The sequence below is a fragment of the Enterococcus sp. DIV0774 genome, assembly GCF_050539095.1.
Taxonomy (GTDB): Bacteria; Bacillota; Bacilli; order Lactobacillales; family Enterococcaceae; genus Enterococcus; species Enterococcus faecalis.
This window is the reverse complement of record NZ_CP172923.1, coordinates 560,822-791,507: the sequence shown is the minus strand read 5'-3', so window position 1 is coordinate 791,507 and position 230,686 is coordinate 560,822. Positions and strand designations below refer to the sequence as shown.

Sequence of the window (230,686 nt, the reverse complement as noted above, 5' to 3'; positions counted from 1 at the left end):
TTTTCATCCCTAAAAGCCCATATATAACAATCCCGCTAGTTAAGCAAACAAACGCCCACCAATCACCAATTTGGTTTGCAAAAATCGTATTAAAGCCTCGATAAATAGATAGCGTTTCTAAATGAAAAAAATCCGTAAATAGGTACGGCGCATTAGGATAAAAAATTAACCAAGCAAAACCTATCAACCAATCCCTTTTACGTTTTTCTGCGTTTAAAAGATAACTAAGTTCAATTGGAATATAGGCTAACAACACGTTCAACGCCATAAAATGAAAATGCGTAGCAAATAACCACATATAGATACAATAGATTAAGGTGATCACTCGTAAATAATTTCTAGAATTTTTCAAGATGCTCTGCGCTCCTTTTTCAAACGGTTTATTTTAGTGTAGCATACTTCTTAAGCTTTTTTTTAAACCTTATAAATGAACATGCTTCTCCCCTTGATAATCTTCGGTTTTATGCTAGACTGAGTAAAAGGCATTTAGGAGGAATTTTTACTTGAAAAAATTAATTGCTATTGATTTAGACGGCACAACATTAAATGCACAGTCTTTAATCAGTCCAAAAACCGAACAAACACTAAAAAAAGCGATTGACAACGGTCATTACGTCAGTATTGCCACTGGACGTCCCTATAGAATGAGTCATCAATTTTACCAACAACTTGGCCTAACGACCCCTATGGTTAACTTTAACGGCGCTTTAGTTCACATTCCAGAGAAAAAATGGGACTTGGAAAGCGAAGCCAATATTGAGCGTGACCTAGTCTTTGACATTTTGGCACAGAAAAAAGAATTACAATTAGATTTTGTTGCTGCTGAAAACAAAGAAACATTTTATATCGATACGTTAGATGGGTTCGATCCGAAATTTTTTGCTTCCAAAGCAACCTTAGATAATTTACTTACTGCTAAAAATTTACGAACAAATCCTACCTCAATGATGGTTCGGACCACACCAAACCAAGCTGAAAAAGTTGCTGATACATTGACCAAACAATATGGTGATTATATTGATGTCCGCACTTGGGGCGGTCCAATGCCTATTTTAGAAATGGTCGCAAAAGGAATTCAAAAAGCCCATGGCGTTGATCAAGTGGCGAACTTTTTATCTGTCAAACCAGCTGATATCATTGCTTTTGGCGATGAACATAATGACGAAGAAATGTTAAGTTATGCTGGTTGGGGTGTTGCTATGAACAATGCCACGGATAAAATTAAATCCGTAGCCAACGATGTCACTGAAAAAACAAATGATCAAGATGGTTTAGCAGATTACTTAGAAAATTATTTAGATCTATAAAAGGCTAAAATAAAAGTATTTCTTTAAAAAGAACTCACTTTGATTTAGCTGATAATCTTAAGATTACGAAAGTGGGGCATAAGTCGAAACGACTTATGCCCCACTTCCGTTTTTTTTATTCCTTCAATGAATTTTGAAACGTGCTGATTTTTTCAGCCAATCTTTGATAAGTAGTAAAAGACGGATGCTTTAGCTCTTGTTCTTCGTTAACGGATAAAGTTTGTTGTGTCGTAATGGCCTTTGTTAGTGCATCTACAAAATGAATAAAAGAATTGTTGGTTTGTTTATTGTATCCTGGTGAATAATATTTCGATTGACGATAAAAAGGCCGCAGGGCTGTTTCTGTGATTTTTTCCTGTTCATCTGAAAAGTATTCATCATAGCTGACATGTTTTATTTTCTGCTCTTCTGTTATCACTTGAAGTCGAGCGATTAGGCCATTGCCTAAATCTTCTGCGTAACCGATATACGTTTCTTTCGATGGCTCTTTTAGCCAAGTGTCCATCTCTGCTGCTAAAGGCATTAAACCTTCACGCGCAGAAGTTGATGAACCGCGTACCGTATAAAAATTACCTGTGACACGATTTTCGTCACGCATTTGTTTTTCTACATAAGTAATACCATTAACAACGGTGACTAACGTATCGTCTGTACGCGTGTTGCTTGCTTGAAATTCAGGATAATCTGACAGGCGTTTGTTGACACCCGAATAGCGTGTATCATAATAAGGGTCACTAGCAAACTCTGTAAACTCAACATTCAGAATCCGTTGCGTTTCAGGTTCCGTAATAATCTCTACAATGCCGTAATTTCCGCCAGTAAATACACCTTCATTTTTATAATAGTTACCCGTCATTAATCCCAAAGGCGGTTGATTGGACCAAAACATTTTTTCCTTTTTTTCTTCTGGTGTATATTTTGCTGGTGGGGTTGTCCCAAATGTCGTTTGTGTGGCCCCTGTAACCACTTCGTACGTGTATTCATGAGAATCAAAAGTCAATTGATTAGCAATCAGTTCGTCATTTTTAGTCGGCGCTTGTTTTTCCGCCGCAGAAGTCGTTTGATTGGTGACGGTAACTTGCTTCACTTGCTTTGTCTCTTGCGGACCACTTGTTGTTTGTTTCGTTGGCTCTTGATCTGGCGCACAACCAACCAAAATAAATAATCCGATAAAAACCACCATTCCTTTAATATATTTCATTCACTTCTCTCCTTTTTATAAACGCTTAATTTCCTCTTATCTCCAGTGTAGCAAACATTTATAAACCAAAACTGACGGAAAAATGAATAAATAATAAACAAAAACGCTAAGTCTCCTGCAGCTTAAGAGACTTAGCGTTTTTTTATTTAATTGCTTGGCGCTTTTGGCGCAACCACTCTTCTTTAATGTGTTCAGATAGGCGAATCATTCGTTTACCAACTTCACTATATTGGTTAGTAGCTAAATTGGCTAAAGAAATTCGAACTGACCATTTGTCACTCCCGAAAGCATCCGCTTTTAAAAGCATTAATTTTTCTTTTTCTGCTAAAGAGGTTAATACTTTTGTGATCGTCCACGATTTCGTTAAATAGCTTGAAAATTCTGGGCCATAACGTTTTTCTGTCCAATCTCTAAAGTTAATTTCACAATAATATGCTGTATTTAAACTTGCTAAAGGCTCTTCAATGCCTAAGGTGCGGAACAAGAGCTTTTCACGCGTATGACAAATATCCATCACTTCGTCTTTATATGCTTGACCGTCTTTTAACAAAGCATACAAACTAAATAAAGCCATCATCGCTTGCTGAATAGAAGAAAGTCCCGCTGCATGGTTCAACGCAATATCGCGGCTGTCTGCGACTAAGCGGCTGATAAAGTTAATTTGGCTTGTGTCTGCATTCAATGTAGCATAACGTGCCTGTAATTCCATTTTTCGAGCCACTGGCAATTCTTTTAATAATTGATCAAAGATGTTCTCTTGACTAACCGCAATAGTCCCCACACGCCAACCGGTAGCGCCAAAGTATTTAGAATAAGAATAGATACAGGCTGTATTGTAAGGTAACTCCGTAAATAGTGAACGGAAAGCTGGCACAAAGGTTCCGTAAACGTCATCTGTTAAAATCATTAACTTAGGGTTATCCACTGCAACGATTTGTTTGATTTGTTCAATGGTAGGTTTTCCCATAGCATTAGCAGTTGGATTGCTGGGATTTACGACAAAAACCGCTTTGATGGACGGGTCTTTTAGTTTATCAATTTCCTTGTTTGAGTATTGATACGTCGTTTTTCCATCAATAATCATTTGCTCTGCTTTGATTTTAACCACGTCAAAATCATAACGTGGTAGTTCTGGAATTTCTAGATAAGGAGCAAACGTTGGTAATAACAACGCAATACGATCACCTTTTTCTAGTAAATAATTATTTGCCAACGTATCAAACAAGTAACAAATCCCTGCTGTACCACCTTCAACGGCAAAAATATCAAACGGTTGTGCTTCGCTGGAAAATAATTCTTGATTTAAATAGGCTTTAATCGGTTGTTCACACGCCTTCAAGCAACGAACAGGATTCGGATAATTATCCCCAATCACATAGTCTAACATGGCATCTAACCACATTTCCTTATCCATCCCAAAATAGTTATGCTCTGCTGTCCAAATTTCTTGTAAGAAGGTTGCCCCTTTGCTAGGATTTTCTGCTAAAAAGTTTAAGAAGCGTTGCGTTCTACCAAAACTTGGCTGAATCATACCAGCCGTTTGTTCGCTCCCCTCTCTTAACGTTTCTTTTGTAGCAAATTGACCTAATAAAAAAAAGGCTTCCCTTGGTGTTGGCGCCGTCCAATTAGGATTGCCTCGCCCTGCATTTAACAATGTTTCTAAATTATGATTTTCTTCATGTAATTTCTTCTCTAAAAATAGACTTAATTCAAACGGACTAAGGTTTTCTGTCAATTCATCACTTGTTATCATTTTATCCTCCTGAAGCACACGCAGTCATTTAGTATTTAGTATGTAGTCTATACTACTCTTCTACCTCCAGATGTCAACCATTTAAGCGGAATATTCTGACAATTAATAAAAAAGAAACAATCCTTTATAAAAAATAAAGGATTGCTTCTTTTTCGCTGATTAACCAAAGAACCGTTGCATCTCAATTTTTGCTGATTGGACAGAATCAGAAGCATGGATTAAATTTTTGGTGACAGACAACCCATAATCCGCTCGTAAGGTGCCACTTTCAGCATCTAACGGATTCGTTGCTCCAACTAATTTACGCACTTTTTTAACCACATTGTCCCCTACAACGACCATCACAACCACTGGGCCACTTGTCATATAGGCTAATAATTCAGGGAAAAATAGTTCATCTTTTAAATGCTCATAATGTTCCTTCACTGTTTCTACTGTTAGTCGTTCGAATTTAAGGTGCAATAAGTCAATACCTTTATCTTCAAAACGTTGAATGATTTTGCCAACTAACTTTCGTTCAACGCCATCTGGCTTAATAATTACTAAACTTGTTTCCTTCATTTTTTCCATCCCTTTCAAAACTTCCTTTTGCCCTTTCCCAAGGGGTAGCTACAGAATAAAATGAAAGCGGATACTTTGTCAATGATAAATTTTCTTTTCCTTTTGATTAAATAAAAAATTAAAGATTATTCACAAGGTTTGTGAATTGTTCTTTCAGTTCTGTATTGCTTGTTTCTTTTAAAAACAAATAAGGTTGCTCCTCTACTGGCTGTTCTTTACTCACATAAACTTTGGCTTCACCATTCACTAAAGTAAATAAATAGACATGCTTCTGGGCAACTTGTGTCGCACTGTCAGAGTATACTGCCACCAGACAATAACCGCCTTCGCTACCTGTTTCTGACCAATTTAACCAAATGGGATTGTTCCCAATAGCTGGTTGTATTTTAGGTTCATAACTCAATAAATCATCAGGCACTTGAATCGTGTAAAAAGCTACAGAGTGACCTGGTTGGTACGCTTGATAGTTCTGATTGCGTTCTTGACCCCAGGTTTCCATGTATTGTCCTAACTGTTTTGCTTTTTGCTGATTCCAAATCGTCCCTTCTTCTGTAACTAATTCAGTTAATTCTTGTGTTTGCGTTGTTTGCTCTAATTCCAACGCCGTGGTTTGACTAACTTCGGTTGCTGAAATTGCTCTTGTTTCTTCAGTATTTACATTGTTTGTTTGTACGGTTCGCACTTTCTGTGATTCCTCTTTCGATTTTTGCCAACCACAGCCAGATAAAACGCTTCCAACAACCGCTATCATAATAATCCCGTTTAGTTTCATCCCTTAAACTCCTGTTTTTATTTTTATTCTATCGAAATAAACCTAAAATCTCAATCCCTTTCTTTGGATAGTTGAAAACCATTTAGGAACTAGTAATTCTCCACAATTATAGTCCTCTAGTAATTGTTGGTATTGCTGTTCCATAGTCCTGATTTCTTTTTCACCAAAGCTCAGTGCCCAAACTAAAGAATAGAGTCCTGCGTGAAAAGTATAAAGCTTTTGAAACTGCCAAAATAAGGTAGGAACTTTCCCAGCAAAATAACCTTGTAATTGACCATAAGCAAACAATGGCGAAACATTTCTTGAAAAAAATTGTAACTTGTAAAATTCTTCATAAGGATCCCCAAAATCCCATCGATTAAAATCAATCACACCGACCTGCCTAGTTGGCAAGTAAATAAAATTTCCCACATGGAAATCTCCATGCTGATAAACCACAGGCCGTTGTTGCAATAACGGTAATTGTTTTTCTAAATATGAAATTATTGGCTGCTGGTACGGCATACAAAATTGAGATTCCTTATACTTATTTAGTTGGCTCTGCTTTTTTTCGTATAAATTTCGCGCAATCTCTCTTTGACTAATCCTTTCAGGCAACAAAAGCTTATGGATTTTGTTTAAATAGCGGCCCGCCTCTACGCCTAAGTTCAGTTGTCTTTTGGGAGAAAGAGCGGGTAAAACATCGCTTAAGTCTTCACCTTCTAGATACGTTAATAACATGTATCCTTGTTCACTTTCAGGAATAGGTGCACATAAAAAAGGTTTAGAACTGGGAAATCCTAACGCCGCTACTTTTTTGATAAATTGATATTCTTGTTGTTTAGCTAATAACTCTTCTTGTTGAAAAATTCGCAATAAAAAGGTTTCTTGATTTTTAGTAACTTTAAACTTTAAATCAGTTGACCAACCACGGTGAATAGCTTCAACTTTTTGCCATTGCTGAAACGCTGGAATCTTCTCAAACGCCCTCATTACTTTCGCCTCCATTTCCCTATTGGTTTTAGTATACCAAAGAAAAAAGGCGAGCCTGGGACAAAAATCACTTTGAATTTTTGTTCCAGGCTTAAAAATTGATAAACGGCGGGAACAGAAGCAACTCCTTCGGAAATAAGCCGAAATTCTCCAAAAATTAAAGAACAATTTTCGGAAATTCCTTCTTATTTCTCGGAGTTAAACACTTCTGTCCCGACCTCGTCACTGGTTATCGTTTTCTAGTTTTCCTTATATAAATCGTTCCACTTGTTACTAAGAAAGCTCCTCCTAAAACAATCCAGAAAGTACTAGGTACTTCTGCACCTGCTTTTGGTAATACTTTTTTGGGAAGCTGTTCTTGTTTCCCAATCATACTTTTATTAGAAAAAGCATGCGTACTTTCTGTTGATTTTGTTCCCTGATTTGCTGATGAATTCAGCGAATTATCTAAGGATGACTCACTAGTAGTTTTTCCAGCTTTGTCTGGGTTTTGGTTTTTTCCTTCGATTGGTTCTTCACTTGTTTTTGTTTCTTTGTCTTTATCTGGTTTGCCACTTGCATCTGAGTCTTTGTCTTTTTCTGGTTCGCCACTTGCATCTGGTTCTTTGTCTTTGTCTGCTTCGCCACTTGCATCTGGCTCTTTGTCTTTTTCTGGTTCGCCACTTGCATTTGGCTCTTTGTCTTTTTCTGGTTCGCCACTTGCATCTGGCTCTTTGTCTTTATCTGGTTCGCCACTTGTATCTAGTTCTTTATCTTTTTCTGGTTCGCCACTTGCATCTGGCTCTTTGTCTTTTTCTGGTTCGCCACTTGCATCTGGCTCTTTGTCTTTTTCTGGTTCGCCACTTGCATCTGGCTCTTTGTCTTTTTCTGGTTCTTCTACATGTGGTTGATTTATCTTGTGGTTATTTTCAAATAAAGCACCTAATTGTAGCAACGTTCGGTCTTCATTTAATGCACTATTAAATTGAATCCCCAAAGGCAGTCCTTCTTTTGAAACGTAAGTTGGTACACTTAATGCTGGATGTCCAAATAAATTTGCTTGTTGTGTAAACGGTGTATATGTGAACGCCGTCAGCCATTGGTCATAAATCAATTGTTTTTGTTCTGCTGGTGACAATTGATCAATTTTTTCCATCTGTGCTGCATGTTCTGGTTTTAGTAACGGATTATCAATACTAGGTGCCGTGGCAGCTGTCGTTGGTGTTAATAAGATAGGATACTGTTGATAAAATTCGTCCATCGCTTGTGCTTGTAAAGCAATATCTGTCCAAGCCGCAGTTGTCTCTTCACTCGTTATATTTTTTCCTGTTTGAAAAAGCGCCCATGTTAACAGTTCTACATCATTTCGTTCAAGCGGTCTTTTCAATTTCTGCCGCGCCATAAAATCGGCAATTCCTACTGAGCCAGCAGCTACAGTATAATAATTTTTCATTAGACGTTCCCCATCAACAGGGTGCTTCACTTCAACCAATGTGTACCCTTGGTCTTTTAAAAAAGCAACAGCTTCAGCGACCGCCTCTTTTGCTTCGGCACTTACAGGCGTTCCGGCAGGGGATTCTGTTGTATAAGCAATGGGTTGCGCTTGACTTAAATGTCCCGCAGGAAGATCTTTTTTAGTTAATAAGGTTTCAAATAATGCATTTGTATCCGCCACGGTTCGACTTAAACCAAAGTGAACAGTTTGACCTTTTGCACTATTAGAATTGCCAATGATTACTCCTCTAGAAGGTTTCAAGCCTACGGTGCCTGTCCAAGAAGCAGGGATGCGGATAGAGCCACCAGCATCACTTCCAGAAGCAATGGGAACAAATGCCGCGGCGACACTAGCACCCGCTCCGCCTGAAGAACCACCTGAATAATAGTTAGGATTCCATGGATTGACGGAAACGCCATATAACTTTGAATCTGAAATATTCTTCCAACCTAATTCTGGATAATTCGTTTGACCAATGATTATGAATCCAGCATTTTGTAGTGCTTTGACAAAGGTCGATGTCCCACCAGCTACTTGATCTTGGAGAAAACCAAAACCGTTCGTGTTGCTTTCACCTTTCAAGGATTGTCCTAACCCTTTTAGTAAGAGCGGCACACCTAGAAATGGTTGACCTGTATCTTGTAAAGCTTTTGCTTCTGTCAAAGCCGCTTCTTCTCGTAAAGTAATGACCGCATTTAATGTAGGATTTTCACGTTTAGTGATGGCCAACGCAATTTTTACTAGTTCTTCGCTCGTCACCTTTTTTTCTCTTACTAAAGTTGCTAACTCTAGTGCAGTTGCTTGTTTATAATCTGTTTCTGAAAAAGCATTCTCTGCAGAAACAGCTTTTTCATCTGTATCACTATTTTGTATCTCATTTGTGGTTTCAGTAGTTACTGCAACCACATTTCGGCTACTGCTTTCGGCGATTGCCGAAGAGGATTCTTTTTCCTGCATCACCGTTTGGCTAGTAGTTTCAGATTCCAAGTTAGCTACAGTCTGACTGGTTTCTGTTGTTACTGATTCCGTCTCTGTTTGAACGGTTGTTTCTAATATACTTTCTTGTGCCAACATTGGTACCCCTACCAGTGTTTGGCTAATTAATAAAATAATCCCTAACTTTTTGAACAAAATCGACTTCTTCATAAGTCACATCCTTTATCTATTAATACAGATAAAAAATCTGTATTACTTATAGCATAAATGAAAGCGATTAAAAAGTAAAGTTCTCTTGAAAATTCCCATGTTCAACTTTTAGGCTAGGTTCTTTTTATATGCTAAAATAGAATAGAAACGGAGGTTTTTTAATGGAATGGATTGAAATTAAGCACGCAACACAAAATAATTTGAAGAATATCTCTGTCAATATCCCTAAAAAGCAACTAACTGTTGTTACTGGACTTTCGGGTTCAGGAAAGTCCTCCTTAGTATTTGACACATTAGCCGCTGAATCACGTCGTGAACTAAATGATACATTTAGTTCGTTTGTTCAAAATTACTTACCCAAATATGGTCGTCCAGAAGTTGAAAAAATCGAGAATCTTCCTGTTGCAATTGTCATTGACCAGAAAAAAGTAGCAGGTAATTCTCGTTCGACAGTGGGAACGTATACAGATATTTATACGTTTTTACGTTTGCTGTTTTCACGAGCAGGTTCTCCATTTGTTGGTTATTCAGATACTTTTTCGTTTAATCATCCGGATGGAAAATGTCCAACATGCGATGGCTTAGGAAAGATTACCGAAATCAATCTTCATCAGCTAGTTGATTATGACAAATCATTAAACGAAGGGCCTATCGATTTCCCCACATTTACAGTTGGCAACTGGCGGTGGAAGCGTTATGCCCATAGTGGTCTATTTGATTTGGATAAAAAAATCAAGGACTATTCTCCTGAAGAGTTAGCATTATTTTTATATGCTCCACAACAAAAACTGGCTAATCCGCCCAAAGAATGGCCTCATACAGCTTTGTATGAAGGAATCGTCCCGCGCATGCAACGTAGCATATTGCATACAGACGAAGGCAAACGTCATCAAAAATACCTTAATCACTTTGTTACCGTAAAAAGATGTCCTGATTGTTTAGGAAGTAGAGTCAATGAACGTGTTCGTAGCTGCAAAATTAATCAGAAAAGTATTGCTGATGCTGTTGACATGCCACTCACTGAATTACATTCTTTTATTCGTTCGATGGATCTTTCCTTAATAAAAAATATTCAAGAAGAGCTACTTGTACGTCTAGAAGCATTAATTAATATCGGTCTCTCCTACCTCACATTAGGACGAGCAACTGAAACACTTTCTGGTGGTGAAGCACAGCGGATTAAAATTGCTAAGTATGTAAACAGCGCCTTAAACGATATTATGTATATTTTAGATGAACCAAGTGCTGGCTTACATCCAAAGGACATCGAACGGATCAGTCGTGCATTGCTCAATTTAAAAAATAAAGGAAACACCGTGGTTCTCGTGGAACACAATCCACAATTAATTAGAGAAGCTGATTTTATCATCGATATAGGACCTTTCGCAGGCGAAAATGGTGGCCATATCCAGTTTTCAGGAACGTATGACGCATTTTTAGCCTCCAAAACCTTGACTAGTCAAGCGCTTCAAGAGCCGCTCCCTTTAAACGACCAACCAAGAAAAGCAAGGAAGTCTTTAACAATCGAACATGCGACACTGCATAATTTAAACAATCTATCTGTCGAAGTTCCGTTAGGAGTTTTGACTGTTATTTGTGGGGTCGCTGGTTCAGGTAAATCATCATTAGCGGAAGAAATTTATCAAAAAGCCCAAGCTGATAACCAAGAAATTATTCATCTTTCACAAAAAAGCATTACCGCAAATTTACGATCCACACCAATGACCTATCTCAATATTTTTGATAAGGTCCGCAAACTGTTTGCGGAAGAAAATCATGTTAGTCCAGCTTTATTTAGCTATAATTCCAAAGGCGCCTGTCCTACTTGCAAGGGGAAAGGAATAATTGTCTCCGATATGTCTTTTATGGAGGATGTTACTAGTGTTTGCGAAACCTGTCACGGAACGCGTTACAAAGAAGAGGTGCTTCATTATCTGTATAACGGAAAAAATATCGTTGAAGTACTAGCTTTAAGCGTTAAAGATGGCTATGATTTTTTCAAAGACCAGCCTTTTGCTCTTTCATTAAAAAATTTACTAGAAGTTGGCTTAAGCTATCTTAAACTCAATCAATCGCTCTCAACATTATCTGGTGGCGAATTGCAAAGGGTAAAATTAGCAGACACACTTCACCAAAAAAAAGCTATCTATTTAATGGATGAACCTACAGATGGTTTACACTTAATTGATATCCAACAAAGTCTTCAACTTTTCAATCGAATGGTAGAAGAAGGAAACAGCTTAATTTTATTAGAACATCACATTGACGTGATTAAAAGTGCCGACTGGTTGATTGAACTAGGTCCCGAAGGTGGAGAAAATGGCGGACAGCTTCTTTTTACAGGAACGCCAGCAAATATGTTAAATTCCACTCACTCTATTACTAAAGGCTATCTGTAAAATAAAAAGTACAAACGGTGCAAGCAACAAGCACCGTTTGTACTTTTTCTATTTTAACCCAACTTCCATCTTCACAGGTTGGTGATCTGTATATTTAAATTGTTCGTCCTTTGTTTTCACGCTATGAACAGCCACATTATCAGAAACAACAAAACCATCAATTACATACACTTGGGATGTTTCATAAGAGCCAGTGTAAGGCTTATTAAGCACCCGCACAGTCGGTTGTTGATCATCATAAGCAAGTGAAAAATGTTTAGGTAAGTCTGCAGGATCAATTTCTCCTGGCGCCCAACCAGCTTCCCCTAAGTCAGGATATCGATGACTGCCTTTGAAAACTTGATTAAAGTCACCTCCAGCAATTACATAGTTTCCTTTAGCGTATTCTTGGGATAATACGTCAGCTAACTTTTTGCTTTGAGCAATCTTCCCTTCCCCATTGTCATAGGCTTCCAAATGTAAGTTAAAAACCACTAATTCTTTGTCTGTGCCTTTAATTGGAAAGCGCGTTTCTAGAAGTGCTCGTTTTAAGTTACTAATGCTAACGGGCCAACGAAAGGGATTGGGTAAAGCAATGCGTTGGGCCTCTGTTATTTTTTCATTTGATAATGTTAATAAACCACTTTCTACTCGTCCAATCGGCGGCCAAGGAATGGGCACATAATCTACCTTAAAATTATAAGCAAATGCGCTGTTCAGCTGTAGCTGTTTTTGTAATTCTTCCTCTTGATTGACTTCATAAGAACGTTGCGAGCGACGATCGACTTCTTGGAATAAGTAAATCATCGCCGGTAATTCTTTTAAGGTTTCTTCAATGCCCGTTAAATTCTGTTGGACCATTGCCTTATTAACTGGTTGGACAGTTTTGCCACCGTCCATAAAAAAATCTTCTGTTTGTCCTAGGCCGGCATAGCCAATGTTATACGTGACTAAAAAATGGATTGCTGTTTTTCGATGGTTTGCTCTGAAAATTGTTTATTTATAGCAACTGGTTCAACCGCTCGTGGTCGAAACTCTCGGAAGGTTAAATATCCTATCAAAATTAAAGCTATGCTTAGAAGAAGGACCATCAAGCTACCGAGATATTTAAAAAACTTTTTCATTGATTCCGATGTTCCTTTCACATTATGTCAAACCAAAAGTAGCAATTATCTTCGTTGCTACTTCTTCTGGTGTCATGTTTGAATTATTTATTTTCGTTATTTTTACATTTGGAAATGTACTTTCTAGTTCACCTTCGTGGCTTACTAACCGATGTTCTTTGAAGGTATTGAGTAATTCTTTTCGAGAAAAGTCGACATCGCGTTTTGAAGGTTTTGCCTCTAGCCGCTCTGGATGAACATTCCGTTCTAGGCGGATTTCTGTTGAAGAGACGAGTTCGACGAAATAAACGGACTCATGTTTACTAAGAAAAATTTCTGATATTTCTTCTAAAAATTGAAAATCCTGTTCTTGATCAAAAGCAATCACCACTGTAAAAATAATGTTTTTTGTTGTATTTGTGGCTGGATTTTCTACAAAGGCATGAAAAAGTTCCTTTCTAACGGAATCAGACAATTGAAACGCACGTTCCGTATACCCAAGATAGTTTGCAAATAAGTCAATGGTTTGATGATTAAATAGTAATTTAGCATCTAACTGCTTTTCTAAAGCCTTGCCAACGGTCATTTTCCCGACAGCTTGGGCACCAATTAAAACGATTAAAGACATCAACTTTCCCTCCTCTAGTCTAATTTTTAGGTGGCTATCTTCTACTATATCACACTATATTACAACACCTTACAAAACTGTTCGGAAAATTTTCTGTTTTTTATTACAAAAAAAAGACAAAAGACTCTATAATGAGAGAGGACTCGATTGATTATAGATGAGATAGGTGACGGAGAATGGCAATAGAAAAATATTTTCAAACAATAGATGGCAGTCAAATTTTTTATCAAATTTTTGGCAAAGAAACAAATTACCCCCTTGTGTTACTTCATGGTAATGGCAATGATCATACTTTTTTTAATTATCAAATTTCTTATTTCTCCAAGGAGTATCAAGTTATTGCGGTGGATACCCGCGGACATGGACGTTCCACCAATACACAAAGTCAATTAACTTTTCCGCTTTTGGCAGAAGATTTAGCTGGTATTATTCAACAAGAACACTTAACAAAAATTAATTTATTGGGCTTTAGTGACGGAGCAAATATTGCCATGGTTTTTACCCATTTATATCCTGATTTCGTCAATAAACTCGTCTTAAATTCTGGAAATGTCACCATGTCTGGTCTGAAAAAATATGTAACGATTGCCACTTATTTTCAATATTGGTTTTGTCGTATTGGCGCCTTTTTTTCAAAAAAATTGCGCGCACGGCTCCCTATCGTGGCTCTGTTATTTGAAGATACTGGACTGACAAAACAAGATTTAGAACACATCCCCTGTCCTACTCTTGTTATTACTGGCAGTCGAGATTTAATTGCGCTTTCCCATTCACGGGCGATTGCTGATGCCATTCCTGCTGGCAAATTGGTCTTGGTAAATAAACAGGGTCATTTATTTGCCAAAAACTCACCAGATATTTTTAATAAAACAATCGAAAAATTCTTAAAGGAAATGAAGGTGTCTAAATGAAACAAATTATTCATTGGATCAAAACGCATACAGGATTACTAAAAACACTGTTTGTTATTGCGGTCTCAATTATTGTTGTTGCCCAACTTTTATCAATTGGTAAAACGATCTCATTTGAACAGTTAAAACAGATTTTTGATGAGATTCCGCTATGGAAATTGTTATTGATGATGGTTATCGGTTTAGTTTCCGTTACTCCGATGCTAAATTATGACTTAACATTAAATCGCATTTTAAACTTGAAAGTCTCAAAACGGGAACTCCTTGAATCTAGCTGGATTGTCAATACAATCAATAATATTGGTGGATTCGGTGGTTTGGTCAGCATGGGACTTCGTTCTGAATTTTATGGAAATAAAACAGAGGAAAAGAAAATTTTACCTGCGTTAACCCATATTTTACTTTTTGTGTTATCCGGTCTATCTATTTATAGTATTCTTTGCTTTTTCCTTGTTCAGTTTGATCCAAAGATGGCTTATTTACAGCAATATTGGATTTGGTTATTAGGTGGCGGTCTTTATTTCCCATTACTTTATCTTATTTTACATTTCCAAAAAAATAGTTCCTTTGGTAACCTCGATGCAAAAAATCGCTTATCTTTAGTTGTTTCTTCGTTTTTAGAATGGACAGGTGTTTTAATTACCTTTATCAGTATTGGTTACTTATTAGATGTACCGATTCCTTTAATTGATATTGTTCCTTTATATGTAGCAGCTTCGATTATTGGGATTGCTTCGATGATTCCAGGGGCTTTAGGTAGTTTTGATGTCATGATGATTTTAGGACTGAGCAACTTAGGTGTCGATCGTGAAATTATTGTTTTGTGGTTATTGCTCTATCGTTTATTCTATTATATTATTCCTTTCTTAATTGGCTGTTTGTTCTTTACAAAACACTTAAGCCAAAAATTGGATACTCATTATCGACAATTACTGAAACAAATTACTTTGGAAATTGCCCACAAATTAGAAGTGGTTTTACTTTATTTTTCAGGAATTATGATGGTGCTCCTAGCCACTATTCCAGAAGCCTTCACTCAAGTGCATTGGTTAAGAGATATTAACCCCTTCCGTTCACATATTATTATTCAAATTCCGAGTATTGTTTTAGGCTTTGCATTATTAATTATGGGACGTGGGATTGCTGATCGTGTTAAAAGAGCCTATTATCCAACGATTATTTTATTAATTGGTGCTATCTTGTATTCATTTGTTGTTGACTTTAGTATGTTTTCCATTTTCTATTTAGCTATTTTATTATTTATCGTTATTTTTTCAAAATCAGAATTATACCGTGAACAACTGGTTTACTCTTGGGAGTGGATGACGATTGATGGGTTTATCTTTGGCTTGTTGACTTTGTTATACCTGGTAATTGGTGTTTATAATTTACCGAACTTCCCACACCATCGTCATCATTTTGTGGAATTTTTCTTGTTCCCTTCCGAACGGATCTGGTTGTCAGGATTTATCGCTATCCTCTTAGTTATGAGTTTTAACTTTCTATTTGTTCGCTACCTCCAAGGGAAAAAACACCAAGTGGGTGAGTTTCCAGAAGATAGTATCTTGCATAATATCTTAACAACTTATGGCGGGAATATTGACAGTGAACTTGTCTTTCTTCATGATAAACAGGTTTTCTTATATCCCAAAGAAGAACCGACTGTCTTTTTACAATTCAACACCATTAATAATAAATGCGTTGTGATGGGCAATCCTTCGGGGAACAAAGAAGATTTTCCTGCGGCGATTGATGCATTCCTTAAAGAAACAGATCGTTTCGGCTATGTCCCCGTCTTTTACGAAACCAATGAGGACAGCGTGATGTTACTACACGAATATGGCTACGAATTTATCAAAATGGGCGAAGAAGCCTTAGTTAATCTAGAAACATTTACGATGTCTGGGAAAAAATTCAAAGGCACCCGAGCAGTGTTTAATAAAATTACCAAAGCCGGCTATTCATTTGACGTACTCCAACCTCCTTTTAGTGCCGAACAAATGCACGAATTAAAAGCTATTTCAGATAGTTGGTTAGACAATCGAAAAGAAAAAGGCTTTTCACTGGGATTTTTCGATGAAGCGTATCTTCAAAGAAACCCAATTGCTGTTGTCCGAAATGCTGAAGGAGAAATGGTCTCTTTCGCTAATATCATTCCTAGTTACACAAATGAAGTTGGTACCATCGACTTGATGCGTCACCATAAAGAAAAAGCCCCTTCTGGAAGTATGGATTTCCTATTTATTCATTTATTTGAATATATGAAAACAGAAAATATTCATTATTTCAATTTAGGGATGGCTCCGTTAGCCAACGTTGGTCAATCAAGAAAAAGTTTTATTCAAGAACGGATTGCTGCGTTAATTTATGAATTTGGTTCAGAAATCTACTCCTTCCAAGGATTACGCGAATACAAGGAAAAATTTGCTAGCAAATGGCAACCCCGCTATACACTTTATTCTAAAAGTAGCTGGATTGTCTACGTGATGATTGCTTTACTCATTGTCGATCAAAAAAATATTGACTAACAAAAAGAAGCCCAATTAAGTATAAAAGCTTGGCAACTTCACTGAAATTCAGTGAGGTTGCCAAGCTTTTTAATTTCTTTCATCTAGTTTTTCTTTAATTAAAAAGGCTGTTTCTTCGACAGATTTTGCGGTTACATCAATCACTGGGATACCATACTTCGCAAAAATTTCTTCGGCATAGGCTAATTCTTGTTCAATCCGTTCAACATTGGTATAACTGGTCTCATTACCTAAACCTAAAGAAGCCAACCGACTGCTACGAATCTGACCTAATGTTTCTGGCGAACAAACTAAACCAATCATTTTTTGTGGATCCATTTCTTCCAAAATTGGCGGCAATGGAACTTCTGGAATTAATGGTAAGTTAGAAACGCGGTAGCCTTGATTTGCTAAATACATACTGACTGGCGTCTTTGAGGTCCGCGAAACGCCTAACAACAATATATCAGAATCAAGAAACCCTTGAGGATTTTTGCCATCATCATATTTTACAGCAAATTCAATCGCTGAGATTTTATCAAAATAGGCACGATCTAGTTGGTGGCGTCGTCCAGGCTCTTCAATAGGATCTACTCCGGCTTTCGCTTGAATTAATTCAAAAAATGGCGCCATTAAATCTAAATATAACAACCCTGTTCGTTCACTAAATTCTTTCGCCGCTGTGATTAGTTGTTTACTGACTAATGTACTGACAACTAAGGCTTTATCTTTTAAGGCATCTTTTAAAATCTCCAATAATTCTTCTTCTGTTGTGACAAAAGAAAAATTGTATCGATTAAGAAAAGAAATATCTGGATATTGTGCGCTTGCTGCAGCTAACAATTTTTGTGATGTTTCTCCAAGTGAATCGGAAATAGTATAAACAATGATCTCTTTTTTCATAATTAAGCTCCCTTATCTATTTTGTGCGGCTTCTTTCGCTTGTTGCGTAATATAGGTTAAAATTTTCGTTTTCGTAATTTTTCCAATAACTTTTTTAGGATTTTCTTTTTCAACGACTGGCAAAGAATCCACTTCGTATTTTTGCAAAGTGTCAGCAGCTTCAAGAATAGTAAATTCTGGTGTGCAGGTTTTCACATGTGGCACTCTTGTCATACAAACAGCAACAGGTGTGCCATCAATATTTGTATTTAAAGAGGCTCGTAATAAATCTTTTCGTGACAAAACCCCTAATAATTCTTTTGCTTCATCCATGACATAAAGAGAGCCGACATCATACATAAATAAGTTGGTAATCGCATCTCGAATTGAGGTGTCTTGGGCAACCATCAATGGTGGACTCATGATCTCCTGAACTTTTGTTTGAAAAACATCAAAAAAGAAAAAAGCCTCCATATTATCACTTTCGTAAGTATAACCAACTTTCGGACTTGCTTTTAAAATTCCTGAAAGTGTTAAAAAAGACAAATCAGAACGCAATGTCGCACGTGAAACGGCTAGTATGTCCGAAATGCGTTCACCACTAACTGGCTGATGCTCTTTTACAACAGCGATAATTTGCTCTTGTCGTTTACTTAATTTCATCATTTCCTCCTCAATTCCTCTTAAACAAATTGTGCATTCGCTTACAATTATACACATATTTATTGTTTTTTCAACATATTGACAAGAAACTTTTTCTATTGACAAACTTATTTTCGTCTATTATGATGTTTATTGAACATATAAGACACATATTAAACGGAGGTCACGCATGAAAAAGTTTATTTATTCTTTTAACGAAACACACAATGAAGGTAAAGAGACTCTTGGTGGTAAAGGGGCAAACTTGGCAGAAATGACACGCTTAGGTTTGCCGATTCCACAAGGATTCACGATTACAACCCGTTGCTGTATGGACTATTTGGCAGATGCTACTTTCTTTGAAGAATACTTACAATCAGAAATTTTGAAAGCGGTTAAAAACTTAGAAACTGAAACAGGCAAATCTTTTACCGCGGATAATGAGATTCTCTTAGTTTCTGTTCGCAGTGGTGCTGCCTTCTCGATGCCTGGTATGATGGATACTATTTTAAATTTAGGTTTAAATGATCAACGTGTGAAAAAATTTGCGACCTTAACCTCTCCTGGTTTTGCTTTTGACTGTTATCGCCGACTTATTCAAATGTTTGGAGACGTCGTCTATCACATTCCCAAAGAATTATTTGACCAACAAAAAGAGCGCTTGGAACAAGAGCTCAACAAAAAAATTACCGCTTTTCAAGAAGCAGATCATTTCGCCTTGATTGTCCGCTACCAAGAAGTTTTTGAACAACATCAGGTGGTCTTCCCGCAAGACCCTGTCGCACAACTTTTTGAAGCAATCAAAGCTGTTTTTGATTCATGGAATAATCAACGTGCGGTGGTTTATCGAAACTTACATCATATTGCACATGATTTAGGTACAGCTGTCAACATTCAAGAAATGGTTTTCGGCAATCGTGGACTAGACAGTGGCACTGGCGTTGTTTTCACTAGAAATCCGGTCACAGGGGAAAATCAACTGTTTGGAGAGTTTCTTTTGAACGCGCAAGGAGAAGATGTAGTGGCTGGTATTCGGACGCCAGAACCCATTCGTCGTTTACGTTTGACTATGCCAAAAGTTTATCAAGATTTTCGCCATTACGCAGAACTTTTAGAATATCATTATCGTGACATGCAAGATATTGAATTTACCATTGAAAATGAAAAATTATATATTTTACAAACAAGAAACGGGAAACGAACCGCCGCAGCTACGGTTAAAATTGCTTTAGACTTAGCCAAAGAAAATCGCATTACTAAACAAGAAGCACTGTTGCGTGTGACACCTGATACGATTGATCAATTAATTCATCCCGTGTTTGATCAAGAGAAACGACAACACATGGAACGCTTAGCTATGGGTCTTCCTGCTAGTCCTGGTGCAGCAAGTGGCCAAATTGTTTTTACAGCAGAAAAAGCCAAAGAACTGACCAATCTAGGAAAGAAAGTCATTCTTGTTCGTCAAGAAACTTCACCAGAAGATATTGAAGGCATGGTTGTAAGCGAAGCAATTGTGACCAGTCGTGGCGGAATGACTTCTCATGCCGCTGTGGTCGCACGAGGAATGGGAACTTGCTGTGTGACTGGTTGTGAAAGTTTAACCGTCAATGAAGAAGCCAAACAACTACACTGCGGGCCACAGGTCATCTTAGAAGGAACAATCATTTCCGTCGATGGCTCAACGGGGGAAATTTATCTTGGCGAAATTCCTACAATTTCCGCTGATAATAACGATGACCTTCAAGAGCTCTTGTCTTGGGCAGATGCATATGCTGATTTAACTGTTCGTGCCAATGCAGAAACTACACAAGATTTAGAGACTGCTATCCGTTTTGGCGCAGCGGGGATTGGTTTAGCGCGAACAGAGCATATGTTTTTCGGTGAAGAGCGTGTCTTGGAAATGCGTCGCCTGATTTTAGCAGAGTCTGAAAAGGAAGCAACCTATGCGTTGGAGCAACTTCTTCATTTTCAACAGGAAGACTTTTATCAAATGCTGAAAGTAGTTCAAGACAAGCCCATGGTGGTCCGCTTGTTAGATCCGCCGATGCATGAGTTTTTACCTCATGAAAAGAATGATATTCAATTATTGGCGAAGCAACTACAACGGTTCCCGGTGACCATCGCCAAACAAATTGAACGGTTACAAGAAACCAATCCAATGTTGGGCCATCGTGGTTGTCGTTTAGGTGTGACCCAACCACAAATATACAAAATGCAAGTTACAGCCTTATTTACTAGTGCCATTCGATTAGTCAAAGAAGGAATTACTGTTTATCCAGAAGTGATGATTCCTCTAATCGCCGAAAAAGAAGAACTTCTCTATCTCAAACGCATTTTAAAAGAAACGATTGACGGTCTCTTTGAAGAACATAAAATGACTCCTTTCCCTTACGAAATCGGGACAATGATTGAACTACCTAGAGCTTGTCTGATTGCGAATCAGTTAGCGGAAGAAGCAGACTTTTTCAGCTTTGGAACAAATGATTTAACACAAATGACCTATGGTTTTTCTCGTGATGATATCGGTAAATTCATTAATACGTATCGGGAAAAGAAAATCATTACCCAAGATCCATTTCAATCATTAGATCAAACAGGTGTTGGTCAATTGATTCAATTAGCTGTAGAGAAAGCGCGTCGCACTAAACCAAACATGAGTATTGGCGTATGTGGAGAAGTCGGTGGTGATCCGCAATCCATCACATTTTTCCAAACACTTGGCCTAAACTACATCTCTTGCTCACCTTATCGGGTACCTATTGCGAAACTCGCAGCTGCCCAAGCCAAAATTTTAACCGAACCGGCTGTGACTGAAGAACAAATGGTCCTTCTTTAATTTAACGTGTGTAACAAATGATTCATCCTTACAAGATAAAAAGTGCTAGGAACATCAGTCGAAACGGCTGATGTTCCTAGCACTAAATTTTAAGATCAATGATTGCACTCTGGTTATTTTCTTATAAACGCAGCATCTTTTGTCAAGGGGTCTGTTACATCTGATACATATCTTTCTACTTTCATATGCAAATCATATTTTTCTCTAAGTTCCGTAATACGGGTCATCATTGGAGAAGCGTGGTGTTTGTCTAATGCTTCCTGGTCTGTCCAACTATCAATCAGCAGAACTGTTTCTTCATCGTCCATTGGAAAAAAGTATTCATAGCGACTATTCCCTTTTTCTGCACGAATCGCCTCTACAATTCCGCTGGCAATCATTTCTTTGGCAAATTCTCTTGCACGTCCATTTGTCCCACTATAATAAATATTTATAGTAATCGCCATCTGTCTTCCTCCCTAAATTTACTTGCCTTTTTACGTTCCCGACTGGAATTGAACCAGCGACCTACCGCTTAGGAGGCGGTTGCTCTATCCTACTGAGCTACGAGAACAATCTGTTTTAATTTTAGAAGTCTTCACTACATCTGTCAATAGACAAAAAGAAAGTATCTCGCATAAACAATTATGCGAGATACTTTCTTTCAGTGAAACACGTCGTTCTTTTATCTATTATTTTTTTTGCCGCCGATCAAGAATCATTTTTCCTAAATAATAAAGTCCTGTCGCAATAGCTATATATTGCCCAATTTTATTATTGCGTGCAACTTTTTCTTGTTTCGTTTTCGCCATTGTCCCCATCACCTTTCTAAAATAATTCTTTTTACATTTTTATTATAGTAGGTTCTGTCATTTTTTGCGAATAAACACACTTTTAAAAATAATCTTCTAAAATTGGCATGCCTTTGACTAAACGTTGGCCTAAACGTTGAACTGTCGTTGCGTCTCCTTGCAAGCGTTCATAAAAAGATAACGTCTCTGCTGAACGATAGCCCAAGAATAGTTGCGTCCACGTTTGGATATCTGCTTTCAAAGCAGCAGTCCCTTCTTTTTCCGCAGCACCTTTAGTCACTGTTGCTTTTCCTTGTTCGTCAATTGTGATTGTCCAAATGCCTTCATTCCATGGCCCATAGGAATCTTCAATCTCTAAAGAATACGTTTCTTTTTCTCCTGATTGAAATGGATACTTTTCCAGAAATGTTTGTAACTCAACGATTCGTGCCATCATGTAAGGTAAAATTTTTACAGAAGCTGCTGGCGTTGGCATTAAATCATTTAAATCTTTTCCAGCAAAACCATTAATCCAATGGAACGATTGAACGGAACCACTATGTGAGCCAATAAACCCAGCTAAAGCTTTAAAAGCTGTATTAGTTAAATAGTTCCATTCTACGATTTCAAAGGTGCCAGCAGCTATCCGATAAATCACATAGCCTTCCGCTTTCCCTTCTGACGAATAATAAATCGCTTGATTATTTGGTTTACTGGCACGATTCAGCGTATAATCCAACCACCAAGTTTCACGGATCACACCACCAGAGTGCGCTCTTTGATTTTCAAGGTATACGTCTTTAATGACCTCTTTACCGTCAACCCAAGAAACTCGTTTAATGGTACCCGGAACTCGTTTAACACGTGGCCAGTCTTCCGTTTTAATTGTATACTCTGCTTGTTCAAATGTTTGTTCATAGCCATATTGACGATAAAATGGATATGAAAACGGTGCTAAGTAAGAAAGGGCAACCTTTTGTTTCGCTAAATCAGCCAACATTTCTTTCATAATAGCAGAGATGCCGCCTTCACCACGATATTCTGGATAAGAAGCCACATAGCCAATTCCAGCCATGGGATAGCGGACACCATGGAAATTCACTTGAAAAGGTGTCGCCATCACTTGACTTGTTAATTGCTCATCAATTAGGAAGCCATAGCTTTGCGTATGTGACAACAATTTTTCAAAACGTTCCTGGCGTTCCGCCGTGGGTTCCTGATTAAAAGCATAGATGACAAGATCAAACATCTCTTTCATTTCTTCTTTGCCCATTTTTTTGACTCTTTTAGTTGTCATTTTCTTTCCTCCTCGCACATTGTATCAATTCATTTTATCACAGAAACGGTTCTCTTTCTAAAAGCCGTTATTTGCTGTCATTTCTTTGAACCAACGACCGCTTTTCTTAATGGTCCGTTTCGCATCATCATCTAAATCCACAGCAATGAAGCCGTAACGATTTTTATAGGCATTAAGCCAAGACCAGTTATCCATACACGTCCACATATGATATCCTTGAACATTACTACCTTCTTGAATCGCTTGATGCACCCATTTCAAGTGATCCTGCACGAATTCAATCCGATAATCATCTTCAATGACTCCTTGTTCATTGACAAAGCGTTCTTCTCCTTCTACGCCCATGCCATTTTCTGAAATGTAGCAGCGAATGTTGCCATAATTTTCTTTTAAATTCATTAATGTATCATAAATACCTTTTTCGTAGATTTCCCAGCCACGGTAAGGATTCATTTTTTTGCCAGGCATATCGTAGACATCATAAAAATCTTCTGGAAGTAAGCCTTCTGGTCGTGTTTCAACAGGTGTTTCTTTTGCTTTGGCACGACGTGGTTGATAGTAGTTTACTCCTAATAAGTCCACAGTATTTTCAGCAATTATTGCTAAATCTTCTGGTGTTGTTTCTGGCAACAAGTCATTTGCTTTCGCCCAAGCAACCATATCTTCTGGAAAATGACCTTTAACAGCCGGGTCTAAAAACGAACGGTTAAAGAAACCATCGACAAATTTAGCCGCATTTACATCGGCTTCGTTGTGCTCATCACGAGGATAAGTCGGCGTTAAGTTTAAAATAATGCCAATTTCACCTGATAAGTTCATAGAATGATAGACGGCAATCGCTTTGGCACTAGCTAAAGCTTCATGATAGAGTACTTGAATCCCTTCTTTTAGATTCACTTTATCAGGATAATGCCAGCCATAGAGATAACCACCTTCAACTGGTACAATTGGTTCATTGTGCGTAAACCATTTTTTCACGCGATCGCCAAACAATTCAAAACAGGTTTTGGCAAAGTCAACATACAAATCAACCACTTCACGGCTTTCCCAACCGCCTTTTTCTTGAAGTACCATCGGCATATCAAAATGATACAAGTTCATAAAGGGCTCAATCCCGTGTTCTAATAAATCATCAATCACTTGATTATAAAAATCAACTGCTGTTTGATTGACTTTCCCTGTTGTAGGATCTGGAATTAAACGGCTCCATTGAATGGATGTTCGAAAAGAGTTATGTCCCGTTTCTTTCATTAACTGAATATCTTCTTGGTATTTTTTATAAAATTGTGAGGTCTTATCTGGACCGACTTGTTGAAAAAATTTTTCTGGCGCTTCTTGATACCAAAAATCCCAAATATTTTGACCTTTACCATCACCTTCAAAAACGCCTTCTGTTTGAGGACCGCTGGCTGCAGAACCCCACCAAAAATTTTCTGGAAATTGATATTTCATGTTGTTTGCTCCTTTACGATTTAATCATTAAAAAAAGGATTGAACCCTCCGTAAGAGTCCGGACGATTCAATCCTTCGATTTTTTACTCAGCTGCTTCTGCGGCTGCTTCTTGTTTCAAGTATTGATCTGTTGCTACTTTTACGAAAGGCATGTAGATCAAAATAGAAATCAATAAGTTAACAGCTGCTAAAACTCCGCCGGCGATACTCTTCGTTGCTAAAAATCCGCCAATAATTGGTGGTGTTACCCAAGGTGGCATAAAGGTTGCAGCTGGTACTAAACCAGTTGCTGTCGCCACATACGCAACAGTTACAAGAACCATTGGGACTAAAATGAATGGGATAAACATAATTGGGTTTAAAACAATTGGTAAACCGAACATGACTGGTTCATTAATATTAAATAGTCCTGGTGCTAAACTTAAGTTTGTAATGACTTTGTATGGTTTGTTACGACGACCTACGATAAAGATAGCAATTAACAGACCTAATGTTGCCCCTGTTCCACCTAAGTTTACAAATGAATCAAAGAAAGGTTTGTTTACAATATAAGGAATTGCTTTACCTGCTTCTAAAGCTTTAATGTTCGCATCAATCGCTGGTACGTTGATTGTTTGCATTAATGGGTCAACCATGTTGGCACCATGTAAACCAAAGAACCATAAGAATGGTGTAATGAAAGCTAACAATAATGCTGATGGGTAGCTGTTTGCAAGTCCCATAAATGGTTGTTGAACTGCTTCATAGAATGAAATAACGATATTGTCAATTCCTAAAGCAAATAGAATTGATGTAATTAAACTAAATAAACTGATTGTAATCATTGCTGGTAATAATGCCGCAAATGATTTTGCTACTGCTGGTGGTACACCATCAGGCATTTTGATAACTAACTTAGGATTGCCAGATAAACGTTGGAATAGTTCTCCTGAAATAAGTGCAATAATCAAAGCAATAAATAATCCAGTTGCGCCCATGCCTTCTAAGCCGCCAACTGCGAAGAATGAAGCTACAGAAACTGTACCGGCTGCAATGCCGTCTTTTCCATAAGATTTAACTAAATTGTGTGCTACTAAAAAGGCTACTAAAACGGCAAAGATTGCGAATGTACCGTTCCAAATGTTGCCACCAAAGCTTTTCCAAATTGGTGCATCGTTATACATCATTGGGAAAATTTTGTTTAAAAAGTCCTCATATCCTGGAATTGGAATATTATTAATTAATACCGCCAAAGCCCCTAAAATCATTAATGGCATCGTTACGACAAACGCGTCACGAATTGCTACCAAGTGCCGTTGCGCTGCGATTACTGACGCTTTCGGCATAAAGTGTTTCTCCATCCATTGAACAAATCCGTCCATTGTTATTCCTCCTAATTAACGCTTTCTCAAGCGCGTTTTTCTTATAAGACGCATTGACAACGAGATTACTCGTTATCAATACGGCGATAAAGATCGATAATTTCTTTTGCTAAATCTGTAAATGCAATCGCAGTCATTAAATGATCTTGACTGTGCACTGTTAACAATGTTACTTGCATGTTATTGCCTTTTGCTTCTTCTGTTAACATTCCTGTTTGCGAATGATGTGCATGTACAAGTGATTCTTCTGCATCTGCAATTTTTTTGTCTGCTAATTCAAAATCCCCCGATTTTGCTGCGGCAATCGCTTCCATTGCATCGCTTTTAGCATTTCCGCCATACATGATTAAACCCATGATTGCTTCTAAGTTCTGTTGTCCGTCCATTACCTCTACCCCATTTTCTGCTCTAGTTTGATGATCCCATTAATGAAATTGCTTGATCTAAAACTTTTTCGCCATTCATCATGCCATAGTCCGCCATGTTAATGACATCTAAAGGAATTCCTTTTGGTTGTAATTTTTGTTCAAATTGCCCTTTCATGAAACGAACTTGTGGGCCTAATAATAAAACATTTACCTCTTTATTTTCCAAGTTTGTATCTGCTTCAGAAGCCGATACTGCAAAGATGTCTGCTTCCATGCCACGATCTTCTGCTGCTTTTTGCATTTTTGTTACTAATAAACTTGTGCTCATTCCTGCGGAACAAACTAACATAATTGTTTTTTTTGCCATTTTCCTTCATCTCCTAAATTCTCTTTGTTTTGCTTTACACCTTTATATAAGCAAGAAGCGTGCCAAGTTTTAACACATTGAAAACCTTGATATGACAACGTTTTTCAACATGGAAAGCGTGTACACACTAAAAATAAAACGATTACACACAGCTTTTTTGTGTGCGTTTCCAAAATAATAGGGCAACAAAAGAAAGTGAGCGATAAGTCGAAACGACTCATCGCTCACTTTCTAAAGCTGAAGAGAATCAACTGGACAAAAGCCACTTTTTCCCTTTAAGCAGTTTCCATCATTTTAAGCATTTTATAAAACTGTTTCTTTTTAAAATAACTTAAAAAGATACCTAATACTGCATCATTCAGTTTTTGTAACGCCCCATAAGAAACCATTGTTTCTGTATAACGCAGTTCACAGCTTTTTTCATCAATTGGCTGGAGCTCATACCGCACCGAGAAATCATTTTTAGTTGTGGATGTTCGAAATTGATAGGTCTTATTTTCTACAGCTTCTTCAATAACTATTTTCGCGCGACTATTTTTACTATATTCTTTGATATATTCAAACTTACGTAACTGCTTTCTTGTAAGAGTTTTGCCTGTTTGCTTACGGATATCAAAAATAACAGAATTCATTAATTGCGTGTAAAATTCATCTGCTGAAATAGTTAATGTTTTCGTAATTTCCATTACCGTTTCACCTCATCCTTTGTCGCCTCTTCTTCAGCAACTTTTTTTCCTTTAAAAAACAGGTAACCACCAAGTCCAATGAAAAAAATCCCCGTTGTCAGACTTAATAAATCATAGTTTAAGGAGCTGGGATTCAACGAATACAAAACAATCAAGAAGCCAATACTACATAAAAATAATCCATTTCTAATCATTTTCATCCATCCTATCTTTTTAGACTACCGTTGCTTGGAAGTATAAAACGCTACCCCAAGGTTGTTCCTTAATCAGCTGTTTTGCAACTTGTGCAGCAGTTTCAGGGTCTCCTTCAACTTCAAAAAATAACTTAATACCATTCTTTTCTTTAAAAGTAAATGTTTCATTTTCCCCTTGATATGCCTCTAATAAAGTAATAATTTCCTCTTGCTTCATTGCACTTGCAATCGAAATCATGCCGCTCGCTCCTTTCTATACAAGTAATTGCTGTTTTTATTGCTTATTGCTCTCTTTCGCCTAATGCAGGATCCATTTTGTTAGCAGCGATAACAAACGGTGTCCAAATCAAGAAAGTGACTACCATACATACCAACGCTACAATTGGTGCGCGCCAGTCGGCACCTGTCGCTAAGAAAGATAATAGCAACGGCGGTGTCACCCATGCGACTTGTTGAGAAACTGGGGCGACTAGCCCAAGATACGTTGCAACCCAGCCAATTGTAGTAGCAACTAATGGCGCAATTACAAATGGAATAAACATAATTGGATTCAGAACAACTGGTAAACCAAACATAATCGGTTCATTGATATTAAAGATTCCAGGTCCTAATGATAATTTACCGACTGTTAAATAATCTGCTCGTTTGGAGAATAACAAGATTGCAATAATTAGGACGATTGTACCGCCTGAACCACCAAACCAAGCAAAAGCATCAAACGAACCACGGACCCACATGTAGGCTTTACCGTCGTCAATAGCGGCTAAAACCGCAGCTGTTCCTGTTTTTCCTTCATAACCTTTTTGGAAAATATCAATATTGATTAATTGTGCTTGTCCCCAAATTCCTTCAAGAACTGGTGCCAAAACGTTTGGCCCATGAATACCAAAGAACCAGAAAATTTGAACAAAAACTGTTACGATTAGCACAGCTCCTAGTCCTTGTGATAACCCAAGGAACGGTTCCGCGATATATTTTTGAATTAAATCAATTAATAATTGACCGCCTGAAAGTTTTGACACCGTAAAGTTAATAATCGCTACGACATACAACGCGATTGTTGCTGGTAAAATTGCCGCAAACGCTTTTGAAACTGCTGGCGGAACAGAATCAGGCATTTTTATTGTTAAATCCGCTTGCATTAATTTACAAAAAATAATGGTTGATAAAGCGCCCATAATCATCACCGTAAAGAAAGCGTTACCATTTAGATGGTTGAGATTTAACCAACCCCATGGATTGACAGTCAATTGATTATTAGCAATTGACGCACCAATTTCTGCCCCATTAATTGCGTTGGCAATCTTTTCTGGCACTTTTACAGCTAATTCAGCTGTGTTATTCGGTGCAAAAGCAACACCTGAAATTAAGGTAGCTAAACTGACAATCCCACCAGCTAGCTCATTCACATTGTATGCTTTCGCTAAGTTATAGCCCCAAGAAAAAGCGAAAATCAAACCAGCGATAGCCAATGTACCATTCCAAACAAAACCATTAATCCCAATGATGACATTCAATACTGCAAAAATACCTTTGTCTGCTTCCAAACTTGCCGCATAAGTTGAGACAAACTCTTGGGGAAGATCTCGAATAATTGCGTTAATCATTACGGCGACTGATCCAGCCATTGTCGCAGGTAATGTACCAATAAAAGCATCCCTTAGTGCCACCAGATGTTTCTGTGCACCAATTTTTGCGGCAGTTGGTAAGATATATTTTTCCATCCATGCCATTAATCCGTTCATTTTTATTCCTCCTGTATCCATTTATATTTATTAAAAAGGCAGTAGCCTCATTAAACGAATGAATCGAGCGTACAAAATAAAACCTTTGGTAACATGCACTATCCTTATTTGCTATTCACTTTTCTTAAACCTTTTAATTACTTATCCCATTAATGAGATTGCTTGATCTAAAACTTTTTCGCCATTCATCATGCCATAATCTGCCATGTTAATTACATCTAAAGGAATCCCTTTTGGTTGTAATTTTTGTTCAAATTGCCCTTTCATGAAACGAACTTGTGGACCTAAAAGTAAAACATTCACCTCTTTATTTTCCAAATTTGTATCTGCTTCAGAAGCCGATACTGCAAAGATGTCTGCTTCCATACCACGATCTTCTGCTGCTTTTTGCATTTTTGTTACTAATAAACTTGTGCTCATTCCTGCGGAACAAACTAACATAATTGTTTTTTTTGCCATTTTTTCTTCATCTCCTTAAAAGTTATGACGTTATACACTTTATTTATAGCAATAATTGTGCCAAGTTTTTTCCTCATTAAAATACTGATATAACAGCTTTTGTCATCGAAAAAAGCGTGCACACACTAAAAGAAAACGCTTACACACATGAAATTGTGTGTAACTTACAAAAAGAAAACATCAAGAAAAAAGAGAGCGTTTTCTCATTTCTTGATGTTTTTTTTATTTATTATTGTTTACTTTTAATTTCATTTTCTAAGAACATTTGGGTAACATGCGCAACTTCCGCTTCTGGAATCGTCACACGATACGCCCGTTCAATTAACATAAAATTCGTGCGTACGACATCGATTTCTAAACGATGTGTTTTAACATATTCCGCTAAGTTTGGAAAAGTTCTTGCTTCTTCTCCTTTAATTAAAGCATCTACCAGAAAAGCCAAATGAATCATGATTCCGGCATCCACCCCTGGTTCAACAATAATATGCATGTCTGTTTGTATTTGATGAACTGTTTTTTGTAACATGAGAATTAATTTTTGTAAGGAGTCCACAGAAGTAATGACGCCACTTAGTGAATGAACAATTGTATCAATTGCCACTTCATCACTAGCAATCCGTTTCAATACATTTAATTTTTCATCATCAAAAATATCATAGACGGAAAAGAAGGGAATATTTTGATATTCAACATCCACAGTTCCCGCAATGGCCTTAATTTCATATTCTTCCATCAAGTTGTCGATATGCTTTTTAAACGTTTCTCGTTCAATAAATTGCATTTGAATCAGTTCTACTTTTGTTTCATCAATAACGGGTAAGATTCGTTGGTATAGTTTTGCGGCGACCCCTTCTCCTGTAAAGCACGTCACGATTACTGCTTTTTTTACGTTTTGACGTTTTTGCAGACTAGAGCGAAATTGTTCTCTCACAACGCTTTCAAAAGAAAGTTGAATATTTTGGTAAATGTCCTCTAAACTTCGTCCCACGCTTGCCATTCGAATAGCTTCTAAGACAATCATTGTGCTCGTCATTGTAATCGCCTTCGTTCGGATACCTGTTTCTTCAAACAACATATTTCCAAACGAATTTAATGAACCCATATCGGTCAGTAATAAAATCCCATTATTTAACGATTCTTTTTGCGTAATTACTTGGTTTCGTAATTGTTCATACATTGTTTGAACTTCCATCGTTAACGGCATATTCATCGCTGTTCCGATTGACGTTCCTAAAAGTTCTTGGGCGGTTTTCAACATACTTGAGGCAGTAGAATCCCCATGCATTAAGACGAACACACCAACATTATTTTCTGGAGTTCTTTCTTCTTTACCGACATTAATAGATAAAAACATACTAATAAAGCCAATTTCATCGAAAGGAATCTCTATGTTGTTCTCTTCTTCAATAATAGAAGATAAATCTAAGGCTACTTGAAATTCTTTTTTCATATTTTTACGGACATTATTTAAATCAGGATGGACAATCACGTGACCTTCTTTGACACGTTCAATCGTACTTTGTAAATGAAGCGCAAAGGCAAAGCGTGCTGTTTCGTTGTACGTGTGTTCCAAACGCTCTTCTGCGATATCATAAAGACGATTCGTTAAGTCCCAAATAGCTTCTGGTAATAACTCCTTATGTAAAGAATGTTGGGTTAATTCTTCGACATAATTTTTAAAATACGCATTCATATCTTTAGAAATCAATTCTTCTAAATCAACATTTTCTAAGTCAGCTTCGGACAAATCAGCGACTTTTTCTTCGATTTCATTGTAAACTTGCATGTCTCTAGCTGGATCTTGCGACCAAACAATTTTGTTGGTACCTGGTTGGAAAGATAAATAATTACTTTTACTGTCGACAAATTGATCCAAGCGCTCAGGTACTTCTTTAATTTTTAATAATCCTTTTTGGACAGGTAACGACAAATCCCGTTTACGGATAACCAAATGTTCTAAATTGTGCGTCCGATAATAAAGAAATGACTTAGCACAAACTAATTTTAAGTCCCGCTTCACCTGACCAATATTTCCTTCTGCATCGTATAACATGAACGCCAAAACTGCTTCGCGTTCGATATCAATTTGTTGGCCCAAACGTGTTGCCTCTTGCTGAATAAATAACGAAATGATGGCATAACGCTCATCTAGCGTCCGTGCATCTAAAGATGGTAATGTAATCGACATCGGAATCCGCCGATTAAAAGTGGTTAAAAAGTTTTCTGAGGATTCCGTTGTCGCACCAATAATTTGAACAGAGGCTTCATAGGTTTGGCCACTTTCTCCTAATGGACGGTACACGCCTTTATCAATAAACGTAAAGAGCATTTCTTGACCTTCTGGCGGTAAACGATGAATTTCATCTAAAAAGAGAATCCCGCCATCTGCTTTTGCCATTAAGCCTGGACTATCTTCATTCGCACCAGTATAGGCGCCTTTTTTTACGCCAAAGATATGACCAAATAATAATTGTGGGTTTTGTGCATAATCAGCACAATTAAAAGAGACAAAAGGGGCATCTTCATCTAAGGTTTTTGAATCAATGGCAAAACGGTACATACATTCAGCAAAAAGAGATTTCCCTGTTCCTGTTTTCCCAAAAATAATCGTATGCAAACCTCTTGGTGGATATAAAATAGCCGCCTTGGCCTGCTGAATACTCACTTTTAAAGAATCATTGGCACCTACTAATGTGTCAAAACTAACAGAGGTGGACTCATCTACATGGACTTGTTCTCCTTCATTGATTGTTGGCACTGAATAGATAACAGGACGTCCAGTACTTCTAGTAATTTTCTTTTCTTTGAATAATTCATTTAAATAACGGCTGGCATTACTGCGATCAATCATTAACTGTTCTGCTACCGCCCCTGCCGTTAAGCCAGTTTCATTTTTTTGAAGTAACGCTAAGATTTCTTCCTTCCGAGATTTCATGGAATCCTCCTCGATACAACGTTCTGCTTGAAGCTCGTAAAGCGTTATTTCTTCGCTTTACGAGCTCCTTTGTTTTTCGTGTTTTTCTTTTTGTTTTTCTTCTTTTTGCGTGTTTCTTGTGGTTCTTTGACAACAGAATTTACTGTTTCTGGTTTTCTTTCTTTCGTACTCTTTTTTTCTGAATACGTATCTTTGGCTACGTTCTTTTTTTCTAGTTCATCTTTGGCTTTTGGCTGCTCATGAAGTGCACCATCATATAAAAAGATTTCCTGATAAGGAATGGCCAATTGTTTCATCAAACGTTGATAATCCCTTTTGGTGCCATCGTTGATAAATGTAATCACTGCCCCTTGTGCACCCATCCGGCCAACGCGACCAGAACGATGAATATAGCTCTCTTCGGTTAAAGGAACATCTACGTTTACGACGTAAGGGACCCCTGTGAAATCTAAGCCCCGTGCCGCAATATCCGTGGTTAATAACAACTTCACTCGTTCTGCTTTAAATTGATCGATCGCCAATTTACGCAACTGTTTACTTTGATCTGAAGCCAGACCAATAGCTGGCACATTCTCATAAACTAATTTTTCTTCTGCTGCACCTAAATCAGCAACTTGATTGAAAAAGACCATGCTTCTGAATGCTTCTGTATGGGCCAAACGACGTAAGTAATCAGCTTTTTTTCTTGGTGCTAACCGAATAAAGTAGTGGGCGACTTGACCTGCTGAAGTATCTTCTTCCGTCACATCAATCACCTGTAATTTTTGGCTTAAAGATTGCGCTTGATTCACGACACGATCAGCAGTCGCTGAATAAAAAACAAGTTGGTATTCGGTTGGTGTGTGTGTCAAAATTTGCTTGGTTAAACTTAGCTCTTCCTCTTGGAAAAGTTGATCAACTTCATCCATTACAATTGTTTTTACCAACTGAGCTTTGACTTTTTTATTCTTCATTAACTCTAAAATCCGACCTGGTGTTCCGATTAACACTTCGGGCCGTTTTTTTAACTTGTCAATCTGGCGTGAAACATTTGCCCCGCCGATTAACGTTTGAACCGTTAATTGAAGTGGCTTAGCCCAAGTCCGAGCAACTTCAGCAATTTGCATAGCTAATTCTTGAGACGGAGCAATAATCAACAATTGATTTCCCTGTCCTTTTTCAACAGTTAATAGTAAAGGCAGCATGTAAGCAAGTGTTTTTCCAGTTCCTGTCGGCGAAATTCCTAAAACATTTTCTCCTTCGCGAAGGGGCGTAAAACTTTTTTCTTGAATTGTTGATGGTTCATTAAAGCCAGAAGCTTGCCACTGTTCTTGCCAAGCCTCTGGAAGTTGTTCTAAAAATCTCATATTGTTCCTTTCCTATCGCTTAATTCTTATTTATCAGCATCAAAAATAATGCCGGCACTATGACGTAAATCAGTGACTACTTTATTGACATTTCGAGCAAGCTCAACCCATTCTTCATACTTGGTGCCCCAATACTTATCTGTTGGGTTATTTAAAACTGCTGCAAAATCACGGGCTTCTTCAATCATTGGATTATCGGCTACTTGAATATCTAAGACATCACGTTCTTCATGTGCGCGATCATGGTACTCAGCCGAAGAAATAGCATTGACACTATCTAAAATCAAGGTCCCGTTTTCAAAGTAAATTTCGGATGGCGCAAAAGAATCACTAATTTTCCCAGTGTTTAACGTCACGTCAAACTGATCATATCGTAAAATAATTGTTCCTAAGCCATCGACACCTGTCGCAATTTTACTAGCAAAATAATGGCTTTCGTTTGGTACACCAAACCAGCCCAAGGCTGCATAAACTAAATAAACGCCTAAATCTGCTAAGGCTCCCCCAGAAAAATGAGGAGAAAAAATATTTGGCTCTTTGCCTTCTAATACTTGATCATAGCGAGAAGAATATTTCATATACGTAAAATTCGCACCTAAAATTTGGTTTTTTAATGGCAATAATTCAGCAATTTTTTGGAAACTTTGCTCATGAATATTACGGGCTGCTTCAAAGAAATACACACGATTTTTATTCGCTAATTCAATAATTTCTGCCATCTCATCAGGTGTTGAAAAAGCTGGTTTTTCAACAATTACATTTTTTTTCGCTAAAATTGCTTGTTTCGCTTGTTCAAAATGTAATGAATTTGGTGAGGCAATATAAACCGTATCCATATGTGCAATACCAAAAAACGTCTCTAAATCAATTGCATATTCCACATCCCCATAGCGAGAACCAAATTCTTGTGCCGTTGCTAGTTTCCGAGAATAAACAGCCGTTAAATCGTACGCACCCGTTTCTAAAGCTGCTGCAACAAATTGATGACTAATCCAATTGGTACCAATTACGCCTAAATGTATCATAATCAAAAACCTCCATTTTTTGTTTATTTACTCTCTTTATAATAGTAATCTCTCGTACAAAAGTCACGTAATTACCCTGACTTAAAGCGCTAGGAGTTCTTCAAGTTATTTATTAGGATCATCAAATGCCTGTAATAAATCAAAGGTTACCTGTGACTTAAGTTCAATCGTTGCTGGTGTTACGTGGCAATTGTAAGCAAGGACTTGCACACCTTGATCAATTGCAGCACCCACATTTTCAGCAAAGGCAGGTTGCATCTCTTGGTGAATCGTTGCTTGCTTAATTTCTTCAAATTGGACCACAAACAAAATGTAACAGCGGTAACCCGCTTTAGTTGCAGCCATTAGTTCAGTGACATGCTTCAAGCCACGAAGTGTTGGCGCGTCAGGAAAAGCACCGATGCCTTTATTTTCTAAAGTCATGCCTTTCACTTCGACAAAAGCTTGTTCGTCCGCATCCGTTTCCACTAGAAAATCAAATTTTGAATGTGCAAATCGTTGCTCACGTTTAACAGTTTGGATCGTACCAACTAAACCAGGAAGCACAATTTGACCATTTTTTAGCGCTTCATTGACTAATGTATTCGGTACTTGACTATCAATATTAATCCAAAAAGAACCTTTTTTTACTGCAATCAAATCATAATCTGTTTTTCTTTTAGGCGATGGTTGATAACTAAGCGCCACAACAGCACCTGGTAAAAAAACTTCTTTCCCTCTGCCAGTATTTTTGACATGTGTGACCACTTCTTCATTCGTTTCCATTAAACGACAGTGTGCAATAAACCGATTGGGTCGTTCGATAAAATAAGCAAGTTGGACATTCGGGTACTTCATACACAGACTTCCTTTCTTACACACTATACCATAAAAAAACAAGGAAAAGTATAGACCAAAACCAACAATTTTACTATCTTGTGTCAATCATTAAATATTTGTCAATTCTCAGCGATTTAGTCGAATATTTTAGACAAGTTCTATATAATAAAGGTAACGAAGACGAATAAATGAAAATGAAGGTTAGGAGGAATTTCTTTGAAAAAACATTGGACTTTCTTGGTTGGTGCATCTTTACTTACTGGATTAGCAGGCTCTATCCTCTGGAAAAAAAATAAACAGCTCCCTTCCCCACAGGAGCTTCAACACAACTATACTGGGCATTGGTGGTTTGTGGACGTGAAGAAAGCCACGCAACACACCTTAGAAATCACCTCATCTTTCAATGTTTTCATTGATGGCAAACAAACGCATGCCTTGCTTGTTGAATTAACCCCTAAACGCTTAGTTATCTTAGACAAGTTAGGTTACCATTTAATCATTCAATGTGAAAATGGTGTCCCTGCGACGCTTTACGATGAAGCCGACGACGAAACCTACACACTAGAACGGGCCATTTACAATTAATAAATCACCCACGACACATAAAACGAAGTATGTGCGGTGGGTGATTTATTTTTTACATCCCTTGCAAAAGCATTCAGAAAGTTTTCTTACAACTTGAATATTATTAAATAGTCAAATGCGCCTTTTTCTGATAAACTTAGGATGATGTTTTTTTGAAAGGATGAGCCCCTATGACACCAAATCGCGAAGACTATTTAAAATTAATTTTTGAATTAGGTGGCGACGAAGTTAAAGTGAATAATAAACAAATTGTTTCTGGACTCGATGTTTCGGCAGCTTCGGTTAGTGAGATGATTTCAAAGTTAGTAAAAGAAGATTTGGTTGAGCATTCTCCTTATCAAGGGGTACAATTAACTGAAAAAGGCTTAAAAAAAGCGAGTACGTTAATTCGCAAACACCGAATCTGGGAAGTCTTTTTAGTAGAGCACTTAAATTACACTTGGAATGATGTGCACGAAGAGGCAGAAGTTTTAGAACATGTTACTTCACAGACGCTTGTGAACCGTTTAGCGGATTATTTAAATCATCCAGAATTTTGTCCACACGGTGGTGTTATTCCCGAAGATAATCAACCCATTCATGAGGAGAAACGCCAAACGTTAACAGACTACCCTGTTGGCACAAAAATTCGGATTGCACGTGTCTTAGACGAAAAAGAATTACTGGATTATTTAGTTTCCATTGATTTAAATATTCAAGAAGAATATACGATTAAAGAAATTGCTGCATATGAAGGACCGATCACCATTTATAATGAAAACAAAGAGCTATCCGTCAGCTTTAAAGCAGCAAACACAATTTTTGTTGAGCCGTTGATTAGAGAAAGTGAGGAAAACTAATGAATGAAAAAGTAGCATTATTTACTATTTTCGGGGGGACAGGTGATCTTGCCAAACGCAAATTGTATCCTTCCCTGTTCCGCTTATATAAAAAAGGATTATTAGCTGAGCGTTTTGCGGTGATTGGTACCGCACGTCGGGAATGGACAGACGAATACTATCGTGAAATCGTTCGTGAAACCATTCAAGACTTAAATCCTACGGCCGAAGAGGCAATTGAATTTTCTAGTCATTTCTATTACCAATCACATAATGTGAATGATACGGAACATTATAATACCTTAAAAGAATTATCTGATCGCCTAAATGAACAATACCACTTAGAAGGCAATCATGTTTACTATTTAGCTATGGCCCCTCAATTCTTTGGAACCATTGTTAATCACTTGAAATCACAACATATTATTTCGGAAGAAGGCTTTGATCGTCTAATTATCGAAAAGCCATTTGGTTCTGATTATGAATCTGCCTACGAATTAAATGAAGAAATTCGTGCTGCATTTCCTGAACAAGATATTTTCCGAATTGACCATTACTTAGGCAAAGAAATGATCCAAAATATTTCAGCCATTCGTTTTGCCAATAATATTTTTGAATCACAATGGAACAATCGTTACATTGATAATGTCCAAATCACCTTCGCTGAAAGCTTAAGTGTCGAGGATCGTGGCGGCTATTACGACCACAGTGGCGCACTAAAAGATATGGTTCAAAATCATATTTTACAAGTCGTTGCATTGCTTTCGATGGAGCCTCCTGTTGCCTTTTCTGAAAAAGAAATTCGGACTGAAAAAGTAAAAGCTTTACGTGCCATCCGCCTTTATTCTGAAGAAGAAGCCCTTCAAAATTTCGTGCGTGGCCAATACGGCGAAGGTCAGCTAGCTGATCAAACATTTGCAGCCTATCGTGATGAACCGAATGTGGCAGAAACTTCATCCACTGAAACTTTTGTTGCTGGTAAATTTTTAATTGATAATTTCCGTTGGTCTGGCGTCCCTTTCTATGTTCGCACAGGTAAACGATTAACTGAAAAAGGTACACGCATTAACATCGTCTTTAAACAAGTACCTATTAATGTCTTTAAAGATGATACGTGTGAAGAATGCGATAAAACCGATTTACCACCGAATGTTTTAACTATCTATATCCAACCAACTGAAGGATTTTCATTAACCTTAAATGGAAAAGAAATCGGTCAAGGGTTCAATACAACTCCAGTGAAACTTGATTTCCGTCAAAGTGCTGAAATGACTGAAAATAGTCCAGAAGCATACGAAAAACTTCTATTAGACTGCCTAAATGGCGATAGTACAAACTTCTCTCATTGGGACGAAGTTGCCCAATCTTGGCGCATTGTTGACATTATTCGACATGCTTGGGATAAAACAGACGTTTCTTTCCCTAATTATGCCGCTGGCACAATGGGTCCGCAAGCTGCCTTCGACTTATTAGAAAAAGATGGCTTTACTTGGGAATGGCAACCAGATAACTGGTACCGTGACCGCGGTCAACTTGATCAATAAATAAGCCAAAAAAGATCCGCTAGTTAACGACTAGTAGATCTTTTTTTAGTGTAAATAAGTGAGCAATATAACCATTAGATTCCAAGTAAAATGAGCACTAATGGAATACCAAATATTTTGATAATAGCCATATAAGACACCATATAAAATCCCTGCACTAAAATAAGGTAATAACAAAATAAGTTGACCATCGATTCCATTGACTTCTGCATGCATATATGCAAAGACAAAACTACTGATGACAATCATAAGATACTTAAGAAAACCTTTTTTTGGCGGAATCAAACAATATCTATAGACTAGTTCTTCTATGATTGGTGCAAAGATAAGTACTTCAAAAGCCCTAGAAAACGAAGGAATCCATTCATCAAAACAGATTTTGGATAATGAATGATTCAATGTACTATTTAAGCCAAGATAAATCATGCCCTCACCAATTAGGTAAACAATAATCAAACAAAACAATCTTTTTTTATTAATTAGTCGTAGCTGATTTAAGAGTTCTCTATAAAAAAAGAATCCAGCTACCAACAAGTAAACACAACTTTGATATACTTGGTATTGATTATCTACTAAGTAAAAGAATGGAGTCCCTAATCTTGGTAGAATAAAACTAAAATAACTGAAGAAAAAAAGATAACTGATTTTTTTATATTTTAGTTGCATAGTTAAATTAAATAGCTACATATGAAATGTAAGATGTATTAGCTACTGCTGTTCTAGTGGCTACATATCGATTATCGACCTTTCTATAAACATTATACCTCACTGTAATTCTTGCATATTGTCTATATTTTCTAAACTTGCCACTAGCCGAATAAGTAGCTTCTGCTTTAACACTCACAGGACCTACAGGAACAGTTGCACTAAGCGTTATTCCCCGTTTATGAGTTTCAGTGCCAAGATAAGTTCTAGTACCTCTTACAATACTCCAACTTGTTGCTTGAGACCATGTTCTGGCTAACGAGGGTACTTCATTCCCGCTGTCAAAAACATAATAATACTCATCATCTTCTATCTCAAATTCAGAATTTACTTGAACATTTCCATCACTATTAATAGATTCCTCCGCTGCATGTACATTTTGACTCGACAATACTCCAACAAAACCAAACATAACAATCCCAAAAACTAATTTTTTCAAAATAATCACACTCCTTTTTAGGTTACCTAATTATAATTTAGAAGCGAAACATTGTCAAGAATATTTAGAATATTCTGATTTTAAAACTGCATAAAAAATGAACGTGGGACAAAAATCACTTTGGATTTTTGCTCCACGCTCAAAAACTTATAAACGGCGGGAACAGAAGCAACTCCTTCGGAAATAAGCCGAAATTCTCCAAAAATTAAAGAACAATTTTCGGAAGTTTCTTCTTATTTCTCGGAGTTAAACACTTCTGTCCCGACCTCATAAAAAGTCTAACTTTTTGGGGTCACTACATAACATGTACCACTCTTTTTTTCTTGTTTATTCGAATCCTTCAGCAACCGCTTCTGGATAATTTTCTTCAACAATGTGTGCACAACGGCCACAAAGTGTTGGTAATTTTTCATCTGAGCCGACATCTTGACGAACGGAACGACAACGGTCACACGTTTCGCCTTCTGCTTTTTCAACTAAAATAGCCATGTCTTCAAATTGAACAGCTTCACTAGGTGCTACTTCTTTTGATACTTCAAAGTCGGAAACAATTAGTAATTGAGCAATATCTGCATCAACAGCTGTCATTAATTGACGAATTTGTTCATTTGGATAAACGGTCACTTTGGCTTCTAACGATTTACCGATTAATTTAGAATGACGAGCTTCTTCCAACGCTTTTAAGACATTGTCACGGAAATCCATAAAGGCTGCCCATGTATCCATCAATTCTTCTTCATTAGTAAACGTTTCGTAACCTGGGAATTCAGCTAATTGCACATACTCTTCTTCTTCTTGTAAGAAACTCCAAATTTCTTCCGCTGTATGTGGAATAATTGGTGTCAATAATTTTGTTAATGAAACCAATGTTTGATAGAAAACAGTCTGCATACAACGACGTTGATAATCGTTTTCAGCTTCAATATAAACGACATCTTTCGCAAAGTCTAAATAGAAAGAAGATAAATCTACAGTTAAGAAGTTCATAACTGTCCGATAAATATGCATGAAATTATATTTTTCATAACCATTTTCACGGATTTCTTGAATGACTTGATTTAAACGAACCGTCATGTATTTATCTACAGAACGTAAATCAGCATAAGCTACAGTATGCTCAGCTGGATTAAAATCACTCGTATTCGCTAACAAGAAACGCATAGTATTACGGATTTTCCGGTACACTTCAGATACTTGGTTTAAGATATCCATTGAGACACGCACATCGGCTTCCGCGTCAACACTACTTACCCACAAGCGTAAGATATCTGCCCCCATTTGATTGATAACTTTTTCAGGTAAGATAGTATTGCCTAACGATTTACTCATCTTACGGCCTTCGCCATCGAGAACCATCCCTTGAGAAATGATTGATTTATAAGGCGCTACCCCATTGATAGCAACACTTGTTGTAATACTTGAGTTAAACCAACCACGATATTGGTCAGAACCTTCTAAATACATATCTGCTGGGAAAGTTAACTCTTCTCTTTCTCGTAAAACTCCTTCATGTGAAGAACCTGAGTCAAACCAAACGTCCATGATATCTGTTTCTTTGGTAAACTCGCCATTTGGTGAACCTGGATGTGTAAAGCCTGCTGGTAGTAACTCTTTTGCTTCACGCATAAACCAGATATTTGATCCATGTTCTGCAAATAAATTCGCTACATGTTCAATTGTTTCTGGCGTAATGATGGCTTCTCCATTTTCAGCATAGAAGATCGGTAATGGTACACCCCACGCTCTTTGGCGAGAGATTACCCAATCACCACGGTCACGAATCATATTATATAAACGTGTTTTTCCCCAAGGAATTAGCCAGTCAACTTTCTCAACTTCATCTAAAATATCTTGACGGAATTTAGAGATTGAAGCAAACCATTGTGGCGTTGCACGGTAGATAACTGGTTTTTTGGTACGCCAATCATGTGGATAACTATGCGTAAAGAAATCTAATTTTAATAACGCGCCTTTTTCTTCTAATAACTCAGTAATCATTGGATTCGCTTTGTCATAGAAAATTCCTTCAAAACCAGGTGCTTCATCTGTAAAGACCCCACGACTGTCAACAGGAGAAATAACAGGCAAATCATATTTACGGCTAACGATATAGTCATCTTCACCATGCCCTGGTGCGGTATGAACTAAGCCAGTCCCAGCATCTAGCGTCACGTGGTCGCCTAGCATAACAAGTGATGTTCGATCATAGAATGGATGTTGAGCTGTCATACGATCTAATTTTTCACCAGAAAATTCTCGCAAGACTTCTACTTCTTCCCAACCAACCGCTTCTTTAACTGTTGCTAATAAATCTTTAGCAATTACAAATTTACGACCGTCTGCCTTCACTTCAACATACGTAAAATCAGGATTAACTGAAATACCTAAGTTGGCTGGTAATGTCCAAGGGGTTGTCGTCCAGATGACGAAGGCTGTCTCGTTATCTAAAAGACCTTTACCATCGGCCACATTAAAAGCTACGTAAATAGAAGGTGATTTTACATCTTTGTATTCAATTTCTGCTTCTGCTAAAGAAGATTCACTTGAAGGAGACCAATAAATTGGTTTTAAGCCTTTATAAATATAGCCTTTTTCTGCCATCTTACCAAAAACACGAATTTCTGCTGCTTCATACTCTGGATCTAACGTAATGTATGGATGTTCCCAATCGCCTGACACACCTAAACGTTTAAAATCGTTACGTTGTTTATCGACTTGTGATAAGGCATACTCTTTACATTTTTCGCGATACTCAGCGACAGTCATTTCTTTACGTTTAACCCCTTTATTGGTTAACACTTGCTCAATTGGTAAACCATGGGTATCCCAACCAGGCACATAAGGAGAACGGAAACCAGACATTGATTTTGAACGAATAATAATATCTTTACTGATTTTATTCAAAGAATGTCCTAAATGAATATTTCCGTTTGCATACGGAGGGCCATCATGTAAAACAAAGGTTGGTTTTCCTTCGTTTAATTTTTGACGTTGTTCATATAAGCCTTTTTCTTCCCAGTCTTTTTGCCATTCTGCTTCACGGTTTGGCAAGTTCCCACGCATTGGAAAAGCTGTTTTTCCTAATTGCAATGTTTCTTTCATTTTCATATGCATTTGCCTCGCTTTCATTTTATCGATTTAATTGTGTTAGTTCATACTAAAGATGAACGATAGCTGATAAAAGTAGATAAAAAAAGAGTACTCCATCCCAAGGGACGAAGTACTCGTGTTACCACCCAAATTCAAAGTAGAGTTGCCCCTACTTTCTCTGAAATTGATAACGGTAATTATCCGGCAGTTCCTACTCAAGTGTTCAGAACTACATCTAGGATAGAGGATCTGTTTAATGCCAGTGTCTGTCAAACTTTCACTATCATTGACTCGCTGCTAAGAATAAACATTAAACGTTCTGTTCTATCTATTTTGATTCTTCTTCAATTGTTTCTTCAGTGACTTCAATTACAGGCTTTTTTTCTACTACAGCATCTGTGTTCTCTTCAGAGTTTACAACAGTTTCATTTTCGTTGTCAAGGTCTTGTTCATCAAGAATTTCCTTAACTGCTGTATGTTTGTCTCCGACATAACTAGAAAAAGGCTTTAAAATCTCTTCCCACTCTTCACTCTTTACTTGCTCTAATTGAGTTTCAAGCATTAAGCTTAAGCGTTGATGGAAGACACGTGTTTTCTTCTTCAAGTCTTCTGTTTCCCCAGCTAATTGACGGGCACGTTCAATTGCTTCTGCTAAGATTTGTGTTGATTTCGCTTCAGCATCTGCAATCATTGCATTTGATTTACGTTCAGCTTCTACCAAGGTTTCTTTGGCTTGGTTATCTGCCGAAGTGATAATCATTTCTGATTCTTTATTGGCACTTGATTTCACTTTATCAGCGGTATCTTGTGCAACAATAATTGATTGGTTCAATGCATCTTTCAATTCATTGAAGTATTGTAATTTTTCTTCTGCGTGTTTTAATGATTTCTCAAGTTCACGATTTTTTTGTAATGCATCTTCATAATCACGTGTGACTTGATCTAAAAAGTCATCTACATCGTCTTGGTTATAGCCTCTCATTTTTGTTGAGAAGTCTTTGTTTTGAATATCTAATGGAGTTAATGCCATATTCCTTCACCTCTTTGGATTATTTTTGTAAAACCCCTTATGAACACATTCTCATACTAATCCTGAAATAGCAAATATCTTACTTTTTTTATTATACACAACTTCGTCTGAATGAACAGCCAAAATGGTTTTCTTAAACAAAAGTTCGAGATTATTTTCTCAATACCCCTAAGAGGACACGAAATTTTTCTTTCTTTGTTTTTCCTTCTAATTCTTGAATCTGAAGGCGCCCAAATCCTCGTATCGAAACAATATCTAATAAGTCTAAAGCAAAATCTGGTCGTGTCGTTTCTGTCCAATTGACTTTTACTTTACCAGATTCGATCAATTGTTTTGATCGTTGCCTTGAAATATTAAATACGGCGGAAATCACACTATCCAGCCGCAAAGAGCTCATAGTCGTTCGCTCTTCTTGCCAACCATCCTTCGGTATCAAAATTTGTGTATAATCACGCTCTTCTAAACGAACAGTAATTTTACCAATTTTGTCGACTTGGTTAACAACGAAGCCAGCTACTTCTTGTGCTATAAAAACCTGCCACTTATCACCATCGGAAATAATATCTCCAAAGGCTTCCCTACGAACCCCAACATTCATCAAGGTGCCTAAAATTTTCCCATGAGATAATGTCGCAAATTTAGATGGATAAATAATTTCAAATAATACAACACCAAAATCTGTCTCTTCTGGTATGTAATACGCTGGATAAATCAAGCAGCGTTTTCGTTCTGCTTGCTCATAACCACCATAAAAAGTAAACGATAAATCACTGTTTTGTCGAATCAACGTTTCCAAAATATACGCCTGTCTAGGATCAAGAAAGTCTGTCAAATAAGGCGCGTATTGCATCTCCACTTGCTCTAGCCAATCCCCGACAGTGTCAATAAAAGGATGTTCATCTTTGCGGAAATGTTGATACACATTTGCGTTCATAGATAAATCATCCTTTCTAAAAGTTATTAATAAACAATAGCTCGTAAAATGACTGCTAAGCCACCCGCTGCTAGGTTAAGGACAATAATCCCTACCATTACGTTAAATCCAACCATTCCAATCCTTAAATTCAAACGGTCAAACAAACTTAAGTATGGTTCACAAATTCTAGAGAGCAAACGCCCGAAAGCAGAATCATATGCTCCTGGAAACCATGAAAGTAGCGCGTAAATCACTAGTAATCCTGAATAGATTTGAACGCCTTTGTATATTAGAGTAATCAGTGTTGCGATAATAACACCTCCCTAAGGCTTAGAAATCAAAGAATTGTTTGTTGGCTAAAGATTGTGCTGTCGCACTATCAATTTCCATATTCGCTGGTGTGCATAAGAAGATTTCATTGCCAACGCGCTGAATATCTCCGTCTAAAGCATACACAGTACCAGTTAAGAAATCAACGATGCGTCGTGCTTGGTCTTCTTCTACTAATGTAAAATTAACTAGCACAGCTTCTTCAGCAAATAAATGTTTCGCAATGCTCATTGCTTCTGAATACACACGTGGTTCAATAATAGTAATTTTATGTGTTTTTGCATTGGCGGTGCTTTCTTGTGCTCGTCTTGTGTTCGTAGTCGCTGATTGATTAGAACTACGCATAGAAACCACTTTTTTCTCTGTGTAAGCAGCTTGTTGTGTGTCTCTTTCTTGATGCGCTTCAGCAGAACGATAGCGTGCAGAAGGTTTTTCAACTACAGGCTCACTTTGTTGTGTATAAGCTGGCTGATTGTAACTTTCCTGTTGTTGAACAGGGCGTTGTGGTTTAGGCCGAGCTGCACGACGCGGTGGTTCATTAACTGCTTTGCGCTCTTCATATTCTTCGTAGTTATCATAATAATCATCTTCTTCGCCAGATAAGCCAAAAAAGCTCGATAACGCATCCTTGTTAAAAATTGACATAAATTCCTCTCCTTTACGCATCTCTGAATAACGCTGTTCCGATTCGTATAAAAGTTGCACCTTCTTCAACTGCGATTGGGAAATCGTTACTCATTCCCATGCTAAGTTCTGTACAAGGAGCAAAAGATAAATGTTTCTCATTTACGGTCATTTGCAGCTCTTTTAATTCTCTAAATGTTGCATGTAATACTTCTTCACTTGCCCCAAAAGGTGCCATAGTCATTAGACCGACGATTTGAATTTTGTCCAAATCAGCAAGTTCTTGAATGAAAGGTAAGACGTCTTCTTTACGAAAGCCGTGCTTGCTTTCTTCCCCAGTTATATTCACTTCAACAAAACAACGAATAACTTTCGTTGCTCTTTTTTGAATTTCTTTGGCTAGACTCAGACTATCTAATGCATGAAAATAATCTATCTCATTAATAATTAATTTTACCTTCCTACGTTGTAAATTACCAATTAAATGCCACTGAATATCATTAAATTTTTCCAATCCAGCTTTCTTTTCTAGTAACTTATCTACTCGGTTTTCAGCTAAATTCTGGACACCAAGCTGAACAAGCTCTGCTGCTTCCTCAATTCCTACTGATTTAGTGACGCCAATCATTGTCACATCAGCAACAGAGCGCTGTGAGCTTTTGCATGCTAGCTGAAGTTGATTATTAATATTTGTTAAGTTTTCAGCTATCATTTCTAATCGATGCTCCTTATCGTTTTCTGCGGAAAAATGGTGGCGTACTTAATTCGTCATCATTGTGATTTGGTTCTTCACGGTGGAATGTGTCAAATTCTTTTTTGTCTACTTGTTCTAATGAAGATTCATCAACTTTTGGACGTGTATTTTGTTCTCTGCGAATATCCCAATCGCCAAAAGCACTTGCTTCTTCTTGTGATTTTGGTTGATCCATTTCCACAGATTGAGTTGTTTGTTGCATTGGTTGAACCGCTTGTCTTGTTTGACGGTGCGGTTTTCTATCCTTTTTTGATTCATCAATACCTGTAGCGATTACTGTTACACGAATTTCGTCGCCTAAATCTTCATTGATTGATGTACCTAGGATGATGTTCACATCACCTGAAGCAGCATTTGTAACGATATCTGAAGCATCTTGCGCTTCAAACAAGGTCATATCTAAGCCACCAGTAATGTTTAATAAGACTTGTTCCGCACCATCGATTGATGTTTCTAACAATGGTGAAGAAATAGCTTTTTTCGTTGCTTCAATTACGCGTTCTTCGCCGCTCGCTACACCAATCCCCATTAAAGCTGTTCCTTGGTTTTCCATCACTGTTTTCACGTCAGCAAAGTCCAAGTTTACGTAACCTGGTGCAGTGATTAAATCTGAAATCCCTTGAACACCTTGACGTAATACATTATCAGCTTCTCTAAATGCTTCAAGCATTGGCGTTTTCTTGTCAACGACTTCTAATAAGCGGTTGTTTGAGATAATTAATAGTGTATCAACGTTTTCTTTTAATAAGGCAATTCCTTCAGCGGCAAAACGACCACGTTTTGGACCTTCAAAACTAAATGGACGAGTTACTACACCAACTGTTAAAGCGCCTAATTCTTTAGCGATTTTTGCAACTACTGGGGCAGCACCTGTACCAGTTCCGCCACCCATACCAGCAGTAATGAAAATCATATCCGCGCCTTGTAATGATTCTGAAATCACTTGTTCACTTTCTTCTGCAGCTTTTTGGCCAACTTCAGGTTGTGAACCAGCACCTAAACCACGAGTGTATTTAGGGCCTAATTGAATCACTGTTTCTGCTTTTGAATGTTTTAATGCTTGAACGTCTGTATTGGCTGTGATAAATTCCACGCCTTTAACGTTTTCTTCGATCATACGGTTTACAGCGTTTCCGCCGCCGCCACCTACACCGATAACTTTAATGACTGCACCGTTGTTAATGTTATTGTCTAATGAAAATTCCATGATATCGTATCCTCCTGTTTATGTGATTAGTCGAAAATGTTCGAGAAGAAGTCTTTGATTTTGCCTGTCACTTTTTCACCAGACTCACGTTCGTTGAATTCTTCGTATTCTTCTTGAGGCTGTTCAGCATATGTGTCATAGCGAACTTCTTGTTGGACAGCGACTGATTGTGCTGGTTTCGATTTTTCACCAGGGATTGCATATTTGGCAATGTGATAAATATCGTTTAGTTGCGCTGAATATTCCACAATGCTAATGACATTAGCAAAGACTGGGTTACGTAAGCCCATGTGATTTGGTACGTATAGTTTTACGTTGGCTTCAAAAATTTCTTGCGCCAAATCGACAATACCTGGCATACTAGCGGCGCCACCAGTTAATACAACGCCTCCAGGTAATTCAAACGCATCAATTTCATCCAGAACTTCTTTTGATTTTCTCAAAATTTGTTCCACACGCGCTTCAATAATTTCTGAAAGGTAACGTTCGTCCACTCTTACAGGCTCTGACTTACCGATAACATCAACAGGAAACTCTTCGTTTGCTGAAGTTCTTTCTGGATAAGCATCCCCATAATTAATTTTTAAGGCTTCGGCGTTGTTAAAAGAAGTATTCAATACGATTGAGATATCTTTCGTGATGAACTCGCCGCCTTCTTGGTTAACATGAGTAAATTTCAATTGTTTGTCGTGGATAACAGATGTCGTTGTTTGACCGCCACCCATATCAATGACAATTGTTCCAAAGTCTTTTTCGCCATCTGTTAAAATTGTTTCCGTTAAAGCAAGCGGTGTAATCACTAATTCATTAATTCCTAAGCCAGCTTTTTCAACACATTTACGGATGTTATGGATGATTGTTTTTGGTCCAGTATAGACAACGCCAAACATCTCCATGCGAACGCCAAGCATTCCACGTGGGTCTTTGATGCCTTCAAAGCCGTCGACGGTAAAGTCTTGCGGTAAGATTGCAACAATTTGACGTTCAGGAGGAGTTGAACGAACCAAAGCTGCAGATGCGACGTTGCGCACATCCTCATCTGTAATTTCTTTTGATTCACTGCTAACAGCTATCATTCCTTGACAGCTTTCTACTTCTAATAAATTCGCTGGTAATCCAACATTTACGCTTTTAATTTGAATGCCGGCTTTTTCTTCGGCTTGTCGAACGGCCCGTTGGATTGCTTGAACTGTTTGATCAATATCGACGACAATCCCTCGATTCAAACCGTCTGATTTTGCATTTCCAACGCCGATGATGTTCATTTGACCTTCAATATATTCAGCGACAACTACTTTGACAGAAGTTGTACCAATATCGAGGCCTACATACATTCCTGTTTTTGCCATGAACGGAATTCCTCCTCCTATTAATTCCAATATCTAAGCGGACAAAGGCGTCCGTTTAACTATCTCTTTTTTAGTATTATTCACTTCTTCCAATTTTACCATAAAAATGGGGGTTTTAGAAAGCAGATTATACGAATTTGTTCGTTAATTTTTGAAACATTTTTGTAAAAAACTTATTCTGCTTGTTGCACTTCTTGATTTTCTCCATTTGTCGGCGTACCGTTATTCGCTTCATCCGTTGCTGCGCCTGCATTTGGGTCCACAACTTCTTGATTTTCAACCGCTGAATCTTCGGAAACTTCACTGCCCGTTTCTTCACTTTCTTTTTCATACGGATAAGAAAAAATGCCGACTTCCATATCAACGATTCCAGGTTTGTCCATTTGCTCGGCTACTTGTGAATAATAAGCCATTTTTTCACTTAAATCAGAAATATTAACAATCACTCGATTTCCATCATTCATATAGACATTAATCAAGTCTTTATTGGTTTTTGATGGTGCATATTTAATTTCTGAAATTCCTTGTTTAATTTCTTGAGGTAATTTGTTGTAAGAGGCCATTAATTCAGGGATTAATTTATCCTCTTTGAAATTCTCAAAAATTGGTTTGCCACTTTCAGCAGCTTTGGTGGTTTCCGCCAAAGTTTTACCATTCTCTAAAATCGGATGATAGCCGCCTTTAGTCGCAGCAAGAGCGACAATTTGATACTCTTGAATATCAATTTTAAATGAATTAATACCATTTAACTTAATGTTCGCCTTTTTTATAATTGGAAACTTTTTCTGAATATTTGCAGAAAAATAATTTCTATTTGAATACTGCTCCCATAAGCCACTGCCCGTTTCAAGTTTTGACTGCTGAATAATCGCTTGGCTCTCCACACTTTTGTTACCTGAAACTGTTACTTCACTCAATCGACTAAGAGGCGAAACAAAATACAATGCCACTAAAATGGCTGTCCCTAAACAAGTTAAAATAAAGGCTAAACGCCTATATAAGCGCTTGTTCCGTGTTTTCTTAACGTTCGGTAAACGATCTGCAAAATGCTCCTCTTCTTCCACTGTTTCTTGTGGAAGATGTTGTTGAGGCTCTTCTTGACTTTGTTCTTGTAAAGTGATGGTGACTTCTGCTTGTTCGTTTTCACCTTTTGAAGCAGCTTCTTCCGCTTGCTTCTTCAAATATTCTTGGTTTTGTTTTTGCCAAGGTGTCAGTTCAGGTTGAGACTCTTCCGATTTTTTTGGAGGTAATGGTTTTCTTTTTTTGAATATATCGTTCTCGTTACTAATCTTCCACACCTCCTATCTCAGACTAACGTTTTCACAACTTGATACAAACGATCACTTGCATCTGGGATGCCTTCCCCTTTGGACGCCGTTGCCATCTGTTGTCTTTTTTCATTGTTTAATAAAATATCATCAATTGCCGCAACTAAACGAGCGCCGGTCAATTCTGCATCTGGAATCATTTCAACAGCACCAACTTTTACTAAGCTTTGCGCGTTTTTCGTTTGATGATCATTCGTGACGTAAGGACTCGGAATTAAAATTGCTGGTAATCCTAATGCGGTGAACTCCGCAATTGAGGTTGCTCCTGCACGTCCCACCATTAAATCGGTATTAGCCATCACTTCAACCATTTTATCAATATACGGTTGCACACTTATGTTTGTCAATTTCTTTTCAGAAAGCTTTAGACTTTCTTGAAGTTCCTGATAATATCTTTCTCCTGAAGCGTATAAAACTTGATACTCTCTCTCTTCAAACAAAGGAAAGGCCTGTTCAAACGCTTGATTAATTTTCAAGGCGCCACGACTTCCGCCAAATAAAACCACCGTTTTCTTTGCTGGATCCAAGCCAAACTCTGATAAAATAGCTGACTTTTCCACCGTTACGACTTCTTGTCCCCGCGGGTTCCCTGTTAAAATTGTTTTTTCTTTCGGGAAAAAACTAGCGACATCCGGAAAACAAATCGCAATTTTATCCACATAACGACTTAAAAATTTATTTGTCATTCCAGGGATACTATTTTGTTCATGAATAATTGTCGGTATTTTTAATTGGTGAGCCGCATAAACTACTGCACCAGAAACATAACCGCCTGTACCAATGACCACATCTGGTTGAAATTCACGAATAATTTTTTTTGCTTTATTAATGCTTGTTAAAAATAAATAAATTGTTTTAAAATTTTGAGGACTTAGCGAACGCTTGAATCCTTGAATTTTAATCGTTTTAAATGGAATTTTCGCCTTTGGCACAATTTGACTTTCTAAACCATTTTCTGTTCCCACATACAAGAATTCTGTTGCAGGTGCTTCTTTTTTGACGTGTTCGACGAAGGATAACGCAGGATAGATATGCCCACCTGTGCCACCACCAGTTACTAGTATCTTCATTTTCTCACATTTCACTTTCTTTTAATTGTTGAACAGCTTGCATAAAGGCTTCCCCGCGTACTTCAAAATTCGGGTATTGGTCCCAACTTGCGCAAGCAGGTGATAGTAAAATAGTATCATCTTTTTCCGAATAATCAAAGGCAATGGTAACCGCCGTTTGAACATTTTCAGCAAATAAAATTGTTTCAATGTTCGCTTTTTTAGCAGCTTCCGCCAATTTTTCTTTGGTTTCTCCAAATAAAACAATTGCTTTGAGTCCCAGCAGAGCAGGAACCAATTCATCAAATGAGTTACCGCGATCCAAGCCACCCGCAAGTAAAAGTAGCTTTTGGTTGTCAAACCCACTTAACGCCATCTCTGTAGCTAAAATATTGGTTGCTTTTGAATCGTTATAAAAACGTCTTTGCTGAACTTCGCCAACAAATTGCGTTCGATGGGGAACGCCCGAAAAGTTTGTCAAAGTTTGTCTAATCTGAGCATTCGATACATTTTTTAATTTAGCTACACAAATCGCTGCGAGTGCATTTTCAATATTGTGACTGCCAGGAATCCCTAGCTCATCGGCGGGCATAATATATTCTTCATTAAAATATAATTTCCCATCTAAAAGATAAGCCCCTTCTACTGCTTCTTTCGTTGAAAAAGGCAATACGTTGGCTGCTGTGGTTTTAGCTAACGTTTGAAGCTCTACTTGATTCCAATTTAAAATCAAGGTGTCCTCTGCGGTCATGTTTTTTTGAATGGCCCATTTTGCAGCAACATATTCTTTCCGCGAACCATGATAATCCAAGTGTGCCTCAAAAATATTTGTAATTACTGCAATTTGTGGGTGAAACGTCTCAATTCCCATTAACTGAAAACTAGAAAGTTCCATCACAAGATCATCCTTGGCTGTTGCTTCTTGAGCCACCGTACTCGCTGGAAAACCAATATTTCCCGCCAAACGTGCCTCACCAGCCGTTCTGTCAGCGTTTAGCAGTAAACCAATCATCGTGGTCGTGGTTGTTTTACCATTGGTGCCCGTAATGCCGACAATTGGACATTCGGCAATTTGACCTGCTAATTCCACCTCAGTTATGATAGAAATTTTCCGAGTTAGCGCTTCTGCCACAAGTGGGTTTGTGTAAGGAATACCAGGATTTTTAACGATTAGTTCAAATTCTTCATCCAACAATTCAATTGGATGCCCTCCTGTAACAACACGAATACCCAAGGTTAATAAATCTTGGGCGTCAGGGTTTTGATCAAATTGTTTTGCGTCATTAACGGTAACGAGCGCACCTAACTCATGTAAGAGTTTCGCTGCGCTGACACCACTTTTAGCTAGTCCTAAAACCAACACTTTTTTGTTTTGATAGGTTGTTATTTTTTTCATTGTCAATTTCCCCTTTGATAGATTAGAAAAGAATCCATAATGTGATTCCTGAACAGATTAAACCGACAGACCAAAAGACAAAATCAATTTTCCATTCAGACCAACCACACATTTCAAAATGGTGATGAATTGGTGACATTTTAAAAATCCGTCGACCAAATAATTTAAATGAAGCAACTTGTAAAATAACACTTGCTGTTTCACAAACGTAGACAAGTCCAATTAAAAGTAGCGTCCATTCTTGATGCAAAATAATTGAAATTGCTGCTAACAATCCACCTAATGCTAATGAACCAACATCACCCATGAAGATTTTTGCTGGTTTTCTATTATAAGGGAAAAAGCCAATCAGCCCACCAATCACACTTAGGCAGATAATCACAACATCAAATTGTTGTTGTTTCCAGGCAATAATTGCATAAGTACCAAATGAAATTGTTCCTAAACCAGCAACTAAGCCATCAATCCCATCTGTCAAATTCACGGCATTAGAAAAACCGACTAACCAAAAAATAATAAACACGCCATAAAAAATACCTAACGGAACTTCTGCTATTCCAAACAAATCTAAGGTGTCTGAAAAGCCTTCACTTCGATAAACAAAGTAGAAAACCAACCCACCAAAAATTTGACCAATTAATTTTTGACGAGAATTCAAGCCCATGTTCCGTTTTTTAAAGACTTTAATGAAATCATCCAAATAACCTAGCAAACCGTATAATACTAAAATAAATAGAATAATTAGTAGAGACGGCGTAAATTGGTGGAAAAACAACCCCATTGCTAATGAAGTAATCAAGCTGGCTACAAGGAAAACGACTCCCCCCATTGTAGGGGTACCTGTTTTCACGCTATGCCAAGTCGGGCCATCTTCACGAGTAACCTGCCCTTGTTTTTTCATTTGAAAATAGCCAATGAATAGTGGCATTACGCTCACTGTAATGGCAAAACTCACCACTATGGGAATAAAAATCTGTGTCCACTCCATGTTATCTCTCCTAATTATTCTACGTTATTATTCTGTGCCTTCTAAAGTCACGGTTAATTTTTTCTCCGTAATTTCAGTTTCAGCAGCGATACTTTGTTTCGTCACATAGCCTTCACCTTTAAACTCGACAGTCAAACCTAATAGATCACCAAACTTGGTAACATCGCTCTTCGACCAGCCGGTTAAATCAGGCATATAGTTCGTTCCATTTGTGATCAAAATCAATTTCTGATTAGGCATTAATGTTTGACCAGACGGTGTTGATTGTTTCTTGATTTTTTCACCATCACCGATAATCACAGGATCCACCCCGTTCACTTTGGCATTGGCCAACGCTTCCGCTGGTGTCATGTTTTTATAATCAGCAACTGTGACTTTATCAGAAGCTACTTTCGTTGTTTCCGGATCTGTCTCTTTAATGTCTAACGCTAATTTCATTAATGGGTTTGCAATTGCCGCCATTGCTTCTGAAGGCGAACCTGATTTTGCTTGTCTAAGTGTAATATACAAAACATATTCAGGATTATCCGCTGGGACCATTTCCACTACAGAAGACAAGACTTGACTTGCTCCATCAACGTACCCTTTACCATCTGAAATCTGGGCAGTTCCTGTTTTGGCAGCAACATGATAGCCTGGTACTTTATAAATATCATACGCAATCCCGTAAGTCGGGTCTTCAACAGTATCAATCATGTACGTACGAATCTGTTGAGCTGTTTGCGCTTTGATTGGGGTTCCTACGATTTGTGGTTCCGTAATCGTTTCTTTTCCTGTATTTTTGTCAACAATTTTGCTGATGTAATGAGGTTGCAACATTGAACCGTCATTTGCAATAGCTGAGAAACCTTTCATCATTTGGAAATTAGTAACCGTAATTGCTTGACCAAATGCCGACATTGCTCTATCTACAAAGTTTGTTCCTGGCAATTTACCAGCAGATTCACCACTTAAACCTGAATGCGTGCTCGTACCAAAACCAAATTTTTTCAAATACTCCATCCATTTTTCATCACCCATTTTTTGTTCTAGTTTTACCATACCAATATTACTAGACCAAGAAATGGCTTGACGATAATTCAAATATTCTTTGCCGTTCAACCGAGTGTAGTCATGGTCATTCACAGTTACATCCCCAACTTGAATTCCACCAACACGATTGAATAATTCATTAGGATTAAACTGTCCTTGTTCCATAGAAGCAGCTGTTGTAAATAATTTGATTGTTGAGCCTGGTTCATAAGGACTTTCAACTAATAGGTTCTGCCACGTGCCATTATCGTCTAACCCTTGTTTCGTTTCAGGATTAAATGTTGGCCGTTGAGACATGGCAACAATTTCGCCTGTTTTTGCTTCCATTAACATGGCAGTCATAGAAACTGGTTCATATTTTTCATTAACTTGCGTCATTAAATCTTCTAAGGTATTTTGCAAGCGACTATCCAGCGTTGTATAAATATCTTGACCATCCACTGCTTTTTTCTCTTCCGCCACAGTTCCTGGTAAGGCATTGCCATAAATATCTTTTTCAAAATATACACGGCCATCGGTTCCGCTTAAAATATCATTATAGGTCTGTTCTAGTCCCATTGCGCCTACTAAGCCTTCTTTATCATCATCTGGATTGGCTGCTTTCGTATAGCCAATAAAGTGAGAAGCAAACTGCCCATTGGGATATAATCTGGCTGGATGTTCATTGAAATAAACACCTGAGATTTTTTTCTTTTTCAAATCTGCTTCAATTTTTTGCCGTGTTTCCAAGGTAATGTTTTGACCACCTGCACCAAATTCCACTTGATATTGTGTTGACCCATCTTCATGGATCCCATTATTCAAGTATTTCAATGCTGTTTTTTTGTCTAGTTTGGTATATTTCGCTAAAATTTCAGCAATATCATCGAAGTCTTTTTTCTCCGCATAAAGCTTTTCATTATTTTGTCCCGTATATTTTTTTGATAATACGACATATAACGAGTAGGAGGTAGCATCTTCTGCGATTGGATTACCATATCGATCTAAAATTGATCCTCGCTTAGCTTTTACCACTTGGCTTCCTTCATATAGAGAAGCTGTTTTTTCCTTTAGTGAGACACCGGCTACTTTGCCTGTTGCCACAATGTATGTCGTTCTAAAGGCAAATAAAAAGAACAATCCAATACTCGTAGCGAATAAAATGATGCCTACTTTTTTACGATTGTTCATCGGATTTAAGTTTTTCTTTTTCATGAATTGTTTAAATTTATGTCTTTTACTCATTATTTAACAGTCCTAACATTGTCGCCGTTATTTTCTAATCCTTGTTTTTTAGCGACATCTTTGATTCGATCTGATTTAGAAAGTTCGCTTCTTTCTTGTTCCAATTTCAAAGCGTTATCTTCCTTTTCTTTAATGACTGCCTGTGTTTCTGTAATATCGTTCATGGTTTGGACAATTGTCGTTCTTACTTGAATTGTCGCAATTGCAATACCAATCGTTGCACAAACTAATACAACACCGATTAATTTTTCTAGTAAAGAGACATTTTTTAGTTTCTTTTTGGGTAATAGAGTGGGGACAGGTAGTGTTTCCTCTTGCATTTTTCTGTCTTGCTCTGTTGCCACAGTTGGCTGATCCATTTCTGGTGCTTCATAATGGAAATCATTTACTTTCTTCAATTCAGCCATGTGTCTACCCCTCTCTCTAACTAGATTTTATTTTTTCGGCAATGCGTAACTTCGCACTTCGTGAACGATTATTCTCAGATAACTCACTGTCACTTGGTAAAATTGGTTTTCTGGTAATTACTTTTAATTCTGGTTGAAATTCTTCTGGTACCACTGGAATGCCTGGTGGCAAATCTTGTACCGTACTGTATTCTTTAAACATTGTTTTAACAATACGATCTTCTAACGAATGGAACGTAATCACACTGATTCTGCCATTTTTCGCTAGCAAATCAATTGCTTGTTCTAGCGACTCTTCAACTGCCCCTAATTCATCATTAACGGCAATGCGAATTGCTTGGAAAATTCGTTTTGCAGGATGTCCACCTTTGCGTCTTGCTGGAGCTGGAATCGCCGTCTTAATAATCTCAACGAGTTCACCTGTTGTTTCAATTGGTTGCTTTTCGCGAACACGTTCAATTTCTCGAGCAATCTGTTTCGAAAATTTCTCTTCCCCATAACGAAAGAAAATTTTTACTAACTCACCATAGCTATACGTATTCACCACTTCGCGAGCCGTCAAGGGTGCGTCTTGATCCATGCGCATATCTAAGGGCGCGTCTTGATGATAGCTAAAACCACGTTCTGCTTCATCTAATTGTGGTGACGAAACACCTAGATCGTATAGAATTCCATCAACATGGAACACCCCGTGTTCTGCCAATTCTTCTTTAATATTTCTAAAATTTGATTTGATGAAGGTCACTTGACCTTTGTCTACATATTTTTGCAAACGAGTCTTAGCATGTGCCAACGCTTTTTGGTCTTGATCAAAGGCATATAAATGACCGTGCTCATTCAATTGTGTCAGTAAGTATTCACTATGTCCGGCACCACCGAGTGTGCAATCTACGTATACGCCATCCGGCTTCACTTGTAATCCATTCACTGTTTCTTTTAAAAGAACGGTGTAATGGCGAAATTCTTCAGTCATCATTTGCCTCATTCCTAAAATCCAAAATCAATCATTGTTTCTGCTAATTCATCAAAGTTTTCTTCAGCTTCATCAGAGAATGCATGCCAACGTTCGTCACTCCAAATTTCAATTCGGTTAGAGACGCCGATAACAACACAGCCTTTTTCTAAACTGGCATGTGTTCGTAAATTCGCCGGAATATTGATACGACCTTGCTTATCAATCTCACATTCTGTTGCAGCGGAATAAAAGAATCGTACAAAGGTACGTGCATCTTTCTTAGCTAAGGGCATTTCTTGAAGTTTTGCTTCAAGTTGTGACCATTCATTTAAAGGATAACCAAATAAACAGCCATCCATCCCTCTCGTTACCACAAATTTTTCACCAAGTTCCTCACGAAACTTTGATGGAACGATTAGGCGGCCTTTGGCATCGATATTATGTTGGTATTCACCCATAAGCATAGCCAATACACCCGCTTTTCCACTTGATAGAACAAGTCTACCACATCCCACCACTTTCTACCACTATAAATCTAAAAACTTCTATTTTTTAACTGTTATTTAAAATTTCTGTAATATTTACAGGGTTTTATGTAACAAGCATCATCCAACAAAAAATGTTATTATAACAAGGTTTTTACTATGTTTTTTATAAAATAACCCCACAAATAACAAAAAAACCCCACGGAGTGGGGAGTTGTGGGGGACATTTTCCCACAGCGTATTTCCCCTATTGTCTCCACGCTTTATTACAGTAGATAATGACTGATATTTAGCAAGATAAGCAACACATACAACACAAACGTTAGTAAAAACGTCAACCGCCAAAACATCTTGAAATATCGTCTATATAAAATCTCTCCATAATAATAAGCTTGAAACAGGGCAACAGCGACTCCTAATAACAAAATAGAAATCACAAAATACGGCATAATCGATTCATCATAACTATCTTTGGATAACTCATGGATCCCTATGAATAAAAACGGAATGGCCAAATCCGGTGCTTTTATTTTCCAACGTTCCGTTAGGGAAAAAGTGGACACGAGAAAATTGCACGCAAAGAGCACAATTACCGGAAAAATATACCAAAATAACATTATTGCCGAAAACGACACCATTCTCTCAACAAATCCTTTCATTCCACCTGCTATAACTATACTTCATCAACGTTACACAGATGTTTCATTTCGTTTAAATATATGTGCTAAAAGCCCTTTTTGCTTGCTTTTTCATATAAAAAACGGATTACTTATCAAACCATTTTCAAAACGAGGCCTCACCTATCGCGGCCACTTATTTTTGAATGTTTTTTATAAGCTTTTCTTCTCGTATTGTGTCATACTTCTATTATAATGGATTTAGAACAAAAAATGTTGATTCGGGGTGAATCTTTTGATTAATTATTTATTATTGAAAAATGACTATTTTGAACCTTGTTCACCAGACGATGAAGCCCTAAGTTGGATTTCGGTAGAATCTCCTACAGAAGAAGAAATCGAGCGTCTCGTCAATCAATACCACTTACCAACAGATTATCTTACCGGCGTTTTAGATGATGAAGAAAATGCTCGAGTGGAAGGCTTCCGCCACGAAAAATTACAAACGCCTACGTTACTTTTATTTCGTTATCCCAAAGCTAGTATCAGTCCTAGTGGCTATCTGCAAGTAGAAACGGTGCCGATTGCTTTAATCGCAACCATCGATAACAAACTAATTACTGTTAGCAACGGGCCTAACGACATCGTTCATGGGATTCAAAAAGAGGCGTTCACCCATCAAGATCTTTCTATTGAGAAGGCCTTAATTTTAGCCCTTTCATGGAAGATGGCCCTTTCCTTCAATAAAAACTTACAAGCACTTATCCAACAAACCAACAAACTTGAAGGAGAGCTCCAAGTAGCCACAGAAAATAGTCAATTGTATCAGATTATGGACATTCAAAAAAGTCTAGTTTATTTCGAAGCAGCTTTAACGGATAATTTAAAAGTATTAAAACGTTTATATAGCGCTGAAATTTTTAATCATCCAGAAAAACATTTGCCATTTTTAAGGGATATTTTGATTGAACTAGAACAAGGACTGAACACGACTAAAATACAACTAAAATTAGTTGATAACATTAGTAATACTTTTTCAGCAATCGTTTCAAATAACTTAAATAATGTCATGAAAATTTTAACATCCTTAACAATTGTCCTGACCATTCCGACCATCATTGGAGGAATTTACGGCATGAATGTGAAACTCCCTTTTGCAGAGCATGAATATTCTTTTTGGATTATTTTTGCTATCACTACCTTAATCTGCGTAATTAGTATTCGAATTTTAAAGAAAAAGAATCTCTTATAACTTTAGGTTGCTGTTTTCAGGAAAAGGTTGTACACTATTAGCAGAAATTAAAAAGGACGTGTCATTTATGAACGACAAAGAACAAAGTCGCTTTTCAAAAATCACGAAAGTCGTGGTTTGGCTAATGCTGATCGCAATTGTAGGTTCAACTGTTTTAACAGCGATTCTTAGTCTTTAAACTGGAGAACTTCTTCACACATTAAAAGTAAAAAAAACAGCCCCTTCTATCAATTGAAGGGGCTGTTTTTTTACTTGCTCAAATAGAACGGTTATTTTTTCGCCATCGCCAACAGCTCTTGCGCATGTTCAATGGTTAATTTCGTAATTTCACTTCCTGCGAGCATACGCGCAATTTCGTTTACTCGCTCTTTTTCAGATAAAATTCGGACGCTTGTTTCTGTCCGACCCGCCACAATTTCTTTTTCAATAAAATAATGTTCATCGGCAACGGCCGCCACTTGTGGCAAGTGCGTGATACACAACACCTGCGAATTTTCTGAAATTTGATAAATTTTATCGGCAATCGCCTGTGCTACTCGGCCACTAACTCCTGTATCCACTTCATCAAAAACAATACTAGTGATCCCTTGCGTTTGAGAAAAGATTGTTTTCATAGCCAACATCACTCGCGAAAGTTCTCCGCCAGAAGCCACCCGAACTAACGGTTTTAATGGTTCCCCTGGGTTAGTAGTAATATAAAATTCTACTCCGTCTAAGCCATTTTCTTGTAAATGCTCAAGTTCTGTAAAGCGGACTTCAAATTCAGTTCGCTCCAAATATAGTTCTTTTAATTCGGTTAAAATTTGTTGTTCGAGCTCTTTGGCTAGGCGCTTTCGTTCTTTTCGTAAAGCTAACGCTTGTTGATGAGCCGCTTGTTGTTTCTCTGCAAGCAACGCTTCTAAGTCACCTGTACCGCCTTCCAAAAAATCAGCCTCTGCTAACTCTTTGGTGATTTCTTCATAGTAAGATAAAATCGTTTCGATTGAATCGCCATATTTACGTTTCATTTGACGGATTAATTCCAAACGATTTTCTACTTCATTCAAGCGGCCTTCGTCTAGTTCTAAGCCATCAATCAACCTAGAAAGATCTCCACTGGCTTCTTGTAGTAAGTAGTAAGCATTTTGAACAGTATCTGACAATGTTTTATATTCTGAATCAAGGGATTCAATCGAAGCGAGTTCATTCATACTTGTTCCGATTTTATCCAAACTACTATCGTCTTCACCATTTAGCGCGGCATAACTAATCGTCAGTGCATCAGCAATCTTTTGAAAATTGTTCAGTTTATTGCGTTCTTCTAGCAATTGTTCTTCTTCACCAGCCACTAACTGTGCACTAGCAATTTCATCACTTTGAAAATGAAGCATGTCCATTCTTTGGGCAAACTCTTTTTCATTTTTTTGTCGCTTTCTGACTTTGGCTTCGAGTGCGCGATACTCTTGATACGCCTGTGTATATTTTTCTTTGACTGCTAAAAGTTTTTTCCCACCAAATTCATCTAACATATCAATATGGCGTTCACTTTGCATCAATTCTTGATGTTCGTTTTGGCCATGAATATCTACTAAATATTCCCCAATTCTTTTTAAATTAGTAATGTTGACAATCCGTCCGTTGACACGGCAAACATTTTTACCAGAAGCGGAAATATCTCGTTGAATCACTAAAGAATCTTCTTCTGTTTCAATACCTAATTCTTCTAATAATTGCTTTAATTCTTGACTTTTCGGCATTGAAAAAAGTCCTTCTAAGGTGCATTTATTTGCTCCTTGACGAATATAGTCACTGGAGCCACGTCCGCCTGTGAGTAATCCCATTGCATCAATAATGATGGATTTCCCCGCACCCGTTTCTCCCGTTAAAACTGTCATACCCATTTGAAACTCTAATTGTAACGAAGAGATAATCGCAAAATTTTTCACGGAAAGTTCTTGTAACATCTTGTTCACCTCATTCTTTATAGATAGCTTAACAGCTCTTTATGAAGTTTTTCTGCCGCCTCCTCAGTTCGTGCAATCATGAGGACACTATCATCATCGTTGATGACGGCAAAAAGTTTCTCTTGGTAATTCTTTTCGATTAAACTACCACACGCCGCCGCATTGCCAGGAATGGTTCGTAATACGACATATTTTTCCATTTGTTCTGCAGCTACAAAGGCATCTTTTAAAAGCTTTGCAAGTTTAGCACTCGTATTAGCTTGTGTTTCTAATGGAAGGCTATATCGATAACCCCCTTCTGCAGAAGGAACTTTAATCAGTTTCATATCTTTAATGTCGCGAGAAATCGTTGCTTGTGTTACAGCTACGCCCTTTTCTTGTAAGTAGTTGACAAAATCTTCTTGCTTTTGAATATTTTTTTCAGTCAATAAACGTGTAATTAAACGGTGTCTATCTTGCTTTCTCATGGCGCCGCTCTCCTTTTCAGTTTACTCTTGCCCTCATCATAGCTTATTTTTATGCATTTTAAAAGATGAATTACTAGATTTATACAAAAAAGAAGCTTTCACCCGTAGGCGTCCACTTCTTTCTTCTAACTTTTCTCATCATTCCGCTAATTTTTGATGCGCATGCGCGACAACTTCTTCAATGGATTCTGTTGCTTGATAGGATCCTTCTCCTTCAACAGAAACTAAGTGTGCCAAAAATTCAATGTTTCCTTCGCCACCAGTGATTGGTGAAAAATCTAAGTTTTTCACATCATAACCGTTATTCATGGCAAAGCGTGTAATTTCCTCCACAACCATTTGATGGGTTTCTGGATCACGCACGATTCCTTTTTTCCCAACAAACTCTTTGCCAGCTTCGAATTGTGGCTTAATTAACGCCACCACACTACCACCTTTTTTCAAAATATCATGAAGAGGTGGCAAAATTAAGCGTAATGAAATAAAGGAAACATCAATCGTTGCAATATCCGGCACCCCTTCAGTGAAATCTTCAGGTTTACTATAGCGAAAATTGGTACGTTCCATTACCACCACGCGTTCATCTTGCCGAATTTTCCATGCTAGTTGGTTATAGCCAACATCTAAAGCGTAACTCAAACGAGCCCCATTTTGTAAAGCAACATCGGTAAAACCACCTGTGGAGGAACCAATATCTAGCATTGTTTTACCTTGAACGTTGATTGCAAAAACATTTAGTGCCTTCTCTAGTTTTAAGCCCCCACGAGAAACATAAGGCATTACTTGGCCCTTAGTATGTAAGGGTGTCTCCACAGAAATTTTTTCCCCTGGTTTATCTAAACGTTCATTTTTATCATTGTAAACCAAACCAGCCATCACGCTGCGTTTGGCTTTTTCTCTTGTTTCAAATAGTCCTTGATTAAACGCCAAGACATCGACGCGTTCTTTTTTCATAAGTGCCTTCTTTCTATCTCAATTGTAACTGAGTTAACAAGTTTGCTAAATGTTCTTCTGAAAAGTTGGGAACATTTGCTTTGATTTTTTCTAAAACAGCGCTGCCCTCTGCTAATTGATGTGTTAGCGCATCTTTCGCGCCAGCAATCCCTAGAAGAGCTGGATACGTACTTTTATTCAACGCTTCATCTCGGCCTACTTTTTTACCTAAATCTGCTTCTGTACTTGTGGCATCTAATAAGTCATCACGAATTTGAAAAGCCAAGCCATAGTGATGCGCAAACTGTGTCAGTAAACCAATGACTTCTTCTGTTTGATTGGCTAATACGCCCCCAGCAATTAAGGCGAATTCAATTAGCGCTCCAGTTTTCTTTTCATGAACAGCCGCTAACTCTTCTAAAGTCAAGCTGACTTTTTCTCCTTCAATATCCCCCATTTGGCCGGCAACCATGCCTTGATTCCCCGCTGCCTTTGCCAGTTGTTGCATCAGTAAAACTTTTTCACTTAAGCCTAATTGACTCAAAGAAAGTAACTGAAATGCACCTGTTAATAAGCCGTCCCCTGCTAAAATGGCAGTCGCTTCACCAAACACTTTATGATTGGTTGGTTTGCCACGACGTAAATCATCATCGTCCATTGCTGGTAAATCATCATGAATTAATGAATACGTATGAATCATCTCTAAAGAGGCAGCCACTTGATAGTCTTGTGTTTCCATCTCTTTTTGAAAAGCGGCCACTGTTGTTAACACTAATAGCGGGCGTAATCGTTTGCCACCTGCGTGTATTGAGTAGAGCATTGCTTCTTTCAAACGCTCATTTTCAGTATATTCTGCGATAAAATCGACCATGACTTTTTCAACCAACGGTAAATGCTGTTGACTAAAATTCGTCATTACGCTTCCTCGCTCTCTTCAAAAACAATTTCTTCATTGTTTTCTGTCATCATTTTCGTTAAAGTTTTTTCCGCTTTTTCCAATGTATCTTGACATTGTTTACTTAATGCCATGCCCTCTTGAAAGGCAGCTAAGGCTTCTTCCAAAGGAACATCTCCTCGTTCTAAGCGCTGAACGATTTCTTCTAAGGCATTTAATGATTCTTCAAACGTTTTTTCTTTTGCTGGCATGTTAAAACTCCTCTTTTTTCGCTGTTATTGTTTCGACGTTTGCTTGAACTGTACCGTCAGCATAATGAATCGTTAATTGATCTGCTGGCTGTAACTCGGTAACAGTTTTAACGACACGGTCCTCTTTTGTAGTATAACTATATCCTCGACCCATAATTTTGAGTGGGCTGAGTAAGTCTAATTGTTGAACAGCAGACGTGAATTGCTTTTGTTTGTTTAGGAACAATTGTGTCATTTGTGTTTGCAAGTTTCGTTGTAAAAATGCCAATTGTTGCTGACTTTCTCTTAATTGTCCCTTTGGTGTCTGTTGTTGCAATTGAGCGATAATTCCTTGGGCTTGACGTTGTTTTTGGTGATGAATTGTTGTCATTGCTTGGAAAAGACGTTGCGTCATTCGATCTAATTTAATCGTTTGACCTTCATAAAGCCGCTCAGGTTGCTTAAACACATAAGAGTTTTGTAGTCGTTGGAAACGTTCTGTTCGTTGTTGTAAGAGATATAAAAAGCTTTGTTCTAAACGACTACGCCGTTCACTAATTCTTAATAGTTCTTCATTTAAAACTGGTACCGCTAGTTCCGCTGCTGCCGTTGGCGTTGCTGCACGAACATCTGCTACCATATCGGCAATTGTCACATCTGTTTCGTGACCAACCGATGAAATAATCGGTGTGGTGGCAGCATGAATGGCTCGAGCCACTTTTTCTTCATTAAATGGCCATAAATCCTCGATTGAACCACCGCCACGGCCGATGATCATCATATCAAAATCGCCTTGCGCATCGGCTCGCTGAATGTTCCGCACAATGTCATCCGCCGCCTGCTCGCCTTGGACCAAGGTTGGAAAAAGGACCAGTTGTGCAATCGGATACCGTCTTTTGACTGTCGTAATGATATCCCGAATGACAGCACCACTAGGACTTGTAACCACAGCGATTCGTTTGGGATAACGAGGCAACTGTTGTTTAGGCCCTTCAAAAAGTCCTTCTTTTCCTAGTTTTTCTCTTAATTCTGCCAATGCTTGATAAAGTGCACCGACACCATCTGGTTCCATATGTTCAATATAAATTTGATAGGAGCCGCTGTTTTCATAAAGCGAAATCCGCCCCACCACCATGACTTTCATGCCTTCTTTTGGTTGAAACTTCAATTTTTGAAAGGCTGATTTAAACATAATTGCAGAAATCTTCGCATGATCATCTTTTAAACTGAAGTACTGATGCGCGTTCGCTCGGAAGCGAAAGTTCGAAATTTCACCTGTTAAATAGACACGTCCTAAGTAAGGGTCTGCATCAAATTTACGTTTTAAATACTTCGTTAAGGCTGTTACTGTTAAATACTGTTGCGTCATTTTTTCACCTTACTTTTGTTTTTTTGCTGCCTCGACTGTTTGATACATTAACATGGTAATCGTCATTGGGCCAACACCTTTGGGAACCGGCGTGATATAGCTTGCAATTTCAGAAACTTCATTGAATGCTACATCACCAATCAGTTTTCCTTCTTGATTGCGATTCATACCCACATCAATCACTACCGCACCTGGTTTCACGAACTCTTTGGTGACAAAATGCCCGCGTCCAATTGCTACAACTAAAATATCCGCTTCTTTTGCAACTTCTGCTAAATGTTCAGTTTTAGAATGGGCAATCGTCACGGTCGCATTTTTCATTAACAATAATTGTGCCATTGGCTTGCCAACAATATTGCTTCGACCGATAACCACCGCACGTTTACCTGTTAAATCAATATCATAAGCTTCAAACATCTTCATAATTCCATACGGCGTGCAAGGAATCATTTCAGGTTTGCCTACAAACAAACGGCCTAAATTCATTGGATGGAACCCATCTACATCTTTTTTGGGATCAATCGCTAATAAAATCTTTTCTTCATCAATATGTTTTGGCAAAGGTAGTTGTACAAGAATGCCATGAAAGCGTGAATCTTGATTATATTTGTCAATCTCAGCCAATAATTCTTCTTCTGAAATAGTTTCTGGCAGTTTTTCGACCTTTGACAGAATGCCAATTTTGGCTGCTGCACGTTCTTTATTTCTCACATACGTTTGGCTGGCAGGATTTTCCCCAACTAATAAAACAACTAATCCTGGTTGGATGCCTTGTTGTGTCATCTTTTCTACATCTTTTTGAATCTCTGCTTGCATTTGATCTGCTAATTCACGACCGTTAATTACTGTACTCATTCCTTCGCTCCCTCTATTGTTTCTTTACTTCTTTAATAGTATTTATTTTAGCATATAACCCAGTATCTTAACACCAGTTAGATAGTAAAAAAAGATTCAGAGCTTACGCCTCTGAATCAATTTCTTTCATTACATTTGATAACACACCATTAACAAATTTACGTGAACGGTCGTCGCTGTATTTTTTACTTAACTCAACGGCTTCATTTAATGCCACAATGTTTGGCACATCTGAAACGTATAGCATTTCAAAAATAGCTAAGCGTAAAATAACAATATCTATTTTTGCTAAGCGTTGCATAGACCAGTTATTACCTAAATGGTTCGTAATCACTTCGTCTAGTTCTGCTTTGCGGCTACACACACCGCCGACAAGTAAATCTAAATACGTAGGGACTAGGTCTTCGCCATCTTCACTGACGATGTCCCGATTATCATAAGCCAATGCATAATCAATGGCATCTTGTTTGGTTAAATCAGCATTAAAATCTAAAGGAAAAAGGGCTTGGAGCGCTTTTTCACGAATCTCGTGACGGGTTAATTCTGTTTTACTCATTCTCTTCTCCATCTTCATCTTCTGGGAATAATTCATTTAAGTCTGGTTGAGGGATTTTTTCAGGTACTACCGCTACAACATGAATATTCACTTCAACTAAATCAATATCTGTCATAAATAAGACTTGTTGTTTCACACGGTCTTGCATTTCTAATGCAACTTTTGGCACAGAAACACCGTAGTTCAAGTAACAATAGATATCGACTTTTAAGCCTTCTTCTTCTGTTCGTAAATATACACCTTTACCGTGTGCTGCACGGCCTAATAATTCATTCACATTATTGGCGAACGTGCCACGCATCCCATAAACGCCCTCTACTTTTGAAGCAGCGATTCCGATAATTACTTCAATGACTTCAGGAGCGATCACGATTTCTCCTAAAGAATCGTTTGCATTGATTACAAGATTTTTTTCTTCTGACATTTGGTTGTCCTCCTTATCTATTACGCACAAAATCGTTAAATAAACGATTTATTTGATGAATCACTAAGTCTCTTAAGGATTCTCTTTTAAGCAACGGATGATTCTTAAAAATTAAAACAACACTGGTTTCTTCAGTTAGTTGTGAAAGAACGTCCAAATTTTGCTTATCAATACTCGTTCTTAGTTTATCATTAATTAGCCTATTTCGCTACCAGAAAAGCTAAGTTCTAACTAAAAGAACAGATAATTTCTTGTCATAAATTTCTAATTCAAGCCTTTAGACGTAAAAATAAGAAAGACCAAGTAATTTTGGCTTTCTTATTTTTACATCTTTATTCTTCAGGATAACGTTCCATTAGTTTCGTCCGATGCTTTTGCATAATCATTTCTAAAGAGATGTCATATTTATCGGCTAAAATAAATAAATTATCCAACACATCGCCTAACTCTTCCGTTAAATTTTCCAGATTCTCTTCATCCGCCAAAACTGTTTCATCCGGTCGATCACGGCCAATTTCAATTGTCCGAATGGCCCGACACACTTCGCCGACTTCTTCTGTTAAAAAGTTGGAACGAATGAACGGATCATATTGATACCAGTTACGTTTTTTATAAAACGCGCTAATAAACCGCTGATACTCTTGGATATCCATATTCTCCCAACCTTTATAAAATGATTAATTCTTTTGGCGCATGTGTCAATACACGATTACCTTCAGCAGTAATTAATAAATCGTCCTCAATACGCACGCCACCAATTCCTGGCAAATAAATTCCAGGTTCGTCCGTAATCACATTCCCTGGTACAAACTGTTTGTCTGCTCGGAATGAAACATTTGGTCCTTCATGAATTTCTAACCCAATGCCATGACCAGTGCTGTGACCAAACGCATCGCCATAGCCATAGGAAGCAATATGATCCCGTGCAATCGCATCTAATTGAATGCCCGTCAACCCAGGTTTAGCTTCTGCTAACACTTTTAATTGTGCTTCTAAAACAATGTCATAAATTTCTTTTAGTTTTGGCTGAATACTACCAATAGCGAATGTCCGTGTCATATCAGAAACATAGCCTTCATAATAACAGCCGAAATCCAAAGTGATTAACTCACCTTTTTCGATGACTTTATGGCTAGCAACGCCATGTGGCATCGCTGAACGTAGACCGCTGGCCACAATTGTCTCAAAAGAAACACCACTGGCTCCTTTTGAACGCATGAAGAAATCTAATTGATTAGCCACTTCAATCTCTGTCATTCCAGGTTTAATCATCTCTAAGACAAAGGCAAATCCTTGATCCGCGATGGCACACGCTTTTTCAATAATCGCTACTTCTTCTTCATCTTTCACTTCTCTTAATTCTTCAATCAAACCCATTACAGGAACTAATTCACATGGTAAAATTTCTTCCAATAAGCTATAATCAGCGAAACTAACTTGCGTTTCTTCAAAAGCTAAATTATCTAATTGCAAACGTTCAGCTAAATCTGCTACTTCGTCAAAAATATGTCCTGTGTTTTTAACGATAGTAAAACCAGTTGCTTGTTCCGCAGCTTGTTCCGTATAACGAAAATCCGTTACAAAAAAAGCTTTATCTAATGTAATCATTGCCAAGCCTGTTGTCCCAGTAAAATTGGTTAAATAACGTAAATTATACGGACTTGTCACTAAAAATCCTTGTAAATTATTTTCTTTCATTAACTCCCGTAACTTTTCGACTCTTGCCATCATTGGTTCGACCTTCTTTCTTTTTTCTCATTTTTCATTATAGCAAATTTACTTCAGAAAAGCATGAATCACCAAAAAACTTCATCGAGAAAGTTTACTGAAAATTTTACCTTTCCTTATTTTTTGCTTAACACTTTTGTAGTAAACTAATTTAGCGACTTCAAGGAGGAAATTATGAACGTTTATTTATTTCTGGCACTATTTTTCATTATTATCGGCATTTTAAGCTATAGTTTTTTTATTGAACCTAACTGCTTAGTCATACACAAAAATCAAATTAAAGTAACAGAATCAGGGAAAACCTTACGGATTGTTCAACTCTCTGATATTCATTTAAAAAAGAATTATTCTGTGAAGGCCTTAAAACAGATTGTTGAAAAAACAAATACATTACAACCAGACATAGTCGTTTTTACAGGAGACTTATTTGATGATTATGCCCGTTTCGGTATCGAAATTCAGGATGAAGTGAGTCAACTTTTCCGTAAAATTAACGCCCCTTATGGCAAATTCGCTATTTATGGCAACCACGAGTATAGCGGGTTAGATACCAATTTTTACGAAACAATCTTAGAAGCTGCCGACTTTACAGTACTAAAAAACACGGGCAAATTACTGCCTGTCTCACACCGTATCTCCTTGTACGTCGCTGGTTTAGAAGATTCGTTATATGGACAAACCGACTTAGCTGCAGCTTTAGTCAACCGCCCTACTGGAACGCCCACTCTGCTACTAACCCATGAGCCAGATGTCGCAGACTCAGCAGTCAACAAAAACATTGACCTCATTTTAGCAGGACATAGTCACGGCGGACAGATTCGCTTGCCTTTTTTCACTTACAAAAATCAGCTTGCTAAAAAATATACACATGGGCTTTATCATTTAGAAGATGAAACGCCGCTAATTGTTCACCCAGGAATCGGAACCACTAAAATCAGCGCACGCTTTGGTGTCTTACCAACAATTGAACTGATTGAGTTAACTATTTAACTACGCATTAAAAAGACCGCCCCACGTTAGAGAAAACTTCTCACGTTGGACGGTCTTTGATTATGTTCGATTAATGATGAAAATCTTGCTCGTGATCTTCTTCTACTTTCGCTTTTCCTAGCGTATAAAATTTGCTGCCATTTAACCCGAGAATAAATAGCACAACCACTAGTAAAAGAATTGATAAAGATAACAATAAAGTCTGCAAGCCATCGCCATGTGCAACCATTAATTGACGTAAAATTGCGGTTAAACAAATTAAAATCAAATAACGAATCGGAATATGGTGTCCTTCTTGAATATAGCGAAGAATCATCATAATAAACTCAAATAACATAAAGAATGAAATAATTTCTTGCATGATAACTGAAAAATTATCCGGCGTCATTGGCTTCATGAGATATGTAGCGAGGTCAACTAAATAACTAGCCATAAATACTAATAAGAAAACTCCTAAAATCCCTAATACAATATCCAAAATCAAATTCACGTACTTCTTTACTACACTAAAATTCTTCTGCATAATACCCTTCTTTCTTTTGACTCAATTATTTTATAACATGCTTGTTATTACATTAAATATATCATCAATTAACCTTGTCAGACAAGCAGTTAAACCCAATGTGAGATTTTTTTTATTTTGAGATGTTTCTTCATTTTCCGGCTAACCCTTTATGCAAGACAAAAAAAGCTGAATCCGCAGATTCAGCTTTTTAATCGTATTAGTTAGCTACTGGATAAACTGATACTTGTTTTTTGTCGCGGCCTTTACGTTCGAAACGTACCACACCGTCAACTTTTGCAAATAACGTATCGTCGCCACCGATTCCAACGTTCACACCTGGATAAATTTTAGTTCCGCGTTGACGGTATAAAATTGAACCACCTGTAACTGTTTGGCCATCAGCACTTTTAGCGCCTAATCGTTTAGATTCAGAGTCACGGCCGTTTGATGTAGAACCGCCACCTTTTTTATGGGCAAATAATTGTAAATTCATAGTCAATAACATAGTCTGCACCTCCTATTTCTCAGTGATTGTTTTTATTTGAATAAATTCAGTATTTTCGTTCTCTATTGATTGTAAACCTAATAAAAGATTTTCTAATAGAATTTGGGCAATATTTTTTTGTTCCTGATTGACAGTTGTTAACATCTCGACATAAAGGTAGCCACCTTCTACATCATCAACTTCCACAATCGGTTCAAAACCTGCTAAGGCATCAATCCCATTGACTGTGCTAATTGCTAAGGCAGAAACTGCCGCGCAAACCACATCGCTGCCATAAGGACCTGCTTCAGCATGCCCGGTTAATTCGAATGAAACGATTCGGCCGGAGCCTGTTCGTTTAAAAGAACCTTTAATCATTGATAGGCCTTCTTTCCTGTCAACAAGAGAGATTAAGCGTTGATTGCTTCGATCATAACTTTTGTATACGGTTGACGGTGACCTTGTTTACGGTGAGAGTGTTTTTTAGGTTTGTATTGGAAAGTCACGACTTTCTTTTGTTTGCCGTGTTTTTCAACAGTTCCTTCAACAGTTGCGCCTGCAACAGTTGGCGCACCAACTTTTGTAGATTCGCCACCTACTAAGATAACTTCGTCAAAAACAACTTTCTCGCCAGCCTCAACGTTTAATTTTTCAACGTAGATTGCTTGACCTACTTCAACTTTCACTTGTTTACCACCAGTTTTGATAATTGCGTACATGCTATACAGCACCTCCTTCTTCTAGACTTAGACTCGCCATCCCAAGTGATGATTACTCATGCTTAAAAACTTGTTCTGTGCGGTTGTAGCTGTGGAGACCACAATTACAACACTAACTATAATAACAGAACCAGAAAACCTCGTCAATATAAACTCTCTATTTTCTTCACTTTCTCTCTCCAAAAAAACTTCTTCTGTTATTTAAATTTCCGATTGACTTTCTAACACTACTTCCATTATAATTAGCTTTGTTGTGTTACAACTATTGTCATAGTAGCTCAGCAGGATAGAGCATCCGCCTTCTAAGCGGACGGTCGGGGGTTCGAATCCCTCCTGTGACGTAACAGACTGACAAAGACAGCGTTACCTTTAGAGGTGACGCTGTTTTTTTTAGAGTTTATCCAATTCTTTTTGATATGTTCTCGTCCATTCACGTTCTTTTTCCTCTAATTGTTGTCTATAACGATTTCCTTCTTGATGTATCAGATGATCACTTTGTTCCATTGCATGGTAAAATTGCTGTTTGTGCCATTGATCATTTTTCGTTAAATAATTGACTTTATCTACCAATTGTCCAGTTTCTCTTCTAAAGTTTACTAATTGATTACTCAGCACTTCTTGTTGGCGGTGAATTTTATTTTTTTCTTCATAATATTGTTCTTCTAAATATTGCCGTTTTCTTCGCTGTTCATCCATTTGTCAGTCACTCTCCCTTGACAGGTGTTTTTAAATTTGGTCTCTGGCTTCCTTTTAAAAATTTTTCTGCTGATTCTGCACTTTTCCCCTGCAAAGCTCCGTTCAAGGCATTAGGTAGGGCACTATTTGTTTGTTGAAACATGGCTTCTGAAAGTTCTTTCAAACTTGCGGTTGTGTTTTGTTTGGTTGTAATAATTCGTGTTTTTTTAGCAGTAATTACTGTCTGGATTGCTACTCGTTCACGAGCTTTTTGTTCTATTTCTAATTTTTCTTGAAATTCTCTTTCATCCATAGGAAAACCCTTTCATTTATTATTTTTGAAATAAACTACTTCTTGCTTGTTGATCGTATGCTTGAATATTTTCAGCAACAGTTGTTAATTTTCCGCTAAAATCAGTTAATTTTTGCTTGTATTGCTTGGCTTGGTTGCTAGTATTTGTTGCTTCAGCGCTATCCCAAAGACGACTTTTTTCGTAAGGAGCAATCATTGCTTGGACTTCTGCATAGGATAGATACTGTCGGATATTCATTGCACTTTCACGAATTTCCTTTGAAACTGTCTGGACTTCATCTTCTGCTTCTTGGAGGATATTTTTCACAAGTAGTTCGTATTCTTTTCCAGCTTGCTGCGCTTGTTTTGCAACTAGTTCTGCTAATTCACTACGTAATTCAATCTTTTGACTACCTGAAGCACTGGCTAAACTTTTCTGAATACGACTCACTTTCCCTTGCCATTGGCTGGCAATTTTTGCTTCATGAATGATTTTTTCATATTCTTTGATGATTTTCTGGCGATTTTCTTCAGATAGCAGACTTAACAAAAATTGGAGACTGTTTTTAGCTAAGGATTCACCTGAAGCATCCATGATTTTCCCTAAATATTTATCAATAAGTTTGGAAACTTTTACTCCTGCCGCAAAAATATAGCCATGTTCCTTTAGATTGGCTTCTTTGGGCGTACCATCAGGATTTAATTGATACTGACCAAAATCATGACTAGAACCGTATTTGTCCGTCAGATCAAAAGTAGTGGTGAACGTTTTCGGTAATAGATAATGCACCCGACCAATTTCATCTACCCCTTTTTTATTTCGATTCAACATGGAGACAATATCAAACGCATTCACATAATAATCGATTTTCCCTTGTTCTTCTAATTGTTGAAGATTTTCCTGAGCTTGTTGAGACATTTTATTAATGCTTTCTCGCGCATCAGGGCCTTGAAACAATACTACTTTATCAATTTTAGCAAGATCGGCTTGGGGGAGATTGGCCACCGCTTGAATAGAAATCATGGTTCCTAAAGAATGACCTGTAATCGACATAGTCGCATTTGGGTCTTTAGCACTCATCTCCATTATCTTTTGATGCATGGCTTCATTGGCTAATTTTGCTTGAGGCAAATAGGCATTAAATAACGTAAAGGAACCATTATTATTGACCCAGTCATTCAAATTATTCCCTGACCAACCTTTTTTCACGTCCATTGAAACGCCGTCACTACCGCGAGTGGCAAAATATGTATGCTGCGTTTTTGGACTCAAGGTCGGCGTATCTGTTACATAATAAGAATTATAGCCAGCTTTCTCATCTGTTAATAACCCTTTTTTATAAACCGTTTCCCTACCTACCCAGTTTTTTTCTTTGATTGTTTTTATAGCGTTGTCGGGTTGGAGATAGACAGTACTGGCGTCATTTCCATGGGCGTCTTTGGCGTTGGGAAAATGGAATTTGACATATCTTCCTTCCTCAAACCTTATTCTCTGTTTCTTTGTAAGAAAATCATTGCTAAAATTTATAGGTCTCTTAATATATGAAGCTTCTGATAAACTCACATACAAGTTATAATAATTATCAAGATTTTTCATGGATAGCTTCTCCTTGTTTCCAATTTACTAAAAATAGTCCTTTTATTTCATCCAGTTTTTTTACATCTACGTCAATCACTAGAGAATAGGTATCTGTTTCTAAATCATCTTTACTTTTTATTTCAACACGTAATGATAGATTTTCTTTTGTAAATACGCTACTAGATGACTTTTCTGTAGTATCCCAAAGATAATTTATATTCTTAATATTTGATGATTTCGATTTTACATACTTTGTCATTTCTTCTTCATGCTCTTTTAAAAAAGCAATTTGTCTTTCTTTTTCTGTTGGTTCGTTCATTTTTTTCACTCCAATCATTCCAATTATGGCTACTGATATTACTGCGATTAAGATACCAAATTTTATTTGCTTTCTATTTTTCACTTTTTCACCTCCTTATTATGTATAGAAAAGAGTTTCTATATGCTTTTTCCGATTTGAATTGTTTTTACAGTATTATCAGGTTGGAGATAGACCGTGCTAGCATCATTTCCATAGGCGTCTTTGGCGTTGGGGAAATGGAATGTAGCATGTTCATTTATCTTAAGATCTTCTTTTTGAACTTGTGTCAATTTAGCAAACATCAACCCTTCTTTTCGACCGATGTATGCTCCTTGATCTAAATCAGCATAAATATTAGTATACTTTTCTAAATTTGCCGTTAAATTTCATCTCCTTAACTATGCAATATTTTTTATCTCAGTCGGATTTTTTACATTATCTGGAAGCACATATATTTCAAACCCATCTAATTTTTTACCAGTACCATCAAAAATAGATACTTCAACAGCTATAGTTTTTGGGCTAAAAGCCATACTTCGAACTTCAATCACTGATTGCCAACTATAGGTTACTTCTTTAACATCATATTGTTTTAAAAGTACATATTCACTTTCATACTTTACATACTCCGTCATTTCCTCTTCATGCTTTTTCAAAAAAGCAATTTGTCTTTCTTTTTCTGTTGGTTCATTCATCTTCTTCACTCCAATCGTTCCGATTATAACTATTGCTATTATTGTTGCGATTAATATACCAAATTTTATTCGCTTTCTATTTTTCACTTTTTCACCTCCTTAATATGTATGGGGAAGAGTTACTATGTGATTTTTTCTATTTTGATTGACTTTTCCTATGTTGATAATCCTTTTTTATAAACCGCTTCCCTACATACCCAGTTTTTTTCTTTGATTGTTTTTACAGTGTTGTCTGGTTGGAGGTAGACAGTACTGGCGTCATTTCCGTGGGCGTCTTTGGCGTTGGGAAAATGGAATGTAGCATATTTTTTTATCTCCATTTCTTTCAATTGATTATCGTCAAGTTTAGCTAACGATTTAGACTGAGGTCGCCCTTTATACGAAGCTTGGGATAAATTGGCATAAACATTATAATAATTTACTAAATCACTCATATATATTCTCCTTTAATTTATGTTACTAATTTTCTTAGGATCTCTCACATTGTCTACAAAAATATTAATCCAAAAACCATTTATTTTTATATTTCTTCCGTCATAAATATTGGTTTTAATTGTTAAAAATTCTTTTGTAAATGCCATGCCTTTATCTGATTTAACCGTATTCCAAAGGTACTCAACACTGGCCACTTTATCTAACTCTGATTGTTTAATATACTCCGTCATCTCTTCTTCATGCTCTTTCAAAAAAGCAATTTGTCTTTCTTTTTCTGTTGGTTCGTTCATTTTTTTCACTCCAATCGTGCCGATTATGGCTACTACTAGTATTGTTGCGATTAATATACCAAATTTTATCCGCTTTTTGTTTTTCATTCATTTAGTCTCCCTTTGTATCTACATACAAGAATTAATCTTTCGCTTTCTCCTTTTATTCCATTGTTTTATCGAGATTTTTACAGCCAGTTTTTCTTTGTTTACAGTTTATCAAAAATCAATCTGGCATTTTCTCAATTTTTTTAACGTTAGATTAATTATTAGAGAATATTGCTGTATTTCTATGACACACTGACTTTCTATCTCCAATTTTTTACTGTCTTGTTGATCACTACAGGATCATTAGTATTTTACTTCTATTGTAAAATAAAAAAAGAGCGTGGGACAAAAATCACTTTGGATTTTTGCTCCACGCTCAAAAACTAATAAACGGCGGGAACAGAAGCAACTCCTTCGGAAATAAGCCGAAATTCTCCAAAAATTAAAGAACAATTTTCGGAAATTCCTTCTTATTTCTCGGAGTTAAACACTTCTGTCCCGACCTCTCCTTACTACATTTCTTTTTCTAAAATTTCTGTTCGCTCTTCAAAATTTAGTTCTTGGTTAATTTGATGTACCATCCACATGTAACCAAATGGATCAACAAATAACGAATTTTGAATAGCTCCTTCCATCATTTCTGTAACTGGTTGCATCTCAATGCACTTATTTGCTAAGGCTTTTTTATGAGTTTGCACAATATCTGCTACCGTGATATTGAACCAAATTGTATTGGGATGTTCTGAATCTGGTGCTTTTAAACCAAATTCTTCATTAGCATCTAACATATGGAACCGAGTATCATATAAGTTAAACACTACTTCATTCCTTCCAACAGGATACTTTGTCGCTTCAACTACATGAACCTCAAAGATTTCTTTATATAAAGCTAATGCCTTTAAACTATCACTAACAATAAAATCAATTTCTGTGCCTGTAATCATTGATTGTTCCTCCTTAAAATTTTTTTGCAGCAGAAAGCTACTTTTTATTTCTGTTTTCCGCAAACCCTTCAGAATTTCTTAATACTGGCTATTTTCCACTTTGTTATTCTTTTTTAGAAGTTCTTCGATTCATTTGTTTCAACACTTATTTTTCTGGCACTGGATATTTCACCGCATTTTTCTTCAACTTTTCTTCGATAATTTCGTCCAAATCAAACCCTAAATTATCAGCCATCATGTAGGAGTAAATGAGAACATCAGCCAATTCTTCTTTGATTCGTTCTTCTTGTTTGATGCCTTCTTCTGCTGTTTTCCATTGAAAAAGTTCTAACAATTCTGCCGCTTCTAAACAAATTGAGAGCGCCAAATCTTTTTCATTATGGTGGGGGCGCCAATTTCTTTCATCACGAAATTGATTAATTTTTGCCATTGTATCCATCTGTTCCCCTGCTTTCTTATTCATTTGATGGCAACTGAAACCCATCGAACGTTTCACCATCATAGTATTTTAATAACTGTTCTGTAGACAATAATGAGGAGGTTATTTCTTCCTCTTCAACAACTGCTTGATTCTCTTCTCTATACAACAAATAAGCCTGTAAAAGCTGTTGGTAGAGTTTTTTTCGTGAAGAGGCTTCCGCTGAAAGAAACGTTAATTCTTTTAAGTGTCCGCGATAGACAGGCAAATCATCAACGAATTCGATTGGTAATTCTACTACAGTTAACTGAAATTCTTCAAAGACTTCTTCGTACATCTGCCATTCCCTCTTTCTGTCGATATTGTTTTGGGGTCATGCCCATTTCTTCTTTAAAACGTTTATAAAAAAAGGCTTTGTCTTGATAGCCGATTCGTTCAACAATCGTTTGAATCGATAAATCTGTTTGCTTCAAGTAGTTTTTCGCCAATTGGATTCGGTAGGCTAAGACAATTTCCGTAAACGTTTTGTTTGTTTTTTCTTTTAAAAAATTCGATAAGTAATTCGGATGAAAATGAAATTTAGCGGCGACTTCTGCTAAAGTGACATGCGCAATCTGTTGCTCAATATACGCTAAAATCACCTCAACACGTTGATGATTCGACAAATAATTATCTTGCATCTTTAAAGCTTCTCTAGGCAGTTGACCTAGTTCCACCACTAGCAAAACAAAGGCCGCTTTGGTCACTTTATTATTAAAATAGGCCATTTTCACAATTTGTTTCAGCAATAATAGCGAATAGACATGAACATCCGAATTTGGCTGGCTGGCAAAAACGAAATATCGAGGAATGTTTTCAAATTCACTGCTAGCAATTTCTGTAAAAAAACGATACATGACTGGTTCTTCCGCCAGCTGATTTAAGAGCGTATCAAGAAAATAGTGCTTTTTAAAATAAAATATAATCATAGACATTCCTTGCCCCTGATAGCTAACCGAGGTGGCCTCATTGACAATCATGACTTGACCAGCCGAAAACGAACACCTTTGTTGATCCAAATAAGCATTGCCATCTTGCTCTAAACAATAGAGCATCCGAATAAATCCTTTCGGAACGTCAATTGTTTCCGAAGATGCCAGCATAAAGCCCGCAATTTCTCGATGTGGATTTTCCTTAAATTGCGCTACTTCATTCTCAAGAGCATTGGTAGTGGTTAAATAACAATCTAAGGTCTCTAAAAACTGATAAAATGCTGCATATTGCTCTTCTTTGCTTGCCAATTAATCACCTCATAATCCAACACTTTTTACTTTACTCCCTCTATTTTTTTCTTTGGCGTTTCCTTCTATACTAGATACATGGTAACACGAAAAAAGAGATTCAACAGTTTTTAGGAGGAATTTTTTATGAAAATTAGTTTTATCGGTGCTGGAAATATGGCATCCGCTATTGCCAAAGGTGCGCTAAAAAAGCAATTTATTGCCGCAGAAAACCTTTATTTTTATGATATTCAAGTCGAAAAAACCGCCGCTTTTGCACAAGAAATTGGTGCACATGCGGTTGCTTCGCCTCAAGAAGCTATTACAGTAGCTGACTTAGTTATTTTAGCGGTGAAACCGCAATTCGTTCAAGCGGCTTTACTTGAAGCAAAAGAAGCAATTTTAGACAAGCAACCGTTAATTGTTTCCATTGCAGCAGGTACGACTATTGCAGAATTGTATCAACTGTTTGAGACTACCCAACCGCTTCGTCTTGTTCGTGTGATGCCCAATATGAATGCATTGATTGGCGCAGGTGCAGCAGCTGTTTGTGGCAACGCTTTTGCATCCCCTGAAGACATCCAGACTGTTTTATCGTTGTTTCGAGCAGTTGGCCAAGCCTGGGAATTAGAGGAACAGTATTTTTCGATTTTTACTGCTATTGCAGGTAGCACTCCTGCGTATGCTTTCTTATTTATTGATTCGATTGCCCGAGCAGCCGTTAAAAATGGTATGAGCAAAGAGTTAGCCTTAGAAATTGCCACACAAGCTGTACTAGGCAGCGCTCAAACTTTGGCAAATAGCACAGAGAATCCTTGGACTTTAATCGACCAAGTCAGTTCTCCTGGTGGAACCACGGTTGCTGGGATTGTCGAATTAGAAAACAATGCGTTTATTTCAACAGTCATCAAAGGGATTGAGGCCACCATCCTTCGGGATCAAGAATTAGCCAAACAAGACTGAGAAGAATAGTTACATGAGCGAATAAATAAGAAAAAGCGCTGAAAATTCAGCGCTTTTTCTTATTTTAGTTGAATGAGTAAGCCAAAATGATCACTGACTATCGGTGTTTTCCTACCATCAAAAATTACTTCATATTTTTGTACGTGCCACTGTTTTGGAACAAATGCGTAGTCAATCCGCAAGGCTGCTTCATTTTCTTCCCAGCCATCTATTTTTTTCTCTACTGTCGCTTCACCGCTTGTCTCTTCCGCTACAACAAATGCATCTTGAATCGGCAAGTAACTATTTTCCACTAATTGATAGCCAGTTGTACCAGCTGGGTTGTTTAAATCGCCTAAAATGACTAACGGTTGTTGCCCCGTCGCTAAGTATTTCTCTAATTGTAGCCATTCATAGGCAAAACCTGTACAGGGTGTTTCCCACCAAGAAAAGTGACCAGAGACAACAGTAAGCGTACCTTTTGAACTCTCTGTCTCCGCTACTAAGATTTTTCTTGTTCGATAATTCGTTGGTTCTTGGCTTTCTGAAATAAGGAGAGCTTCACTAGTCAACGGACATTTCGAAAGTAGTGCGTTCCCTTCTTCATAAATAGCGTAACCAATGTGGCTCATTTCCCAACTCCAATAATAGTGTTGGCCTTTTTCAGCTAGATATTGAACAATTAGATATGCAAAATTATCTTCATGGATCGGCGTTTGGGTCGCTATGGGACAAAAAGTAGTTAACTGTTCTAACGGCACTTTCTTGGAAGCGACTTTCTGATTCACTTCTTGTAAGGCAATTATTTCACTTTCAGAAGATAAAATCACCTTGGCAATCTCCTCTAATTTTTTTAATGGTTCTTCTTCTAACCAGCTATGAGTATTGATTGTTAAAAGATTCATCTTTTCCCCTTCTCTTACATGTGATTAGGTCTGTGAGTGGGACAAAAATCACTTTGGATTTTTGCTTCACGCGCAAAACCTGATAAACGGCGGGAACAGAACCAACTCCTTCGGAAATAAGCCGAAATTATCCAAAAATTAAAAAGCAATTTCCGGAAATTCCTTCTTATTTCTCGGAGTTAAACGGTTCTGTCCCGACCTCATACCTAATCATTTAAATTTCAATCTGTCCAATCACAGTCCCCGCAGTGGTGGTTCCTAGTTGATGAATAACTACTTGTTCCACTTTGTCGCTGTTTGTAAAGGCGACAATAATCGTTGTTTCTTTGCCAGCTTGTTCAATCACATCCAAATTCATTTTAGCTAGTTTCGTCCCAGCTTTCAATGATTGTCCTTCTTTAACAAAAGATTCAAAAGCAGGTGTTGCCATTTCAACTGTATCAATTCCCATATGGACAAGTACTTCAATACCTTCTTCTGTTTGTAGCCCAATCGCATGTTTGCTTGGGAAAACACTTAGGACTTTCCCCGAAATTGGTGCCACCACCTCTCCTTCTAGAGGCTTAACTGCAAATCCATCCCCCATCATTTTTTGTGAAAAGACAGGATCATTGACTTGCGCCATTGGAATAACTTCCCCTGTCGCCACAGCCACGAAATCTTTTTTCTTACCTAAGAAATTCGTTGCTGGCACTCCTGTTGTACTTTCTGCTATAACTGGTTCTGGAATGTCAACGCCGGAAGCTAGTAAATCTTCAATATCGGATTTTAAAACATCGGCTTTTGGTCCATAAACGGCTTGAACGCCATTATCTTTCACAATCAAGCCCATTGCGCCTGCCCGTTTCCACGCCTCTTCCGAACCGACTTTTTCTCGATCCTTTACACTGACACGTAAGCGTGTCATACACGCATCAACTTCTTTGATATTTTGTTTACCACCAAGTAAGTAGACAATTTGCGCGATTTGCTGATCGACGACGCCTGAACCAGCCGCGCCAGATGCGATTTCTTCGCCGTTATCATTGTCATAGTTTCCATTTCTTCCAGGTGTTGCGTAATTAAATTTTTTAATTAAGAAATTCGCTAAGAAATAAGTGACAACACCAAAAATGATGACCATTAAAACAAAATTGATTAAATCGCCACCTAAACCAGCTTTTATTGCTAGCGGTGTTCTTGTTAACAATTCAATATTTCCAAACGAATGCACACGCAATGGTAAAATATCAGCCATTGCAAAAGCAGCACCTTGGATCACGGCATAAATCACATAAAGCGGCACTGCAGCAAACATAAACATGAATTCTAGCGGCTCTGTCACACCAGTTAAGAAAACAGCTAAAGCAGCAGAAAAATACATTGATTTATATTTAGCTTTTTTATCTGCATCGACATTACGATACATCGCCAAAGCCATCCCCATTAAAATCCCTGAAGAACCAATCATTTGGCCTACTTTGAATCGAGCTGGTGTCCAATTTTCTAAGACAAACTGATACTTGCTCATATCACCAGCGCCTTTAAGATTCACTAAGTCTGTTGCCCAAGCCAACCATAAAGGATCTTGACCAAAAACTTGGGTTCCAGCTTGTGCGCCAGATAAAATTTCATACGTTCCACCTAATTGTGTATAGTTGATTGGAATCGTCAACATATGATGTAACCCAAAAGGTAATAACAAACGTTCCAACGTTCCATATAAAAATGGCGCTAAAATAGGTGCACTGTCTTGAGATTGCGCAATCCATAACCCAAAATTATTAATTCCCGCTTGAATATTTGGCCAAATAAGTGCTAATGCAATTGAGACAATTGTTGACCACAAAATAACGACAAATGGGACAAACCGTTTACCATTAAAAAATGATAGCGCATCTGGTAATTTCCGATAATTGTAATACTTGTTGTAAGCCATCGCACCGACAAAACCAGCAATAATCCCTACAAAAACACCCATATTTAATGCCGGAGCTTCTAAGACACTTGTAAAGAATCCCTTCACCATAATCTTGGTGCCAAATAAGGTATGCGTGAAAGCTTGTTCATCTGCCAACATTTCATTTGTTACACCAAAAATAGCTCCAGTAATACGGTTGATTAAAACAAAAGAAATCCCCGCTGCAAATGCGCCACCTGCACGATCTTTGGCCCAACTGCCACCTATTGCTAACGCAAATAGTAAATGTAAGTTGCCAATAATTGCCCAACCAATACTCTCTAGAACTCCGCCTGTTGTTACTAACAAGCCTAAATTAGGATCGATTAAAGGAAGCGATTTCCCAATACTAATCATTAAACCCGCTGCGGGCATTACTGCCACAACGACCATTAAAGCTTTCCCGAATTTTTGCCAAAACTCAAAACTAAACATTTTTTTCATTCCTGCCACTCCTTACGCAATCGGTTTCGTTATGTTGCCATTATATACTCCTGTTTCCTTTTTGTAAATGCTTTAATTTCAAAAATATTGTGGAAAACAACTCCCTACTACTTAATCCCTTTTTATTTTGTCTTTTAATAAAGCAAATAAAGTTCCTTCTATCCTACCTTTGTTTCAGCTTTTATTCATAAGATTACACTTTTTAAGCATTGACTATTGACTAATGCAATCGGTTGCGTTTATGATAGACCTATCAATAAAATCACTGAGGGGGATTCTCATGAAACAAATCAAACGTTTATTCCAAATTGATCCTTGGAAAATCCGTACTACACACTTAGATAAAGAAAATTTACGTTTACAAGAATCATTAACGAGCATTGGCAATGGCTATATGGGGATGCGGGGAAATTTTGAAGAACACTATTCTGGCGACCACCATCAAGGAACCTATTTAGCAGGTGTTTGGTATCCAGACAAAACACGTGTTGGTTGGTGGAAAAATGGTTATCCTGAATATTTCGGCAAAGTGATTAACGCAATTAATTTCATCGCAATGGACTTACAAATTGATGGACAAACAATTGATTTAGCCACTACACCTTACGAAGATTTTTCTTTAGAATTAGACATGCAAAATGGGGTCCTTTCTCGGCAATTCACCATCCAAACACCGAAGAACAAAGTGCGCTTCTCTTTTGAACGTTTTTTAAGCTTAGAAAAAAAAGAAGCGGCTTACATCCACTTAACAATTGAAATGCTGGAAGGTACAGGCACAATCACTCTTCACTCAAAATTGGATGGCGATGTTCAAAATGAAGACAGCAATTATGAAGAACATTTTTGGGAAGAAAGAGCTATTGAAACACAAGAAACACTTGGCTTTGTTACAACTAAGACCATTCCTAACAACTTTGAAATAGAGCGTTTTACAGTGACTGCAGGCATGCGCCATTTCATCGATGGAGCCTCTGTTGTGCCTACATATACACAACAGCCCTTGGCTTTAACCGCAGAATTGACGGTGTCTTTAAACGAAGGCGAAACGACCGCTATCACAAAAGAAGTGCTTGTCGTTACCAGTCGTGATGTGCCAGAAACGCAACAAATCACACGAGTAAACGAATTATTTTCAGAAATGACCACCTTGTACCCTGAAGCAAAAGCTGGGCAAGCTGCCGCTTGGGCAAAACGTTGGCAATTAGCTGATGTTGTTATTGAAGGAGATGATGAAGCCCAACAAGGCATTCGTTTTAATCTTTTCCAACTTTTCTCAACCTACTATGGAGAAGACGATCGTTTAAACATCGGACCAAAAGGCTTTACGGGCGAAAAATATGGAGGTGCCACATATTGGGATACTGAAGCATATGCTGTCCCACTTTACTTGGCGTTGGCTAAGCCCGAAGTTACTAAAAATCTACTGAAATATCGCCACAATCAATTGCCTCAAGCCATTCATAATGCCCAACAACAAGGGTTAAAGGGTGCGCTTTACCCAATGGTTACTTTTACTGGTGTCGAATGTCATAATGAGTGGGAAATCACTTTTGAAGAGATTCACAGAAATGGTGCGATTGCTTATGCGATTTATAATTATGTCAACTATACAGGAGACGAAGATTATCTAAAAGATGCTGGTCTAGAAGTACTTGTAGCAATCGCTCGTTTTTGGGCAGATCGGGTCCACTTCTCCCAACGTCATAAACAATATATGATTCATGGCGTAACGGGGCCAAATGAATATGAAAATAATATCAACAATAACTGGTATACCAATACCATCGCTGCGTGGGTTCTACGTTACACCCGTGAGTCTTATTTAAAATTCCAAGAAGAAACAACGCTCAAAATTGCAGACGACGAATTAGCTAAATGGGCAGACATTGTAGAAAATATGTACTTCCCAGTGGATAATGAATTAGGCATTTTTGTACAACATGACACTTTCTTAGATAAAGATTTAATGCCTGTTTCTGATTTACCACTTAGTGAGCTGCCTTTAAATCAACATTGGTCATGGGATAAAATTTTGCGGTCTTGTTTCATTAAACAAGCCGATGTTCTTCAAGGAATTTATTTCTTTAATGACGCCTTTTCTTTAGAAGAAAAACGCCGGAACTTTAACTTTTACGAACCAATGACTGTCCATGAATCTTCCCTTTCACCAAGCATTCATGCTGTGTTAGCTGCTGAATTAGGCATGGAGGAAAAAGCAGTGGAAATGTATCAACGAACAGCGCGCCTTGACTTAGATAATTACAATAATGATACAGAAGATGGCTTACACATTACCTCAATGACTGGTAGTTGGCTAGCGATTGTTCAAGGTTTTGCCCAAATGAAAACGGACCATCAACAACTAAAATTTGCACCCTTTTTACCAGCGACATGGACAGCCTACTCGTTCCACATTAATTATCGGAATCGTTTACTATTTGTTGAAGTTTCAGCAGACCAAGTGGCCTTCACTTTACTCGACGGCCCTGCAATTCCATTAACTGTTTACGATCAAAAATACACATTAAAAGATCGATTAGTTTTACCGATCAGAAAGGAAGAAGTTCATGTTTAAAGGCGTTTTGTTTGATTTAGATGGCGTTATTACTGATACAGCAGAATTTCATTACCACGCTTGGAAAAAATTAGGGAACGAAATTGGAATTTCCATTGACCGTGTTTTCAATGAACAATTGAAAGGTGTAAGCCGTGAAGATTCTCTGCAGTTACTGTTAAAATACGGAAAAAAAGAAGGCACGTTTTCTTCTGAAGAATTTGCCCAGTTAGCGCAACGGAAAAACGATTATTACTTGGAAATGATCCAAGCAATTACGCCTGAAGATGTCTATCCAGGAATTCTTTCTTTATTAACGGAATTACGTGAAGCCAATATTAAAATCGCCTTGGCTTCTGCAAGTAAAAATGGGCCTTTCCTTTTAGAAAAAATGCAATTGACGCCCCTTTTTGATGCCATTGCTAATCCAGCAGACGTCCAGGCAGGCAAACCCGCTCCAGATATTTTCATTTTAGCTGCGAAAGAAATTGATTTGACACCAGCAGAATGTCTTGGCATTGAAGATGCCAAAGCTGGGATTCAAGCGATTCTTGCTAGTGGAGCGCAACCTGTTGGCGTTGGCCGCAAAGAAGAGTTAGGCGAAGGGTTGCCCATCGTGCCAGAGACGAGCGCTTTAACGTTTGATTACTTAAAAAAAGTGTGGCTTGATCATGAAGGATAATCGTATCACCGTAACCGATATTCCAAACACAAACTTAAAAAAAATTACTTTGAAGAACGACTTTTTAGAAGTCGTTCTTCTCAATTATGGCGCGCGCCTCCATCAACTTTTGATGCCAAACAAAAATAATCATTGGGAAAATATCCTTTTATCGTATGATTCGTATCAAGATATATTAAAGGATCAAAGCTTTTTTGGCGCCACTGTTGGGCCAGTTGCTGGACGCATACGTAATGGCCATTGGCAAAATGGAATATTAGAACAAAACAGCGACGGTCATCATATCCATGGTGGCTCAAAGGGGTGGTCTTTTCAATATTGGACAGTCGAGCCCTTTGAAAAAAAAGATATCATTGGCGTTGCTTTTCATTTAACCGACACCATTTCTGGCTATCCTGGACCAATTGAGGCCACCATCACTTATCAGCTAGAGGATAATCAATTACGAATGATCAGTACTGGACGAAGTAAACAGAAAACACTTTTTAATCCTACGAACCACGCCTACTTTAATTTATCTGGCGATGGAAAGTTAGACATTCTGTCACATTTGCTATCTTTGAACTGTCAAGGTATGTTAGAATTAGACGATAATAAGCTGCCTACTGGACGGATTTTACCAGCTTCTGAACTATCCATACGTTTTAATGAACTGACACCTATCGAAACAATCCTCCAACGCTATCCAACTGGGTTAGATGATGTTTTCCCCTTAGTTGGCTCTGACTTAAGACAGCCACAATTATGCTTACAAGAGCCTACTTCTGGAAGAAAAATGACGATAGCAACAACGAACCAAAGTATGGTATTATTTTCTACGACTGGTTTTGAGGCTCCATTTTCTATTAATGGACAAGCGATGCATTCAAACTATGGCTTAGCAATTGAACCACAAGAGTATCCAGACATTGTTCATCATCCTCAGTGGGGCTCTATTTTATTACCAGCTAATAAAAAGCAAACCTACCAAACGGTTTATCAATTTAACCTTCTATAATCACTAAGAAAGGCGTGGCAAAAATGGCAATTACAGTAAAAGATGTCGCTAAGAAAGCGGGGGTTGCAACCTCAACCGTTTCGCGTGTCATTAACGATCATCCAAGTATTTCTGAATCGACAAAAAAGAAAGTGCGAAAAGTCATGGATGACTTAGGCTATGTGCCAAATATGACGGCACGGAATTTGGGTAAACGAATTTCAAGTGCCATTGGCGTAATTTTACCTCCTTTAGATTCGAAAGAACGGTTAGGGAATCCATTTTATTTAGAAATTATGGAAGCCATCAACGAGGAAGCCCGTCTTTACGATATGACTACTGCTATTGCAACTGCCAAAAGTTTTGATGTACTATTGGAAAACGTTAAAAGAATGCATCTTCAAAAACAAGTGGACGGTTTTATTCTTGTGTATTCAGATAGTAAGGACCCCGTCATTGATTACTTATACGAAAACAACATTCCCTTTACTTTAATCGGTCAACCTTACCAACATGAAACGGAAATAGTTTACGTGGATAATGATAATCAATTATTAGGGAAACAAGCGACGGAATTTTTAATTGAAAACGGCCATAAAAATATTTTATTTGTGACCAATACAACGCATGAAAGTTTGTACTTTGAACGTTACTTTGGTTATCAAAAAGCAATGATGATGCAAGGATTAACTGTTTTACCAAGCGTTGCGTTAGAAAAACCTGAAGATTACATGGCTTTCGATGATATTCTTCATCAAAATAATGCCACGGCGTTGGTGGTGATTGATGATATCTTTGCTTTGCGGACGATGCAACTTGCGCAAATCTATGGTTATCAAGTTCCTGAAACGTTATCCATTATTAGTTTTAACAACTCAATCTTTTCAACATTGACACATCCTTATCTAACAAGCATTGACATCGACACGTCAGAATTAGGTCGAATGGCGATGAAAAAATTATATGAATTAATCCACGAAGAATTGACGAATGGTGTCCGTCTCGTTATTCCTCACAAATTAATTAAGCGTGAAACAGTTATTCCTATTCATTAAAAAAGAAGCGTAAGCAGTGTTAAACTGCTTACGCTTCTTTCTATGTGTACGCTCTTATTCGTATGTATTACTTTTATAAAATAACTTTTTGCGAAATTTTTTTCCAAAACGTTTCTTCTTTTGCATCAAATTGAGCTGGTTCCCCGTCAGACAATTTTTCATTTAATAATGATAATTTTTCTTGATGTTTTGCATACTCATCTTTTTTTATTAGCTCTAAACGATACGCACGATCCAAGATCGACTCTCGATAGTTAACATTCATTTTCGTTGCCTTCGCCATTTCTTACATTCCTTCCCAAAATAAATTTTCATTTTTTCGTTAAATTCTTCTATAATTATAACAAAAATATCAGAAAAATAAATATGAAACAAACGATAATTGCGAAAATTTTGTTTTTTCATGCAATTATCGTTCGATTATTTAAGAAATTAAAATTATTAACCAATAATTAATCAATCAGCAAACGCATTAAATGAACATCTAAAAATTCACCTTGGTCTGTTTTGGCGCCTCGAGGCATAATTGCTTCTGTTTCAAACCCTAATTTTTTATAGACGTGAATCGCTCGTTGATTGCGATCCTGTACCGTTAATTCCAAGCGACGAATAACATGACTTTCATGCGCCCAGCGAATAAGTTCTTCCATCAGGATACTGCCCAGTCCATAGCCCCAGTAATGTTTTAAAATACTAATGCCAATTTCACCAATATGCTCCATCCGCTTTTTAGAAGAAGCAGACACAGAAGCGGTCCCAATGATTGCTTCTCCCGCTAATGCCACCAATAAAACATTATTTGGCGATTCATAGAGTGTTGCTAGATTTTCAGCCAATTCTGTTGTCGACATGGCCATTCCTCGCTCATCCATTACCAAATAGGGCGTTTCACTCCCAATTTTTGACATCACAGATAGTAATTGATCCGCATCAGTAGGCACTGCTTCTCGAATAGAAAATGTTTGTTCAGTCATATTCGCGAGCCTCCCACGTTTTCAGAATCTCTGCTATTCTTTCTTCTGCCAATGGACCAGTTCCACGGAATTCAAGAACTCTCTTGTCAGCTTCTTGAGAATCTTTATTTAAAATAATTTCTAAATAATCTTCTGGCAATTCTTCTTCAATCAAGCTGCCCCATTCTACAACGGATAGCCCATCTCCTTCAAAATACTCATCTAACCCTAATTCATCCGCACCCTCTTCAACACGGTAGACATCCATATGGTATAACGGAAGTCGTCCTTGTGGATATTCGCGGATAATCGTATAGGTGGGACTTTTAATCATTTGGGAAATGCCTAATCCTAAAGCAATCCCTTTCGTCATTGTCGTCTTACCGGCCCCTAAATCACCAGTCAGGACAATTACATCACCAGCTTGTGCCTTTTGTCCAATGATTTTAGCAATTGCTTCTGTTTCCAATGGATTATTCAGGACAATGTTCATTTTTTTGCCTCCCATCTGCAAGAATCTATGTATGAAAGTATACCGAAAATTCAATAAGTTGACTAGTGGCAGCTTCAAAAAAATAAAGTTGAGGCCCAAGTGTCCTGGGAACCTCAACTTCTACTTTGCTTATTTATCATGCTTCGACATAGTTAATTAGTCGTTCATTAATGTTTGAGCAGCTGTAATGATTGATAATTTATAAACATCTTCTTCGTTTGCACCACGTGATAAATCAGAAACTGGTTTGTTCAATCCTTGTAAGATTGGGCCAATTGCTTCAAAGTTACCTAAACGTTGAGCAATTTTGTAGCCAATATTTCCTGATTGTAAATCTGGGAATACAAAGACTGTTGCTTCTCCAGCAACTTTTGAGTTAGGCGCTTTTAATTGTGCAACAGAAGATACATAAGAAGCATCAAATTGTAATTCACCATCAATCGCATATTCAGGTGCTAATTCTTGCGCAATTTTTGTAGCTTCAGCAACTTTTGTTACTTCTGGTGCTTTTGCAGAACCTTTTGTTGAAAAACTTAACAATGAAACTTTTGGTTCAATGTCAAATAATTCAGCTGTTTTGGCACTATCAACAGCAATTTCAGCTAATTCTTGTGCAGTTGGGTTCACGTTAATCGCGCAGTCTGAGAATAAATATCTTTCTTGGTCACGACCACGAATCATTAAGAAGGCACCACTTGTACGGCTTACGCCTGGTTTTGTTTTAATGATTTGTAACGCAGGACGAACTGTATCACCTGTTGAGTGGATAGCACCACTAACCATACCATCAGCAATACCCATGTAAGTTAACATAGTACCGAAATAGTTGACATCTTTTAAGATTTTTTCAGCATCTTCTTTAGTAGCTTTTCCATTACGGCGTTCAACAAATGCTTCGACCATTTCATCCCATTTTTCATAATCATTTGGGTTGATAATAATAAAGTTTGATGTGTTGATTCCACGAGCCATAGCAGCATTTGCGATATCTGTTGGATCACCAATTAAGATTGGTTCTACTAATTCATCAGATTTTAAGCGGGCAGCAGCACCTAAGATTCTAGGATCTGTTGCTTCAGGGAAAACAATTTTGATATTACGGCGTACGACTTTAAATTTTAAGCTATCGAATAATTCCACGATAAACCCTCCAGTTTTATATTTACAAAATCCATCATACACTATTCTCAAAGAAAATAACAGTTTTTTCTAGCTGTATTAGTCAAAAAAACCAATAATCCGATAAACTTTTCACAAACTAACTCTTCTACACTATAACAGCATACACTGTTACATTACACTGTTTCAGGAAGTTGCCAATCAATCGGCGTTTCCCCTAAACGTTCTAGAGCGGCATTCGCTTGAGAAAACGGACGTGAGCCAAAAAAACCACGATGTGCTGACAATGGACTTGGGTGTGGCGATTTGATAATCACATGCCGAGTCGTATCAATCATTTTAATTTTTTCTTGAGCAGGACGTCCCCATAAAATGAAAACAACAGGTTTTTCACGCTCATTCAACTTTTCGATAATGACATCTGTCAGTTGCTCCCACCCTTTACCTCGATGGGAATAGGCTTGACCTGCCCGAACGGTCAACACAGTATTTAATAATAACACGCCTTGTTTAGCCCAGCTTTCTAAAAAGCCATGGTTGACGGGTTGGTATCCTAAATCAGCTTGTAATTCTTTGTAAATATTCGCAAGAGATGGCGGCACTTTCACACCTGGCTGGACAGAGAAACTTAGTCCGTGTGCTTGATTGGGTCCATGATATGGGTCTTGTCCCAAAATTACTACTTTTACTTCTTCAAAAGGGGTCAGTTCTAACGCTGAAAATAAATGATACATATCTGGATAAATCGTTTGTGTCTGATATTCTTTTTTCAAAAATTCCCGCAATTCTTGATAATACGGTTTTTCAAATTCAGCAGATAAAACGGTTTGCCAACTATTGTGAATAATTTCTTTCATAATGCTCACTCCTTCGCTCTCTAAGCATAACGAATTTCTCCAAACCTGACAAGAAATTTCTGGGTACTTTCTCTTGGAAAAACGTGGTAAACTATAGGTAAGCTTTAAATAGATAATGAGGTGTAGAGAATCGATGATTAAATTAATTGCTTCAGATATGGATGGAACACTTTTAGATGCAAAAATGAGCATCACAAATGATAACGCTTCAGCAATTCGCGAAGCGGAACGTTTAGGAATCGAATTTATGGTTGCTACTGGCCGCGCATATACCGAAGCGAAACCCGCGTTAGAAGAAGCTGGAATTGACTGCGCCATGATTACTTTAAACGGCGCCCAAGTGTTTGACAAAGATGGACACTCACTTTTCACGGCTGGGATCGAAAAAGAAACAGTAACAGAAGTACTAACTATTTTGAGTCAACACAATGTTTACTATGAAATCTCTACAAATAAAGGTATTTTTTCTGAACATCAAGAAAAAAGAATTGAAAACTTTGCCGCTCATATTGCAGAATCCATGCCCCATTTAACTTATAAAGTAGCGATTGCCATGGCTTCAGCACACCTATCTTTATTGCATATTACCTATGTCGATCGTTTAGACGACATTCTAAAAGATGATTCGATTGAAGTCCTTAAGATTATTGGCTTCAGTATGGATGGGCCGAAAGTATTAGGTCCTGCTGGGATGGAAGTAGAAGAACTAGATGATTTGGTTGTTACCTCTTCTGCGCTTAATAATATTGAAATTAACCACCGCCTAGCACAAAAAGGGATTGCGGTTGCGCGCGTCGCTAAAGAACGTGGGATTCCCGCTGAACAAGTCATGACTATTGGTGATAATTTAAATGACGTCAGCATGATTCAATGGGCTGGGGTAAGTTTTGCAATGGGCAATGCCGAACTGGAATTAAAAGAATACGCTAAATATGAAACAGCCACTAATTTAGAAAATGGTGTTGGCGAAGCCATCCTGCGTGCAATAAGAGAAGATTTGTAATAAGCACTACCAGTTACAGCACTCATTTATATATAGAAAGGAGATCGTGTCGTGTCTGAATTTTTTATTCAAGAACAACAGTTAGGAAAAGTTACGCGAACCATCGTGAAAGACCAAGCAGGCCGTTCACTTTTTCTATTGGTGGGGCGCTGGGGCACACGAGGAGATGCGCTTTCTTTATATGCAATGAACGGAGAAATTTTAGCCAGTATTAAACAAGTTTCTTGGACTTTTGGTACACGATTTGAGTTATATCAGCGTTTTGAAAAAGTGGGTACTCTACGAAAACTGTTCAATTTGAATGCTGATTTCTATTATGTTCAAGGCCTTCACTGGGCAGTTGTTGGTGATATCAAAGCGCATCAATATTCAATTTATCAAGTCCATAAAAAAATTATGTCAATGGATAAAACCATGCTTTGTACAGGCGACTATTTTGTTTTAACTGTTGCCAATGATGAGGACGCACCGTTGTGCATCTGTATAGCAGCTGTCCTTGACTACTGGTTATATAATAAGAAAAAACAAAAAACTTCCGATGATTTTGGATTAGATTTTGATCCTTTAACGGATTAATGAAAAATAGAGCCTGGGACAAAAATCACTTTGGATTTTTGTCCCAGGCTTAAAAATTGATAAACGGCGGGAACAGAAGCAACTCCTTCGGAAATAAGCCGAAATTATCCAAAAATTATAGAACAATTTTCGGAAATTCCTTCTTATTTCTCGGAGTTAAACGCTTCTGTCCCGACCTCTATTTTTACACTTCTTTTTGCATATGATTGTATAAGTGACCACTAATAGTCATTGTTGTGACATCTTTAAAGCCTTTGCTTGCGTATAACTTTCTCGCCCCTGGATTGTCAAAATCAACATTTAGACCCAAGGCTTGCTTCCCGCTAGCTTTAGCTACTTCAGGTAAAGCATCTAATAACTTAGAACCAATGCCCATTCCACGGAAACGTTCATCCACAGAAATCGTGTCTAAATACCATTCATTAGGCAAGGTTTCTTCTTCAATAAATAGCCGAACATCTTCTGCTAAGCCATGTTTTTTAAAGACTTCTCTTAAAGGTTCATCAATAATCTTTTCATCTTCCGCAGGATAGCCGACAGCAATCCCTGCAACTTCACCTGCATGTTCATAAACTAAAATTCGTTGATAGCCATAGCGATAGGTTGGATACGCCGTTGCCTCTGCTAATAGGTCAATCATTTGTTCTTCTGAGACTTCTTCTAAAATTGGTAACTCCATATCTTTTAAAATAACTAAGACCAGCCGAGCAATCGCTTGACCGTCTTCTTTTGTTGCCGAGCGAATCATTGTAATTCTCCTTTACATTTAACTAAAAAAAAACTGGCTACTATCATTACTGACTTAGCCAATTCCTTTTATCTTGTCTTTAGTATAACAAATTTATTATTGAATTTCTACTGTAACCTGACGTCGTCCCCAAGCAATGCATTGCTCTACCGAATCAAAATGAACATCAATAATATTCCCTTGAATAGCGCCACCTGTATCTCCAGCAATAGCAAAGCCATAACCAGAGACTTTCACTAATGAACCTAGAGGAATTACACTTGGATCGACTGCAACTACATTGCTTTCTTTACTTAAGTCAATACCAGTAGCACTTAGATTACTTGCACCAGCTTCGCGCCAAGAATAAGCAGTTGATTCCATCTGAAGCACACGACCAGAGCCAGTTCCTGGTGTTGATGATTCGCCTGTCGATGATTCTGGCGTTGATGACGATTCGGATGAACTAGCAGAACTTGAAGATTCAGTGCTACTGCTTTCCGTACTTGTAGAAGAGCTTGATGCTTGACTGCTTGACTCTTCAGCAGCTTTGGCTTCTAGTTTAGCCGCCGCATCTGCTTGCGCTTGTTTGTCGGCAGCTGCTTGTTTCTTCGCTGCTTCTGCTTTGGCAGTTTCTGCCGCACGTTTTTTCTGTGCCTCAGCTGCTGCTTTTTCGCTGACTAAGCGTTGTTGCTCTTTTTGTTTGTCTGTCGAAATTTGAGCCAATAATTCTTCATTATTCGCCATTTTTTCTTTTAACTCAGAGACTTTATTATTCATTGAAGAAGCTTCAACTTGTAATTTCTCTTCATTTTGTTTTAAAGTTGTTTGCGTATTTTCAACTTTTTCTTGTAATGCAGCTAACTTTTCTTTTTCGCTAGTTAAGCTTTCAATCTTTTCCCGTTCAAAGTTTTGTAAAACGGTCATGGCGTAGGCCCGATTAAAGAAATCTGATAAATTTTCTGCATCTAATAAGGCTTGCCAAGTACGTTGGTCGCCATTTAATTGAATATCCTTCATACGATCGCCAACAGCTTCTTTACGACGAGAAATATTTTTTTCTGTTTTTTCTATTTCCTCTTTCGAAGTTTTCAACGTATCTTCCGCTTTTGAAATTTGCGTTTTTAAACGTTCGATTTCCGCATATTTAGCATTTACATCGTCTAAGGCTGAATTGATTTCTTTACTAATTAACTCCCCAGATTGTTTCGCTTGCGCTTCTTTTTCTTGCAACGAATCAAGTGATTCTGCTGCCGCAGCGACTGGAAGTCCAAAATTGATAAGCATCATTGTTGTTAAAAATGGTATCAACTTTTTAACCTTCACTAAATCCAACACCTTTCCTAACTTATCTAAAACACCTACTCATTATACTAGTCAGGAGGGCTTGTTTTATTTCAATCATGTTACAATTTGTTACAATTTAAATGCAACTCTTTTTTTATCCTGCGTTTATTCATTAGTCCATTTCTATCTCAATTCTTTAAGAATTTCTTAAGACGCCTTAAAAACTAGCTTTTGACGATTTTTCTTTTTTTCATCCCATTAGACCATTGATTGAAATATTTTGTAATATTTTTTGTTAATTATTGGCCTTTTTTCTTCAAATCTTCTAAGAGATGCCGCACTTCTTTGGAATTTTTAATGTTTTTTAAAGTTAGTTTTGGGTAATTGTTAATAAAACGACGTTGTTGGAAATTTAATCGATTTTGGAAATGCTCTTTTTTGGTTCGTTCTTTTAACTTCTGCCAATCAGCTGTAGCGATTTCCATTTTTGTGTTCAACCGTTGCTTAAATTCTTGTTGGTTCGTTTCCAACGTTTGGCCCATCTCGGTAATAAGTTTTTTGAAACCTTGCATGTTCAGCAACGTATAAATTAAGTCAAGCCCCATTACAATCACTATGCAAAGTGCTAAGTAGTTGCCAAAGGTTGCTTGTAAAAAGCTGACAACTTTGGCGATTTCTGGTTGAATAACTTTGACAATCAAGACACACCCCAATCCCCAAAAAAGAGAAACCGGTAAAGCCACGCGACCGTTTAAATTAAAAGGTACATCATGATAATCCCACCAAGAGGCATGGAACAATTTTTCCAAGCCATAACTAGTGACATATTCTAAAATCGTCACTAAAACAGCCGATCCGACATACAATACCAAGAGATTGTTCTCAAAGGGTTCCACAAAATAGAGAACGCTTAAGACCCCAAATCCATAAATAGGACAATAAGGCCCTACCAAAAATCCTCGATAAACAAATTTTTTGGCTTTTAATGAACAATACACCGTTTCCCATAACCAGCCGATAAAGGAATAAATAAAAAATAACAAAATAACCTGACTCATTTTTTCCACGTTTCTGTCACACTCCACTTCTTTGCGCTTTTCTTCTATTTTAACAGAAGTTGAGAAAATGTAGCGAACAACTTTCTTTCATTGAAAGATTAGGCTACAATGAGAGCAGCAAAGGGAGGAATCTTATGTTTGGTTTATTGAAATACGCAAAAAATTATCGAAAACAAATTATCCTCGGTCCAGTCTTCAAATTTTTAGAAGCTTGTTTCGAGTTAGTCTTGCCCTTATTCATGGCTCACTTAGTCGATGTCGGTATTCGTCAAAACGACCGACAGACTGTCATAGAAATGGCCCTCTGGATGCTTGTTATGTCGTTAGTTGGTTTATTTTTTGTCATGATTTGTCAATACTATGCTTCAGTCGCTTCGCAAGGTTTTGGGACGGAGCTAAGAAATCAATTAATGAAGAAAATTAATCAGCTTTCACACAAAGAATTGAATAGTTTTGGTACAGATACCCTCATCACCCGGATCACAAACGATATCAACCAGCTTCAATTAGCTTTAGCGATGTTTATTCGGTTGGTCATTCGGACACCTTTTTTAAGTATCGGTTCTGTGGTGATGGCTTTTTACATTGACGTGCAGATGGGCTTTCTTTTCCTATTACTTTTACCAATTTTTAGCCTTATTCTCTTTATTATCATTAAAGTGACTGTGCCTTTATATCAAAAAGTCCAAGAATATTTGGATCGGTTAAACCGTCAAATTAGTCAAAATTTAAGCGGTGTCCGTGTGATCCGTGCGTTTGCTAGAAAGGAAACAGAGCAACGACATGTTGATAAAGCTTCAGATGATTTAGGCGATATTTACATTCGCGTATCGAATGTCTCTGCTTTATTAACACCTTTAACCACTTTGATTATGAATGTTGGAATTTTATTTTTACTTTATTTTAGTGGCTTAAAAGTTTCTTTTGGTTCTCTGCAACAAGGGGAAGTTTTAGCATTGATCAATTATATGAATCAAATGATGCTCGCTTTAATTGTTGCTTCTAATCTCGTGGTAATTTTTACACGAGCCGCAGCTTCCGCAAACCGTGTCAATGAGGTTTTAACTGTAGAAAGCCAGTTAACAGATACACCAGAATCAGCAAAAACATCGCCACAATTTGGTGATATTACCTTTGACCATGTAGATTTTCGCTATGAACCAGAGGCCGGTTTGGCTTTGGAAAATATCAATTTTACGATTCCTAAAGGCTCAATTCTCGGCATCACAGGACCTACCGGCAGCGGAAAAAGTACCTTAACCCAACTCATTCCCAGATTTTATGATGTGAGTGCAGGAAACCTTTTTATTAATGGTATAAATGTGCGCGATTGGCCGCTCTTTACTTTACGCCAACAAGTGGCAAGTGTCCCACAAACTGCCGTCTTATTTACAGGGACTATTCGAGAAAACTTACAATGGGGCAAACCAAATGCAACTGATGAAGACTGTTGGGAAGCATTAGCTATCGCCCAATGTAAAGAATTTGTTGAACAATTAGACCAAGGGTTAGACACGCCTGTTAACGAAGGCGGAAAAAACTTTTCTGGTGGACAAAGACAACGGTTGACCATTGCCCGTGCCTTGATTAGGAAACCGCATTTACTTATTTTAGATGATTCCTTGAGTGCCCTCGACTATCAAACAGATTTGAATCTGCGCCGTGCTTTACAAAAAGAACGAGCAGAGACAACCGTTATTTTAATTTCACAACGCGTGAGTTCGATTGCAACGGCGAATCAAATTTTAGTCCTAGATAGTGGAAAAGTCGCTGGCCTTGGCACCCACGAAGAATTACTTACTTCTTCTAAAGAGTATCAAGAAATCGTTGCGTCACAGGAGGAGGATACCCATGCAAACTAAAAAAATTCATTTTGGTGCCTTCTCACGTTTTAAGCCGTATTTACTACGCTATCCAAAAGAAATTATTGGCGCCTTAATCCTAGGAATTCTCAGTGGTTTTTCGACTGTCCTCATGACTTATTATATAGGTAAATCCGTTGATACAATGGTTGGTAAAGGACAAGTCAATGCTGCGCAACTCATCAAAATTTTAGGTTTATTAGCAGGGATTTTACTCGTAACCGTTCTAAGTCAATGGCTGATTCAACGTCTCGGTAATCGCGTGTCTTATTTATCGACCACACAGCTGAGAAAAGATGCCTTTGCCCATTTAAATCAATTACCATTAAGTTATTATGACCAAACATCACACGGAAATATCGTCAGTCGCTTTACCAACGATATTGACAATATTTCAATGGCTTGCTCGGCTGTCTTCAACCAATTATTTTCTGGCATGGCCACCGTCGTTGTTGCTTTGCTCTTTATGATTCGGCTAAGTCCCCTGCTCACATTAGTGGTTCTTATCAGTACGCCGATTATTTTTATTGTAAACTGGCTTGTTGCAAAAGCTTCACAAAAAAACTTTGCTGCACAACAAACGATTGTTGGTGAAATTTCCGGCTTCGTTTCAGAAATGGTTGGCAACCAAAAAATTGTTAAAGCCTTTCAACAAGAACAAGCTACGCAAGAAACATTTGAAGCATTGAATCAAACGTTGTATGAAAAAGGACAGAAGGCTCAGTTTTCTTCCTCCTTAACCAACCCACTTTCTCGATTTATCGACCATTTATCTTACTTATCGATTGGATTAGTCGGTGGCTTGTTAGTTTTAAGTGGCAATCCTTTAGTCACAGTTGGTGTTATTTCCAGTTTCACCATTTACTCTAGTCAGTTTTCTAAACCTTTTATTGAACTCTCAGGAATCACCAACCAAATCCAAGCAGCCTTAGCTGGATTGGAACGTACTTTCGATATGATGGATCAACCAGTTGAACGTCCTGATGCCCCGAACGCAATTGTTTTGAAAGAAGCGCGAGGCCGTGTTGAATTTAAAGACGTTGATTTTTCTTACACGCCGACGCGACCTTTAATCGAAAACTTTAATTTAATTGCTGAACCAGGAGAAACAATTGCCATTGTTGGGCGAACTGGTGCGGGTAAATCAACATTAGTGAATTTGTTAATGCGCTTTTACGAGGTCGACCGTGGCCAAATTACGGTTGATACTCACGACATTACTCAAATTACTCGGGATAGCTTACGAAAAAGTTTTGGCATGGTTCTCCAAGATACTTGGCTATTCGATAGTTCCATTCGGGAAAATTTAACGTACGGAAATCCCGAAGCCTCTGACGAAGAAATTATAGAAGCCATGAAAAAAGCCCATATTTTTGATTTCGTCATGCGTTTACCTCAAGGACTAGATACCGAGATTGGTTCCCAAGGCGTTAAAATTTCTGAAGGACAACGACAATTAATGACTATTGCACGCACGATGATTAGTAATCCGCCGATGCTTATTTTAGATGAAGCGACCAGTTCAGTTGATACATTGACCGAGCAAAAAATTCAGGATGCTTTTTTACAAATGATGACTGGCCGGACCAGTTTTGTTATTGCCCATCGCTTAGCAACAATCAAAAGTGCTGAAAAAATTCTAGTTATGGACAATGGTCAAGTAGTTGAAATTGGCACCCATGACGAATTATTGCAAAAAGAACAGGGTTATTATCGTGACCTTTACGAAGCACAGTTTAATCAAAAAGCACAATAAAAAAGAGTCACTTTTCTGGGATGATGAAAAGTGACTCTTTTAATTTTAAATTTATTGATCTAATTCAGATAATGGTTTTCCAAATAAACGTTTAAAGGGAATTTTATTGCCTAAATAATAAGTGGCAATTACTTGAATAGGAAAGAAAATAACTGTTTTAATTAAGCGTGGCACCCACCAAGCAAAATTTGCTAGATTGACGCCATACATTAAACTTAACCACAAAGGAGTTAAAATGATATTAATTAAAACGGTGACCAACAATGTCGCCAAAATCACTCGTTGCCATGTCATTTCTTTCTTATAATAGAAATAACCATAAATAGCACCAGCCAAAAAGGCATTTAAAGTAAACCCAGGAAAATAGCCTGCCTTTGGAAAAAGCAGCATTCCTACCACATCAGCCACCGCCGTGCCGATTCCAGCCCAAAAAGGTCCGAAAATCATCCCAATCAATGATTCTGGGATAAACGTGAAACTGATTTTTAAAAACGTTGTTTCATACGCAAAAAAGCGTGAAAAGACAACGACCACCGCAATGAGTACGCCCATTAACGCAATGGATTTTGTGCCAAATTTTTTCTTTGTCATTTTTAGCATCTCCTCTAAGAGCTGCTACATGACGAACCATGCAGCGAATGCGAAAACAAAACCGCGAACATTAAAAAGCTGAACGTGTTGTTCTGATGATAAGCAAAGTAAGAACCTTTGCTTTCTAGCAACACACTGTTTATGTTCTTCGTCCAAAAGGCAACATCCCATCCTTTTAGCACTTAACGCTTTGTCTCCTACTCTGTTATTTTATTTGGACAAAAGTCCTCATAAAATATACCACAAAATAGTCAAAATAACCATTAAGGTTCTCTAAAAAGCTAACGGTCGACGATCCCCTTCATGGATAACCTCACGGAAGTCCGCAAACCCCGCCTCGACACCTCTCAAAAGAATTTCAGCACTGCCGATATTGGTCGCTAAAGGAATTTCATAGACATCACTTAGACGAATCAAAGCCGTCACGTCTGGTTCATGCGGTTGTGCGGAAAGAGGATCTCTTAAAAAAATAACTAAATCAATGTTGTCTTCTGATATCATTGCGCCAATCTGTTGATCCCCACCTAATGGCCCCGATTTAAAACAATGCACGGGTAGGCCAGTTGCTTCCATCACTTTCATGCCTGTCGTCCCTGTTGCATACAATTCATGTTTTTCTAAAATATGTTTATAAGCGGTTGCTAGTTTGATCATTAATGTTTTTTTACGATCATGAGCGATTAAAGCGATTTTCATGTTATCCAACTCCTGTCTTTGTTATATTATAACAAAAGTTTATCGATAAATCCGCTGAGAGTGTTTGCCCTTTGTCACCTTGACGAAAAAGTCTTCTTTTTCTTGTGCAACTCTCCCTTGCTGAAAGATAGCGTTTTCATTTAAACTATGAGTAACAAATCAAAAAGAAAAGAGTGACGTATCAAATGGTGGAAATGGCGCTTAGAAATGTGTATAAAAAATATGACAATGCAGAACATTATTCTGTTACAGATTTTAACTTAGAAATTACAGACCGTGAATTTATCGTCTTTGTCGGACCTTCTGGTTGCGGTAAATCAACAACATTGCGAATGATTGCTGGCTTAGAAGATATTACTGAAGGTGAATTATCAATTGGGGACAAAGTCATGAATGACGTTGCACCGAAAGATCGTGATATTGCCATGGTTTTCCAAAACTATGCGCTTTACCCGCATATGACTGTTTTTGATAACATGGCCTTTGGTTTAAAACTAAGAAAATATGATAAAGCTGAAATTAAAAAACGGGTGGAAAATGCTGCGGATATTCTGGGTTTAACAGAGTACTTACAACGTAAACCTGCGGCGCTTTCTGGTGGACAACGCCAACGTGTTGCACTTGGCCGAGCAATTGTCCGTGATGCCAAAGTCTTTTTAATGGATGAACCTTTATCAAACTTGGATGCAAAATTACGTGTAGCCATGCGTGCTGAAATCGCTAAACTACACCAACGTTTAGAAACTACGACAATTTATGTGACACATGACCAAACCGAAGCGATGACCATGGCTGACCGAATCGTAATTATGAAAGATGGCTTTATTCAACAAATTGGTTCACCAAAAGAAGTTTACAATACACCTAAAAATATGTTCGTAGCAGGGTTCATCGGCTCACCTGCCATGAATTTCTTCAAAGTTACCTTAAACAATGGGGTTATTTCTAACCAACATGGCTTAAAACTAGCAATTCCTGAAGGAAGAAACAAAGAGCTTGTTGAACATGGTTATGAAGGCAAAGAATTAATTTTCGGTATTCGTCCAGAAGATATTCATAGCGAACAAGTGGCTTTAACGGCAATGAAAGATGCGGTGATTAAATCTGAAGTCGTTGTTTCTGAATTATTAGGGGCTGAATCCATGCTTTATACAAAAATTGGTGATACAGAGTTTATCTCAAAAGTAGATGCTCGTGACTTCCACCATCCTGGTGAAATGATTGACTTAGCTTTTGATATTAACAAAGGACATTTCTTCGACCCTCAAACAGAAGAAGTCATTAAATAAAAAAATCTCGAGGCATCCGTCGCAATGACGGATGCCTCGATTGTTTCTCTTTATGCTAATTTAACCTTCTTCTTTATCACTTTGGGTTGTTTTGCTTCTGTAAAAGTTGGAATATCTACATGTTTACTTAAGGTACTTGCTAAAAAGTAGGCAATACTGAAATCCACCAAACTATGAATTAATCCACCAACGCCCATCAAAAGAAAAATAGAATACATGAAGCCGGCTGTATAATAGGTTCCTGGCAAGTTGCCCATTGTGTAAAATACAGAAACAACCACTAGCTCGGCAGCGGAATGAATCACTCCAATTCCCACGTTAAACAACTGTAATTTCCCATTTAATAAAGTGAATTTCCCCTCTTTATTGATTAAAATTTCTGGATGCTTTTGTAAAATCACTGCGCCAATGACTGCAAAAATCAAATGAGATAAGGCCCGCAAAGCAATAATCGGTGTTGCGGATAAGAAAAAACCAAAACCTGTTCCTAGACTAACCGCAATTGCCACCACTGGAGAAATAAACATGGCAATAAAAACTGGGACGTGACTTGCTAATGTAAAACTGGCTGGACCAATGGTAATTCTTGGCATAACCATTGGAATGATAATCCCCATTGCAATTAAAAGTGCTGAAATTGTTAAACGTTTTACTGAGTTTGTTTTCATTAAAACTGCCTCCTGAAGGTGTCATGACACCTTTTGTTTTTCTCAAGTGTAGCTGAACAGCCGCAATGTGTCAAGACACATAAAAGAACTTTCTGTTATTTCTCATAAATAACAGAAAGTTCTTTTTTATACTGGTTTATTTTTTTCTAAAGCATTACTTAGACGAGCGAATTCTTCTAAAGACAATGTTTCACCACGTCTAGAAGGATCAATTTCTGCTTCAGCTAGGCTCTCTTTTAGCCAAGCTACCGTTTGTTCATCTTTCCCATAAAAATGCGTTAAGTTATTCCACAATGTTTTGCGTCTTAATTGGAAACTGGCTTTGGTTAATTTGAAAAATTCTTTTTCATTGGTCACTGTCACCGCTGGTGTAGCACGGCGCGTCAATTTAATAATCGCCGAGTCAACATTGGGTTGCGGCACAAAAACTGTTTTTGGCACAATAAAGGCGACACTTGCTTCCATAAAATATTGGACAGCAATTGATAATGAGCCATAAGCTTTCGTTCCTGGTTTAGCAGCAATTCGATCAGCGACCTCTTTTTGCATCATCACAACCATTTCGGCTACATCTAAAGAAGATTCTAAAAAATGCATCATAATTGGCGTAGTAATATAGTAAGGTAGGTTAGCTACCACTTTAATCGGATACTTCTCTTGAAAAACTTGGTTGGTTGTCTCGACCAAATCAGCTTTTAAAACATCCTGATGAACCACTGTCACATTATCATAGCGACTTAAGGTATCCGCTAAGACAGGAATCAAGCGATCATCAATCTCAAAAGCCACAACTTGTGCCGCGTTCATCGCTAATTGCTCTGTTAATGCACCAATTCCAGGCCCGACTTCGACAACATTTGTCTGCTGATTAATTCCCGCTGTTTCTACAATTTTTCTTAAAATATTAGGCTCTGTCAAAAAATTTTGACCTAAACTCTTTTTAAATGAAAATCCATGCTTTTTTAGTATTTCTTTGGTTCTGGATGGTGTGGCAATTTCTTTATAGTCCGTCACGCTTGTTCCTCCATGTAGTTATTCTTCGTTTGCAAGTTCTTTTAAAATACGTGTCATGCTTTCTTTCAATTCTGCTTCTGTAATCCGAAACATGCTTAACCGTTTGACTAACTGTTTGCTATTTGTATAGCCAATTCTTAGGTCATCTCCTAATAATTCACGGTATTTTTTGGCATTTGCTCCCGCTATTAAACCATATTCAACTAGTGTTTGTCTAGGAATTTCTTGATAGTCTTCATCAGCTTGAACAGGTGTTACGACTTTTTTTAAGGCTTCAATAATTGCTTCATCACTAGCATGTTCAACCCCTAGGCTACCGCCATTTTTTTTAGGCACTGCAACTTTTCTTGATAAAAAAGCATGCTTTGCATCAGGAACGACTTCCATTATTGTTTTACGAATTTTTTCGCCCGAATAGTCTGGATCTGTAAAAATAATCACGCCTCTCGTTTCTTGTGCGTGTTCAATTTGTGTCAAAATTTCATCATTGATAGCAGAGCCAATCGTTTCAATCGTATCTGCTGTAACTACCTCTTGAATGCGGCGTGTGTCGTCTTTTCCTTCAACGACAATGATTTCTGCAACTTTCATTTTTTCCTTCATTTATCTATCCGAAACAAGCGATGAGCGTTGACTCTCGTTTGTTCTGCCACTTCTTCAAAGGTTAGTTGACGCAATTCAGCAATTTTTTCCACTACGTATCGTGTATAGCCTGGTTCATTCCGTTTACCACGATAAGGAACAGGGGCTAAATAGGGTGCATCTGTTTCCACCAACATTCTTTCGAGTGGTACCGCCATCGCCGCTTCTTGAACATCCAATGCCTTTTTAAACGTTACGACTCCACTAAAAGAAATATGCAAACCTAAATCTAAAAATTTCTTCATCCACTCAGCATCGCCACTGAAACTATGCATGATTCCACCAATATCTGAAATTTTTTCATCTTTTAAAATTCGATAGGTATCTTCTAATGCCTCTCTCGTATGCACACTAAACGGTAAATTCATTTCCCGAGCAATCGCAATTTGACGGCGAAAGACTTTTTCTTGCACCTCTTTAGGATCCTCCATCCAGTAATAATCAAGACCGATTTCACCTAATGCGACAATTTTTGGCAACGTTAATTGTTCTTGTAATCGTCGTTCAACCTCTGGCGTATAGCTACCCGCTTCTGTTGGATGCCAACCAATGATACTATAAATATTGGCATATTCCTGACTAAGTGAAAGAGATTTTTCAATCGTTGGTTCATCAAAACCGACCACGGCCATCTCTGTAACACCCAATTCTTGGGCATGTGCAATCGTTTCTGGAATATCATCATTAAATTGTTCTGCATTCAAATGTGTATGTGTATCAAAAATCATTATGATTGCCTCCTTTATCTCCTCTCTACTTTATCATATTTCTTGAAAAATCTGAATGACTAGGCGACAAGATTCGCCATTTCCTCATAAACAGCGCTTGCATTTATGCTAAAAGTAACGTATACTATTCAGTCATGTTATTAAAAGGAGGAATCTCCATGACCGATGAAAAAATTTATGAACAACAGCATTTAACAATGGTTTATCATGAGCTGCAAGCGGCTAAAAAAGTTTACGAAGAGCAATTGGCGAACACAATGAAAGATGGCAAACATATGCTAGAGGAATTTGGTCGCGATTCTAAGCTGAATTTTGATAGTTATGCCGATAATCTAGAAACGTTTGCCATGTTGGAAATGAAGAACCGTGAAATTGATCAGTGGAACTTAAAAAATGAAGCAACGGCTAAAAATTTAGACAAAGTGAAACGCCTATTACAAGTTCCTTATTTTGGTAAAATTGGCGTGACTTTTGAAGACAGCCCTGAAGAGCCAGAAAACTTTTATATCGGCGTAAACGATTTTACTTCTTTAGAAGAAGAAACGCGCATTCACGATTGGCGCTCACCGATTGCTTCGTTATTTTATGACAATGTTTTAGGAAAAACAGCCTACATGGCACATCAACAAACCATTCCAGTACAACTTGATTTGAAAAGACAGTTAATTATTGAAAAAGATCAATTAATCAACTATTTTGACACAACCATTGCGATTCAAGATGATGTGTTATTGCATTCTTTAGAAGAAGATGCTTCTCCTTATATGAAGGACATTACGACAACCATTCAACAAGAACAAAATCAAATAATTCGTGACGAAACGCAGCCACTCCTACTAGTCAACGGGATTGCTGGTAGTGGGAAAACGTCTGCGATTATGCAACGGATTGCTTATTTACTTTATCAACATCGAGCAGAAATTACAGCGGATAATATTTTATTACTTTCACCAAATTCAACATTTATTGATTATATTTCTCAAGTTTTACCGAATTTAGGCGAACGAAATCCCTTGAATTTGACTCTTTTACAATTTTTGCGCTTCACTACCAAAGAAGCATGGCCAATGGAAGAAGAAACGGACTATTTCGAACGCATTACTCGCTCTGAGGCAACGGAGCAAGAGCACGTTATTCGTTCAAAAGAATTTGCAACGTTTCTTTTAAGCAATCCTGAAAAAGCGGTTGTGCAGCCACATTTTTTCCGTCCTTTAACTTTTAAAAAGCAGACCTTATTTACTTCAGAAACAATTTTTAAACTTTATCAAGAAACACCAGCTGATTTGAGTATTCGCCAACGAATTTCAGCCACAAAAGAAAAATTAACCAGTCTTTGGACACGGTACTTATTAAAACAAGCCCATTCTAAAAAAATGTTGGATCAATTCCAAGATTTAACAGAAGCTGAACAAATTCGTTATTTTGGCACAGTGATTACCGAAGATAATGAAAAACATCTGGCTGATTTTGCTTTAAAACGTTTGAAGAAAAAATATCGCTCTATCACTGCCGCTATTAAAAATGATGCTTGGCTAGATCAATGGGCCTTTTTTGAAACGTTTTATTCTTTATTCACTGAAAAATCGTATCAAAAAGAGACAGCTGTTTTCACAGCCGATGAAATTGTGGCCCTTATTTTGGTGAAACATGCATTTATTGAAAACCTCGCCAACCAGCAAATGGCTTTTATCCTAGTCGATGAAGTCCAAGATTATACAGAAGCCCAATTATTATTACTGCTGACACTTTTCCCTAAAGCTAGTTTTACTTTAGCTGGTGATGAAAATCAAGCCATTTTTAATACAGCCATTGAATTTTCTGAAGCCCATGATTTATTGGTTAACGAAACCAGCCGTTCTGTTGGAACCTATCAATTATTAAACAGCTATCGTTCAAGTAAAGAAATTACACGACTCTTCCAAACATTAGGCACTCAACCAGAGCAATTAACCATTGTGCCCATCCGGCATGATGGAGAAAAGCCGACATTTATTCCTTGTGACTCTGCGTCTGACTATCTTAAAGCAATCGTCACTTCCATTGCAACTTTTGATCCGAAAGAAAGCACCGCCATTATTACTAAAACTTTTGCAGAAAAAGAACAATTAACAAAAGAACTTAGTGCTTCTCTTTCATTGGAAGAACATCCGTCACTGCAAGTTTTATCAATTGATATGGCAAAAGGTCTAGAATTTGATAATGTAATTCTTCATAACCCAAATGTTAATCGTTATTCCGACAATAAACGAGATAAAAAAATCCTGTATACTGCTATTTCTCGTGGAATGAAACGGGTCGTTTTACCTTATACCGGCACACTTTCTGAATGGTTTACACTTTACTTGGCAGCCCAGTAACTGAGACTTAAGGCGGATTTTATTTTTAGAAAAACCACTTATAATAGACGAGTAGGTACTGCTTTTTAATTAGCAGACCTACTCGTTTGTTGTCTCTTAAGTTGAGAGGAGCGTGATAAGGTGAAACAATCACCTGATTTAGAAAATTTTTTAAAAACCTCTATCCAAAAAAATGTAACTATTGAGCGAAAACAACAAAACCAAACCATTTGGCACTGGCTACTGCTTATTTTATTTGGCTTGCTAACCTTTGGCTCACTGACACAGCAGTTACTCCTAATTGGCTTGTTTACACTTATTGCCGCTATTGTTAAAGGTCCCTTAATGCTCGTCTGGGGAACCATCTATTCGGCGTTAGTGGCTTTGTTTCCACCTTTTGCTTTAGTCCTATCTTTACTTTTTTTTATAATTAATTTAGGCACCGTTATGAAAAGTTGGCGTATTACTTTAACAAGTGCTTACTTTTATCTAATTCCTTTAGGTTTTAGTCTCTTGAAAACGACCGACTGGGTATCAACGCCTTATTTCCTGACAGGCTTGGCTTTGTTAAGTATTTTAGGGCTGCATTTTATATTAGAGTGGCTCTATAAAAATAATAGCTTAGGCCGCTTACTCACGTGGCAAATTATCAGTGTCCCTTTTTCACTCTTACTGATCATTTTACCAAGTCGCCTAACGAAAGGCCGTTTTGGTAAAAAACGAATACCTAAAAAAGTGAAACTCTAAAATAGAAAAGCCTAGGAAAAATCGCAAATGATTTTTTCTAGGCTTTTCTTCGATTCTTTTAATTTAAAAATTCGTTGATTTTCGATTTTAGGACGTCGATAATATTATTTACTTCTATATCGCCACTTTCTATTTTTTTCCACAAAACAAAGCCCCAAATAATTATATTTATCGTAACTAAAGCACCAATAATACGTTTATTCCTAGCAGATGTATAGGCCTTTCTCCATTTTGGATCATTTTTACGTCTTTTTAAAAATTCATAAGTATGATAAGCCATCAAACTTCCCCCACATCAAATCACTTTTCTTCTAGTATACAAAAAAAGTAGTAAAGATAAAAGGTTACAATTCACCTTTTATCTTTACTACTTATGCTTTTATGCGATTCCTGCACCATTTGGCATTTCTTTTGGTGCTTCAACAATTTGAAGTTTACCTTCTGGTGATTCAGCTGAAAGAATCATTCCTTGGCTAATTTGACCACGCATTTTTCTTGGTTTTAAGTTAGCCACAATGACTACTTTTTTGCCAATTAGCGCAGCTGGATCTGGATAAAATTCAGCAATACCTGAAAGAATTTGACGATGGTTTTCATCTCCAGCATCTAAACGGAATTGCAATAATTTATCTGCTCCTTTGACTTTTTTACAGTCAATAACTTCGGCAACTTTTAATTCCACTTTATCGAAATCATCGTACTTAATTTGTTTTTCTTTCGTTGAAACTAACGTTGTTTCTTCTGGATTCCATTTAATATCCTCTTCTGTAGCACTTTCGCTTTGGGACATTTTCTTTTGAATATACGTTACTTCTGTTTCAATTTCTAAACGTGGGAAAATAGGTGTTCCTTTACTTGTTACTGTTACGTCTGTTGGGAACTCACCAAAATGAATATTTTCCATGTTCATTGTTTCTGGATCTAAGCCTAATTGTTCGAAAATTTTCCCTGGTGTTTCTGTCATGACTGGTTGCAATAAGATTGCCACAATTCGTAAGCTTTCCGCTAAATGGATCATGACACTTTCTAATTCGTTGCGTTTTTCTTCTTCTTTAGCCAATACCCAAGGCGCTGTTTCATCAATATATTTATTGGCACGAGAAACTAGCGTCCAGATTTCTGCAATGGCCGTATTAAATTCCATTTTTTCCATTGCTTCATGATATTTTCCAATAACATTCGCCGCAGTTGTCGATAGTTCACTATCAAACGGGGTAACTTTTGAAGCATAGGCTGGTACTTTGCCATCACAATATTTATTAATCATCGCAATTGTTCGATTCAACAAGTTTCCTAAGTCATTAGCTAAATCATAATTTAAGCGAGAAACGAAATCTTCTGGTGTAAAGACGCCGTCACTACCAAATGGAATTGCTCGTAATAAATAGTAACGTAACGCATCTAGACCGTAGCGTTCTACTAACATTTCAGGGTAAACAACATTTCCTTTAGATTTAGACATTTTTCCGTCTTTCATCAATAACCAACCATGTCCAAAGACTTTTTTCGGTAATGGTAAATCCAAGGCCATTAACATAATTGGCCAATAAATCGTATGGAAACGCACGATTTCTTTCCCAACCATTTGCACGTTCGCAGGCCAATATTTTTGGAATAATGAATCATCTTCTGAGCCATAACCTAGTGCTGTAATATAGTTTGATAACGCATCAATCCATACGTAAACCACATGTTTTGGATCATTTTTTAATGGAATTCCCCAAGAGAAAGTCGTTCTTGAAACGGCTAAATCTTCTAATCCTGGTTTGATGAAGTTATTTAGCATCTCATTTTTACGAGATTCTGGTTGAATAAATTCTGGATGTTCTTCGTAATATTGTACCAAGCGATCCGCATATTTACTCATGCGGAAGAAATAGGATTCTTCTTTAACTAATTCGACTTCGTGACCACTTGGTGCTTTCCCACCAATGACATTGCCTTCATCGTCACGATATACTTCAGCTAATTGTGTTTCAGTGAAAAATTCTTCATCAGAAACTGAATACCAACCTTCATACTCTCCAAGGTAGATATCTCCTTGTTCTACTAAACGATCAAAAATTTGTTGCACGGCTGCCATGTGATAATCATCCGTTGTCCGAATAAATTTATCATAGCTGATATCTAATGTTTTCCATAATTTTTGAACATCTGCTGCCATTTTATCAACGTACTCTTTTGGTGTCACATTCAACTCAGCAGCTTTTTTTTCAATTTTTTGGCCATGTTCATCCACACCTGTTAAATAAAATACATCAAAACCCATTAAACGCTTGTAACGGGCCATTGCATCGCAGGCGATTGTTGTATATGAATTCCCAATATGTAACTTCCCACTTGGGTAATAAATTGGGGTGGTAATATAAAATGTTTCTTTCTGTGACATACAGAAAAAACCTCCTTTAGTCATTTTCCTAAACCCTCAGGATTTACTCCTAAACAGTATACCATAATTAGACATTATTAAACTATATTTCTTGTCGGTTTTCTCTTGAAAATGAAGAAAATGCCAGAAAGAAAAGAGAGAAACACCTGTCTATTTGACAAGTATTCCTCTCTTTTTTCGTTCATTTTTATTCTTTTGTCTCGAAACGAACGATACTATGGTGTCGTCCATAAAAGAAATAAATAGCCAAACCAATCACTACGGCTACGCCAAATACTTGCCAAGTAGCTAAAGACAATTGGAACATTAGAGCCGCGCAAACCACGATTGAAATTAATGGTAGAACCGGCACAAGCGGCACTTTAAATTCACCTGCTTGCGGTTCTCCTTTCATTGTCCGTAATTTGATAATTCCTAAAGCGAGAAACATCAGATAAAAGAGTGTCACGATATTTGTAAGTTCAGCCAACATCTCCATTGGAACAACACCAGCAAAAACCATTGCTAAAAATCCAGCTACATAGGTTGCATTCTTAGGTGTGTGCCGCTTCTCATCAATTTTGCTCATAAACTGCGGCAATAATCCATCTTTACTAATCGCATAAATCACACGGGCTAAACTGTACATCATCGCAATCGTCACTGTTAATAAGGTTAAAATAGCACCAACTGAAATGATTGTCGCAATTGCGCCATGATTAATGAAACGCATCGCAAAAGCCACCGGATCCTTGACCCCTAAATCCGTAAATGGAACAATTCCAGTTAAAACTAACGTAACAACAATATATAACAATGTTGAAATAATAATGGAACCAATAATCCCTTTTGGAATATCTTTTTTCGGATTCTTCACTTCCTCCGCGGCCATGCTGACCGCATCAAACCCTAGAAAGGCAAAGAAAACTAAAGCAGCACCACTGAAAACGCCTGAAAAACCATAAGGAATAAATGGTTGCCAGTTCGTTGGTTTCACATAAAAGATTCCCACGAGAACAAATAATAAAATAATTCCAAACTTCACGAAAACCATTAAGTTATTTAAACGTAACGCTGTTTTCGCTTCTAAAGATACCCAAAAAGTTACGGCTACAACGACCAACATGGCAATCAAATCAATATATGTACCATTTGTTGGATTATAAGCGCCACTTAACGCTTGCGGTAAAGAAAAACCTAAGCTATCCAAAAAGCCATGAACATAGCCTGACCAACCTGAAGCAACGGATGAAACCGCCAAGAAAAACTCACAAATAATCATCCAACCAGTCATCCAAGCCACAATTTCTCCAAAGACCACATACATGTAGGCATACGGCCCGCCAATGACTGGAATACGTGATGCAAATTCTGCATAGCATAAACCAGATAAAATAATCGCGGCTGCTGCTACCAGAAATGATAAGACGAGCCCTGGACCTGCATAACGTTCCGCTGCGACACCTGTCACAACAAAAATCCCTGTTCCTACTACAGCCCCAATTCCTAGAAAAATTAAGTCCATCGTCTTAAGATTTTTTTTCATCCCACCACTGTCATTGACAGGCACAGTGATTTCTTTTTTTCTGAAAATAGACATGTGTTTACCCCCGTAAAAAAAATAAGCGTAAATAAACTATTTACGCTTTCATATACCCTAAAAGAATACCACCTAGAATAACAAAAATGCAACCAAAAATAACATAAAACATTTCTTTTTTTGATTTTCTTTCGCCTAAAAGGAAGATGCCCCCAAGAGTCGAAATAATAATCCCCATTTGTGATAAAGAGAAGCTAATAGCTAAGCCAATTTCACGCATGGTTAATAACATACAAATATTTCCTAAGCCCCAAAGCAGACCCGTCGTCATATTCATCCAAACAAAACGATCAACTTTGACTTTTTTGAAGGCAAAGAAACTAGCCCCCACTAACATACCAATACTTTGTGGCAAAATAATTCCCCACGGATCTAAACCAGTGGCATTAATAATGATGGTATAGACACCATACCCAACTGTTGAGAAAATCAAGGCCCGAATCCCTTTATTAAAATCTAACATACTGTTTGAGGTTTTCGGTTGACTATCATCATCTTGTCGAGCTGTTAAATACACCCCAAAAACTAAAAATGCTAAAGCGATAAAGCCCACAACAAAGTCTTTTGTTTTTGTCCATTCATGGAAAAAAACAGCCCCTGCAACGGTATTAACAACTAACTGCATCCCAGTTGAAATTGGTAAGCCAACTGAAACGCCCATATATTTCATGCTATGAAATTGTTGATTCTGTCCCAAACTCCAGAATAAACCAGATATAAATCCAACAATTAATGTGGCTGTCGTCAACGTAGGCTGGATGACAAAAAAGACAACAATTGAAAATAGTAATGCGCCGATTGTCATACCTAACGTTTGTTGATTGGCGCTTCCACCAATTTTACCGCTGACTAAACCAATACTGCCCCACGCAATCATGGGCACTAAAGCGATAAGTAAACTCATAATATTCTCCTAACAAATTTATTTCATTTCATTCTAACAATAAAAACGTTTTCTAAACAACTAAGAAGAGTAAGAGAAGTTAGCAAGAAAGTTTTAATAAATAAAAAAAGGCCTATCACATCTTTAATTTGCTGATAGACCTACTTTTTATTTCACTTCATTATAATAACTGAGGGAAGGGAAAAACAATGTCATCGTCGTACCTTGCCCTTCTGTCGATTCGACTGTTAAATCATGACCTAACTTTTTCGCTAAGCTATGAGCCAAATACAGACCAAGACCAGTCGAATGCTGTTCGCTTTTTCGCCCGTTTTCACCAGTAAATCCTTTATCGAAAATGCGTCGTTGATCTTGCGTCGGAATGCCAATCCCAGAATCTTTTAAAGATAAATAAATACCTTGTTTATTTTTGGAAATTAGAACCGTAATCGTGCCGCCTTCTGGCGTATACTTGACTGCATTACTTAATAATTGGCGGAAAATAAAAATGACCCATTTTCGGTCGGTTAAAACCGCTTCATCTTCTCCTTCAATTGAGAATTGCAATCTTTTTTGGATAAAATAATTTGCTTGCGTACGAACAACAGATTGCACAATTTCTTTTAAAGAATATTCTTGGAGTAAATAATCTCGAGAAAAGCTGTCCAGTCTAGCATAATATAGGACTTGCTCGACATATTCATCAATTTTACCTAACTCATTTTCCAATAGATAATATTTTTTCTCTGGAATATCATCTTCGACAGATTGTACCAGTAACGTGATAGCCGCTAGGGGGACTTTGATTTCATGAACCCAAGAGTCAATGTAATCTTTTTGGTCCTGTTGGTTGTTAATTGCTTGCTGCATGGTTTGTTGGTGCTCTTGCAATAAACCGTTAATATACGTTTGGACAAGTAGTTCTTCTTCTTTTTCTGCTGTATTCAAATATTCTTGTAAAGAAGGCGGCTCTTTTTCCGTTGCCAACGAAAGCCACCACTTACGTTTTAAATAATAATCAATTGTTAAAAATAGCGATAAAAAAACACTTTGCAGTAAAAAGATATAGCCAACCACTGTCCAATCTAAGCGGACATTAGGAGCCAACCATAAAATAAAACAAGTTAAGAACAGAAAAAATAACCAACCAATTAGTAATAACCAGCGATCTTTTAAATACTTTAGAATGGTCATTGTCTACTCCTATCTAGGGCACCATATAACCGACGCCCACTTTGGTTTCAATATAGCCAGCAATCCCTGCTTGCTCAATTTTTTTTCGTAAACGATTGATATTTACCGTCAACGTATTGTCATCCACAAAACGTTCATCGTCCCATAAAGCGCGCAATAGTTTTTCACGTGTTAAAATTTTTCCGTGCTTTTTCATTAAAAGATACAGTAATCGGTATTCATTTTTACTTAAATCGATCATTTCGCCTTTGATTTCCATTCGTCCATTGTCCACATTTAAAGTAATGCCATTATGTGAAAGCACTTCACTATCCGTATCGGAATAGTTATAAGAGCGGCGCAACAAAGCATTGATTTTAGCAATTAAAACATCTATCTGGAACGGTTTTGTAACAAAATCATCCGCGCCCATGTTCATCGCCATAATCATATCCATATTGGTACTACGACTCGAAATAAAAATAATTGGTACTTTAGAAACTTCACGAATTTTTTGACACCAATAGTACCCGTCGTACACAGGTAAATTAATATCCATCAAGACTAATTGAGGATTCTCCTCTTGAAAATCATCCAATACATCATTAAAATCGGTTGTTCCAATCGTTTCAAATTGCCATTTTTGTAATTCCTCGCTAATTAATTCTCGAATGGTTGTTTCATCTTCGACAATCATGATTTTAGCCATGCAATCCCACCTCTTTTATTTCTAAATTTTCATCTTTCTTATCCTAACAAACTTCATTCTTTTTGGATATAGGACTTTATGATGATTTTTACACTATTTCAAAAATAGGCGCTAATAATTCCCATTCTGATAACATGATGAATTTACCAACAAAAGCAAAAATACCATCTAATAATAACACAGACATATTAATTCCTAATACAATAGAAGCTTTTTCGACAATTGGCATGGACTTTTTATTTTTCAAAATAAGATATAAAACAAAGTTCGTTCCATAAGTAAAAACTGTTAACAACACAATTAACTCAATCATTTTACCACTTCCTATTTTGGACTTTTCATTTTTCCTTCAATAATTTACTACTCTTAATTATAGCATAATCTTATAAAAAAATCGGCAGAGTCCCAACCCTTAAGATAAACAACATAATAGAAGTGGCTTCTTTGGAACTCGCAAGAATCGAGCCTTTTTTAAGAGTTGAAGGTCTTGATCCTTAAAAGACAAGTCCTTCAACTCTAGTATGTTCCATGTATTGGAATTGATACCAACGTACCAAAGTGTAGTGGATCAGACAACCTCAGTTTTTCTAATGATTATATTTGTCATACACTTCTTTTAACTGGTTTAAATCTATTTTTTTCATTTGGTACAATTTTTTGGTCACTTCATTTGCTCTAGCTGGATTTGAGTCAGATAAATAACGTTTCAGTTCAGGATTGCCTGTTTGCCAACTGACCCCAAATTGATCTTCCATCCAGCCACACGGCCATTCTTTCCCTTTAGCAGTCACTTGTTGCCATAGCCGATCTATTTCCTCCTGATTTTCACAATCAATATAAATGGAGAAGGCCATGGTAAAATCAAAATCATGTTTATCTCGTGCATCCATTACTCGAAACGGTTGCTCCTGTAATGTGAAAAGTGCTTGCGCAATGTTCCCATCTTCATATTCAACTTTTTCAATTATTTCGCCTGGACCGAAAATCGCCAACCATTCTGATAGAGCTTTGGCTGCTTCGCCATATTTTTCATTAGCAAACATAAAGGTTGGTACAATTGTTTGTTCTTTTCCTGAAAAAGACACTTGCCAAGAGACACCAAATTTGTCCACTACCCAACCATATAAAGGACTAAAAGGATATTCCCCAAAAGGCATCAATATCTGTCCATCTGCTGTTAAATTTTTCCACAACGTTTCTGTTTGTGATAATGTTTTACATTCAACAAAAAATGAACTAGCTGGCGTAAAGGAAAATTCTGGTCCGCCATTTAAACCAATGATTGTTTGGTTCGCCAAGGTAAATTCAATGGTCATTAATGATGTTCCTTGAGGTTGGTGCTCCTCATTAACGTAGTTCGTTTTACTTAGAATCGCACCTTTTTCAAAGATTGTTGTATAGAAGTTAGCAGCTTCTTCCGCTTGTGTGTCAAACCATAAACAAGGTGAAAATTTAGGCATTGTGGTTCCCTCCTTCGTTTTCTTTAGTGTAGTCAAAGATTGATAAATAAACAAAGAGAACGTTTTAGTATTTATTCATTTCCTTCTGATAGAATCGATAAATTGCTTGTTTTACTTCTTGAAGCAAGGAGGATTTTAAATGTCCCCGTGTCAAAAAATAAAAGGAACGCCAATACTTTTCACCTAACGTTTGGAAGGGGATTTTTTCAGTAATCGCCTTTCTTGAAAGCAACGATTGCCCCATGCCCAATTCCAACATTTTAACAATCATTTCATTATTTTTAACCGTCATGAGTGTTGGGCTTTGATTACTTTCTTCTAAATACTGTTGGGTATAATGAAAGACCCCAGAATCCTTTTCACGTACCAACCAATTCTGATTGGCAGGGTCCCCAGCTAAAACCAATTGATCCTGAATAATTTCTTCACGAGAGGCGCCTTTCGTAATTAATGGTTTTTCGATAAAGCCAAAATCAACTTGATGTTTTTCAACTTTTTCCACTACTTCTTCTGAATTGTTCATTTCTAAAACAAAATTGATCGTTGCATACTGTGTCTGTAAATGCTGCATCAGTTGCGGCAAATAATAAACTGCAAAAGTATTAGACGCAGCAATTCGGCAAGTTTCTTTAGGTAATCTCGCCTGATGAAGAGCTGTTAATGTTTCTTGCCAATCATCAGCTAAATTTAGCAAACGATTATACAAGACTTCCGCTTGCCTAGTAGGGACTACATCTTGTCGACCATTTCTTAAAAACAATGAACAGCCTAATTCTTCTTCTAATTGTTTGATTTGATTAGAAACGGCTGGTTGTGAGATATATAGGCAGGTAGCTGCTTTGGAAAAGTTCATTTGCTCATACACAATTTGAAAAGTCTTTAATAATTTAAACATAGGCATCCTTTCGATAACTTTCTATTATAAATATTATTTTAACTATTTATTTCTCAAATGTAAAAAATTTCGTTATACTGGAAGTAATGAACAAGAAAGAGAGATTTTTTCAATGAAAAATTCAGAAAATGATTATATCCAATCTTTATTCCAAATTCTTCCCGGCTTGCTAACAGCTTTCCTTGTCGCCTGCCTTAGCAAGTTTCTTGCCATCTGGTTACCTAGCTTAGGCGCCGCAACGATAGCTATTTTACTAGGAATCTTTTTGGGAAATACCTTTGTTCGCGGTGCCAATTTAAATCGCGGAACCAAAGTAGCCGAAAGTAAATTACTAGAATTTTCTGTTGTTTTATTGGGAACCACCGTGACCTTTCAAACGATTGCCCAAATTGGCTTACAAGGTGTCGCATTTATTCTCATTCAAATGTCGCTGACCATTATTTTTGCCTATTTGATCGGTAAAAAACTGGCTTTTTCTGATAATATGTCTTTATTGATGGCTGGTGGTAATGCCGTTTGTGGATCCTCTGCCATTGCTTCGATTGCTCCAGCAATTCAAGCAGATGAGGAAGAAAAAGGCCAAATCATTACTTTAGTAAACTTATTAGGAACCGTTTTAATGTTGACCTTACCCATTTTAAGTGGGATTCTCTATGGTACCAATTTGTTGGCTCGTAGCGCACTAATCGGAGGGACTTTACAATCAGTTGGTCAGGTTGTCGCCAGTGCCAATATGGTCAATGAGAACGCAGTTCAACTTGCGATGCTCTTTAAAATTATGCGGATTGTCCTACTCGTAGCAGTTGTCTATTTATTTGGACGTTTCAAGCAAAGTAAGACGGCAGAATCAGAAGCTGAGTTGGTAAAAGTCACCAAAAAAAGCAGCGCCCTACCTTGGTATGTAGTTGGCTTTTTCATTGCCTGTGTCTTTAATAGTTTGATTCATTTCCCCGTCGTGATCAGTGAGACTGCTCATTTCTTTAGTTCTTGGTTTGAAATTACTGCCTTGGCAGCAATCGGGTTACGACTCGATTTTAAAAAGTTTTTCCAAGAAGGCAAACGTTTCTTAATCTATGGTTTATCAGTAGGAACTGTTCAAGTCGTCCTAGCCATTTTGTTGTTGGCACTGCTACAGTTCTAATAAAAAAGTTTGACGTTAACACGTCAAACTTTTTTATTTCAGCTTATTCATGCTATTATGAATAAGGTTTTATTAACTTAAAGGAGTTTTTCGATGTTATTTAGTATTAAAAAAAGCGAATGGTTAGGCAATGAACGAAATGATCTATTTGCGGGTCTCGTTTCTTCTGTCGCCATTTTACCAGAAGTAATCGGGTTTGCGATTATTGCTGGTGTTCACCCGCTTTCTGCAGTGTTTGCTTCAGCAGTTACTTTACTTGTGATTACTTTTACGGGCGGCCGTCCGGCAATGGTCTCGGCGTCTGCTGGTTCAATGGCCTTAGTCCTTGCAGGCTTAATTCAAGCACACGGTTTGTCATACATGCTTGCTGCGACTATTTTAACAGGCTTTCTGCAATTTATTTTAGGTTATTTAGGTATCCACAAATTGATGCGCTTTATTCCCAAGACAGTGATGTACGGATTCGTCAATGCGTTAGCTATTTTAATTTTCATGGCGCAAGTACAACAATTGCCTCATCAAACACTGTGGTCCTACTGCATGATTATCTGTAGTATCTTACTTATTTATCTATTACCTAAGTTTATTACAATTGTGCCTCCTGCTTTAATTGTTATTTTATTCATGACTATCCTGTCCTATTTTTTAAAAGGTCATTTGCAAACGGTAGGTGATCTTGGTGAAATGAGTCAGTTTCATCCAGCGATCCGTTGGCCTAATGTACCCGTCAACTTAGAAACGTTGCGGATTATTTTACCTAGCTCTGTTGCCTTAGCAATGGTCGGGTTAATTGAATCTTTATTGACGATCCCCATTGTGGACAAAATGACAGCGAGCCAAAGTGATAGCCAACGAGAAGTTAAGGCGCAAGGACTCGCTAATATAATTACCGGCTTTTTTGGTGGCCAAGCTGGCTGTGCGATGATTGGGCAAGCGGTCATTAATGTTAAATCAGGGGGACGAAAACGGCTTTCTACTTTGATTTCAGGTATTACCCTCCTTCTATTCATTTTTGTTTTTAAATCCGTGATGGTAGCCATTCCTACAGCTGCATTGATTGGGATCATGATGACGGTGGCAGTCGACACCTTTGATTGGGAAAGTTTGCAGCTTTTCCGAACTTTTGAAATTACTGAAATTGTTATTTTACTCGTGACAGTGAGTGTGATCGTCTATACGCATAATTTAGCGATTGGAATTATTTTAGGTGTTCTTTTAAGTGGTCTTCTTTATCATTTTTTCAAAAAAGAACCAAAAAAAAGTTGCTAGCTTTAGCAACTTTTTTTATTTTTCCCAATATTTCTTCAACGCTTCTTTTTCTATTTTCTTAATGAACGCATCTTTGCCATCCATATATTTATCAATGCTATCGGGGTGTGCTTGGGCCAATTGCTTTTTTAATGTACCATAGGTTGTAGCAATTGCCGGATTTTCTCGTAAATAATTTCGAAAAGCAAGATGGCGCAAAATTTCTTGCGTATTGTCAAACTGATAAATATGCACATGATGTGTTCTTTTTATCGGGCCTTTTCGTAAATAACGACGTCCTGATAGTCCAAATTCCCCCATATATTCATAACCGATTCTTTCAAATTCCCCTTGTAACAGGTCTACTTTTTCAATTTCTTCAACAATGACCAAAAAATCAATAATTGGTTTGGCTGCTAAATTAGGCACAGATGTGCTACCGATATGTTCAACTTTAAGACAATTTTCCTTTAGAATCTGTTTCAACGCTTGGGCTTCTTCTTCAAACTGTTCCACCCAGGCTGGTTGGTATTCAGTAACGATTACCCGCATGATTTCTTCCCTCTTTTCTATATCCGTTTCATATGTAAAATAGGAAACGGATTTCCTTGAGGATCTTCCTTTGATTCACCAATTACTTGAAACCCTTGAGATTGATAGAACTTCACTGCCCCTTCATTTTGTTTATTAGCATCAACAAAGATAATTGATTCTTGCTCTATTAACTTTTTGATAATTTCTCCACCATAGCCTTTACGAAAATAGACTGGGTCAATAAATAACATTTCCAAAGTTTGTTGATTTGTTCCACTAAAGCCCACACATTTCTGTTCTTCATTTAACCACATACTTAATTGAACTTGTTGAAAATAATCAGGTAAAACCACTTCGATTTTATCAATATCTGCCTGACTCAAAAACAAATGGGTAGCTTCTACTGAAGAACGCCATAGAGAAATTAATTGAGGATAATCGGTTTTTTTTACTTCTTTTTGGTTCAGCATTTTTAATTCCTCCCTATCTAATAAACAAAGTATACCACATTTTGTCTCTCTCAATTCTATAAAAAATAGTCAAATCAACCGTGTTTTTTCTGTCGATTTGACTGCCTCTCTCTATTAACTCTGATGGCTAAACAAGTAAACTAAGCAAAGCCACGATAGCTAAACCGCCTTGTGTTAAAATGATTTTTTTATCACTAGTTAAGCTACCGTACGCCGCCACTAAAATAATATAAATCAATAAAAATTTTGTCATCTCCATCGTTGCTTGCGCAAAATAGACACTATAAATAAGTCCTGCACCGATTAGTCCATTATAGATTCCTTGATTTTTAAACAATGTAGTCACTGATTTTCTTTGTAACTCTTGCTTATCCATTTTAAAAACACGGCTTGTTGTCTCAGATGTTGGTACAATCGTTTCTAAATACATAATGTAGAAAAATTCTACAGCCACCAAGGTTACTAAAATTGTTGAAATTAATGTCATCTGCTCCCTCCTCCCATTCCTTTGAACGAAGTAATTTTATGTAATTTTTGCTATGATGTAAATAGATATGCCTAGCCTTAACGAAAGGAAGAAACCTATGAATTTTCAAGAAACTATTAGCGCCTATATCCAAGAACGTTATCAGATAACGCCCGATTTTCCTTTTAAAAAACATCCAGACTATCTCGTCTTTCGTCATCCTAGAAATGCAAAATGGTTTGCTTTAATTATGCCACTGGATGCACAACTGCTCGGCGCTACCGAGAATAAGCAGCTCACTATTTTAACCGTTAAACTTGCGCCTGAATTGATTGCCTTATTAAAGAACCAACCTGGCTATTTTCCTGCCTATCATATGAATAAAGAGCATTGGTTAAGTCTTTCTGAAGAAATTCCGCTCTCACAAGTTTTTTCATTTATAGATGAAAGTTACCAACGGAGTTATTAAAAAAACACCCTACTCAAGGAGTAGGGTGTGAAAGATTGTTTAAGCTTATTTGCTTAAAGCGTCTTTTGCTTGTTCAGCTAACGCTGTAAATGCTGCTGCATCGTTAACGGCTAAGTCAGCTAACATTTTGCGGTTGATATCAATCTCTGCCAATTTCAAACCGTGCATTAATTTAGAATAGCTTAAGCCATTCATGCGAGCTGCCGCGTTGATACGTGCAATCCATAATTTACGGAAGTCACGTTTCTTTTGACGACGGTCTCTGAATGCATAGTAATAAGAGTTCATTACTTGTTCTTTTGCTGATTTAAATAAAGTATGTTTTGATCCGTAGTAGCCTTTCGCTAACTTAAGGACTTTTTTACGACGTTTACGGGTTACTGTTCCACCTTTAACACGTGCCATGTTGAATTCCTCCTAATATCTTGTTTCTCTTGACGGTAATCTAAAAGTCACCGAGTTGTTTTATTTCATTCTTGCTAATTGTTGGCGGATACGTTTGTAATCGCCTTTTGCAACCATGCTTGCTTTACGCAATTGACGGCGTTGTTTTTTAGTTTTACCGTGGAAACGGTGAGATGTAAAGGCACGGCCACGTTTTAAGCCGCCTCCACCAGTACGTTTTACACGTTTTGCTAATCCGCGGTGTGTTTTTTGTTTTGGCATGACTAATTTTCCTCCTCAAAATCTTTGCTTCAAGTGAAAGACTCTAACAGTCACAACTGTCGAATATCCTTCTTGTAGAAATTACCAAAAGTCCGAATGCTCGGTCTCTTCGTTTACTTGTCGTTTTTCGGTGCCAGCGTTAGAAACATGCTGCGTCCGTCCATTTTCGCTTTTTGTTCCACTGTGGCGATGTCCGCAGTTTCTTCAGCTAAGCGATCAAGAACTTTCTGACCAATCTCTTTATGGGTAATGGCACGGCCTTTGAAACGGATAGAAGCTTTCACTTTGTCTCCTTTTTCTAAGAACTTACGCGCATTACGAAGTTTTGTATTGAAGTCATTTACGTCAATTGTTGGACTTAAACGAACTTCTTTGACGTTGATCACTTTTTGTTTCTTGCGAGCTTCACGCTCTTTCTTTTGTTGTTCGAAACGGAATTTTCCATAATCCATAATTCGCGCAACTGGTGGTTTCGCTCCTGGCGCTACAAGTACTAAATCCAAGTTTGCAGATTCAGCGATTTGTAATGCTTCTGCTTTGGTTTTTACACCTAATTGTTCACCATCTTGTCCGATCAAACGTAACTCGCGTGCACGAATGCCGTCGTTAACCATCATATCCTTTGCTATGGTCATTCACCTCCAAAATTTTTAAGAGAAAATCCTAACGGAAGTCTGCTTTGTTTGCTAAATGCAATAAAAAAACAGGTTCCTATCCAGAACCCGCCAACAGTCTGCCTTACTTAAAAAAATAAGGAATACTTTATCTAGCCCAGCGATATACTCAACTAAGGCGAGAAGCGGGTGCTTCTGCTTTCATTTCTCAACTTCACTAGTTTACCTTAGTTTATCCTAGTTGTCAATATATTTCCTCAAAAAAAAAAACGAATCTAGCACTAGATTCGTTTGAACTCGTATTTTGATTATTAATAATTAGTGGACTGTCCCAATGTGACTTCCTAGAAACAAATGGTTCAACACATGGTGTACATTTTCTATCCCCTAGGCGATCCCTGTAGTCCCTACAGTTCTTCTATTTATAAGGTTTCTCGTTTAGACAAGCCACGTTCTAAGATTTTTTGGCTTCTAAGATACTCTGAATTTTCTGTACTTTCAGAAAAAGACAACTCTGTTTCGATCTCCTCTGACTCAATACAAATGAGTTCTTTGCCATACCATTGTGCTTTATACAACAGTTTAGCTAAAAATAAAGACCAAGCCAGTTCAGAACGATCATGTTTTGGCGGCCGTTCATTACTGTGATGGGCTTTTTCAATACAAATAACATCGTAACTTGAAACCAATTCCGTTGTAATTTTGTTTAAAATATCCATTCGTTGGTTGGCTATTTTTTCGCGAATTTTTGCGACTTTTATTTTTTGTTTTTGATAATTTTTTGCTTGCGAAAGATCGACACCTTTTTCTAAAGCAATCATTTTACGCTTGTTTAATTTTCGTTCTTCTTGACGTAGTTTTTGCTTTAAATGCTTTGAACAATAGCTTTTTTCGAAGCTTTCACCATTCGAAAGCAGCGCAAATTTTTCCCTACTGCTACAAATTCCCACCATTTTTTGTTGCTTTGTTTTCGTTTCAATCGGCGCTTCACACAAAATGGAAACATAATAATTGTGACTCGCACTCATAGAAATAGTTACAGATTTTATCTCCCCCAGCGGTTGGCGGTGCACCTTCATTTTAATTAAAGATTTCAATTTAGGTACTTTCAAATAACGATTATCCAAAATTTTGACTGTGCCATGTTGATTGTTCGTAGTGTAGGAATGCACCGTTTCTTTCTTTTTCTTTTTTGGAAAGCCCATCCCTTTTTCCCGATAAAAATTTTTAAAGGCTCGATCCAAATAAACTTGTGCATTTGCCAAGGCTAAACTATCAACTTCTCTGAGGACAGGGTATTGTTTCTTATATTTAGCTGGCGTTGGCATTTTAAACGTTTGTTGAGGATTTTTTCGCATCTCTTTGTAGATATCAATCCGGTCTTGTAACATTAAATTATACACCAAGCGAACACAAGAAAATGTTTTTTGAATAAACTGTTCTTGTTTTGAGGTTGGATAAAGTCTGTATTTATAAGCTTTCAGAGCCTTCATCTCATAACCACCCTACCAAGATAGTTAGAAAAGAAGCTGGTTATAAACCAGCTTTTCTTTTCTTCTCTTCAATTTTTTCACGGTACATTGCAACTTCGTCTTCAGCACAATAAACATAGTGTCCATTGAGAATTTCACGGAGCTCACGATCTTTTCCATCTGCCGCTGCAGGCTGGTAAACGATCCGTTTACGTGTGCGTTCATAGTCTGGATCTGGTAATGGTATCGCAGAAAGCAAACTTTCTGTATAAGGATGAACGCCGAAATTATAGACATCATCACTTGTGCCCATTTCCAATAATTTCCCACTGTGCATTACGCCAATTCGGTCACTGATATGTTTTACCATCGATAAGTCATGTGCGATAAACAAGTAAGTTAAGCCTTGTTCTTTTTGTAAATCTTGTAATAAGTTTACTACTTGAGCTTGAATCGACACATCCAAAGCCGAAATCGGCTCATCACAGATAATGAAACGTGGATTAACCGCTAAAGCACGAGCAATCCCGATCCGTTGACGTTGCCCACCAGAAAACTCATGAGGATAACGCGTACTGTGACTTGGATTTAAGCCCACCGTTTTTAAAAGTTCATTGACTTTTTCTTCCCGCTCTTTTGGTGTTTTAGCTAATCCATTGACATCGATTCCTTCAGCAATAATATCATTGACTTTCATTCTTGGATTCAATGAAGCATATGGATCTTGGAAGATCATTTGAACATCGCGGCGGAATGCTTGCATGTCCGCTTTTGATTTAATTTTGCTAATGTCTTTTCCATCGAAAAGAATTTCACCAGCAGTTGGATCATATAAACGAATGACACTGCGACCAGTTGTTGATTTTCCACTTCCTGATTCGCCAACTAATCCAAAGGTTTCGCCTTCATAAATATGAAAACTAATGTCATCAATGGCTTTTACTTCGTCTTTACGACCAACATTGAAATACTGTTTCAAACCAGTGACTTCTAATAGGACTTTTTTCTCTTCTGCCATTAATTACTACCTCCTGGATTTTTTTGACGCTCTGCATAAATTGCCCAACGACGAACAATCTCTGCTGGAGGCGTAACTTTTGGTGCTTGTGGTGCTAATAACCACGTTGCTGCTTTGTGTGTCGGTGATACTTCAAAATAAGGTGGTTCTTTTTCTGTATCAATTTTTAAAGCAAACTCATTCCGTGGATAGAAGGCATCTCCAGTTGGTGGATCTAATAAATCTGGAGGTGAACCTGGAATCGCATAAAGTTTGTCTTCTGTTCCTTCCATCGTTGGCATTGACCCTAAAAGTCCCCAAGTATATGGATGTTGTGGATTATAGAAAATTTCTTCTGCTGTTCCCACTTCAACCAGACGTCCACCGTACATGACAGCGACACGGTCAGCCACGTTTGCTACTACCCCTAAATCATGGGTAATGAAAATAATCGAAGTGCTAATTTTTTCTTGTAAATCTTTTAATAACTCTAAAATTTGTGCTTGGATGGTTACATCCAACGCTGTAGTTGGTTCATCTGCAATTAGAACTTCGGGATAACAAATTAAAGCAATTGCAATGACAATCCGTTGACGTTGCCCACCAGAAAATTGGTGTGGATAGTTTTTCAAACGTTTTTCAGCATTAGGAATGCCGACTAATTTTAGTAATTCTAATGCTTGCGCTAAGCCTTCTTTTTTTGAGACTTTATTATGTTTGATTAATGATTCCGCCACTTGTTTGCCAATTGGCATCGTTGGGTCTAATGAAGTCATCGGATCTTGGAAAATCATTGCGATTTCTTTACCACGAATGGCTTGCATTTGTTTTTCTGTTTTATGAACAATATCTTGTCCTTTAAACAAAATTTCCCCGTTATCAATATTGGCATTACTGCTCAACAAACGCATAATACTGCGGGTTGTAACAGATTTACCACTCCCTGATTCACCTACGATGGCTAACGTTTCACCTTTATAAAGATCAAAACTCACACCACGAATGGCGTTGACTTTACCTGCAAATGTATCAAAGGAGATTCTTAAGTCTTTAACTTCTAATACTTTTTCCATAGTCATTCACCACTCTTACTCTTTCATCTTAGGATCAAATGCGTCACGTAAACCATCAGCTAACAAGTTGAAACAAATCATGATAACTGAAAGTGTTGCCGCTGGAATCCACATTAAATATGGAAGGAAACGGAAAGTTTTGTATCCTTCGTTTAACAAGGTTCCTAAAGATGCGGTTGGTGGACGTAAGCCTAACCCAATAAAACTTAGGAACGCTTCAAAGAAAATTGCCGATGGGATACTGAACATCATTTGGACAATAATGACACTTGAGATATTCGGTAAAATATGTTTAATAGCAATTTTCCAACGAGATTCGCCCAATGTTTCTGCTGCCATGACAAACTCTTGATCTTTTAGTTTCATGGTCTGGGCTCGCACAATCCTGGCCATTGATATCCAGTTTGTAATAACCATGGCCAAAACAATCGAAACAATCCCTGGATCAAAGACTGTTAGCATCAAGATCATAACAACTAAGTTAGGAATACCAGAAAGAACTTCTAAAATACGTTGCATTACTGTATCGACACGACCGCCGACTAACCCGGAAATCAGTCCATACGTTACCCCAATCGTAATATCTAGAATCGCCGCGATAAACGCAATTAATAAGGAAATACGTGTTCCCATAAATAAACGACTTAGGACATCACGACCTAAACCATCTGTTCCTAGATAAAAGTTTACGTTATCCGGAACGTTTGCTTGTGCATATTTATCAACTAATTGACCAGCAACTGTTGTTTTACCATTTAAACCATTCACGCTTTCCAAGCCAGGAATTCGTGGTGGTAAGTTAATGTAAGAAACATTTTGTTTCGTTGGGTTATGTGGTGAAACCCAAATGGTAATAATAGAGATAAAGATAATAACTGCTAAGAAACTCATTGAGATAACTGCAGCTTTATTCTTTTTCAAACGACGCCATGAGTCTTGTAAGAAACTTAAAGACGGTGTGGCAATACGCTCTCTTTCTTTTAGAGTTGAAGTGTTTAGAGGCTGAAACTCATCTGCCGGAATATCTTTAATCGCTTGTGGTAGATTATTTTTATTGACTGTTTCCATTAGCCTTTTGCACCTCCTGATACGCGAATTCTTGGATCAATTAAACCATAAAGTAAATCAACAATCAGAATTACAACAACTAACATTGTTGAATACAAAATAGTTACTGCCATAATTGTTGGATAGTCGTTTGTCATAATTGATTTTACAAACTGTTCCCCAATTCCAGGGATGGCAAAAATATTTTCTACTACTAAAGAACCTGTCATTAAACCAACGGCTAAAGGTCCTAATAAGGTAATCAATGGAATTAAACTGTTTCTTAACCCGTGGCGGAATGCAACTTGCCAGCGACTCAAGCCTTTTGCTTTAGCTAATTCGACATAATCACTATGCAAGACCTCTACCATCTCGGTTCGAATAAACCTAGCCGAATCGGCCATGGGACTCATTGCCAAGGCAATAGTTGGCAAGATTGTGTAGGCAAAACCATTCCACATAGCAATTGGTAAGATTCTTAATTTCATTGCAAAAATGTATTGTAATAATACCGCGAAAACAAAGTTTGGAATAGAACGACCTAAAATGGCTAACAATGTTGCCAACGTATCTACCCAAGTATTTTGACGCATCGCTGCGATAATCCCCAATAAAATACCGACTAACGTACCAAAGATAATCGCTTGTCCTCCCAGTTGAAGGGATGGCCCAATTCGACCAGCTAATAACTTAGCAACAGGTTGGTTTTTAAATTGGAATGAAATACCAAAGTCTCCCGTTACCAGGTTCTTTAAGTAAATTCCGTATTGAACAATCACTGGTTTATCTAAGCCAGATTGTTTATTCAACATAGCGATTGTTTCTGGACTAAGTTTTTCTTGGTTGGTATAAGGCGTACCTGGTAATAATTGCATTAAGAAAAACGTAATCGTTGCGATTAACCACAAAGTGATAATCATGAAAAAGATCCGTTTAAGAAAATATTTTCCAAAACTATTCAATAATGACACCTCCGAGATTTTTTTGACTTCCTCAGTTATTTTCGTTAAAGTAATGACTAGATAGACCACAATAATAGATAGGGTGAACACATGAAAACTTTTAAATGGCCAATTATTACAGCCGTTATTTCCAGTATCGGCATTTTTCTTTACTTATTAATAAGTAAAGAACCTATCACTACCTCCTCATTATCAGATACCTTCTTTATCGTTTCGCTTTTCTTTTTAATTATCGGCATTGCTTTATGGATTATGTCCTCTGGCTTTTTCGATAACTTTCAGCGCTCAATGAAAAACGCGTTTCGTTTTAAAAAGAAAAATGAACCGAAAGAGTTTATCCCGCTTTCAGTCATTGGCGATGCACATCGCTCTTTCTGGCTAAAAACTGGGGGCATCTTACTGATTCTGTCTTTAGGCTTTCTACTATTTTACTTGGTCTAAGACAAGATAGCAAGAGGACCGTTGCCTTTTATTCCATGGCAAAGGTCCTTTTTTGTTTGCTATCGATCTTTTGTCAGGTTATTCTGAAATGTATGCCCATTTGTAGTCATACGTTGCGCCAGCAGGATGAACTGCGACATCTTTGACTTTTTCAGCACGTAAATGCGCTTCTGATTTTTGGAATAATGGTACCACACCCATGTCTCCCATAATCGTTTTCTCTGCATTTAACATATCATCCCAACGTTTTTCAGGATCTGTCGCATCTGCACTACTTGCAGCTTTCACGAACTTGTCAAACTCTGGATTGTTATAACGTCCACGGTTATATGAGTTATCTGAAGCAAATAAGTCTAAGAAACTACTTGGATCAGCATAGTCAGCACTCCAACCACCGATTACTGCATCAAAGTCGCCTTTGTTTGAACGATCTAAACGAACAGAGAATGGAACCGGACTAACCGTTACCTTCACACCATCTAAAGCATCTTGAATTGACCCTTGAACAAATTCAACTGTTTTCTTAGAAGAATCTGCATCTGAAGAAAGAATATCCATTGTTAAGGTTGAAATCCCCAATTCTTTTTTCGCTTTTTCCCAGTATTCTTTAGCTTTTTTCGTATCATATTCAATTTGACTACCTGCTTCTTTAGCAAAGTCTTTGCCGCCACTTGGGTCTTTTGCCATATCTGCTGGTACTAAACCGTTTGGCTCGATAGAACCATCCCCTAAGATTGATTCAACTAACGCTTTACGGTCGATTGAGTAAGAAATGGCTTTACGTAAGTTCGCATTTCTAAATGGTGATTTTTCATCACGTTGATTTAGTTCCATATATTGTGTTGATGCTTCTTTTTGACTAACAAAAGCTGGGTCATTGGCCATTTGTTGGGCTAATTCACCAGAAAGAACGACATCGTCTGTTTGTCCATCTTGGAACAAGTTCAACGCGGTTGGTGATTCTTTCACAACATTCACATCTACTGAGTCCAGTTTCACTGTGTCTTTATCCCAATATTGATCGTTTTTCTTGAATGACCATTTTGTATCTGTACCAGGACCATCAAAGCCGTCTAAGACGAATGGACCATTGTAGACAGCACTTTCGCTGTTTGATGCATAATTTTTACCATATTTTTCCACAATATCTTGACGTTGCGGGAAGAATGATGGGAAAGCTAATAAGTAATCAAAGTATGGTGTTGCTTTTTCTAAAGTGATTTCTAATTCTGTATCACTGACTGCTTTAATTCCTAATTCTGATTTATCTTTTTCCCCTTTAGCAATGGCATCACCATTTTTTACAGAGGCATACAGATAAGCATATTCAGAAGCTGTCGCTGGATCAACTGTTCGTTGCCATCCGTAAACATAGTCATTAGTAGTCACTGGTTTACCGTCTGACCATTTTGCATCTTTATTTAATTTAATTTTGTATGTTAGTCCATCTTCAGAAACTTCTGCTTTTTCCGCTGCACCTGCAGGTTGGACTTTGTTATCTTTGTCTAAACGATAAATTCCTTCATATACATTATTTAATGCAATAAAACTAATTCTGTCTGTTGCTAGTGATAAATCAGCTGTTGGCATTTCTTGTTGTTCTGTGACACGTAAAACTTGTTCGCCACTTGCCTTACCGCCACCAGACGCGCTTGAGCTATCTGACGTTCCGCCGCCTCCACAAGCCGCTAAAGTTGTTACGCTAAATAATGTAATCACACCGAATGTTAATGACTTTTTCAATTTCATAGTGTTGCCTCCTAAAATAATGCAATCTGTATTTTCTGAAAAATCAGAATTTAATAATTATTTATTGCTATGGAATATATCTTACATTTTTCATATTAAAATTGCAAGTCAAAATGTTAACTTTTTTTAATTTTTCTTCTCTTCCTATCAGAAACCACTCTTTTTCTTCCTGTCTTTTATTGCAATTCTTTTGTCAGTTTTCTAAACATTATGGTAAATTAGGAAGTAAAGGAGTGACAAAATATGAAAAATTCTACGTTTTTAAAGGATTTGTTTGCTATCGATAAAGCAAATGACGAATTATTTCGGTTAGTTGGTGTCGCAATTTGTATGGCAATTCCATTATTAATTGGTTATTTTTCCAATAATTTACTCATTGGGACCTTTGGCTCGATGGGCATTTATACGTTTATTTATTATCAGCCGCTTCCTTTGCCTCAATTATTGCGCAGACTGAATATTGTTGGCTTTTTTATTGTTCTGGGCAACAGCTTAGGAATGCTAAGTCACCATGTACCTTGGTTGATTCCCATTACAATTGCCATCGTCGCTTTTCTTGCACGCTTACTTTTTAGATTGTATGGCATTGAGAAGCCTGGTGCTTTGTTAGTTATCATGTCAACCGCAATGGGAACAAGCAACAATTTTCCTTTACATAAGATTCCCATCATGGCCAGTTTTGTTCTTTTAGGAGTAGTGACCGGCATTATCATGGGCATTGTGCTTCATTTCATCGACAAGCGCCCCTACGTTTTTCAAAAACGGATGTCTCTTCAAGAACGACTTTATATCGATCCCGCTTCTTTATTAGATGCTTTGCATTATGCGGCCATTTTATTTTTAGCGGCTTATTTAAGTCAATCGCTTCATTTAGTCAATGCCTATTGGATGACGTTTACTTGCGCAGCCATTTTACAAGGGGAAAATTTACATTCTGTGATGCAGCGAAATGTGCAACGGATTCTAGGTACGAGTCTTGGTTTGTTGCTTTCTGCAATTTTATTAATGATTCCCTTTACACCTTTACAAACAATCGGTATCATTAGTATTCTATATGCAGCTTTTGAAGGATTCATTAACAGAAACTATGCGATTGCCAGCTTTTTTATTACCCCGATGTCCTTATTATTATCAAATCTTGCACGACAGCAAGTCATTAGTAATCTTTTAAACTATCGATTAGTCGGGATTGTGTTAGGTAGTTTACTTGGTTTTGCCGGCGCTTATGTTTTCACAACTGCGCTACGTTTCTATAATCGGGCCTACTCAATTGATGAAACCTTTGAAAATCAACAAGAAGAAAGAGGCGTTTTATGAAAATAACTTATCCCTTGCCACCAAATTTGCCAGAACAACTTCCTCTATTAACGAACTGTCAATTAGAAGATGAGGCAATCTTAGAAAATCATTTGTATCAGCAGATTGATTTACCGAATCAAGAAGTTCGTAACTTAGTCTTTCGGGATGCTGTTTTCGATCATCTTTCATTAGCAAATGGCCAGTTTGCTTCTTTTGATTGTAGTAATGTGCGTTTTGAAGCTTGCGATTTTTCTAACGTCGAATGGCTATCTGGTAGTTTTCATCGAGTGACTTTCCTTCGTTGCAATTTGACAGGAACGAATTTTGCAGATAGCTATTTAAAAGATTGTCTATTTGAAGATTGCAAAGCCGATTATGCTTCTTTTCGTTTTGCAAATTTTAATCTTGTTCACTTTAATCAGACACGTTTAGTCGAAAGTGAATTTTTCGAGGTCACCTGGAAGAAACTCCTTCTAGAAGCTTGCGATTTAACCGAAAGTAATTGGTTAAATACTTCTTTAAAAGGATTGGATTTTTCCCAAAACACCTTTGAACGCTTGACTTTCTCACCAAACTATTTATCAGGTCTTAAAGTCACCCCTGAACAAGCCATTTATTTGGCAAGTGCCCTTGGTTTGGTGATTACCTAAGAAAATTTTAAAAAAATAGCCGAATAACTGGTTCTGTCGGTTCTTTCTTATTAAATTGTTATTAATTTTTTGGAAAAACCAACGGAACCATTTTACTTGTGCCTTATTTTTAGGTAAACTATCTTAGGTTAAGCAATCTCTTTTTTTGGAACAAGAGAAACTTTTGGAATCATTTCCTATAAATCATGAAGAGATTATGACAAACGTTCTTCTAATCCAAGAACGTCTTTTGTCCTATACTCGATTCTACTCAAAAGGAATGTCAGTGAATGAATATAAAAAAACAAGGCCTCGGTCAAGCGACGGGAAAAATCATTTTAATGGGGGAACACGCCGTTGTTTACGGCGAACCAGCAATCGCCTTTCCTTTTCAAGCGACAGAAATCACAGCCGTCTTTACCCCGGCAAAAACTATGCAGATTGATTGTGCATATTTTACAGGATTGCTTGAAGACGTGCCCCAAGAGCTAGCAAATATCAAGGAAGTTGTTCAGCAAACCTTACATTTTTTAAAGGAAGATACAGTTAAAGGCACTTTGACCTTAACAAGTACGATTCCCGCTGAACGAGGAATGGGCTCAAGCGCAGCAACCGCTGTGGCCATCGTTCGAAGCCTTTTTGATTATTTTGATTACGCTTATACATATCAAGAATTGTTTGAGCTTGTTTCCTTAAGTGAGAAAATTGCTCATGGCAATCCTAGTGGTATCGATGCCGCAGCAACAAGCGGCGCTGATCCCTTATTTTTTACTAGAGGATTTCCGCCCACACATTTCTCGATGAATTTATCTAATGCCTACTTAGTAGTAGCTGATACGGGAATTAAAGGTCAAACACGTGAAGCAGTGAAAGACATTGCGCAGCTAGCTCAAAATAATCCCACAGCAATCGCTGAAACAATGAAACAATTAGGTTCTTTTACTAAAGAAGCGAAGCAGGCAATTTTACAAGATGATAAACAAAAATTAGGTCAGCTAATGACGTTAGCGCAAGAGCAACTCCAGCAATTAACCGTCAGCAACGATATGCTGGATCGACTAGTGGCTCTCTCTCTAGAACATGGCGCTCTAGGAGCAAAATTAACCGGCGGCGGTCGCGGTGGCTGTATGATTGCCTTAACAGATAATAAAAAGACCGCACAAACCATTGCACAGACTTTAGAAGAAAATGGAGCTGTTGCTACATGGATTCAATCATTAGAGGTGAAAAAGTAATGCTTTCAGGAAAAGCACGAGCGCATACAAATATTGCTCTGATTAAATATTGGGGAAAAGCCAATGAAGAATACATTTTACCAATGAATAGTAGTTTATCATTAACATTAGATGCCTTTTACACAGAAACAACTGTGACATTTGATGCCCATTATTCAGAAGATGTATTTATTTTAGATGGTACCTTGCAAAACGAAAAACAAACAAAAAAAGTCAAAGAATTTTTGAACCTTGTTCGTCAACAAGCCGATTGTACTTGGTTTGCAAAAGTGGAAAGTCAAAATTTTGTGCCTACTGCAGCTGGTTTGGCTTCTTCAGCGAGTGGTCTAGCTGCTTTAGCTGGGGCCTGTAACGTAGCCTTAGGATTAAATCTTTCAGCAAAAGACTTATCCCGTTTAGCGCGACGTGGTTCAGGTTCTGCTTGTCGTAGTATTTTTGGTGGTTTTGCTCAATGGAACAAAGGCCACTCTGATGAAACGTCGTTTGCTGAAAATATTCCAGCCAATAATTGGGAAAACGAATTGGCCATGCTCTTTATCTTAATTAATGATGGCGAAAAAGATGTTTCCAGCCGTGATGGAATGAAACGAACAGTAGAAACTTCTAGCTTTTATCAAGGTTGGTTGGACAATGTGGAAAAAGATTTATCCCAAGTTCATGAAGCAATTAAAACAAAAGACTTCCCTCGTTTAGGAGAAATCATTGAAGCCAATGGGTTAAGGATGCATGGAACAACCTTAGGCGCTGTCCCTCCATTTACTTACTGGTCCCCAGGCAGCTTACAAGCGATGGCTTTAGTTCGCCAAGCACGGGCCAAAGGAATTCCTTGCTACTTTACAATGGATGCAGGTCCGAATGTCAAGGTCTTAGTCGAAAAGAAAAACTTAGAAGCATTAAAAACATTTTTAAGTGAACATTTTTCAAAAGAGCAGTTAGTCCCAGCTTTTGCTGGTCCCGGAATTGAATTGTTTGAAACGAAAGGAATGGATAAATAAGCATGATTGAAGTTACTACGCCAGGAAAGTTATTTATTGCAGGAGAATATGCCGTTGTTGAACCTGGCCACCCTGCCATTATCGTTGCTGTGGATCAATTCGTAACTGTAACTGTCGAAGAAACAACAGATGAAGGCAGTATTCAATCTGCACAATACAGCTCTTTACCTATTCGTTGGACACGCCGAAATGGTGAGCTTGTATTAGATATTCGCGAAAATCCTTTTCATTATGTTTTAGCGGCGATTCATCTAACTGAAAAATATGCGCAAGAGCAAAACAAAGAATTGTCATTTTATCATTTAAAAGTGACGAGTGAATTAGATAGTTCAAATGGACGAAAATACGGTCTTGGTTCAAGCGGTGCGGTAACCGTTGGAACTGTCAAAGCCTTGAATATTTTTTATGATTTAGGTTTGGAAAATGAGGAAATTTTCAAATTATCAGCATTAGCTCACTTAGCCGTTCAAGGAAATGGTTCTTGCGGAGATATCGCCGCCAGCTGTTACGGGGGCTGGATTGCCTTTTCAACCTTCGATCATGATTGGGTCAATCAAAAAGTAGCCACTGAAACATTAACTGATTTGTTAGCAATGGACTGGCCTGAATTAATGATTTTTCCGTTAAAAGTACCGAAACAACTACGTTTACTAATTGGTTGGACAGGTAGCCCTGCGTCCACTTCAGACTTAGTTGATCGAGTCCATCAATCAAAAGAAGAAAAACAAGCGGCTTATGAGCAGTTCTTAATGAAGAGTCGGCTTTGTGTCGAAACAATGATTAATGGCTTTAACACAGGAAAAATTTCTGTTATTCAAAAACAAATTACTAAAAATCGCCAATTACTCGCCGAATTATCTTCACTGACTGGTGTGGTAATCGAAACAGAAGCCTTGAAAAATCTTTGTGATTTGGCTGAATCTTATACAGGAGCTGCGAAATCTTCTGGCGCTGGCGGGGGCGATTGTGGGATTGTAATTTTCCGCCAAAAATCTGGGATTTTACCATTAATGACTGCTTGGGAAAAAGACGGAATTACCCCACTGCCACTTCACGTCTATACCTATGGTCAAAAGGAGTGTAAGGAGAAGCATGAATCGAAAAGATGAACATCTATCATTAGCTAAAGCGTTCCACAAAGAAAAAAGTAATGACTTTGATCGTGTGCGTTTTGTTCACCAATCGTTTGCTGAATCCGCTGTTAACGAAGTGGATATTTCCACTTCGTTTCTTTCTTTTCAGCTTCCCCAACCTTTTTATGTCAATGCAATGACAGGTGGTAGTCAGCGTGCAAAAGAAATTAATCAGCAATTAGGCATTATTGCCAAAGAAACTGGCCTTTTAGTTACGACAGGATCTGTCTCGGCAGCGTTAAAAGATGCTAGTTTAGCGGATACGTATCAAATTATGCGAAAAGAAAACCCAGATGGACTCATTTTTGCCAATATTGGTGCAGGCTTGGGTGTGGAAGAAGCAAAGCGAGCGCTTGATTTATTTCAAGCGAATGCCTTACAAATCCATGTAAATGTGCCCCAAGAATTGGTCATGCCTGAAGGAGATCGTGATTTCACTAATTGGCTAACCAAGATTGAAGCTATCGTACAGGCCGTAGAAGTGCCTGTCATTGTCAAAGAGGTTGGCTTTGGCATGAGCCAAGAAACCTTAGAAAAACTCACCTCTATCGGCGTTCAAGCAGCGGATGTGAGCGGCCAAGGCGGAACGAGTTTTACACAAATTGAAAATGCCCGGCGGAAGAAACGAGAACTTTCTTTCTTAGATGATTGGGGGCAATCAACGGTCATCTCTCTTCTGGAATCACAAAATTGGCAAAAGAAACTAACTATTCTCGGCTCTGGCGGTGTGCGTAACTCTCTTGATATTGTCAAAGGACTCGCTTTAGGTGCCAAAAGCATGGGAGTTGCTGGGACTATCTTAGCTTCCCTTATGAATAAAAATGGTTTAGAAAATACCTTAGCCCTTGTACAGCAATGGCAAGAAGAAGTGAAAATGCTTTATACTCTTTTAGGAAAAAAGACGACAGAAGAATTGACGAGTACCGCACTTATCCTCGATCCAGTTTTAGTTAATTGGTGTCATAACCGTGGTATCGACAGCACTGTTTTCGCAAAACGTTAAAGAGACCAGAACATTAATGTTCTGGTCTCTTTATTTGAGTTCTTTTATCCTACATAAGCATCTAAGATAATTTGTTTTAGTTCACTAATTAATGGTTCTTTCGGATTAGCAGTTGTACATTGGTCTTCATATGCAAGTTCTGCCATACGATCAACCGTGGTGTCTAATGTTTCTTGTGAGACACCTTGGGCTTTCAAGTTCATGTCAATTCCGACTGATTTACCTAGGTCTGCTACTGCTGTTGCTAAAGCTTCTACTAATTCTGCGGTAGTATTTCCTTTTAAGCCTAAGAATTTTGCAATGTCTGCATAATCAGTATCGGCGCGGAAGTAATCATATTTAGGGAACATTGCGTGTTTTGATGGATCTTTCGCATTGTAACGAATAATATGTGGTAATAAAATCGCATTTGTACGACCATGTGGAATGCCATATTCCCCACCAATTTTATGAGCAATAGAGTGACAAATACCTAAGAATGCATTGGCAAATGCCATACCTGCCATGGTTGATGCATTATGCATTTTTTCGCGAGATTCCATATCTGGACGTTTCACTGAATTTTCTAAATGATCGAAAACTAACTTGATTGCTTGTAAACTTAAACCACGTGTGTAATCTGAAGCCATCACGGAAACATAAGATTCAATAGCATGTGTTAAAACATCCATACCTGTATCTGCAGTGACTGAAGCTGGCACAGACATTACGAACTGTGGATCAACAATCGCTACATCTGGTGTTAACGCATAGTCTGCTAACGGATATTTCACGTGTGTTTCACTATCAGTAATAACGGCAAATGGTGTAACTTCTGAACCAGTTCCTGAAGTAGTTGGGATACAAACAAATTGTGTTTTTTCTGGTTTGGCAATTTTATATGTCCGTTTGCGGATATCTAAGAATTTTTGTTTTGCACCAAAGAACTCTGTATCTGGGTGTTCATAGAACATCCACATGCCTTTCGCCGCATCCATTGCAGAACCGCCACCCAAGGCAATCACTGTATCTGGTTGGAAATCAACCATCATTTTGGTACCTGCATAAACAGTATTTGTTGATGGGTTTGGTTCAACATCAGAAAATACTTCGATTTTCACATCATTTTTACGTTTTTGTAGCTCTTTACGTACGATATCTGCATAGCCAAATTGAACCATACCTGGGTCACAAACTAACATGACACGTTCAACATTTTCCATTTTTTGTAGATATTGTAAAGAATTTTTTTCAAAGAAAATTTTTGGAGGTAATTTAAACCATTGCATATTATTTCTCCGTTTCGCTACCGTTTTAATATTAATTAAGTTAATGGCTGATACGTTTTTAGAAACAGAGTTTTTCCCGTATGAACCACAACCAAGTGTTAAGGATGGAATCATTTCGTTATAAATGTTACCGATACCGCCTTCTGCTGATGGAGTATTCACTAAAATACGACAAGCTTTCATACGTAAACCAAAAGCAACTTGTAACTCTTCATCTTCTGTATGAATTACTGCTGTATGTCCTAAACCACCTAAGTTTAACATCGCTTCACATAGTTCAAATGCATGCTCTGCATTGTTTGATTTCATCATTGCTAAAACTGGCGATAATTTTTCTCTTGATAATGGATATTCTGGACCTGCACCTTCTAATTCAGCGACTAAAATTTTTGTGCCTTTTGGTACGCTAATTCCTGCTAATTCAGCAATTTTTTCTGCAGAGTTACCGACAATCGCTGGATTTACTGCGTATTTACCTTCATTCATCACTGCATCTTCTAGTTTTTGTAATTCATTCGGTTTCACGAAGTAAACATTGTGTGCTTCAAACTCAGCTTTGACAGAAGCATAAATTTCTTTATCCACAATGACCGCTTGCTCAGAAGCACAAATCATTCCATTATCAAATGATTTTGAAACAATTAAATCATTAACCGCACGTTTTACTTTAGCCGTTTTTTCAATATAAGCTGGTACGTTCCCAGGACCAACGCCTAGTGCTGGTTTACCTGTTGAGTACGCAGATTTTACCATGCCTGCGCCACCAGTTGCTAAAACAATGGCAATCCCTGGATGATTCATCAAAGCAGATGTTGCATCAATCGATGGTTGTTCAATCCATTGAATACAATTTTCTGGTGCACCTGCTGCAATCGCCGCATCCCGTACAATACGTGCCGCTTCTGCCGAACATTTTTGTGCGCTAGGATGGAAAGCAAAAACAATTGGATTTCTTGTTTTTAAGGCAATTAGTGATTTAAAAATAGTTGTTGACGTTGGGTTTGTTGTTGGTGTGACCCCACATACCACGCCAACTGGCTCAGCAATTTCCATTAAACCGGTTTGTTCGTCTTTGTTAATTACACCCACTGTTTTATCATGTTTAATATTATTCCAAATGTATTCAGATGCATACATATTTTTGATTGCTTTATCTTCATAGATTCCACGGCCAGTTTCTTCGACAGCCATTTTTGCTAAAGGCATATGTTGGTCTAACGCCGCCATCGCCATTTGATGGACAATGTGATCTACTTGTTCTTGTGTAAAATCTTCCATTGCTTTTAAAGCGACATTCGCTTTTGTTGCTAATTCATCAATCATTGATGAAACATCAACTGTTTCTGTCTTTTCTTTTTTTACTGTTTTAACCATGTTCATCCTCCTAAGAGTTTCATTTTAAAAAAACTTTGTTAACTATTTCACATTCACATCATACAACATAAAACGAATCTTGTAAATAGTTTTTGTGATATTTTTCACAACTATTTATAATTTTTTTTATCTCAAAAAAAAAGACCTATTCTTTTTTCTAGAATAAGTCTTCAATATCATGCCAGTCCCTTAAAGGATTTTTTGATGTCTGTGCCAATAATTGTTGATAGTCAAAAAATTCATTCGGCTTAACCTTCTGAATGTCTTTGCGACAGTCTTTGACAGATAAATGGGTTTGTTTTTTCCAACGATAGGTGAGTAAATAAGTCAATAAATCTTCTTCGTTGATGGAAGAATAACCTAGTTCACGAAAATTTTGGCACTTCTTTTTAATACTTTTATTGAGCATTTTTTGTTGTAACCAACTTAATTTTTCCTTTGTCATGGGCTCTTCTCCTTCCAACCAAGCGAAAGATTGCTCACTTTTTAACTATCTTCCAACACTATAAAAAGGAACCTTTTTTGTAAACTTAATAGTTAAAAAGGACTTAGGACAAGGTCGGGACAGAAGTGTTTAACTCCGAGAAATAAGAAGAAATTTCCGAAAATTGTTCTTTAATTTTTGGAGAATTTTGGCTTATTTCCGAAGGAGTTGCTTCTGTTCCCGCCGTTTATCAATTTTTAAGCCTGGGACAAAAATCCAAAGTGATTTTTGTCCCAGGCTCCTTCCTAGTCCTACATTTTAAGATAAACGACACGAGCGGAATAGGAATTATCTCTTCTTATTGGCTTTCTCGTGTGACTACTGGTCACAGTTTCGCCTTTGAAAAGCCTGTTCCGCTCTCTCTAACCATTAAATGAATTAGTTGAACCGTTTAGTCTTTCTTTTCTTTTGAAGGATCTGATGTTTCAGGAACTTCAGTTACTTCTTCTGTGACTGTCTCTTCAACTTCTGTGACTGGTACACTAGTTACTGCTGAATCATTTGTAACAGCAGTTCCAGGTGTTACAGTTCGAATTGCTGCACGGTCAAATTCTAAGACAATACCTTCGCAATCGATTAAAACTGTTTTTTCGTTGATTTCACTTAAAACACCATGTAAACCACCAATTGTGACAACACTATCGCCAGTTTTCATTGCGTTTAGTTGTTTTTGACGTTCTTGTTGTTGTTTCTTTTGAGAACGTGTCATGAAAAACATCATTCCTCCTAAAAGGACTAATGTAAAAATCATTGTAAATCCGCCACCCATTTGTTTCACCTCACTCTGCATTATTCACACTACTAACTGTATCAAAAAAATGCTTGAAGAACTAGTTTTTTCCTCTAATTTTTAGAAACTTTTTGCATTCGCTTTATTAAAGCCATATTCTTCAAAAAACGCTTGTCGGAATTCTAATAAATTGTCGTCCATAATTGCTTGACGGACATTTTTCATTAAGTCTAACAAGAAGTATAAATTATGATACGATGTTAAACGGATTCCGAATGTTTCATCACATTTAATCAAATGACGAATATAGGCCCGCGTATAATTACGACAAACATAACAATCACATTTTTCATCAAGCGGACGAAAATCTCTTGCATATTGGGCATTTTTAACAACCAAGCGACCTTGTGAAGTCATACAAGTACCATTGCGCGCAATACGTGTTGGTAGCACACAATCAAACATGTCAATCCCACGAATCACTCCATCAATTAATGAATCAGGGGCACCCACACCCATTAAGTAACGTGGTTTATTTTCAGGAATTAACGGTGTCGTAAAGTCTAAGACTCGGTTCATTTCTTCCTTAGACTCACCAACAGATAAGCCACCAATCGAATAGCCAGGAAAATCCATACTCACTAAATCTTTAGCACTTTGACGACGTAAATCTTCAAATCCCGCACCTTGAACAATACCGAATAATCCCTGTCTATCAGGATTCGCATGGGCTTTTAAGCCACGCTCAGCCCAACGAGAAGTCCGTTCAATCGAGCGTTTGACATACTCATAGCTTTCATCAAATGGTGGACATTCATCAAAGCTCATCATAATATCTGATCCTAATTTATTTTGAATATTGATCGCTTTTTCTGGAGAAAGGAACATTTTTGAACCATTTAAATGATTTCTAAAATGCACACCTTCTTCTTCGATTTTCCGCATATCACTTAATGAGAAGACTTGGAAGCCACCTGAATCAGTTAAAATAGGTTGATCCCAGTTCATAAATTTGTGTAAACCGCCTGCTTCTTCGACTAAATCTTCACCTGGGCGTAACCATAAATGGTAAGTATTACTTAAAATAACACCGGCACCCATTTCTTTTAATTCTTCTGGTGACATTGTTTTAACTGTCGCAAGTGTACCTACCGGCATAAACATTGGTGTTGGAAATGTGCCGTGAGGAGTAATTAATTCACCTAAACGCGCACCTGTGTGTTTATCTTTTTTGATTAAACGATAACGAATGGCTGGTTCCGTCATTCATTTCCCTACTTTCTACTATAATTTGTCCTCCCATCATCATACTTTTTTTTTATTGAATTTGCAAGGATTTCTCAAGGTTTCTTTTTTCAAAAAAGGATCCTTAAAAAACAGCAACTAGTTCAAATAATTCAAATGAGCTAGTTGCTGTTTGGCACTTATTTTGTCGCTGTATATTTTTCTAAATCTTGCATCGCTGTTTTCACAATTTCAGGGGTAATTTTTTGTTTCATATAATGAATCGTTTCACCTTCTATACAAGCACGTTCTGCTACTTCTTGATACTCGGCTTCAGTTAAGTCCATCTCCATTTCTTTTAAAGAAATAGGCAAACCTAGTTGGTGATAGAAAGGAATCAATTCATCGATTTCTTGCCATTTCTCTTCAATAGCTAATTGAACAAACACACCATACGCCACTTTGTTTCCATGTAATTGTCGATGGCTAGCTGGCAGCAAAGTTAGTGCATCATGAATGGAATGGGCACCCGCTGTCCGACCATAATCATCGCCAAAGCCACCCACCATTCCACCAATAATTAAATTCGTTTCGATGACATCAATAAACGATTGATTTAATTGCTGCTCTTCCATCGCTTTTAAAGCATTGATACTTTCATTTAACAAAATATCGCGACATTTTTCCGCGGCAAAATGAGAAACTTGAATAGGTAACACTTGGACATCTAACTGCGAAATAATCGCATCTGCTTCGTACCATTTAGCTAATGTATCCCCAATACCTGCCACCATTAAGGACCGAGGCGAATGCAATAACACTCTTGGTTCTACCAACACCAAAGCGTTTGCTTGCGGAAAAACGTCATACCGTTCCATTGCTCCATCTTCTCGATACATTACGCTCAATGGCGTGCACGGTGCACAAGTAGCTGCTAAAGTGGGCAAAATAATGACCGGTAACGCCATTTTGTGTGCTAAGGCTTTGCCCAAGTCGGCCACTTTTCCTCCACCAACAGCGACGATGGCCTCTAAATGATTGTCCAGCACTTGCGCTTCTAACTCTTGCACACGTTGATCTGTACAAACACCTCCATAGTTTTCAAAAACAGCTGTTACTTTTTGAAACGTCGGAAAATACGGTTTTGCCGCTTGCCATGACTCAGTCCCGTGTAAAATGAATACACGATGAATATTTCTGCATAATAGTTGTCCTTCTAATAATTCCCACGAACCAATTTCGCAAAGATACTCTTGTGGTGTCCCTCTCACAATTAATGATTGTTCCATCTTGAAAATCCCCTTCATTTTTGACTTTTGAAAATTTTTTTGAAAAAGTTGTATTTTTTCAACTCTACTACTTTTCCTTTTACATATTCTATGATATGATAAACCACATCATAACACAATAAATTTTTATACATTTATTCGCTTTTTTTGAATATTTATAAAAATAATACAAAAAGGAGTTTACGCAAATGACCAAATGTAAAAAATGGCTACAGACGATTTTACCAATTTTATTCTTGTTGCTCTCATTATTACCTATTAAAGAAACTTTTGCAGCCGAAAACGATCCAGTCTATGACAAAATCATCCAAAAGGGAGAACTAGTTGTCGGCTTATCCGCAGACTATGCCCCTTATGAATTTCATGCAAAAGTAGATGGTGAAGATAAAATTGTCGGTTTTGATATTTCTATTGCTCAAAAAATTGCCGACGATTTAGGCGTTAAATTAAAAATCGAAGAACTAGGCTTCGATGCTCTGTTAGGGGCCTTAAAAACTGGCAAGATTGACATGGTCATCTCTGGCATGTCGCCAACGCCTGAACGATTAAAAGAAGTAGCTTTTTCTCAACCATATATGAACGTTCAACAAAGAGTCATTGTTCGGAAAGAAGACAAAGATAAATTTCATTCCACTAAAGATTTCGAAGGCGTTCGTGCAGGTGCCCAAAAGCAAACGACACAAGAAGAATTAATTAAAACCGAATTAACCGGTGCTGTCCCTACTTCTCTTCAAAAAATTCCAGATTTAATTATGAATCTAAAAAATAATAAATTAGATGCAGTCGTTATGGAAGAACCGGTTGGCGAAGCCTATGTTTCTCAAAATGAGGATTTAGCTTTTGCTGATGTTACCTTTGAAAAAGGCTCAAAAGATACTGCCGTTGCTTTTCCTAAAGATGCGCCTGTTTTGACGGAGAAAGTAAATGCCTCTATTAAACAAATTAATGATCAAAAATTAATGGACGGTTATAAAAAAGAAGCCAATCAATTAATGTTCCAAAAAGATCAAAGCTTTTTACAAAAGTATGGAAAGTTCTACCTTAACGGTGCGGGCTATACCATTTTCCTAGCTTTCATTGGTGTTTTGTTTGGTGCCATTTTAGGGGCATTACTTGCCTTAATGAAGTTAGCCAATTCCAAAATTTTACGTGGCATTGCCATTGCTTATATTGAATATGTTCGTGGCACTCCTTTGCTTGTTCAAATTTTTATTGTCTATTTCGGGACAGGCGTTCTTGGTTTAGACTTATCAAAAGTAGCAGCTGGTTGTATTGCTCTTTCTTTAAACAGTGGTGCATATGTAGCAGAAATTATTCGTGCTGGTATTCAGGCAGTTAATAAAGGACAATTGGAAGCTGCTCGTTCTTTGGGAATGAATCAAAACCAAGCAATGCTATACATCATTTTCCCACAAGCTATTAAAAATATTTTACCAGCGTTAGGCAATGAATTTGTTACAGTAATTAAAGAATCTTCCGTTGTTTCAGTCATTGGTGTTTCAGAACTAATTTTCCAAGCTGGCAACGTTCAAGGAGCAAGTTTTAAACCCTTCCTACCTTACTTAATTGTATCGTTGATTTATTTCGTCCTAACCTTTACTATCTCACGTCTATTAGGTGTTGCTGAAAGGAGAATGAGTACTAGTGATTAACATTAAAAACTTACAGAAAACATTCGGAAAAAATGAAGTACTTAAAGGAATTGACTTAGAAATTGAAGCTGGTGAAGTTGTCGTAATTATTGGCCCTTCTGGCAGTGGTAAAAGTACTTTTTTACGTTGCTTGAACTTATTAGAAACACCAACTGGTGGCAGCGTTGAATTTGAAGGAAAAAATTTATTAGATAAAAATACCAACATTGATCAACTTCGTCAAAAAATGGGCATGGTATTCCAAAATTTCAATCTTTTCCCGCATAAAAATGTCTTGGAAAACTTAACGATTAGTCCTGTTAAAGTAAAAAAAGAAGCCGCTGCTGAAGCCACAGAACATGCTCTTTCTTTACTGGAACAAGTTGGTTTATCAGATAAAAAAGAAAATTATCCCGCTCAACTTTCTGGTGGGCAACAACAACGGGTAGCGATTGCTCGTGCTTTAGCCATGCGCCCTGACGTGATGCTGTTCGATGAACCAACTTCTGCCTTAGACCCTGAAATGGTGGGCGAAGTGCTATCCGTTATGAAAAATTTAGCTATTGAAGGGATGACAATGGTAGTGGTTACCCACGAAATGGGTTTCGCAAAAGAAGTCGCGGACCGTGTCATTTTTATGGATGCAGGAATTATTCAAGAAGAAGGCACACCTGAAGAAATTTTTGATGCGCCACAAAACCCAAGAACACAAGATTTTCTAAGAAAAGTTTTATAAAAAGGAGCACCTGGTATGGATCGCAAGAATATCGCAACACGTTACCAACAACCTACTGAAAATTTACTCATGGATATTGCAACATTAGCGAAAAAGACCCCAAATTTAATCGATTTATCGATTGGTGATCCTGACTTAATTACCGATGAGCGGATTATCGAACAAGCAGCTAACGATGCCAAAAATGGGCATACAAAATATACCGCTTCTGATGGTAGCGAGGCATTCATTGAGGCGGTCATTCAGTTTTATCAGTCACATTATCAATTATCTTTTCAACCGAATCAAGTCCGGGCCACAGTTGGCGCTCTGCACGGGATGTACCTTGCCTTACAAGTGATTCTAAATCCTGGAGATGAAGTGATTATTCATGAACCTTACTTCTCTCCTTATAAAGACCAAGTTCTTTTAGCAGATGGCGTTCCGGTCTTTTTACCAACCTATGAAAAAGATGGTTTCCAAATTGATGTAGCTCTTTTGAAAGAAAAAATCACGCCTAAAACCAAAGCGATTATTCTTAATTCACCGAATAACCCGACAGGCGCTGTTTTCTCTGAAGAAACTTTCAGAGAAATTGCACAGGTAGCGATTGAACACAACTTATACATTCTTTCAGATGAAGTTTATGAAGCCTTTTGTTTCCAAGAAACGTTTACTCCCATGGCTACGTTTGCTCCAGAAAATACTATCACTTTTGGCAGCTTTTCAAAAGCCTTTGCAATGACTGGTTGGCGTATTGGTTATATGATTGCCCCAGACTATATTAACGAAGTAGCCAAATTAATTAATGAAGGCGTTACGTATTCTGCGCCTACGTTGTCACAGCAAGCAGGAATCTATGCGTTACAACATTTTGACGAATTTGTAGACCCAATCGTTGAAGTGTTCCAAACACGTTTAGAGTATGTGGCCCAACGAGTAGCAAAGATCCCTTTCCTTTCGCTTCATCCAGTCAAAGGAAGTATTTACGCCTTCATTAATATTCAAAAAACTGGACTAACTTCCGTCCCTTTTGTGGAAAAGCTTTTAAAAGAGACACAGGTATTAGTGATTCCTGGAAAAGCATTTGGTGAAACAACGGGCGATGAGTACATTCGCTTAGCCGCAACACAAAATTTAGATTTATTAAAGGAAGCGTTCGATCGAATTGAAAGAATGACCTTTGAATAAAAAAGCTTCTGCATTAGCTAATAATCATAGCTAATGCAGAAGCTTTTTAGATTTCTTCTATCAATTCAATCGCTTGCCCACCAACATGCGGTGGAATCGACATAGTCATCGGTGGCAAGCCCACGACTGTGAAACGGACTTTGGTTCCTTTTTTCAAGTGAGACAGTGGGATACTTTCCTCTAACTGTTCAACAAGTATGTTTAAAATTACCCCATGAGAAAATAAGGGAACAATGGATTCTGGATCACTTTCTGCTTGGATATTTTCTAAATGTAATCGCATTGACAATGGCTGCGTCTCATTTAACACACCAGCCTCTGCTAATTTCCCTGTAAAAACAGCAATTTTTTCAGTCATTTGTTTGCCTCCTTTTTAAACATCATATTGAAGAGAATTAATTCCATCCCCTAAAAATTCTGAAGCGTTGTTAAATTCGGCAGGATCATATTTGGTATAGGAAACTTGTAATGTCAAAGTAATATTTCTTAAGGTTTCAGAATGGGCAAATTTCTCTTGAGCTTGTTGTTTGAATTCTTTTCTAGTAGTGTATCCGTCATCCCCATCGCGGAAAATTAATAACGCCCAAGTCGGCGGTGTGCCGTCGATAAAGTATGGTAAGAAGCGATCATCCGTTGTCTCTTTAATCGCCGCTGTCACGATTTGTAGCAATTCATTTTTTTGTTCAGGACTTAATAAGTTACGAATACTTTCCCAATAGGCCACTCGGATCACGACTAAATATAACGGCGCTTCATAACGTGTAGAAATGTCAGAAAATAAATCGAATCCTTCCTCGTACATTTTTGCTGTTCTTAAATTAGTTACTGCATCTAACGCATTTAACCGTGAAGTTTCTTTACGTAAGCGAATATTTTCTTCTTCAATCGTACGAATTTGGTAAGTCACTGCATAGATTGTTAAACAGTAGAGCGGCGGCATGATTAGCCAAAATAATGAGCCATAGCTAAACAAATCATGATAGACATACTGATATACAACATAAGTCAATTGTAGAAAAATAAATATAAGCGAAAATGTTAACCCCGCTGTAATTCCTACAAAATAGGTAACGATAATTAAGATAACTGAAATTAATAGACAACTTAAGTCCACAAAAAAATCATTCGTTCCTAAGGCCATAAAGATGGTTGTGCCGACAACCAAAACAATTCCTACTAACAAAGTTAAATCCAAAAGTAAGGTCACTCGTTTTTGATTCACTCTATTCCCCACCTTTCAAATTCTTCTTCACGATGAAGAACGCACTTAATCCAATAATGGTCATACCAATTAAGAAGACAAATAGATAAATCATTAATTTATGATTATTGACAATTCGTTTACCTAATGATTCGTTGCTAACGTTGCTTACACGTTTTTTGAAACGATAATCATAGCGACGATAGTTCGGATCGACTACAATGGCATCTCCTTTGTACATAGAAGTATTCTTCTCTGTATTCACTTGTGTAGAGGCTAAAAAGACACCTTGTGATTTAGCTCCTGTTAAGATTAACGCCGCGGCTTTCGCATTATATGGAGAAAACATTAACTGCGCCGTACCGATTTGTTTACCATAATCTTTTTCGATACTCAGTTTCTCGTTTGAAACAAAACGTGTGAAGTCCTTATCATAATGGAAATACAACTGATCGTTTAACTTACGAATCATCGGATTATCCTTAGGCGTACCAAAAATAATCAAGTTATGATTTTCTAATGCCGCATTTTTAGGCGCTTTTTTATAATACGTAATCTCACCGACATTACTTTCGGCATAATTACCAATTAAGTTAAATAAATTGGTCAACACTTTAAAATAGTTGTCGTCCATTTTTTCTGGTAATAAAATCGCTAAATCAGCAAAAGAACGGCTTCTGATAAAAATGTTCGGATAGTTGTTAAATAATATGTCATTCAGTTCTTCTGTTTGAATAAATGCATTCGAATTATTTTCAATAAAGGCCCATGGAGTCTGACCATTTCGTAAAACTTCTGGTGATTTAACATTCAAATCAAAAGCAACTTTTAAAACAAAACTATCAGCAATTTCTAAGTTCTTTGGAAATTCGAGATTTAATTCATCACCGTTCGCACGAGCAGCGGTTAATTTCTTGCTGCCAATTGGTTTATCATTGGCGTAAACCGTCACTAAAGAAGAATCAAAATCTAAGTTTTCAGCGTATTTAAAATGTAAATGCACGCGACTGCCATTGGCATTGTTTCGATCCACTGGTAAATTGACAAAGTACGTTTGTTCTTGGTGATAGGCCCCTTCTAGCTTGTCCCCCGTTGAGGTTAATGGATAATTACCATCAAATTCTAAAGTTGAACTAAATGTATCGGTATTCTCATCAACTGTTGTCTCTTCTTTATCTGTTTGGGTCATTAATTCATAATTGGCTAAATAACGTCCCGCACGAACAAGTAAGTCCTCATCTTTAGAAGTAGCTACTAAAACATGCTTATCTGGTTGATTGAAAAATTTTAAGACAGCCTGGTCCTCCACACGTTTGCTATCAATTTGACTTTTATACTGATCTGGTAATTTATCATAGCTGGCAATAATCAACTGATAGGGTGCTGACTGTTCTTTGTTCAAAGAAGCCATTGGCAACAATTCTTCTGAGGTAGTAATCAAACGAGCAGCACCAGCTAACGCATGGGTCGCTGCAGCTAATTCTTTTTCCGATGCATTTTCTGGTGTCAAAATAACACTGTGTTTATTCGCAATCGTGTCTGCTCCCACAAAATGATTATAAAAAGAATGAATCGTATTCTCTGGTAATTGTAAATCGTATTGGAAGTTTACGTTAGATCCTTCATACATCGTTAACCAATTTGCCGGAGTTTCAATTAAATTATACATATCGTTTCCTGCCTGATTAATAATTTGGCCCTCAACAGTCAATGTATTTGTCTCTTTAATCAGTTCCAAAGGGATTTCAATCGTCTTTTGTTGAATACCAGTCGTATTTTCAGGACGCCAAGAATAAAACTTCACACCATTAACTGCCACAGTTAAATCTGAGGTCTGATTATTTTTTAATTGTGTGATTTGGTAAGTCATATTGAATGATGCTTTTTTTACGTCCCAATAATCAATTTTTGTAAAATACATGGTGCTACGGACAGAAGTACCTGTTAAAGAGATTGTTTTATTTTGAAAAGGTTGTGTAAAGGTATGGTTGTCTTGTTCTTTGTTTTCGGCGTATACGGTCGGACTTGCGACACCAATCAGAATTGCCAGAAAGAACAACCCTATTAAAGTGACTGTTTTTTGTTTCATTGCACGTTTCCTCCTTATTTAAATCGTTCAGTTTTGTACCATTTTGTTTGTGTTTGTTTATGAAAAACATTTTCTTTAATATACATCACCATGCCATAAGCGGCGACTACTAGCCACATCTGACTGTATGTAATATACATCAAGGCAATAATTAAGATATTCTCTAAAGTCATTTCGCCTTTTTCGGTCGTAATACTGACAAAAGTACTGAAAATAAATAACAAAATCGCTAACAACCATAAGGAATTGCTAAATCCTTGCAAGGTCGTTGTTAAGTAACCAGACATTGATAAAACTAACATGATGTCTGACAAAACGAGCGATGTCATTAAGAGAAAATAAATGGACAAGAAATATAAAATATCAAAACGGATCCGACTCGCTTTAGGATTAAACAATAATTTAGCATTTTTAACAATAACATAAATATTGCCTTTGACCCATCGCGTCCGTTGTCGGAACCAAACTGACAAAGTTTGCGGCTCTTGCTCCCACGTCACTGCTTTTGGTTGAAACTTAATTTTATAGCCCATCATATAGATGCGAAAACTGATTTCTGTATCTTCGGCTAACGCTTTGTCATCCCAGCCGCCAATGGCTTCAATAATACTACGACGAACAATGAAATTTGTGCCAGGAATCGTGCATAACTTAAATAATTGAAAACGACCGGCTTGTGCCATCCATTGAAAGGCAAGTGTTTCGATATTAATAAAGCGTGTCAACAAGCTTGCATTGCGATTTCTCGTTCTAAATTTACCAATAACCGCGCCGTATTCCTCACTAGCGATTAACTCTCCAACTAAATAACGGAGTGCATTCGGTTCAGGTGTATTGTCCGCATCATAAATGGCAATCACGTCCCCCTTGGCTTGCTTGAAACCAATGTTTAAGGCATTAGACTTACCTTTCCCACCTGTTATATTGTCTGTATTAATAATCTGCAAATTTCGATTAACCGCCTTTTTTTGGACGTTCGCTAAAAGCTCAGCACTATTATCACTTGAGTTGTCATTAATCACAATAATTTCATAGCGATCTTGCGGATAATTAAAATTCAATAACGCTTCAACTGTCCGCACAATGACAATTCCTTCATTATGGGCCGGCACCATAATTGAAACAAACGGCGCGTCTTCGTCCTCTACAGGTGGTGGTGCGACAGGATCTGTTTTTAAATAATAAACATAGCCAAAAATAACTAAGAGAATATTTACAATTAGTAGACTCCAAATAATGATAGTTGCTGTTAACATTACAATGTCAGCAATGGTCATTTGTCTTCCTCCTTATTAATATATTTCGACCGATAATTCTTTCGTCCAATCATAAACAAAATAATCAGGATGATTAAAGTCAGCGTGACAACGCCAATCAAAATATTGTTTGTGATACTGAAAAAGAATGAAAATAACCCTGTAAATCGTTGTTTTTCAACTGTTGAGGCCCCTGTATCAGCCAAACCATTGACAATTTGATTGTTTAAGAAGAACCGATTATTCCGAAATTCGATTTTCTGCGTTTGTGTTTGAACAGTGAAATGTTGATCCGCTTCTGAAACACTAAACACTATTGGTGCTTCCTTGACTTCTTGAATTAGATGATCCACTTCTTTTTTAGAATTTGGAAATGAAAAACTAATGGTGGTCGGCATTGGAAATCGATAGTCATTCGGATTATCTTTATCCGTCCATTCAATCCCCGATAAATAATCATACGGTAAATCAAACAAAGCATTCTTATAAGTGATTGATTCTCCCGTTTGGTTCCGATAAAAAACGCGTTCAATCGGCGGATTTTCTCTTAGAATCACTGTATCACTAATTGCTAGACCATCCTCTTGGTATTGAAGGTCTTGATTCCAGTATCCTGGAGCAGAAATGCCTACTGGATAGACATGTCTGTCGACCAATAAACTAATCTGCTGCTCCATCAATTGTTTCAAGGCACGTTGGTCATTTAAATCAACATTGTTAACGACCGGTGTTTCTAAGAAAATAACCCCCGTCGAAGCAAACGCACGTAACGCATTCGTAAATAGTTTATAAGGTAAAATCGTATTGTTTTGTGAAACGCTCGTACTGGATAAAATATAAGGATACGTGGTTTTAACTAATTCTTCTTGCAAATAGGTTGCCACAGACATATCTCTTAACGGGTTAAAATCAGAAATCGTCAAAAACGGCCGTGACATTTTTTCACTTTCCAGCCATTGACTAATTACGTCCAAGCTTTCTAAAAAAACAGCGCCTTTGCGTTCAAACATTGGGAGAAAAGCATGCCCATTCTCAATTACACCAAATGGATATTCTTCTGGTGCTAATTCTTGTGTTTTTAATCGACCAACTGTCTGACCTTGCGTATTTTCCAGCACAACTGATTGATCTTGAAAAGGCAATACTTGAGAAAAGCGGTTTTTTTCATCTTCTAACCGATATTGACGATGACTTAATTCTTTCCATGTACCGCTAAAATATTGTTTTTCATCGTCACGCATGTTTCGACCAATGTGTAATTGTTTGCCTTTAAAATGAACTCGATCCGCTAGAAAATCAGAGGCAATAACGCCGGCTTGTTCAGGCCAATTCACCATAGAAATCAAACTGTCATAGCCATCATTTAGCAATTCGCCAGGCACATAGTCTGACACCGCCACACTCTGAACTTCTACTCCAAAACTCGTCAACACTCGTTGTAAAGCATCCACATCATTTTCTTTTTTCCCGGCAATATTCAAGCTGTCATAGACAAGTAAGACATGTTTACTTGGTGCAGCCAGCGCCGGTTTGGCAAAGCCACAAAAAACGAAAAAGAGTAAGAAACACACCCAGCCAATAAGATATTGTTTATTTTTCAATTCCCTCTACCTCCCCAATGACTTGTGGTGTTGTATCTTGCCACATTCGTTTACCAATAATATCAGAAACAATTTGTAACAAGAGAAAATCTAAAAATACTGAGACTAAAAACAAATGACGTACTAAGTCACTATCCCCATCAATAATAATTGTTGAAATGAAAACAACTAATAAATTTAGATAAATTCCTGTCATTAAAAAGAAGCGAAAAACTAATCTGGGTTCGTTTCTCTTGAGTCCTCTGTATAAACCAACGCCATATAAACCAAACAGAATCACGCCTAATAATAGATAGAAAGCAAAGTTTTTAGGAAAAAAACTGGCTTTAATACGGTTATACACCATAAAAAATTTAGATTGTTCCAGCGGTGCACGCCCCGTCGTTTTCTCAAAATTCCCCACATTATTAGGCTTTACTAAGTAAACATTTGGGACCGCTGAATTCAGTCCTTGCCATAATTCAGATGGATAATTTAAATAATTCAATAACACCCATCCAAAACTCGTTTTATCAAAAAAATCTTTTTTCATTTGTTCAGAAGTTGGTGATACAGGACTGTATTCTTCAAAGTAGGAACGTCCCTTTTGCAACCCATATTGCGGGTTGATTCCGCCCTCTGACATCCGTTTATCCGGAACCTTACTATCCTTCATTACACCGCGCGTCATGCTGTGGTAGACATCACGTTCATAGATATCGTTAGGAACGATAAAAGCTGCTAACGTTGTAAAACCAATCAACGCAATTAAAAAGGCCGTCATTGACAATCGTTGGTAACGTTGTGACAAGTAGACAAAAAATCCTAATCCAGCAATAATTACGCCAATAATCAGCAAATATTCTTGGCGTGTTGTTCCTATTAAAAGTACTACTGCTTGTGCCAAGATAACTAAAACTATTCTTCTGAGCCAAGTTCGTGGTTTCGTCACCCGATAAAAATAGACTGAAAATGCTAAGACACTCACAGAAAGTAAAAAACTCGTTGCTTCTGTATAAAAGGAATTAAAATAAATCGTATAGGAGGTATCCCCCAAGATGAAAATAACCAACAAGGAGATAAGATAACTTTTTTTCAAAGATACGCCTTCGGTTAAGCCTCGTACCAGAATATAAATTGACACTAAAAAACAACTAAGATAAACGAAACCTAAGAAACGAATATCGAAAAGTGTTTGACTATAAAAAAGTTTATTAAGCCAAATGGCAATGGTGATGAAAAATTGTTGAGTGGAAACAAAGTGCGTCGTTGTTTCATTAAAATAACGCATAATTGAAAAGTCCTTAACAAAATAGGCCACATTGTCGTAGCTATCACCATTGACACGATAAAGACTATTTGAATTTAACACACGAAAATACTCGCCATTATCTCCCAAGCCATTAATCGGATAAACAAATAACAAAATGCTTGTCACTAACCCAATCCCTAAAACGGCCAAAAGACTTGGAGAAATATAACGACTCAACCATTTAAAAGCCGAGTTCATGTGTTTTTTGATCTTTTCCATGCTTTCACCTCATCTAGAAATCATAGGCCAAAAGAGCCATTAAGTTATTATAGGAATAGACTTGTTTCGTAACTTTATCACCAAATCCTCCATAAATCGGACTGCTTGAATCCATAATTTGAAAATTATTAAGTACTGTAATTGCCGCACGATACAACTCTTTGTCATTTTCGGCAACACCAATTAAAGCCGCTATCGCATAACTAGCTGCAGATTGATTTTTATCCACGGGCGATCCATTTAAATCATACGAGTTAAAAAGCGTTCCTTGCTGAACTTGTTTTCGCACAAAATCAATACTAGTCTGCTTCGCCATACCCACTTCACTTAAATGGACAATCGTTAATAAAGATTCAATAATATTAAGTGTTCCGTTGTTTTCGTATTTATTTGTTTGATGATTAAACTTCGTTTGATAAAGAGGTAAATCATCAGAAATATAGCCATCGTCTATTAATTGGTAATGATACTGCAAGTAGTCTGCTGAAATCCCAAATTCTTTGTATAAATAACCCAGCGTAATTAAGTCAATATAAAACAAAGAAGTTTCTGAAGACTGTTGTTTTGATTTACTATCGTAAAAATCAATTAGAATATTATCTTTCATAGAGGTTTTCATAAAACTCTTGCCTAATTTTTTAATTTCTTGATCATACTGATCTGTTTTAAAATGCCCCCCTGCTTCAATTAATGAACGAATGATCCGTAAATCATCAATCGAGGCATTGACATTGTACTTATTGCCTTGCTCGTCAATTCGGTAACTAAATTGGACGCCGTCGTAAAAGGTGTCTTTCGTCTGCTTGTAAAAATTATCAAAACGTCCCTGCGTATCAAAAGCTAAATTACGCAAATATAGACCCGAAGACTCACTTAGCAACTCATGTCCTGTGGCGACATCTTTGCGTTCAGCATCTGGTAAATAATTGGTTAAAAAGCCGCCGTCTGTTTTGAGCCGGGTTTCAATAAAAAACTTCAACAAATCTTTGCGTTCAGCGGTTTCTTTTGTGTGAAATTCATGTTTTGTTAAAAAATGTTGTTTGTCTGTCGACATTAAGCGTTGAATTTTTGGATTCACTTTTTCCACCTCTACTTTATAGGATTTTTCTCTAAACAAAAGAAAATATCCTCCCAGAAGCACCACGAATACCCCAATAAAAATCCAAAGTTTTCTCTTCATTGTTACGCCTCTTTTCCTCACTTCTTTATTGTCAGTGTACACAAAAGTACTTGTTTTTGCGAAACTTACGCTACCTCTTCAAGCGCAAGAAAAAAAGCAATCCATAAAAATAAAAGGATTGCTTTAACCGTTTCGTCGATCATTTCCTGTCATCGTAATCTCTTTTGACAGATAACGCACACGTTCCATAATTCGTCTGGCTTTTAGCGGCTCTTGTTCTCCTCGTTGCGTCACGGTTAAATGCTCTTCTAAAGCTTTTAAATCTAGATTGGAAGAGAAAAAAGTAACTAATTGTTCTTGCATTCGGTATTGCAAGATTACGCTTAAAACGTCGTCACGAATCCAACTAGTCATGGATTCCGCACCAATGTCATCAATCATTAATATAGGGGATTTTTTTACTGCATCGAGCTTTTCACCAACTTGATCGCGACCAATGGCTTGCTTCATTTCTACTGTAAATGTTGGAAAATGAACAATTGTCGTAGTAAATCCACGTTCTGCTAAAGCATTAGCCATCGCACCTAATAAGAAAGATTTTCCTACACCGAAGGGGCCTTGTAAATAGAGCCCTTTATGAAATTCTTTTGGTGTCGCAGGATATTCTCTTAAAAATTGCATTGCTTCTGCTAACGCTTTGGCTCGACCTTGAGAAGATGGATCGAAATCTCGTAAATTTGCTTCTCGGACATCTTTTGGCATGTCCATTGCCCTTACTCGATTACGAATTTCTTCTTCCTTCTGACGGGCGATTAAATCAGCCGTTGGGACATATGTTACATCAATGTAATGAAAATTCAACATTAATCTTGGCTCATAGCCGGGGGCAATCATTGCCGGATCGTTTAATTGAAATTTCTTTTTTTCTTGAACAAATTCATACAGCTTAGCATAACTTTTACGAATATCTTCATCGGTTAAACGCTCTCGGTTTGCTTGTATAAAGGCTTGAACATCTTGATCTTTCAATACTTCGTTAACCAGCTCTTCATATCGTTCATTGATGTCACGCTTCTGGATAATTTTTGACATTTCTTTTCCTACGTCTTCCATCATTGGTCACCTCCTTGGTTTAAAAATTCTTGAATTTGTCGATCTAACTCGGCTTGTTCTTCTGGGGAAAGTTTTGTTTCATCGTTTGGCTGATCTGCCCATTCTGGCAATCGCTCTTGTCGAACAGTTTGGCGTTTCCCTGAATAATTTTGTTGTCGCTGTTTTTGTTTGGTTTGGCTTTGTTTTGCCAATTCTCTGACATGTTCAATTGCTTTTTCTGGTGAATGAATGCCACTTTGTCCCCATTCATTCGCAATTCGATTCACATACTCCGCTTTTAAAGTCGGTTGTTGTTGAATATTGTAAACATAGTTAATCAAAATATTAATCACACTAGTCGGTAAGCCTGATTTGGCAACCAAATATTTCACTAATGAACGTTCTTGTGGTGTCGTATAGCCGCCTCGACTATTTTTTAAAGCTTCTAAATATTGAATAGGCGGATTCTTTTCACTATCCATAATCATTTGAATATCCAGTTCAGAAAAACCATTCATTTTTAATGCGTTATATCGATACGTTTGTTGCTCTTCCACCGTCAATTGTGCTTGCTTGTTTGTCACTACGTTTGTTGATTGTGGTTTTTTATCAGGATCAAACGCTTGATGAATCGTTCGCACTAATTCCTTAGGCAAAATTCGACTTGTATAATAGTCAAATGATTTCGAAGCAAAGTCTACCATATCTAACTCATTGATGCCATATAATTGATGAAAAACATAGACTTCTTCTTGAAAACTAGCCTCATCTTCAGGCAGTTGTAAACCTAAACGGTGCAAACCTTCCACAAAATAGTGCCAATCAAAAGAATCCGTTGATACAGAAATTTTCTTCGCTTTTTCTTGTTGAGAAAAAGTTTCTTGAATCGTTGTCAATCGGTTCGCTTCGGAAACAATTTGTTCTTCTTTAAAGGCATAAACCTCTTGAAAGCTAGCGGAAACATTTTGATAGCCCTCTGTTTTGGTAGGATGCGGTTGGAACTTTTGCACTAATTGATCAAATTTCCGTTGTCCAACCCGGTTAAATAACACTAAAGCTAACACTTCATCTTTAAAAAAACGAGCGGCTGTTTCAGGTGCTTTTAAATAATATAAATAACAATCTCCTAATTCCCGATCTGTTTTTTTATACGTTTCTAGCAACCCAATGCCTTCTAATTTGTAGCAAGCTTCTTCTAATTGTTGGCAACTCAAGTCCAGCAAACTAATTAAATCTGCATGAAACAGCGAGCCATTCTCCTCTGAGTCTGTTGTTTCAGATAACAAAAGCCAATATAAACTAAACGCATTGGCGCCGACAATTGGTTGATATAAAAAGGTTAAAACCTCTTTCTCTTGATCAGAAAGCGGTGAATCAATAACCGCTTGAAAAATATTTTTTGGTTGGATTCTTTGCCGATTTCCTTTCAAAGAAAGACCTCCTTTTTAATTTTCTGAGTCAGGAGAAGAAGATTTTGCTTTGTCGACAATGTCCTGTAACTCTTTCAAAAACACGCTCATATCTTTGAATTGTCGATAAACACTCGCAAAGCGGATGTAGGCAATTTCATCTAGATTGACTAAATCTTCCATCACATATTCACCGATAAGCGTTGTAGAGACTTCATTTTCCCCTAAACTACGCACTCGATTTTCAACATTATCGACAATTTGAACCATTTGTTCCATAGCAACGGGTCTTTTTTCCGCAGAGCGAATGAGCCCACGCAAAATTTTATCACGATTAAATTCTTCACGATCCCCATTTTTCTTGATTACAAGTAATGGCGCCGCTTCAATTCTTTCAAATGTAGTGAACCGATAACTGCAATTTTCACATTCACGACGACGGCGAATTGCACGTCCATCATCTGCTTGACGGCTATCAATAACACGGGAATTATTATGATGACATCTTGGACAACGCATAACGTTCACCTCTTCTATTCTGTATAATTTTTGTTGCCTATATTATAACATGAAATTGCGCTATTACTAGGTCTTTAGAACTGGTTCTTAGTTGAATCTTTGCCATTCTTTAATAAAAACAAAGACTTTCACTGTTTTTTCTGAAATTTTCAAAACATTTTACGCCATTTAAAAAATATTCACTTCTTTCCAGTTTGTTCCTCTAGCCACTTCTTCACTTGTTGTTCCGTTTCTTCTCTAGTTCCTTGATTATCAAAAACGATATCTGCTCGTTCTTTTTTCATTTCAATCGACCATTGGCTAGCAATTCGTTGTTGCGCTTCTTCTTCTGTTAATTGGTTTCGGGCCATCAGACGCTCTTTTTGAATCTTTTCTGGTACATATACCACAGCAACTTGATCCATGATCGCCTCATAATGAGCTTCATAAAGCAGAGGAATATCAACAATAACCAGGGAGGCTTTCTTTTTAGCTTCTTCAATTTGACGTAAAATTTCTTTTCTTAAAAAAGGTTTCAGCGTTTCATTTAACAGCTCTCTTTTTTGAGGACTAGCGAAAATTAATTGTCCTAATTTTTTCCGATCCAATTCACCAGTTGTTAATACTATTTCTGGTCCGAAAGTTTCAACGATTGCGGCTAAGGCTGGTTGCCCTTTTGCAACAATTTCGCGGGCGATAATGTCGCCGTCAACAATTGGATAACCCGCTTTTTTAAAAAGAGCAACAACCGTACTTTTACCTGTCGCAATCCCTCCTGTAATCCCTAAAACTTTTGTCATTTCAATCGACGACCTTTCAATTGTTGGCATTGTGGACAATAATGAGTACCACGTTGTGCCACTTTTGTTTTAACAATTGGCGTACCACAACGATTGCAAGGTAAGCCTGTTTGCCCATAGACATTCAACGCTACTTGAAAAGTCCCTGCTTCTCCTAACGCGTTTAGATAGGTGCGGATGGTGGTTCCACCTGCTTCAACAGCGCGTGCCAAGACGTCAATGATTGCTTGATACAACGTAGCAACTTCCGCAGGTTTTAAGGAATCTGCTGGTTGTTCTGGATGGATTTGCGCTTGCCAAAGTGCTTCATCTACATAAATATTCCCCAAGCCCGTCACTAGCTTTTGATCTAACAGTAATGGCTTAATTGCCTTATGATGCTTTTTCAATCCTTGTTGAAAAGCAGCTAATTGAAAAACGTCTGGTGTTGGCTCTGGGCCCAAAGCTAAAATCCCTTTATATTGATGACCTTGATTCTTAGGAACCAATGTCATACGGCCAAATTTCCGTACATCTAAATAACGTAATTGCGTGCCATCTGTAAAAGTAAACATTACATGGGTATGTTTGGCAATTTCATCATCAGCCTTATGAAATTCATATTTTCCTTCCATCCGTAAGTGAGAAATCATATCATTATCAGACAATTTAAAAATCAGAAATTTTCCTCTTCGCTCAATCCCTTCAATCGTTTGACCAGCTAATTGACCTTGAAATACATCAACTTCTGGTGATTCAATAATTCTTGGCCAAAAAACAATGACTTCTTGAATGGTTTTTCCTACAACAAGTTTTTCAAGTCCTTTTCGCACTGTTTCTACTTCTGGTAATTCTGGCATTATTTTTGCTCCTTTATATAAAGAGGTCTGAACGCTTAGATATCAACGTCCAGATCCTACTTATCCTTATTTTATTCATCGTTCTTAATGGGTAAGCTATTATTTTGCTTCATACCATGTTTTTCCCCAACTGCTATCGGTGATAAGTGGCACATGTAAGGAAACTGCGTGCTCCATCACTTCTTTGACGAGTTGATTTAATTGTTCTAATTCTGATTCTGGTACTTCAAAAACTAATTCATCGTGCACTTGTAATAACATTGTCGCTTGTAATTTTTCTTCTTTTAAACGACGCGCCATTTCAATCATCGCAATTTTTAAAATATCTGCGGCACTTCCCTGAATCGGTGTATTAATCGCTGTACGTTCAGCGAACGAACGTAGATTAAAGTTTCTTGAATTAATATCACTTAAATAACGACGGCGATGATACAATGTTTCCACATAGCCTTTGTCTTTGGCATCGCGGACTATCTCTTCCATATACTGCTTCACGCCTGGATATTTTTCAAAATAGGTGTCAATATATTGTTGTGCTTGCTTCCTAGTAATGCCTAAGTTTTGGGACAAGCCATAATCACTGATACCATAGACAATTCCAAAATTCACTGCTTTAGCTTGACGACGCATGTTAGGTGTGACATCTTCTGCTTTTTCAACACCGAAAACTCGCATTGCAGTGCTGGCATGGATATCTTGTCCTTCCACAAACGCTTCTTTTAAATGCTCATCATTAGAAATATGCGCGAGCACACGTAACTCAATTTGAGAGTAATCAGAAGAGAAAATCAACCAATTATCCTCTCTTGGTACGAAGGCTTCTCTAATTTTTCGGCCTTCTTCTAAACGGATAGGAATGTTTTGTAAATTGGGATCTACTGAGCTTAATCGTCCTGTTTGTGTCAGTGTTTGTACATACCGAGTATGAATTTTATTATCTGGCTGAATTACTTTTAAGAGTCCTTCAACATAGGTCGATTGAATTTTGGCAATTTGACGATAAGTTAAAATATCTGCCACAATTGGTGCTTGTTCTTTTAGTTGTTCTAAAACATCTACCGCTGTTGAATAGCCGGTTTTCGTCTTTTTGATCACAGGTAAGCCCATTTTTTCAAATAAAATAACGCCTAATTGTTTAGGTGAATTCAAATTAAATTCTTCGCCAGCTTCTGCATAGATTTTTTCTTCGATTTCTTTCAGACGTTCTGAAAATTCTACTTGCATTTCTTTTAAGCGCGTGGCATCAACACGGATACCAGTTATTTCCATATCGCCTAAAATACGAGAAAGTGGTAATTCCATTTTATAGAATAAATCAGCTTGATTCTTTTCTGTTAATTCGCTATCTAATTTGCTTGTTAAAAATTGAATTGCTTTAATCTTACGTGCTAAATGACCAAAGAAAACTTCTTCGTCCTCTGGCAAGCCTTTTTTGGCCCCTTTTCCATAAATCGCTTCATCAGATTGAATCGCATCATATCCGTAATGTTGTGCTACGCCTTCAATATCAGCGTTATTGTCATTGGTATCAAGTAAATAAGCAGCCAATAAAACATCAAAGGCAATTCCTGTCATTTTTCCTACATAGCGATTTAGTGCAACGTACGTCCGTTTTGCATCATAGACATTTTTTTTACGTGTCTCATCCATCAACCAGTCGATAAATGGCTGACTTTCAAAAACAGCTAAATTATTCGTGGTATAAATCTTCTTGTTATTGCCCCAAGCAAGGCCGACAATCGGTGACGTATGATAGTTATCTGCCATCATCTCAACATAAAGAGCCATATCGTCTGTAAACATTTCATTGGTTAACTGATCTTCAACTACTTCAAATAAAATATCTTCCATTTCAACAGGTTCTTCTGTAATGTCCAACTTAGCTAAAAATTGTTTAAAATCCATTTCTTTATAAAAAGAAACCAATTTTTCTAAGTTTTTCCCTTCATATGCCAAGTCTTCCACATTGACTTCGACTGGTGCATTGACTTCAATTGTCGCTAAGCGTTTAGAAAGAAAGGCTTGCTCTTTATCATTAATCAAGTTTTCTTTCATTTTGCTTTTTTTCATTTCATCGATATTCTCATAAACCCCTTCAACTGAGCCATATTGTTTTAACAGCTTAATCGCAGTTTTCTCACCGATTTTCGTTACACCTGGAATGTTATCCGACGTGTCGCCAGCCAACCCTTTCATATCAATAATTTGCTTAGGCGTTAACCCATCATATTTTTCAGCAATATGCTCAGGCGTATATGATTCAATATCGCTAACTCCTTTAACAGTGATATCTACTTTGACAGTGTCCGTCGCTAATTGCGTCAAATCTCGGTCCCCTGATAACACAACAACATCAAATTCATCTTTATCAACTTTGTTGGCTAATGTACCAATAATATCATCTGCTTCATAGTTAGGTAGTTCATAATATTTTACGCCTAAACCTTCTAAAAGTTCACGAATATACGGCATTTGTTCTTTAAATTCCCCCGGTGTTTTTGAACGTCCGGCTTTATATTCTGAATAAAATTCTGTTCTGAATGTGGTTTTCCCTGCATCAAAAGCGACTAAAACATGAGTAGGCATTTCTTTTTGCATTACATTTTCAAACATATTGTTAAATGCATAAATAGCATTTGTATGCAAGCCGTTCTTATTTTTGAATCGTTCTAATGAGTTATGTAGCGCAAAAAATGCACGAAAGGCTACACTGTTTCCATCAACGAGTAATAATTTTTTTTTGGTCATTTTTTTCCCCTCATCTTTAGCAAACTAGTTTCCTTTCTATTTTAACAAAAAACTACAGAATTTGCAGTAGACGGCGATTGCAGAATGAAAGAAAAAGGTATTTGACATAGTTCCTTAGTGACAACTATATCAAATACCAAAATCAATCAGCAATACACGCTGGATCTTCACAAGTATGAGAATCTTTTTTACGGCAAAACATTTCCCGCTGCACGATAAATATCGTACCAATCTTCGCGACTAATCACAATGTCTGCTGCTTTAGCAATTTCTTCAATTCTACCAAGATTCATACTTCCTGCGATGACTTGCATATTAGCAGGGTGGCGCAGAATCCAGCTGCTGGCTAAACCAGTTGGCGTTGTTTGATATTTTTCAGCCAATTCGTTTAATTTTTGATTTAACTCAGGGAATTTTTCATTTCCAATAAAGACACCTTCAAAATAACCATATTGGTACGGTGACCATGCTTGAATAGTCATTTGTTTCAACCGTGAATAATCTAAAATACCATGATCATAATCAATGCTTCCTGATATTTCCATATTTGTTTGTAAGCCTTGATCCACCATGCCAGTATGCTTGATGCCAAATTGTAATTGATTGGCTAATAATGGTTGTTTAACAGCTGTTTTTAAAAGTTCAATTTGTCCTGGCGTTTGGTTACTTACACCAAAATAGCGAACTTTCCCTTGTTTTTCTAATAAATGAAAAGCTTCAGCTACTTCTTCTGGTTCCACTAAAGTATCTGGACGATGCAACAATAATGCATCGACTGAATCTACACCTAAACGCTGTAAACTCCCTTCGACCGCTTCTAAAATATGTGCTTTTGAAAAGTCAAAAAAGCCTTGACGAATCCCACATTTTGTTTGTATAAAAATATCTTCACGACGAATGGTACTTTCTTTTAAGGCCTTACCAAAAATGGTTTCGCAGTCGCCGCCACCATAAATGTCGGCGTGATCAAAAAATGTAATGCCATGATCATAAGCAGTTTCAATTACCTGTTGAGGATTTTCAGCACCATTTAAGCGCATACATCCTAAGATAACCGAAGAAACTGTTTCGTCACTTGTACCAAATTGCAGTTGTTTCATTTTAATATCCTCCTCATCCATTCCTCTTACTTCTTCATTTTAACATTATTTAGACAAAATTGGACTTCTTACGATAGATTCGCTTCGACTTTTTCAAAAAAAGCAGGAGATAATTCCTCTGGCAAATAAACAACTGTCTCAGAAGAAAGCGCTACGTTCATCTGAAACAAATGATTGACGATTACTAGATGTGCTTGGTGAAGTTGATACGTTGGTTTTCCATAAATAATTGTAATATTCTTTTTTTCACTGAAATAGCTTTTTATAGATTGTCCCAACGCTTGTTCCTTTTCTGGAGGAAAGTCCGTCAATAGGCAAATAATATATTTTTTTTCATATAAAATCGGGTCAAATAAATCTAGGATGTGATAAAAATAGCAACTCGTCAATTCCCGTTCTTTTACTGAAGTAAAGACTGGATATAGGCGTTTTAAAAGCCTAATAAGTTTTTGTAATCTGTGCCAGGTTTGTTGATAACGAGCAGCAAGTGTTTGTTCCTGTTTATGAGCTGGCAACCATGCTTGTCCGTCTAATAAACTATTCATATGCGTACTTAAAAATCGACATAAATGAATTTCTTGATAATTAAAATGATGTTGTGTAAAATTTCTCCTAATTTCTTTCATAATAAAAATAGCTGTTTTTAAGCATAAACTTTCTATTTTCATTTGCTCATGAATAAAATACTTTCGCGCTCTCTTGCCAAAACAACCACCAAAATGTGCTTCAAGAATCACAAATAACGCTTTTTGTTCTTTAAGAGACATAAAAGAAGTGCTCAACACTTCCACACGAAATAAATAAAAAAAAGCACTTGTTTGTTGAAATAAATTAGCATTTGACACTGAAATTTCATGCCCGCCTCTATATCGTTTCTCCCAAATATAAATTAGCCAACTAAGATGATTCTGTTGTGCTACATTTAAATCCAACTCAAAAAAGGTAATGATTTTCCGAGTCATTTCTCTGTTTTCTTCCAGACAGCTTTCTTGAAAAAACAAATAAAAACAAAGGATTAACTGTCGAATTTGCCATTCATTGCCAGTTAAATCGTAATGTTTTTGACGTACAATAATATCAAAATTAACTAGCCAACGTCGAATATTAGAAAGTTTCTTCCGAAGAGTTGATTCCTGTAATCCCAATACCTGGGTCAATTGCGCATAATTGATTCGCTCTTCAATTAGACAACGTAAAATATAAAATTCGGGAATAAAATAACAAAATTTTTGTCTAAATCGAGCCAAGCCACAAACGCATAATTCACGATATTTTACAATTCCTTTGGTCGTTGTATAAATCTTACAAAGCCCTTCTATCTTAAACGTTTCCTGCTTTTTTTCAAAACGTTGAATGTAACAATGGATGGTTTTGTCGCTCACCTTTAGTTTTTCTGCAGCCATCAAAACAGAAAATGTCTGCTCTTGTTGCAGTAAATCCAACAATTCCAACATATTTTTATGTTCAAAAGACAATAATTCCTTGAAATCCATATATCGTCCCCTTTCACTCCCTTGTTATAAGAATACGTCAAATAAGGCAAAAATTTTTTTAAGAAGAAAAAAATAGAGAACAAAAAGTATTGATTACTTTCCGCTCTCTACAATTATATCGAATTATTTTTTTGAAATATGCAGTGTCATAGCATTTGCTGCTACAATAATTGTACTTAATGACATCAAGACAGCACCTACAGCTGGATTTAAAACAATCCCAATTGGTGCAAGAACCCCAGCCGCTAAAGGAATGGCGACAATATTGTACCCAGCTCCCCACCAAAGATTTTGGATCATTTTACGTCGTGTTTGTTTGGCTAAATCTAAGAACCTTAAAATATCTTTAGGATCACTATCCGTCAGTACAACATCTGCCGAATCAATCGCTACATCTGTACCAGCGCCTATCGCAATGCCGATTGAAGCACGGGCTAAACTTGGTGCATCGTTAATACCGTCTCCTACCATCATGACCTGATGCCCCTCAGTAAGATACTGTTGCACAATTTTTTCTTTATCTTCTGGTAAGAGCTCTGCGTAGTATTCCTTCATTCCTAAATAATTAGCAACTGCACTGGCAGCTGTTTGATTATCCCCTGTTAACATGACTGGCGTAATTCCTTGCGCTTGTAACTCTGCAATAAATGTTTTAGCTTCTGGTTTGACTTTATCTCCTAAAGCAAGCAGTGCGACTAATTGACCAGCGATGATTAAATAGCTCAAGGTATTTCCTTGCTCTTGATAGTTTGTTTTAATTGTTTCATCGAAGGTTAACTGTAACCGTGCAACTTCTTTTTCATTGACTATTTTGACTTCTTGGTTTTGAACAGTAGCAACCAGTCCTACGCCTGATAAAGCTTGCAGATTATGGGCTTCATAAGGTTGAACGGCTTGTTTATTTAAATAGTTCATGATTCCAATTGCCAACGGATGATTTGCATTTTTTTCCAATGCCCCAATATATTTAAGTGCTTCTTCTCTAGTAAACTGCTTACTCATTAATTCTAAGCCAGTAACTGTAAATTGTCCTTCTGTTAAAGTTCCAGTTTTATCCAGCAACACATATTCAACCTTATTGGCTTGTTCTAATGCATTCCGATTTTTTAAAAGTAAGCCATTTTTAGCAGCAATGGAGGTACTTCTAGCAATCACTAAAGGAATTGCTAAGCCTAACGCATGGGGACAGGCAATAATAAAAACTGTAACCATTCGTTCAAATGCTAGAGACAAATCTTTCGTTACGAGTAACCAACCGATAAATGCTAACACACCTACGAATAAGGCAATATAGAATAACCACTTGGCTACACGGTCTGAAATGGATTCTAGTTTTGATTTTTCCGACTGCGCTTGTTTAACCATCTCCATAACTTTTGACAGGTAACTATTTTCACCCGTGCCAGTTACCGAAATTTCAATCATTCCGTTGCCATTGACAGCTCCACCAATCACGGAGTCGCCAATGTTTTTTTCTACTGTTTTTGATTCCCCTGTAACCATCGATTCGTCGACTGTTGTGCTTCCTTTCAAAATTTTACCGTCTGTCGGAATTTTATCTCCCGAACGAACAATCAAGCGATCGCCTTCTTGAACATCTTGCAAAGGAATTTCTTCTTCCCCATGTTCAGTCATTCGTTTGACTGTGTCAGGTAACAGTTCAGCCATTTTTTTCAAGGCATCACCAGCATTAGAAATAGCATTCATTTCAATCCAATGGCCTAAAAGCATAATAACAATCAGAGTGGCTAATTCCCAGAAAAAGTCCATCACGTGGGCCTGATTCGTAAAATGATTCATGTAAAACGCATATAAGCTGTAAAAATATGATACCGAAATCCCCATCGCAATTAAAGTCATCATTGCTGGACTCTTTTGCTGTAATTCCATTTTAGCGCCACTTAAAAATGGTTGTCCACCATAAAAAAATAGCACAGTTGCTAAAATTAAGACCAACCAATCAGAACCTGGAAAAGTAAATTGAAAAGGTAATTGAAAACCCATCATTGGTGAAAGAACAATAATCGGAATAGCTAAAATCAATGACAGCCAGAATTTTTGTTTAAAATTCCCCATATGCATTGAATGGTCCATTCCCTTCATTCCTTCATGTTGGTGTGACATAGCCATTTGTTCATGCGCCATATCATGATTCATGTGATTCATTTTATCGTGGGACACTGTTGGCTGTTTTTCCTGGTGTTGTTCATGATTATGTTTTGCTGACATATGATCCCTTCTCTTCTTAAGTATTTTCATCTTAAGCATAGCACAAGATGAAAATTGTTAGAAATAATTACTTTTTTTAGTTTAGAAAAAAAAAGAGCCGAATTTTGCGTATGTATATTTTAAGAACACCTTATCCTCATATTTATTACAAAAGGAGTGTTTCAATGAAAATTACTACAAAGCAAGTCGGGGCGCGCATGCGTGAAGCTCGAAAAAAGAAGAAGTACACTTTACGTTATTTAGCCAATAAAATTGGTTTATCTAGTGGAAGTACAATTAGTAACTGGGAATTAGGTTTGAATTTACCCAATAAACGATACTTAAAAAAAATCGCTAAAGCCTGTGACACAACAGTAGATTGGCTACTTTATGGTGATTTTGATCGATTTGTGCGCCAGCTATTAAAAGAAAATTTTCAAAATAAACAACTGCTAAAACCACCTTTTTTTACTCAGTTGATGGTACGTTTATCTGAAGAACAGCTATCCTATCACGATTCCTTAAAAATTATGATTCAAGCGCAAAAGTTACAGCAGTCCTTTTATGCTTTTCCTTTAACAGTAGAAGCCCCCTCTCATTCCCGAGAGAGTATTTCTATTTATGAACCAACAACTGCAGAAGAACAGTCTGACCAATCTTATTATCATCCGTTTATTTTGTCAGAACTCCATGAATTATTTACACATTCTCAAAATCCAGAATTGGATTATTCTCTGATTATCGCTTTTCTTCCTTTGTTAAAAGTAGATCAATTAACTGAACCACAAAAAGAAGTCTTACTGGCCATCTTTAAGCGAATGAATTCCTTTAAAGACCAAACACTTTTAAATGAATTCTTTGTGGAATTACAGTATTTACTCTGATTCTACAAAAAAGATTGAGCCATGTATCTCAAGGACTTAGGCTCAATCTTTTAGTTAAATTTCTTCTATTTATGAACGATTCTTTCGTTCGACTAAGTGCGTTTTCCGTTGTGGACCAATGATTAAAGGAACGGATTCATATTTGACTTCACTGTATTCCAAGCCAAACCAACTTTCAGGAGAGGTAGTTAAGTTTTTGATAGCTAATTTTGCCTGCATAATTTGTCGATCCCATTTTTTCAGTTCAGAAACGTTAGATAATTCTTCTTGAATTAATACAAATTGGAAATCGCCAACTTCTCTCCCTGGCGTTAATGAATAACGTTGTGGCTGTTTTGGCAAGCGGCCTGTTTTCATCAAGTCATGAACAATTTGTCTTAAATATACATTCACTTCTTGAGAAATATGGAAGCCTAAATATAGCTGAACTTGCACAATAAAATCAGTCCCTAACATATCAACAGAATACTCTTGAGTAAAGGGTTCATCTGTTACCTGAACATTAACAAACCAATAAACATTCGCTCGTTTTGGCTGTTTGTCCAAAATCGAATAAATAATATTACGATTAATTTCGCCGTCCACTCGATCGGAGGTTAAAAAGACCACGTTGGTTTGATACATTGGTACAGATGTATCTTCTTTCAAAGCTTTAAGTTGTGGTACATATTTTTCCAACGACACTTGTTCCGCCGTCGCTTCCTTAATCTCGTTGCCGCGTTCCCAAATAATCATGATGCATAACAAGAAGACTGCCATTCCCACAGCAACATATCCACCATGGAAAAACTTCGCAGCACTTGAAAAGAAAAAGACAACTTCAATGGCAGCAAAGAACAAGGAAATTAGATACGCAGACCAAGCTGGAATTTTATCCAAAAGATAAAACAACAATAAAATGGTTGTCATTAACATCGTAATCGTAATCGATAGACCATACGCAGCTTCCATGTGTGTCGATGTTCTAAAAGCCAGCACGATTGCTGAACAAGCTAACCACAAAATTAAATTTACCGCTGGAATATACATTTGACCGATATTGCTCCCAGGATAAATAATTTTAAGTCTTGGTAATAACTTCAATTTAATCGCTTCAGAAACTAAAGTATACGAACCTGATATTAACGCTTGCGAAGCAATCACTGCGGCGATTGTTGCAAAAACAACGCCAAATACAAGAATACCTCGTGGAATCATTTGGAAAAATGGGTTAATTTCAGCTAATGCCTGCATTTCAGGGTTTTCTTTGACCGTTAACAACCACGCAGCTTGCCCTAAATAATTAAGAATCAAACAAATCTTAATATACGGCCAGCTAATGCGGATATTCATTTTTCCTACATGCCCTAAATCAGAATATAAAGCTTCAGCACCAGTTGTAGCCAAGAAAATATTCCCTAAAATAAATAGACCTAATTTATTTTCTGGACTGACTAGTAATTGCAAAGCATAATATGGATTTAATGCACGAATAACCGTCCAATCTTGGCTAAAATTCATTAAACCAATGATGCCTAAAAAAGTAAACCACAAGAACATAATCGGCCCAAAAGCTTTCCCGACCAATTCTGTTCCAAATCGTTGAACAGAAAAAAGAATTAAAATAATCGTCAACGTAATGACCACTATAATCGTTTGGTCATTGCCAAAACGTTCAAAAAATGCCGGAATCCCCCGTAAGCCTTCAATCGCTGTCGTCACTGTCACAGCTGGGGTCAAAACGCCATCAGCCAGTAAAGCGGCGCCGCCAATCATTGCGGGAATAATCAAATACTTACTTTTTTTACGAACCAATGTATAAAGAGAGAAAATCCCACCTTCTCCATGGTTATCAGCATTTAAAGCAATAACAACATATTTAATCGTGGTTAAGATAGTCAATGTCCAAAAAATTAACGAGACCGAACCTAAAATAAACGATTCAGAAACCCGTGCCAAGCCACCATTATCTCCTACAATGGCTTTCATTACATATAAAGGGCTCGTTCCAATATCTCCATAGACAACGCCCATGGCAACTAAGATCCCTGCCATCGTAAATTTCCGACGATCAAACCCCTCTGCTTTGTGTAACACAATACTTTCCTCCTACAAAAGAAATGACTTCGTTTAGTTTAACCAACAGCTCCATAAAAACTTTTAAAACTCTTTATTATATAACGTTTTATATATCTTTTTCATTAGTCAAAAAGCGCTTTTTGACTAACGATGCTACTCACTATAATACGTTTTAAATCGTTTAGCAAGTCTTTTTATTAGAGAATGTTCATCTTAGATAAGAAACCCACCTATTTTGAAAAAAGAAAAATCAAAAATAAGTGGGGCAGCAGTCGAAACGACTGCTGCCCCACTTGCTAACTATTAAGATAATTTTCTGAACAAAGGTAGCTCCTTTTATTCCTGTTAAATTTAAATCACTTCTTCTTCCTCTTCAACTTCAGAGAAATGGAACTTAATCATTTCATTGACGAAAATTGGCACAAAGGATAGGAAAATTGCTAACATCCAATGATTTAAACTAATATGCACTAATCCAAATAGTTCTTGTGTGAATGGTAATAAAGCAATGGTTGTGGTAATTAGTAATGCTAAAACGACCATTTCAAAGAGCGACTTGTTGCTTGATAATTTTACACGGAAAACAGAGTTCGCACTACGAACATTAAAGACATGTAAGATAGAGGAATAAGCTAAGATTAAAAATGCCACTGTTTGTCCAACTTCATAGCTGTTTGAAACATAGGCTGAAACACCTGGTACAAAGGCACCTAGGTAAAAACCAAACAAAGTAATGACTGTGAACACTGCTGCATTAATCCCAATCTTTTGCCATAAGCCTCGTGCAAAAATCCCTTCGTTTTTAGGGATTGGTGCCTCATCCATAATTCCTTTTTCCGCTGGTTCTTTTCCTAATGCAAAACCAGGTAACCCATCTGCGACCACGTTAACAAACAACAGTTGAACTGCAGTAAATGGCGCACCCCAACCAAGTAACATGGCAATTAAAACAATAAAAATCTCAGAAATATTACAGCTTAATAAGAAGTTAATGGCTTTACGAATATTTCGGTACACGGCACGTCCTTGTGCAACCGCATCAACAATAGTTGCAAAGTTATCGTCCGTCAAAATCATATCTGAAGCGCCTTGGGCCACATCTGTTCCAGTAATCCCCATTGCGCAACCGACATCACTAGCTTTCAAGGCTGGCGCATCATTCACGCCATCTCCGGTCATTGCTACAACAGCGCCAGAACGTTGCCATGATTGAACAATTCGAATTTTATCTTCAGGGGTTACACGTGCATAAACGGATAAATCTTTAACACGTTTATCTAATTCTTCATCACTCATTTTTTTCAGTTCTGAACCAGATAAGGCTTCACTTTTATCTTTTAAAATTCCTAATTCTTTAGCAATTGCACTGGCTGTTACCACGTGATCACCAGTAATCATGACTGTTTTAATTCCAGCTTTTTTCGCACGAGCAATGGCGCCCTTACTTTCTGGACGTGGTGGATCAATCATGCCAATTAAGCCTAACAAGCGAAGATTTTTTTCTAAAGCCTCTGATGTAATTTCCTTGGGTGGTTCATCATATACGGCATAACCGACAGCAATAACTCGTAACGCTCGTTTTCCGAAACGATCATTAACAATAGCCGCTTGATCGACATCTCCGAAACCAAAACGTGGTAGTAACACATCAAAGGCTCCTTTAGTAATTGAGATGTACTTTTTCCCCCATTGATGGACCGTAGTCATCATTTTTCGTTCTGAATCAAAGGGAATTTCACCAATACGAGGATATTTTTCTTCAAGTTCTTCTTTAGTATGATAATTTTCTTCGACAGCACGAACAATTGCCGCTTCTGTCGGATTCCCTGTAACAGTTAGTTCATCGCCTTCTTTTTCCACAATGACATCTGTACATAAAGCAGCCATTTTCAATACTTCCATGGCTTCATCGGTCATGGCATCTTCCGTATCCGTTACTTCATCACCACGATGCCATACTCGGCGGACGCGCATTTTATTTTGTGTCAGTGTTCCTGTCTTATCAGAACAGATAACATTCGCAGTTCCTAGCGTTTCTACTGCTGGCAATCGACGAATAATCGCATGTTTCTTAGCCATTTTTTGAACACCATATGCTAAGGTTAACGTTACAATCACGGTTAGTGTTTCTGGTACAGCTGCCACCGCTAAGGAAACGGCTGTCATAAACATTTCAAGAAGCGGTTCTCCTTGCAGTTCACCAATAATGAAAACAATTGCTGCAGCCCCTAAAGCTAACAAACTAATACGTTTGCCTAATTGATTCAAGCGTTTTTGTAATGGTGTTTTTTGCTGATCGCTGTTATTCAGTAACCCAGCAATTTTACCCATTTCTGTATTCATTCCTGTTGCAGTTACTACTGCTCGTCCGCGGCCATTCACAACGGTACAGCCTTTGAAAATCATATTTATTTGATCTCCTAAGCCATCATCGTCATGCCCCACGTATGTAGGATCTTTTTCAACAGGTTCACTTTCACCTGTTAGTGCTGACTCTTCTACGCGCATTTGAGAAGCTTGAATAAGTCGTGCATCGGCTGTAATCATTGAACCAGCTTCAAGAACTAGAACATCTCCTACTACTAGTTCTTCAGCATCGACTTCGATTACCTTGCCATCTCGTAAGACTGCACTACTTTGCTTGTTCATGTCTTGTAAAGCCGCCAGAGATTTTTCAGCATTTCCTTCTTGAACAATGGCCAAAACAGCATTGATAATCACAATTGCAATAATTAAGATTCCTTCAAAATATTCGCCATGTTCTGTTACGATTGCTGTATAAAACGAAATTGCCGCAGCAACTAATAAAATAATCGTCGTAAAATCAGATAAACTGTGAATGAATTTCTTTAACACAGAATCCTTCTTAGCCTCTTCAAATTGATTGCGGCCATTTTCTTTCAGCCGTTGTTGGGCCTCTTGTTGTGTTAAACCAGTTTCAGTATTGACTGAAACTTCTTTTGTGACAGTATCGACAGTTTGCTTGTAAGCTTCCATCCTATTCCCCCTCTAATTTTTTCTTCCTATATAATAGTGTCTCTATTAAATATAACATGATTTTTTTTGAACACGCAACTTTTTTCATCTTTGGCTTAGCGTTCTCTCATATGTCCAGAAAAAACTGGTATTTTCGTTGTTGCTACAGCAATGTTTCTATTTGATTATGGGAATTTTATGAAAAAAGAAACGAATTCAGCCAAAAAGCAATGGACATTTTTTTCATTTTGTCTGATAAAAAATAGTTTATTTCTATATATTCAACACAAAAACAACAAAAAATACAATGTTATTTAGTTCGCACAATTATTTATTTTACATGTTATAAAATAACCAGAAAAATATTATATTTAATCTTATTAATAAGTGTTATAACTTGCAAACGCTTCCAAAAGGTGCTATTCTTTAAGTGTAAGGAGGACATGCAAATCAATTGGTTGAAGATTTTCTCAGTAGATAAAAATCGGTAAACTCAAAGTTGTTAGAATTGCAAGATTCACCTGTAAACAATACGTGTAGAGTAATTGTTAGTGATAACTCGTATCGGAAAATAGGGAAAGGTTATAGAAGGATGGAGTTTCTATAAAGCATTTACCCTATCTGTTATCACCTAACGCAAGTTATCCACCATCCAAGCGTCGAAACTGTATGAAAACAAGGTTTTAGTTTCACCACATCACGTTCACCTTTTGCTTTACATGTATCGCGAAATGTAAACACTTATTCAACCAATTGATGTCTTCCCGTTAACAAGGCCGAGCTTAAATTTAAGCTCGGTTTTTTCTTTTAGGCAATAAAATATATTTGTATCAAATAATCATATGTGTTATATTCAAGGTGCACATTCTATTTTATCTTCTTTTAAAGGAGGGAATGCTATGCGAAAAAAGAAAAAATCTTCGTTTGAAAGTTCAATTCATGTTTATCGTGCTATGGCTCGTATGACCCAGCAAGATTTGGCCAATCGAGTCGGTGTCTCTCGACAAACAATTATTCAACTGGAACGAAACAAGTACAATCCTTCATTACTTCTTGCGCATGACATCGCGAACGTCTTTGGCGTAACCATTGATGATGTGTTCACCTTCAAAGAAACACTGAATGACGATGTAGAACAAGAAGCCTAAACAGTATAAGCTGTACTTAACAAGACAATTTTTCTGATTGTACTTGGAGTTGCCGAGGTACAACTTAGTACCGGCAATACGAAGAAAGCACTTCTTCGTATTGTTGTTTCAATAATTAATCTTTGCTTACATAAAAAAAGAACGGCGCAACCGTGGTTGCGTCGTTCTTTTTATTCTAAGATTGTCTACTAAGCATTTTTGTCCTAGTAGCGTTTTGGTTTCTAACTTTATTATTTACAGGGGAAGAAAAAATAAAGCACACCTTTACTGTGATTCCAAAAATCACGTGTTTATCATAATATATTTTTGTTTCAATCCCAAGTATTCTGCTCACAAAGTGTCGCTTATTTAATAAACATTGCATCGCCAAAACTAAAGAAACGATATTTTTCCTCAATTGCATGTTGATAAGCAGCCAATGTTAAGTCTTTTCCTGCAAAGGCACTCACAAGCATCACTAACGTAGATTTTGGTAAATGGAAGTTCGTTGAAAAAGCCTCTACGACTTTAAATTGATACCCTGGTGTGATAAAAATATCGGTCCAGCCACTGTCAGCCTGGATTTCACCATTAAATTTTGTGCCAATTGTTTCCAACGTACGAATAGAAGTTGTTCCAACCGCAACAATCCGACCGCCTGCTTGGCGTACTTCATTTAGTTGCTTAGCCGCTTCTTCAGTTAAACGATAGAATTCGCTATGCATATGATGTTCTTCTATATTATCAACGCTCACGGGACGGAATGTTCCTAAACCGACATGTAAAGTTAAATAAACGAGATGAACACCTTTTGCTTTGATCTCTTCTAATAGTTCTTTTGTAAAATGCAAACCCGCTGTTGGTGCTGCAGCTGAACCATTTTCTTCAGCATAAACCGTTTGATAACGATCTGGGTCATCTAGACGTTCTTTGATATATGGCGGCAATGGCATTTCTCCTAACGATTCTAAAATTTCTAAGAAAATACCATCATATTTAAATTCAATGATTCGACCACCATGTTCCAACTCTTCTTTAACCACCGCTTTTAGGCGACCATCGCCAAATTGAATTTCCGTGCCGACTTTTGCACGTTTCGCGGGTTTAATCAAGGTTTCCCATGTATCGCCTTCTGTATTTGTTAAAAGTAAAACTTCCAAATGACCGCCTGTTTCAGGTTTTTCTCCATATAAACGGGCCGGCAGTACCCGTGTATTATTCATGACTAATGCATCCCCAGGCTGTAATTCATCAAGAATATCATGGAAATGTTTATCCTCCATGTCCCCTGTTTCTTTATTTACAACTAATAATCGTGAACTAGCGCGATCTTTTAGTGGGGTTTGAGCAATTAATTCTTCTGGTAAATCAAAATCAAAATCTTCTGTACTTAGCATTTCCGTCACTCTTTCTACTAGTTTTTATCTTGGTTATTCTAACACTTTTTCTTGTTTCTGGCTATGTCAGCCTTCTAAATCAAACTAAATAGTTGTCAAAAAATGTCAGAAGCACTATACTTACTTTAAGTAAGTATACATAGTTATTTAAAGGAGGAACTCAAAATGCATGCTCAATTTCATCATGTTTCACTATTAGCGCGTCATGGTCAAGAAAACCAATCATTCTATACAAAATTGTTAGGCTTACGTTTTGTCAAAAATACCGTAAATCAAGACAACAATCGCATGCCTCATTATTTTTATGGCGATTATCAAGGCACACCGGGAAGCTTAGTAACTTTTTTTATCGTGCCCTTATTAGGCAACCGCTATGAAGAAAAAAATTATTTAGCCACGATTGGCTTAAAAATTCCCCAAAATAGCCTTTCCTTTTGGGAACAACGTTTAACAGAAAACAAAATTCCATTTAACAAAAAAGAAAAGAGCCTACATTTCAGTGATCCAGATGATACGCATATTATCCTGACAGAAGTTCCTGAAAATCCATTAAAAGAAACACTCGTTGTTTCTAACGACATTCCAGCAGCGGTTCAAATTATCGGTTTGGCCTCTACTGAATTTCATGTGCCAGATTCTGAAAAAACCTTGGCCTTTTTTGAAACATTTCTTGGTTGGCAAGCAGTTGGCAATACGATTATTTTAAGTGAGACGGAAAGCTTTTCTGTTCATCAAACAACGTCGGATAAAACAAGCCGAATGGGGCGTGGCAGTATGGATCATATTGCTTTTTCTGTGGCTGATGATGAAGCATTACAAGAACTACACACGCGCGCTTTAGCACAAGGCTGGGAAATTGAAATGTATGTAAGTCGTGGATATTTTAAAAGTTTATACATTCGTGAACCAGGCGGGAATCGGGTTGAATTTGCTACTTTGGCTCCTGGTTTTACATTGGATGAGCCTCTGGAACATTTAGGGGAAACGTTGGCTTTACCGCCTTTTTTAGAACCAAAACGGACTGCAATTGAAGCCAACCTCTACAAAGACATGTAACCAACGCTTTAGAAAACAACGGAAGACGGACGTAATAATCGGTGACAAAATTACGTCCGTCTCTCTTCCCCTATGTTTGAATGTTTGAACAAGAGAATAAAAAATGACCTTCAGATTTTTCTGAACGTCATTGCACATTCCATAAAAAGCATCCTTCGTTCTTCCACTTCTTACTTCTTAAAAAAACTGGTAATTTTTTCAAAAATTCAGTAAAATAAAAGTGATCAATGGTTTCCATTGATTGAACGGGCAACTTGATGGTCCACTTGCACAGGTGACTATTCAAGGCTTCGTGATTTAGTTGCCGCTAAATCATGAAGCGCCTTTTTTTATTTTATTCCCTTGTTCTCTTTCCATTCTAATGAAAAACTCAGCTCCCGTCAACTTGCTACAAAGGACACTTTTCTTTGTTATAGCGGCTTTTCTTCCTTCTCAGAATACTCTTTTTAACATCTTGTTTCGTTCAGATAACTTTTACTAAACAATAGTTATCTTTTCTTTTTTTTAGAACGAATTAAAAAAAATTTACCGCCTTCTTTTTCCCATTAAAAATAGATTACATTTGTCGAAATCGCATTTTTATAGCATACTAGTAATAAGATACATTTTCAAAATATTTAGTTGAGGTGAGTAAGTTGATAGAATTTCAGCATGTATCAAAATTTTATAAAGGCGGAAAAGTCGCCGTTGATGACATTAATTTGTCTTTCGATAAAGGTGAATTTATCTGCTTCATCGGGACAAGTGGTAGTGGAAAAACAACATCAATGCGGATGCTTAACCGCATGACCGACCCTTCAAAAGGAAAAATTTTAATTGATGGCCAAGATATTCAAAAAATCAATCCTGTAGAGCTACGTCGCCAAATTGGCTATGTCATTCAAAATATCGGCTTGATGCCTCACATGACCATTCGTGAAAATATCGTTTTAGTGCCTAAATTATTAAAAGTACCTGTAGAAGAACGCAATAAGATAGCCGAAAAAATGATTGATTTGGTTGAGTTACCACGAGAAATGTTAGACCGCTATCCCAATGAACTTTCTGGGGGACAACAACAAAGAATCGGCGTTGTGCGGGCTTTAGCTGCCAATCAAGATATTATTCTAATGGATGAACCTTTTGGTGCTTTAGATCCTATCACCCGTGATTCATTACAAGATTTAGTGAAAGATTTGCAAGAACGTTTAGGAAAAACTATCGTCTTTGTTACTCATGATATGGATGAAGCGTTGAAATTAGCAAATAAAATTGCCATTATGAGCGAAGGCAAAGTAATTCAATTTGACACACCAGATAATATTTTACGTCATCCAGCCAATGAATTTGTAGAAGAACTCATCGGAGAAGATCGCTTATTACAAGCCAAACCTGATTTCACCACTGTTGATGAAGTCATGTTAAATTCAGCTATTACTATCACGCCGGAAAAATCTTTACAAGAAGCGATTAAATTGATGCGTGAAAAACGGGTTGATACCTTATTAGTTGTTGATAATTCCCATGTGCTTAAAGGCTTTATCGATGTTGAAACATTAGATCAGCAACGTGGCAAAGCTTCTAGTGTCGGTGATATCTTGAATAAAGATGTCTTCTTTGTTCAAAAAACCGCTCTTTTACGTGATGCTTTACAAAGAATCTTAAAACGTGGCTTAAAATATGTGCCAGTCGTTGATGAACAAAAACGAGTGGTGGGCATCTTAACACGTGCTTCCCTTGTTGACATTGTTTATGATGTTATCTGGGGCGATGAAACAACGATTAGTGAAGCTGTAGAAGCAAAACAAAGCGAGTCCGAAACTGATAAAGAGGAGGCGTAAGCAATGAGTAGCTTCTTTCAAGAATATGGATCAGAAATGATTTCAAAAAGTATTGAACATATTTATATTTCATTCTTTGCACTTTTATTAGGGGTCGCTATCGCTGTGCCCGTTGGCGTTTGGTTAACACGTTTGCCCAAAGTAGCCAATATTGTCATTGGTTTAACAAGTGCCTTACAAACGGTTCCTTCGTTAGCTTTATTAGCTTTGATGATTCCAATTTTTGGTGTCGGTAAAACACCCGCTATTATCGCGCTATTCATCTATTCCCTTTTACCTATTTTAAGAAACACGTATATCGGAATGAAAAATGTCGATGAAAATTACCGAGATGTTGCTAAAGGCATGGGCATGACCAATTTACAGTCTATTTTTAGTGTTGAATTACCCATTGCCATGCCAACAATTATGGCCGGCATTCGTTTAGCTGCTGTCTATGTCATTGCTTGGGCTACACTGGCTTCTTATATTGGTGCAGGTGGTCTTGGTGATATGATTTTCAGTGGATTAAATAACTATCAGCCAGAATTAATCTTTGGCGGGACTATTCCAGTAACTATTTTAGCACTTTTAGCAGATGTTCTTCTTGGATTATTAGAAAATCGTTTAACGCCAAAAGCTTTAAGGGAGGGCGAATAATGATGAAAAAGAAACTCAAGTTAAGCTTACTCTTCTTAAGCAGTTTACTTTTATTGGCAGGTTGTTCTTTACCTGGTCTCGCTTCAACTTCTGATGATAACACTGTTGCCATTACAGGTGGGATTACTTCAGAAGCGCAGATTTTAGGGAGCATTGTAGCGGATATGGTTGAGCATTACACAGATAAAAAAACAAATGTGATTAACAACTTAGCCACTACTACCATCAATCACCAAGCAATGATAAACGGAGATGCCTCAATTTCTGCAGCTCGTTATACTGGTACTGACGTGACTACTACGCTGGGCTTACCAGCAGAAAAAGACCCTAAAAAAGCGTTTAACCTAGTTCAATCAGAATTTGAAAAACGTTATCAACAAACTTGGTTCCCTTCATATGGATTTGAAAATACTTATGTATTCTTAGTTACAAAAGAAACGGCTGAGAAATACAATTTAAAAACAGTCAGTGATTTAGGGAAAGTCGCAGACAAATTAGTTGCTGGTGTCGATACTGCGTGGATCACACGTGAAGGCGACGGTTATGAAGGCTTTAAAAAGGAATACAACTTCCAATTTAAATCTATTTTACCAATGCAAATTGGCTTGGTGTACGATGCAGTCAACGCTGGAAAAATGGACGTTATCTTAGGTTACTCAACAGATGGCCGGATTGGTAGTTACGATTTAGTCATGTTAAAAGATGACAAGCGCTTTTTCCCGCCTTATGATGCCGCTCCTGTGGTTAGTGACAAATTATTAAAAGAAACGCCGGAAATTAAAGATGTCTTAAATCGCTTAGATGGTAAAATTTCTACCAAAAAAATGCAAGAATTGAACTATCAAGCAGATAATGATTTAATTGAACCTGCGGTCGTAGCCGAACGTTTCTTAAAAGAAAATAACTATTTTGAGGGGGAGTAACAGATGAATAATATGAATTTATTCCAACAATTTATCTACTATTTCCAACAAAATGGCGGCTACGTCTTTCAACAATTTTTACGTCACTTTTTAATTTCGATTTATGGCGTAATCTTTGCTGCAATTGTCGGGATTCCTATCGGGATTATGATTTCACGTAAACGTAGCTTAGCCAACTGGATTATCCGTTTAGCGAACATTATCCAAACAGTACCAGCTTTGGCAATGCTTTCGATTTTAATGTTGGGAATGGGCTTAGGCGTCAACACGGTGGTTGTAACGGTCTTCCTTTATTCTCTCCTACCAATCATCAAGAATACGTACACTGGCATGATTCAAGTGGATCGCAATATTTTAGATGTTGGTAAAGGAATGGGTATGACAAAAGTACAACTTCTTTATATGGTCGAGTTACCTTTATCTGTTTCAGTAATCATGGCAGGTATTCGAAATGCGTTAGTCGTCGCAATCGGGATTACTGCGATTGGTGCTTTCGTTGGAGCTGGTGGTTTAGGGGATATTATTATTCGTGGAACCAATGCCACAGATGGTGCTTCTATCATTTTAGTCGGTGCCTTACCAACGGCCTTTATGGCGATTATCACAGATTGGGTTCTAGGGATTATTGAACGTCGTTTAGACCCAGCTAGCAAACATTCCAATTAATAAAAAATGCAGAGCAGATCCAACATTGTTTCTTTTCAATGGGATCTGTTCTTTTATCTAGGAGATTAATAATGTCTAACTATACTATTATCGATTTAAACCAACAACCACACTTAATTCCGTCAGCTGCTCAATGGTTTAGCCAAAAGTGGCAAATCCCCGCTGAAGCGTATCAAGCAAGTATGCAGGAAATGCTAACTAGCGAAAACCACGTACCACATTGGTGGGTCTGCTTGAATAAACAGCAGGACATCGTTGCAGGCGTGGGCGTAATTGATAATGACTTCCACAATCGTGCAGACCTTACGCCAAACCTTTGTGCATTGTATGTCGAACCAACATTTCGTCACCAAGGCTTAGCAGGAATTCTTTTAACAACAGTTGGTGATTTTCTTGCTAATTCTGGATTTAAAAAGCTTTATTTGCTCACAGACCATACTACTTTTTATGAAAGATATAACTGGGAATTTTTGACAATGGTAACCACCGAAGAGCAGTCTTGCGCTAGAATTTATCAAAAACAATTACGTCAATAAAAAAATCTGCCATCAAAAGATGGCAGATTTTTTTATTTATTTTTTCAAGTGATAACTATAGGTAGCCACAATAATATTTTCCCGCCACGCTAAACGAATCCGCAAACGTAAACTTGTTTGGTTATGCAAAATATTTTGCCAACGTTTATTTGGTACAAATTGTGGTACTAAAACCGTTGTACTGTAGTTATGCTTCGTGGCATTTTTACTAACCAAATCAACATAACGTAAGATAGGGTTTTGCAGTGAGCGATACGAAGAATGTACAATTGATAGACGAACGTCCGGGAAGTGTTTTTTAAACTCTTCCTGGATTTCTTTTTCCTTCTCAACGTTTTCATCCATTGAGACATGCATGGCAACAACATAATCACCAATGGAACGCGCATAGTTCAAGGCGCCGACATTTGCCTTGGTTACGTTCCCTACTAAAACAATAACTGTATTCCCGTCAAACTCATGTAACTGTGCCCCGTCTTCTAAACGTAGCTGTTCCGCCACATTTTTATAGTGAGTATTGACCCGATAAAATGCATAAATCAACACTGGCATAATAATAAAGAACGGCCAGATGTCCCCTAATCGATAAATAAACAAAATGGCGATAATCGCGAAAGAGATAAAGGCACCGACAATATTAGCAATTGATTTTGGCAACCAATTTTTAGTTTCTTTTCGCCATTTTACAACCATCCCCGATTGAGACAAAGCAAACGGAATAAACACACCAATTGAATACAATGGGATTAAACGTTCTGTGGAACCTTGGAAAATCAATAATAAAACAATGGAACCAGCAGCTAAAGTTAAAATACCATTTGAATAGCCTAAACGGTCGCCACGATCCATATACATATGCGGCATAAACTTATCTTTGGCTAAGTTATAAGCCAAAACTGGAAAGGCTGAGAATCCTGTGTTAGCGGCAACCGCTAAAATTAAGGCTGTCGCAAACTGTAATAAATAATATAAAATATTTTGACCAAAGACCGCTTTCCCAATTTGTGAAAGAACTGTCACTTCTTCTTTTGGCACAATCCCATACCAATAGTTAATAAATGTAATCCCCACGAAGAAGAACCCTAAAATCGTTGCCATTAACGCTAACGTCCCAGCAGCATTTTTTGCTCGTGGTTTCTTAAAGAATGGCACTGCATTACTGATTGCTTCAACCCCTGTTAAGGAAGAAGAACCAGATGAAAACGCCCGTAAAACTAAGGCAATAGAAATTCCTGGAACCACGGCTCCTGGTAAAGCTGTCGCATTTAATGGCTGTGCGCCAGTCACAATTTTAAATAGCCCAACAACAATCAGTAAGGTAATAATTGCGATAAAACTATACACTGGCAACATTAAGAACGAAGCAGATTCTCGCAGGCCTCTCAAGTTCATTAAGGTAATCAATATCACAATCCCAATAGAAATTGCTACTTGATGACCATATAACGCTGGAATCGCCGATATAATCGCCTCTGCGCCCGCTGAAACTGAAACGGCTACTGTTAGCATATAATCGACTAACAACGAACCACCAGCCAATAAACCGGCATTTCTGCCGAGGTTTTCACTACTAACAACGTATGCGCCGCCGCCATGCGGATATGCATGAATAATTTGTCGGTACGACAATGTTAAAGAAATAAGTAAAATAATAACAAATGCAGCAATTGGCAATGAATACCAAATCGCAGCCGCCGACAAAGTAACCAGAACCACCACTATTTGTTCTGTACCATACGCAATGGATGAAAGTGCATCAGAAGATAACAACGCAAGCGCTGCAAATCTGCTTAATTTATGTTCATCATTTTCGGCTGATTTCAATGGTTTCCCAATGAACAGTCGTTTTAAATCCGCCATTTTTTTCGACTCCTTTTCTCTAGAGTGACCCGCTCACTTTTTTCATTATTTTTTATCAAACAAATCCATATGCTACGCTTCTCACAATGAAAAGTCAATTGATTTTTGTTACTGAAAAAGATAAAAAAATCACCATCTTTTTTTAATCAGACACTCATTTAAAGTCTCCCGCTTCCTTTATCTTATCAAGAGAATCCAGATAACAAAAGGATTTGCATTCTCTAAACAAAAAAGCGAGAGCTAAAAGTCTATTTGACCTTTTGGCTCTCGCTTAAAAACTTAGTTAATTATTCCCTTTTATTGTAACAAGTACGTATGATCGAAGGTAATTTCCACTTTATAACGACCAATTTTTTCATAAACTTGCCGCTGAATTTCCACACCCAGTTCAAATTCAGATAATTTTGATTCTGTAGGCAAAACCAAGTCGAACAAAATCTTTGGCTCTTCGCCATGGGTAACTAAGCGGATATCATGGACTTTTAAAGACGCATCAAAAGAACGAATAATCTTTTTGATTGTTTGATGAACAAATTGTTGTGTTGGGTCATACAAATTCACTGGATCAATATGACAAACAAGGTTAACATCCAACTCTTCTTTAAACTTCGCTTCAATCGCATCGATTGTCTGATGGGCTTTATTTAAATCCCAGCGATCATCAATTTCAATGTGAACAGACGCAAACGTTTGGCTGGGACCATAATTATGAATCAGTAAATCGTGATACCCTACAATTGTTTCCATTTTTGATAAGACATTCTTCATTTCATCAATTTCTGTTTGGCTCGGACGCATGCCCATCAACTCATTAATAAATTCGCGAATTAACTGCAAGCCACTATAAATAATATATGCAGCAATTAAAAAACCAATATATCCATCAATTCGCAAACCAGTGACGCCTTCAATAAATGCAGAAATCAAAACAGCTAATGTAGTATAAACATCATTAAAGCTATCCTTAGCAGAAGCAACTAATGCTTGAGAATCAATTTTTGCTGATACTTTTTTGTAAAACAGCCCTTGCCAAATTTTAATCCCAATTGATAAAGCTAAAACAGCAAATAAAATGGGTGTCACCTTGATTGATTCTGGATGCAGGATGCGATCCACGGAGGTCGTTAGAAACTCAAACCCAATAAACGTAATCACTAATGATACAAGCATTCCACTAATATATTCAAAACGTTCATGGCCATAGGGATGTTCTTTATCCGCTGGCTTACCAGCAATATAAAAACCGACTAATGTTAAAACTGAAGAAATAGTATCGGACAAACTATTAATGGCATCTGCCATGATTGAAACACTACCTGAAAGCAAGCCAATCATAAATTTACTAACGAATAAAAATAAATTAGAAACAAGCCCAATCCGACCGGCAAAAGCACCGAATGCTGTTCGTTTTTCCAATTTACGACGTTCAATTTTTTTCTCATATCGTTGAAGCAATGCTTGAATCATTTTACAACCCCTACCCACTTTTTATTTCTTAAAAAAATACTATAAAACCTTTTTATACATTTGTACACAAAAAACCTCACTTTCTGAGGGAGATTTTATTATTTAGCATTGCCAAAAAGTCAAAAGCAAGAGCCCCCAAAACTTCTTTGTTAGGGTTGCCTTGAAAATAAAGAAAAATAAAAAGCCGAAAACGCTAGAGACGTTTTCAGCTTTTTGTTTTTTAATGGAATAAATGGCTCTTTTGCGCTAAAGCCGCAAATTTTTTCGATCTGTGTTCCAGATGTGGATAAAGAATTGCACCGCCAATACTAAAGACGACTGAAATCCCCACCATAATCCAAATGGCAAACCAAGCATTTGGCCAGTAAATGCCTCCTGCTGATTCCCTTAGCAAGTTCACGGCATGCGTAAACGGCAAGAACGGATTAATCATTTGGAAGAATTTACCTGAGACTTGAATTGGGTAGTTCCCACCCCCACCAGAGATGGATAGTACCAAGATTATTATCGCAATTCCTTTCCCTACATTGCCAAAGAGAGCAACAAGCACATAAACCATTATCATAAACGTAATGGCAATCAATACCGCAAACCAGACACTATACGCTGGATTACGAACATCTACGCCTAACGCAAAGTAATTACCTAAGGTTACAATCAGTGCTTGACCAATCCCCATGACAATGAAGGTAAACATCCGTGCTGAAAATTGTTCCCGTTTAGAAAAGCGTTTTTTATCTTTTCCTTCGAGATAAACATCCGTTGTCGCAACACTTGAGAATAACACAGCGCCAACCCACAAACACAAAGCTGTATAGAATGGGGTACTTGCCGAACCATTATTAGCAATCGGATAAACAGCATGTTCTTTGACTTCAACTGGTTGTGTAAAGAAGTCACTTTCTTTATTGGCATCTAATTTTAGTAATTTAAGAATTTCGCCTAAGTCAACTTCTTTTTCACCTTTACGGATTGCATTCGCTGCTTTGTGTAATCCTGTTTTGATATTTGGCCAATCATTAATAATCAGCTCGTTGGCTTTGTCTAAGGCCGCTTCAACATCTGGCATTTTCTCATTGACTGTTTTCAAGGTATTCGTTAAATCTTTTCGGATACCTGGATAGTCATTTTGCATAAAGGCTGCCGCTTTGCTGACTTTGTCTTGAATGACTGGTAAATCGTTTTTATACAAATCAGCACCACGATTAATGCCATTGACAATGGTTTCCATATTGCCATTCAACATCGTATTCGCATCATGAATTTCTTGTTTAATTGCCGGCATTTCGGCTTGATATTTTTCTAATAAAGAAATCGCATTAGTGACCGTTTGACTTGTTGAACTCAATAACCCTTCAAAGTCAATTTGTTGCGCTTTGTTTAGTTGACCTTGAGCGTTTTGGATGGTAGCAATTAATTTGTCTAAAATCGTTTTTACTGTGTTTTCAATCGCATTAGGGTTAATACTATTGACGGTTGCTTCTACTTGTTTAGCTTTTGCTTGAATATCATCTGTATTTATTGCCACATTCACATCGATTTCATCAACCGCTATTTTTAATTTAACCACAGTATCATCAATCGTTCTCAATTTATTGATAGTATCTTGTAACGCCTCACTACCTGTTGCTTCTTGCATTTGTGTAAACAGTTGAATCAGCTGTTGGATATTTTCATGTTGTTTTCCTAGGCTTTCAGACAGTTGTTGCTTAATTGCTTCTCTTTCTTCAACTGGTAAACGATGATTTTTTAAATCTTCTAGTGCTGTATTTACACCAGCGCTAATTGTTCCAATTGCTTTTAAAATCGTCCCCACACTTTGAGTAATTCCAGGTAACGCCTTTTCCAATTGAGTGGCGCCATCTAATGTGACATTCCCTAAATCATTGGCTTGATCACCTAGTTTACGAATATCTGGTAACGCCGTTTGAACTTGTTGAATGATTTCTAATCCTTGTTTTGCTTCTTGGATTCCTTCGCTCATTGTTTGTTCCACAGAGGCAAAGTCTTCATCAATCATAGCAATTTGTCGGCCAGCGTTTTGAATTTCTGGAATTTTTTCTTGTAACGTCAAAATAACACTAGCTTGTTCTTTGATGCTTGGCATTTTACCATTTAGCTCAACAATCTTCTCTCCTAAAGCATCAACTTCAGGTAAATATTTCATCGCATCGTTGGCTTTCGCTAATTTTTCTTTTAGCTCAGGCACCTTACCATGTAAGTCTGTGACTTGTTTCGCGTACGTGTCAATGGTTCCAATGTTGGCATCTGTATCTAAAATCATGCTCTTAACTTTTTGAATGCTAACCATGTTTTTATCAATATCATAGCCAATATCATTGAATGTTTTGATTAACGTACTACTTGCCGTTTTGATGAATTCTTCCGAAATTTGTGACTGAATGGAAGAAGCGCCTTTTGACGTAATTTTCGGCGCAATTGCATTAATTTTTTCGTTAATTGAGTATTCAATTTTAGGTTTATTGATATCACCAGAAGTAAAACTTAGCAAATCTTTGGAAAAATCTTTAGGTAAATAAATCCCGGCAAAATATTTTCCTGATTGGACTCCTTTGTCTAATTCCTTTTTGGAATCAACAAAACGCCAACCTAATTGCTTGTTTTTCTTCAAGTTTTTCAAGACTTCATCACCAATATTGACCGATTTATCTTGAAAAGTTGCTGTTTGGTCATCACTATAGACCGCTATTGGTAACTCTCCTGTATTTGAATACGGATCCCATAGTGCTTTAATGTTAAACCATGCATATAATGATGGAATAATCATTAAGGCAACAATCAAAAATGTTGCTACTGGGTTTTTAAAAATTCTTTTCCAATCTAAAATAAATAGTTCCCATGTATTTTTTATATGTTTCATAAAATCACCTGCTTTTTTTTGTGCCTGAATAACTTTAGCATAAAATACAAGAGAATAACAAACAAAAGCTTGAATGTTACGACACATTTTTAAAATGTCGTAAGTTCAAGCTAAGATTGTTTATTTCATATTTTTAGAAAATTCCGAAACGACTTGTTTAACTTCATCAATGGCTTCTGGTTTTAAATAAGCCAAAAGTTTTGGTGCTTTTGTCATCAAGTACATTTTATCTAGTTTGCCTGTTTGTTGGCGTTCAAACATTTCTGCAAGTAGCGCTTGCATTTTTTCTTTTTTATCTTCTTTTGTTCGATCTAGTATGAACGTTAAGAATTGTTCTTGTCCTTCTTTCATTCCCTATCCCTCCTTACAAACAGATTCTTTTCTATTATAAAACTTCTTTTTTAGAAAGGATAGTCCTTTTTTTAGGATCTATGATTTTGTATACAGACTTAGCATGTCTTTTTTGGCGGATAAAGGTAAGCCGAGTCCCTCTTTTAAATAGCCCTCTACCGAACCAAATTCTTTTTCAATCGCCTGTAAAGCGGTCGCTAAGTACTCTTTTTTCACATAAAGCAGCGTTTCTAATTGTTGAATTTCTGCTGGAGGTGTTCCATTTGCTTGGTACTGTGCAATAATTTGCTCGTTAGCAGCTTTTCTTTGCTCGTTCGTCTTTAAATAATCTTCTAAAATATGAGAATGTTCCACACCTAAAGCACTTAATATCAAGGCTGCGCCGATTCCTGTTCGATCTTTTCCTGCGAAACAATGAAATAAAATAGCTTCCTGTGGATAACTTAAAAAGTTTTCAAAAAATGTTTGGTAACCTTTGCGCCCCGAATTGGAAAGAACCATTTCTTTATAAGCCATGTCCATTGCTGCATCGGGTGAACCAACCGTTTTAAGCATTCCTTCTAATGAAGCGGTCTGCGCCTGAATATCGGCCAAAATGTCTATATGTAAATAGTTGGTTCCTTGAATTAAATCATCTGGTCGTTCTTGCGTTTCTGCTGCACTTCTAAAATCATAGATTCGTTTAATTTGATAGTCCTCTACCAGTTTCTGTTGATCCGCTTGTGCAATATTGACGAGTTCACCACTCCGAAAAAAATGCCCTGTCTTGACGGATGTACCTTGTTGCGTTGGAAATCCTCCAATATCTCTAAAATTTACTACGCTGTTCATGTTCTGTCACTCCTTCATTTTAATTATTTTGTTGTCATTTAAATACTTTGTTTTTTCTTTTTATTTCTTTTTCTAAATGATAATAAAAAACACTTCAAAAAACAATCTTTTTATCAGTTGTTTATTGCCATTTTATCATAGATACAGTATTCTTAAAAGAGAGGTGAGCAACGATGTTAAAACGAGATTTTTTAGAAAAACCGTATGATTATATGAATGATATTCTATTGTTCCTATATAATAATAAAGGCCAAGCGACACGAAATGAATTAGTAGATTTTTTCAATATTAGTTTACCAACATTGAATGAGTATCTTTCTTTTTTAGAACAATTTTTGAAAGAAGAGCAACTTCAAGAAAGCCTCACCGTGACTGTACTAGGTGATACCCTTTATCTAAATAAAGCACCAACCTTTTCCATGAAAGCAATGATCATGTTGTTCTTGAATAAATCTATTAAGTTTCACATGGTTCAGCAACTCTTTCATAAAAATAAAATAAATGGCGGGTATTTTCAACAGAATTATGCCATCAGCTCTGCTACCTATTATCGAAAAATCGTTGAATTAAATGACTTACTCAATGAGTTTAATTTATGTATCAAACGAGGAAAACTTATCGGCGAAGAAAAACAAATTCGCTTTTTCTTTTTTAATTTTTTCTGGTTTATCTTTGAAGAAAAAACAGATTTAGAAAAAGAACTGGCCAATCAATACCTAGGATTAATCGAGATATTACAAGAAATCCCCAGAATTACCTTTGACCATACAGAAATTCTTCAAATTAAGCTTTGGATGAAAATTTCTTTTCGTCGTATGGTTTTAGAACCTCTGCCAACGATTAGTCCGCATGATGTCCAACTCGATCGACCTTTATTTGAAGAAATTAATTTATCTATACATACATATATGAAAAGAATCGACCGTCCATATACAATCAATGAAGCCTATATGTTTTATGACTTTTTTTGTTCCATGCATAATTATTCTGCGAATGCTGCTTTCGCCTTTCGTTTAGCAAAACAACAACGAATTGAAAAAACGTATCTTAACGAAATGAACCGGGTCATTTTAACGTACCTTAAAGCACGTGGTTATTTATCCCATTACGTGCTGCCTATTCGGCTACTTTATATTGAAAATTTACTTTTCCAATTACATGCGCAACTCTATTATTTTTCAGGATTTATTTTACCCTTTGATTATTGGACGATTCAGTCACTTTTGAAAGTCTTACGTCATCCTTTTAGTGAAAGTGAAGTTTACGAATTAGTGGAGATCGCTACAACGAACTTTGCCACAAAAGCCACTGCTTCTAAGTACCAAAATCAATTTACTGAAATTAATTATACACTTATTTTGAATCACATTGCTGAATTAAATGAAAAAAAAATAACGATTGGTGTTTATCACTCACTGAGCAGTGCTTATAGCGAGTTGGTAGCACAAAAAATACAACAGAGTATCGCTGGAAAATATCCGCTGAAAATTGAGCCTTACAACGCAGAAAACCATTATGATTTGCTTTTAATGAATACCAATAATGAACAGCTCGTTGCCCAGTATGACCATTACTATATTTTTTCGGATATTAGTAATCGTTACGACCTACAATCAATTGAAAAAATCATTCAATTGTTATTGGGCAAATAATCTCTAATAAAAAAAGCTTAAGTGCCCTACTCTCAGATGGCTGACTTAAGCTTTTTATTTTACTTTCCCTATTTCTTTAAACGGCGCCATTTTAAATACCACGATTCCTTCAATCGCTTGTATCTCGACAAAGCCGAACATACGACTATCACTTGAATGCGTACGATTGTCCCCTAAGACAAAGTAATGACCAGCTGGAATCTTCTGAAACAGGCGAAGTTGGGCTGCCGCTTCTTCTGATAAGTCAAAACGACTGGCATTCTCAGGCAGTGCCTCATTATCGCTTGCTATAGGTTCTTCCGAAAGATAAAGTTTTCCCTCGTTTACCCAAATTCGATCACCAGGAACCCCGATAATTCGCTTGACGTACGTACCTGTGCTAGCCAACGGTGCTTTAAATGCAATCACATCGTACCTTGTTACTTGCTTCGTCCGTTGTACTAAGACTCGTTCCCCTGCGTTAAGTGTCGGCTTCATGGATTGCCCAGCAATTGGGTAGCTAGATGTCTTTAACACAAAAAAGAACACAAAAATGGCGAAAAGAATAGCTGGCATAAAAAATTTAACGACTTGGATGAGTTGTTTCTTTTGGTAGGCTTGCCGCTTTTTTTTAATCTCTTCAGCAGTCATTTTTCTTTTCGGTCCTCTTATTGATTGATGGTTATCTGTTTGCTCAAGCAAATATTCCGTTGCTTTGTTAGTCTTTTGCTTTTTTAGCTGATATGTCGCAGGCAACTTTTGCTTCAAGAAGGCGCGCTTAATGTGGCGAATTGTTCGCATAACGGGCTTTATCCATTCTTTCATCGTTTTCTTAAAAGGAAAAGCTTCTTAAATAAACTTTTCCTTTCTTGCTCCTTTTTTCTATTTGACTAATTGCGTTCCTTTTTTTATATAACTACTACGTAACTGGTTCTCCTTCATAAACTGATTCAGTGGTTTCTGCGCATCTTGTGCCAGCTCCCAGATACTTTGATTTGCTTCTACAAGATATTCGCTCTTCTCTGTTACTATGTTTTTCCTGATAAGCGGTTGCCTTAGCGGCTGCTCTTTCTTTGAGACAACAGCAGCCTGTAATCGTTCTGCAGAGCCACTTAGTGTAACAGCTAAAAAAAGGACCCCAAGACAATGTAGTTTCCTTGCTCCCGTTAACTTTTTACTGACCATTTTATTAATAGTTATCTTGTTCAAGACGTGTCAGTTTAGTTAAGCGTTCCTCTAATTCGCGATAAATCTCAAGTACTTCTACTTTTGACGCTTCGACTTCATTCGAAATACTTTTCGCTCGATTACCAATATTTAACATTTCTAATTCTGCAGAATTGATTAGGTGTTTTGCTTCTACTTTCGCTTCATTAACAATCCGATTGGCTTCTTTTTTGGCAGAAACCATCACTTCGCCAATTTCTTGTTGCGATTTTAAAGCCTCTTCTTGTAATTGCTGATTTTTCATTAATAAATCGTTAATTTGCTGTTTTGCGCGTAGCAGTTCTGTTAACTGCTCACTACTCGGTTCAATATTTTTTGAAACGGCTTGTAGTGTCTTCAATTCTTTTTGAACTTGTTCTAAATTGTCTTCTTTGGCCTCTACTTCTTTTCTTAGAGCAGCTAATTCCCCTTCGTAAACTTGCTTTTCAGCAAGATGTTTGTCATTGACACCTTGCAGTCGCCCTAATTTTACTTCTGCTTCATTTTTTTGCTGTAAACTATTTTGAAGCTCATTCTTTAACTCCTCCATGCGTTGTTTCACAATCACTTCTTGTTGGACAGCCTCTTGTAAGGCTTGTTTTTCGGCTTCTACTTTTTGTAATTGTACAGTTAGTTTTTCAATTTGTTCCTGCAATGCTTGTTGAGTCGTTGTGCTTTCTTCTAATTCTGTCGTTAACGTTTCTACTTGCTTTTCCATTCCTGTAATATCCCCTTTTTTCTCCAACTTTCCTTTTTCTTCTGCTAACTGGTTGTGTAATGTCTGGATATGTTGTTGCTGTTCAGCCGATTCTTTTTCTAATTCTGCCACTTGCTGCGTTAATTCACTTTCTAAACGTTCCATTTGATTATGTACAGTGGTTAATTGTTTTTCTGCGTTTTGCAGATTTGTTTGAAGAGTGGTAGCCTCTGTCGTGGTTTCACTGTTCGTTTCCAGTTGCTCTTCCAATTCAAAAATTTCATGTTCTTTTTGATTTAGTATTTCAAGTAATGACTGGTTTTTTTCTTCTAATGCTTGTTTTTCCGTTTCTTGTTGGTTCTTTAATTGCTCATTTTCTTCTTGAAGTTTTTTAAAGGCTGTTTCTTTTTTCTGATAGTAGGTGAGCCTTTCTCTTAACGTCGCCATTTCTTTTTCCTGTTGTTCTGGTTTGATTCCGCTAATTATTTTTTCTGGTTCGAATCCTGGCTGAAAAAAGACTTCTTTTTCAAGCGTATCATCCGAAATATCTTTAATTTTTTTGATTAAACGTCTTTTTGTCATCTATATGTCCTTTCTCTCGTCCTTTTAACTAATCACGACAGGCTCCAAATTTGTTTCCAACGTCTCACGAGCATACGTATCAATGGATTTGACAAGGGTTTGCTCTTGATCTCGATAAGTAAAATTAAAATCAATCATGGTAATTTCTTTAACTGAATTCAACGCTGCAATCAGTGCTACAATATTGTCTTGACCTGTTTGAAATTCATGGTAACTTAAACCAACTGAAAAAACAGACAGTGTCAAGGTTTGTGTTTTTTCACTTCTAATCATTGTGATACTCGTCTCTCCGAGGTAAGGACGCCATTCACGCGCTAATTGTAATTCATAATTCGTCAAGACAGCGGCCGATTCTGCCGAAACAGCTTGCTTCCAGGGAAACTGATTTAAGGCTGTTTTTTTAATCGCTTGTTTTTTTATTTTGTCACCTTGAGTAGCTTGGCCCTGTGCCAAACGCTCGATCCGTTGTTCCATGCGGATATTTCGTTGATTTAATTGATAATATGTATAAACAATTCCTAACAATAATACGCTAAGTAGACAAACACTAAACAATAAATAAATCATTAAACGACTATTTTTCTGATACTTATAGAAATTTATTTTCCTCTTTAATATCCGGTCCTCTGAATCCAGTTTTTCGACAAGTAATCGCAAATACAATTGATAGCTTACAAATAAAAATAAGCAACTACTCATTAAAAGTACAACAATCATCATACAAATATAATCTCCTTTATGTCATCGCTCGACAATCAAAACTTGTAAAATCACCTGTTACGCTCTTTAAAAACTCTATATAGTATTGATTGTAACATTCCGTTTGAGCCTTGCCAACAACTTTATTTAAAATAAGATGATAAAAATTTGAATTTTATATTTATATTTTAATTTTTTAAATACAAAACAAAAAAACAAGAGAGATGCCACTTGGCTATCTCTCTCGCTTTTACTCAAACTATGTTTAACGAACCGAACTAGATCAGTCGCTTTTAAAAAAATCCAATTAGTCTTTGTTGATTTCATAGTAGCTATCGTTCTTTATGTAGCTGAATTTGCTTTTGCTGGGGCTGAATCGCTACTAAGTCCAACACTGATGCCTAAGGCACGATCAACTTCTTCCATAATATCAAGTCTCAAATGACAAACTTTTTCTTTCAAGCGACCCTTATCGATTGTTCGAATCTGCTCTAAAAGAATCACTGAATCTTTTTCAATGCCCGTTTCATCAGAATTAATCCCGATATGTGTTGGCAATTTTGGCTTTGCCATTTTGGCTGTGATCGCCGCAACGATAATCGTTGGGCTAAAATGATTACCTAAGTTATTTTGGACAACAAGGACGGGTCTGACGCCACCTTGTTCCGAGCCCACTACTGGGGAAAGGTCTGCAAAATAAATATCTCCGCGTTTGACCATAGTGGAACCTCCTATCTAGTTATATTCTCTGGGGATTCTTTGTGAGAAAGTACATGCAACTTCATAATGAATGGTTTCTAATTTTTCGGCTACCATTTGTAACGTATTTTCTTCATTGCCATCTTTTCCAACTAATGTAACGACTGAGCCGACAGGAACTTCTTCTACTAAACGAATCATACATTGATCCATACACACTCGTCCGACGATTTCGCAACGCTTACCATTCACGAGCACTGTAAATCCTTGGAGATGACGCAACCAGCCATCTGCATAGCCGATTGGCACTGTCCCAATCCATTCTTCAGCTTCAGTTACGTAGGTTTCGCCATAGCCAATCCCTTCACCAGCCGCTAAGCGTTTTACATGGATGAGTTCACTGGTCAACCGTAAGGCCGGCTTTAACGCATAGCTTGGGGCCAGCTTATTACCTGAAGGGTTCAATCCATACATGGCTACCCCATAGCGAATCATGTTTCCTGGCACATCAGGATGCCATAACGCTGTCGCACTATTGCTAACATGGACATACCGAGGTAACTCTTCTAAAACTGCTAGAACAGCCTTAAAACGCCCTGCTTGTTTTTCAAAATAGCTTGTATCGATTTCATCAGCTGTTGAAAAATGAGTAAAAATCCCTTCCCATAAAAATTCTTTGTGGGATTGAACAAACCGCACTGCTTGCTTAGTTTCTTCCGGGGTTAAAAAGCCAATCCGTCCCATGCCAGTATCGACTTTTAAATGAACACGTAATGGCGTGTTACTCTCAGGCGTTAGTTGTTGAAGAGCAGCTTCTAACCATTCTTGTGTAGCTACCGTTACAGATAAATCATATTGAATCAACAAAGGCACATAAGCTAAGTCTACCACACTCAAAATTAAAATGGGGTCCTGAACACCTGCTTCTCTCAATTCAATTGCTTCATCCAATAAGGAGACACAAAAACCTGTCGCGCCACCTTTTTTCGCCGCTTTGGCGGATTCTACGGCGCCATGCCCATAGCCGTTCGCTTTTACAACCGCAAATAAAGCGGTTCCTTCTGGCAAACGTTGACATTCCTTTTGGACATTTTCAGTAATTGCTTGCGTATCGATATGTAACCGTGTAGGACGATGCCATCCAACGACCATTGTACATCCTTCTTTCTTCGTTGCTTCTATTATTCGCTTTCTAAAACAATTTGTGCAATCGCCATAGTATCTGTGTGCGTAATCGAGACAAACACTTTACCATTATGGGGCGAGTTTGCTACGTATGGTGCACCTGTTTTTTCAGTCAGCACCTCAATATCTTGTAAACCAACTTTACCAATCCCTGTGCCCCATGCTTTAGAAAACGCTTCTTTACAAGCAAAACGACCAGCTAAAAATTCTATTTGACGTTTTGTAGATAACTTTTCAAAAAGGGTCAATTCGCTAGGTGTTAAAACCCGTTGAATAAACGATCCTTGTTTTTCAACAATCGGTTTTATCCGACTTAATTCTACTGCGTCAATACCAATTCCCTTTATCATTTTCCGCCTTACTTCCTATTTAATATAGTTACTCCGAATTACCTTTCATTTTAACAAAATTTCAAAATTTTTCCACTGATTCGCAAAAAAAATAAAGAATGTTTTACAAGATCCTCACACAAATTGAAGTACCATACGTTTTCTTCCTATTTACATTTTTATAAAATTTTTCTGAATTTTTATAAAAGTAAGAAAACAACTAAGAAGTATCGGAAAAAAATCAGGAAACTAAGTGGATGTTCTGATTTTTTATAGAAAATTTTGGCTACTTATGGGAGAATAAAAAGAAAAAGGAGAAAAACGTATGACTTTAACTTCTCGGCAAAAAAAGTTACTTCGTTGCGCCCTGTTTATTTTTACTTTGTTGCTCTACATATTTCCAATCTTCTTTAAAAATCCCAGCCTATTTTTTCTCTTGCAACTGGTTTGGATTATAACCATTCATTTGCTACAACAAAAACTGAAACTCTTCAATCTAACTTCCTCGTTGAAAACTTGGATAATTTTGGCGTTTTTCTTTTTTTATATCATTTTGATGCCTTTTTTACTTTTTTTGAGTTTTTCTATTTAACGATTATCTACCAAAAAAGAGCGAGTGTTCCGTTCATAGACGGAACACTCGCTCTTTTGATTATTTAGCGTTTTCGCGAATGACGAAACCACGTTTTTTATCGTTATGACGTTTGCCGCCACGTTGATCTTTATTTTTGCGGTCGCTATTTTTGTAATTACGGTCGCCATCTTTATGGTTTTTGTTGCCACGATAGCTGCCACCTTTACCATTGCCACCACGGTTGCGATTACGGTTGTTCCCACCGCCACCACCACGGCCATTTTTGTTAAAGCCTTTTTTATTTGAAGGCAATGGACGTTCTGGGGTAATTTTTACAGGAACCGCATCTGCTGGATCTTTCGCTACTGTTTTTAATAATAACGCAGCTAAGTCTGTCGCTGAATATTTTTCTAATAACGCTTCAGCAGATTCTAGATATTTCTCTAAACCATTTTCTTCTAGATCACTTTCGATGGTTTCAACAGCTGCACTTAATTGTCCTTTAAATGCTTCCTTTTCGGTTGGTGGGCGTAATGGTGTCATCCGTTTTTTCGTTAGGTTTTCGATGACATGTAAGTAACCCATTTCGTTAGGTGTTACAAACGTCACAGACATACCGCCTTTACCAGCACGACCTGTCCGACCAATACGGTGAACATAACTTTCTGGATCTTGTGGAATATCGTAGTTATAGACATGGGTGACACCTGAAATATCTAACCCACGTGCTGCTACATCTGTTGCCACTAAGATATCTAAGTTACCATTTTTGAATGAACGTAAAACGCTCATCCGTTTTTGTTGTGATAGGTCGCCATGGATGCCTTCTGCTTTGTAACCACGCGCTTCTAACCCGCGGGCAAGTTCATCAACACGGCGTTTTGTCCGACCAAAGACAATGGTCAATTCTGGGGTTTGCACGTCTAGTAAACGTGTCATAATGTCAAATTTTTCAAAGTCTTTTGAACGTACATAATATTGATCAATTAAATCAGCCGTCATTTCTTTGGCTTTAATCTTCACATGTTCTGGTTGTTTCATGAATTTCACGCCAATATTCTTGATTGCTGGCGGCATAGTTGCTGAAAATAGAAGTGTTTGACGTTGTTCTGGCACTTGTGAGATGATTTTTTCAATGTCTTCCAAGAAGCCCATGTTTAACATTTCATCTGCTTCGTCTAAAACTAATGTTTCAACAGTTTCTAATTTCAAGGTACGACGGTTAATATGGTCTAGTAAACGTCCTGGTGTACCTACAACGATATGTGGACGATCTTTTAGTCCACGGATTTGGCGACCGATATCAGCCCCACCGTAAACGGCTTGGACGCGAATCTTTTTATCGCGGCCTAAACGGAATAACTCTTCTTGTGTTTGGATAGCCAACTCACGGGTTGGTGCAATGACTAATCCTTGAATAACGCGGTTGTCTGCGTCAATTTTGTTAAGCATTGGTAAGCCAAAAGCAGCGGTTTTCCCTGTTCCTGTTTGTGCTTGTCCGATTACGTCTTTTCCTGCTAACGCTAACGGAATTGTTTCTGATTGAATAGGGGTTGCTTCCTCGAAGCCTGCGCGTTCTACCGCTGATAATAATTCTGGCGCTAAACCAAGTTCTTTAAATTTCAAATGATATCCTCCTAGATTTTGTTTCGGAAAGAACGATTTCTTCCTAGTTTCAGGTGTCTTCACTTTCAGTTGTTAAAAAGAAATCCATTATAGTGTGCCAACTATTTCTTCTTTCCTGATTTCACCGAAAAATTCACCTTATGGCATTAGAAAAGCCAAACGTGGTCGTTCAGCTTCACATTTATTATTAAACATAGAAATAGATCTATTTTATTTACTACGATTCAATTTTTCTCGTCATCTTCCGGCAATAGGTCATTCTATCATAGAATCCTATTTTCAGCAAGTTTTATGAAACTTATTTACTTTTCCAAAAGTGCATCGATGACTTCACGAAGTCCCATCCCGTTACTTCCCTTTAAAACCACCATGTCTTCTGGCTGTAAGACTTTTTTGACAGCTTCAATCAACTCATTTTTTTCTTCTTTTTTAAAAGAATGAATGTTAGTTGGTGCATAGGTTTCTTGCAATTTATCAGCTAAATAAGCCATTTCAGAACCATATAAAAAGACTTCTTCAATCGCATCTGGGGCTAAATGCTGCGCCATTTCTTGATGCATGGCAGCAGAATCAGGACCTAATTCCAGCATGTCTCCTAAAACAGCAATTCGTTTTCCTACTTTGGACATTTTGCTAAAACTGTCCAGAACAAGACCCATAGCTGTCGGATTGGCATTGTACACATCACTTAAAATTTCGGCACCATTCGCTGCTTTCAGCCATTCTGTCCGATTCTTTGTTAGTTCCGCTGTAGCCAACCCTTTTTGAATCTCACTATCCGTTAATTGGAAATACCGACCAATGCCAATTGCGATTAATGCATTGGTGACATTATAGGTTCCTGGCACTGGAATCGTAAACGTCATTTGTGTATCACTGATTTTGAATGAGGTTTGCTCTTTGGCTTCATTTGTGACGATTCCTTGAAGTTGACTTTCCTGGCTAAAACCAAAAGTAATCACTTGTTGCGTAACTTTTTCCACCAATGGTTCTAGCAAAGGTTCATCGCTTGGCACAAATAAACTACCGTCTTTGGCTAAACCATCTACGATTTCCATTTTTGCTTGTGCAATGCCTGCTCGTGAGCCTAAATTTTCCACATGGGCTTCGCCAATCATTGTGATGGCAGCAACTTCTGGCTGAGCCAGATTGGAAAGGAAAGAAATTTCCTGAGCATGATCCATGCCCATTTCTAAAATCAGTTTTTCTGTTTCATCAGGCATGTGTAAAATAGTATAGGGTAAGCCAATTTGATTATTGTAATTGCCTTGCGTTTTGTAAGTCACAAACTTTTCAGATAACACAGCAGCAATCAAATCTTTAGTGGTGGTTTTTCCATTACTGCCAGTCACAGCGATGACATTCGGTTGCATTTTATTTAAATAATAGGTAGCTAATTTTTGCATAGCAACCAGTGGATCAGTAACATGCAAAACAGGCAATTGTTGCGGCGCATCGACTAAATCCTGTCCCCAAAAAGCGGCCTGACAGCCATTAGCCATGGCACTCTCAATAAAACGATGACCATCATTTTCACCTTGTAAAGGAACAAAAAGGTTTCCTTTCACAATTTTACGACTATCAAATTCAATGCCTGTTAAAGGAAAATCAGGCCATTGTTGCCAATCATTACTGGCTTCAACCGCTTGCGCTACTTCCCAGAAGGTTAATTTCATTATGTTTTGCTCCTCTGACACAGGGACTGGGACATGCCAAAGTCTTGTCATGTCCCAGTCTTGTGTGATTTTTTCTTCTTAGTTATTATAAAATTCTTGGCGTTGTTTAAAACGATTCAAAGCTAACTGAATCAATTCCTCAATTAAATCACTGTATTTCAAGCCCATATTTTCCCATAGTAAAGGGTACATACTAAAGTCAGTAAAACCAGGCATGGTGTTCAATTCATTCAGGAATAATTCGTTTTTGCTTGTTAAGAAGAAATCACAGCGACTTAAGCCACTTCCATCTAACATAATATACGCTTTTTTAGCATATTCTTGCGCTTGATGGGCTACTTCTTCTGGAACATGCGCTGGGATTTGCATTTCAATCGTGTTATTGATGTATTTTGCATCATAATCATAGAAAGCGACATCTTTCACCACTTCACCAGGTAAAGTCGTACGGACATCTTCATTTCCTAAAATGGCTACTTCAATTTCACGTGCTTCAATCCCTTGTTCAACAATTGCTCGGGCATCATAACGGAAAGCTTCTTCCAATGCTTCTTGCAATTCTTCACGATTTTCCGCTTTGCTAATTCCGACACTAGAACCCATATTGGCAGGTTTAACAAAGACCGGATAGATTAAAGAACCTTCACATTTTTCAAAGACTTCTTTTGGATTTCCTTTCCAGTCACTTCTTAAAACTGGCACGAATGGTACTTGTGGAATGCCAACAGTTTGTAAAAGATATTTCGTCATGATTTTGTCCATTGCGTTAGCACTAGCTAAGACACCTGCGCCCACATAAGGCATATTAATGGTTTCCATGAATCCTTGAATTGTTCCATCTTCACCATTTGGCCCATGTAAAACAGGGAAAACAATCGCTTCTTCTTCATAAATTTCCGAAGGACTGATTCGTTTTCCTGAAAATTCGCCTGTTTCTTCAGGTGTTTGTGCCCAAGTTAAATGTAAAACTTCTTTATTTTGTGGTCGTTCAGATAAGAGAGGGCCTTTTACCCATTGACCATCTTTACTAATAAAGACTAACTGTACTTGATAATATTTATAATAGATTGCATTTAAAACGGAATATGCAGACAAAACAGACACATCGTGCTCTTCACTTCTGCCGCCATACAACAAAATAATCTTCAAATGCTTGTCCTCCTAGTTTCTTTCCTGTCTTTTAGAAAAAATTATTTTTCAAATTATCCTTACTTATTTTAGCATAAAACCCAGTTTCATAATAGAAGCAAATTTAGTGAAGGCAAAATTCTTTGCTTGCCTTTTCCTTGCTAAAGACTCCGTTCCACCAGCTCAATAAGGGCTTGTTTAAACGTTATTCTATCTTGGTCTGTAAAAGGTTTAGGTCCTTTCGTTCGGCCACCTTTTCGCCGAATTTGGCCACTAAAATAGCGTTGTTCTAACAATCCATCAATATTTTCTTTCGTATATTGATAACCCAGTTGATGTAAAACTGACACTCCCTTTGGCAAGACCAAGGAAGCTAAGCCATAATCTTGTGTAATTAAAAGATCCCCTTTTTTTATTAACTGCACAATTTTAAAATCAGCAGCATCCGCTCCTTTATCAACATACACAAAAGAGACATTTTCTGGATAATCTTTTAAGGAATAATGATCTACACTAGTAACAATCACCACATCCAAAGCTTTCTCTACAGCGACTTCAATAACCGTCTCTTTCACAGGTGAACCATCGCCATCGACAAAAATTTTCATTCATTTCCCTCGCTTCTTCCTTGCTCTAACCATTTGGGATGACGTTGAAAGTAGTGTTGTAATTCGTCAAAAACGACTTCTTTAACCACTTCAAATAACTCTGTATTTCTTAAAATGGTTTTCGTTGCATCCGTGTAGCGGGGCTTTGGTATCGTAATGGCTAAAACAAAATCAAATTCTGCTAAAAAACTATCTGCTGTCACAGATAATGAGTAATGTTGCTCCTCTAAAAATTGATTAAAGGCGGCCACTACGCCATCAAGAAAACCCTCATAGTGGGTTCCACCAAGACTAGGATAATGCCCATTAACAAATGTTTTTTGCACTTGCGGCGCATGATTTTTACTCAAAATAAATTGAACAAGGGCCAATTCTGTTTGCTTGGCTTGAATAATCGGTGCAGCTTTTCTAGTTAATGGGTTATCTTTTTCAAATAAATAATTACTTAAACCTTTAGGGTAATAACAAAGATTTTTTTGTTCCTCTTCTTGTGTTAAGAGAATCTTTAAGCCTGGATTCAACATGGCAATCTGTTGACATTGTTGTAAAACACGCATATAAGAAAGTGATTCTGTACCAAAAATTTGCGTATCTGGCCAAAATAAGACTTCAATTCGTTCCTGGGTTTCTTCAATAGGTAATAATAATCGTTTTTTCAATTGCCCTTGATGATAAATAAAAATAGTCCGCTGTTTTTCTTGATCGATACTGATCCCTACTTGTTTTGAGAAGGCTTGTAAAACAGATAAATACAGAAAAGGTGGTTCTAAATCGACTTGCTTTTGTTCAAAAACAAGCGGTCGTGTGGAAGATACCTGAAAAGAGATTTGTTGACGCGATAACTGTATAGCAATTTTCCCTTGATTCTTTTCAATGAAAAACTCTAATAAACCATTAATTGTCTGAACAAGTAAATTCTCTAAGCCGACTAAGCCAGTCGTTCCAATGAACGCTTCTGGTCGTTTTTGAATCCGTTCAATAAATTCATCATTTTCTAAAACTGTTAAAAGATGTGCAACACTCATCCTGCTGCCTCCTTTGCAATCTGTTTCTTTTAATTATAATGAAAAAAAGACCAGAAGAAAAGCCACACGCGACTTTTCTTCTGGTTTTCTTCTTTAACGAATTAAATCAAGATTCGGATGCTCAAGAACGTGATTCACTTGTTTGACCGTTGTCAAAGGAATATCTCCTTGAATCGTATGTGCAAGGACCCCATTGACTGTGGCAAAGGTAACTGCCTTTTCTAACGACCAATTTTGGCTATAGCCATATAAAATCCCCGCCGCATAAGCATCACCAGCACCAATTCGATCAAGATTAAGAAGCGGTCTTTTTTCACTCTGTTGGTACTCATTTTGGGTATATAAATACCCACTTAAGTAGTTTTGATTTTGGGAATGACTTCTCGTTGTCCCAGCAAACCATTCCAAATTGTATTGAGACATGAAGCGCTGAATCAGTTCAGTTTCTTGTGCCTCACCTTCTAAATCTTCTCGCGGAATGAAACCTAATAGCTCGACCAAATCACGACGACTGCCAAAAACAATATCACAATAAGGTAAAATGCGTTCGTACTGTTGACGCATAAAGAGTGCGCTATTTGCTGTATTCAAACTAGGTCGATAATTAAAGTCAAAACAAACTTTCTTTTGATAGGCATGCGCCTTTTGAGCAAGTATCAAAGCAGCATCACGAGTTTTTTCAGTTAAACTTAACGAAATACCACAAATATGCACCATATCTACTTCCGCTAAAAAGGCCTCAAAATCGTAGTCCTTCGCCTCGCTGATGCCAAAAGCACTCTGATGGCGATTTTGATAAGTTACTTGTGTGGGTCGGATTCCATAACCCATTTCTGCAAAAAAACTACCAATATGATCGCCCTTTTCTCCTACCCATTGATCTGAAATTCCTAACTTCCTTAGCGCTGCTTTGCCAGCTTCACCAAGACGATTGGCAGGTAATTTCGTAATCAATGCTGTTTCTAGTTGAAAATGAGCCAAATTTGCTAAGAGATTTACGCCAGTCCCTACAAAGTTCATTCTTAACTGCTCTGTTTGTTCTAACATTAGATACTCTGGCGGAGTGAAACGAAGCATGACTTCACCAAACGCAGCAATTTTCATCTTTGCCACCTACTTATTCAATGTGTTTTTCATCATGGTTAGTAACGTTTTCACGTCTTCTGTTCTAGTGTCCCCTGTTTCTTGATCGATAATTGAGCTGTAAACATGAGGAATGATTTTTTTAACGCCGGCATCCACCGCAATTTGAACAATTTCTTCAAAGTTTTTTAAATCAATGCCCCCTGTTGGCTCTAAATAAAAGTCATACTTGGCACAAGCTGCTGCTACTGCTTGGTATTCTTCTTTGTGAGCCAAGCCTTTCATCGGGAAATATTTAATGGAACTGCCCCCCATGTCTTTCAACAATTTGATGGCGGTTTCGATAGGTACTTCCGCCGCTGGCGCACCAGAGCTTAACGGACCTGTCGCAATGTTGACATAGCCAACTTTGCCTGTGGGTGAAACCAAGCCATTAATCACTGTTTCGTCTTGACGAAGTAAGGCCCGCGAAGCGCCGACACCTGTGAAAACTTGGTTCACGTGTTGCGGTTGTAGAACTTCTGATAAGCGAGCCACCATTTGACTTTGATTAGGATCGCCAGCCCCTAAGCCGACAGATAAAGCGTTGTTGGTTGCTGCTTGGTATTTTTTCATATCGTCAATGGCTGCTTCATCGGTTTCATAGTTTTTTGAAAGGACGCCTAACACAACATGCCCTTCTGCTGCTTCATAACAGGCTTGGGCATTTTCTACTGAATTGGCTAAGACGTTTAAACAAATGCGTTCTTCTAAATAATTAGGTTTTAATGACATGGCTTATTTCTCCTTTGTGTCCATAATTTCTTGTAATCGTTGCACGATTTTGTTCATTTCTTCTTGATTGACAGAACGAATGTCAAATTCAATGATGCCATTGTTGGCTTGATATTCTCGCGTATAAATAGCTGGACTTTCTGCTTTTAATGCTTGGATGACTTCCTTGGCGGTTTTTCTGCCGTTCACTTTGACACTGGCGCGATAAATGTCTCGGCCAGCGCCATCTTGGACGATTTTGGCGGTTAAATCTGGCAAGTTATTGATGGCTTCAACAAACGGTTTTAAGCGCTCTTGCATCGAAACCCCTGATTCACTGCCATGTGCCAAGTATTCTTCCACTGCTTGCGTAAAGCCTAGGATATTGTCTTTGCCAATTTTCATTGCTCGACCAATGCCTTTGCCTTGTAGGCGCACCCAGTCAATGTATTCTTTTTTCCCGACCACTAAACCGGCACTTGGCCCTTCGATGGCTTTGGCGCCGCTGTAAATCACCAAATCAGCGCCTGCTTCAGTGTATTTGAAAAGATCTTCTTCTGCTGCCGCGTCAACAATTAGCGGCACCTGGTAGCGTTGCGCCACTTTGGCCGCTTCGGCCACCGTCAGCATACTTTTTTGCACGGTATGATGGCTTTTGATGTATAGAATGGCCGCTGTTTTTTCAGAAATCATCATTTCCACGTGTTCTGGACTGCACATGTTGGCGTAGCCAGCTTCCACCACTTGGCCGCCGCCTTGTGCTACCATGACTTCTACAGGCGTGCCGTAGTCCACGTTGTGCCCTTTAGGTAAAACAATCTCTCGCTGTTCGATCTTTTCTGTATAGGGATGATACGCGTGGTACAAGCTGCCTTTTCCAATCAAGGCAGCCACCGATTGGGCAATCCCCGCCGAAGCCGAGGAAACGATTTGGGCATCTTCTACCTTCAACAAGTTGGCTAAAAAAGCTCCTGTTTGCACACTAAGTTCACTCATTTCAAAGAAATGTTCGCCGCCGAATCGTTGAGCCGCAAGGACTGCCTCCGAAACTTTGGAGACACCTAGAATGGTCATTTTCCCAGAAGCGTTGATGACTTCTTTTAAGTGGAATTTTTCGTAACTAATTGTCATAGATTTGTCCTCCAATAATTGTTTTGATTGGGCGAATTTGCTCTTTGGCTACTCGTGTCAATCCATTAGAATCAGTCAATGTTTTTTCTTCTGCTTGAATCGTGAAAATCGTTAAATCAGCATCTTTACCTATTTCCAACGTGCCTTTTTGCGTTAAATGGAAATTCTCAGCAGGAGCCTTGGTTACCTTTTCAATAATTTCTGGCCAATCATAGCCGACCACACGGAGTTTTTCCATCGTTGTGGCTAAATCATAAACAGGACCATTTTCTCGGTTACGAATGTAAATATCTGTGCTAATTGATGCAGCTTTCATTCCCTCGCGCAACGCTGTTTCAGCTACGTGAAAATTGAAACTATCCGTACCATGCCCGATATCAAATACGACCCCTTTGTTGTACGCTTGCCAAGCGAAGTCTTTTATTTTATCCGTTGCTTGGTCTAAGATGCCATTTTCTTTCCCATTAAAACAATGGGTTAGGACATCCCCTTTTTCCATCAAGGCTAAAATTTCATCTAGATGAGGCGGTGCTGATCCAATGTGAACCATTAAGGGAATTTCTTGGTTTTCTTGCTGAATCTGTTTGGCCAATTCTAAAGGCGTAATGCCGTTATCGCCAATAACGGTCCTACTCATTCGGGCTTTAATCCCTACAACAAAATCTGGTAATTCTTGAATCGCTTTTTTGACTAAACTCGCTTGTACTTTACTTAAATCTGCGAGTTCGTCCTGAGCAACGATGCCCCATTTAGAAATATTGACTAATCCAAAAACATTTGTTTTTGCTTGCTGCGCTAAATCATAAAATTCATGAATGTTTTCAGCACCTGTTGTCCCAGCATCAATCACTGTCGTAACACCCTTTTTGACCCCAATTTCATCTGGATAATCATAATAAAGAGCCATTTTTTCAAAACAATGAACGTGATCATCTATCCAGCCTGCGGATACATAAGTACCTGGTTCTAAGTGGATAGTTTCTTTTGCAGAACCTGAAATAGTTGCTGCAACAGCCGCTATTTTTTTCTCTTTAATTGCAATTTCAACAGGCATACCATCTACTGTCTGTCCATTTTTTATAAGTAAATCGTAGTCCATATTCTTCCCTACTTTTCTATAAATCTAAATTTTGTCCAAGGCTTAATGAATTCTAATAATACAAGTTCTTCTTCTATAATACGCCCTACTCGATTTTTGCGTGAGTCTTGATGTGGTTCTAAAACGACTTGTAATTCATTTTTGTATTTTCCAAATGCATCATTTCCCACAACAACATCTCCAGGTTGTAGCATTGCTTGATTATCATGTGGGGGATTAGCTTCATTTTTATATTTTTTACGCACTTCTGTGGAACGAATCATCTGCTGAGTGATATCTCCACGGCGAAAATGTTGATTTTTTGTTACGATTTCTTTTTCAATTTCAGAAGTCGCTTCTTCAAAAACAATGGTCAATTCTGTTTGATAACGATTCAACTGACCCAATACTTCTAATTCTTCGTTGGAAGCATAAGCATTTCCAATAACAACATCATCAATTAAATTTGTTGCAAATAAATGTTTAGCTTGAACAGTGACTGGCAACTGTCTATGCATTTCTAAAGTAGGTAGCCCATCATTCACATCCCAAGGACCAATTTCACCTACCTGTGATGAAATAAAAGCAGCTGTCCGAATACCTTCCTTTTTAAAACGGATGCTACATTTTTCAAAGAAATCATACGGCAATGCAGTTCCCGCTTGTGGATAAAAGTTATGACAACCATATAAGAAAGGTCGATTCGCTTCATACGTCAAAATGTTATCAAGATAAGCGACATCATTACTCATATTCAACTCAATAGCCACGCCGAATGGATTAAACGTCAACATGGCTTCTTTATTTCCATCAAAACCTGTATCCAACCGAATCCCATCAGCTCCTAATTCGCTGAAAAAAGTCAAATCATCATATGAAATTTCCAATTCATCAAAGATACTTGGAACGACATCTAAAATTGTTTCAAATCCTAAATTTTTCGCATAACTAATTAATTCTTTAAATTTTTTCTGAACCGCTTCTTTGCCATCGGTCACTTCTAACATACTCATAAAAATTCGAGTAAACCCACATTCGCTGGCTTTTTTTAAATACGCTTTATCTTGATTGATATCACTATGATCTGGATAAACTGATACACCTAATGCTCTTTTCATCTTCGTTCTCACACTCCGCTATTTTCAAATTTATTTCGAAATTTCCAAGCAATCACCGAGCTACACAGGATTGTTGTAGAGCCAACGAGCAATACTGGTTGATTTAGAAATCCGCCAATTATCATGGAAAGAGTAATACAAAATGCCGTAAAAACCAACGTCTTTACCAAACCAAATTGATAAACAACAGTAGGCAACTGCCCTTTTTCTATAATAATTTGACTAACGATAAAAAAGAAAATGAACCAAATAATCATCTTATACGCTCCTGACTTTCTTCTCTGACTTAGAAGGGGCAGGATATTCATATCAGAACACCCGCCCTAACATTTTTTAATTTTTCGCTGCTTGTTCAGCTGCTAATTCTTCTGCTTCTTTATCCAATTGCTGTTTTTCATAAACTTTGAAAAATGGATAGTAGATAGCCATTGTAATTAAGAAGTTAACAATCACTAATACTGCGGCCGAGAAACTCCAATTGGTACTCATCCAAGCAGCAATTGGTGCTGGAATTGCAAACGCTAAGCGTGCAGCCATCATAGGAATTATATTAGCGACTGTTAAGAAATAAGATAACGTTGTGGTAATTAACGGTGCCACGATAAACGGAATACCTAAAATAGGATTCATTACGATCGGCGTTCCGAAAATAACTGGTTCATTAATATTAAACAAGCCTGGTAAGAACGATAAACGGCCAAGACTTTTCAGATACGTTGATTTAGAAAACATCATTAAAACAACTAAAGAAAGCGTAGTTCCAGCGCCACCAATCCAGATAAACCATTGTAAAAACTGTTCTGTAAAAATATTAGGTAACTGATGAACGTTTGCACCATTGGTAAAAGCTTCAAGGTTTTCTGCAATCGACATATCCCAGAAAGGACGAATAACTGGGCCCATAATCGCTGGACCATGAATCCCTAAAACCCAGAAGAAACAGATTAAGAAGACTGTTAGTAAGCCGCCAAATAAACTGTTACCAGCAAGGATACCTTTAAGTGGCATTAATAACGTACTCAAGAAACCATTCAAATCAAAACCAATTACGTGGCGAATAACCCAGAATAATAAAAGAATAACTGCTCCTGGAATTAACGCAATAAATGAATTTGACACTTCAGGCGGTACGCCATCTGGCATCTTAATCATAATATCTTTTTCAATAAAGAAGCGATAAATTTCAACAGATAACAGCGCTGTTACAATCGCACCAAATAAAGAAGCTGAACCTAAATTTGCTAAATTAATATAGCGCCCTGCTGTAATGACGTTGTCAACATCTTCAAAGACACGTGTTGGTGGTGCCGCTGTTACTAAAAAGGCCATTAATGCTAAAATTCCGCACGTCAAAGAGTCAAGCTTATAACTTTTGGCCAATGATGAAGCAATCCCAAATGTTGCATAAAGTGCAAGTAATCCCATCGTATAGCGGGAAGGAATATCTAAAATTGCTTGATAAGGTTCAATCAATTTTGTGTATGCCTCAATTGGAATATTTTGAAAAATTGTAAAGAATGAGCCCACAATTGTTAAAGGCATCGTTGCAATTAATCCTTTTCTAATCGCTGTCATATGGCGTTGCGAACCAAATTTATTCGCAATCGGCATTAACTTAACTTCCATCCACTGTACAAAACCATTCATTTGTTAATTCCTCCGTTCAACTAATAAAAATAATAATTATTTCGCATTTATAATAACATAGTAACATTATAATGTAAACGCTTATTCTTATTCATGACAGAGAAAGTGCAAAACAAAAGGCTTTTTCTTATTATAAAGAAACTGGGAATATTGCACCAAAAATCATTGCGCCTAAAATTGCGCCCCCAGCGATTGGTTTTTTCCAAATGTAAAAACCTAAAGCTCCTAATGTAGCACCAATCCCAATAGGAATCGAAGCACCCGCCGCACTCAAAATAATTAACGGGCCTAAGAAACGTCCTGAGGCATTACCAGCCCCCATCATCACATCCGCACCAAAAGTGGAATTTCCTTGATTGATAGTAAATTTCCGAATCAACACAATTACGCCACCAACTGCTAACCCTAGTAGCGCACCTGTTAAAAGTGCTAAGCCAAAGTTTTCTACAGGTGCTTTAATACCCATGCTGAGGAAAATTGCAGGTACGCCAATCCCGATCCCCGTTAAAATTGAGCCACCTAAATCTAAAATTCCGACTAAAGAACCTTCTAAAATTCGTGCAAACAGGAAACTTGCACCAAATGCTGCGGCAGCGCCATAAGAACCACCATCTAAACCAGCTTTTAGCATCGCAACAATTGAAACTTCATTAAAGGCGCCCACACCATAAACTACATACATATGTGTTCCTGCAAAAATTGCCGCTGACATAATCCCGACTAAAATGGGAAAGCCCCAATCAGCATACCAAAAACTTTTGCCTTTTAAACCTTCTTGAATTTCTTGTTCTTGTTGTGCCCATTCATTTTTTTCTTGCTGTTCCATCTATGAGACCTCCTTTTTTCTATTTAACGGTGAAGACATTGTGTAAATTATTTAACCATTGAGGAATAGACAAGCGGAAACTTTCGATCATTTCTAAGTCGAACCCTCGGAAGAAGCCACTTAAAATAAATAATAAGATAATGGCACCAAGCATGCCGCGTGTCATTCGGGTCCACCCTAAATCATCGACACCTTTACCGATTAAGATCCCTAATACAACTCCTGGGACAGCATTGCCCATGACTAATTGAGATAATCCGCCAAATAACGTTCCCCAAAAACCCGTCCGTTTTCCTGCATCTAAAGCCGCTAGCCAGAATAAAACGGGCATCACAGTATTGATTAAAATCGTTGCTGCAGGTACCAACACCGCAACTGCTGTTACTTGTAGCGATTCTGGAATTGCTGCAGCTGTACTATTTAAGAAAGCCACAGTCGCCATTCCTACAAAGGCCCCGACAATCCCCATTTTTTTGGGATTATGCATCGTTTTAGTGACATCTTTATCCTTTACCAATAAAATTGCTGCAGCCCAGTTAGGCACAATCCGGTGGGTCACATCTTGTGTAAAGGCCCCTGCTCCCACGGCCGAAGCCCAAGCATTAAAGAAAAAACCTAAACCAAAAGAAAAGTGTGATGCTGGATCTCCTTGTGCCGCGTTCATTTCTCCTAATGTTCTAAATGCCCCTAACCCTTGCGTTTGCGGTGCATGAAACATCCGAGCAGCGCCTGCGCCAGCTGCAAAACCTAGTAAACCACCAATAAGCAATGACTTCAGCAAAATGATTACAAATTCCATTCCTTCTTCCTCCCTTTATACGCCTCTTTTTGAAAGAAACGGAACTACTACTGCGTTCGGTTCTTTAATTGTTTCCGTTAAAAAATCAACTTCTTCGACTGCAATGGCTTGGATTTCCACTTCTACAGCTAGTTCGACATGATAAATCACTCTCTTTCTAGGAAAGAAGAAGAACAGAAATTTTTCTGTATAAACTTGTTCTTTTGCCTGACGAATAGTTACTTCTTTCGGTTCAATCCGGATGAGGACCTCTGTTGTTTCTTTTAATACTTTTTTTGAAACATCATTCAACGCACTTGCAAAAGCTTCATTCTTCTTATTACCTTTTCCAGAAACAATCACGGTTTGTGTTGACCGTTTTGTGGCATCCATAATTACCGCTCCTTTCTAAGTTACTACTTTCTATGCTCCGTGTTTCTTAATAAATGCTTCAGTTACTCGTTTACCAAGTTCTTCCTGATCCATAAAACCAAATCCAAGAACAGTTTTCCCATCGTTAATTGCTGTTACCCCTTCTTCGATTGATCGCATGCCATGTCTTTCGGGATACCCGTATTTAGTAGCAGCCGTTAACGCTCCTGCACCACCACTGCCACAGAAAGAAATGCCTAAATCAGCCTTTTCTTGTTGCATCACATCTCCTAAACGCATATCAGCGCCCATTCCTGGAACAACAACCGCGCGACCACCGGCTTGCTCCACTCCTTTTGCAACATTTTGTCCTTTTCCTAAACGATCTGCGATAACTACTGTAATCATAACTTTTCCTCCTATTAATTGTTTTGTTTAGCAACTTCAAAATGAACAGCTAAAACATACCATTCATCTTCTGATAACTGACCAATTGCTTCTGTTGTTTCTTGTGCAATTTTCAACGTTTCTGGTGTTAGTTCCGTAAATAACGTCCGATCAACACCAGCTAATGTCGTTCCTTCTCTTGAACGATTCAGCATCTCATTGAGATGGTTAATCAAAATCGTCCACTGTAATTCCGTTGGTTCAATTTGTGCTTCTGCTAATCGCGCACTGGTTTGTTTGATAATCGATTGTAGCTTTTCTGGTTCAGCACTTTGTCGAATGATCTCCTGTGCTTCCATTGCTAGTTCCATCCTCTTCCTCCTTTGGTTGTTCTAAATAATTAAGTAATGCTGAAATTTCAGCATGATTGACAGGTAACTCATTTTTAGCAAATAAACATTCAATTTGCCGAATTTCTTCTTGCCGTTCATGAGATACTTCTCTATTACAAGGAATCTCTTCGTATTGTTTATTAAACGTAATCCGATGTGTCATTAATAAAACGTGAAGTAAAAAGGCTTCTTGATATTCGCTCAGTAACTTTGTTTGAAACATTCGTTTTAACTCTTCATAAATAATATACGCTTTTACTAATAAATCTTGGCTTTGTATCCGTTCATTTTTTTCAATTACATCAGATTTCGTGGAGCGAGCGGTACCTTTTCCTTGACGTTTCCCTAATAAAATTTTATCGACCTCTTCCCGAATCAAACTTAAGTCTGTGTCCGTCAACAATGGACTAACTTTAATAAATGGGTATGTCATTTCTTCAATTGGGAAAATACTCAATACCAAATCGGGCTTTTCTGCTTGAATCACTTCAGTTGCATTTAAAACAGAAGCAAATCCTGCGAGTTCAACGTTTGGTACTTCCTCTAAAATTTTTTGTTCAATTAAACTGGTCACACCTAAGCCCGTCGAGCAAACATACACAATCCTAACAACTTTAGCTTCCTGCTGTTGTCGTTCCTGAGCTGCCAAAAAATGCAACGCAATATATGCGCAGAAAGAATCGTTGACTAACAAAACAGAACGTTGAATTAATTGTTTACAGGCACTTTGAATAGCTAAAAATAACGCTGGGTGTTTTCCTTTGATTTCTTCAGAAAACGGATTGTATTCATTAATAAATAAATGTTTCTTTGTAAAACGTAAGGACAGGTGTGCAAACAAGTTCGTAAATAATTGGCGATCATTTACAAAAGGATAATTCAGCTCTTTTGAAACGCTTTCAATCACTTGCTTTGTTAATTGAACCATATCTTGCCGTTGATGGGTTCCGAATAAATCACTATAAATATAAAAATATTCATCCGCTAATAAAGGCAAATCATAACGTTCAAACACCTCTTGTAAAAGTAAAAGTGGTACTTCGTTCCGTTGTTCAAAGCGTGTTTTTTGCGATAATACTCGGTAAGTCCCAATTGTATGTGCCATCTGCATACGTGCTGCGGCAATTGCCACTCTCAACGTAATAGATAATATTTCGGCATAATCAAATTGATTTTGATCGAGTGGATTAATTAAATTTCGCATTTTTTTCAATGCACTACGATAACAACCTTGAAACAATGTCCCTGACCCAAATTTAATTTTAGGGATTTTTTCAGCCCCTTTTGTCTTTGTCACATAGTTCATAATTTGGTAAATATCGTATTCTGTAAGTTCTTTTTGAGTGATAAATTCCATCAGTAAGCGTACATTGCTTTCTTCACCACTGATTGTAAACCCTTGCCGTGCTTGGCGAATTAAGGTTAAATCATATGCTTGCAGCAACCGTTCGACCTGTTCCAAATCACTGACAATTGTGTTTCGACTCACTAATAATTCATCTGCTAGCTGCTGTGCCGTTAAGTACCCTTTGACTGACAATAACTGAAAAATCAATACATTGACTCGTCTTTTTTGATCAGGATAGGTTTCAAATCGATCGACATCGATAATTTCATTTTTTAACAGTAAGCGTTTAGAGTCAGGTAAATCTAGCCAGATTCCCTTATTCCGTTTTGAATAAAGTGTCTCATCGTGCTGTTCAAACCAAGCACGAATATCTTCTAAATCATACTTAATTGTTCGAACGCTGACAGTAAAGTTCTCAGCTAATTCTTGCGTGGTAATACTCCCTTCCAAATCCAAAAGCATCAATAAAATATTTATCGCTCTTTTGGACAACAACACGGTCATGCCTTGTCACCTCTTTTCTTTTCCCTTTACACTTAAAACTATAGCGTTATTTTATCTGTTCCACAACACAAAAAAGTTGCACTTATAAAAGTGCAACACTTCTCTTTTCATACAAAAAAAATCCCTTAACAGTAGTAACTGTTAAGGGATACCACACTATTTATTTGCATAAATAGACAGAAACCTTCTCCACAAAAGTATTCTGTCCGACACGTTACAAATCCGGTAACTGATAGCCGTACTATCTGGTGTCGTTGTGTTTGACAATCACTAGCCGTCAAAACGGAATAGCCGAAGCTATCTGATTGAGTCAACTCGTCGCATAAGACACACTTTAACACAGAATAGTTTGGATAGCAAGTGATGGTAATTATTCGTTATCAAACCATTCTTGATAAAAACTTTCAACGATTTTAACGGTTGCTATCGTTAATTCTTTCGTCATTACGGGGCTAGTTAACTTTTTGTCTTGTAAACATTGATTCACATGATTGATTTCATAGGTAAATTCACTAGTGAATTGTTCAGACCATTTGACAGTGTTGCCGTGAGCATCTGTATAATAAGCACAATCTGTTTTCCAGAAATTAGGAATAACGATTTGCCCTTTTGTCCCACAAATGGTCATTTCACTAGGTATCTTTAAACCAACATTAATAAAAATATTGCCCAGCGTCCCTTCAGCAAATTTCAAAGCTAAATTACATTGACTATCCGTCGCCCCTTGCTGATACGTTGCGGTTCCCGTAACCTCTTGAATCTCTTTCCCTAGTACGTATTGTAAGTATTGTAATGGATAACTTCCTGAGCCATGAAGCGCTCCACCACCCGCTTCTCTCGAGTAAAACCAGGGAATATGATCCACATTGGGATAGGCAGTAACTGACTGAACCCATAAAATCTCTCCCAATCCCCCTTCTTGAATCGTCGCCTTTACTTTTTGGGTAATTGGTAAAAAGGCAGACTTCTGAGCTTCCATTAGAAAAACCCCTTGCTCCTGTGCGATTGCGAAGAGTTCTTCTGCTTCAGCAGCATTTAATGTAAATGGTTTTTCCAGTAGGACGGGTTTTCCTTGTGATAACGCAAGCTTAGCTGCTGAGTAATGTCCTTGATTGTAGGTGGGAATATAAATAATATCAATTGTTTCATCCTTACATAACTCTTCATAACTGCCATAAGCCACCGGAATCGCTAATTCTTTAGCCATTTTTTGAGCATTCTCTAAACGCCTTGATGCAATCCCGCGCACTTCAGCTTGCGCGCTTTCTCGAAGCCCTGCTACAAATCTTGGGACAATTTGGGCAGTACTCATAATTCCATAACGAATTTTATCCATGTGATCGCCTCCTCTTTCACTATACGAGAAAAACGAATATTTGGAAACCATTTCAACAAAAAAAGAAACCGTTTCCCCAAAACGATTTCTTTATATGTAAATTAACGGATACCAACGCTAACTTTTAAAGCTTGATTGACCTGTTCCATCTCTTCACGAGAAAGTTGACAAACCTTGTGTAGCATTCGTTCTTTATCCAATGTTCGAATTTGTTCTAACAAAATAAGTGATGGCGTCCTGCACTCGTTATGGGGAATTTCGATGAGGACTTGCGTTGGTTGCAGCCGCTTGCTTACGTTACGGGTAATCGGTGCAACAATCAACGTTGGACTAAATAAGTTACCTTTGTTATTTTGAATAATCAGGACAGGTCGAATCCCACCTTGTTCAGAACCAACAACTGGTGAGAGATTCGCATAAAAAACCTCACCTCTTTTTATCATTCAGATTCCCTTCCCTCCTTTTCCTTTAAAAAATTATAGCATATTGTTTCTTGCAATATTTTCAACTTTTTAGCTATCCCTTAAAATATTTGATAAAACCACCCTTTAAAAGTCAAAAAAAGCTTAAACAGTCGACTCTGATATAGAGACGGCTATTTAAGCTAACTATTACATTTTTGTTAAAATACTATCCACTTTTGTATTAATTAAATCAATAGCGACGTGGTTTTCGCCACCTTCTGGCACAATGATATCTGCATAACGTTTCGTAGGTTCAATAAATTGGTGATACATGGGCTTGACAACTGTCAAATATTGTTCAATCACAGAATCCAACGTACGGCCACGTTCTTCCATATCACGCTTGATTCGACGAATAATACGGATGTCATCATCTGTATCCACATACACTTTAATATCCATTAAATCCCTTAAGCGGCGATCTTCTAAAATTAAAATCCCTTCAAGAATAATTACTTCTTTCGGTTCTTGGATCACCGTTTCTGTACTTCTTGTATGCGCAACATAGTCATAAACTGGCTTTTCAATGGCTTGATAGTTTAACAGTTGTTCAACATGTTGAATCAATAAATCTGTATCAAACGCAAAAGGATGATCATAATTGGTATTTAAACGTTCTTCAAAACTCAAATGGCTCTGATCTTTATAATAAGAATCCTGTTCTAACATCATAATTGAATGATCGGGAAAATTATTAAAAATCGCACGGCTAACACTGGTTTTTCCGCTTCCTGATCCGCCAGTAACACCAATGATAATTGGCTGACTATCTTTCATGTATAAACCTCTTTCTTTTCAAAAACTTCATTGTCTTTTACTATTATAATGAAAACTCTGAAGAATGCCAGACCTTTTCCAAGACTTTTCATGTGATTTTTATCTTCTTATGAAAAATCTGCCCACACTTCTTTCAATTACAGTATACTTATCAATAAAAGGAGAATCCTACCTATGATTAAAAAAGTCAAAAAAGAAGCACTTACAACGGCGCATTACGCTCTTCTTTATGAGGCAGATCCCTCAAAAAAAATGGTGGCAGATTACATTACCCGCGGCATTTGCTTTGACTATCAGACTGAAGAACTTCAAGGAATTTTAGTCCTGTTGCCGACTCACCCACGGACATTGGAAATCGTAAACATCGCTGTCTCAGAAGAAAGCCGAGGGCGGGGCATCGGGCAAGAATTATTACATTTTGCCATTGATTTTGCCAAAAAAGAAAAGTATGATTCCTTGGAGATTGGGACTGGGAGCACAGGCTTTCAACAGCTATATCTCTACCAAAAAGTCGGTTTTCGAATGACACATATTGAACCAGATTTTTTTATCCATCATTATGATGAGCCTATTATAGAAAACGGCTTGCCTTTAAAGGATATGGTTCGCTTACGGTTACATTTAAGTTAAAAAGAGGTCGGGACAGAACCGTTTAGCTCCGAGAAATAGGAAGAAATTTCCGAAAATTGCTCTTTAATTTTTGGAGAATTTCGGCTTATTTCCGAAGGAGTTGGTTCTGTTCCCGCCGTTTATCAGTTTTTGAGCGTGGAGCAAAAATCCAAAGTGATTTTTGTCCCACGCTCTTTTTAATGCCCAAGAATTGGTAACAACTCATCTAGCTGTTGAATCGTATAATTGGGTTGAATGGTTGGTGTTGCTGGAGCGGAGGTCGGATTGAGCCAAACAGTTTGAATTTTCGCTTGTTGGCCTCCTTGAATATCTGAATGCAAAGAATCGCCAATAATCATTGTTTTTTCTCGACTAAAATTAGGAATCCGTTCAAAAACAAAATCAAAATACTCTTTCATCGGTTTTTGATAACCCACTTCTTCTGAAACAAAAATATCTTTAAAATAAGGCATTAATTTCGAATCTTCCAACCGACGATACTGTGTTTTTGCCACTCCGTTTGTCACAATATATAAATCATAATGGGGTGCTAATTTTTCCAAGATACGTTGACTATTGCCAAGCAAGTCATGTCCTTGACTTAAATATTCTCGGTAGTTTTCTCCCATTTTAACGCTATCAACTTCTCGATTAAACGCGTCAAACAATAAACCAAACCGTGTATCAAGGAGAACATCTTTTGTTATTTTTCCTTCTTCAAATGAACGCCATAATCCTTGATTAATTCGGTGGTATGTTGACTCGACTTCAGATGTAAATGGTACATTTTCTTCTTCAAATAAGGCATGGAGCGCCTTCTTTTCAGCCAATTTAAAATCTAACAATGTATCATCAACATCAAAAAGCAATGTTTTCATTTCCGTTCCTCTTCTCTTTTCAAATTACTCGGTAACGCTTTGCTTGTTTGTTGTTTTTCAATAAAAAAATAAGGCAATAGCAATTGTAACTCTTCTCTTGTTAATGAACGATAAGCACCTAAAGGTAATTGCGAATCTAGCCGCAACGGCCCCATAGTTTGGCGTTTTAAAGCAGTCACTTTTTTCCCCACAGATAAAAACATTTTTTTCACTTGGTGAAATTTTCCTTCTTGAATAGTCAGGAAAACATGACTCTCCGTTTCAGTCGCTGCAAGAACAGTTATTTTTGCTGGCTTACATTGAATGCCTCCTTGCAAAACAATCCCATCTTTAAATTTAGCACAATCTTCTGCAGAGACCAAACCATTGACTTTCACTTCATAACATTTCGCTACTTCTTTATTTGGCCGAATTAATTGATACCCTAATTGTCCATTATCTGTTAATAGAAGTAACCCTTCCGTATCGCCATCGAGTCTGCCCACTGGATAAAGACCAGGGCGTCTGTCTTGTGGCGCAATCAAATCAATGACTGTTTTTTTAGATGCATCTGAAACAGCGCTAACCACACCTTTTGGCTTATTCAACATATAGTACACATGTGTCTTATGCGAAATTAATTGTCCTTTTACTTTAATCATTTGTAATTGTGCATCGACGTTTTGGCTTTCATTTAATGTCACGATGCCATCCACAGTGACCTGCTTGCCTCTGATTATTCGTTTCACCGTTTTGCGTGATCCAAACTGAAGTTCTTCTAGTAATTTATCTAATCGCATTGTTCCGCTCCATTCTGGTATTAGTATAGTGGAATCCGTTAAAGATGAAAAGTAGAAAAAGGTAATTCCTTGACGTATAAAAATATAAGTGTTACGGTTAATAAGTAAAGTAAATAAAGGTTTCTCAAAAACAGCGTAATGACCTGGGAGAGAACAACGATAACAATGAACCATTCCCATGAGTGTTGCCTGGCAATATTTGTGGGGATTTTTTGATTATTGTTAGCATTTTTCTAGACAAGAACAACTGAAAAAAGAGTTTCTTTTTTCCATTATGTTTTGTTTCTGAGTTTAACCAAATCACTCATTATTTCAAGGAGGAATTAGGTTATGTCAGTACAATTAGAAGTTAAAGAAAGAGCTATCCGTCCACGTTCACTAAGAAATCAGCTACGTCACGAAGGGAAAGTACCTGCCATTGTTTACGGTTACCAAATTGAAAGTACACCAATCTATTTTGAAGAAAAAGACTTATCAAAAATTTTACGCGAACATGGTGCTAACACCGTTATTAAAATGACAGTTGATGGCAAAAACATCAACACATTAATGTCGAAAGCACAATTAGATACCTTTACTGGTCAAATGCTTCATGTTGAATTCTTATCTGTAAATATGAAAGAAACAACAGAAGTCGAAGCAGAAGTTCAATTAATTGGTGAATCTGCAGGTGTGAAAGCTGGGGGTACCTTAGCTCAAAACTTGTACACTGTTTTAGTGGCAGCCACACCAGATAAATTGCCAGAATCAATTGAAGTAGATATTACAAACTTAGAAATTGGTGATGCTCTTACAATCGCTGATTTACCTGAACACAAAGACTATGAAATTTTAACTGATCCAGAAGAACAACTAGTTGCTATTGTTGAAGCACAAACTGCTCCTGAAGAAGAAGGAACAGCTGCTGAAACGACTGAACCAGAATTAGCCGAATAAAGAAAACACTTTTGTTCAGCTGATTCTCTTAAGTTTTAGAAATGGGACGTACGTTGAAACAACGTACGTCCCATTTTCTTTTTACTGCATGTCTTGATTTCTTTATATAAATGATGACACCTGCAAAGCTAGGAAGCTACAGAGGAATATTAAATTTTTGCTAATCTACGCAATATTTTCAAACGAAACAATTTCTTTTTTTAAAATTTGCAGTATACTAAAAGTAAGTAAACAAAAAGGAGGTCATCCATATGTTTGAACGTTTTGATAGTGACCGTAGCCGCTATGCTTCATTAGGTGTTGTTTCCAGCTTACCTAGTGGCTTAATTGATAGTATTTGGTTGATTATTGACTTAAATCTAAAAGGGGTTATCCCTTTAAACGACTTACTTCACTTTGATTTGTTGAACAATAATGGCAAAGTGACTGTCCATTTTTCTCAAGAAAATAGTTCAGTAGAAATGGCCATCGACTTACCATTTAGTTATTCTACGGCATATCCGTCGCGAATTTTTGCTTTTGATGATGGCCATCGTGAAACGATTTTATTACCTGCAGAAATGTTAGAATCTTAAATAATTTCAACAAACAAAAATACCACCGAATGAAACACTCGGTGGTATTTTTTAATTTTAAAATTTTACGCCTTGCGGTTTACAATAAAAGAGTAAATAGCGATACAGATAATCGCTCCTAGCAACGCTGAGATAATTGGAAACCCGCCGATGACTGGTCCTAAAGAAGGCAACAAGAGTGATGCTACCCAACTTCCTAAAAAGCCCACGATAATATTTCCAATAATGCCACCTGGCACGTCTTTTCCTAAAATTGCGCCAGCAATTGCGCCAATAATTCCTCCGACAATTAATGCCCATAGAAAGCTAAACATTTGAAAAACCTACCTTTCATAGTTGATTTTTTTAGTTAATTTTCCTACTTTAAGGATAAAACAGAAAGCAGACTTTTTCAAAAGATAGGACTTTTCAGAAGTCAATTTATTCTTCTACATAAGCTAAACGATAGGATACTGTGCGACCAAAAGAAAATACTTGCAAACCTTGTAAGCGATCTGATTTCAAGTAGCCAATGGCTCCTTGGAATAGTGGTAAAACACCAGCATCTTTTTCAATTAATGTTTTTTCTAAACTTAGTAATTCATTCCAGCGTTTTTCAGGTTCATTGGCGTAATCTTTTCTAACTTTTTGGAGACCCGCATCATACGCTGAATCGTTATAACCAGAAGTATTTAAGCCACTTTTTGAGTCATAAAATTCTAAAAAATTAATGGGATCAGCATAGTCAGGTGTCCATGTTCCAAAGGCTAAATCGTAATTACCTGCTGTTTGTAAATCCAAACGATTTTGCAAAGGCAGTGATTTTAATTTGATTGTTAAACCTGGTAAATTTTGTTGCAATTGCCCTTGAACAAATTCAATGGTTTTCTTGGCAATCGCTGAGTCCGCTGAGATTAGTTCCAATTCAATTTTATCTTTGCCCAACTCTTCTTTCGCTTTGTTCCAGTTAGCTTGGGCTTCTTTAATATTATATGGCAATAAATCACCATTTTCTTTGCGGAAATCTTCACCTGTATCTGGATTTTTTGCAAAATTAGCTGGTACAAAACCATTTAAAGCTGTCGAGCCATCTCCTAAAATTTCTTTTGCAAAAGTTTCTTTGTCAATCGCTTGTAAAAAAGCTTTTCGAACATGTTCATTGCCGGTAATTTCACGGCGATGATTGGGACTTAAATAACCTACCATAGCTTTAGGTACAAAATGCGCTTGTTTTGACTCTTTATACTGAAGTGCATAAGTATCTGCTAAAACAGTGTAATCTAAGTCGCCATTATCAAAAAGATTGGCTCCTGTGCCAATTTCTTTCACTACTTGAACATCAATTTCATTCAATTTTACGTGTTCTTTATCCCAATAATGATTATTCTTCTTCAATTTCCAAGTTTCGGAATTGCCATCCCAGCCTGAAATTACAAACGGCCCATTGCCAACAAAATTATCTGCAGAAGTCCCATAGGCAGTACCTTTTTCTTTGGCAAAGGCTTCATTTTTAGGCATAAAAGGTGTTCCAACTAAGACTTGGGCTAAATAAGGAATTGGATTTTCCAATGTTAGTTCTAGTGTCTGGTCATCGATTGCTTTGACACCAAATTCTTCCATCGTGGCTTGTCCTTCCCGCACCGCACGCCCATTTTTAAAAATATCCATTTGATTACTGCTACTTGAACCATACGCTGGATCGACCACGTTTCTAAACGCAACTACAAAATCCCCTGCTTTAACTGGATCCCCGTTTGTCCATTTTGCTTCTCGTAACTTGAATGTATAGACTAACCCGTCTTCACTAACTTGTGGCTCTGCTTTCGCCATAGCTAGCTCAGGATCTCCGTTTTTATCTTGTCGATACAAGCCTTCAACTACTTGACCAATCATATCGGAACTATAGACATCTGTATAATGAGCGCTGTCTAATGTCGAGAGTTCACCACCAGATGCGACGTTAATTTTCTGTGTAGATGCTTCATTCGAGGTCGTTTTCGAACCGCCACTTCCACATGCTGCTAAAACCAAGCCCAGTGCAACAAGTCCGATTAACCACTTTTTCTGTTTCATACCAAAACTCCTCCTTCTGTTCAAACAACTTACCTACATTTTACATGATTTTCCATACATTTGTCCTTTTTCAGCACTTACTTTTTGAAAGAAAAATATTTTTTTAAGAATAAGAGTTGACAGATATTTTTTCTGGTGGTAAAGTATTGAAAAACAGAGAACAGAAGAGTAACTGTTTCCTTTAGTGAAGAGAGTCTTTGGTTGGTGGAAAAAGACGTAAAGAAACAGCGAACCACATCTGGGAGTTGACTTTTTGAACCCTTAGTAGGAAAGTCCGGGACCACTCGTTAGCAGGCGAAGTTATGAACTTCATAAGGTTCGTGTTGCGAAACACGAATAAACTAAGGTGGAACCACGATAATTGATTATTCGTCCTTTGGCTAGTCAGCCAAAGGACTTTTTTGTTTTTTAGATGCGCTTTTCAATCTGAGAGAGTGCCTCAACTGCTCAAGTCTGTTGTCCTCTTTTCCATATGCTTAATGGGATACGCTAGAAAAGCAACAGGTTTTCTGTTCCGTTCGAACAATTTCATACTTACAATCAAGGCTTAGGACATAGTAATTTAGCTCTTCCTTTACAGAGACTTTTTCATTGGCTGAAAGAAAAAGATGGATTCTTCTTTACTCACACCTAAAAGATGTTTTTCTGAATCCTTTAGTAAGAAAAACCGGTGACTCTATCGTTAACAGAGAGTAGTTGTCAACGCAACTACATAAGGCTTATCTTGTGAAAGATAAGTAAATTGAGGTGGCACCACGAATGCGATTCGTCCTCTTGGCTCACAGCCAAGAGGCTTTTTTGTTTTTTAATAAAAATTGTTGGAGGAAAAAATGATGGATTATATTTTAGAAATTTTACCTGCTTTAGTTAGCGGAGCTGGCATGACACTGAAAGTCTTTTTCTTTACGCTCCTTGGCTCGATTCCACTGGGGATTATCATTGCCTTTATTTTACAAAGTTCGTTTAAACCTTTACGTTACTTAATTAACCTCTACATTTGGTTAATGCGCGGCACTCCGCTATTGTTACAATTAATTTTTGTTTTTTACGGCTTACCATTAATTGGTATTGTCTTTGAACGTTACGATGCGGCCTTATTCGCATTTATTTTAAATTATGCTGCGTACTTTGCTGAAATTTTCCGCGGGGGAATTCAAGCAATTCCCCAAGGTCAATATGAAGCTGCTAAGGTTTTACGTTTAACACGTTTTCAAACAGTCACCCGGATTATTTTGCCACAAGTTGTTAAAATCGTGCTGCCTTCCGTAGGAAATGAAATTATCAATTTGGTCAAGGATACTTCTCTTATTTATGTTCTTGGCTTAGGCGATCTTTTACGTGCTGGTAAAATTGCGATGAGCCGCGATGTTACATTAGTGCCATTAGCTTTAGTGGGAGTGATTTATTTACTCTTTACGGCAATTTTGACTGTTGCTTCTAAGAAAATTGAAAAATTCTATCAATATTATAAATAGGAGGACTCTACCATGTTAACTATTAAAAATTTAACCAAACATTTTGATAACCGGACCATCATTGATCACTTAAATTTAGAAATTCCAGAGGGTAAAATTTTAACGATTGTTGGTCCTTCAGGCGGCGGAAAAACCACTTTACTTCGTTGTTTAGCTGGTTTAGAAACCATTGATTCTGGTGAGCTTTTGTTGGATGGTGTTCCTTTCAATCCTGCTGAAATGGACAATGCCGATCAAGTGGTTGGGGTCGTTTTCCAGGACTTCCAACTTTTCCCTCACTTATCAGTTTTAGAAAACATTACCTTAGCACCTACATTAGTACTAAAAGAAGAAAAAGCAAAAAGTCAGCAAGAAGCTTTAGAATTACTGGAAAAATTGGGCTTGGCTGGTAAAGAAAAACTCTATCCGTACCAACTTTCCGGTGGACAAAAACAACGAGTTGCACTTGCTCGTGCCTTAGCAATGAAGCCAAAAGTTCTTGGGTACGATGAACCAACGAGCGCGCTAGATCCAGCTTTACGCCAACAAGTGGAAGAAGTTATTTTAGATTTACGGAAACAAGGCATGACACAGATTGTCGTGACCCACGATATGGCTTTCGCTGAAAAAATTGCAGACAATCTTTTGACGGTTGCCCCCGTCCAATAGAAAGGAGTTTATGATGAAAAAGAAATATTCTTTAGCCTTGCTGGTTATCTGTTGTAGTTTACTCCTATTTGCAGGTTGTGGTAAAAGAAAAAGCAACGAAGATCAATGGACACGGATTAACGAAGAAAAACGGATTATTATTGGCTTAGATGACTCCTTTGTGCCCATGGGTTTTCAAGATAAATCAGGCAACATTGTCGGCTTTGATGTCGACTTAGCCAAAGCGGTTTTTAAACTTTATGGCATTTCCGTTGACTTCCAACCGATTGATTGGTCTATGAAAGAAACAGAATTACAAAATCAAACCATTGATCTTATTTGGAACGGCTACACTAAAACGAGCGAGCGGGCTGAAAAAGTTCAATTCACACAACCCTACATGACGAACGACCAAGTACTTGTTTCTTTAAAAGAAAAAAACATTGCAACAGCGAGCGACATGCAAGGCAAAATTTTAGGGGTTCAAAATGGCTCTTCTGGCTATGATGGCTTCGAAAGTCAGCCTGACGTTTTGAAAAAATTTGTTAAAGACCAAACGCCTATTTTATATGACGGGTTTAATGAAGCTTTCTTAGATTTAAAATCTGGCCGAATTGATGGGCTCCTAATTGATCGCGTCTACGCCAACTACTATCTTTCCCACGAAGATAATTTAAAAAACTATACTATTTCTCATGTCGGCTATGACAATGAAGATTTTGCTGTGGGCGTCCGCCAATCAGACAATCAATTAGTCCAAAAAATCAATACTGCCTTTGAAACGTTACGAAAAGATGGCACCCTTAGTAAAATTTCTCAAAAATGGTTTGGAGAGGACGTTACAAATAACACAAAAATAAACTAAATAACGAATAAAAAGGTGTACTGCTGACTTAGTACACCTTTTTATTTGAATCAAATTCTTAGCAAATTCTAACTTATGAAGAACTTTTATTTTTGCTACACTAGTAAAAGTCGAGAGAATTTGTCCTTTTCTGCCTAGAACAATCATTACTCTCAATAAATGAAAGGAGAAAAAAATGCCTACTAATAAAAAAGAAGGAATGCTTTTTACTACGTTAATGTGCTTTCTGATGGTTTTCGGAATGAGCACCTATAATTTATTATTGCATGGAGAATTTTCATTGTACGCCTTATCAAAAGGTTTGCTTCCTGGATTTATCGTTGCTTTTATTTTAGACGTTTTCATCGTTGGTGTCTTAGCTAAGAAAATCGCTTTTTCTTTACCCTTTAATAAAGAAAAACGGCTATTACTTATTCTGACCATTTCGAGTCTCATGATTATCGGCATGGTGACTTGTATGTCTTTATTTGGCTTATTAATGGAAGGCCAGACATTGTCACTAAGTGCGTATTTCCAAGCTTGGGGCCTGAACTTTATTGTTGCCCTTCCTTATCAATTGCTGATTGTCGGTCCCTTTTCACGTATGATCTTAACCAATTACCAACAACGACAAACTTAGAAAATAGATTTCTTATCTAAGTTTTAACAGTTGCCTAAAAAAAAGTTAACCTTTTTGATTTATCTTAGTGATAGTTCATTAAAGGAGGAACTGAAGTTGAAAAAATATCGTATTAGCTTATTTCTTGGCTTGATTAGTCTTTTATTATTTATGATCTCTATTTTAGTTGGATCAACATTATCTAGCGATGGACTTTTAAAAGAACCCGCCTTTTTCTGTACGCCGCTCGGTTACTTTTTTCTCTTCATCGCCTTGCTTTCGGTTATAACAATCACATGTAAAGAACATATGAATCAAAAAGGTAAAACAAAACAACCTTAAAAAGAGCCTGACGTTTTGATACGTCCGGCTCTTTTTTTAATAAAAACATATAACTTAATTTGCAACAATATTTACTAATTTATCTGGAACAGCAATCACTTTGCGCACTGTTTTTCCTTCAATAAATTCTTTAACAGCTTCATGGTTCATTGCAATTTGTTCTAATTCTTCTTTGCTTAACCCACGAGCGACATTTTGTTTGCCACGTAATTTTCCGTTCACTTGGAAAACTACTTCCACTTCATCTTCTACTAAGGCTGCTTCATCATAGGTTGGCCAAGGGACATAAGTTAAACTTTCCTCGTTACCTAAAATTTGCCATAGTTCTTCACCAATATGTGGCGCGATTGGCGCAAGTAATTGGACAAATCCTTCCACATATTCATAAGGTAAGGCATCCACTTTATTGGCTTCATTCACAAAAACCATTAATTGAGAAATCGCTGTATTAAAGTGCAAGTTTGCCATATCTTCTGTCACTTTTTTAACCGTTTGGTGATAAACTTTCGTTAAACGGCCATCATTAATTGTGGTAATTCGGTCACGCATTTTGCCTTCTTCATCAACAATCAGACGCCAAACGCGATCTAAGAATTTACGACTTCCTTCTAAGCCATTTTCATTCCAAGCAATGGAAGCATCTAATGGGCCCATGAACATTTCATAAAGACGTAACGTATCCGCACCATATTTAGCCACCACATCATCGGGATTTACAACATTGCCACGTGATTTAGACATTTTTTCGTTGTTTTCTCCTAAAATCATACCTTGGTTGTATAATTTTTGGAAAGGTTCTTTGGTAGGAACCACACCAATATCATATAAGAATTTATGCCAAAAACGAGCATAAAGTAAATGCAGCACCGCATGTTCGGCACCACCAATATAGATATCAACTGGTAACCAACGTTTTAATTTTTCAAAATCAGCAATTTCATTTTTATTATGAGGATCAATGAATCGTAAGTAATACCAAGAGCTTCCAGCCCATTGTGGCATAGTATTCGTTTCACGTTTTCCCTTCATGCCAGTTTCAGGGTCGACGACATTGACCCATTCATCAATGTTTGCTAATGGCGATTCCCCAGTTCCACTTGGGCGAATATCCGATGTTACTGGTAAACGTAGAGGTAACTCAGATTCAGGAACCGTTGTGGTTGTTCCATCTTCCCAATGGATCACAGGAATTGGTTCACCCCAGTAGCGTTGACGAGAGAATAACCAGTCACGTAAACGATAAGATACTTCTTTTTTCCCTACGTGATTTTCTTCTAGCCACTCATTCATTTTAGCGATGGCTTCTGCTTTGTTTAATCCATTTAAGAAATCAGAATTGATATGCGGTCCATCCCCTGTATAGGCTTCTGTTGTAATGTCGCCACCTGCGATTACTGGTAGGATATCAATGCCAAATGTTTTCGCAAATTCGTAATCCCGTTCATCATGCGCTGGGACCGCCATGATTGCGCCTGTGCCATAGCTTGCTAAAACATAATCGCCAATCCAAATTGGAATTTCTTGGCCATTAACTGGATTTATCGCATACGCACCTGTGAAAACACCTGTTTTTTCTTTTGCTAAATCCGTTCTATTTAAATCAGATTTTTTTGAGGTTTCTTCAATATATGCTTCTACAGCTGCTGTTTGTTCAGGTGTCGTAATTTTTTTCACTAGTTCTAGTTCAGGAGCTAGAACAGTATAGGTTGCACCAAACAAGGTATCAGGACGGGTTGTAAACACCGTGAAACTTTCTTCTGTGCCAGCGACTTTAAAGGTCACATTGGCTCCTTCAGAACGTCCAATCCAATTTCGTTGCATATCTTTAATACTTTCTGGCCAATCAACAAGCTCTAAATCTTCTAATAAGCGATCTGCATAAGCAGTAATTTTCAGCATCCATTGACGCATTGGTCGGCGAACCACATCATAACCGCCACGTTCACTTTTTCCATCAATGACTTCTTCATTTGAAATAACAGTTCCTAGTTCAGGTACCCAGTTAACCGCAACTTCTGCTTCATAAGCTAACCCTTTTTCATATAATTTTGTAAATATCCATTGTGTCCATTTATAATATTCGGGATCAGTGGTATTAATTTCGCGATTCCAATCATAGCTGAATCCTAATGAATTAATTTGGCGACGGAATGTTTCGATATTTTTCTTAGTAAATTCAGCTGGGTCATTTCCTGTATCTAACGCATATTGCTCTGCTGGCAAACCAAACGCATCCCAGCCCATTGGATGCAACACATTATAGCCTTGCGCACGTTTCATACGTGAAAGAATATCGGTTGCTGTATAGCCTTCCGGGTGACCTACGTGTAAGCCTTGTCCAGATGGATAGGGAAACATATCTAGTGCATAAAATTTTTCTTTATTTGGGTCGTCCAATGTATTGAAACAATTGTTCTTAGCCCAATATTTTTGCCATTTTTTCTCAATCTCTTTGTGATTGTAGCTCATGTTATTCCTCCTAGTAATATAAAATTTTTCATTCTTAAAATTTGCCACCTGCAGCCATTGTCACTATTCTGACTTAAACTAGCCACTTAGTGATAAAAAAAAGTCCTATAGGAAAAATTCCTATAGGACGTGAACATACAAATGCAACGTGGTACCACCTAAATTCGTCAAAGAAACGGTCAGTCACCGTCACCTTAACCTCAAACGTCTTAACGATCGTCACCGACTTTTCCTACTTGGTTTGTTCAAAAAAGTAACTTAAAGGCGAGTTCAAAAGCTTCTGTACGTATTTCCACCAGCCATACGCTCTCTATCACATGGTTCTTTCTACTATTCCTTCTCATTGTTTTTTTCTATTATAAGACTCATGTTACCAAAGATAGCTATTTTTTTCAATCTTAAATTAACCAACTTTTAAAGTTTGACCAATATAAATTGTATCCCCGCTTAAGCCATTTAATTGTTTGATTTTTTGGATGCTGATTCCGTATTGCATTGATAAGCCCCAAAGTGAATCACCGCTTTTAACTGTATGGCGTTTGCCTGATGCACTATTTGTTGAAGAAGCATTGCCACCTGCAGAAGCGCCTTTTTTCACGATGATTGTTTGACCAGCAAAAATTAAATCGCCTTTGATCCCGTTCCATGAACGTAGATTAGCAACACTCACGCCAAACTGTGCAGAAATTTTATTCAGCGTATCACCTGATTTAATCGTGTAGGATGTTGTCGCACCGCCACCATTATTCGTAGGCTTGTTCGTATTAGTTGAACCTGAGTTGGCGCCTTTTTTCACGATAATCTTTTGACCAGCAA

The 230,686-nt window shown here is 37.4% G+C and carries 224 protein-coding genes, 2 tRNA genes, 2 pseudogenes, 1 riboswitch and 5 other annotated features (2 of these 234 cut by a window edge); of the genes and pseudogenes, 55 read left to right on the top strand and 173 right to left on the bottom strand.

From position 1 onward, the window contains the following. Nucleotides 1-298, bottom strand: partial view of a DUF1361 domain-containing protein gene (locus IGL86_RS03900; RefSeq protein ID WP_002385113.1) — the 5' portion only. 278 nt of this gene lie to the left of the window's left edge; 298 of the gene's 576 nt are visible here — the first part of the coding sequence; the start codon lies at nt 296-298; its stop codon lies off the left edge, out of view. A gap of 205 nt (nt 299-503) precedes the next feature. Here IGL86_RS03900 and IGL86_RS03895 point away from each other — a divergent pair, with 205 nt between their 5' ends. Further along, entirely contained in the window at nt 504-1,307 is an 804-nt protein-coding gene (locus tag IGL86_RS03895) for a Cof-type HAD-IIB family hydrolase (RefSeq protein ID WP_002355941.1), read from the top strand. A 115-nt stretch (nt 1,308-1,422) separates the two neighbouring features. Here IGL86_RS03895 and IGL86_RS03890 read toward each other — a convergent pair whose 3' ends face one another. The 6 genes from IGL86_RS03890 to IGL86_RS03865 form a co-directional block, all read right to left on the bottom strand. Next, complete coding sequence (locus IGL86_RS03890; protein ID WP_010775687.1) at nt 1,423-2,508, bottom strand: hypothetical protein; 1,086 nt, start codon at nt 2,506-2,508, stop codon at nt 1,423-1,425. Nucleotides 2,509-2,650: 142 nt separating this feature from the next. Beyond that, a complete protein-coding gene (gene aspD, locus IGL86_RS03885) occupies nt 2,651-4,261 on the bottom strand; it encodes an aspartate 4-decarboxylase (protein ID WP_002355939.1) in 1,611 nt (536 codons plus the stop codon). A gap of 159 nt (nt 4,262-4,420) precedes the next feature. Continuing rightward, complete coding sequence (gene ndk / locus IGL86_RS03880; RefSeq protein WP_002381321.1) at nt 4,421-4,831, bottom strand: nucleoside-diphosphate kinase; 411 nt, start codon at nt 4,829-4,831, stop codon at nt 4,421-4,423. A gap of 109 nt (nt 4,832-4,940) precedes the next feature. Further along, the gene (locus IGL86_RS03875) at nt 4,941-5,594 is read right to left on the bottom strand and encodes a DUF4767 domain-containing protein (protein ID WP_033624885.1); all 654 of its coding nucleotides are present in this window, start codon (nt 5,592-5,594) and stop codon (nt 4,941-4,943) included. Between the two features lie 42 nt (nt 5,595-5,636). After that, on the bottom strand, nt 5,637-6,581 hold the full coding sequence (locus IGL86_RS03870) for an aminoglycoside phosphotransferase family protein (protein ID WP_002393453.1): 945 nt from the start codon (nt 6,579-6,581) through the stop codon (nt 5,637-5,639). Nucleotides 6,582-6,795: 214 nt separating this feature from the next. Beyond that, a complete protein-coding gene (locus tag IGL86_RS03865; RefSeq protein ID WP_430605649.1) occupies nt 6,796-9,186 on the bottom strand; it encodes an amidase family protein in 2,391 nt (796 codons plus the stop codon). 161 nt (nt 9,187-9,347) lie between these two features. Between IGL86_RS03865 and IGL86_RS03860 the strand changes: the two genes are divergently transcribed. Then, a complete protein-coding gene (locus IGL86_RS03860) occupies nt 9,348-11,585 on the top strand; it encodes an ATP-binding cassette domain-containing protein (protein WP_033625501.1) in 2,238 nt (745 codons plus the stop codon). A gap of 48 nt (nt 11,586-11,633) precedes the next feature. Here IGL86_RS03860 and IGL86_RS03855 read toward each other — a convergent pair. Further along, a pseudogene (locus tag IGL86_RS03855) lies at nt 11,634-12,688 on the bottom strand (endonuclease). 22 nt (nt 12,689-12,710) lie between these two features. Then, complete coding sequence (locus IGL86_RS03850) at nt 12,711-13,295, bottom strand: AAA family ATPase (protein ID WP_002364651.1); 585 nt, start codon at nt 13,293-13,295, stop codon at nt 12,711-12,713. 176 nt (nt 13,296-13,471) lie between these two features. On the opposite strand from IGL86_RS03850, the gene IGL86_RS03845 reads away from it, so the two are divergent. Next, nucleotides 13,472-14,206 (top strand): alpha/beta fold hydrolase, encoded by a 735-nt coding sequence (locus IGL86_RS03845; protein ID WP_002358908.1) that lies wholly within the window; start codon nt 13,472-13,474, stop codon nt 14,204-14,206. After that, complete coding sequence (gene mprF, locus IGL86_RS03840; RefSeq protein WP_002358907.1) at nt 14,203-16,734, top strand: bifunctional lysylphosphatidylglycerol flippase/synthetase MprF; 2,532 nt, start codon at nt 14,203-14,205, stop codon at nt 16,732-16,734. Before IGL86_RS03845 ends, mprF begins: the two co-directional genes overlap by 4 nt. Before the next feature lie 69 nt (nt 16,735-16,803). Here the strand turns inward: mprF and IGL86_RS03835 are convergent, their stop codons facing one another. Both IGL86_RS03835 and IGL86_RS03830 read right to left on the bottom strand, forming a co-directional pair. Continuing rightward, a complete protein-coding gene (locus IGL86_RS03835) occupies nt 16,804-17,616 on the bottom strand; it encodes a pyruvate, water dikinase regulatory protein (protein ID WP_002355927.1) in 813 nt (270 codons plus the stop codon). A gap of 12 nt (nt 17,617-17,628) precedes the next feature. Beyond that, nucleotides 17,629-18,258: a helix-turn-helix transcriptional regulator gene (locus tag IGL86_RS03830; protein WP_002355926.1), complete on the bottom strand. Its 630-nt coding sequence runs from the start codon at nt 18,256-18,258 to the stop codon at nt 17,629-17,631. Nucleotides 18,259-18,427: 169 nt separating this feature from the next. On the opposite strand from IGL86_RS03830, the gene ppdK reads away from it, so the two are divergent. Next, entirely contained in the window at nt 18,428-21,073 is a 2,646-nt protein-coding gene (gene ppdK, locus IGL86_RS03825; protein WP_033625498.1) for a pyruvate, phosphate dikinase, read from the top strand. Nucleotides 21,074-21,186: 113 nt separating this feature from the next. On the opposite strand, the gene IGL86_RS03820 is transcribed toward ppdK, so the two are convergent. From IGL86_RS03820 to sfsA, 16 genes are all read right to left on the bottom strand, one after another. After that, a complete protein-coding gene (locus tag IGL86_RS03820) occupies nt 21,187-21,519 on the bottom strand; it encodes a putative quinol monooxygenase (RefSeq protein WP_002358903.1) in 333 nt (110 codons plus the stop codon). Nucleotides 21,520-21,552: 33 nt separating this feature from the next. Further along, nucleotides 21,553-21,626, bottom strand: a tRNA-Arg gene (locus tag IGL86_RS03815). Between the two features lie 320 nt (nt 21,627-21,946). Beyond that, nucleotides 21,947-23,140 (bottom strand): GNAT family N-acetyltransferase, encoded by a 1,194-nt coding sequence (locus tag IGL86_RS03810; protein WP_033625497.1) that lies wholly within the window; start codon nt 23,138-23,140, stop codon nt 21,947-21,949. A gap of 57 nt (nt 23,141-23,197) precedes the next feature. Next, nucleotides 23,198-24,592 (bottom strand): glycoside hydrolase family 1 protein, encoded by a 1,395-nt coding sequence (locus IGL86_RS03805; protein WP_002355921.1) that lies wholly within the window; start codon nt 24,590-24,592, stop codon nt 23,198-23,200. An 83-nt stretch (nt 24,593-24,675) separates the two neighbouring features. After that, nucleotides 24,676-25,953: a PTS sugar transporter subunit IIC gene (locus IGL86_RS03800; RefSeq protein ID WP_002355920.1), complete on the bottom strand. Its 1,278-nt coding sequence runs from the start codon at nt 25,951-25,953 to the stop codon at nt 24,676-24,678. A gap of 65 nt (nt 25,954-26,018) precedes the next feature. After that, entirely contained in the window at nt 26,019-26,339 is a 321-nt protein-coding gene (locus IGL86_RS03795; protein ID WP_002355919.1) for a PTS lactose/cellobiose transporter subunit IIA, read from the bottom strand. Nucleotides 26,340-26,361: 22 nt separating this feature from the next. Beyond that, entirely contained in the window at nt 26,362-26,688 is a 327-nt protein-coding gene (locus IGL86_RS03790) for a PTS sugar transporter subunit IIB (RefSeq protein WP_002355918.1), read from the bottom strand. 275 nt (nt 26,689-26,963) lie between these two features. Beyond that, nucleotides 26,964-27,374 carry a DUF3284 domain-containing protein gene (locus IGL86_RS03785; RefSeq protein ID WP_002355917.1) on the bottom strand — a complete coding sequence of 137 codons (411 nt, stop codon included), beginning with the start codon at nt 27,372-27,374 and terminating at the stop codon, nt 26,964-26,966. Next, nucleotides 27,374-27,574, bottom strand: a complete 201-nt coding sequence (locus tag IGL86_RS03780; protein ID WP_002355916.1) for a DUF3188 domain-containing protein — start codon at nt 27,572-27,574, stop codon at nt 27,374-27,376. The genes IGL86_RS03785 and IGL86_RS03780 overlap by 1 nt, the downstream gene beginning before the upstream one ends. Before the next feature lie 13 nt (nt 27,575-27,587). After that, nucleotides 27,588-27,806 (bottom strand): hypothetical protein, encoded by a 219-nt coding sequence (locus IGL86_RS03775; protein WP_002378139.1) that lies wholly within the window; start codon nt 27,804-27,806, stop codon nt 27,588-27,590. Between the two features lie 43 nt (nt 27,807-27,849). Then, nucleotides 27,850-29,313 (bottom strand): PTS sugar transporter subunit IIC, encoded by a 1,464-nt coding sequence (locus tag IGL86_RS03770; protein ID WP_002369870.1) that lies wholly within the window; start codon nt 29,311-29,313, stop codon nt 27,850-27,852. 141 nt (nt 29,314-29,454) lie between these two features. Beyond that, the gene (locus IGL86_RS03765; protein ID WP_002355913.1) at nt 29,455-29,772 is read right to left on the bottom strand and encodes a PTS sugar transporter subunit IIB; all 318 of its coding nucleotides are present in this window, start codon (nt 29,770-29,772) and stop codon (nt 29,455-29,457) included. Nucleotides 29,773-30,001: 229 nt separating this feature from the next. Then, entirely contained in the window at nt 30,002-32,707 is a 2,706-nt protein-coding gene (locus tag IGL86_RS03760) for a sigma 54-interacting transcriptional regulator (protein ID WP_002355912.1), read from the bottom strand. A gap of 44 nt (nt 32,708-32,751) precedes the next feature. Continuing rightward, nucleotides 32,752-34,053 (bottom strand): DEAD/DEAH box helicase, encoded by a 1,302-nt coding sequence (locus IGL86_RS03755; RefSeq protein WP_002413956.1) that lies wholly within the window; start codon nt 34,051-34,053, stop codon nt 32,752-32,754. A 26-nt stretch (nt 34,054-34,079) separates the two neighbouring features. Then, on the bottom strand, nt 34,080-35,078 hold the full coding sequence (locus IGL86_RS03750) for a Gfo/Idh/MocA family protein (protein ID WP_002355910.1): 999 nt from the start codon (nt 35,076-35,078) through the stop codon (nt 34,080-34,082). A gap of 105 nt (nt 35,079-35,183) precedes the next feature. Continuing rightward, a complete protein-coding gene (gene sfsA, locus IGL86_RS03745) occupies nt 35,184-35,915 on the bottom strand; it encodes a DNA/RNA nuclease SfsA (RefSeq protein WP_002361411.1) in 732 nt (243 codons plus the stop codon). Nucleotides 35,916-36,113: 198 nt separating this feature from the next. On the opposite strand from sfsA, the gene IGL86_RS03740 reads away from it, so the two are divergent. The 3 genes from IGL86_RS03740 (at nt 36,114) to zwf (ending at nt 38,844) form a co-directional block, all read left to right on the top strand. Beyond that, nucleotides 36,114-36,482 (top strand): DUF4828 domain-containing protein, encoded by a 369-nt coding sequence (locus IGL86_RS03740; protein ID WP_002355908.1) that lies wholly within the window; start codon nt 36,114-36,116, stop codon nt 36,480-36,482. Nucleotides 36,483-36,652: 170 nt separating this feature from the next. Continuing rightward, the gene (locus tag IGL86_RS03735; RefSeq protein ID WP_002358896.1) at nt 36,653-37,321 is read left to right on the top strand and encodes a metal-dependent transcriptional regulator; all 669 of its coding nucleotides are present in this window, start codon (nt 36,653-36,655) and stop codon (nt 37,319-37,321) included. Next, nucleotides 37,321-38,844 (top strand): glucose-6-phosphate dehydrogenase, encoded by a 1,524-nt coding sequence (gene zwf, locus IGL86_RS03730; RefSeq protein WP_033625352.1) that lies wholly within the window; start codon nt 37,321-37,323, stop codon nt 38,842-38,844. The genes IGL86_RS03735 and zwf overlap by 1 nt, the downstream gene beginning before the upstream one ends. Nucleotides 38,845-38,889: 45 nt before the next feature. Here the strand turns inward: zwf and IGL86_RS03725 are convergent, their stop codons facing one another. From IGL86_RS03725 to IGL86_RS03635, 19 genes are all read right to left on the bottom strand, one after another. Continuing rightward, nucleotides 38,890-39,300, bottom strand: a complete 411-nt coding sequence (locus IGL86_RS03725; protein ID WP_224800302.1) for a CPBP family intramembrane glutamic endopeptidase — start codon at nt 39,298-39,300, stop codon at nt 38,890-38,892. 217 nt (nt 39,301-39,517) lie between these two features. Continuing rightward, nucleotides 39,518-39,997, bottom strand: a complete 480-nt coding sequence (locus IGL86_RS03720; protein ID WP_025192108.1) for an LMxysn_1693 family intestinal colonization protein — start codon at nt 39,995-39,997, stop codon at nt 39,518-39,520. A gap of 318 nt (nt 39,998-40,315) precedes the next feature. After that, the gene (ileS, locus tag IGL86_RS03715; RefSeq protein WP_002387984.1) at nt 40,316-43,096 is read right to left on the bottom strand and encodes an isoleucine--tRNA ligase; all 2,781 of its coding nucleotides are present in this window, start codon (nt 43,094-43,096) and stop codon (nt 40,316-40,318) included. A 310-nt stretch (nt 43,097-43,406) separates the two neighbouring features. Then, nucleotides 43,407-44,108, bottom strand: a complete 702-nt coding sequence (gene divIVA / locus IGL86_RS03710) for a cell division protein DivIVA (protein WP_002355904.1) — start codon at nt 44,106-44,108, stop codon at nt 43,407-43,409. Nucleotides 44,109-44,259: 151 nt separating this feature from the next. Further along, the gene (locus tag IGL86_RS03705; RefSeq protein ID WP_002355903.1) at nt 44,260-45,042 is read right to left on the bottom strand and encodes an RNA-binding protein; all 783 of its coding nucleotides are present in this window, start codon (nt 45,040-45,042) and stop codon (nt 44,260-44,262) included. A gap of 26 nt (nt 45,043-45,068) precedes the next feature. Next, entirely contained in the window at nt 45,069-45,326 is a 258-nt protein-coding gene (locus tag IGL86_RS03700; RefSeq protein WP_193363166.1) for a YggT family protein, read from the bottom strand. A 28-nt stretch (nt 45,327-45,354) separates the two neighbouring features. After that, nucleotides 45,355-45,999 (bottom strand): cell division protein SepF, encoded by a 645-nt coding sequence (locus IGL86_RS03695; protein WP_002358891.1) that lies wholly within the window; start codon nt 45,997-45,999, stop codon nt 45,355-45,357. A gap of 13 nt (nt 46,000-46,012) precedes the next feature. Continuing rightward, a complete protein-coding gene (locus IGL86_RS03690) occupies nt 46,013-46,690 on the bottom strand; it encodes a YggS family pyridoxal phosphate-dependent enzyme (RefSeq protein WP_002358890.1) in 678 nt (225 codons plus the stop codon). Nucleotides 46,691-46,706: 16 nt separating this feature from the next. Further along, nucleotides 46,707-47,939 carry a cell division protein FtsZ gene (ftsZ, locus tag IGL86_RS03685; protein WP_002355899.1) on the bottom strand — a complete coding sequence of 411 codons (1,233 nt, stop codon included), beginning with the start codon at nt 47,937-47,939 and terminating at the stop codon, nt 46,707-46,709. Between the two features lie 26 nt (nt 47,940-47,965). Next, nucleotides 47,966-49,288, bottom strand: coding sequence for a cell division protein FtsA (gene ftsA, locus IGL86_RS03680; RefSeq protein WP_002355898.1), 1,323 nt, complete (start codon nt 49,286-49,288; stop codon nt 47,966-47,968). Nucleotides 49,289-49,461: 173 nt separating this feature from the next. Further along, on the bottom strand, nt 49,462-50,586 hold the full coding sequence (locus tag IGL86_RS03675) for a cell division protein FtsQ/DivIB (RefSeq protein WP_002355897.1): 1,125 nt from the start codon (nt 50,584-50,586) through the stop codon (nt 49,462-49,464). An 8-nt stretch (nt 50,587-50,594) separates the two neighbouring features. Continuing rightward, nucleotides 50,595-51,686, bottom strand: coding sequence for an undecaprenyldiphospho-muramoylpentapeptide beta-N-acetylglucosaminyltransferase (gene murG, locus IGL86_RS03670; RefSeq protein WP_002355896.1), 1,092 nt, complete (start codon nt 51,684-51,686; stop codon nt 50,595-50,597). A 4-nt stretch (nt 51,687-51,690) separates the two neighbouring features. Beyond that, a complete protein-coding gene (gene murD, locus IGL86_RS03665; RefSeq protein WP_033625635.1) occupies nt 51,691-53,061 on the bottom strand; it encodes a UDP-N-acetylmuramoyl-L-alanine--D-glutamate ligase in 1,371 nt (456 codons plus the stop codon). 22 nt (nt 53,062-53,083) lie between these two features. Next, nucleotides 53,084-54,049 carry a phospho-N-acetylmuramoyl-pentapeptide-transferase gene (gene mraY / locus IGL86_RS03660; protein WP_033625636.1) on the bottom strand — a complete coding sequence of 322 codons (966 nt, stop codon included), beginning with the start codon at nt 54,047-54,049 and terminating at the stop codon, nt 53,084-53,086. Nucleotides 54,050-54,076: 27 nt separating this feature from the next. Continuing rightward, nucleotides 54,077-56,305: a penicillin-binding protein gene (locus tag IGL86_RS03655; RefSeq protein ID WP_002383404.1), complete on the bottom strand. Its 2,229-nt coding sequence runs from the start codon at nt 56,303-56,305 to the stop codon at nt 54,077-54,079. Further along, nucleotides 56,305-56,712, bottom strand: coding sequence for a cell division protein FtsL (gene ftsL / locus IGL86_RS03650; RefSeq protein ID WP_002358883.1), 408 nt, complete (start codon nt 56,710-56,712; stop codon nt 56,305-56,307). The genes IGL86_RS03655 and ftsL overlap by 1 nt, the downstream gene beginning before the upstream one ends. Nucleotides 56,713-56,728: 16 nt before the next feature. Further along, nucleotides 56,729-57,685 carry a 16S rRNA (cytosine(1402)-N(4))-methyltransferase RsmH gene (rsmH, locus tag IGL86_RS03645; RefSeq protein WP_033625637.1) on the bottom strand — a complete coding sequence of 319 codons (957 nt, stop codon included), beginning with the start codon at nt 57,683-57,685 and terminating at the stop codon, nt 56,729-56,731. A 14-nt stretch (nt 57,686-57,699) separates the two neighbouring features. After that, nucleotides 57,700-58,185 (bottom strand): division/cell wall cluster transcriptional repressor MraZ, encoded by a 486-nt coding sequence (gene mraZ, locus IGL86_RS03640; RefSeq protein ID WP_002383402.1) that lies wholly within the window; start codon nt 58,183-58,185, stop codon nt 57,700-57,702. 233 nt (nt 58,186-58,418) lie between these two features. Then, nucleotides 58,419-58,811 (bottom strand): DUF3397 domain-containing protein, encoded by a 393-nt coding sequence (locus IGL86_RS03635; protein WP_002383401.1) that lies wholly within the window; start codon nt 58,809-58,811, stop codon nt 58,419-58,421. Nucleotides 58,812-59,055: 244 nt separating this feature from the next. Here IGL86_RS03635 and IGL86_RS03630 point away from each other — a divergent pair, with 244 nt between their 5' ends. Beyond that, nucleotides 59,056-60,021: a magnesium transporter CorA family protein gene (locus tag IGL86_RS03630; protein WP_002387038.1), complete on the top strand. Its 966-nt coding sequence runs from the start codon at nt 59,056-59,058 to the stop codon at nt 60,019-60,021. A 67-nt stretch (nt 60,022-60,088) separates the two neighbouring features. Further along, entirely contained in the window at nt 60,089-60,199 is a 111-nt protein-coding gene (locus IGL86_RS03625) for a DUF4044 domain-containing protein (protein ID WP_002383399.1), read from the top strand. Between the two features lie 91 nt (nt 60,200-60,290). Here IGL86_RS03625 and recN read toward each other — a convergent pair whose 3' ends face one another. The 11 genes from recN to IGL86_RS03570 all read right to left on the bottom strand — a co-directional run bounded on the left by recN (nt 60,291) and on the right by IGL86_RS03570 (nt 69,424). Then, nucleotides 60,291-61,964, bottom strand: coding sequence for a DNA repair protein RecN (recN, locus tag IGL86_RS03620; RefSeq protein WP_002397924.1), 1,674 nt, complete (start codon nt 61,962-61,964; stop codon nt 60,291-60,293). A gap of 17 nt (nt 61,965-61,981) precedes the next feature. Beyond that, the gene (locus IGL86_RS03615; protein WP_002358881.1) at nt 61,982-62,431 is read right to left on the bottom strand and encodes an arginine repressor; all 450 of its coding nucleotides are present in this window, start codon (nt 62,429-62,431) and stop codon (nt 61,982-61,984) included. Nucleotides 62,432-62,569: 138 nt separating this feature from the next. After that, nucleotides 62,570-63,385 (bottom strand): TlyA family RNA methyltransferase, encoded by an 816-nt coding sequence (locus tag IGL86_RS03610; protein ID WP_002355880.1) that lies wholly within the window; start codon nt 63,383-63,385, stop codon nt 62,570-62,572. A 13-nt stretch (nt 63,386-63,398) separates the two neighbouring features. Continuing rightward, nucleotides 63,399-64,280 carry a polyprenyl synthetase family protein gene (locus IGL86_RS03605; protein WP_002355879.1) on the bottom strand — a complete coding sequence of 294 codons (882 nt, stop codon included), beginning with the start codon at nt 64,278-64,280 and terminating at the stop codon, nt 63,399-63,401. Beyond that, the gene (locus IGL86_RS03600; protein ID WP_002355878.1) at nt 64,280-64,510 is read right to left on the bottom strand and encodes an exodeoxyribonuclease VII small subunit; all 231 of its coding nucleotides are present in this window, start codon (nt 64,508-64,510) and stop codon (nt 64,280-64,282) included. The genes IGL86_RS03605 and IGL86_RS03600 overlap by 1 nt, the downstream gene beginning before the upstream one ends. Before the next feature lies 1 nt (nt 64,511). Next, complete coding sequence (xseA, locus tag IGL86_RS03595) at nt 64,512-65,858, bottom strand: exodeoxyribonuclease VII large subunit (protein ID WP_430605647.1); 1,347 nt, start codon at nt 65,856-65,858, stop codon at nt 64,512-64,514. 9 nt (nt 65,859-65,867) lie between these two features. Then, complete coding sequence (locus IGL86_RS03590) at nt 65,868-66,713, bottom strand: bifunctional methylenetetrahydrofolate dehydrogenase/methenyltetrahydrofolate cyclohydrolase (protein WP_033625816.1); 846 nt, start codon at nt 66,711-66,713, stop codon at nt 65,868-65,870. 103 nt (nt 66,714-66,816) lie between these two features. Further along, nucleotides 66,817-67,269 carry a transcription antitermination factor NusB gene (nusB, locus tag IGL86_RS03585; protein WP_010775678.1) on the bottom strand — a complete coding sequence of 151 codons (453 nt, stop codon included), beginning with the start codon at nt 67,267-67,269 and terminating at the stop codon, nt 66,817-66,819. After that, nucleotides 67,262-67,693: an Asp23/Gls24 family envelope stress response protein gene (locus IGL86_RS03580; protein ID WP_002355874.1), complete on the bottom strand. Its 432-nt coding sequence runs from the start codon at nt 67,691-67,693 to the stop codon at nt 67,262-67,264. Before IGL86_RS03580 ends, nusB begins: the two co-directional genes overlap by 8 nt. Before the next feature lie 332 nt (nt 67,694-68,025). Continuing rightward, the gene (locus tag IGL86_RS03575; RefSeq protein WP_002355872.1) at nt 68,026-68,346 is read right to left on the bottom strand and encodes a MazG nucleotide pyrophosphohydrolase domain-containing protein; all 321 of its coding nucleotides are present in this window, start codon (nt 68,344-68,346) and stop codon (nt 68,026-68,028) included. Nucleotides 68,347-68,359: 13 nt separating this feature from the next. After that, nucleotides 68,360-69,424: a M24 family metallopeptidase gene (locus IGL86_RS03570; protein ID WP_002391500.1), complete on the bottom strand. Its 1,065-nt coding sequence runs from the start codon at nt 69,422-69,424 to the stop codon at nt 68,360-68,362. 171 nt (nt 69,425-69,595) lie between these two features. On the opposite strand from IGL86_RS03570, the gene IGL86_RS03565 reads away from it, so the two are divergent. Beyond that, nucleotides 69,596-70,411 (top strand): metallophosphoesterase, encoded by an 816-nt coding sequence (locus IGL86_RS03565; RefSeq protein ID WP_002355870.1) that lies wholly within the window; start codon nt 69,596-69,598, stop codon nt 70,409-70,411. 70 nt (nt 70,412-70,481) lie between these two features. Here the strand turns inward: IGL86_RS03565 and psiE are convergent, their stop codons facing one another. From psiE to rplU, 4 genes are all read right to left on the bottom strand, one after another. Beyond that, entirely contained in the window at nt 70,482-70,934 is a 453-nt protein-coding gene (gene psiE / locus IGL86_RS03560) for a phosphate-starvation-inducible protein PsiE (RefSeq protein ID WP_002355869.1), read from the bottom strand. Between the two features lie 199 nt (nt 70,935-71,133). Further along, nucleotides 71,134-71,421, bottom strand: a complete 288-nt coding sequence (rpmA, locus tag IGL86_RS03555; protein WP_002355868.1) for a 50S ribosomal protein L27 — start codon at nt 71,419-71,421, stop codon at nt 71,134-71,136. Between the two features lie 12 nt (nt 71,422-71,433). After that, nucleotides 71,434-71,778, bottom strand: a complete 345-nt coding sequence (locus IGL86_RS03550; protein ID WP_002355867.1) for a ribosomal-processing cysteine protease Prp — start codon at nt 71,776-71,778, stop codon at nt 71,434-71,436. A gap of 32 nt (nt 71,779-71,810) precedes the next feature. Beyond that, on the bottom strand, nt 71,811-72,119 hold the full coding sequence (gene rplU, locus IGL86_RS03545; RefSeq protein ID WP_002355866.1) for a 50S ribosomal protein L21: 309 nt from the start codon (nt 72,117-72,119) through the stop codon (nt 71,811-71,813). Nucleotides 72,120-72,138: 19 nt separating this feature from the next. Further along, nucleotides 72,139-72,214, bottom strand: a sequence feature (ribosomal protein L21 leader region). Nucleotides 72,215-72,386: 172 nt separating this feature from the next. Between rplU and IGL86_RS03540 the strand changes: the two genes are divergently transcribed. Beyond that, nucleotides 72,387-72,460, top strand: a tRNA-Arg gene (locus tag IGL86_RS03540). Between the two features lie 49 nt (nt 72,461-72,509). On the opposite strand, the gene IGL86_RS03535 is transcribed toward IGL86_RS03540, so the two are convergent. The 12 genes and pseudogenes from IGL86_RS03535 to IGL86_RS03480 all read right to left on the bottom strand — a co-directional run bounded on the left by IGL86_RS03535 (nt 72,510) and on the right by IGL86_RS03480 (nt 79,055). Then, the gene (locus IGL86_RS03535) at nt 72,510-72,815 is read right to left on the bottom strand and encodes a hypothetical protein (RefSeq protein WP_016630167.1); all 306 of its coding nucleotides are present in this window, start codon (nt 72,813-72,815) and stop codon (nt 72,510-72,512) included. Nucleotides 72,816-72,822: 7 nt separating this feature from the next. Further along, nucleotides 72,823-73,107: a hypothetical protein gene (locus IGL86_RS03530; RefSeq protein ID WP_033625818.1), complete on the bottom strand. Its 285-nt coding sequence runs from the start codon at nt 73,105-73,107 to the stop codon at nt 72,823-72,825. 19 nt (nt 73,108-73,126) lie between these two features. Beyond that, entirely contained in the window at nt 73,127-74,683 is a 1,557-nt protein-coding gene (locus IGL86_RS03525; RefSeq protein ID WP_033625820.1) for a cutinase family protein, read from the bottom strand. Then, nucleotides 74,670-75,068, bottom strand: a complete 399-nt coding sequence (locus IGL86_RS03520; protein WP_078126798.1) for a hypothetical protein — start codon at nt 75,066-75,068, stop codon at nt 74,670-74,672. Before IGL86_RS03520 ends, IGL86_RS03525 begins: the two co-directional genes overlap by 14 nt. A 35-nt stretch (nt 75,069-75,103) precedes the next feature. After that, nucleotides 75,104-75,319, bottom strand: a complete 216-nt coding sequence (locus tag IGL86_RS03515; RefSeq protein ID WP_029679792.1) for a hypothetical protein — start codon at nt 75,317-75,319, stop codon at nt 75,104-75,106. A gap of 45 nt (nt 75,320-75,364) precedes the next feature. Next, nucleotides 75,365-75,748: a hypothetical protein gene (locus IGL86_RS03510; RefSeq protein ID WP_033626027.1), complete on the bottom strand. Its 384-nt coding sequence runs from the start codon at nt 75,746-75,748 to the stop codon at nt 75,365-75,367. A 71-nt stretch (nt 75,749-75,819) separates the two neighbouring features. Beyond that, nucleotides 75,820-76,095 (bottom strand): annotated as a pseudogene (locus tag IGL86_RS03505) (hypothetical protein); the annotation flags it as partial. Nucleotides 76,096-76,107: 12 nt separating this feature from the next. Beyond that, nucleotides 76,108-76,473, bottom strand: coding sequence for a hypothetical protein (locus IGL86_RS03500; protein ID WP_430605646.1), 366 nt, complete (start codon nt 76,471-76,473; stop codon nt 76,108-76,110). 452 nt (nt 76,474-76,925) lie between these two features. After that, a complete protein-coding gene (locus tag IGL86_RS03495) occupies nt 76,926-77,357 on the bottom strand; it encodes a VOC family protein (RefSeq protein ID WP_002355856.1) in 432 nt (143 codons plus the stop codon). 145 nt (nt 77,358-77,502) lie between these two features. After that, nucleotides 77,503-77,820, bottom strand: coding sequence for a nucleotide pyrophosphohydrolase (locus IGL86_RS03490; protein WP_002403727.1), 318 nt, complete (start codon nt 77,818-77,820; stop codon nt 77,503-77,505). Next, entirely contained in the window at nt 77,813-78,112 is a 300-nt protein-coding gene (locus tag IGL86_RS03485; RefSeq protein ID WP_002358867.1) for a hypothetical protein, read from the bottom strand. Before IGL86_RS03485 ends, IGL86_RS03490 begins: the two co-directional genes overlap by 8 nt. Next, complete coding sequence (locus IGL86_RS03480) at nt 78,093-79,055, bottom strand: helix-turn-helix domain-containing protein (protein WP_002358865.1); 963 nt, start codon at nt 79,053-79,055, stop codon at nt 78,093-78,095. The genes IGL86_RS03485 and IGL86_RS03480 overlap by 20 nt, the downstream gene beginning before the upstream one ends. Before the next feature lie 126 nt (nt 79,056-79,181). Between IGL86_RS03480 and proC the strand changes: the two genes are divergently transcribed. Continuing rightward, nucleotides 79,182-79,997, top strand: a complete 816-nt coding sequence (gene proC, locus IGL86_RS03475) for a pyrroline-5-carboxylate reductase (protein ID WP_033625583.1) — start codon at nt 79,182-79,184, stop codon at nt 79,995-79,997. A gap of 59 nt (nt 79,998-80,056) precedes the next feature. Here proC and mapP read toward each other — a convergent pair whose 3' ends face one another. Beyond that, a complete protein-coding gene (mapP, locus tag IGL86_RS03470) occupies nt 80,057-80,881 on the bottom strand; it encodes a maltose 6'-phosphate phosphatase (RefSeq protein ID WP_033625584.1) in 825 nt (274 codons plus the stop codon). A 214-nt stretch (nt 80,882-81,095) separates the two neighbouring features. Continuing rightward, a complete protein-coding gene (locus IGL86_RS03465; RefSeq protein ID WP_033625429.1) occupies nt 81,096-83,264 on the bottom strand; it encodes a PTS transporter subunit IIBC in 2,169 nt (722 codons plus the stop codon). A 280-nt stretch (nt 83,265-83,544) separates the two neighbouring features. Here IGL86_RS03465 and IGL86_RS03460 point away from each other — a divergent pair, with 280 nt between their 5' ends. The 4 genes from IGL86_RS03460 to bopD are packed head-to-tail and all read left to right on the top strand — an operon-like array spanning nt 83,545 to nt 88,531. Beyond that, nucleotides 83,545-85,839, top strand: coding sequence for a glycoside hydrolase family 65 protein (locus IGL86_RS03460; protein WP_033625430.1), 2,295 nt, complete (start codon nt 83,545-83,547; stop codon nt 85,837-85,839). Then, the gene (pgmB, locus tag IGL86_RS03455) at nt 85,832-86,500 is read left to right on the top strand and encodes a beta-phosphoglucomutase (RefSeq protein WP_002355844.1); all 669 of its coding nucleotides are present in this window, start codon (nt 85,832-85,834) and stop codon (nt 86,498-86,500) included. The genes IGL86_RS03460 and pgmB overlap by 8 nt, the downstream gene beginning before the upstream one ends. Further along, nucleotides 86,490-87,497 carry an aldose epimerase family protein gene (locus tag IGL86_RS03450; protein ID WP_033625431.1) on the top strand — a complete coding sequence of 336 codons (1,008 nt, stop codon included), beginning with the start codon at nt 86,490-86,492 and terminating at the stop codon, nt 87,495-87,497. The genes pgmB and IGL86_RS03450 overlap by 11 nt, the downstream gene beginning before the upstream one ends. Before the next feature lie 23 nt (nt 87,498-87,520). Next, on the top strand, nt 87,521-88,531 hold the full coding sequence (gene bopD, locus IGL86_RS03445; RefSeq protein WP_002358859.1) for a LacI family transcriptional regulator BopD: 1,011 nt from the start codon (nt 87,521-87,523) through the stop codon (nt 88,529-88,531). A 73-nt stretch (nt 88,532-88,604) separates the two neighbouring features. On the opposite strand, the gene IGL86_RS03440 is transcribed toward bopD, so the two are convergent. The 5 genes from IGL86_RS03440 to IGL86_RS03420 all read right to left on the bottom strand — a co-directional run bounded on the left by IGL86_RS03440 (nt 88,605) and on the right by IGL86_RS03420 (nt 91,953). Continuing rightward, entirely contained in the window at nt 88,605-88,814 is a 210-nt protein-coding gene (locus IGL86_RS03440; protein WP_002355840.1) for a hypothetical protein, read from the bottom strand. Between the two features lie 169 nt (nt 88,815-88,983). Further along, nucleotides 88,984-89,505, bottom strand: coding sequence for a GNAT family N-acetyltransferase (locus IGL86_RS03435; protein WP_033625432.1), 522 nt, complete (start codon nt 89,503-89,505; stop codon nt 88,984-88,986). Next, nucleotides 89,498-89,992, bottom strand: coding sequence for a tRNA (adenosine(37)-N6)-threonylcarbamoyltransferase complex ATPase subunit type 1 TsaE (tsaE, locus tag IGL86_RS03430; protein ID WP_002387026.1), 495 nt, complete (start codon nt 89,990-89,992; stop codon nt 89,498-89,500). Before tsaE ends, IGL86_RS03435 begins: the two co-directional genes overlap by 8 nt. A 141-nt stretch (nt 89,993-90,133) precedes the next feature. Continuing rightward, entirely contained in the window at nt 90,134-91,117 is a 984-nt protein-coding gene (gene pta / locus IGL86_RS03425) for a phosphate acetyltransferase (RefSeq protein ID WP_002355836.1), read from the bottom strand. A 155-nt stretch (nt 91,118-91,272) separates the two neighbouring features. After that, nucleotides 91,273-91,953, bottom strand: a complete 681-nt coding sequence (locus IGL86_RS03420; RefSeq protein WP_002363309.1) for a uracil-DNA glycosylase — start codon at nt 91,951-91,953, stop codon at nt 91,273-91,275. Nucleotides 91,954-92,086: 133 nt separating this feature from the next. Between IGL86_RS03420 and IGL86_RS03415 the strand changes: the two genes are divergently transcribed. Beyond that, nucleotides 92,087-92,956 (top strand): Cof-type HAD-IIB family hydrolase, encoded by an 870-nt coding sequence (locus IGL86_RS03415; protein ID WP_002383369.1) that lies wholly within the window; start codon nt 92,087-92,089, stop codon nt 92,954-92,956. A gap of 51 nt (nt 92,957-93,007) precedes the next feature. Next, complete coding sequence (locus IGL86_RS03410; RefSeq protein WP_002355833.1) at nt 93,008-93,532, top strand: LURP-one-related/scramblase family protein; 525 nt, start codon at nt 93,008-93,010, stop codon at nt 93,530-93,532. 184 nt (nt 93,533-93,716) lie between these two features. Here the strand turns inward: IGL86_RS03410 and IGL86_RS03405 are convergent, their stop codons facing one another. The 3 genes from IGL86_RS03405 to IGL86_RS03395 all read right to left on the bottom strand — a co-directional run bounded on the left by IGL86_RS03405 (nt 93,717) and on the right by IGL86_RS03395 (nt 96,613). Next, nucleotides 93,717-94,280, bottom strand: coding sequence for a GNAT family N-acetyltransferase (locus tag IGL86_RS03405; RefSeq protein ID WP_002355832.1), 564 nt, complete (start codon nt 94,278-94,280; stop codon nt 93,717-93,719). 96 nt (nt 94,281-94,376) lie between these two features. Further along, entirely contained in the window at nt 94,377-95,597 is a 1,221-nt protein-coding gene (locus IGL86_RS03400) for a 3D domain-containing protein (RefSeq protein ID WP_025192662.1), read from the bottom strand. A gap of 248 nt (nt 95,598-95,845) precedes the next feature. Next, nucleotides 95,846-96,613, bottom strand: a complete 768-nt coding sequence (locus IGL86_RS03395; protein WP_002387023.1) for a putative ABC transporter permease — start codon at nt 96,611-96,613, stop codon at nt 95,846-95,848. A gap of 125 nt (nt 96,614-96,738) precedes the next feature. Between IGL86_RS03395 and IGL86_RS03390 the strand changes: the two genes are divergently transcribed. Next, complete coding sequence (locus IGL86_RS03390) at nt 96,739-98,466, top strand: ABC transporter ATP-binding protein (protein WP_002363303.1); 1,728 nt, start codon at nt 96,739-96,741, stop codon at nt 98,464-98,466. After that, nucleotides 98,456-100,222 carry an ABC transporter ATP-binding protein gene (locus IGL86_RS03385; RefSeq protein WP_002355825.1) on the top strand — a complete coding sequence of 589 codons (1,767 nt, stop codon included), beginning with the start codon at nt 98,456-98,458 and terminating at the stop codon, nt 100,220-100,222. The genes IGL86_RS03390 and IGL86_RS03385 overlap by 11 nt, the downstream gene beginning before the upstream one ends. A gap of 51 nt (nt 100,223-100,273) precedes the next feature. Here the strand turns inward: IGL86_RS03385 and IGL86_RS03380 are convergent, their stop codons facing one another. Both IGL86_RS03380 and mgsA read right to left on the bottom strand, forming a co-directional pair. Then, nucleotides 100,274-100,822: a folate family ECF transporter S component gene (locus IGL86_RS03380; RefSeq protein WP_002385065.1), complete on the bottom strand. Its 549-nt coding sequence runs from the start codon at nt 100,820-100,822 to the stop codon at nt 100,274-100,276. Between the two features lie 30 nt (nt 100,823-100,852). Beyond that, nucleotides 100,853-101,020: riboswitch (THF riboswitch) on the bottom strand. Nucleotides 101,021-101,086: 66 nt separating this feature from the next. Continuing rightward, the gene (gene mgsA / locus IGL86_RS03375; RefSeq protein WP_002355823.1) at nt 101,087-101,509 is read right to left on the bottom strand and encodes a methylglyoxal synthase; all 423 of its coding nucleotides are present in this window, start codon (nt 101,507-101,509) and stop codon (nt 101,087-101,089) included. Between the two features lie 185 nt (nt 101,510-101,694). On the opposite strand from mgsA, the gene IGL86_RS03370 reads away from it, so the two are divergent. After that, nucleotides 101,695-102,798 (top strand): ABC transporter ATP-binding protein, encoded by a 1,104-nt coding sequence (locus tag IGL86_RS03370; RefSeq protein ID WP_002355822.1) that lies wholly within the window; start codon nt 101,695-101,697, stop codon nt 102,796-102,798. Nucleotides 102,799-102,848: 50 nt separating this feature from the next. Here the strand turns inward: IGL86_RS03370 and IGL86_RS03365 are convergent, their stop codons facing one another. From IGL86_RS03365 to IGL86_RS03350, 4 genes are all read right to left on the bottom strand, one after another. Further along, on the bottom strand, nt 102,849-103,466 hold the full coding sequence (locus tag IGL86_RS03365; RefSeq protein WP_002355821.1) for a hypothetical protein: 618 nt from the start codon (nt 103,464-103,466) through the stop codon (nt 102,849-102,851). Nucleotides 103,467-103,592: 126 nt separating this feature from the next. Then, entirely contained in the window at nt 103,593-104,480 is an 888-nt protein-coding gene (gene rsmA, locus IGL86_RS03360; RefSeq protein WP_002358849.1) for a 16S rRNA (adenine(1518)-N(6)/adenine(1519)-N(6))-dimethyltransferase RsmA, read from the bottom strand. 18 nt (nt 104,481-104,498) lie between these two features. Beyond that, nucleotides 104,499-105,083 (bottom strand): ribonuclease M5, encoded by a 585-nt coding sequence (rnmV, locus tag IGL86_RS03355; protein WP_002383361.1) that lies wholly within the window; start codon nt 105,081-105,083, stop codon nt 104,499-104,501. Continuing rightward, a complete protein-coding gene (locus IGL86_RS03350) occupies nt 105,080-105,850 on the bottom strand; it encodes a TatD family hydrolase (RefSeq protein WP_033625404.1) in 771 nt (256 codons plus the stop codon). Before IGL86_RS03350 ends, rnmV begins: the two co-directional genes overlap by 4 nt. A 134-nt stretch (nt 105,851-105,984) precedes the next feature. On the opposite strand from IGL86_RS03350, the gene IGL86_RS03345 reads away from it, so the two are divergent. Both IGL86_RS03345 and IGL86_RS03340 read left to right on the top strand, forming a co-directional pair. Beyond that, the gene (locus IGL86_RS03345) at nt 105,985-108,207 is read left to right on the top strand and encodes a HelD family protein (RefSeq protein ID WP_033625403.1); all 2,223 of its coding nucleotides are present in this window, start codon (nt 105,985-105,987) and stop codon (nt 108,205-108,207) included. A gap of 120 nt (nt 108,208-108,327) precedes the next feature. Further along, nucleotides 108,328-108,933 carry a hypothetical protein gene (locus IGL86_RS03340; RefSeq protein ID WP_002383359.1) on the top strand — a complete coding sequence of 202 codons (606 nt, stop codon included), beginning with the start codon at nt 108,328-108,330 and terminating at the stop codon, nt 108,931-108,933. Between the two features lie 58 nt (nt 108,934-108,991). On the opposite strand, the gene IGL86_RS03335 is transcribed toward IGL86_RS03340, so the two are convergent. The 9 genes from IGL86_RS03335 to IGL86_RS03295 all read right to left on the bottom strand — a co-directional run bounded on the left by IGL86_RS03335 (nt 108,992) and on the right by IGL86_RS03295 (nt 118,021). Next, nucleotides 108,992-109,213, bottom strand: coding sequence for a hypothetical protein (locus tag IGL86_RS03335; RefSeq protein WP_002366304.1), 222 nt, complete (start codon nt 109,211-109,213; stop codon nt 108,992-108,994). A 99-nt stretch (nt 109,214-109,312) separates the two neighbouring features. Beyond that, nucleotides 109,313-111,322, bottom strand: coding sequence for a methionine--tRNA ligase (metG, locus tag IGL86_RS03330; RefSeq protein ID WP_002355813.1), 2,010 nt, complete (start codon nt 111,320-111,322; stop codon nt 109,313-109,315). A gap of 187 nt (nt 111,323-111,509) precedes the next feature. Further along, the gene (locus IGL86_RS03325; protein WP_002361373.1) at nt 111,510-112,901 is read right to left on the bottom strand and encodes an amino acid permease; all 1,392 of its coding nucleotides are present in this window, start codon (nt 112,899-112,901) and stop codon (nt 111,510-111,512) included. Between the two features lie 40 nt (nt 112,902-112,941). Continuing rightward, nucleotides 112,942-113,805, bottom strand: coding sequence for a GRP family sugar transporter (locus IGL86_RS03320; protein ID WP_002355811.1), 864 nt, complete (start codon nt 113,803-113,805; stop codon nt 112,942-112,944). A 147-nt stretch (nt 113,806-113,952) separates the two neighbouring features. Continuing rightward, nucleotides 113,953-114,978, bottom strand: coding sequence for a two-component system sensor histidine kinase SapS (sapS, locus tag IGL86_RS03315; RefSeq protein ID WP_002361370.1), 1,026 nt, complete (start codon nt 114,976-114,978; stop codon nt 113,953-113,955). Between the two features lie 13 nt (nt 114,979-114,991). Then, nucleotides 114,992-115,666 (bottom strand): two-component system response regulator SapR, encoded by a 675-nt coding sequence (gene sapR / locus IGL86_RS03310; RefSeq protein ID WP_002355809.1) that lies wholly within the window; start codon nt 115,664-115,666, stop codon nt 114,992-114,994. An 88-nt stretch (nt 115,667-115,754) separates the two neighbouring features. Beyond that, nucleotides 115,755-115,979 (bottom strand): hypothetical protein, encoded by a 225-nt coding sequence (locus IGL86_RS03305; protein ID WP_002355808.1) that lies wholly within the window; start codon nt 115,977-115,979, stop codon nt 115,755-115,757. A gap of 274 nt (nt 115,980-116,253) precedes the next feature. Continuing rightward, the gene (locus IGL86_RS03300; protein WP_002355807.1) at nt 116,254-117,126 is read right to left on the bottom strand and encodes a VOC family protein; all 873 of its coding nucleotides are present in this window, start codon (nt 117,124-117,126) and stop codon (nt 116,254-116,256) included. Nucleotides 117,127-117,190: 64 nt separating this feature from the next. Further along, nucleotides 117,191-118,021 (bottom strand): LysR family transcriptional regulator, encoded by an 831-nt coding sequence (locus tag IGL86_RS03295; RefSeq protein ID WP_010817110.1) that lies wholly within the window; start codon nt 118,019-118,021, stop codon nt 117,191-117,193. Nucleotides 118,022-118,133: 112 nt separating this feature from the next. Here IGL86_RS03295 and IGL86_RS03290 point away from each other — a divergent pair, with 112 nt between their 5' ends. Continuing rightward, complete coding sequence (locus IGL86_RS03290) at nt 118,134-119,162, top strand: YeiH family protein (RefSeq protein ID WP_002361367.1); 1,029 nt, start codon at nt 118,134-118,136, stop codon at nt 119,160-119,162. A gap of 93 nt (nt 119,163-119,255) precedes the next feature. Further along, nucleotides 119,256-120,431, top strand: a complete 1,176-nt coding sequence (locus IGL86_RS03285) for a SulP family inorganic anion transporter (RefSeq protein ID WP_033625402.1) — start codon at nt 119,256-119,258, stop codon at nt 120,429-120,431. A 15-nt stretch (nt 120,432-120,446) separates the two neighbouring features. Here IGL86_RS03285 and IGL86_RS03280 read toward each other — a convergent pair whose 3' ends face one another. The 3 genes from IGL86_RS03280 to IGL86_RS03270 form a co-directional block, all read right to left on the bottom strand. Further along, nucleotides 120,447-120,962, bottom strand: coding sequence for a GrpB family protein (locus tag IGL86_RS03280; RefSeq protein WP_002361365.1), 516 nt, complete (start codon nt 120,960-120,962; stop codon nt 120,447-120,449). Between the two features lie 17 nt (nt 120,963-120,979). Next, entirely contained in the window at nt 120,980-121,474 is a 495-nt protein-coding gene (locus IGL86_RS03275) for a GNAT family N-acetyltransferase (RefSeq protein WP_002370719.1), read from the bottom strand. A 67-nt stretch (nt 121,475-121,541) separates the two neighbouring features. Continuing rightward, nucleotides 121,542-121,901: a DUF1304 domain-containing protein gene (locus IGL86_RS03270; protein WP_002370721.1), complete on the bottom strand. Its 360-nt coding sequence runs from the start codon at nt 121,899-121,901 to the stop codon at nt 121,542-121,544. A gap of 67 nt (nt 121,902-121,968) precedes the next feature. On the opposite strand from IGL86_RS03270, the gene IGL86_RS03265 reads away from it, so the two are divergent. After that, a complete protein-coding gene (locus IGL86_RS03265; RefSeq protein WP_050443826.1) occupies nt 121,969-122,349 on the top strand; it encodes an MmcQ/YjbR family DNA-binding protein in 381 nt (126 codons plus the stop codon). Nucleotides 122,350-122,394: 45 nt separating this feature from the next. On the opposite strand, the gene rplT is transcribed toward IGL86_RS03265, so the two are convergent. The 8 genes from rplT to opp1B form a co-directional block, all read right to left on the bottom strand. After that, complete coding sequence (rplT, locus tag IGL86_RS03260; protein ID WP_002355799.1) at nt 122,395-122,754, bottom strand: 50S ribosomal protein L20; 360 nt, start codon at nt 122,752-122,754, stop codon at nt 122,395-122,397. Nucleotides 122,755-122,814: 60 nt separating this feature from the next. Beyond that, on the bottom strand, nt 122,815-123,015 hold the full coding sequence (gene rpmI, locus IGL86_RS03255; RefSeq protein WP_002355798.1) for a 50S ribosomal protein L35: 201 nt from the start codon (nt 123,013-123,015) through the stop codon (nt 122,815-122,817). Between the two features lie 113 nt (nt 123,016-123,128). Further along, on the bottom strand, nt 123,129-123,650 hold the full coding sequence (gene infC / locus IGL86_RS03250) for a translation initiation factor IF-3 (protein WP_002355797.1): 522 nt from the start codon (nt 123,648-123,650) through the stop codon (nt 123,129-123,131). A 54-nt stretch (nt 123,651-123,704) separates the two neighbouring features. Continuing rightward, nucleotides 123,705-123,836: a sequence feature (ribosomal protein L20 leader region), on the bottom strand. Between the two features lie 215 nt (nt 123,837-124,051). Then, the gene (locus tag IGL86_RS03245; protein ID WP_033625400.1) at nt 124,052-125,122 is read right to left on the bottom strand and encodes an RNA-guided endonuclease TnpB family protein; all 1,071 of its coding nucleotides are present in this window, start codon (nt 125,120-125,122) and stop codon (nt 124,052-124,054) included. A 40-nt stretch (nt 125,123-125,162) separates the two neighbouring features. Then, on the bottom strand, nt 125,163-126,119 hold the full coding sequence (opp1F, locus tag IGL86_RS03240) for an oligopeptide ABC transporter ATP-binding protein Opp1F (RefSeq protein WP_002355795.1): 957 nt from the start codon (nt 126,117-126,119) through the stop codon (nt 125,163-125,165). Then, the gene (opp1D, locus tag IGL86_RS03235) at nt 126,119-127,177 is read right to left on the bottom strand and encodes an oligopeptide ABC transporter ATP-binding protein Opp1D (RefSeq protein ID WP_002355794.1); all 1,059 of its coding nucleotides are present in this window, start codon (nt 127,175-127,177) and stop codon (nt 126,119-126,121) included. The genes opp1F and opp1D overlap by 1 nt, the downstream gene beginning before the upstream one ends. 9 nt (nt 127,178-127,186) lie before the next feature. Further along, on the bottom strand, nt 127,187-128,239 hold the full coding sequence (opp1C, locus tag IGL86_RS03230; protein ID WP_002355787.1) for an oligopeptide ABC transporter permease Opp1C: 1,053 nt from the start codon (nt 128,237-128,239) through the stop codon (nt 127,187-127,189). After that, nucleotides 128,239-129,180 (bottom strand): oligopeptide ABC transporter permease Opp1B, encoded by a 942-nt coding sequence (gene opp1B / locus IGL86_RS03225; RefSeq protein WP_002381304.1) that lies wholly within the window; start codon nt 129,178-129,180, stop codon nt 128,239-128,241. The genes opp1C and opp1B overlap by 1 nt, the downstream gene beginning before the upstream one ends. 90 nt (nt 129,181-129,270) lie before the next feature. Between opp1B and IGL86_RS03220 the strand changes: the two genes are divergently transcribed. Then, a complete protein-coding gene (locus tag IGL86_RS03220; protein ID WP_002355784.1) occupies nt 129,271-129,621 on the top strand; it encodes a DUF3899 domain-containing protein in 351 nt (116 codons plus the stop codon). A 78-nt stretch (nt 129,622-129,699) separates the two neighbouring features. On the opposite strand, the gene opp1A is transcribed toward IGL86_RS03220, so the two are convergent. Continuing rightward, entirely contained in the window at nt 129,700-131,370 is a 1,671-nt protein-coding gene (opp1A, locus tag IGL86_RS03215; RefSeq protein ID WP_033625399.1) for an oligopeptide ABC transporter substrate-binding protein Opp1A, read from the bottom strand. A gap of 243 nt (nt 131,371-131,613) precedes the next feature. On the opposite strand from opp1A, the gene IGL86_RS03210 reads away from it, so the two are divergent. From IGL86_RS03210 to fni, 6 genes are all read left to right on the top strand, one after another. Beyond that, nucleotides 131,614-132,687 (top strand): FUSC family protein, encoded by a 1,074-nt coding sequence (locus tag IGL86_RS03210; protein ID WP_002355782.1) that lies wholly within the window; start codon nt 131,614-131,616, stop codon nt 132,685-132,687. Beyond that, nucleotides 132,684-133,319 (top strand): pentapeptide repeat-containing protein, encoded by a 636-nt coding sequence (locus IGL86_RS03205; RefSeq protein ID WP_002355781.1) that lies wholly within the window; start codon nt 132,684-132,686, stop codon nt 133,317-133,319. Before IGL86_RS03210 ends, IGL86_RS03205 begins: the two co-directional genes overlap by 4 nt. A 269-nt stretch (nt 133,320-133,588) precedes the next feature. After that, on the top strand, nt 133,589-134,533 hold the full coding sequence (gene mvk, locus IGL86_RS03200) for a mevalonate kinase (RefSeq protein ID WP_010828617.1): 945 nt from the start codon (nt 133,589-133,591) through the stop codon (nt 134,531-134,533). Next, on the top strand, nt 134,533-135,528 hold the full coding sequence (gene mvaD, locus IGL86_RS03195; RefSeq protein ID WP_002358822.1) for a diphosphomevalonate decarboxylase: 996 nt from the start codon (nt 134,533-134,535) through the stop codon (nt 135,526-135,528). The genes mvk and mvaD overlap by 1 nt, the downstream gene beginning before the upstream one ends. A gap of 2 nt (nt 135,529-135,530) precedes the next feature. Continuing rightward, entirely contained in the window at nt 135,531-136,637 is a 1,107-nt protein-coding gene (locus IGL86_RS03190) for a phosphomevalonate kinase (RefSeq protein ID WP_002355777.1), read from the top strand. Further along, entirely contained in the window at nt 136,621-137,664 is a 1,044-nt protein-coding gene (gene fni, locus IGL86_RS03185) for a type 2 isopentenyl-diphosphate Delta-isomerase (protein ID WP_033625398.1), read from the top strand. The genes IGL86_RS03190 and fni overlap by 17 nt, the downstream gene beginning before the upstream one ends. Nucleotides 137,665-137,708: 44 nt before the next feature. Here the strand turns inward: fni and adhE are convergent, their stop codons facing one another. The 5 genes from adhE to IGL86_RS03160 form a co-directional block, all read right to left on the bottom strand. Further along, complete coding sequence (gene adhE, locus IGL86_RS03180) at nt 137,709-140,306, bottom strand: bifunctional acetaldehyde-CoA/alcohol dehydrogenase (RefSeq protein WP_002388933.1); 2,598 nt, start codon at nt 140,304-140,306, stop codon at nt 137,709-137,711. Nucleotides 140,307-140,463: 157 nt separating this feature from the next. Further along, complete coding sequence (locus tag IGL86_RS03175) at nt 140,464-140,769, bottom strand: post-transcriptional regulator (protein WP_002355774.1); 306 nt, start codon at nt 140,767-140,769, stop codon at nt 140,464-140,466. Between the two features lie 412 nt (nt 140,770-141,181). After that, a complete protein-coding gene (gene yajC, locus IGL86_RS03170; protein WP_002383336.1) occupies nt 141,182-141,580 on the bottom strand; it encodes a preprotein translocase subunit YajC in 399 nt (132 codons plus the stop codon). A gap of 60 nt (nt 141,581-141,640) precedes the next feature. Continuing rightward, nucleotides 141,641-142,786, bottom strand: coding sequence for a tRNA guanosine(34) transglycosylase Tgt (gene tgt, locus IGL86_RS03165; protein ID WP_002355772.1), 1,146 nt, complete (start codon nt 142,784-142,786; stop codon nt 141,641-141,643). Between the two features lie 158 nt (nt 142,787-142,944). Then, nucleotides 142,945-144,051: an iron-containing alcohol dehydrogenase family protein gene (locus tag IGL86_RS03160; RefSeq protein ID WP_016618686.1), complete on the bottom strand. Its 1,107-nt coding sequence runs from the start codon at nt 144,049-144,051 to the stop codon at nt 142,945-142,947. A gap of 170 nt (nt 144,052-144,221) precedes the next feature. On the opposite strand from IGL86_RS03160, the gene IGL86_RS03155 reads away from it, so the two are divergent. From IGL86_RS03155 to IGL86_RS03145, 3 genes are read left to right on the top strand one after another with little or no spacing between them, the layout of a single operon-like run. Next, nucleotides 144,222-145,685 carry an ABC transporter permease subunit gene (locus IGL86_RS03155; protein ID WP_033626071.1) on the top strand — a complete coding sequence of 488 codons (1,464 nt, stop codon included), beginning with the start codon at nt 144,222-144,224 and terminating at the stop codon, nt 145,683-145,685. Next, the gene (locus IGL86_RS03150; RefSeq protein WP_002355769.1) at nt 145,678-146,400 is read left to right on the top strand and encodes an amino acid ABC transporter ATP-binding protein; all 723 of its coding nucleotides are present in this window, start codon (nt 145,678-145,680) and stop codon (nt 146,398-146,400) included. Before IGL86_RS03155 ends, IGL86_RS03150 begins: the two co-directional genes overlap by 8 nt. Before the next feature lie 15 nt (nt 146,401-146,415). Continuing rightward, nucleotides 146,416-147,570 carry a pyridoxal phosphate-dependent aminotransferase gene (locus IGL86_RS03145; protein WP_010828609.1) on the top strand — a complete coding sequence of 385 codons (1,155 nt, stop codon included), beginning with the start codon at nt 146,416-146,418 and terminating at the stop codon, nt 147,568-147,570. Nucleotides 147,571-147,616: 46 nt separating this feature from the next. On the opposite strand, the gene IGL86_RS03140 is transcribed toward IGL86_RS03145, so the two are convergent. The 16 genes from IGL86_RS03140 to IGL86_RS03065 all read right to left on the bottom strand — a co-directional run bounded on the left by IGL86_RS03140 (nt 147,617) and on the right by IGL86_RS03065 (nt 168,594). Continuing rightward, nucleotides 147,617-147,928, bottom strand: coding sequence for a hypothetical protein (locus tag IGL86_RS03140; RefSeq protein ID WP_002366283.1), 312 nt, complete (start codon nt 147,926-147,928; stop codon nt 147,617-147,619). A 15-nt stretch (nt 147,929-147,943) separates the two neighbouring features. Then, the gene (locus tag IGL86_RS03135) at nt 147,944-148,804 is read right to left on the bottom strand and encodes a hypothetical protein (RefSeq protein WP_002385041.1); all 861 of its coding nucleotides are present in this window, start codon (nt 148,802-148,804) and stop codon (nt 147,944-147,946) included. Continuing rightward, nucleotides 148,794-150,860, bottom strand: coding sequence for a cellulose biosynthesis cyclic di-GMP-binding regulatory protein BcsB (locus tag IGL86_RS03130; protein WP_002373524.1), 2,067 nt, complete (start codon nt 150,858-150,860; stop codon nt 148,794-148,796). The genes IGL86_RS03135 and IGL86_RS03130 overlap by 11 nt, the downstream gene beginning before the upstream one ends. A gap of 14 nt (nt 150,861-150,874) precedes the next feature. Next, on the bottom strand, nt 150,875-152,137 hold the full coding sequence (locus IGL86_RS03125) for a glycosyltransferase (RefSeq protein ID WP_002355764.1): 1,263 nt from the start codon (nt 152,135-152,137) through the stop codon (nt 150,875-150,877). Further along, nucleotides 152,134-153,717, bottom strand: a complete 1,584-nt coding sequence (locus IGL86_RS03120; protein ID WP_002355763.1) for a hypothetical protein — start codon at nt 153,715-153,717, stop codon at nt 152,134-152,136. The genes IGL86_RS03125 and IGL86_RS03120 overlap by 4 nt, the downstream gene beginning before the upstream one ends. Beyond that, on the bottom strand, nt 153,707-155,227 hold the full coding sequence (locus IGL86_RS03115) for a membrane protein (protein WP_033626070.1): 1,521 nt from the start codon (nt 155,225-155,227) through the stop codon (nt 153,707-153,709). The genes IGL86_RS03120 and IGL86_RS03115 overlap by 11 nt, the downstream gene beginning before the upstream one ends. 13 nt (nt 155,228-155,240) lie before the next feature. Then, the gene (locus tag IGL86_RS03110; protein ID WP_002385036.1) at nt 155,241-156,449 is read right to left on the bottom strand and encodes a hypothetical protein; all 1,209 of its coding nucleotides are present in this window, start codon (nt 156,447-156,449) and stop codon (nt 155,241-155,243) included. An 81-nt stretch (nt 156,450-156,530) separates the two neighbouring features. Next, entirely contained in the window at nt 156,531-157,460 is a 930-nt protein-coding gene (gene dnaI / locus IGL86_RS03105; protein WP_002355760.1) for a primosomal protein DnaI, read from the bottom strand. Then, nucleotides 157,460-158,869, bottom strand: coding sequence for a replication initiation and membrane attachment family protein (locus IGL86_RS03100; protein ID WP_033626069.1), 1,410 nt, complete (start codon nt 158,867-158,869; stop codon nt 157,460-157,462). Before IGL86_RS03100 ends, dnaI begins: the two co-directional genes overlap by 1 nt. A gap of 15 nt (nt 158,870-158,884) precedes the next feature. Beyond that, nucleotides 158,885-159,367, bottom strand: coding sequence for a transcriptional regulator NrdR (gene nrdR / locus IGL86_RS03095; protein ID WP_002381296.1), 483 nt, complete (start codon nt 159,365-159,367; stop codon nt 158,885-158,887). A gap of 179 nt (nt 159,368-159,546) precedes the next feature. Beyond that, nucleotides 159,547-160,146: a dephospho-CoA kinase gene (coaE, locus tag IGL86_RS03090; RefSeq protein ID WP_033626068.1), complete on the bottom strand. Its 600-nt coding sequence runs from the start codon at nt 160,144-160,146 to the stop codon at nt 159,547-159,549. Next, nucleotides 160,143-160,985: a DNA-formamidopyrimidine glycosylase gene (gene mutM / locus IGL86_RS03085; RefSeq protein ID WP_002373518.1), complete on the bottom strand. Its 843-nt coding sequence runs from the start codon at nt 160,983-160,985 to the stop codon at nt 160,143-160,145. The genes coaE and mutM overlap by 4 nt, the downstream gene beginning before the upstream one ends. Before the next feature lie 99 nt (nt 160,986-161,084). Continuing rightward, nucleotides 161,085-163,733, bottom strand: coding sequence for a DNA polymerase I (gene polA, locus IGL86_RS03080; RefSeq protein ID WP_033626067.1), 2,649 nt, complete (start codon nt 163,731-163,733; stop codon nt 161,085-161,087). Between the two features lie 188 nt (nt 163,734-163,921). Further along, complete coding sequence (locus IGL86_RS03075; protein WP_033626066.1) at nt 163,922-164,833, bottom strand: aldo/keto reductase; 912 nt, start codon at nt 164,831-164,833, stop codon at nt 163,922-163,924. A 68-nt stretch (nt 164,834-164,901) separates the two neighbouring features. Then, nucleotides 164,902-166,326 carry a helix-turn-helix domain-containing protein gene (locus IGL86_RS03070; protein ID WP_033626065.1) on the bottom strand — a complete coding sequence of 475 codons (1,425 nt, stop codon included), beginning with the start codon at nt 166,324-166,326 and terminating at the stop codon, nt 164,902-164,904. Between the two features lie 123 nt (nt 166,327-166,449). Then, entirely contained in the window at nt 166,450-168,594 is a 2,145-nt protein-coding gene (locus IGL86_RS03065) for a heavy metal translocating P-type ATPase (protein ID WP_016618008.1), read from the bottom strand. A gap of 125 nt (nt 168,595-168,719) precedes the next feature. Here IGL86_RS03065 and IGL86_RS03060 point away from each other — a divergent pair, with 125 nt between their 5' ends. Then, a complete protein-coding gene (locus tag IGL86_RS03060; RefSeq protein WP_016618007.1) occupies nt 168,720-169,418 on the top strand; it encodes a helix-turn-helix domain-containing protein in 699 nt (232 codons plus the stop codon). Nucleotides 169,419-169,487: 69 nt separating this feature from the next. Here the strand turns inward: IGL86_RS03060 and IGL86_RS03055 are convergent, their stop codons facing one another. Continuing rightward, complete coding sequence (locus IGL86_RS03055) at nt 169,488-171,494, bottom strand: KUP/HAK/KT family potassium transporter (protein WP_002381294.1); 2,007 nt, start codon at nt 171,492-171,494, stop codon at nt 169,488-169,490. 333 nt (nt 171,495-171,827) lie between these two features. Continuing rightward, nucleotides 171,828-174,473 carry a calcium-translocating P-type ATPase, PMCA-type gene (locus IGL86_RS03050; RefSeq protein ID WP_002358801.1) on the bottom strand — a complete coding sequence of 882 codons (2,646 nt, stop codon included), beginning with the start codon at nt 174,471-174,473 and terminating at the stop codon, nt 171,828-171,830. An 821-nt stretch (nt 174,474-175,294) separates the two neighbouring features. Here IGL86_RS03050 and IGL86_RS03045 point away from each other — a divergent pair. After that, entirely contained in the window at nt 175,295-175,600 is a 306-nt protein-coding gene (locus IGL86_RS03045) for a helix-turn-helix transcriptional regulator (RefSeq protein WP_002355748.1), read from the top strand. A gap of 344 nt (nt 175,601-175,944) precedes the next feature. Here the strand turns inward: IGL86_RS03045 and queA are convergent, their stop codons facing one another. Further along, nucleotides 175,945-176,976: a tRNA preQ1(34) S-adenosylmethionine ribosyltransferase-isomerase QueA gene (gene queA / locus IGL86_RS03040; RefSeq protein WP_002355747.1), complete on the bottom strand. Its 1,032-nt coding sequence runs from the start codon at nt 176,974-176,976 to the stop codon at nt 175,945-175,947. A 165-nt stretch (nt 176,977-177,141) separates the two neighbouring features. Here queA and IGL86_RS03035 point away from each other — a divergent pair, with 165 nt between their 5' ends. The 6 genes from IGL86_RS03035 (at nt 177,142) to IGL86_RS03010 (ending at nt 182,616) form a co-directional block, all read left to right on the top strand. Further along, nucleotides 177,142-178,032, top strand: a complete 891-nt coding sequence (locus tag IGL86_RS03035) for a ring-cleaving dioxygenase (RefSeq protein ID WP_002361334.1) — start codon at nt 177,142-177,144, stop codon at nt 178,030-178,032. Between the two features lie 626 nt (nt 178,033-178,658). After that, complete coding sequence (locus IGL86_RS03030; RefSeq protein ID WP_002355745.1) at nt 178,659-179,852, top strand: betaine/proline/choline family ABC transporter ATP-binding protein; 1,194 nt, start codon at nt 178,659-178,661, stop codon at nt 179,850-179,852. Nucleotides 179,853-179,855: 3 nt separating this feature from the next. Further along, nucleotides 179,856-180,491, top strand: coding sequence for an ABC transporter permease (locus IGL86_RS03025; RefSeq protein ID WP_002355744.1), 636 nt, complete (start codon nt 179,856-179,858; stop codon nt 180,489-180,491). Between the two features lie 2 nt (nt 180,492-180,493). After that, a complete protein-coding gene (locus tag IGL86_RS03020; protein ID WP_033625275.1) occupies nt 180,494-181,414 on the top strand; it encodes an osmoprotectant ABC transporter substrate-binding protein in 921 nt (306 codons plus the stop codon). A gap of 3 nt (nt 181,415-181,417) precedes the next feature. After that, on the top strand, nt 181,418-182,080 hold the full coding sequence (locus tag IGL86_RS03015; RefSeq protein WP_002363261.1) for an ABC transporter permease: 663 nt from the start codon (nt 181,418-181,420) through the stop codon (nt 182,078-182,080). Between the two features lie 71 nt (nt 182,081-182,151). Continuing rightward, entirely contained in the window at nt 182,152-182,616 is a 465-nt protein-coding gene (locus tag IGL86_RS03010) for a GNAT family N-acetyltransferase (RefSeq protein ID WP_033624854.1), read from the top strand. Between the two features lie 36 nt (nt 182,617-182,652). Here IGL86_RS03010 and IGL86_RS03005 read toward each other — a convergent pair whose 3' ends face one another. The 5 genes from IGL86_RS03005 to IGL86_RS02985 form a co-directional block, all read right to left on the bottom strand. Then, entirely contained in the window at nt 182,653-184,476 is a 1,824-nt protein-coding gene (locus tag IGL86_RS03005; RefSeq protein WP_002379167.1) for an APC family permease, read from the bottom strand. A gap of 297 nt (nt 184,477-184,773) precedes the next feature. Continuing rightward, nucleotides 184,774-185,943, bottom strand: a complete 1,170-nt coding sequence (locus tag IGL86_RS03000) for a cation diffusion facilitator family transporter (RefSeq protein WP_002386999.1) — start codon at nt 185,941-185,943, stop codon at nt 184,774-184,776. Between the two features lie 220 nt (nt 185,944-186,163). After that, the gene (locus tag IGL86_RS02995) at nt 186,164-188,824 is read right to left on the bottom strand and encodes a YhgE/Pip domain-containing protein (RefSeq protein WP_080280155.1); all 2,661 of its coding nucleotides are present in this window, start codon (nt 188,822-188,824) and stop codon (nt 186,164-186,166) included. Between the two features lie 120 nt (nt 188,825-188,944). After that, nucleotides 188,945-189,175 (bottom strand): hypothetical protein, encoded by a 231-nt coding sequence (locus IGL86_RS02990; protein WP_002355737.1) that lies wholly within the window; start codon nt 189,173-189,175, stop codon nt 188,945-188,947. Nucleotides 189,176-189,253: 78 nt separating this feature from the next. Further along, complete coding sequence (locus IGL86_RS02985) at nt 189,254-190,006, bottom strand: tyrosine-protein phosphatase (RefSeq protein WP_033626063.1); 753 nt, start codon at nt 190,004-190,006, stop codon at nt 189,254-189,256. Between the two features lie 173 nt (nt 190,007-190,179). Between IGL86_RS02985 and IGL86_RS02980 the strand changes: the two genes are divergently transcribed. Further along, nucleotides 190,180-191,658: a helix-turn-helix domain-containing protein gene (locus tag IGL86_RS02980; protein ID WP_033626062.1), complete on the top strand. Its 1,479-nt coding sequence runs from the start codon at nt 190,180-190,182 to the stop codon at nt 191,656-191,658. Between the two features lie 54 nt (nt 191,659-191,712). On the opposite strand, the gene lepB is transcribed toward IGL86_RS02980, so the two are convergent. The 7 genes from lepB to acpS form a co-directional block, all read right to left on the bottom strand. Beyond that, nucleotides 191,713-192,462, bottom strand: a complete 750-nt coding sequence (gene lepB / locus IGL86_RS02975) for a signal peptidase I (protein WP_033626061.1) — start codon at nt 192,460-192,462, stop codon at nt 191,713-191,715. A 57-nt stretch (nt 192,463-192,519) separates the two neighbouring features. After that, a complete protein-coding gene (locus IGL86_RS02970) occupies nt 192,520-192,846 on the bottom strand; it encodes a hypothetical protein (protein ID WP_016616509.1) in 327 nt (108 codons plus the stop codon). Next, nucleotides 192,827-194,122 carry a hypothetical protein gene (locus IGL86_RS02965; protein ID WP_010819795.1) on the bottom strand — a complete coding sequence of 432 codons (1,296 nt, stop codon included), beginning with the start codon at nt 194,120-194,122 and terminating at the stop codon, nt 192,827-192,829. Before IGL86_RS02965 ends, IGL86_RS02970 begins: the two co-directional genes overlap by 20 nt. Before the next feature lie 24 nt (nt 194,123-194,146). Then, nucleotides 194,147-194,842 carry a hypothetical protein gene (locus IGL86_RS02960; RefSeq protein WP_010775655.1) on the bottom strand — a complete coding sequence of 232 codons (696 nt, stop codon included), beginning with the start codon at nt 194,840-194,842 and terminating at the stop codon, nt 194,147-194,149. A gap of 321 nt (nt 194,843-195,163) precedes the next feature. Further along, nucleotides 195,164-195,541, bottom strand: coding sequence for a type II toxin-antitoxin system PemK/MazF family toxin (locus IGL86_RS02955; RefSeq protein ID WP_002355729.1), 378 nt, complete (start codon nt 195,539-195,541; stop codon nt 195,164-195,166). Nucleotides 195,542-195,556: 15 nt separating this feature from the next. Next, nucleotides 195,557-196,672 carry an alanine racemase gene (gene alr, locus IGL86_RS02950; protein ID WP_430605642.1) on the bottom strand — a complete coding sequence of 372 codons (1,116 nt, stop codon included), beginning with the start codon at nt 196,670-196,672 and terminating at the stop codon, nt 195,557-195,559. Between the two features lie 29 nt (nt 196,673-196,701). Then, nucleotides 196,702-197,055 carry a holo-ACP synthase gene (gene acpS, locus IGL86_RS02945; protein ID WP_010713843.1) on the bottom strand — a complete coding sequence of 118 codons (354 nt, stop codon included), beginning with the start codon at nt 197,053-197,055 and terminating at the stop codon, nt 196,702-196,704. A gap of 304 nt (nt 197,056-197,359) precedes the next feature. Here acpS and IGL86_RS02940 point away from each other — a divergent pair, with 304 nt between their 5' ends. After that, the gene (locus IGL86_RS02940; protein ID WP_016618066.1) at nt 197,360-197,626 is read left to right on the top strand and encodes a hypothetical protein; all 267 of its coding nucleotides are present in this window, start codon (nt 197,360-197,362) and stop codon (nt 197,624-197,626) included. 60 nt (nt 197,627-197,686) lie between these two features. Here IGL86_RS02940 and cshA read toward each other — a convergent pair whose 3' ends face one another. The 21 genes from cshA to udk form a co-directional block, all read right to left on the bottom strand. Continuing rightward, nucleotides 197,687-199,234, bottom strand: a complete 1,548-nt coding sequence (cshA, locus tag IGL86_RS02935) for a degradosome RNA helicase CshA (protein WP_033626060.1) — start codon at nt 199,232-199,234, stop codon at nt 197,687-197,689. 302 nt (nt 199,235-199,536) lie between these two features. Continuing rightward, nucleotides 199,537-200,910, bottom strand: coding sequence for a UDP-N-acetylmuramoyl-tripeptide--D-alanyl-D-alanine ligase (locus IGL86_RS02930; RefSeq protein WP_010777442.1), 1,374 nt, complete (start codon nt 200,908-200,910; stop codon nt 199,537-199,539). Between the two features lie 78 nt (nt 200,911-200,988). Continuing rightward, on the bottom strand, nt 200,989-202,059 hold the full coding sequence (locus tag IGL86_RS02925) for a D-alanine--D-alanine ligase (RefSeq protein WP_002355721.1): 1,071 nt from the start codon (nt 202,057-202,059) through the stop codon (nt 200,989-200,991). Nucleotides 202,060-202,199: 140 nt separating this feature from the next. Further along, entirely contained in the window at nt 202,200-202,646 is a 447-nt protein-coding gene (locus IGL86_RS02920) for a YaiI/YqxD family protein (RefSeq protein WP_002361319.1), read from the bottom strand. Further along, nucleotides 202,643-203,671, bottom strand: coding sequence for a DNA topoisomerase II (locus IGL86_RS02915; protein WP_033626059.1), 1,029 nt, complete (start codon nt 203,669-203,671; stop codon nt 202,643-202,645). Before IGL86_RS02915 ends, IGL86_RS02920 begins: the two co-directional genes overlap by 4 nt. Before the next feature lie 93 nt (nt 203,672-203,764). Beyond that, nucleotides 203,765-204,775, bottom strand: coding sequence for a sugar kinase (locus IGL86_RS02910; protein ID WP_002355718.1), 1,011 nt, complete (start codon nt 204,773-204,775; stop codon nt 203,765-203,767). Between the two features lie 9 nt (nt 204,776-204,784). Further along, on the bottom strand, nt 204,785-205,528 hold the full coding sequence (gene dagF / locus IGL86_RS02905) for a 2-dehydro-3-deoxy-phosphogluconate aldolase (RefSeq protein ID WP_430605640.1): 744 nt from the start codon (nt 205,526-205,528) through the stop codon (nt 204,785-204,787). 3 nt (nt 205,529-205,531) lie between these two features. Further along, nucleotides 205,532-206,638 carry a DgaE family pyridoxal phosphate-dependent ammonia lyase gene (locus IGL86_RS02900; protein ID WP_010713845.1) on the bottom strand — a complete coding sequence of 369 codons (1,107 nt, stop codon included), beginning with the start codon at nt 206,636-206,638 and terminating at the stop codon, nt 205,532-205,534. Next, nucleotides 206,628-207,737 (bottom strand): amidohydrolase/deacetylase family metallohydrolase, encoded by a 1,110-nt coding sequence (locus tag IGL86_RS02895; protein ID WP_002381282.1) that lies wholly within the window; start codon nt 207,735-207,737, stop codon nt 206,628-206,630. Before IGL86_RS02895 ends, IGL86_RS02900 begins: the two co-directional genes overlap by 11 nt. Before the next feature lie 8 nt (nt 207,738-207,745). Next, complete coding sequence (locus IGL86_RS02890; RefSeq protein ID WP_002366247.1) at nt 207,746-208,834, bottom strand: DUF871 domain-containing protein; 1,089 nt, start codon at nt 208,832-208,834, stop codon at nt 207,746-207,748. An 8-nt stretch (nt 208,835-208,842) separates the two neighbouring features. Continuing rightward, nucleotides 208,843-209,142: a hypothetical protein gene (locus tag IGL86_RS02885; RefSeq protein WP_016616519.1), complete on the bottom strand. Its 300-nt coding sequence runs from the start codon at nt 209,140-209,142 to the stop codon at nt 208,843-208,845. Between the two features lie 25 nt (nt 209,143-209,167). Continuing rightward, nucleotides 209,168-210,481, bottom strand: coding sequence for a PTS sugar transporter subunit IIC (locus IGL86_RS02880; RefSeq protein WP_002358780.1), 1,314 nt, complete (start codon nt 210,479-210,481; stop codon nt 209,168-209,170). Nucleotides 210,482-210,611: 130 nt separating this feature from the next. Then, nucleotides 210,612-211,307, bottom strand: a complete 696-nt coding sequence (locus IGL86_RS02875) for a DUF4310 family protein (RefSeq protein ID WP_002361314.1) — start codon at nt 211,305-211,307, stop codon at nt 210,612-210,614. Between the two features lie 19 nt (nt 211,308-211,326). Then, the gene (locus tag IGL86_RS02870) at nt 211,327-212,106 is read right to left on the bottom strand and encodes a DUF4311 domain-containing protein (protein ID WP_002355709.1); all 780 of its coding nucleotides are present in this window, start codon (nt 212,104-212,106) and stop codon (nt 211,327-211,329) included. 15 nt (nt 212,107-212,121) lie between these two features. Further along, on the bottom strand, nt 212,122-212,478 hold the full coding sequence (locus tag IGL86_RS02865; protein WP_002355708.1) for a DUF4312 family protein: 357 nt from the start codon (nt 212,476-212,478) through the stop codon (nt 212,122-212,124). A 30-nt stretch (nt 212,479-212,508) separates the two neighbouring features. Continuing rightward, a complete protein-coding gene (locus tag IGL86_RS02860) occupies nt 212,509-212,865 on the bottom strand; it encodes a glycine-rich SFCGS family protein (protein WP_002355707.1) in 357 nt (118 codons plus the stop codon). Nucleotides 212,866-212,879: 14 nt separating this feature from the next. Further along, nucleotides 212,880-213,203, bottom strand: a complete 324-nt coding sequence (locus tag IGL86_RS02855; protein ID WP_002386165.1) for a PRD domain-containing protein — start codon at nt 213,201-213,203, stop codon at nt 212,880-212,882. Beyond that, nucleotides 213,169-215,088 carry a BglG family transcription antiterminator gene (locus tag IGL86_RS02850; protein WP_002388793.1) on the bottom strand — a complete coding sequence of 640 codons (1,920 nt, stop codon included), beginning with the start codon at nt 215,086-215,088 and terminating at the stop codon, nt 213,169-213,171. The genes IGL86_RS02855 and IGL86_RS02850 overlap by 35 nt, the downstream gene beginning before the upstream one ends. 370 nt (nt 215,089-215,458) lie before the next feature. After that, nucleotides 215,459-216,424 (bottom strand): Gfo/Idh/MocA family protein, encoded by a 966-nt coding sequence (locus IGL86_RS02845; RefSeq protein WP_033625730.1) that lies wholly within the window; start codon nt 216,422-216,424, stop codon nt 215,459-215,461. Between the two features lie 101 nt (nt 216,425-216,525). After that, on the bottom strand, nt 216,526-216,867 hold the full coding sequence (locus tag IGL86_RS02840; protein ID WP_002355703.1) for a type II toxin-antitoxin system PemK/MazF family toxin: 342 nt from the start codon (nt 216,865-216,867) through the stop codon (nt 216,526-216,528). A gap of 168 nt (nt 216,868-217,035) precedes the next feature. After that, nucleotides 217,036-217,665 (bottom strand): uridine kinase, encoded by a 630-nt coding sequence (udk, locus tag IGL86_RS02835; protein ID WP_002355702.1) that lies wholly within the window; start codon nt 217,663-217,665, stop codon nt 217,036-217,038. A 174-nt stretch (nt 217,666-217,839) separates the two neighbouring features. Here udk and IGL86_RS02830 point away from each other — a divergent pair, with 174 nt between their 5' ends. Then, a complete protein-coding gene (locus tag IGL86_RS02830; RefSeq protein ID WP_002386989.1) occupies nt 217,840-218,295 on the top strand; it encodes a GNAT family N-acetyltransferase in 456 nt (151 codons plus the stop codon). A gap of 176 nt (nt 218,296-218,471) precedes the next feature. Here IGL86_RS02830 and IGL86_RS02825 read toward each other — a convergent pair whose 3' ends face one another. Both IGL86_RS02825 and IGL86_RS02820 read right to left on the bottom strand, forming a co-directional pair. Continuing rightward, nucleotides 218,472-219,152 (bottom strand): YjjG family noncanonical pyrimidine nucleotidase, encoded by a 681-nt coding sequence (locus tag IGL86_RS02825; protein ID WP_002355700.1) that lies wholly within the window; start codon nt 219,150-219,152, stop codon nt 218,472-218,474. Next, entirely contained in the window at nt 219,149-219,931 is a 783-nt protein-coding gene (locus tag IGL86_RS02820) for a 16S rRNA pseudouridine(516) synthase (protein ID WP_010828583.1), read from the bottom strand. Before IGL86_RS02820 ends, IGL86_RS02825 begins: the two co-directional genes overlap by 4 nt. A gap of 330 nt (nt 219,932-220,261) precedes the next feature. Here IGL86_RS02820 and IGL86_RS02815 point away from each other — a divergent pair, with 330 nt between their 5' ends. After that, on the top strand, nt 220,262-220,867 hold the full coding sequence (locus tag IGL86_RS02815) for a 50S ribosomal protein L25/general stress protein Ctc (protein WP_002420095.1): 606 nt from the start codon (nt 220,262-220,264) through the stop codon (nt 220,865-220,867). 251 nt (nt 220,868-221,118) lie between these two features. Further along, on the top strand, nt 221,119-221,442 hold the full coding sequence (locus IGL86_RS02810; protein ID WP_002355697.1) for a DUF960 domain-containing protein: 324 nt from the start codon (nt 221,119-221,121) through the stop codon (nt 221,440-221,442). A 65-nt stretch (nt 221,443-221,507) separates the two neighbouring features. On the opposite strand, the gene IGL86_RS02805 is transcribed toward IGL86_RS02810, so the two are convergent. Together IGL86_RS02805 and IGL86_RS02800 are read right to left on the bottom strand one after the other, a co-directional pair. Beyond that, complete coding sequence (locus IGL86_RS02805) at nt 221,508-221,756, bottom strand: GlsB/YeaQ/YmgE family stress response membrane protein (RefSeq protein WP_002355684.1); 249 nt, start codon at nt 221,754-221,756, stop codon at nt 221,508-221,510. Between the two features lie 106 nt (nt 221,757-221,862). Further along, on the bottom strand, nt 221,863-223,494 hold the full coding sequence (locus IGL86_RS02800; RefSeq protein WP_016630940.1) for a peptide ABC transporter substrate-binding protein: 1,632 nt from the start codon (nt 223,492-223,494) through the stop codon (nt 221,863-221,865). A gap of 147 nt (nt 223,495-223,641) precedes the next feature. After that, nucleotides 223,642-223,874: a binding site (T-box leader), on the top strand. 154 nt (nt 223,875-224,028) lie between these two features. Next, nucleotides 224,029-224,271: a binding site (T-box leader), on the top strand. Nucleotides 224,272-224,324: 53 nt separating this feature from the next. Between IGL86_RS02800 and IGL86_RS02795 the strand changes: the two genes are divergently transcribed. The 5 genes from IGL86_RS02795 (at nt 224,325) to IGL86_RS02775 (ending at nt 227,401) form a co-directional block, all read left to right on the top strand. Next, nucleotides 224,325-224,969, top strand: coding sequence for an amino acid ABC transporter permease (locus tag IGL86_RS02795; RefSeq protein ID WP_002383057.1), 645 nt, complete (start codon nt 224,325-224,327; stop codon nt 224,967-224,969). 12 nt (nt 224,970-224,981) lie between these two features. After that, nucleotides 224,982-225,617: an amino acid ABC transporter ATP-binding protein gene (locus tag IGL86_RS02790; protein WP_002355681.1), complete on the top strand. Its 636-nt coding sequence runs from the start codon at nt 224,982-224,984 to the stop codon at nt 225,615-225,617. Nucleotides 225,618-225,627: 10 nt separating this feature from the next. Further along, nucleotides 225,628-226,461 (top strand): amino acid ABC transporter substrate-binding protein, encoded by an 834-nt coding sequence (locus tag IGL86_RS02785; RefSeq protein WP_161633956.1) that lies wholly within the window; start codon nt 225,628-225,630, stop codon nt 226,459-226,461. Between the two features lie 175 nt (nt 226,462-226,636). Then, nucleotides 226,637-227,080: a hypothetical protein gene (locus IGL86_RS02780; protein ID WP_002355676.1), complete on the top strand. Its 444-nt coding sequence runs from the start codon at nt 226,637-226,639 to the stop codon at nt 227,078-227,080. Between the two features lie 96 nt (nt 227,081-227,176). Then, nucleotides 227,177-227,401: a DUF3955 domain-containing protein gene (locus IGL86_RS02775; RefSeq protein ID WP_002383054.1), complete on the top strand. Its 225-nt coding sequence runs from the start codon at nt 227,177-227,179 to the stop codon at nt 227,399-227,401. Nucleotides 227,402-227,455: 54 nt separating this feature from the next. Here IGL86_RS02775 and leuS read toward each other — a convergent pair whose 3' ends face one another. Continuing rightward, the gene (leuS, locus tag IGL86_RS02770) at nt 227,456-229,870 is read right to left on the bottom strand and encodes a leucine--tRNA ligase (RefSeq protein WP_002364766.1); all 2,415 of its coding nucleotides are present in this window, start codon (nt 229,868-229,870) and stop codon (nt 227,456-227,458) included. 120 nt (nt 229,871-229,990) lie between these two features. Beyond that, nucleotides 229,991-230,223: a binding site (T-box leader), on the bottom strand. Between the two features lie 50 nt (nt 230,224-230,273). Next, on the bottom strand, nt 230,274-230,686 hold the end of the coding sequence (locus IGL86_RS02765) for an autolysin (RefSeq protein WP_430605639.1). Its footprint extends 1,801 nt past the window's final position; 413 of the gene's 2,214 nt are visible here — the last part of the coding sequence; its start codon lies off the right edge, out of view; its stop codon occupies nt 230,274-230,276.

Excerpts from the sequence above, each read along its gene's own strand:
- IGL86_RS03890 (WP_010775687.1), bottom strand. The coding sequence starts at position 2,508 with ATGAAATATATTAAAGGAATGGTGGTTTTTATCGGATTATTTATTTTG.
- aspD (WP_002355939.1), bottom strand. The coding sequence starts at position 4,261 with ATGATAACAAGTGATGAATTGACAGAAAACCTTAGTCCGTTTGAATTA.
- ndk (WP_002381321.1), bottom strand. The coding sequence starts at position 4,831 with ATGGAAAAAATGAAGGAAACAAGTTTAGTAATTATTAAGCCAGATGGC.
- IGL86_RS03875 (WP_033624885.1), bottom strand. The coding sequence starts at position 5,594 with ATGAAACTAAACGGGATTATTATGATAGCGGTTGTTGGAAGCGTTTTA.
- IGL86_RS03870 (WP_002393453.1), bottom strand. The coding sequence starts at position 6,581 with ATGGAGGCGAAAGTAATGAGGGCGTTTGAGAAGATTCCAGCGTTTCAG.
- IGL86_RS03865 (WP_430605649.1), bottom strand. The coding sequence starts at position 9,186 with ATGAAGAAGTCGATTTTGTTCAAAAAGTTAGGGATTATTTTATTAATT.
- IGL86_RS03860 (WP_033625501.1), top strand. The coding sequence starts at position 9,348 with ATGGAATGGATTGAAATTAAGCACGCAACACAAAATAATTTGAAGAAT.
- IGL86_RS03850 (WP_002364651.1), bottom strand. The coding sequence starts at position 13,295 with ATGTCTTTAATCGTTTTAATTGGTGCCCAAGCTGTCGGGAAAATGACC.
- IGL86_RS03845 (WP_002358908.1), top strand. The coding sequence starts at position 13,472 with ATGGCAATAGAAAAATATTTTCAAACAATAGATGGCAGTCAAATTTTT.
- mprF (WP_002358907.1), top strand. The coding sequence starts at position 14,203 with ATGAAACAAATTATTCATTGGATCAAAACGCATACAGGATTACTAAAA.
- IGL86_RS03835 (WP_002355927.1), bottom strand. The coding sequence starts at position 17,616 with ATGAAAAAAGAGATCATTGTTTATACTATTTCCGATTCACTTGGAGAA.
- IGL86_RS03830 (WP_002355926.1), bottom strand. The coding sequence starts at position 18,258 with ATGAAATTAAGTAAACGACAAGAGCAAATTATCGCTGTTGTAAAAGAG.
- ppdK (WP_033625498.1), top strand. The coding sequence starts at position 18,428 with ATGAAAAAGTTTATTTATTCTTTTAACGAAACACACAATGAAGGTAAA.
- IGL86_RS03820 (WP_002358903.1), bottom strand. The coding sequence starts at position 21,519 with ATGGCGATTACTATAAATATTTATTATAGTGGGACAAATGGACGTGCA.
- IGL86_RS03810 (WP_033625497.1), bottom strand. The coding sequence starts at position 23,140 with ATGACAACTAAAAGAGTCAAAAAAATGGGCAAAGAAGAAATGAAAGAG.
- IGL86_RS03805 (WP_002355921.1), bottom strand. The coding sequence starts at position 24,592 with ATGAAATATCAATTTCCAGAAAATTTTTGGTGGGGTTCTGCAGCCAGC.
- IGL86_RS03800 (WP_002355920.1), bottom strand. The coding sequence starts at position 25,953 with ATGGACGGATTTGTTCAATGGATGGAGAAACACTTTATGCCGAAAGCG.
- IGL86_RS03795 (WP_002355919.1), bottom strand. The coding sequence starts at position 26,339 with ATGGACGGACAACAGAACTTAGAAGCAATCATGGGTTTAATCATGTAT.
- IGL86_RS03790 (WP_002355918.1), bottom strand. The coding sequence starts at position 26,688 with ATGGCAAAAAAAACAATTATGTTAGTTTGTTCCGCAGGAATGAGCACA.
- IGL86_RS03785 (WP_002355917.1), bottom strand. The coding sequence starts at position 27,374 with ATGGAAATTACGAAAACATTAACTATTTCAGCAGATGAATTTTACACG.
- IGL86_RS03780 (WP_002355916.1), bottom strand. The coding sequence starts at position 27,574 with ATGAAAATGATTAGAAATGGATTATTTTTATGTAGTATTGGCTTCTTG.
- IGL86_RS03775 (WP_002378139.1), bottom strand. The coding sequence starts at position 27,806 with ATGATTTCGATTGCAAGTGCAATGAAGCAAGAGGAAATTATTACTTTA.
- IGL86_RS03770 (WP_002369870.1), bottom strand. The coding sequence starts at position 29,313 with ATGAACGGATTAATGGCATGGATGGAAAAATATATCTTACCAACTGCC.
- IGL86_RS03765 (WP_002355913.1), bottom strand. The coding sequence starts at position 29,772 with ATGGCAAAAAAAACAATTATGTTAGTTTGTTCCGCAGGAATGAGCACA.
- IGL86_RS03760 (WP_002355912.1), bottom strand. The coding sequence starts at position 32,707 with ATGAAATCTCGGAAGGAAGAAATCTTAGCGTTACTTCAAAAAAATGAA.
- IGL86_RS03755 (WP_002413956.1), bottom strand. The coding sequence starts at position 34,053 with ATGAGATTTTTAGAACAACTTCCAGAGGCTTGGCAAGAACAGTGGCAA.
- IGL86_RS03750 (WP_002355910.1), bottom strand. The coding sequence starts at position 35,078 with ATGATACATTTAGGCGTAATTGGTACCAATTGGATTAGTCATCAATTT.
- sfsA (WP_002361411.1), bottom strand. The coding sequence starts at position 35,915 with ATGAAGTACCCGAATGTCCAACTTGCTTATTTTATCGAACGACCCAAT.
- IGL86_RS03735 (WP_002358896.1), top strand. The coding sequence starts at position 36,653 with ATGACACCAAATCGCGAAGACTATTTAAAATTAATTTTTGAATTAGGT.
- zwf (WP_033625352.1), top strand. The coding sequence starts at position 37,321 with ATGAATGAAAAAGTAGCATTATTTACTATTTTCGGGGGGACAGGTGAT.
- ileS (WP_002387984.1), bottom strand. The coding sequence starts at position 43,096 with ATGAAAATGAAAGAAACATTGCAATTAGGAAAAACAGCTTTTCCAATG.
- divIVA (WP_002355904.1), bottom strand. The coding sequence starts at position 44,108 with ATGGCATTAACTCCATTAGATATTCAAAACAAAGACTTCTCAACAAAA.
- IGL86_RS03705 (WP_002355903.1), bottom strand. The coding sequence starts at position 45,042 with ATGAACGCAAATGTGTATCAACATTTCCGCAAAGATGAACATCCTTTT.
- IGL86_RS03695 (WP_002358891.1), bottom strand. The coding sequence starts at position 45,999 with ATGTCAATTTTTAACAAGGATGCGTTATCGAGCTTTTTTGGCTTATCT.
- IGL86_RS03690 (WP_002358890.1), bottom strand. The coding sequence starts at position 46,690 with ATGATAGCTGAAAACTTAACAAATATTAATAATCAACTTCAGCTAGCA.
- ftsZ (WP_002355899.1), bottom strand. The coding sequence starts at position 47,939 with ATGGAATTTTCATTAGACAATAACATTAACAACGGTGCAGTCATTAAA.
- ftsA (WP_002355898.1), bottom strand. The coding sequence starts at position 49,288 with ATGGCAAAAACAGGAATGTATGTAGGCCTCGATATTGGTACAACTTCT.
- murG (WP_002355896.1), bottom strand. The coding sequence starts at position 51,686 with ATGAAGATACTAGTAACTGGTGGTGGCACAGGTGGGCATATCTATCCT.
- murD (WP_033625635.1), bottom strand. The coding sequence starts at position 53,061 with ATGAAAAAAATAACAACCTATCAAAACAAAAAAGTGTTGGTTTTAGGA.
- mraY (WP_033625636.1), bottom strand. The coding sequence starts at position 54,049 with ATGGAGTGGACACAGATTTTTATTCCCATAGTGGTGAGTTTTGCCATT.
- IGL86_RS03655 (WP_002383404.1), bottom strand. The coding sequence starts at position 56,305 with ATGAGTAAAAGACATAAATTTAAACAATTCATGAAAAAGAAAAACTTA.
- ftsL (WP_002358883.1), bottom strand. The coding sequence starts at position 56,712 with ATGGCTGAATTGAAGAAAGTAAATGATTTCCATTATGAAGCACCAGAA.
- rsmH (WP_033625637.1), bottom strand. The coding sequence starts at position 57,685 with ATGACTGAAGAATTTCGCCATTACACCGTTCTTTTAAAAGAAACAGTG.
- IGL86_RS03635 (WP_002383401.1), bottom strand. The coding sequence starts at position 58,811 with ATGAAAGGATTTGTTGAGAGAATGGTGTCGTTTTCGGCAATAATGTTA.
- IGL86_RS03625 (WP_002383399.1), top strand. The coding sequence starts at position 60,089 with ATGAACGACAAAGAACAAAGTCGCTTTTCAAAAATCACGAAAGTCGTG.
- recN (WP_002397924.1), bottom strand. The coding sequence starts at position 61,964 with ATGTTACAAGAACTTTCCGTGAAAAATTTTGCGATTATCTCTTCGTTA.
- IGL86_RS03615 (WP_002358881.1), bottom strand. The coding sequence starts at position 62,431 with ATGAGAAAGCAAGATAGACACCGTTTAATTACACGTTTATTGACTGAA.
- IGL86_RS03610 (WP_002355880.1), bottom strand. The coding sequence starts at position 63,385 with ATGAAAAAAGAACGCGTCGATGTCTTGGCGTTTAATCAAGGACTATTT.
- IGL86_RS03605 (WP_002355879.1), bottom strand. The coding sequence starts at position 64,280 with ATGACGAATTTTAGTCAACAGCATTTACCGTTGGTTGAAAAAGTCATG.
- IGL86_RS03600 (WP_002355878.1), bottom strand. The coding sequence starts at position 64,510 with ATGCCAGCAAAAGAAAAAACGTTTGAAGAATCATTAAATGCCTTAGAA.
- xseA (WP_430605647.1), bottom strand. The coding sequence starts at position 65,858 with ATGACGCAACAGTATTTAACAGTAACAGCCTTAACGAAGTATTTAAAA.
- IGL86_RS03590 (WP_033625816.1), bottom strand. The coding sequence starts at position 66,713 with ATGAGTACAGTAATTAACGGTCGTGAATTAGCAGATCAAATGCAAGCA.
- nusB (WP_010775678.1), bottom strand. The coding sequence starts at position 67,269 with ATGAGTAAAACAGAATTAACCCGTCACGAGATTCGTGAAAAAGCGCTC.
- IGL86_RS03580 (WP_002355874.1), bottom strand. The coding sequence starts at position 67,693 with ATGTCAGAAGAAAAAAATCTTGTAATCAATGCAAACGATTCTTTAGGA.
- IGL86_RS03575 (WP_002355872.1), bottom strand. The coding sequence starts at position 68,346 with ATGGATATCCAAGAGTATCAGCGGTTTATTAGCGCGTTTTATAAAAAA.
- IGL86_RS03570 (WP_002391500.1), bottom strand. The coding sequence starts at position 69,424 with ATGATGGCAAGAGTCGAAAAGTTACGGGAGTTAATGAAAGAAAATAAT.
- IGL86_RS03565 (WP_002355870.1), top strand. The coding sequence starts at position 69,596 with ATGAACGTTTATTTATTTCTGGCACTATTTTTCATTATTATCGGCATT.
- psiE (WP_002355869.1), bottom strand. The coding sequence starts at position 70,934 with ATGCAGAAGAATTTTAGTGTAGTAAAGAAGTACGTGAATTTGATTTTG.
- rpmA (WP_002355868.1), bottom strand. The coding sequence starts at position 71,421 with ATGTTATTGACTATGAATTTACAATTATTTGCCCATAAAAAAGGTGGC.
- IGL86_RS03550 (WP_002355867.1), bottom strand. The coding sequence starts at position 71,778 with ATGATTAAAGGTTCTTTTAAACGAACAGGCTCCGGCCGAATCGTTTCA.
- rplU (WP_002355866.1), bottom strand. The coding sequence starts at position 72,119 with ATGTACGCAATTATCAAAACTGGTGGTAAACAAGTGAAAGTTGAAGTA.
- IGL86_RS03535 (WP_016630167.1), bottom strand. The coding sequence starts at position 72,815 with ATGGATGAACAGCGAAGAAAACGGCAATATTTAGAAGAACAATATTAT.
- IGL86_RS03530 (WP_033625818.1), bottom strand. The coding sequence starts at position 73,107 with ATGGATGAAAGAGAATTTCAAGAAAAATTAGAAATAGAACAAAAAGCT.
- IGL86_RS03525 (WP_033625820.1), bottom strand. The coding sequence starts at position 74,683 with ATGAAAAATCTTGATAATTATTATAACTTGTATGTGAGTTTATCAGAA.
- IGL86_RS03500 (WP_430605646.1), bottom strand. The coding sequence starts at position 76,473 with ATGAAAAACAAAAAGCGGATAAAATTTGGTATATTAATCGCAACAATA.
- IGL86_RS03495 (WP_002355856.1), bottom strand. The coding sequence starts at position 77,357 with ATGATTACAGGCACAGAAATTGATTTTATTGTTAGTGATAGTTTAAAG.
- IGL86_RS03490 (WP_002403727.1), bottom strand. The coding sequence starts at position 77,820 with ATGAATAAGAAAGCAGGGGAACAGATGGATACAATGGCAAAAATTAAT.
- IGL86_RS03485 (WP_002358867.1), bottom strand. The coding sequence starts at position 78,112 with ATGTACGAAGAAGTCTTTGAAGAATTTCAGTTAACTGTAGTAGAATTA.
- proC (WP_033625583.1), top strand. The coding sequence starts at position 79,182 with ATGAAAATTAGTTTTATCGGTGCTGGAAATATGGCATCCGCTATTGCC.
- mapP (WP_033625584.1), bottom strand. The coding sequence starts at position 80,881 with ATGAATCTTTTAACAATCAATACTCATAGCTGGTTAGAAGAAGAACCA.
- IGL86_RS03465 (WP_033625429.1), bottom strand. The coding sequence starts at position 83,264 with ATGAAAAAAATGTTTAGTTTTGAGTTTTGGCAAAAATTCGGGAAAGCT.
- IGL86_RS03460 (WP_033625430.1), top strand. The coding sequence starts at position 83,545 with ATGAAACAAATCAAACGTTTATTCCAAATTGATCCTTGGAAAATCCGT.
- pgmB (WP_002355844.1), top strand. The coding sequence starts at position 85,832 with ATGTTTAAAGGCGTTTTGTTTGATTTAGATGGCGTTATTACTGATACA.
- IGL86_RS03450 (WP_033625431.1), top strand. The coding sequence starts at position 86,490 with ATGAAGGATAATCGTATCACCGTAACCGATATTCCAAACACAAACTTA.
- bopD (WP_002358859.1), top strand. The coding sequence starts at position 87,521 with ATGGCAATTACAGTAAAAGATGTCGCTAAGAAAGCGGGGGTTGCAACC.
- IGL86_RS03440 (WP_002355840.1), bottom strand. The coding sequence starts at position 88,814 with ATGGCGAAGGCAACGAAAATGAATGTTAACTATCGAGAGTCGATCTTG.
- IGL86_RS03435 (WP_033625432.1), bottom strand. The coding sequence starts at position 89,505 with ATGACTGAACAAACATTTTCTATTCGAGAAGCAGTGCCTACTGATGCG.
- tsaE (WP_002387026.1), bottom strand. The coding sequence starts at position 89,992 with ATGGGAGGCAAAAAAATGAACATTGTCCTGAATAATCCATTGGAAACA.
- IGL86_RS03420 (WP_002363309.1), bottom strand. The coding sequence starts at position 91,953 with ATGAAAGAAATTATTCACAATAGTTGGCAAACCGTTTTATCTGCTGAA.
- IGL86_RS03415 (WP_002383369.1), top strand. The coding sequence starts at position 92,087 with ATGATTAAATTAATTGCTTCAGATATGGATGGAACACTTTTAGATGCA.
- IGL86_RS03405 (WP_002355832.1), bottom strand. The coding sequence starts at position 94,280 with ATGATTCGCTCGGCAACAAAAGAAGACGGTCAAGCGATTGCTCGGCTG.
- IGL86_RS03390 (WP_002363303.1), top strand. The coding sequence starts at position 96,739 with ATGTTTGGTTTATTGAAATACGCAAAAAATTATCGAAAACAAATTATC.
- IGL86_RS03385 (WP_002355825.1), top strand. The coding sequence starts at position 98,456 with ATGCAAACTAAAAAAATTCATTTTGGTGCCTTCTCACGTTTTAAGCCG.
- IGL86_RS03380 (WP_002385065.1), bottom strand. The coding sequence starts at position 100,822 with ATGCTAAAAATGACAAAGAAAAAATTTGGCACAAAATCCATTGCGTTA.
- mgsA (WP_002355823.1), bottom strand. The coding sequence starts at position 101,509 with ATGAAAATCGCTTTAATCGCTCATGATCGTAAAAAAACATTAATGATC.
- IGL86_RS03370 (WP_002355822.1), top strand. The coding sequence starts at position 101,695 with ATGGTGGAAATGGCGCTTAGAAATGTGTATAAAAAATATGACAATGCA.
- IGL86_RS03365 (WP_002355821.1), bottom strand. The coding sequence starts at position 103,466 with ATGAAAACAAACTCAGTAAAACGTTTAACAATTTCAGCACTTTTAATT.
- rnmV (WP_002383361.1), bottom strand. The coding sequence starts at position 105,083 with ATGAAGGAAAAAATGAAAGTTGCAGAAATCATTGTCGTTGAAGGAAAA.
- IGL86_RS03350 (WP_033625404.1), bottom strand. The coding sequence starts at position 105,850 with ATGATTTTTGATACACATACACATTTGAATGCAGAACAATTTAATGAT.
- IGL86_RS03345 (WP_033625403.1), top strand. The coding sequence starts at position 105,985 with ATGTTATTAAAAGGAGGAATCTCCATGACCGATGAAAAAATTTATGAA.
- IGL86_RS03335 (WP_002366304.1), bottom strand. The coding sequence starts at position 109,213 with ATGGCTTATCATACTTATGAATTTTTAAAAAGACGTAAAAATGATCCA.
- metG (WP_002355813.1), bottom strand. The coding sequence starts at position 111,322 with ATGTCACAGAAAGAAACATTTTATATTACCACCCCAATTTATTACCCA.
- IGL86_RS03325 (WP_002361373.1), bottom strand. The coding sequence starts at position 112,901 with ATGTCTATTTTCAGAAAAAAAGAAATCACTGTGCCTGTCAATGACAGT.
- IGL86_RS03320 (WP_002355811.1), bottom strand. The coding sequence starts at position 113,805 with ATGAGTTTACTTATCGCTTTAGTGCCCATGATTGCGTGGGGCAGTATT.
- sapS (WP_002361370.1), bottom strand. The coding sequence starts at position 114,978 with ATGACCATTCTAAAGTATTTAAAAGATCGCTGGTTATTACTAATTGGT.
- sapR (WP_002355809.1), bottom strand. The coding sequence starts at position 115,666 with ATGGCTAAAATCATGATTGTCGAAGATGAAACAACCATTCGAGAATTA.
- IGL86_RS03305 (WP_002355808.1), bottom strand. The coding sequence starts at position 115,979 with ATGATTGAGTTAATTGTGTTGTTAACAGTTTTTACTTATGGAACGAAC.
- IGL86_RS03300 (WP_002355807.1), bottom strand. The coding sequence starts at position 117,126 with ATGCCTAAATTTTCACCTTGTTTATGGTTTGACACACAAGCGGAAGAA.
- IGL86_RS03295 (WP_010817110.1), bottom strand. The coding sequence starts at position 118,021 with ATGTTTAAATTATTAAAGACTTTTCAAATTGTGTATGAGCAAATGAAC.
- IGL86_RS03290 (WP_002361367.1), top strand. The coding sequence starts at position 118,134 with ATGAAAAATTCAGAAAATGATTATATCCAATCTTTATTCCAAATTCTT.
- IGL86_RS03285 (WP_033625402.1), top strand. The coding sequence starts at position 119,256 with ATGTTATTTAGTATTAAAAAAAGCGAATGGTTAGGCAATGAACGAAAT.
- IGL86_RS03280 (WP_002361365.1), bottom strand. The coding sequence starts at position 120,962 with ATGCGGGTAATCGTTACTGAATACCAACCAGCCTGGGTGGAACAGTTT.
- IGL86_RS03270 (WP_002370721.1), bottom strand. The coding sequence starts at position 121,901 with ATGACATTAATTTCAACAATTTTAGTAACCTTGGTGGCTGTAGAATTT.
- IGL86_RS03265 (WP_050443826.1), top strand. The coding sequence starts at position 121,969 with ATGCCTAGCCTTAACGAAAGGAAGAAACCTATGAATTTTCAAGAAACT.
- rplT (WP_002355799.1), bottom strand. The coding sequence starts at position 122,754 with ATGGCACGTGTTAAAGGTGGAACAGTAACCCGTAAACGTCGTAAAAAA.
- rpmI (WP_002355798.1), bottom strand. The coding sequence starts at position 123,015 with ATGCCAAAACAAAAAACACACCGCGGATTAGCAAAACGTGTAAAACGT.
- infC (WP_002355797.1), bottom strand. The coding sequence starts at position 123,650 with ATGACCATAGCAAAGGATATGATGGTTAACGACGGCATTCGTGCACGC.
- IGL86_RS03245 (WP_033625400.1), bottom strand. The coding sequence starts at position 125,122 with ATGAAGGCTCTGAAAGCTTATAAATACAGACTTTATCCAACCTCAAAA.
- opp1F (WP_002355795.1), bottom strand. The coding sequence starts at position 126,119 with ATGGCAGAAGAGAAAAAAGTCCTATTAGAAGTCACTGGTTTGAAACAG.
- opp1D (WP_002355794.1), bottom strand. The coding sequence starts at position 127,177 with ATGACTATGGAAAAAGTATTAGAAGTTAAAGACTTAAGAATCTCCTTT.
- opp1C (WP_002355787.1), bottom strand. The coding sequence starts at position 128,239 with ATGGAAACAGTCAATAAAAATAATCTACCACAAGCGATTAAAGATATT.
- IGL86_RS03220 (WP_002355784.1), top strand. The coding sequence starts at position 129,271 with ATGAAAACTTTTAAATGGCCAATTATTACAGCCGTTATTTCCAGTATC.
- opp1A (WP_033625399.1), bottom strand. The coding sequence starts at position 131,370 with ATGAAATTGAAAAAGTCATTAACATTCGGTGTGATTACATTATTTAGC.
- IGL86_RS03210 (WP_002355782.1), top strand. The coding sequence starts at position 131,614 with ATGAAAAATTCTACGTTTTTAAAGGATTTGTTTGCTATCGATAAAGCA.
- IGL86_RS03205 (WP_002355781.1), top strand. The coding sequence starts at position 132,684 with ATGAAAATAACTTATCCCTTGCCACCAAATTTGCCAGAACAACTTCCT.
- mvk (WP_010828617.1), top strand. The coding sequence starts at position 133,589 with ATGAATATAAAAAAACAAGGCCTCGGTCAAGCGACGGGAAAAATCATT.
- mvaD (WP_002358822.1), top strand. The coding sequence starts at position 134,533 with ATGCTTTCAGGAAAAGCACGAGCGCATACAAATATTGCTCTGATTAAA.
- IGL86_RS03190 (WP_002355777.1), top strand. The coding sequence starts at position 135,531 with ATGATTGAAGTTACTACGCCAGGAAAGTTATTTATTGCAGGAGAATAT.
- fni (WP_033625398.1), top strand. The coding sequence starts at position 136,621 with ATGAATCGAAAAGATGAACATCTATCATTAGCTAAAGCGTTCCACAAA.
- adhE (WP_002388933.1), bottom strand. The coding sequence starts at position 140,306 with ATGGTTAAAACAGTAAAAAAAGAAAAGACAGAAACAGTTGATGTTTCA.
- yajC (WP_002383336.1), bottom strand. The coding sequence starts at position 141,580 with ATGCAGAGTGAGGTGAAACAAATGGGTGGCGGATTTACAATGATTTTT.
- tgt (WP_002355772.1), bottom strand. The coding sequence starts at position 142,786 with ATGACGGAACCAGCCATTCGTTATCGTTTAATCAAAAAAGATAAACAC.
- IGL86_RS03160 (WP_016618686.1), bottom strand. The coding sequence starts at position 144,051 with ATGAAGGGGATTTTCAAGATGGAACAATCATTAATTGTGAGAGGGACA.
- IGL86_RS03155 (WP_033626071.1), top strand. The coding sequence starts at position 144,222 with ATGACCAAATGTAAAAAATGGCTACAGACGATTTTACCAATTTTATTC.
- IGL86_RS03145 (WP_010828609.1), top strand. The coding sequence starts at position 146,416 with ATGGATCGCAAGAATATCGCAACACGTTACCAACAACCTACTGAAAAT.
- IGL86_RS03140 (WP_002366283.1), bottom strand. The coding sequence starts at position 147,928 with ATGACTGAAAAAATTGCTGTTTTTACAGGGAAATTAGCAGAGGCTGGT.
- IGL86_RS03130 (WP_002373524.1), bottom strand. The coding sequence starts at position 150,860 with ATGAAACAAAAAACAGTCACTTTAATAGGGTTGTTCTTTCTGGCAATT.
- IGL86_RS03125 (WP_002355764.1), bottom strand. The coding sequence starts at position 152,137 with ATGACCATTGCTGACATTGTAATGTTAACAGCAACTATCATTATTTGG.
- IGL86_RS03115 (WP_033626070.1), bottom strand. The coding sequence starts at position 155,227 with ATGGAAAAGATCAAAAAACACATGAACTCGGCTTTTAAATGGTTGAGT.
- dnaI (WP_002355760.1), bottom strand. The coding sequence starts at position 157,460 with ATGGAAGACGTAGGAAAAGAAATGTCAAAAATTATCCAGAAGCGTGAC.
- nrdR (WP_002381296.1), bottom strand. The coding sequence starts at position 159,367 with ATGCGTTGTCCAAGATGTCATCATAATAATTCCCGTGTTATTGATAGC.
- coaE (WP_033626068.1), bottom strand. The coding sequence starts at position 160,146 with ATGACAAAAGTTTTAGGGATTACAGGAGGGATTGCGACAGGTAAAAGT.
- mutM (WP_002373518.1), bottom strand. The coding sequence starts at position 160,985 with ATGCCAGAATTACCAGAAGTAGAAACAGTGCGAAAAGGACTTGAAAAA.
- polA (WP_033626067.1), bottom strand. The coding sequence starts at position 163,733 with ATGACCAAAAAAAAATTATTACTCGTTGATGGAAACAGTGTAGCCTTT.
- IGL86_RS03075 (WP_033626066.1), bottom strand. The coding sequence starts at position 164,833 with ATGAAACAACTGCAATTTGGTACAAGTGACGAAACAGTTTCTTCGGTT.
- IGL86_RS03070 (WP_033626065.1), bottom strand. The coding sequence starts at position 166,326 with ATGGATTTCAAGGAATTATTGTCTTTTGAACATAAAAATATGTTGGAA.
- IGL86_RS03065 (WP_016618008.1), bottom strand. The coding sequence starts at position 168,594 with ATGCTTAAGATGAAAATACTTAAGAAGAGAAGGGATCATATGTCAGCA.
- IGL86_RS03060 (WP_016618007.1), top strand. The coding sequence starts at position 168,720 with ATGAAAATTACTACAAAGCAAGTCGGGGCGCGCATGCGTGAAGCTCGA.
- IGL86_RS03050 (WP_002358801.1), bottom strand. The coding sequence starts at position 174,473 with ATGGAAGCTTACAAGCAAACTGTCGATACTGTCACAAAAGAAGTTTCA.
- IGL86_RS03045 (WP_002355748.1), top strand. The coding sequence starts at position 175,295 with ATGTGTTATATTCAAGGTGCACATTCTATTTTATCTTCTTTTAAAGGA.
- queA (WP_002355747.1), bottom strand. The coding sequence starts at position 176,976 with ATGCTAAGTACAGAAGATTTTGATTTTGATTTACCAGAAGAATTAATT.
- IGL86_RS03035 (WP_002361334.1), top strand. The coding sequence starts at position 177,142 with ATGCATGCTCAATTTCATCATGTTTCACTATTAGCGCGTCATGGTCAA.
- IGL86_RS03025 (WP_002355744.1), top strand. The coding sequence starts at position 179,856 with ATGAGTAGCTTCTTTCAAGAATATGGATCAGAAATGATTTCAAAAAGT.
- IGL86_RS03020 (WP_033625275.1), top strand. The coding sequence starts at position 180,494 with ATGAAAAAGAAACTCAAGTTAAGCTTACTCTTCTTAAGCAGTTTACTT.
- IGL86_RS03015 (WP_002363261.1), top strand. The coding sequence starts at position 181,418 with ATGAATAATATGAATTTATTCCAACAATTTATCTACTATTTCCAACAA.
- IGL86_RS03010 (WP_033624854.1), top strand. The coding sequence starts at position 182,152 with ATGTCTAACTATACTATTATCGATTTAAACCAACAACCACACTTAATT.
- IGL86_RS03005 (WP_002379167.1), bottom strand. The coding sequence starts at position 184,476 with ATGGCGGATTTAAAACGACTGTTCATTGGGAAACCATTGAAATCAGCC.
- IGL86_RS03000 (WP_002386999.1), bottom strand. The coding sequence starts at position 185,943 with ATGATTCAAGCATTGCTTCAACGATATGAGAAAAAAATTGAACGTCGT.
- IGL86_RS02995 (WP_080280155.1), bottom strand. The coding sequence starts at position 188,824 with ATGAAACATATAAAAAATACATGGGAACTATTTATTTTAGATTGGAAA.
- IGL86_RS02990 (WP_002355737.1), bottom strand. The coding sequence starts at position 189,175 with ATGAAAGAAGGACAAGAACAATTCTTAACGTTCATACTAGATCGAACA.
- IGL86_RS02985 (WP_033626063.1), bottom strand. The coding sequence starts at position 190,006 with ATGAACAGCGTAGTAAATTTTAGAGATATTGGAGGATTTCCAACGCAA.
- IGL86_RS02980 (WP_033626062.1), top strand. The coding sequence starts at position 190,180 with ATGTTAAAACGAGATTTTTTAGAAAAACCGTATGATTATATGAATGAT.
- lepB (WP_033626061.1), bottom strand. The coding sequence starts at position 192,462 with ATGAAAGAATGGATAAAGCCCGTTATGCGAACAATTCGCCACATTAAG.
- IGL86_RS02965 (WP_010819795.1), bottom strand. The coding sequence starts at position 194,122 with ATGACAAAAAGACGTTTAATCAAAAAAATTAAAGATATTTCGGATGAT.
- IGL86_RS02960 (WP_010775655.1), bottom strand. The coding sequence starts at position 194,842 with ATGATGATTGTTGTACTTTTAATGAGTAGTTGCTTATTTTTATTTGTA.
- IGL86_RS02955 (WP_002355729.1), bottom strand. The coding sequence starts at position 195,541 with ATGGTCAAACGCGGAGATATTTATTTTGCAGACCTTTCCCCAGTAGTG.
- alr (WP_430605642.1), bottom strand. The coding sequence starts at position 196,672 with ATGGTCGTTGGATGGCATCGTCCTACACGGTTACATATCGATACGCAA.
- acpS (WP_010713843.1), bottom strand. The coding sequence starts at position 197,055 with ATGATAAAGGGAATTGGTATTGACGCAGTAGAATTAAGTCGGATAAAA.
- IGL86_RS02940 (WP_016618066.1), top strand. The coding sequence starts at position 197,360 with ATGACTTTAACTTCTCGGCAAAAAAAGTTACTTCGTTGCGCCCTGTTT.
- IGL86_RS02930 (WP_010777442.1), bottom strand. The coding sequence starts at position 200,910 with ATGAAATTAACCTTCTGGGAAGTAGCGCAAGCGGTTGAAGCCAGTAAT.
- IGL86_RS02920 (WP_002361319.1), bottom strand. The coding sequence starts at position 202,646 with ATGAAAATTTTTGTCGATGGCGATGGTTCACCTGTGAAAGAGACGGTT.
- IGL86_RS02915 (WP_033626059.1), bottom strand. The coding sequence starts at position 203,671 with ATGAGTGTTGCACATCTTTTAACAGTTTTAGAAAATGATGAATTTATT.
- IGL86_RS02910 (WP_002355718.1), bottom strand. The coding sequence starts at position 204,775 with ATGAAAATTGCTGCGTTTGGTGAAGTCATGCTTCGTTTCACTCCGCCA.
- dagF (WP_430605640.1), bottom strand. The coding sequence starts at position 205,528 with ATGTCATTAAAACCTAATTATTTAGAAGAACGCATTTGTTTAAACGTC.
- IGL86_RS02900 (WP_010713845.1), bottom strand. The coding sequence starts at position 206,638 with ATGACAATTAGTTACGAAAAATTCCACTTAAAAGAAGTCATCAACGCT.
- IGL86_RS02895 (WP_002381282.1), bottom strand. The coding sequence starts at position 207,737 with ATGGACTACGATTTACTTATAAAAAATGGACAGACAGTAGATGGTATG.
- IGL86_RS02890 (WP_002366247.1), bottom strand. The coding sequence starts at position 208,834 with ATGAAAAGAGCATTAGGTGTATCAGTTTATCCAGATCATAGTGATATC.
- IGL86_RS02885 (WP_016616519.1), bottom strand. The coding sequence starts at position 209,142 with ATGAATATCCTGCCCCTTCTAAGTCAGAGAAGAAAGTCAGGAGCGTAT.
- IGL86_RS02880 (WP_002358780.1), bottom strand. The coding sequence starts at position 210,481 with ATGAATGGTTTTGTACAGTGGATGGAAGTTAAGTTAATGCCGATTGCG.
- IGL86_RS02875 (WP_002361314.1), bottom strand. The coding sequence starts at position 211,307 with ATGGAACAGCAAGAAAAAAATGAATGGGCACAACAAGAACAAGAAATT.
- IGL86_RS02870 (WP_002355709.1), bottom strand. The coding sequence starts at position 212,106 with ATGGAATTTGTAATCATTTTGCTGAAGTCATTGCTTATTGGTGGTTTA.
- IGL86_RS02865 (WP_002355708.1), bottom strand. The coding sequence starts at position 212,478 with ATGGATGCCACAAAACGGTCAACACAAACCGTGATTGTTTCTGGAAAA.
- IGL86_RS02860 (WP_002355707.1), bottom strand. The coding sequence starts at position 212,865 with ATGATTACAGTAGTTATCGCAGATCGTTTAGGAAAAGGACAAAATGTT.
- IGL86_RS02855 (WP_002386165.1), bottom strand. The coding sequence starts at position 213,203 with ATGGAAGCACAGGAGATCATTCGACAAAGTGCTGAACCAGAAAAGCTA.
- IGL86_RS02850 (WP_002388793.1), bottom strand. The coding sequence starts at position 215,088 with ATGACCGTGTTGTTGTCCAAAAGAGCGATAAATATTTTATTGATGCTT.
- IGL86_RS02845 (WP_033625730.1), bottom strand. The coding sequence starts at position 216,424 with ATGGATAAAATTCGTTATGGAATTATGAGTACTGCCCAAATTGTCCCA.
- IGL86_RS02840 (WP_002355703.1), bottom strand. The coding sequence starts at position 216,867 with ATGATAAAAAGAGGTGAGGTTTTTTATGCGAATCTCTCACCAGTTGTT.
- udk (WP_002355702.1), bottom strand. The coding sequence starts at position 217,665 with ATGAAAGATAGTCAGCCAATTATCATTGGTGTTACTGGCGGATCAGGA.
- IGL86_RS02830 (WP_002386989.1), top strand. The coding sequence starts at position 217,840 with ATGATTAAAAAAGTCAAAAAAGAAGCACTTACAACGGCGCATTACGCT.
- IGL86_RS02825 (WP_002355700.1), bottom strand. The coding sequence starts at position 219,152 with ATGAAAACATTGCTTTTTGATGTTGATGATACATTGTTAGATTTTAAA.
- IGL86_RS02820 (WP_010828583.1), bottom strand. The coding sequence starts at position 219,931 with ATGCGATTAGATAAATTACTAGAAGAACTTCAGTTTGGATCACGCAAA.
- IGL86_RS02815 (WP_002420095.1), top strand. The coding sequence starts at position 220,262 with ATGTCAGTACAATTAGAAGTTAAAGAAAGAGCTATCCGTCCACGTTCA.
- IGL86_RS02810 (WP_002355697.1), top strand. The coding sequence starts at position 221,119 with ATGTTTGAACGTTTTGATAGTGACCGTAGCCGCTATGCTTCATTAGGT.
- IGL86_RS02805 (WP_002355684.1), bottom strand. The coding sequence starts at position 221,756 with ATGTTTAGCTTTCTATGGGCATTAATTGTCGGAGGAATTATTGGCGCA.
- IGL86_RS02800 (WP_016630940.1), bottom strand. The coding sequence starts at position 223,494 with ATGAAACAGAAAAAGTGGTTAATCGGACTTGTTGCACTGGGCTTGGTT.
- IGL86_RS02795 (WP_002383057.1), top strand. The coding sequence starts at position 224,325 with ATGATGGATTATATTTTAGAAATTTTACCTGCTTTAGTTAGCGGAGCT.
- IGL86_RS02790 (WP_002355681.1), top strand. The coding sequence starts at position 224,982 with ATGTTAACTATTAAAAATTTAACCAAACATTTTGATAACCGGACCATC.
- IGL86_RS02785 (WP_161633956.1), top strand. The coding sequence starts at position 225,628 with ATGATGAAAAAGAAATATTCTTTAGCCTTGCTGGTTATCTGTTGTAGT.
- IGL86_RS02780 (WP_002355676.1), top strand. The coding sequence starts at position 226,637 with ATGCCTACTAATAAAAAAGAAGGAATGCTTTTTACTACGTTAATGTGC.
- leuS (WP_002364766.1), bottom strand. The coding sequence starts at position 229,870 with ATGAGCTACAATCACAAAGAGATTGAGAAAAAATGGCAAAAATATTGG.